Below are 179,144 nucleotides of genomic sequence, written 5' to 3' on the forward strand. Positions count from 1 at the left end.
GCCACCCCGGGCAGGGATGAGAATGCGGTGACGAGGGAGCAGCGGACGCCGGGGCTGTCCGGCGCGCGACACGCGGAGCGGGCCGACGGCCTGCCGTTCCACCCCCCTGCTCTCGGCGCCGTACGCACCCTGGCCAGGGCCGCGGCTGCGGCGGGTGGCCTGCTCGGGCTGGTGAGCCTGGCCGGATGGGCCTCCGGCAGCGACACGCTGAAGAGCGTGTTGCCGGGTGTCGCGGTGTCCATGAAGCCCAACACCGCCGTGGCCCTCGTGGCGCTCGGCTTCTCCCTGTGGGTGATCACCCACGGCGCGGTCCGCCCGCGGGCGATCGCAGCGGCCCGGGCGGCGGCGGTCGTAGCGGCACTGCTCGGTGTGCTGACCCTCGCGGAGTATGCGGCCGGGGCGCGCCTGGGCATCGACGAGTTGCTCTTCCGGGACGACACCGCCGGGGTGGGGACGGGAACCCCGGGACGGATGGCCCCGAACACGGCCGCGGCACTGACGCTCGCGGCGGCGGGCGCCCTGTGCGCCGGGGTGGCCCGCATCCCCGCGTGGGTGAGTCAGATCCCGGGCCTGGCCGTGGCGGCCCTCGGCATGCTGCGACTGTACGGGTCCGCCTACGCGGTGCCCGAACTGGAGCGGTTCGGTGCCTACACGGGCATGGCCCTGCACACCGCTCTGGCTCTGGTGCTGCTGGGCACGGCGCTCTTCCTGGCCCGTCCGGACGAGGATCCCGCCGGGCTGCTGTGGAACGCGGGCACGACGGGAGCGCTGGGGCGATGGCTGTTCGTCACGGTCGCGGTGGTGCCTCCGCTGCTGGGCTGGGCCGTCCTCGCGGGTGAGGACGCGGGCGTGTTCGGGCCGCGGCTGGGAACCGCGCTGCTGGTGTGCGCTCACGTGGCCGTGTTCACGTCGGTGATCTTCGCGAGCCTGGCGGTGGGCCGCCGCGTCGAGGTGGCCCACGCGCGGCTGGAGTCGCAGGTGCGCCAGAACGAACTGTTGCAGGCCTTCATGGACCACACGCCCGCGGTGGTGTTCATCAAGGACCTGGACGGCCGCTTCCTGGCGGTCAACACGACGTTCGAGCAGAGCCTGGGCCTGCGTCGCGAGCAGGTTCTCGGCCGCAGGGACCAGGACGTCCTGCCGTCCGCTCTCGCGCGTTCGGCCCGGGCCGCCGATCTCGCCATGCTGGCGGAGGGCAAACCGGTGCAACGCCAGGAACGGCTCGCCCTGCCGGGCGGTCCGCGGGAGTTCCTGTCCACTCTGTTCCCGCTCACCCACGCCTCCGGCAGGCCCTACGCCGTCTGCGGCGTGGTCACCGACATCACCGAACGCGTCGCGGCACAGCGCGAGGCACAGCGGTCCCACCGGCGGTTCCGGGCGCTGCTGGAGTCCGCGCCCGACGCCACGTTGATCACGGACGGCGACGGCCTCGTCGTCATGGCCAACACGCAGGTCAAGCGGCTTTTCGGCCGGGCGCCGGGCGAGCTCGTCGGTACCGATGTGGTCCACCTGGCGCCCGGCCCGCGGCGCCGGCGGCACGGCGCTCTCCTCGGCGCCTACCTCCGTCTGCGTGATCCGAGGCCCGTGGTCCTGGACCGGGACCTGTACGGCGTGCGCGGCGACGGCTCCGAGTTCCCCGTCGAGGTGAGCGTCAGCAGCCTCGAGTCCGAGCGGGAGACCCTCGTGGTGCTGACCGTCCGGGACATCACCGAGCGAAGGCGGCTGGAGAGCGACCGCGCGGAGCGCTACGAGCAGCAGCGCCGGATCGCCTACACCTTGCAGCACAGCCTCATGGGTGAGCCGCCCCGCCTCGCGCACCTGCCCAGCGCCCACCGGTACCTGGCATCCGTCCAGGACCCCGGGGTCGGCGGCGACTGGTTCGATGTCATCCCCCTCGACGAGCACCGCACAGGCGTCCTGGTCGGTGACGTGATGGGCCGGGGTCTGGAGGCCGCCGCCGTCATGGGACAGTTGCGCGCCGCCTCCCACGCCCTGGCCCGCACGGGCGCCTCGCCGGGTGTCCTCATGACCGGACTTGACGCGTTCGTGAGCGATCTGGCGGACCAGTTGGTCACCTGTGTCTATCTGGTGATCGACCAGGAGGCGAGCGAGGTCACCCTGTGTTCGGCGGGGCACCTCCCCGTCATCGCGCTGCCGCCCGGCGGACCGGCCCGCCGGCTGGGGACGCCGGTCGGCGTGCCCCTGGGGGTCAACGACCTGTCCGGTCTGTCACTGCCGTTCGAGGACGCCAGCCATCCGCTGCCGCCCGGCACCTCACTCGCGCTGTACACGGACGGGCTGGTGGAACGGCCCGGCACCGACATCGAGGCCCAGATCGACGTCCTGGTCCACACGCTCGGGCTCGTGCTGAAGGACGCTCCCGCCGACCCGGAGACGCTGGACCGGGCCGCGGGCCGGCTGCTCAGGACCCTCGTCCCGGACACGGCCGCCCATGACGACGACGTGACGCTGCTCCTGCTCGGCCTGCCGGGCACGGCGGAGTAGGGCCCGCCGGGGAGGCAGCCCGTTCCTCTGCGATCTGTCACGGTCCGGGCACGTCCGGCGTCTCCTTCTGGCCACGCAACCGCGGTGGCCGAAAGATGTGTCTTCGAGCGTGGGGGCCCGCCGCTGTCGAACGGCGGCCCAGGGGGGATGCGATGAGCACGTGGGAAGTGCCCGGGTACACCGGGTCGCTGGAACTCGGGGCCGGGGCGAGCGGGCGGGTCGTCCTGGCCGTCCACGAGGAGACCGGCGTCGAGGTCGCGGTGAAGTACCTCAGTGAGTCCCTGCGCACCCGGCCGGGTTTCGTGCACGAGTTCCGAGCGGAGGCGCGTCTGCTGGGCGGGCTGGAGAGCCAGCACGTCGCCGGGCTGTACGAGTACGTGGAGAGCCCGGAGGGCGCCGCGATCGTGATGGAACTGGTCGACGGCGTCTCACTGCGCGCACTGCTGAAGCGGCAGGGCCCGCTCGAACCGGAGGCCGCGCTCGTCATCCTCAAGGGATCGTTGCTCGGTCTGGCCGACGCGCACCGGATCGGCGTCGTCCACCGTGACTACAAGCCGGAGAACGTCCTCGTCACACCGGACGGACACTCCAAGCTGGTCGACTTCGGCATCGCGGTGGACGCGGGCACCAGCGCGGGTGTGGCCGGAACCCCCTCCTACATGTCCCCGGAGCAGTGGACCGGCGCTCCCGCCTCCCCCACCGCCGACGTGTACGCGGCCACCGCCACGTTCTTCGAGTGCCTGACGGGGCACAAGCCGTACCGCGGTGACAACCTCGCGGAACTCGCCCTCCAGCACGTCGACGCGCCCGTGCCGGCCGACGAGGCCCCCGAGCCGGTGCGGGACCTGGTGCGCCGGGGTCTGGCCAAGAATCCCGAGGAGCGGCCCGCGCGGGCCGAGGATCTCGTGGTGGAGCTGGAAGCCGCCGCAGGCACCGCCTACGGCCCCGGCTGGGAGGAACGCGGCCGAAGCCGGCTCGCTGCGCTGGTGGCCCTGCTGCCGCTGCTCCTGCCCTCCTGCCACGAGGCGCCGCACAGCGCCACGGACACGGCCCGCACGGTTCTGCACCGGCTGCCGGGACGCGGGCGGGCGCGGTCCTGGCTGCCCGGCAGGCCCGGACTGCTCGTCTGCGCCGTCGCACTGCTCGCGGCCCTCCTCGTCTCCGGGTTCCCCTTCGACCCGGGAACCGCGGCACACCGGGAGGCGCAGGCCCTGGCCACAACCCGGGCGCAGTCCGGCCAGGGAACGGCCACCCCACCCGCACCCGCAGCCTCCGCCCCGTCCGCGCCGACCACGCCCACCGAGTCGGCCGGCCCGTCACCGTCACCGTCACCGTCACCCACTGTGCCGCCCTCGGGCGCGGCGGCCGGCGAGTCGGGGGAACCCCCGGTCCCGGCCACCCCGGCCGCAGACCCGGAGACCACCACCCCCGGCGGCCCGGTCACCGCCGCGACAGCGACGACCACGGCGCCCGCTCCGCCCGCCGCCCCCGCGGTCAAGGACATCGTGGTGTCGGCGTTCCGGCAGACAGGCCCCACGACCGCCACGGCCACCGTCGGGATCACCACGGACGGCACCGGCCCGGTCTCCGTCACGGTCTCCTGGTTCACGGGCGGTACGGCGGGACAGCCGGGCACGGCGGACGGTGCGCCCCAGACCTTCGAACGCAGCGGCGCCACCCAGTACACGCTCACCGTCGACCACACCTTCCAAGGCCTCGGCTGCTACTGGGCCGTTCAGGCCACCACCGCCCCGGCCGCGGCCGACGGAGGCGCCACGCAGCAGCTCCTCACCAGGCGGTGCGACCTCCGATGACCGCACATCACGACGACCACGGATCCTCGCCCGCCCGCGAGGCAACGAAAGCTCCGGCAACCGCTTGCGGGCCCACCGAGAAACCGCCGTCCGCCACGCGCGACCTGCGACCCCCCGACGGCAGGCGCCCGGGCGACGCCCCGAGCTCGGCCGACGCCGAGTACAGCGCCACCGTGCTGGCCAGCCACTGGATCCGGCGCCCCGGAGAGGACGAGACCCTCGTCGAGCGCGACGCGGAGGAGTGGCCGGAGCCGCCACCCGACCGGGTCGACGGCACCGTGCTGCGTTTCGGCCCGGGCGTGACCGCCACCGTCGCGCCGCGCACCGACCGGGTGCCCGCCGTCGTACCGCCTCTCCCGCCCCCGCGTCGGCGGCTGCGCGGACACACGCTGCCCGCGCTCGTCGTGCTCGGCGTCCTCGCGCTCCTGGCCTGGCAGCGCCTCGGACCGCCGCTCGCCGTCCGCGCGGCCGCGGTCACGGCCCGCCCGGCGGTGCTCCACTGCGACGGCACCGCGCACATCGCCGCCCTGGTCACCACGAACGGCCGCCCGGGCACCTTGTCCTACCGCTGGGTCCGAAGTGACGGCTCCGCCTCGGGTGTCCTGGAAGAGGTGATGGTCCGGGGACAGAAGCAGGCACGACTCCATCTGCGCTGGACCTTCGAGGGCCGGGGGCACCACGCGGCCCGCGCCGAACTGCGCCTGCTGTCCCCCGTCGAGCGCACGGCCACCGCCCGTTTCACGTACGACTGCCCCTGACCGCTCCCCCGGCCCCTCCCGACCGGGCGGGCCGGGAAAACCGTAGGCCTGTGGGGTGCGGATCCGGTCCGAGCGCCGGAGCGGAGCCGCCGTGGAACAGTGGAGGGGAGCACGGGCCCCGGCCCCCGCGAGGCCGCGGGCCGGAGGAAGGAGGCCGCGATGCGTTCCCCTGTGCTGGCGGGCGTCGACGGGTCCGGGTGCGCGGCGGCGGCATCCGAGTGGGCCGCACGCGAGGCGGCACTGCGCGGTGTTCCCCTGCGGCTGCTCCACGCCTCTCCGCGACTTCCCGGTTCCGGCGTCCCGGATTTCACAGCGGAGCGACTGCGTGACATGGGCGCACAGTTGCTCCGGCGGACGGTCGCCGACCTGGCCGACCGCCATCCCGACCTCGACGTGGAGGGGGCGCAGACCGACGACCCCCCGCCAGGGGCCCTCCTCGAGGCGGCACGCGAAGCGGACATCCTTGTCGTCGGCGCCCGTGGGACCGGAGGGTTCGAGGGGCTGGCGGTCGGCTCGGTGGCCCTGCGGGCGGCGGCAGCGGCTCCCTGCCCCACCGTGCTCGTCCCCCACCGCCCCGGCGTCTTCGCGAACGGGGTGACCGCACGGCGCAGCGCCGGCCGGGTCGTGCTGGGATTCGACGCGCACCGGCCGGCCGGTGAGGTGGCCGACTTCGCGTTCGCGGCCGCCGAGGCCCGGGCGGCGCGTCTGCACGTGGTGCACGCCTGGGCTCTGCCCGCCGAGTCCGTCTCCTCACGGACCTTGGTGGTGACCGAGGAGGACCGGGCGGGCTGGGAGGACCAGGAGGTCCTGCGGCTGTTCGACCTGCTGCGTCCGTGGCGGGAGAAGTATCCCGGGGTGACGGCCGGCAGCGACTCCATGCTGCTGCACCCCGCCGAAGCGCTCCTGAACGCCTCCCGGGACGCGGAGCTGCTCGTCGTGGGGCGTCACACCGAGCGGCAGACGGCGGACGGCCGGCTGGGGCCGGTCGCGCACGCCGTGCTGCACCACGCCCGCTGTCCGGTGGCGGTCGTACCGCACGGGCGGTGACGGCTCAGCCGTAGAACGCCTCGAACTCCTCGTACAGCGACGGGTCCACCACCTTGTTCTCCGCGGTGGCGTCGGCGAGCGGGATCCGGATGATCCGCGTACCGCGCAGGGCGACCATGCTGCCGAAGTCCCCGTCGTGGACAGCGTCGATGGCGTGCAGACCGAAACGGGTGGCCAGCCACCGGTCGAAGGCGCTGGGCGTGCCGCCGCGCTGGATGTGACCGAGGACCGTGGTGCGCGCGTCCTTCTCGGTCCGCGCCGAGATCTCCTGGGCCAGCCACTCACCGATGCCGGACAGCCGCACATGCCCGTACTCGTCGAGCGACTGGTCCTTGAGGATCATCTGGCCCTCCTTGGGCACAGCCCCCTCGGCCACGACGACGATCGGCGCGTAGTTGATCTCGAACCGGCGCTTCACCAGCTCACAGACCTGATCGATGTCGAACGGACGCTCCGGGATGAGGATCACGTTGGCGCCGCCCGCGACGCCGGCGTGCAGGGCGATCCACCCCGAGTGGCGCCCCATCACCTCCACCACGAGCGCCCGCATGTGTGACTCGGCGGTGGTGTGGAGGCGGTCGATGGCTTCCGTCGCGATGCCGACGGCGGTGTCGAAGCCGAAGGTGAAGTCGGTGCCGGAGACGTCGTTGTCGATGGTCTTCGGCACACCCACCAGGTTGACCCCCTGCCGGCTGAGCTCCGTGGCAACTCCCAGGGTGTCCTCCCCGCCGATCACGACGAGCGCGTCGATGTCATGCGTGGCGAGAGTGTCCCGTACCCGTTGCAGTCCGTCATCGTGCTTGAACGGGTTCGTACGGGAGGATCCGAGGATGGTCCCGCCACGGGGGAGGATTCCCCGCACGCTGGAGATCTCCAGGGGAACGACGTCGTTCTTGAGCAGGCCGAGCCAGCCGTCCCGCACTCCGGCGAAGTCGAATCCGTAGGTCTGGACGCCTTTGCGGACGACACTGCGGATCACGGCGTTGAGGCCGGGGCAGTCACCGCCGCCGGTCAGCACTCCGACCTTCATGGGCCCTCTCCCATCCGCCGCGCACCCGGTGCGTTCCCGCTCTCGCGGGCACCCGGCACGACTGCCGGGGCACACGGATCACCGTCTGTATCCAGCCTCCCCGGTTCCCCCCGAGGCGGCCACTCAACGCGCACCGGCGCGCCTGCCGGACCCCGCCGCGTACGCTCGCCACTCCCCCGTTGTCGGCTCCCCCACTCGCGGCCGTCCGAGAGGGTGACCGGGCCGGTCAGGTCGCCCCCGGCGCACGTGGAACCGTCAGGTGCGAAGGGGAGGGCGGTGCCCCGGGCCGTAGCGAGGCACGCCGACCCCGTCGTCGACGATCACCGGTTCAGTGTTCAGCCGATCCGTCCGGACAAGGCGACGACGATTCCCGAGGGGCCGCGCAGTCCATCCGCTCAATCGCCACGGGGGTGCTCCTTCCGCGCTCGCGTGGTCCGGCGCGGCCACTCGTACCCCAGGGACGGAGCCGGTGTCGGATTCATGACACGCGGGAGCGTCGGACGAGGTGCGACCAGCGATGCAGCGACCACGGCTGCGGTGTCAGTCGGCTGAAGTATCCTTCCCGCCACCGCTCACCCACTGCGAGGACCAACGGAATTGACCAGTTCGCCTGCTTTCCCTCTGCCCTTTCACGCCTCCCGTTCCCTGGCCTTCGCGACGCCCCGAACGCTTCGGGAACTGCAGATGATGCAGTGCAGCGCTCACATTCGGGCGAAGCCCGGGTGGGTCGAGAAGATGAAGGCTCCCGACATCGTCGCGAGGTGGACGCAAGAGGCGGTCGCGCAGGGCCTCACCGAAGCACAAGTTCGGTACGTCCTCGCCGAGCTCGAGCACTATGCCGCGCTGCGGGACGAGCGAACCGGCATCGAGGTGTCCGCCGTCGACGGAGTGTGGCAGTCGGACGCACTGGTCGACGACGAGCTCAGATCGCGGCTGCGGAGCGCGGTCAGGGTTTTGGAGCAGGTCCCTGAAGCGGAACAGGACTGGCATCCCGGATCCGGCGGTCAGGTCCTCGATCTGGTGCATCCCTCTCTGTTCTGCCTGGTGCGAGAGGTGAGCGGCGGGCCCGAGCGGGCTTGGCAGAACCCGACGAACCACTACTCCAAGTACGAGTTCTCGGAGAAGTTCCAGTGGCTTCCCACCGATGTCGACGTCACTGAGGACGGCCAAGTCGTCTTCCGCTCGTACGTCAACAACGTCCATCCCGAAACGCATCGCGAACTGGCCTGCGTCCTGCCGGACTTGTTCGCCCGTATGCGCCCGCTGCTGGAGAACGTCCTCACCGATCTGCTCCATCCGCGGCCCCTGCGGATCGAGGCCGATCCGTATGGGTGGTACGACTCGAAGCCGGAATATCCGAACAGGTCCGACTACGGCGACGACGAGTCCTACGCAGAGGCCCGACGTACGTGGGAAGTGGCCCACGACGACTGGTGGGAGAACCGCCGCCCGGTCATCCCGGACGCTCCGGTCTTCACCCCGCCCGAGCGGCCCGGTGAATCCGCCCGGTTCGACCTGCGCGGCCGCCGTCTTCAGGTCATCGTCAAGCTCGCCACCATCCACCTCACCCCGGACAAGCCCGAGTACGCCGGTGGTTCCTGGCATGTCGAGGGGATGCTGAACGAGCGGATCGTCTCCACCGCCATCTACTACTGGGACAGCGACAACATCACCGAGAGCCGGTTGAGTTTCCGGGCGGCGCTCGACGACCCCAGCTACGAACAGAACGATGACAACGGTGTGCGCGAGGTCTACGGCCTGGAGGACGAAGACGCACTGAACCAGACGCTGGGTTCGGCGTCGACCCCGGCGGGCCGCTGCCTGGCCTTCCCGAACGTCCTGCAACACCGTGTCGGCTCATTCCGCCTCACGGACCCCACCCGCCCGGGGCACCGCAAGATTCTCGCGTTCTTCCTGGTCGACCCGTCGGTAACGCTCGTCTCGACGTCCGATGTGCCACCGCAGCAACCCTGGTCCGACACCTCGACCATGACGCTCGAACAGGCCAAGGACTACCGCGAACAACTCATGCGGGAGCGCAAGTTTTTCGTCGACGAACACAACGAGCAGCTCTACGAGCGGGAATTCTCCCTCTGCGAGCACTGACCGTCCCCGCCCGCTCCTGTCGCAGGCTGCTGGATGCCGAATCCCTGCGACACAGGGGCGATCGGCGGAGGCGGTCTGCGGCCCGCCCATGACCGCACCCGAGTTCAGGGGCTCCCGGCGCCCCGAGGGCATGTGTCATGTCAACGGCGGGGCGAGTTTGGCGGCCACGGCGTCCAGGACCCAGTCCAGGCCGGTCGTGAAGGATGTCTCTGCGTCCAGGTCCGTGCCGTCGTGGACAGCCTTGGCCAGCGCCGGGAAGCGGCCGGTGGCCAGCATCCTGGTCACATGCGGGCCGGAGGCGCGCTGCCAGTCCCGCTTCGACAGGCCCGTGGCGCGCTCGGCCCGCAGGTTCGCGATCTCACGCCTGATCGCGCCGGTGCAGTAGGCGCTGACGGTCTCCACGGCGCGCATGACGGTGTCGACGTCGGCGAGGCCGTCGAGGGCGGCCAGCTTGGCCTCCGTCACAGCGAGGCCGTTCGGGCCCAGGGTGGGGCGGCCACCGAGCAGGTCGGCCAGCCATGGGTGACGAAGGGCGGCCTGCCGGGTGCGGTGGGCGAGCGCGCTCAGGGCGTCCCGCCAGTCGCCGGGCTGTTCCTCTGGGAGGATCTCGGCCTGGACCTCGTCCACCATGAGGTCGAACAGCTCGTCCTTGGTGGCGATGTATCCGTACAGCCGCATGGGGCCGGCGTTCAGCCGGGCGGCGACTTTGCGCAACGACACCGCCTCAAGCCCGCCCTCGTCGGCCAACGCGACGGCGGCGGCGACGATCCGCTCACGGTCGAGCGGCGCGGGGCGAGCCGACGGCTCCGGCCGGTCCCACACAGTCATGGTCACACCCTCCTGTTGCGCTACATGGTAGGGCGTCAATACAGTGTATCGACATGAGACGTCGTATCGCCGTGATCGGAAGCGGTCCCGCCGGCCTCACCTTCGCCCGTGTCCTGCACCGCCATGGCTGCCCCGCCACCGTCTTCGAACGCGATCCCGCCCCCGACGCGCGCGCTCAGGGCGGCACGCTGGACCTGCACGAAGGGCTCGGACAGCGGGCACTGGACAAGGCGGGGCTGCTGGAGGAGTTCCAGGCGCTGTCCCGCCCCGAGGGGCAGGCCATGCGGATCCTGGACACGGACGGGGCCGTTCTGCGTGACTGGCGGCCCCATCCGGGCGAGCGCGCCAATCCCGAGATCGACCGCGGACAGCTCCGGGACCTGCTGCTCGGCCCTCTCGACGTCCAGTGGGGCCGGGGCGTGACGCACGTGGTGCCGGGGAGCCGGGACGGCGTACAGGTCCACTTCGCGGACGGACGACGGGAGACGTTCGACCTCGTGGTCGGCGCGGACGGCGCCTGGTCACGGACCCGCCCGGCCGTCTCGTCGGTGACACCGCACTACACCGGCGTCACCGCGGTCGAGACCTCGCTCGACGACGTCGACACCCGCCATCCCGACCTCGCCCGGTTGATCGGCGACGGCTCCATGGCCGCGTACGGCGTGAACCGCGCGCTCGTCGCCCAGCGCAACAGCGGAGGCCACGTGAAGGTGTACGCCCAGTTCCGCGCGCCGCTGGACTGGCACACGCACCTGGACCTGGCCGACGCCGGGGCCGTGCGAGCGAGCCTGCTGGCCCTGTTCGACGGCTGGGCCGCCCCCGTCCTCGACCTCCTCGGCCACGGCACGGCTTTCGTCCATCGCCCCCTCTTCGTCCTGCCCGTGGCCCACACCTGGACCCACGTGCCCGGGGTGACGCTCCTGGGTGACGCCGCCCATCTGATGCCTCCCCTGGGGGCCGGTGCGAACCTGGCGATGCTGGAGGGTGCCGAACTGGCCGAGTCCATCGCCACCTGCCCGGGGGACCGGGACGCGGCCGTCCGCGCCTTCGAGGAACAGATGTGGGCACGGGCCGGCAGGTGGGCGAAGATCACGACCTCCGGTCTGGAACGCCTTGTCAGCCCGGACCCCGCCACCGCCCTGGCCTTCTTCGACGAACTCCAGCCTGCCTGACCGGCGCGTCGCACCGACCCGCACGGCCACAGCCGACCGCCTCAGTCGCCTCACACGGCCCCGACGGCCGCCTCGCCCCTGCCGTAACCGGGTCGCGCGGGACGCGGAGGCGCCGAGGCGACTCGAAGCGCACGATGGGGGAACCGGAAGAGAAGCCCTGACGTACGAGGGGAGGCGAGGGGTCCGCCCGCCCGGCTCCCTCACCGGAAGGAAGACCACGATGGCGCACGAAGACCACGCCCAGGCTCAGCAGCCCGCGCCGGACGCGCCGGGGACGCACAGGGACGGCGACGGCGTCGCGCGCCGTCGTTCACTGCCGGAGCGGCACGTCGAGGAGACGGTCGAGGTCGCGGTGCCGGTGAGCACGGCGTACAACCAGTGGACGCAGTTCAAGACCTTCCCGCGCTTCTCGACGGTGGTGCGGGGCGTGGAGCAGGTCAGGCCCACCGTGATCGAATGGAGTATCGGCTACGGGCCTCTCCGCCGTCGCTTCGCGGTCGAGATCGTGGAGCAGGACCCCGACGCCTACCTGGCCTGGCGCGGCGTGGAGCAGCACCCCTCCCACCAGGGGGAGGTCGAGTTCAGGCCGGACGGGTCCGGCGGCACCGCGATCACCGTCCGGATACTCCTCACACCGCGGGGAGCCACGAGCATCCTCACCCGCTCGTCCGGGGCGGCACGGCTCACCGCCCGGCTGGTGCGCGGCGAACTCATGAACTTCAAGCAGTTCATCGAGGGGATGGGGCAGGAGGGCGGGGCCTGGCGCGGCACCATCCGCAACGGCCGCGTGCAGCACGATCACCCGGAACCGCCCAGGAGCCGCGTGGCCCAGTGGCCCGTCGGCTGACCCACGTGCGGACACGGCAAGAGAAAGGCGAACCGATGCAGAACCCGCCCGACGAGGAGCGGGAGACCGCTCTGTCCGTGACACCGCCGAAGAAGTGGGCGGCCGGAGTCCCCGCCGTCGTGCACGCGCTGGAGTACTCCCTGGAGCAGACCTCCCCGCGCAAGACCGGGGTGGACCTGCTGACCATGAACCAGGTGGGTGGGGTCGACTGCCCCGGCTGCGCGTGGGCGGATCCCGCCCCGGGCCGGCGCCATCGCAACGAGTACTGCGAGAACGGCGCCAAGCACATCAACGACGAGGCCACCACGCGCCGGATCACCGCCGACTTCTTCCGTGAGCACAGCGTCCCCGACCTCGCGGCCCGCTCCGACATGTGGCTCAACCAGCAGGGCCGGCTCACCGAACCGGTGATCAAGCGGCCCGGCTCCGACCACTACGAGCCCATCGGCTGGAACGACGCCCTGGGCGTCCTGGCGCAAGAACTCCAGGCGCTGGACTCCCCCGACGAGGCCGTCTTCTACACCTCCGGCCGCGCCAGCAACGAGGCCGCGTTCGTCCTCCAGCTCTTCGCCCGCGCCTTCGGCACCAACAACCTGCCCGATTGCAGCAACATGTGCCACGAGTCCAGCGGCTTCGCCCTGAGCGAGACCCTGGGCACCGGCAAGGGCACCGTCAGCCTCGACGACCTCCACCACGCCGACCTGATCTTCCTGGTCGGGCAGAACCCGGGCAGCAACCACCCGCGTCAGCTCTCCGCCCTGGAGGAGGCCAAGCGCAACGGCGGCCGGATCGTGGCGGTCAATCCGCTGCCGGAGGCCGGGCTGCGCCGCTTCAAGAACCCGCAGAAGGCACGTGGGGTCGTCGGACGCGGCACCCAGATCGCCGACCGCTTCCTGCACATCAAGCCCGGCGGCGACCTCGCCCTGTTCCAGGCTCTCAACCGGCTGCTGCTGGAGGCGGAGGACGCCCGGCCCGGCACCGTACTGGACCACGACTTCATCGACGCCCACACCACCGGCTTCGAGGAGTTCGCCCGGCACGCCCGCACCGTCGACTGGGACGATGTGCACACGGCGACCGGACTGACCCGCGAGGAGATCGAGAAGGTCCGCGACGAGGTCCTGAACAGCGAACGCGTCATCGTCTGCTGGGCGATGGGCATCACCCAGCACAAGCATGGCGTGCCCACCGTCCGGGAGATCGTCAACTTCCTGATGCTGCGCGGCAACCTGGGCCGCGCCGGCACGGGCGCCTGCCCGGTGCGCGGCCACAGCAACGTCCAGGGCGACCGCACCATGGGCATCTGGGAGCAGATGCCGGACACCTTCCTCGACGCCCTGCGGAAGGAGTTCGGCTTCGACCCACCGCGCCCGCACGGTCTGGACTCGGTGAACTCCATCAAGGCGATGCTGGAGGGCCGCGTCAAGGTCTTCCTCGCCCTGGCCGGGAACTTCGTACGCGCCGCTCCCGACAGCGAGGTCACCGAGAAGGCGATGCGTTCGTGCCGGCTGACCGCCCACATCTCCACCAAGCTCAACCGCTCGCACACCGTCTGCGGCGACACCGCACTGATCCTGCCGACCCTGGGGCGCACCGAACGTGACGTGCAGGCCGATGGCGAGCAGTTCGTCACCGTCGAGAACTCCATGAGCGAGGTGCACACCTCCCAGGGCCGCCTGGAACCGGCCTCACCGCTGCTGTTGAGCGAAGTCGCCATCCTGTGCCGGCTCGCCCGCCGCACCCTGGACGGCAAGGCGGACATTCCCTGGGCCACGTTCGAGGGCGACTACGGCACCATCCGGGACCGCATCTCCCGCATCGTGCCGGGCTTTCACGACTTCAACGCACGCGTGACCCGCCCCGGAGGCTTCCAACTGCCCAACCCGGTCAACGAGGGCGTCTTCAACAACAAGGTCGGCAAGGCCCTGTTCACCCGCAACGAGCTCGTGGTCCCCCGGGCACCCGAGGGGCACCTGCTGTTGCAGACGCTGCGCTCGCACGACCAGTGGAACACCGTCCCCTACACCGACAACGACCGCTACCGGGGCATCCACGGCAGCCGTCACGTCGTACTCGTCAATCCCGCCGATCTGAACGAACTCGGTCTCGCCCAAGGTGATCGCGTCGACCTGGTGAGCGTCTGGGCGGACGGCACGGAGCGCCGGGCCGAGAACTTCGAGATCGTGCCCTACCCGGCCGCCAAGGGCTCAGCCGCCGCCTACTACCCGGAGACGAACGTCCTGGTGCCGCTGGACAGCGTCGCCGACATCAGCAACCAGCCCACGTCGAAGGGCATCGTCGTCCGTCTCGAACCCACCCGCGACCGGACGCAGCCCACACCTGCCTGACCGTCAGGGACGGCAGTCGGCGCCACCTTGTGGCACAGCTCCTCCAGCAAGCCGATTCGAGCAGCTCGGTGACATCCATGGGCTCGTTGTCGGCCACGTGGTCGGCTGTGGCGTCCCCGGTCATCGCGGCACGTCAGGTCCCTGAAAAGTCTCCAGGGAGCCGGTCTCGGTGTCGTAGCTGCGCAGGGTCGTCAGTCGGGCGGTCCGCGGCGGGGCCGGGAGCAGGTCAGGAATGCGCCGGTCGGCGAAGGCGCCGGCACGGCGGGTCCGGCCGAGGGTGATGTGCGGGGCCCAGCGCCCAGGCCGGTGGAAGGGGTTGAGGGACTCATGCGGGCTGTCCGAGGCCACCGCCTCCCACACCCGCCGGTGCAGTGCGGCCAGCGCGGAGTCGAGGTCCAGCGCCCAGGCGAGCACCGAGGTGGGCCGCTCGAAGCGGATCACACCGGTGCACCGCACGGGCAACGGAAGGGCAGCGGCCACCTCGGCGAGCTCCCAGCGGATCGGGGCGGTCAGCTCCGGGCAAGCGGCGAGCGTGAGGTGGGGCCTGTTGGTCGGTGAGCTGTGGCGCGCCTGACTGGGCAGCCCCGCGTCCGCGAGCCGCCGCCAGGCGTCCTGGACCGCTCGCTCTGCCGCCTCGTCCAACAACAGCTCGACCGTGCGCACCGCCGCAGCCTAGCGCGGCCGTAGCCGGTCCCGGGGCGGCCTGGCCGACGAGGACGACGTTCCCGCGCTGCCGCTCGGCGTTCCGGCGTTCGGCCGCCTCGGTGGTGCGCGGCTCCTTGACGAGGAGGAGCATGGGAGGGAAATCCGGCGTGGCCAGGCAGGCACGGCAAGGTGAAGGGGGACGTTTCATGACCGAGGTGAGGCACCATGCAGGCCATCGTCGTTCGAGACCGTGCCGCCGGAGCAGCCGGACTGTCCCTGACGGATCTTCCGTACCCCCACGCCGCCGAGAACGACGTCATCGTGCGGGTGCACGCCGCCGGCTTCACCCCTGGTGAGCTCGACTGGCCGGCGACCTGGACCGACCGTGCCGGCCGTGACCGTACGCCGAGCGTCCCCGGGCACGAACTGTCGGGCGTGGTCGTGGAACTGGGCTACGGCACGACCGGACTCACCGTGGGTCAGCGGGTGTTCGGGCTGAGCGACTGGGCCCGCGACGGTTCACTGGCCGAGTACGTCGCCGTGGAGGCGCGCAACCTCGCCCCGCTCCCGGCGGACCTGGACCACACGGTGGCGGCCGCACTGCCGATCTCCGGACTCACCGCGTGGCAGGGCCTGTTCGACCACGGTCGTCTCGGGACGGGGCAGACCGTCCTGATCCACGGCGCGGCGGGCGGAGTCGGGTCGATCGCCGTGCAGCTCGCCCGTGAGGCCGGAGCCCGAGTGATCGGCACCGGCAGGGCAACGGCCAAGGAGACGGCACTCGGGCTGGGCGTACACGAGTTCCTCGACCTGCAGAACGACCGGCTGGAGGACCTCGGCGAGGTGGATCTGGTCTTCGATGTGCTCGGCGGTGAGATCCTCGACCGCTCGACCGCACTGGTGCGCGCCGGCGGCACCCTCGTGACCATCGCCGAACCGCCTCGGATCCAGCCCGGGAACGGCCGGGCCGTCTTCTTCGTGGTCGAACCTGATCGCGGGCGGCTCGTGGACTTGGCCCGGCGCACGAGGGACGGGCGGCTCCAGCCGATCATCGGAGGGGTGCGAGCGCTCACCGAGGCGCCCGCCGCCTTCGCGCCCGGGCGGCGCGGCCCCGGCAAGACGATCATCCGAGTGACGCAGGACTGACCAAGGCGCCGAGCGCGTCGCCGTGCTGCTGCACGGCATGATGGCCGATTCGCGGCGTGGTGGCGCGGCGGCCCCGCTTTGGCCGCACGCGGCTGTCGGGGTGATCGCGGTCGACCTGCCGGACCAAGGGCGTCCCCGCGTTGCCCGCACGAGGCTGTCGGGTGATCGCGCCCGACCTGCCCGGCCACGGAGCGTCCCCGCGTTGTGCCGACGCGACCGGTCCTGGTGGAGCGACCAGGACATGGCCGTGGAGGTGTAGGCGGTCAAGTCGTTAGATGTGACGACAGCCGTCAGCCTGTGCCTGTCGTCAGCGGGGAGGGATCAGGACCGCCGACGGCCGGACGAGGGTGGAACGGCGACGGGGAGTCGCACCCCGATGGGCACTCAGCAGGTCGACCGGTAGGGCAGGCCGGGGACGTAGGCCCTCCAGTCCCGGGCGGACAAGCCCCTTCCCGCCCGGGCGCACACGGCTTCGGCGACGGGGTAGGTGCGCGGTGCAGCCGCAGCCTGTCGACGAGTTCACTCGTCCCCGGCTTCGACGCCTCCTCGCAGGCCCCACTCGTCGAGCCGGGAGTAGATCAGCGCGACACGGGCCCTCGGGGCGTCGAGTGCCGTGGCCTCGCCCGTATGGAGCGCCACCAGCGAGTCGGGCCCCCTCCACCAGGTGTCCGCCAGGCCCCTCACCTCGCGGACCGGCTCGTAGCCGTCCCACTCGATGTCGTCGACCTCATCGCCGACCAGTTTGGTGACCCGCCTGGCCCACATCGACGCGTGGTGGGCCAGTGCCAGCGATTCCACCCAGCCCTCGACGGTCGCGTGGAGCGGCGCCCACCTGCCCGCGTGAATCCCGAACTCACCGGACGGGCTGATCATGAACGAGTAGGGAACCGCGGTCCGCTGCGTTCCCGCTTCGAACCACCATCCTGCGGAGTCCGACTCGGGTGAGTCCGGATCGAGGTATCTCGGGCCTCCGTCGTACTGCGACGCGGGTGGCAGGAGGAGACCGCCCCATCGCTTCTGATAGGCCGCCATCCGGTCGATCACCGTGGCGGGGACGTCTCGCTCGAGCCACCACTGCCTGTGATCCTCGACCGGCCGTACGTCGACCTTGACGCCGTGCACGCCTACGAACGATCGAGCCCGTCGAGTCAGGCCGCCTGGTAGGTCGTCGATGAGATGGACATTCACCAGAGGGACGCTACCCAGTCCTGTCGGCGGGCCGTCAGTCCCGGGCCGGCATCACCCGGGTCACCCTGCCTTTCAGGTCGGCGTCGAGATAGCCGGTGGCGTGGCCGTCGCCGAGGTAGACGGCCAGTCCCAGCGGTGTGTCGAACGTGTCATCCGCGGGGCGGACCAGGACGTAACGCGTGGTCGGACGCTTGATGTTCAGGTCCTTCTCCGCCCGTTCCAGCAACGGGGGAAGGACGTCCCAGTCGAACGCGTCCAGACTGAAGGGGCGTTTCCCGCCGGTGATCGAGCTGCTGATGATCCCCTTCTCGACGCCCTGGCCCGAGCGGTAGGTGTAGCTGTCGTACTTGGTGGCACTTCCCTCGACCATGATGTCCGCGGACACATAGCCCGGGTAGATCGTGAGGTCGCAGGCGCGGTCGGTGCCGGTCGCGGCCTTGATCTCCTTCACCGCCGCCCGCAGGCCGTCCGGAGTGAGCAGGTCGGCCTTTGTACCGGCTCGGGATCCCGATGCCGATGGGGTGGCTCTCGGCGGCGCCGAAGCCGGATCCTGCGTATTCGTCGTGGCCGAGCCGGGTGAACCGGCTGCCTTCCTGTCGTCGTTGTCGCCCCCGTTCGGTAGCAACGTCCACATCAGGATGCCTGCCAGCACCGTCGCGACGACGGACGAGGCGATCGCGACGCGGCTCTTCGCGCGGCCTGTGGGTCGCGGCGGCACCGGCTGCGTGGGGCCTGCCGGGTAGGCGGGGCCTGCCAGGTGGGTGGGGCCTGCCGGGTACGGGGTGGGCGATCCGGCCGTGCCGGGCACGGCGTCGTGCGGTCCAGTCGGTCCGAAGCCGGTCGAGGGTCCGAAGCCCGTCGGCGGTCCGAAGCCGGTCGGCGGTCCGACGCTCGACGGCGGTCCGGACCCGGCCGGTGCGGGGGTCGGCCGCAGCGGAGGCGCCAGCGGATACGAGGTGGTCGCGCCCGCCCCGTCGGAAACGCTCGGAGCCCCGTCACGGCCGTCGGCCGCGTCCGCGAGCATCCGGTCGGCGCTTGCCACGTCCGCCCGGAAGGCCGGGTCTTTGACCAGCACGGCGTTCAGGAAGCCGGTCAGCACTCCGGCCCGGGCGGGCGGCGGCAGCTCCTCGCTCAGGAGGGCCGCCAGCGTGGCGAGGGTGGTGCCCCTGCGCAGCGGATGATGCCCTTCGACGGCGACGTACAGCATCATCGCCAGCGACCACAGGTCGGAGCCCGGACCTCCCTCACCCCCGGATATGCGCTCCGGGGCCATGTAGTCGGGTGTGCCGATGATGGAGCCGGTCGCGGTCAGGACGGTCGACTCCCTGATGGCCGCGATGCCGAAGTCGGTGAGGACGGGACGCCCGTCGGGCCTCATCAGAACGTTGGCGGGTTTCACGTCCCGGTGCTGGACGCCGACGTCGTGCGCGGCTCGCAGCGCGGTCAGCACCTCGCGGCCGATCCTGGCCGCCTCGACGGGCGCCAGCGGCCCCTTGTCCAGTCGGTCCTGGAGCGAGCCGCCGGTCACCAACTCCATGACGAGCCACGGGTAGGCGTGTTCCTCGCCGTCCACCACGTGGTGGATCGTCACCACGTTGGGGTGGTCGACACGTGCGAGGGCCCGGGCCTCGCGCAGCACCCGGGCCCGCAGCATCGCCGCGGCCTGCGGATCGTATTCGGCGAGGCCGGGGTCGGACGGCCGTACCTCTTTGAGCGCCACTGCCCGGTCGAGGACGAGGTCGCGAGCGCGCCACACCAGGCCCATGCCACCGCCACCGAGCCGCGCCTGCAGTTCGAAGCGCCCGTCTATGACCCGTCTGCCGGATTCCCCGTCGTTCATGGCCGGGAGACTACGGGATACCGGCTTTCGCGGTCTTGCGCAGGTGGGGACTACCGCCTGCTGGCCCTGCCCGGTCCGGGGGCCGGTCGTCCGGCCCCCGTTCGGCGCCCGGACTCATGCCGCCCGGGCGTTGTCCCGTCGCAGTGCAGCGCGCAGCCACGCGTCCGTGGAGCCCGGGGTGGGCTGTGGGCGGCTGCCCGGCCGGGTCAGGACGACGGCGGTGAGTTCCCAGTACCGGTCCAGTCGGGGCTCGGACGCGAGACGGGCGGCCAGTGAGCGGCGGAAGTCCTGCGTGTCGCGGCTGCGGTAGGCGCTCGCGTACGCCGCGACGTAGGCGTCAAGGGCCTCGCCCGGATGTGGGTCGTGTGCCCGGCGCAGGTGTGGCGCGGCGAGTTCGAAAGCTTCGAGGAGGCCCGCGTACAGCAGGGCGGCGCCCCCGGCTCCCGCTACTCGGTGCACCTCCGGCTGGGGTTGCCGGCCGTCCGGGCAGGGAGCCGTCGTCATCGCGTGCAGCCGGGCGAAGGCGAGTGCCTGGGAGGGGTGCGGTTCGTCGGGCGGCTGGGGGACGGCCGCGTCCAGGAAGGCCGCGGTTGCCCGGGGTGGCATGCGCGGGGGCAGCCAGGTACGCCAGAACCTCGCCAGAGGTGCGGTGCTCGGCGGGGTGCCGAGCGCGGTGAGCAGCCTCAGCCGGCCGGCACGCTGAGTCGGCGGGCAGTCCCGCACCAATCGGAGTGCCGCTTCTCGCCAGCGCAGGGCCTTCACCTCGTTGCCCAGCTCGCGCAGACGGCTGTCGACGGCGTCTTCCAGCGCGCCCGCGGCGGTGTCCTCGTCGTCGAGGATGCGGCGTATCTCGTTCAGGGGCAGGTCGAGGGTGCGCAGGGAGCGGATCAGCTGGAGCCGCTCCAGGGCCGCGGGGCCGTAGCGGCGGTGGCCGCCACTGCTTCGGGCGGCTTCCGGGAGCAAGCCCTGGTCGGAGTAGAAACGGACGGTCTTCACGGTGGCACCGGCGCGCTCGGCGAGTTCTCCGATGCTCCACAACGACTCGCGTGACGTGGACAGTTGAACCTCCCTCAGGGGGAGTTCCTACGGTACCGGGGCGCGGGCAGGGCCGACGCCGTGGCCCGCGGACGATGGCGTGCGCGACGGCGCCGCGTATGGGACGAGTTGCGGGAGGCATTGTGCGGGTGTTCATCATGGTGGCGGGGGCGTTCACGGGGGCCCATGTGTGGCAGGAGACGGCCGAGCGGCTGGTCGCGGCGGGCAGCGCGGTGCACTCGGTCGCGCTGACGGGCATCGACCCGGACCGGCCCGCCACACCGTCGGACGTCGGTCTTGAGACGCACATCGAGGACGTGATCGCGGCGATCGACGCGGCGTCCGGGCGTGAGATCGTGCTCGTCGGTCACGACTACGGGATCCACCCGGTGCTCGGCGCCGCCGACCGGCGGGCGGAGCGCATCGCACGCGTGGTGTACCTGGACTGCGGGATGCCGCAGAACGGCGTTCCGGCGCTGGCCGCGGTACCGGACCAGGCTCTGCGCGCGCAGCTGGCCGGACGCGCCGAGGCGGGCGAGCGCGAGGGTGTGCTGGCGCCACCGGCCGGTGACGAGTGGGAGCGCTGGGGCAGTACCGACGGTGTCGGTGAGGCGGCCCTGGAACGGCTGACCGCCCTGGCGGCGCCTCAGCCGCTGGGAACTCTGTTTCAGCCGCTGCGGCTGACCGGGGCGGTGGCCGCGGTTCCGGTCAGCGGTGTGCTGTGCGCCCGGAACGGCGCCACGATCGACCAGGTGCAGCGGCTCGTCGACTTCGGCGACCCCGCGCTGGCCGCCTTGACCGAACCCCAGGTCACCTTCTTCGAACTGCCCACCGGGCACTGGCCGATGCTGTCCTGCCCCGCCGCGCTGGCCGAGGTCCTGCTGCGGGCCGCGGACGGTGCGGGACACCGTCTGCGTCCGGCCGGGGGCGAGACGACCGCGCCTGCCCATCTGCGCCCGTTCCCGATGGACGTCCCCGAGCTGCCTCGGGACCGCCGGGGGAACGTCGATCTGTACGTCCCCGAGGGGGAGGGTCCGCGACCGGCCGTCGTCTTCGTGCACGGCGGGCCGGTGCCCGCCGGGGCGCGGCCAAGCCCGCGCGAGTGGCCGACCCTGGTGGGGTACGCCCGCCTGGCCGCCGCCGAGGGAGTTGTCGGGGTGACGCTCGACCACGGCCTCCACGACATCGCGGACTATGACCGCGCCGCGGCGGACATCGCCGCAGGGGTGGAACGGGTGCGGGCCGACTCGCGGGTGGACGCCGACCGGGTCGCCCTGTGGTTCTTCTCCGGCAGCGGCCTCCTCACCACGGACTGGCTGATCAAGCCGCCCGCCTGGCTGCGCTGCCTGGCCGCGTCCTATCCCGTCCTGGCCCCTCTCCCCGCGTGGGGGATGGCCGGCAGCCGCTTCCATCCCGCGAGGGCGGTCGATCAGGCGGGCGCTCTGCCCGTCGTCCTCCTCCGCGCCGGTCGGGAGGCACCCGAGATCGCCGCGACCGTCGACGCGTTCGTGACCGCGGCCGCCGACTGCGCTGCGCGGCTCGAGCTGGTCGATGTCCCCAACGGCCACCACGGGTTCGAGACGCTCGACGCGCCGGAGGAGACCGTCCCGGCCCTGCGCCGGGCGATGCGTTCGGTGGTCACCCACCTGGCCCGCTGACCTCCGCCCCACCCGGCACCACCGGCGGCCGGGGGCGATTGCCCCTGGCCGCCGCTCGGCCTGCTGCGGTCTTCCCCCGGTCCTGTGGTGGCGCTGACTCCACCTTCTTCAGGGGGCGGGCGCCATTCTGCCCACGGCGGAAGATCTGAATACTCAGGCCCATGACCAATTCAATGGTGCTTCCGGTGGACCCGCCGACGCGAGGAGGACGAGACAAGCAGAACAGGGGAAGCGACTTCTCCGAACTGTCTCGGCGCATAGCGGAGGAGGGACTGCTGCGCCGCCGTCCGCTCTATTACACGGTCCGTTTCGGACTGGTCGGCCTGGCGCTTGCGGGATGCGTCGGCGCTTTTCTCGCGCTGGGGGACAGCTGGGGCCAGTTGTTCGTCGCCGTCGCCTCGGCCGTGGTCTTCGGCCAGCTCGGACTGGCCGCGCACGACCTCGCCCATCAGCAGGTCTTCTCCCGTCGGCGTCCCAGCGAGGCAGGGGGGCTGCTGGTCGCCGACCTGTTGCTGGGCATGAGCTACGGGTGGTGGATGAACAAGCACACCCGGCACCACGCGAATCCCAATCACGAGGGGAAGGACCCGGACGTCTCACCGGACATTCTCGTGTGGTCGCGTCGGCAGGCACGTCAGGCCCGAGGATTGCCGCGTTTCGTCGGAAAGCACCAGGCCGCACTGTTCTTCCCACTGCTGACACTGGAAGGCCTGAATCTCAGCTTCAACAGCTTCCGGGCTCTGAAAAGTACGTCGGTGAAACGGCCGGTACTCGAGGGCACGCTGCTCATAGCGCATTTCGTGCTCTACTTCGGTGGCCTGTTCGCCATCCTCTCCCCCACCAAGGCGGTGGTGTTCCTGGTCGTGCACCAGGCGCTGTTCGGCGTCTACCTCGGTTCGGTGTTCGCGCCCAACCACAAGGGGATGCCGATGATCGAAGAGGGGACCCGGCTGGACTTCCTGCGCCGCCAGGTCCTCACCTCGCGCAACGTCCGGGGCGGCGTGGTGATCGACGCCTTCATGGGCGGGCTCAACTACCAGATCGAGCACCACCTCTTCCCCAGCATGCCGACCCCCGCGCTGGCCCGGGCGCAGGTCATCACCGAGCGGTACTGCGCGGAGCTGGGCATCCCGTACCACCGGACCGGGCTGATCGCCTCGCACCGGGAGGCGCTGCGTCACCTCAGGAGCGTCGGCGAACCGCTGCGCGCCCCGGCGGAGGACTGACCCGGCGGCGGGCGGCCCGGCTGTGACCGGGCCGCCTCAGGAGCCGGGCGGCCGCCCCGACCGCGCGTCCGCTGCCAGGTGCGGTGCGGCACCCGGCGGCGGTGAGGTCGACGTACGGGCCGGCCCTACAGGTCTGCGGCGTCCACCACGTCGCGCAGGTCGACGAACTTGAAGCCGGTCGCGGTACGCGTGCCGCCCTCTCCGTCGGGGACGTCAGGGGTGTCGTGACCGTCCTGGACGACCAGCAGGCCGTTGGGGTAGCGGTGACCGAGCGGCGCGTTCAGCACCGCGGCTCCGTCGCACTCCTCGGACCCGTCGAGCGTCGCGGAGGCCGCCCCGACCCGGAAGCCGCCCTCGTACTCGTTCTTCTCGCTCACCTCTCGGTCGTACAGGGCGAAGGTGTCGTCGCCCTGGCTGGAGACGAAGAGGTAGCCGTCGCCGTCCGGTTCCCGGAAGAGCGTCAGGCCCTCGACGTCCGCGGAGAGCCGCTCGCCGCCGAAGCCGGGGTCGGCACCGGGCGTGCACTCCTCGGTCTCCTCGTCGTAGACGCCGGGGACGCCGTACCCGCGGACCTTGTCCACCAGGACCGGTTCGGCGGTGAGGTCGGCGCGCATCCGCCAGATGCCGATGGCCTCCTGGGCGGCGTAGAGCGTCCCGGTCGCGGGGTCCACCACCATGCCCTCGACCTGCGGGAGTTCACCGGGTTCCGCGCAGGGGGACCACGTCGTGCCGTTCGGCAGGCGGAAGGACGAGGGCAGGTCGAGCGTGCGGACCTTGCGGTACGTGACCGTCCCGCCGGCGGTCGGCCTGAGCTCGACCAGTGCGAGGCTGGTCCGCTCTCGCCGGCTGACCAGGGCGTAGGTCCGACCGGAGGATGTGTCCTGCCAGGTCGCGAGGCCGTACGCGGTGCGCTGGTCGTTGATCTCGTCCTGGCCGGTGGAGAAGACCGGGGCGACGGCCGGGTCGGTGATGTCGGTCAGCGGGCCGCCGGGCCTCGACGGGTCGATGCGGTAGATCCGCAGCCGGTCGTTGCCGCGGTCACTGACCACGGCCACGTCGGCCCGGCCGGTGGCGGTGCGCAGGCCGGTGACGAGGTCCACGTTGTTGTACCGGCCCGGCGCGTCGTGCTCGGCGGGCGGACGGGGCGCGGGCAGCGTCTGGACCAGGCGGGCGCCGAGGTCGTACACCCGCAGTCCGCCCTCCTTGGCGGTCGCGATGACCAGGCTGCGGCCGGGGTCGGCCGCGTTGCGCCAGATCGCCGGATCGTCGGCGTCGGAGTTGCCGCCCGCCTCGTCGTCGAAGAGGGGCGGGGTCTCGGCGACGGGCGTCACCGTCGGCAGTGCCCCGCCCTCGGCCCCGGCCCGGGCGGGGGCCAGGAGGAGGAGTGCGGCGGCGGACAGGACGAGGGCGGTTCTGCGCCGGGTGCGGTGTGTTCTCACAGCCACTTCCATGGTCGACGTCGAGGACATGCCATCGTGCGGGGAGAACGTTGCACGCAGGAGGCGGCGTTCTGTACACGTGATCACGGTGGAGCCGACCGCACGCCAACTGCCGTTCACCGCCCCACGGTACGGGTGTGAGCGGCGCGGTGAAGGGGCTGCCCGGCGACGTGCGCTGCCCGTCCCCCCGTCAGTGCAGCGGCTTGTCCAGGACGGCCTTGCGGTGGCTGAAGGTCTCGATGGAGTAGCGCCCGTGGTAGTTGCCCATGCCGCTCTCCCCCACTCCGCCGAACGGCAGGTCGGAGACGGTGAGATGGGCGAGCGGCAGGCCGTACCCCAGGCCGCCCGAGGAGGTCTCGTCGGCGAGCCGGCGCCGCGTCCCGTCGGACTCGGTGAAGACGTACAGGGCGAGCGGCTTGTCCCGGTCGTTGATGAAGTCGATCGCCTCGTCGATGCCGGGGACCGTCACGATCGGCAGGATGGGACCGAAGATCTCCTCCCGCATGACGGGCGCGTCGGGGTCGACGTCGGCCAGGACGGTCGGCGCGAGGTACTTCGCCGTCCGGTCACCCGTGCCGCCCACGACGGTGCGGCCGGAGTCGAGCAGGCCGGTGAGCCGGTCGAAGTGCCGTTCGTTGATGATCCGCCCGTACGCGCCGGAGGCGGCCGGGTCGCTGCCGTACAGGGCTCGCACGGCGTTCGCGAGGAGCGGCTCGAGAGCCGCCGCGGTGTCCGGATCGGTCAGGACGTAGTCGGGGGCGACGCAGGTCTGTCCGGCGTTGAGGAACTTGCCGCGGGCCAGCCGGTCCGCGACGACGGTCAGGTCGGTGTCGCGGTCGACGAACGCGGGGGACTTTCCGCCGAGTTCGAGGGTGACGGGGGTGAGGTGCTCGGCGGCGGCGCGCATCACGACGCGGCCGACCGTGCCGTTGCCGGTGTAGAAGATGTGGTCGAAACGCTCGGCCAGCAGGGCCGTGGTCTCGGGCACCCCGCCCTCCACCACGGCGACCGCGTCGGTGTCGAGGTAGGCGGGCAGCAGGCGGGCCAGGACGGCGGAGGTGGCGGGGGCCAGCTCGCTCGGCTTGGCGACCACCGCGTTGCCCGCGGCCAGGGCGCCGACGACGGGGGCCAGCAGGAGCTGGGCCGGATAGTTCCAGGGGGCGATGACGAGGACGACGCCGAGCGGGTCGTACTGGGTCCAGACCGTCACATCGGTGCCGAGGTGGGCCGGCGCCGGGGCGGACTCGGGGCGCAGCCAGTCGGCGAGGTGGTCGAGGGTGTGGTCGATCTCCCGGACGGTGAAGTCGATCTCGGTGCGGTAGGCCTCCGTGGCGCTCTTGCCCAGGTCGGCGTGGAGGGCGGCGGCGATGTCGGCGCCGTTCTCCGTCAGCAGGTCGCGCAGCCGGCGCAGCTGGGCCGTGCGCCACTCGACGGGCTTGGTACGGCCGGTGCGGAAGGTGGCGCGCAGCCGGGCGACGACGTCGGCGGGCTGCTCAGGGGCGGAGTCGTTCACGGGTACCTCACAGGCTCACAGTCGGATGTATATAGCAACCTTCTGACCGCTGCCCTTGATTCCATCCTTTCCGCACCACATCCGTGCCGTGTGTCACAGCAGGCCGGAGCCCCTTCTACAAGCGGCCCTCGAGAGGGCAGGCGCGCAGGAGTGCCGCGGCGTCCACGCGCAGGGGCATCGGGACGGTGTGGGAGGCCGGCGGGCGGTGTCCGGGCTCGAGCCAGCTCTCCAGAGCCGTGAAGGCCGAGCGGTGGCACGGCGTGAGCGGACGCAGACGCTCCGGGAAGGTGTCGACGAGGGCGTCCGTGTGGGTGCCGCCTTCGATGCGGTAGTAGCGGTGCAGGGGGCCGCGGCCGGCTCGGCGCACCATCCGGGCGTAGACGTCGGAGTCCTGCCCGATGGGCAGCAGGACGTCCAGGGTGCCGTGCAGGGTGATCAGCGGTTTGCCGATCCGCCCGGTCAGAGCGATCTTCTCCACGGCCCGGTGAACCTCGGCGGGCCGGGCGGCATAGTCGTAGTCGGCGTCGCAGGCCGGTGTGCCCGGGACGCAGAAGGGCGTGCCCGCCTCGATGGGGCCGTCGAATCCGGGGTCCAGTTCCTCGCGGTAGATGCGCTGGGTCAGGTCCCAGTAGACCTTGTGGTGGTACGGCCAGAGGAACTCGGAGCCGGCCGGGAAACCGGCGGTGTGCAGAGCTCTGCGCGCCGCGTCGGCCTCCTCGCCCCCGGCGGCGTACACGGGGTGGTCGCGCAGCGCCTCGGGCAGGAAGTTCAGCAGGGTGGGGCCGTCGGAGCGCCACAGGGTGCCCTCCCAGTCGACTCCCCCGTCGTAGAGGCCCGGACGGTTCTCCAACTGCCAGCGCACGAGGTACCCGCCGTTGGACATCCCGGTCACCAGGGTGCGTGCCGGGGGTCGGTGGTAGTACCGGGCGACCGTGGCCCGGGCGGCCCGGGTCAGCTGAGTGAGCCGGTCGTTCCATTCGGCGATGGCGTCGCCCGGCTCCTTGCCGTCCCGGTGGAAGGCCAGGCCGGTGTTGCCCTTGTCGGTGGCGGCGTAGGCGTAGCCGCGGGACAGCACCCAGTCGGCGATGGCCCGGTCGTTGGCGTACTGCTCCCGGTTGCCGGGGGTGCCTGCGACCACCAGACCGCCGTTCCACCCGTCGGGCAGGCGGATGACGAACTGGGCGTCGTGGTTCCATCCGTGGTTGGTGTTGGTGGTGGACGTATCGGGGAAGTAGCCGTCGATCTGAAGACCGGGCACCCCGCTGGGTACGGCCAGGTCCTTGGGCGTCAGGCCCGCCCAGTCGGCCGGATCGGTGTGGCCCGACAGGGCCGTGCCCGCCGTGGTCAGCTCGTCCAGGCAGGCGGCCCGCTGGTGCTCCGCCCCCGGCACGCGCACCTGGGTTGGACCCGTGCAGTGGCTGCCGCCCGGGCCGGTCGGTGCCGCCGCCGCGGGCGCGGGTGTGAGGGTGACGACGAGGGCGGCCAGGGCCAGGCCCGCCGGTCCGCCGCGTCGCCGCGAGGCTGCCGGGGGGCGGAAGGAGAAACGCATGCGGGAGCCTCCGCGGTCGGGGACTGGGATGCGCGGGACGCTATAGCGCGGTTTCGCCGCTCCCTATGGGGCTGCCGCCCACTATCCGCGGCCGTGGCGTGGCTGCCGGCACCATCGGACGCCGACGGGTATGCCAGGGAAAGTGGGTTCGCGGGGACGCGTCCTTGGTCCGCGACGCGGGTTGGCCTGCCTGATCCGGCGGCGGCCCCTTGCCGCTCAGGCGGCCTCTCGAGCGCACTGCCGACCGCAGGCGGTGCCTGCCGTGATCGACGCTCGCGCAGCGCGGGCACGCCGGGCGAAAGCCCAGTCGCTCGCACACCGCCGCGCACGTACACCGCCGTCCGGTCGGTAGGCTGCGGTTCATGACGTCGACTCAGGCGGGGTCTCGGCCAGTCAGTTCCCCGACCGCACTGCGAGCTGTCTCTTTGACCTCGCTGGGCGTCTTCCTCGTCAGCTGGGCGATGTGCGCGGTGAACGCTTATGCCTTGCAGGACGACCTGCCGAGCACCTGTGGCGACCTGCGTCGGCAAAGCTTCCCGCCCGAGGTGGCGTGCGCGTCCGCGCAGGGCACGCTCACCGGTGCGAACGCCGGTTGGATCGAGGCTTTGTTCTTCACCTCGCTCGTGGTGTTCGTGCTGTGCGCCGGCATGGTGTCGGCGCTCGCGACCGTCCGCAGGAAGTGACGCGCGCGCATCTGCCCGGGGGAACTCCCTTCCTCTGCGCCGCGAGGGAGGGTCCACCGTCCCGTTCGGAGGTGCGCGGCCCCGGCTCGCTGTCAGTGCCCGCTGGCATCATGGCGGGATGACGATCATGGACGTGGTACGCCACGAGGTTGCCGAGGAGCGCGTGGAGGACACCCTCCACCGCGGTATCCGCCGGGCCATAGGACACTGGTCCGACCTGCGCCACGGCGGCCGTCCTCTGCGGCAGGGGCTGCGGGAGATGGGCGGCGACCTCCTCGATTTCGTGGCCGCCCGCACCCTGGAGGACCCCGCGCTGGAGACGCCGAAGTCGCGTCAGATCCTGCTCACGGCGGCGGAGTGCGCTCTAGGGGAGCTGACGTTGGGCTGTTTCCCCGACGGCGACTGGGACGTTCCCCTCCCCCTCGTCGACGAGACGCTCTCCAGCGAGGAGATGCACTACGACGAGCGCTGGGAACCGGCGGCACCGGCGACCACCGCGCAGACCTGGGTCCGGGCCTTCGCTCTGTGCGTGATCAGCGGCCTCGTGTGGGAGCGTGGCCGCGTCATCGGCCCGCTGCTGAGCAAGGACTACGCCCCCGCCATCCGCGACGCGGTGCCCTACTCGAAGCGGGAGTCGGTCTCCACACCGTCCGGCCTCGCCGAGATGGACGCGCTCTGCGACTACCTCACCATCGTGCAGGGGCCTCGTCCCGGCGCTCTTCCCGGCTCCGTCCCGCTGGAGAAGCCTGCGGACGACGTGCGCCTCCGCGCGGCTGAACGGCTCGACGCGGCCGGCCCCCTGGACCCGGACCAGCGGCTGCTGCGCACCTTGCTCGCAGACGACCAGTCGGTCTTCGAACAGGCCCTGGCCGACAGGCTGTTGGAGCATCGCGCGAGCGTCGGCACCGACCCTGCGCCCCGCACCCTGCTCCCGGTCCGGACCGTGGCCGTGGCCGCGCTCGCCTGCCTTGCCCACGGCTGGAAGCTGGGCGTCCGGTCCGACTACCTGCCCGACTCCCTGTTGCACGCCCCGCACCACTGACGAGGTACGACCCACCGCCGTGGTTCAGCTCTGCTTGGCACGGGCGACTGCCTCGCGCAGGGCTTGCGAGAAGAACCTGCCGTCGGCGTCGTCGCCCAGCGCGACATGGTAGGAGCTCTGCTCGGATCGGCCGGACCACAGGGCCGTGATGGTGACACCACTGTCCTCGGGCAGGCGGCGGCCCCCGGGGAACCGGTCGGCCAGTGCGCTGTGCTCGGCCAGGGTCATGCCGTCCAGCCGTGCGGACAGGACCGTCGTTCCGGTCGAGGACCTGGTCACCGCCACGACGAACCAGCGCGGTGTGAACAGGGCGAGCGTCCGGTGCTGCGGGTCCGGGTCGGCCATGCCCTTCCAGCGGGACAGCAGGCCCGGTGTGTAGAGGCGGGTGCTGACGGTCAGGCAGCAGGCCACCGCGTTGGCCAGGACGTCCCCGAGCGAGCACGCTTCCGCATGGCCGGCGATCGCCTCGCCCAACCCCGGATCCACTTCCTCCGGTTCGCAGTAGCTGCTCTCGCGCCGGTACAGCCGCACCATGGGCCCTCGCTTCGGATTGCGATCGAGGCCGCGAAGGCCACGCTGCGATCCTACGGAGACAATGCCAGGTGTCACCGGAGAATCTCGGTGCTCCGGTCCGCCGTGAGTGCGGTGAGGAGGGGAAAGGCGATGAGCAGCGCGACCGCGACGAGGCAGCCGCTTGCCCAGAGCGGCCCGAGCTCTGCGGCTCTGGTGCCGAGGGTGGCTCCGGCCAGGACGGGGCCGACGGCGGCGCCGACGTTGAGCGCCACGGTCGCATACGAGCCCGCCATGGTCGGGGCTCCCGCGGCTTCGTAGAGGACCCGCGTGATCAGCGTGCTGCCCAGCGCGAACGACAGGGCGCCCTGCACGAACACGAGGGTGAACAGGGCGACCGGCTCGTCGGCCAGCATCGCCAGGGCCGGCCACCCGATGAGCAGCGGCGGACCGCCGACCGCGATGACCGGGCCGGGACGCCGGTCGGACAGCTTGCCGGCGACGGTGACGCCCACGAAGGAACCGGCGCCGAAGAGCACCAGAGCGACGGAGACCCACAGCTCACCCAGTCCGGCGCTGTCGGTCACCACGGGGGCGAGAAAGGTGAGGCTTCCGAAGGTGGCCGCGTTCACCAGGGCGCCGAGCAGCATCACCAGGATCAGCCGCGGCCGTGCGAGGCGGGTGAGTTCCGCTCGCAACGCCGGCCTGCCGGTCTTCTCGACCTCGTCACGTCCTGCCGGGATCCCCTTGAGGATGCCGGCAGCCGCAGGCAGGCAGAGGGCGGCGACAGCCCAGAAGGCGGCCCGCCAGCCGAACATCGTGCCGAGCATCGAGCCGCCGGGGACACCGGCGATCGTGGCCACCGTCGTGCCGGACAGCAGCACGGCCAGCGCGCGTCCCTTCCTGTCGGACGGGACCAGTGCGGCGGCGGCTGTCAGAGCGACGGCGAGGAACCCCGCGTTCGCGAGCGCGGCGACGACCCGGGTGGCGAACAGGACGGGGAAGCTGGTGGTGACGGCGCCCACGGCGTGAGCCGCCGCGAAGGCGAGGATGAACCCGAGCAGGCCGGAGCGTCTGGGCCAGTCGCGGGCAAGCGCGGCGACAAGCGGGGCACCGACGATCATGCCGATCGCGAAGGCCGAGGTGAGAGCGCCTGCCGTCCCGACTGTCACGTCGAGGTCCGAGGCGATGTCCGGCAGGAGACCGGCGAGCATGAATTCCGAGGTGCCCATGGCGAAGACCGCCATGGCGAGCAGGTACAGCGGAAGAGGCATCGAGTGGCTCCGAGGTGAGGAGAAGCACGAGAAGGTCATCTCGTCACCGCGGCCAGCCCCGAGAACTGACGCGCCGGGCCGCGGAACGCGGCGCGACGGCAGGGCTACGGACTCAGTGGTTCAGGGGGCTGACGGCGTGACCGAAAGCCCCCACCTTGTCCGACTCAGGACTCGACATGGCCCGCACGCTACCCGACCGATGCTCCTCGAAGCATCTCGGTTTCACTGACTGGCCTGTGTCACCGACGTCGTCGAGCCGCTGCGCTTTCAGTGGCCGGCCCGCGCCGTCACCGGCCGCTCCGGGGACTGTTGGGCTGCAAGAGCTGGTCCACGGGTGCGTGATCGTCGGTGAGGAGTCGGGCATCGCCGGTCCAGGAGGTGAGGTCCTCTCCGGTGGTGATCTTCCAGCCGGTCCGCCGGGCGTCGAGCGCCTTTTGGACCGCGCGGAGGTCGACCGGCCGGTCGGAGGCGAGCACCACCAGATTGCCGCCCCTGGAGTCGTCGGTCGGACCGTGGCCGATGTCGGCGGGTTCGCCGAGGAGGGCGATGTGCTCGAACGTCTCGGCGAGCGTGGCCACTTCGGCGCGTGCGAAGTCCATGCCACCGTGGTCGATGAGGTTGGCGACGTAGACGCCCCCCTCGCCGAGCACCCGCCGTACCTCGGTCATCGCTTCCACCGTGGTGAGGTGCCACGGCACGCTGACTCCCCCGAAGGCGTCGCCGACGACGAGGTCTCGACTTCCGGGGTCCAGTCGCCGCAGGCCCAGCCTGCCGTCCTCGACGCGTACGTCGACACCCGCCCCCGGGCGCAGACCGAGTTGCTCACGGTTGATGCCCACCACTCCCCCGTCGATCTCGGAGACGAGGCTGCGCGTGCTGGGCCGCGTGGCCGCCAGGTAACGCGGAAGGGTGAGCCCCCCGCCGCCGACGTGGTGGGCGACAAGCGGTTCACCGTGCGGAAAGGCGGCGTCGACGACCGACGCGATGGCGCGCACGTACGCGAATTTCAGCTGGGTCGGGTCGTCGAGGTCGACGTACGAGTGCCGCAGCCCGTCCAGTACGAGTGTGCGGCCGCCGCCCCCGTCGGGATCCGCGACGACCCTTGCGCAGTGGTACTTGGTCTCCACGTCGCAGGCCCCGGGCGCGGCCGTGACGGCGAGACCGCCTGCCACGACCACGAGCGTCAGGGCGGGGGCGCCGCTCCACCCGCGCGTTCGCCACTCGAACCACGCCGAGCCGGCCACCAGCAGCGCTCCGAGGCCGAGCAGTATGCCGCTGACGGGCAACCGCGACACGAGGACGAAGCCGGTGAGCACGGTGCCGAAGATGGCGCCGACGGTGCCGACTCCCGAAAGCCGGCCGACCACCGTCCCGGTCTCCGCCAGGCTGGTCAGACGCAGCTTCGTCACGAACGGGGTCACCGCGGACAGCAAGGCGCCCGGCACCAGGATGGTCAGCGACGCGATCACCAGGAGCACCGCCGGGGCCCACTCCGCGCTGCTGCGCAGCACGGCCGGGGTGAGCGCCACCACGGCTCCGGACACCCCGAGGGAAGGGCCGATGAGCCGGCGTGGATCGACCTGGTCCGCGATGTGTCCGCCCAGCCATGAGCCGAAGGCGATGGCGGTGAGCGCGATGCCGATCACCATGGTGCTGGTCTCGAGCGTCAGGCCGAGGTAGGGAGCGAGCAGCCGCAAGGCGACGATCTCGACCACCAGAACCGCTGCCGATGATCCGAACACCAGCGTTGCGGCGGCGCGGGGCCCCAGACCGGCACGGCCGGGCGTGTTCTCGGCGACGGGCGACGACGGCGATCCGGTCACGGCCGACATTCTTGCACGCGCTTCAATTCCGGGATGCCGTCTCACCGGTTGCTCGGGGAGGCCTCGGCAAGCGGGGCCGTCACATGACCGGTGGCCGCCCCGTGGCAGGCGGATGCCGCTTGACGGTGGGAAGTTCACGCTGGTCCACTGCCTGCGTAGATTCGACACGCGCCCCCGGATCGACCGGCTGGGGCGCGGACCGAACCCAAGGAGTGCGGCCATGCCAGCCGAAGCGATCGTCCGCCAGTCCGTCGTGGACGTACTGGAGGAGCGCCTGCGCACGGACATCCTGGACGGCACCCACCAGCCCGGCTCCCTGCTCCCGCCCGAGCGGGAACTCGCCGCGTCCTACGGCGTCACCCGCACGACCCTGAAGCACGCGCTGTCCCGGCTGGAGCAGGCAGGACTGCTGCGTACGCGGCACGGCGTGGGCACGCGGGTCCTGGACTTCCTCACGTCCGGCGGCGTCGACCTCCTTCCCCTGCTGGTGGGTCAGGACGGCCGGTGGCTGCCGGACGTGTTCGAGGCGCGCCGGGCCATCGGCGGGATCATCGCGCGCAAGGCCGCCTCCCGGTGCAGGGCCTCGCAGGGCGTCCGGCTCCATGCCGCGGTCGACGCGGTGGCCGAGGCTCCGGACTCGGCCGGTGCGCAGCTCGCCGAGGCGGAAGTGCACCGGGAGCTGGCCCGCGCCACGGGCAACCGCGTCTACCTGCTGCTCACCAACACCCTGCTGAATGCCTACCTGCCGGTCCGCCATGCCATGAGCACGCCGTTCGCGGACCCGGCGGTTGCCGCGGACCGACTCCGGCAGGTGGTGGAACCCGTGGCGAGCGGCCACGTGGAGGAAGCCGGGCGCGCCGCGGAGGACTACCTCCAGGTGACGGCGGAGGAGATGGCGGCCGACCTGGCACGGCACAGGCGCCGGCGGAAGTAGCACGGGGGCGACCGGACATCGTCCGGGACAGGGAAGGGCGTTGAGGGCTTGACCCAGTGGAGACGGGCTGGTTCTCTGCCTCCAGTGGATGAGCCACTCATCCACTGGGCCTTCATCCTGGCCGCGCGGCCCGCGGCGGACGACCCGGACCATTCGGAGAGGAAGGGTGCCGTACATGGCAGCACGCCGGGGAACGCGCTTCGCGGAAACCATGAAGGGGACACTGCGGCTCGACACGGCAGGGAGCGGAAGCCGGCCCGTGACACTCGATCTCCGGGTCGACGCTCCCAGCGTCATCCGCCCTTGTGGCTCCACAACGGCCGTGCTCAGTGGCCGAGTTCGCGTCGGCGGCTGGGCCGACGACCTCCATGCCTCCGGCAGCATGCTCATCGCACCGCTGTCACAGGGCCGGATCGACTACCACGTGCGCTTCACCGGTCTGGACGGCCACGCCTATGTCCTGGAGGGACACAAGTCCCCTGCCTGGCACAGTCCGCTGCGTTCCATGACGGTCCTGCCGATCCGTGTGCGCTCGGCCGGGGAACCCGACGGAGTCGTCTCCTCCTCCGTCACCGGCGAAGGCCTGCTCCGGTTCCGTCTGCGCAGCTTCCCCTCGTTCGCGGCGAGTTGGCGCTTTCCCGCGGCCACCGATTCCGCCGAGGCCCTCACTGCGGCTCGCCGGGACCGCCTCGATGTCTGGTACAGCACCTTCACCGATCCGGACACCGGCACCGGATACTGGCTCCACCACGAGCTGGTGCGCCCGGTGAACGGCACCCCCTACACCCACGGCTGGGCCGCGGTGTACCCGCCGGACGCGCATCCCGTCCTCGACCGCTTCGGCCCGCACGACCTGCCGGAAGGCACGGCCTCGCCGGACGGCGACAGCGCCCCTTGGCAGCTGCCGGGCTTCCACTCCCCCTCGGCCTCCGCCACCAGTCATGAACTGCGGGGACAGACCGAGCACTTGGCCTGGGATCTCCAGGTGACCGCGGACTCGGCACCCCTGTACACCTTTCCCCGGCTGGCCTGGAAGCGCCGGGTGCTGCCCGCCGTGCACGCCGTCCCGCAGGCGCAGGCACGCTACTGCGGCTCTGTGCGCCTGGACGGGCAACCCCTCCCTCTGGCGAACGCGTTGGGGGCGAACGCCCGTATCGCGGGCCGAGGCAACGCCCACCACTGGGCCTGGCTGCACGCCGACCTGGACGACGACACCGTTCTGGAGGTGGTGACGGCCGTCTCCGGCCTGCCCCTGCTGCGGCTTCTGCCACCTCTGGTGTTCCTCCGGCTGCGCAGGGCTGGACGGGACTGGCCGCGAGGCGACTGGCGCAGTTCCCTGGGCCTTCTGGGTGTCGGACGGTTCCGGGGGAGGCCCCGGCTTCCGACCTGGACCGTGCGGGGCCGGGCGGGAGGGCGCCGTATCGCGGTGCGGGTGCACCTGCCCGAGGAGAGCCGGACCGCTGTCGGCTACACGGACCCGGACGGCAGCCGGGCCACCTGTCACAACAGCGAGCGGGCCGATGTCCAGGTCTCCTTGGAGCGGCGGCGCGGCGGCCGTTGGCGGCCTGAGCAGGTCTGGGACGTGCGGGGCACCGCCCACGCGGAGGTGGGGCTGCGGTGACGGCGGATCGCGGCCGTGCCCTGGCGGCGGTCCTGCTGGACGTCGGCGAGGACGCCCACGGCCCGGAGTGGGAGCGGCAGGTGCCGGATCGCCTGCTCCGCTTCCTGTCGTCCCTGCCGCCGTACGTACGGACCGGCCTGCGTGCGGCGGACCTGGCGTTCGACGGATTCTCCCTGCTGACCACGGGGCGGCGGGCGCACTGCCTGCCGCCGGACAGCCGGGACCGGCTGCTCAGGCGACTGGTCCGGCTGCCGGGCTTCGAAGTCCTGATGGACAGCGTGAAGATCCCCCTGTTGCTGGCCGCGGGGGCAAGCCGTCACTCTTCCCGGCCCGTCCGGCCCTTCGTCCGGGCCCCCCCCCCGCTGGACATCTGCGCGTCGTCCGACTGGCCCGACGAGGACCGTGCGGACGCGGTGGTGATCGGTTCCGGGGCGGGAGGAGCCGTGGCGGCGCTCACTCTCGCCTCTTCCGGACGTTCGGTCGTGGTCGTGGAGGAAGGACGGCACTTCTCGACGGAGGAACTCGCCTCGCGCCCGCCCCTGGACCGGTTCGCCGACGCCTACCGTGACGGTGGCACCACCCTGGCCTGGGGCGTGCCGCCCGTGCTGCTGCCACTCGGCCGGGCCGTCGGTGGCACCACACTGGTCAACTCGGGCACATGTCTGCGCACACCCGGTCCGGTGCTGGAACGGTGGCATCGCACCCACGGAGTCACACTGGCTGAACCCGTCTCCTTCGCCCGCCACATGGACCACGTGGAGGCCCTCCTCGGCGTGGGCGTACCCGACCCGTCGGTCCTCGGCCGCAATGGCGGTCTGGCTCTTCTCGGCTCCGAACGCCTGGGCTGGTCCGCCGGCGCCCTGCGCCGCAATGCCCCGGGGTGCCGCGGCTGTTGCGAGTGCGTCGCCGGCTGCCCGAGCGGCGCCAAGCAGGCGGTGCACCTGTCCGTGCTGCCCGCGGCGTGCGCGGCGGGAGCCCGTATCGTCACCCGCGCCCGCGCCACCCGCATCGTCACCGAACACCAGGCGGGCGCCCGGCGCGCCATCGCCGTGGAGGCGGTACGTCCGGACGGCACGACCTTCACTCTGCGCACCGGCCTCGTCGTCGTGGCGGCGGGAGCCCTGCACACTCCGGCCCTGCTCCGGCGGTCAGGGCTGGCGGGACACCCCCGACTGGGGCGCAACCTGGCGATCCACCCGGCCGTCAGCGTCGCCGGGCGCTTCGCGGAGCCCGTCACCGGTCCGGGCGCGGGACCCAACGTCCTGCAGAGCGTCGGTGTCGACGAATGGCATCACGACGGAATCCTGATCGAGGCCACCGCGGCACCTCCCGGCATGACGTCCTTCGTCCTCCCGCACCTCGGCAGGGAACTGAAGCGCGAGCTGAACGACGCCGGGAACCTCGGCCTCCTCGGTGCGATGGTGTCGGACCGCTCCTCCGGACGCGTACGCGGCACGCACCGCCCGGTCGCCTCCTACGCCCTGCACGCCGAGGACGGTCACCGTCTCCTGCGGTCCATCACCCACATGGGCCGCATCCTCTTCGCCGCGGGCGCCCGCGAAGTGCTCACCGGCATACCGGCGCACCCGTCGGTCACCTCACCGGACGCCCTCGACGACGTCGTCCGCCGCACCGGTCACCGCCGCCTCCACCTGTCGGCTTTCCACCCCACGGGAACCGCCGCCCTGGGAGCGGACGACCAGCGTTTCCCCGTACGTCCCGACGGGAGACTGCGCGGAACCGAGGGAGTGCTCGTCGCCGACGCCTGCCTGCTGCCGTCGTCCCCCGGCGTGAACCCGCAGATCACCATCATGGCCCTGGCACGCGCCGTGACCGAGCGGGCCGCCCGCCGTGACGGGCGGTGACACGGACTCGTCGAGTGGGTGCTGAGACGTTGTACCGGCGGTGAGCGCCTGTGCGCCCCCACCGGCGCCCTCCCGCACGGGCCGGGGTCGGCGGCACGGTCGAACACATGGGGGACGGTAGGGAAGCGTGTGAGGGTCGCGGGGACGGCACGGACTGCCCGAACGGGGAGGTGCTCGACGTGCGGGTGGAAGGCCCCCGGTGTGAGGAGTGCCGGCATCACTGGGAGCTGGACGAGACGGAACCGGGACGCAGGGTGAGGGAAGACGACGGTCCGACGCCGCCGCTGGGTGCTCCGGACGAGGCCGGCCACGGCAGTGCCGCGTAGCCGCACCGCCCGCCCCTGCGTGCTCGCACCTCGACGACGTACGCCTGATGCCGACCGAACGCCTGGTCGTGGCCGAGCGTGCATTGCGCGGTACGGGGGACACGACGCGGTATGGCGAGAAAAGTCGGGACCACAGTGGCGGCGGAGACAGGGGAACAGAGAGGGGGCCGGCAGGGACCGGCACTGAAGCGTGCGCTGACGACGCCGCTGCTGTACTTCTTCATTCTCGGGGACGTGCTCGGCGCCGGAGTGTACGTCCTGGTCGGCCAGATCGCGGCCGATGCCGGGGGTGCGGTGTGGGTGCCCCTGGTCGTCGCGCTGCTGCTGGCGCTGCTGACCGCCGCCTCCTACGCCGAACTGGCGACGAAGTATCCCCGGGCGGGCGGAGCCTCCCATTACGCGACGCGCGCTTTCGGACCGTTCGCCGGTTTCGTCGCCGGGTTCTGCATGCTGGCCGCCGGCATCGTCTCCGTGGCGGCCCTCGCCCGCGGATTCGGCGGGGACTACCTGTCGGCCTTCGTGACGCTGCCCGTGGGGCTCGTGGCGGTACTGTTCCTGGCCCTCCTCGCCCTGGTCAACGCGCGGGGCATCAAGGAGTCGACCCGCGCCAACGTCGTCGCCACCGTCATCGAGGTGGGCGGACTGGTCGTCATCGTCGTCCTCGGCGCCTGGCTGCTGCTGCGCGGCGACGGCGACGTCGGGCGCCTCACACAACTGGGCACGCCGGAGAAGGGGGCGGCGGCGGCCGTGCTGAGCGGCTCGGTCCTGGCGTACTACTCCTTCGTCGGGTTCGAGACCTCGGTGAACGTCGCCGAGGAGACCCGCGACCCGCGGCGCTCCTACCCACGCGCCCTGTTCGGCGCCCTCGCCACCGCCGGGGCCGTGTACGTGCTGGTGGGCATCGCCGCATCGGCCGCGGTGCCGACCGCCCGGCTGGCCGCGTCGAGCGGGCCGCTGCTGGAGGTCGTCGAGGAGGCGGGAGGCGTGCCGCCCCGCCTGTTCAGCGCCATCGCGCTCGTCGCCGTGGCCAACGGGGCGCTGCTCACCGGCATCATGTCCTCCCGCCTGGCCTACGGCATGGCGAGGGACGGGCTGCTGCCCGCCGCTCTGGCCAAGGTGCTGCCGGGGCGTCGTACACCGTGGGCCGCCATCGCGGTCACCACGCTGCTGGCGATGCTCCTCGCGCTCACCGGCAGCGTCGCCACCCTGGCGTCCACCCTGGTCCTGCTCCTGCTGGTCGTCTTCCTCATGGTCAACACGGCGGTGCTGGTCCTGCGCCGCGACCGGGGCGAGGCCGACCACTTCCGCGCCCCGACCGCACTGCCGGTGCTGGGCATCGCGTCCTGTGTCCTGCTCGCCACGCAGATCGAGGCCCAGGTGTGGCTGCGCGGACTGGCGATCGTGGCGGTGGGAACGGTGCTCGGCGCACTCAGCGCCGCGCGGCGCACCCGGCGGGCCGACGAGGACGAGCGGAAGCCTGTCTGAACAGAGCGTGCCTCGCGGGCAGGGGCCGGTGGTGGGCCCGGTCCCTGCCCGCGAGGGCGCGGTCACACGCGGTCGGCTGCGATCAGGACGTACTGGAAGGAACCGTCGCGGTAGGACTCGATGAACGCCTTCTCGATCCCGGTGACCAGCGATGACGTGGCCCGCAGCTCCCAGTAGGGCAGGGTGTCCGGGGTCAGGTCGACGATGGTCTGCGGGACGAGCCGGTTGTCGGCCATGGCGCGCAGATACTCGCGGCGGGAGTGGATGTTGCACTCGAAGTGGGCGTTGATCTGGGAGACCCACTTCGACGGCTGGCCGTAGCGGGGATTCCAGCAGCCGGTGATCGTCACGTACCGTCCGCCCACCTTCAGGAAGCGGGAGTGCTCGGCGAACAGGTCGTGGAGGTCGACGTACATGGTCGACTCGTTGTTCCACGAAGCGGTGACGCTGCCCTTCTCGAACGGCGTGTCGAGCATGTTGCACACGCGGGAGCGGACATGGTCCTCGATCCGCAGCTCGGCCGCGCGCCGGTTGCCGAAGTCGGCCTGGGTGGCGGACAGGGTGACGCCCTCGACCTTGCAGCCGAAGCGGCGGTGGGCCATCACCATGGACCCGCCGCGACCGCAGCCGGCGTCGACGAGGGTGTCGTCGGGGCCGACGGGACCGAGGTGGTCCAGGAGGAACTCCGCCTGGGCCGACTCGAGCCGGTGCAGCTCCGCGATGAGCTTCTTCTCGTACTCGCTGTGTTCCGGGTCGCCGAGCGCGGCGTGGTCCACGGCGCCGATGCCGTAGTGGTGGTGGTAGAGCCCGTCCACGTCACCGAGGCGCAGGTTGACCGGCCGTGCCTCGTTGTTCCAGTAGCGGGCGATGTCTCCCTGGTACGGCGTCGCCGGGGCCGGGATCTTCACGGTGGCGGTGGAGGTGGAGGTGGTCTCAGTGGTCACAGAATGGTCCGTTCTCTACCAGAAGTCGGGCAGGCTGTAGCGGTAGGTGTTGGTGCGATGCCAGTCGTGGTTGCCGTCGACCCAGGCGGCCACGCCCTTGAGGAATCGCAGCACGTTCGGCAGAGGACACGCCGCCGCGAGGTCGGCGGCGGCGGCCTCGAAGGCGTGCATGAGTTCGTTGTGGACCTCGACGGCCTTCAGATAGGCGTCGCGTTCGCGGAGTCGCTCGCGTTCCGCGATCACCACCGGCAGGTTCAGGTGGCGGCCCGGGCTGTTGAGTTCCTTGGTGTACGAGTACAGGTCGTTGACGATGGTGGTGGCGTTGCCGGCCAGGGCGATGACCCGCTGCATGTCCGGCCGGGCATGCAGGTCGGCGGGCAGTTCGTAGCCGCCGACGGTGTCGGTGATCGTGGGGCAGGGGCGGAAGTTGTTGAACTGGCGCATCGCCAGGTACTCCCACACCTCCGGGACGTGACCGGTCTCGGCCCAGGCGGCCTCGGCGAGGTAACCCATGTGCAGCCGCGCCATGTCGTGCCGATACCGGTCGGCCTGGGAGGGTGTGGCCGCGCGGACGAAGTAGTCCATCGCGCTGCGGTACGCCCTGCGCGGCGCGTCCGACAGGAGCGACTCCTGCCACGCCGGCGTGTACTCCGCGGTGGCGTGGAGAGGGTCGAGCGCGGTGTGGGCGAGCAGGAGGCGCCCACCGAGACCGACGGGTGACCCGCCGTGGTCCTCGCAGTAGCAGTCGTCCACCGCGTTCTCCGCGACCATCAGCCGTGTGGCGAGCATCAGATGGTCGACCGTCGGGGCGTCGGGGTGGCAGGCGACCATGTAACGGCCGACGGAGAACCCGTCGAACTGCCCCTCCCACTCCTCGGGATAGAGCTGCACCTCGTCCTCGGCCCAGCGTTTGATCCGGTGGCTCACCTCCTCGACACGTACCGGGTCGGGCTCCGGGACCGGGTGGTGGTAGAGGCCGGGGACGGCTCGCCCCTCGGCGGGCGGCACGGGGGCAGGGGGCACCACCGGGTCCGGGGACGGGAGTTCGGGTCTGCGGGCCACGGAGAGCGAGGTCGTGCCGACTCCGGTCGGTCCGCGCAGGATCCGCTGGAGGGTGGAGTGGTCGTCCGCGGTCGCGGCGGGTGTGTCCCGCGGGGCGGAGACGGCCGTCGAAGGTGCTGACGGGGTGGGGAGGGTGACCGGTGGATGCAGTGCGGCGAGGAACTGCGGGGCCGGCGGCCGGGCCGGGCGGTCGGGTACCGGTGGCGTGGCCGTGTCCGCCGACGGCGCTGCCGACTGCTGTTCACGATGGGATGGTCCGACGGACCCGGAGTCGGGCATCGGCGGCTCCTTGCTGCGGTGGGTGCCCCATCACGGGCGACGGGATGCGGGCGTCTGTGCCTTGAGGACCTCAGTGGGGCGTGGGGGCGATCTGGACGTTCTCCATCACGCCGAGGGCGTCGGGTACGAGCACCGCGGCGGAGTAGTAGGTGCTCACCAGGTAGGAGATGATCGCCTGTTCGTTGATGCCCATGAACCGTACGGAGAGGCCGGGCTCGTACTCGTCCGGCAGTCCGGTCTGGTGCAGGCCGATCACGCCCTGGTTCTTCTCGCCGGTGCGCATCGCGATGATGGAGCTGGTCTGCTCCTTGCTGACCGGGATCTTGTTGCAGGGCAGGATGGGAACGCCGCGCCAGGCGGGGACGGATTGTCCGCCGAGGTCCACGTGGTCGGGGTAGAGACCACATGCGTTGAACCCACGCCCGATGGCGGCGATGGTCCGGGGGTGGGCGAGGAACAGTTTGGTGCCGCGCCGGCGGCAGAGCAGGTTGTCCATGTCGTCCGGGGTGGGCGGCCCCGAGCGGGGCTGGATGCGCTGCTTGAAGTCGGCGTTGTGCAGCAGCCCGAAGTCACGGTTGTTGATCAGCTCGTGTTCCTGCCGCTCGCGCAAGGCCTCGACGGTGAGCCTGAGTTGCTCCTCCGTCTGGTTCATCGGCCCGTTGTAGAGGTCGGCGACCCGGGTGTGGACCCTCAGCACGGTTTGCGCGAGGGAGAGTTCGTACTCACGCGGCGCCGGTTCGTAGTCGACGAAGGTGCCGGGCAGTTCCGCCTCGCCGACGTGGCCAGCCGACAAGGCGATCTCGGCCTCGCCGTGCTTGTTCTGCCGCTGCCGCGCGCGGGAGCGGAACGAGTCGACGTGGGCCTGAAGGGCGGCGGCGGATGCCTGTACGGCCACGAAGTCGGCGCGGGAGAGGGTGAGGAGGGTGCCGGAGGTCTGAGCGGTGACGGTGCAGTCGTGGCGGGCATCGGAGTCGAGCAGGGCGTGCTCACCGAAGTGGTCGCCGTCCCCGAGCATGTCGAGGGTGATCTCTTCGCCGTACTTGCCCTCGGTGGTCTGGCTGAGCCGGCCGTGGGCGATCAGGTGGATGCCGTCCGCGGAACCACCACGCTCGACGAGGACCTCGCCCGGCTCGAAGTCGCGCTGCGCGCAGCGGCCGGCCAGGGCGGTGAGGACCTCGGTGTCCTCGAACCCGCGCAGAAGGGCCAGTTCACCGAGTTCCCGGGGGATCACGCGGACGGTTGCGCCCTCCTGGACGAACTCGACGCGCCCGTCACCGACGGTGTGTCGCAGCCGCCGGTTGACCCGGTAGGCGCCGCCGTCGGCCTCGACCCAGGGCAGCATCCGCAGCACCCAGCGGGAGGTGATCTCCTGCATCTGCGGTGCGGACTTGGTGGTCGTGGCCAGGTTGCGGGCGGCCGCGGTACCGAGGGACTGCTGCGGCGCGTCGCGGGTGGTCTGCGTTTCCTGGGTGCTGTCGACGGTCATCGGAGGGTGTTTCTCCTTGCACGGCGGGGGCGCCCGACGCACCTGGTGCGCCGACCGGGAGACAGGGAGGAGTGGGCGACGAACGGGAAGGACCACGCGGATCCGTCCACCCGCAGAAAAGTAACTACTGACCGGGCCGCATCCACCGGGAAGACGAGATGCTTACCTCGAAGCAGTGACAATCTGTTGATTGCGGTTTATCGGCCCGCGAGGTGAGATCGCCGCCGGGAGCGCTGCATGAGAGCAGGTCGGTGAACGGCCCGCCGGGCAGGGCGGCGTCGAGTCGGGGCCGTAGCCGTAGCCGTAGCCGTAGCCGTAGCCGTAGCCGTAGCCGTAGCCGTAGCCGAGAAACGCCACGGTCCGCTCGTGAGGCACGGCTTGTTCCGGAGGCCGGGGCCTGTCAGCCCGCCGCGTGCCACCACGCGGGAGACACGCTGAGGCGCCATACCTCACCTGCCCGCCCCCGGCCGGGTTCGTCCCCGCGGACGAAGATCCGCACGCCGGACTCGGGCACCCGGTAGCGGTACAGGTCCCCTGTCGTGCCGCAATCGTCCGGCTCCGGTTGGACCGAGCAGCCGAGTCCGGCGATCGCGACGGCCAGGTTCTCGAAGCGCGTCGAGCGAGCGAACGCGCCGTACGCGCCGCGTAGGGCCGCCGGCACGGACGACTCGGTGTCCCAGCGCAGACGGTGCACCTGAACGCTCACCCCGAAGCAGGGCCAGGACGCGCCCTGCTCCTGGAACGACAACTCCACCAGCCCGTAGTCCCGGCGCAGCAGACCGCCGTCCTCGGTGTCGAGGAAGTCGGCGCCGAGCGTCGACTCCCACTCGGCGGGCTGCGCGCCGATGCCCACGCCCAGCACATCGCCCCGAGTGGCGACATGGGCGTAGAAGTCCAGGTCGGACATGGCTCTCTTTCCCTCCCCCTCACCTTCGACCAGGGTCCAGTGGCTTGCCGAACCAGCGGAAGAGGTGGTCGTCCAAGTCCCGCTGGTCGTCCCCGATCCAGGCGACGTGGCCGTCCGGACGCAGCAGGACGCCTGGCACGTCCAGTGGGGCAACGGGATCAGCGACGTGGTCCACCCGGTCCGACCAACCGCCGGTGGTCAGACGTTCGGTACGGTCCAGCAGCAGGCCTCGGCCACCGCGCAACAGGCCGTAAAGGCTGCCCTGTCGCAGGTCGATGTCGCGCATGCGGCGGCCGAGCAGGTCGGGACCTTCACCGAAGTCGTAACGGATGTCGATCGCGGCGATCTTCTCGACCAGGTACCGGTTCACCTCGTCGAGGTCCATCAGCTCGGTGAGCAGCCTGCGCACGGCCTGGGGGCCCGGTTCGGTGGAGTGCAGCTCCATCTGGGCGCGGGTGTTGTCCAGCACGGCGGCGGCGACCGGACGGCGTTCGGCCTGGTAGGTGTCCAGCAGTGTTTCCGGTGCCCAGCCGCGGATGTCCGCGGCCAGTTTCCAGCCCAGGTTGAACGCGTCCTGCACCCCCAGGTTGAGGCCCTGCCCGCCGGTGGGCGGATGGATGTGCGCCGCGTCCCCGGCCAGCAGCACCCGCCCGACCCGATAGCTCTCGGCCAGCCGTGTGGCGTCTCCGAAGCGGGACATCCAGCGGGGTGAGTGGACGCCGAAGTCGGTTCCCGCGACGGCTCGGAGCTGTTGTCTGAAATCGTCCAGGGTGGGTGCTTCCGTGCGCTCGCCGACCCCGGCGGCGGGGACCACGACGCTGTACGTCTCGCCGAAGGGCCTGAGCCAGAACCGCTTGTTGGTCCTGTTGACGTCGGCCACCTTGGCGGCGATCTCCTCCTGCGGTACGCCCACCGCCATCTCGCCCATCAGCGTCTCGGTCCGCGAGGGTTCGCCGGGGAAGCCGACGCCGAGCAGTTTGCGCACCGTACTGCGGGCGCCGTCGCAGCCGACGAGGTAGCGCGAACGCAGCTGTTCGCCGTCGGCGAGGCGGACGGTCACAGCCTCGTCGTCCTGCTGGAATCCGGCCACCGCACGGCCGCGCCGTACCTGCGCGCCCAGCTGGACCGCGTGCTCTTCGAGCAGGTGGACGATGACCGGCTGCGGGATGCCGAGCAGGTAGGCGTACGCGGAATCCAGGCCCTTGGGCGCGGGTTTGTCGATGCCGGCGAAGAGTCCGCCGGCCGGACGCTGTCGCCCGTGTTCGAGCAGGCGGTCCAGCAGTCCGCGCATGGCCATCAGCTCGAGGCTGCGCATGTGCAGGCCGACGATGCGGACGAACGACACGGGCTCGGTGTCCTTCTCCAGGACGAGTACCCGCACGCCGTGCAGCCGCAGCTCGGCGGCCAGCGTCGCGCCGGTCGGTCCGCACCCGGCAATGATCACGTCGTGATCGAAGGGCGTGTGATCAACGGTGAACCGCGAAGAGCTCATGGATGTTGCCTTTCGGAGTGCCTGAGGGTCGAGGCACTCCCGGCGACACCTACGTCGATCGCCCGACCGTGACGGCAAGGGGGAGCACCCACATCGATACAGCGTTCATGGGTCTCACCTCCTCGGGCGGTGTCTCGGTCCCCGGCAAGCTACAAGGCCGGGCATCGCGCGGTCCAACGCTTTTACCGACTCGACGCCGTCAGGCTCACACCGATAGAGCTTCAGCCCTCGTCAAAGCCGCGGAAGGTCCCGGATCCGTCAGCAGCGTCGGCGAAGAGCATCACCGGGCGGAGGTCAGAACAGCTCCCCTTGGAGCCCTTGCCGGGCCAGACACCGAGCGGGCCGGTCTGCCTCCGGCGATGCCGGTTCGTCGCCGAACAGGGGTTCCGTGCCGCACTCGTCCAGTTCCGCCGGAATCCGTCCGTCCACCTCCGGGCGCGGCGGCGCCTCACGGTCGAAGTCGTCCGGGGTCATGCACACCCAGTCGCGCCCGCCCTGCTCACCCACTCGTCGTCACCGCCTCTCGCCCGGGCCGCTCCCGGAAGGTCTCCCAGGAGGACATGCTGCCCTCTCATGATCAGTTCCACCATCACGGGCTTCTGAACACCCGCGGCCCCTGCGGCACATGAAGGGCAGCGGCGACAGGACCGACGGCGTGGACGGCGCCACCGCCCACGTCGCGCGCCGCACCTGCCGTGGGTGCGGCACCATGGAGGTGTGCGGACACGACCGGTGCTCGTCTTCGACGGCGACTGCGGCTTCTGCACCACGTCGGTGGGCGTCGCCCGGCGTCTGGTGCGGCCCCGGTGTGACGTCGTGGCCTGGCAGCACGCCGATCTCGCCTCGCTCGGTGTCACGGCGGAGCGAGCCCGTCACGAGGCCCTGTGGGTGACGCCCACCGGCCGGGTGTACGGCGGCGCACAGGCGGTGGCGAAGATGCTGCTCAGCGCGGGCGGCGTGTGGTCCGTGCCGGGAGCCGTCCTCACCCTGCCGCCCATGCGGTGGGTAGCCCACGGCGTCTACCGACTCGTGGCCGACAACCGCGGGCGACTGCCGGGAGGAACCCCGGCGTGTGCCGTACCCGCAGCGAAGGCGCACCGGGCGTAAGCCACGAAGTCCTCGGCCCCGGCTTGGTACGTGATCACCGTCGTGGCACGTCGTGTCCACGGTTCCCTCGTCGGCCGGGGTCGCCGCCGGCAAGCGGGCGGCGTACATCACGTCGGACAGTGACTGCGAGGGGAGGAACTGGAGGGCGCCGGACATGGCGCGTCCCTCAGGTGACCGCGCGACCCATGCCGAGCCTCTTCGGCACCCCGCGGCTCCGCCGACGGGACATCGGCGGAGCCGCGGAGCACGAGGTCATCGTCTGCGGGCCCAGCCGCCGCCGACCCCGGCCACCTGCAGTGCCAGGCACAACAGGCCCAGCAACATGACGTTCGTCGAAGAGAACACATCGTTGGTGCCGAGCTCCGCCGCGTTGATCAGAAACGCGAAGAAGAACAGCACCGCCGCGACTATGCCGAGCATGAAGCGAGCTCCTCTCAGAAGGGGTGAAGCCCGTATGCCCCGCCTCCGCCCTCGCAGACACCAGAGTTCCGGCGGACTCGTACCCGGGTAGTCCCACCCGCCGCAGCAGAGCGCAGAACACGCCATGTGCCCACGCGGCGCGCGTGGATGAGCACGGCACGGCCCGGGCTGAGATCCGATCGTCGCTGACGCGGCGCACCGAGCCTCTCAACTCCCTGGCGCGGGCCGCCAAATGCGATGGGGCACCGCACAGGAAAAGGCAGGAGTCAGCTCGTGGACGCATGGGCAGGGGCGTGAGAGGACTCTGCCGGAGAGCGCGGCGCGGTGGCGGCCTGGCCCGGGGCCTTCGAGGGCAGCGATGCCGGTTGGGTGTCCGCGGACTCCAGGGTGAGCATGGCCGCCTCGTCCGGGGTGCCGGGGGCCGCCTGGTAGACCACCATGCGCTGGCCACCCGTCCGGGCCAGTCGCATCACCTCGTAGGTCAAGGTCATCGGGCCGGCCTTGGGATGCCGGAAGGCCTTCTGCCCGCCGCCCCGCTCGCACACGTCGTACCGCTCCCAGAGGCGCGCGAACTCCGGCGACTTCAGCATCAGTTCGCCGACCAGCACGGTCAGCTCGGGATCGTCCGGATCGGCTCCGCCGACGGCCCGTAGATGTGCCACCGACAGGGCGACGGTTTCCTCCCACGGTTCGTAGAGCGTCCGGCCCACGGGGTGGAGGAAGATGTAGCGGGTCAGGTTGCGCTGTTCCTCCGGCCAGTCCCAGAGCCCGGGCATCAGCCGTCGGCCGGGCGGGTTCGCGGCCAGCACACGGTTGTACCGGCTCACCACGTAGGCAGGCAGCGGGCGCACCGAGTCCAGCATCCGCAGCACCGAGTCGCGCACGGTGTGGTCCGGGCAGGCGGGCGGCTCGGACGAACGACCGGAGGCCAGTTCCGCGAGTTCATGCAGGCGTTCGTAACCGTCGCCGCGCAACCGCAGGGTGCGGGCGAGGGCGTCCACCACGGCCGGAGAGGGATTGGTCTCCCGGCCGCGCTCCAGGCGGATGTAGTAGTCGACACTCACTCCGGCCAGCGCGGCCAGCTCCTCGCGGCGCAGGCCGGGCGTGCGGCGCAGGCCCGCTCCTGCCGGAAGACCTACGTCCTCCGGGCGTACCTGCGCTCTGCGGGCCTTCAGATACCGGCCGAGCTCTGTGCCCCTCGCATCCGTCGTTGCTGCCATCCGGTCATTGTCGCAGGTGGTCAAGAGGCGTTGGGGGGCCGTGTCAGGGCCTGGAACGCCGCACCCGGGGCAGATCGCGGTCTGCCGATCGACCGTGCGGGGGCGGAGAGTTGATGCCGGAGCGGGCGGCCCCGGCCGCCGGAGCCCAGGGGGTGCGTGACACCGGTCCGCGGCCCCGGTGGGCCGCGGCCGTCCGCCCCGGTCAGTCATTCCGATGCCGTTCGTGCCGTTCCCGGGAGTTCACCATGCCGGCCACCCCTGCCTCTCCCCCACCCACCGCCTCCCTCTCCGAGCCCGGCGCGCGGCCGTCCGCGTCCGGGGAGCGGGAAAGGCCGTCGGAGCGAGCCCGGACGGGCGGAACGTCCGCGCCGACCGCGGCCGGGCCGCGAAGCGCCGGCCTGGCGCTGGTCGCCTCGCTGCTCGGCTTCACGGTGATCACCATCGACGTCTCGGCCGTGAACATCGCGCTGCCCGCGATCCGCGGTTCGCTCGACAGTGGAATGTCCGGACTGCAATGGGTGGTCGACGCCTACACGTTGATGTTCGCGGCCCTGATGCTCTCGGCGGGCGCCCTCGCCGACCGCACCGGCGCCCGCCGCGCCTACACCTGGGGCATTGCCCTGTTCACCCTCGCGTCCCTCGCCTGCGCGCTCGCGCCCGGCATCGGCATGCTCGTCGCCGCGCGTGTGGCGCAGGGCGCCGCGGCCGCGATCGTGATGCCGGCCTCGCTGGCGTTGATCCGGCACGCCTACGACGACGCGATGGCCCGGGCCCGGGCCATCGCGCTGTGGACGGTCGGCGGTTCGGTGGCGATGGCCGCGGGACCGGTCCTCGGCGGACTGCTCACCGACTCCGCCGGGTGGCGGGCGGTGTTCCTGCTCAACCTGCCCGTGGGTGCGGTGATCCTGGCCCTGCTGGTCCGGGTGCCGCGCTCCGCACGCCGGCCCGCCGCGCTGGACATCGGCGGGCAGCTCACGGCCGTGGTGGCCCTGGCCGGTCTGGCCTTCACCGTGATCGAGGGCGGTCACCTGGGCTGGACCAGCGGCCCCGTCCTGAGTGCCGCCGCGCTCGCCCTCGCCTCCGGGTACGCATTCCGTGTGGTGGAGGCCCGGCACCGCCGGCCCATGGTCCCGCCGGCCATGCTGAGGGACCGCCGGGTGGCAGTCCCCCTGGCCGTCGGTTTCGCCGTCAACGCCGCCTTCTACGGCGGGATCTTCCTGCTCGGGCTGTACTACCAGCAGGTGCGCGGGATGTCGGCGATCGCGGCCGGGCTGATGTTCGTCCCCATGTCGGCGGTCGTGACGGCGACCAACCTGGTGTCGCCGCGCATGGCCGAACGCGTCGGGCGCCGCCCGGTGATCGTCGCCGGGCAACTGGTCTTCACCGCGGCGATGGTGGCGATGCTGCCGCTGGCCGCGGACACGCCCGTGTGGCTTGTACTGGTCCTGTTGCTGCCGCTCAGCGTCGGCGGGGCGCTCGCGGTCCCGGCGCTGACCGCTCTGCTGATGGACGCCGTCCCGCAGGAGCGGGCGGGTACCGCCTCCGGTCTCCTCAACTCCTGCCGCCAGATGGGAGGGGCACTCTCCGTAGCCCTCTTCGGCGGTCTGCTCTCCGGCCCGGCCGACGGCGGTTTCTCCCTCCCGGGCATGCGCATCGGCCTTCTCGCCGTCGCGGCCCTCCTCCTCGCCACGACCGTGCTCTCCCGCCTGGCACTGCCGCGCAGTTGAGCCGCGCCCGCGCATGGACGCGAGGGCCGGGAGCTCAGGTGGTTGCCGCAGTCCCGTCCTGGGGCCGGCTCGTCCCGGCGGAATACGCGGACATGACTGCGGCCGATCACCGGTCCGCAGTCCTCGCGAACAGTGACGACCCTGCCGAGCAACTGGCCTGGCGGCGACTGACCACCCGGCACGGTGACCGGCTGGGCGAGATCATGGATGACTACGGCTGGCCGACGGCAGAACTGGTCGGCGAGGAGGCCGCGCGCGCAGCATGGCTGATCGCCAGCTCGATATTCAGCGCCGCGCCCTGCATCTGATGGAGCAGGCGGTGTCGGCGGGCTGGCCTTCCTGCGCGACCGCACGCTGGTCAATGAGTATCGCAAGCAGGTCTACGCTGAGCTTGCCGTGCAACCGGGCGCTGCCGTCGTTCAGGCCGGTGATCTCGACGGTCTTGCCCCGCTGGCCGTACTTCGTCTGGACGGCGTCCAGGGCGGCTACGGAGGAGGCGTTCCAGATGTGCGCGGCCGACAGGTCGCTGATGATCTGCTGCGGGTCGCCCGAGAAGTCGAACTGACCCGACAAGATCGTTTGAGGAGGCGAAGAACGACTCCTCGGTCATCAGGTACTACGAGGAGACCGGCCCGGTGGCTCCCTCCGTCCGTTCCCAGGGCGGCTTTCATCTCTGCATCGAGAACGACATCGCGAGCCTCATGGTCATCCGGCGCATGCAGCCTCTGGGGGTTCACCCTCGATCAGATGCGTGACCTGCTGGATGTCACCGACCGCCTGGACGCCGCCGGCGATCTCGCCCCCGAGGAGCGAGTCGGCCTCTCCGTGACCGCACCGGCCTCGCGGCGCTCCGCCGTCTGCCGTACGACCACCCCGCTCCACCTGTGCGAGCGTCAGGCATCCACCGGCATGGCCAGCAACCTGCCCATGGCGGCGAGGACCGAGGGCTCGACCCGGTAGTACACCCAGGTGCCGCGCCTCTCGGAGGTCAGCAGTCCGGCCTCCTTCAGCTTCTTCAGGTGGTGCGACACCGTGGGCTGCGAGACGCCGACGTCGGAGATGTCGCACACGCACGCCTCACCGCCCTCGTGCGAGGCCACTGCGGAGAACAGTCGTAGCCGGACCGGGTCACCCAGCGCCTTGAACATCGGCGCCGCCGTCTCGGCCTCCTCGGCGCTCATCGGGCGCTCGGTCAGCGGCGGGCAGCAGGGCACCGCACTCCGGCCGGTGTCGGCTTCGAGCAGTGGCAGCACCTCGGGATTCGACATACGTCTATGTTGACACACGTCGAACCAGGGAGAGAGGGCGCGGCCGGGGATCGCCCGGACCGGCCATCGCTCCATCACCGACGACACGAGAACACCCCTCCGGTGACCCCGAGATTTCGATGAACGTCTATGTTGACGTTTATCGATACAGGGGTCATGCTGGACGACAGAAGCCATCGACAAACGTCGAAACACGCGAGGAGTCGCCGTGAGCGCGCCCGTCGTCACCGAGTTGCCTGCTGTCGTGATCGGGGCCGGACCCGTCGGCCTGGCCGCCGCCGCCCACCTCGTGGACCGAGGCATCGAGACCCTGGTCCTGGAGGCCGGCCGCACGCCCGGCGCCGCAGTACGCGAGTGGTCGCACGTACGCCTTTTCTCCACCTGGGGCGAGGTCGTCGACCCGGCCGCCGAGAAGCTCCTGGCTCCCACCGGCTGGACACGCCCCGATCCGGCCACCTACCCCTCCGGCGGCGACTGGGCCGACCTCTATCTACAGCCACTCGCCGACGCCCTGGGCGACCGCGTCCGCCTGGGAGCCACCGTCACCGGCGTCTCCCGGGCCGGCCGGGACCGCATCGTCGACGCCGGCCGCGAACAGCAGCCGTTCGTCGTACACCTCACCCGTGCCGACGGCCGCGAGGAGCGCGTCCTCGCCCGTGCCGTCATCGACGCCTCCGGCACGTGGGCCACGCCCGGCCCCGCCGGTGGCAGCGGACTGCCCGCTCTCGGCGAGAAGGCCGCGGCCGACCGGATCACCTACCGTGTCCCTGACCTCAAGGACCCGGCCGTACGGGCTCGGTACGCCGGCAAACGGGTCGCCGTCATCGGCTCCGGCGCTTCTGCCTTCACGGCCCTCGCCTATCTCGCCGACCTCGCCAAGTCCCCCGACGGCGCGGGGACGAGAGGGGTGTGGATCCTGCGTCGCGGCATCTCGGGCTCCACTTTCGGCGGCGGCGAGGCCGACCAGCTCCCGGCGCGTGGGGCGCTCGGCCTGGCGGCGAAGGCCGCCGTCGACGAGGGACACGTGGACGCGGTCACCGGCTTTCGCACCGACGCGATCGAGCGCGACACCGACGGACGCCTGGTGCTCGTCCGTGAGGACGGGCACCGCCTGGACGCGGTCGACGAGGTGATCGTACTCACCGGCTTCCGCCCCGATCTGTCCTTCCTGGGCGAACTGCGCCTGGGCCTCGACGAGCGTCTCCAGGCACCCGTCGAGCTGGCTCCGCTGATCGACCCCAACCAGCACTCCTGCGGAACCGTCTACCCGCACGGTCACCGCGAACTGTCCCAACCGGAACCGGGCTTGTACCTGGTCGGCATGAAGTCCTACGGTCGCGCCCCCACGTTCCTGGCGTTGACGGGCTATGAACAGGTCCGCTCCGTCGCCGCCGCGATCGCCGGCGACCTCGAGGCCGCCGACCGCGTCGAACTGACCCTCCCCGAGACCGGAGTCTGCGGCGGCGCCGGCCTCTTCGACTCCGCCGACGTCCCGGAGACCGAGGGCGGCTGCTGCGGGCCGGCGCAGCCGCTGGTCCAACTCGGCATCTCCAGCCCGGCCGGGACGGCCGGACAGACTGCGGCGGGCGGATGTTGCGGCGCGTGAGCGGCGACGCCACAGGAGCGGGCCGTACCGGACCTGTCGGCATCCCAGCTCTGCTCGCAGGCCGGTGATCGCGGTGCGGAACCACTCACGGCACCGGACCCGGACCACCTGGCACCGATCTGCGAGGAACGACGCGACGACACCTCGGTGATCGGCAGTCTCAGGTCACTCCGCCGGGCGATACCGGCTCGTTCTCCCTTCCGGAAGGATCAGAGGGACCATTCGCGCCTCCCTCGTGAAGGACAAGAACCGCATGCAGATGCGCACTTGGGCCCTCGTCGCCGCTCTCACCGCTGCCACCGTCGTTGTGCCGAGCACGAGCGCGTCAGCCGCCGCGCCACCTCACTGTCCCGGCGGTTCCGTCTGCTTCTACAGCGGCACGGACTTCCACGGCACGAGCTGGGAATGGACAACCGGCAGCGGCTACCGCGACATGCCTCCCGGACTCCATGACAACGTCGGCTCGTTCGTGGCCAGCACCGATGCCTGCTTCATCAACTGGCAGCCGAAGGAGACGCGCCAAGTGCAGAACGGCGACTGGCGTCGCGCGTACAAGGGTGATTTCGGCGGCCGGATCGACGGCGTCAACGGAGGGCGCTGCTGAGCCTCGCATTCACGCCGCCTCGGCCGAGGCGGACGGCCGACGTGGGGGGGCCGGGCATGTGTCCGGCCCCCGCGCCATGTCATGACACACCGCCGTGACCAGCCCTCCCGGCCCAGACCGAAGCCGTTTCCATGCCCAGCCGCGCACACGACAGCGGCCGGGCCTCGCCTGGTACGTGACCACCACCCCGGCACCTCAGCCCCAGCCGCCGCGCTGGAACGCATCCGCCGAGGGGCACGGGCGCGTCCGACGCACCCGCCGAGCCACTGGCCCCACCGCACACCCAGTCGGCCACAGGCCTAGACCTTCCCATGAGCACGGGCTAGGCTCTGCCGCGCGTATCCGAGAGCGCTCTCAAGCTCTGCTGTTCCACCCCCACCCTTGCTGGAACAACGAAGGGGCATCCCTTGAGACGCACCACCATCCTGCGCACCGGCCTGTCCGCACTCCTTCTGCTCGGCACCTGGGCGACCGCGAGTGCCCTGCCGGCATCCGCCTCGGACCGTCCCGCGCGCTCCACCCAGGCACCGGCCTCCGCCGCGATTCTCACCGCCATGCAGCGCGACTTGGGCCTCACTCGGGACGAGGCCGCAGCACGCCTGGCCGCCGAGAAGACCGCGACAACCGTCGAACGCAAGGCGCGGGGCGCGGCCGGTCCGGCCTACGGCGGCTCGTGGTTCGACGCCGAGAGCGGCAGGATCACCGTTGCCGTCACCCGAGCCGCGCGAGCCCAAGCCGTACGCGCGACCGGAGCGGACGTACAGGTCGTGCGGTACAGCGCCCGCCAACTCGACGCGGTCAAGGCCACGTTGGACGAACTTCCCGCGCCTTCCGGCGTCGGCAGCTGGCATGTGGACCCGAAGGCCAACAGGGTCGTCGTGAACATCGTCGCGGCGCACCGGGACGACAACGATGTCCGGGCCTTCCTTTCCCAAGCTCGCCAAGCCGGTCCGGTGTCGGTGCGCCAGTCCCCCGCCGCGCCGCGCACCTTCGCCGCCGGCACGGTGGGTGGCGATCCCTTCTACACCGGCAACGTGCGCTGCTCCATCGGCTTCTCGGTGCACGGCGGCTTCGTCACCGCCGGGCACTGCGGCCGGCCGAGCGCGGCCGTGTACGGCTGGGACCGGTCCTACATCGGGAACTTCCAGGGGTCGTCGTTCCCGGGGGACGACTACGCCTGGGTCAACGTGGGCAGCGGCTGGTGGACCGTCCCGGTGGTGCTCGGCTGGGGCACGGTTCCCGACCAGCTCGTGCGCGGTTCCGCCGAGGCCCCGATCGGCGCCTCGGTCTGCCGTTCCGGTTCCACCACGCACTGGCACTGCGGCACCGTGCTGGCCAAGAACGAGACCGTGAACTACAGCCAGGGCGCCGTACACCAGATGACGAAGACCAGCGTCTGCGCCGAACCCGGTGACTCCGGCGGCTCGTTCATCAGCGGCGACCAGGCCCAGGGCGTCACCTCCGGCGGCTGGGGCAACTGCTCCAGCGGCGGCGAGACCTGGCACCAGCCCGTCAACGAGATCCTCAACCGTTACGGGCTGAGGCTGCACACGGCCTGACCACCGCGCAGCACACCGAGCGGGTCCCGTCCACGCAGCCGCCGACGGGGCCCGCTCGAACCACGATCCCCGGCTCGGGGATGGTCCGCAGCACAATGAGCCACATGGCCGCAGACAAACACCCAGCGTTCACACTGCCAAGAGGCGCCACCGGCTTCTTCCGGCCGGAGGACGGGCCGCTGCCGACAACCGACCGGCGGACGTTCCGGGCAGCGCTGTATGCCGCCGCCCGGGCGGCACAAGGCCACGTGGGCGAGATGGAGGAGCAGGCATACCCACGTACGTTCCACACCACGACGGTCCTCGAGGGCAGGGGCGAGTGCATCGTCCTGTGTCACGCCCACCTCCCCTGGATCGCCTTCGCTCCGGAACGCCGGGACTGGTACGCCGAGGAGTTCCTCACGCCGCCACCGTGGGCCCGCACCTTTGTCGACTTCGGGTTCGCGGTGCTTGATCGCGCGCGGCTCACTCTGCCGCTCACGGACATCGACACCACGGTTCTCACCCAGGGTGAGTGGCGCGAGATTCGCCTCTACGGCATCACCACATTGGGCGGAGTGCTCTTCAACGCGTGGGACTGACGCCCGGGCGAGACGCGTGCCCGACGCCGGACGACAGAGGTCAGGCTCATCTCCTTCGCGGCCGCGAGCCTGACTCGAGCGGGTCGGTCCATGTTCGGGGCATACCGGGGTGAGGCTCGGTGCGTGGTCATTCGCTCGACTCATAAACCATGGAGGCACCATGGCGGCACCGGCGGTTCCCACAGCGCCCGAGATATCGTTGTCAAGGCTTCCCTCCCTCACGGGGATGCGCTTCATCGCCTCGTTCATGGTGCTGATCTGCCACATAGGGATCGTCCTCGTACCTCGCGTTCAGAAACCGTGGCTCAACTGGACGGAGCCCTACGTCTACGCACTGGGTCCCACAGGCGTGGTCTTCTTCTTCGTCCTCAGTGGGTTCGTGCTGACCTGGGCGGCGCGGCCGGGCGACACCAGCCGGCGCTTCTGGCGCCGACGCCTTGTGAAGGTCTACCCGAACCACCTCGTCACGCTGGGCGCCGCCGTGGCCCTGATGCTCCTCACGAACCACGCGGTGACCGCGGCCAACACCGTGCCCACGCTGTTCCTGGTGCAGAGCTGGATTCCCGACCAGGAAGTGGTGCTGAACTACACCTCCAACGCCCCCACCTGGTCGCTGGCTTGTGAGCTGTTGTTCTATCTGGCCTTCCCCTTGCTGCTGCCGCTGCTGCGCAGGATCCGCGTCGAACGACTGTGGCTCTGGCTGGGCGGTGTCGCACTGCTGATCTGCACGTTGCCGTTCGTCGCGCTGCTGCTGCCGGACCAGCCGATGATGACCAACACCGACGTGCCGTGGTGGCCGCTGTGGTTCACCTACTACTTCCCCGTCAGCAGGATGCTGGAATTCATGCTCGGGATGCTGACGGCACAGATCGTGCTCAGCGGCCGCTGGATCGGCCTGCCGCTCCTCCCGGCCATGCTGTTGGCGGGAGTGAGCTTCGTGATCACCGCCGGGTTCGTGCCGGAGATGTACAGCCAGACGTCCGCGATCGCCCTCTTCCTCGCCCTGCTCATCGCCGCCGGAGCCACGGCCGATGTGCGCAGCCACCCTTCCTTCTTCCGCAGGCGCACCATGATTTTCCTGGGCGAGATCTCCTTCGCCCTCTACATGGTCCACTGGCTGGTCATTCTGTACGGCCCGATGCAGATGGCCGACGCGGACGGCTGGTACGGGCACTCGACGGTCAACCGGGCCCTGCTCGACGCGGGCCTGACCGTGGCGATCACCCTGCTCCTGGCCTGGCTGCTCTACCGCCTCGTCGAACGGCCCGCCGTGCGCCGCTGGAGCCGGCCGGCCGCACAGGGCAGGTCCTCACCCGCAGCGGACGCGGGGCCTGGGCCCGCAGCGCGGTTGCGCGGCGACCGCTGACCGTCCGGGCCCGGCCGCACGAAGCCCGGTGGCGAGCGAACGGTGTTCTGCCCGCGTCGGTCGTGGGAGGCGTCCCGTGAAGGGGCGCCGGCCACCTGACATGATCGACGCGTGACGACGACCCCTGGGCGGCCGGGCCGCATGAAGTACGTGCTGTTCGATGTCGATGGCACGTTGATCGACGCGGTGAGCAACCAGCGCCGGGTCTGGGCCACTTGGGCGGTGCGATACGGACTGGACGCGGACGAGGTCTACCAAGTCGCCCTGAGGACGCGGCCGATGGAGACGTTCGCCCAGGTCGCCGCAGACCGCGATCCGAGCGAGTGCCTGGCCCTGCTGCACGAGCTGGAGGACGAGGACGTCCGGTCCGGCGTCTACGCGGCGTTCGACGGCGCGTCGGAGCTGCTGCACGGTCTGCCACCGGCTGCCTGGGCGCTGGTCACCTCGAACTACGAGCACCGGGTGCGCGACCGTTTCCTGCGAACGGGCCTGCCCGTACCGGAGGTGATCGTGGACGCCGCGAGCGTGGCGGAGGGCAAGCCCTCTCCCGTGCCCTATCTGCAGGCCGCCGCGCGGCTCGGCGCCGAGCCGAGGGACTGTCTGGTCATCGAGGACGCCCCGTCCGGAGTGCGGTCCGGGCTGCGCGCGGGGATGACGGTGTGGGGCGTGAACAGCCCTGCCGCGGTGGAAGGGGTGCACCGCCACTTCGCCGGCCTGCGGGAGGCCGTCCCGCACATCCTGGAGTGCGTGTCGGACCCGCGAGAGACCGCCACGGTCTGAGCCCCGGCGCCGCGCCCTGCCGTCCGGTCGGCGCCGTTCGGCGTCGCCCGGTGTCCTTCGGCGCCGTTCGGGGAACGGCGGCGGATCACGCCGTCCGGAGCGTCGGTAGGCTGATCATCATGGAGTCCGTGGGGGCCGGAAGGCCGGTTGAGGTGCAGTGTCCGCAGTGCGGTGGCGGTGAGGTCAGGCCCGTCGAGCAAGCCCGCGGCGGCAAGGGGGCGATGCGGGAGGACCTGTACGGCCGGCTGGCCCCGGGGCCGGACAAGGGCGGCGACGGATGGATGCACGCCGCGCAGGGCATGGTGCTGACCGGAATGAGCATCGTCTTCTCGGACACGGGTGTCCGGCAGGACAAGCCTCTCTACACGGTCGGCGGTGTCGTGCTCGCTCTGCTCTGCGTCATCGGCACCTTCGTGGTCGTGCGCGGTGACCGGAGGGAGAAGGCCGCGGCCGAGGCAGGCGCCGGCCGCGCGGAGCGGGTGTGGCGACCGGCGTACTACTGCACTTACTGCTCCTCGGTGTTCTGCCCCGGAGGCATTCCGTGGCAAGGGGTTCTCACTCCGGAACAGTTCAAGAAGCTGGTGTGGACCGAGGCAGGCTACGCCGATCAACTCCCCGCCGGGGACAAGGCGAGGGACGCGCAGATACCGGTGGGCGTCTTTCCGGGTCGGTGAGCGGAGCACTCATCCGGTGCCTGACCCTCAACTCGCCGACTGGATCACGTACACCGCGCCGAGGGCGGCGGCGAGTGCGCCGAGCAGGAGGCGGAGAGCGGTCTCGGGCATCCGGGGCTGGAGTCGCGCACCGAGGTAGCCGCCGGTGAGTCCCCCGAGTCCGCAGGCCAGGCCCAGCCACCAGTCGGGGGCGACGGGGCCGGAGTTCGTCAGGGCGAGCACGGCATAAGTGGCGGCTCCGGCGACGGACGTGGTGAAGGTCGCGGCGAGCGTGGCCGGTGCGACGCGACTCAGGGGCATCCCGCGGGCGGCGAGGACCGGCCCGAGCAGGGAGCCGCCTCCGATGCCGTAGATCCCGCCCACCACCCCGACGATCAGGGCCAGGGCGGCCAGTGTGCTCGGTGAGGGTTCGGCCTCGGTGCCGGGACGCGGCTCTGCCTGGTTCCCTCGCAGCGTGCGCAGGCACAGCCAGCTGCCGAGTGGCAGGAGGAGCGCGGCGACCAGGAGGCGGAAGACGTCCGGGCCGGGCAGGGCGTGGACGCGGATGACGGCGCCGATGATCACACCGGGCAACGACCAGCGGACCAGGCGCAGGGCCAGTTCGCCGCGCAGAGCGCCGTCGCCGTGGTAACGCCACAGGGCGCCCGGTCCGGCCACCACGTTGAACAGCAGGTTCGTGGGCGTGACCGCGGGACTCGGTACGCCGAGGAGGCTGAGCTGGACGGGGAGGAGGAAGACGGCACCGGAAACACCGACCGGGGCCGTGACCGTCGCTATCAGCAGACCGGCCGCCAGCCCCGCCCCTATCGTCCACTCCATCAAGCTCTCCACCTCTCGACGGCCTGACCAGTATTGACGCAGGCGCGGGCAGAGGGGCGTACAGGCAACGTGATGTTCACGAACAGCGGGGAGCCGCCTCACCAGCCGTCAGACCGACCGGAGAGGGCGGCTATTGGCCTGTACCAAACTCTTGACACCCGCTTGCGTCACTTCTTAAATCATGAACTGAGATAAGCCTCCCCCTGCGCCGCCCCCACTTCTCATCGCCCTCACTCCCCCTAGCTCGCCGACCGGCCCCTCCACCACGACCCATGACGGTGAACTGTCATGCCCATGGCATTAAGTCGCAGTCGGTCGCTGAGCGGCGCGTCACCAGAAATGGACGTGACTCCATGACCACCACATCAGTGGCCCGCCGCACCGGGCGGCACGTGCTGGGCACGGCCGCAGCCGCATCTCTCCTCGTCGGCCTCAGCGGCATCCCCGCGAGCGGCGCCGCGGCGGCCACGGGCCAGATCACCGGCATCGGCGGCAAGTGCGTGGACGTGGCGGGTGCCGCCACGGTCAACGGCACGGCTGTGCAGCTCTACGACTGCAACGGCACCGCCGCCCAGCAGTGGACGGTGGGCGGTGACGGCACCGTCCGCGCGCTAGGCAAGTGTCTGGACGTAACCTCGGGCGGGACGGCCGACGGTACCCGGGTGCAGCTCTGGGACTGCAACGGCAGTGCCGCCCAGCGATGGACCGTCACCTCCGCACGGGACATCGTCAACCCTCAGGCCGACAAGTGCCTGGACGCGACCGGCAACAGTTCGGGCAACGGGACCCGGCTGCAGATCTGGACGTGCACCGGGGCGGCCAACCAGAAGTGGACCGCGCCGGGCGGCGGCGACCCGGCTCCGGCCCCCGGCGCGATGGCCGTGGCGCCCTACCTCTACAACGGCTGGGGCAGCCCGCCGAATCCCACCACCGTGATGAGCGCGACCGGCGTCAAGTGGTTCACGCTCGCCTTCGTCCTCAGCAACGGCTACTGCAACCCGCAGTGGGACGGCAGCCGCCCCCTGACAGGGGGCGTGGACCAGCAGACCGTCAACACCGTCCGGGCCGCCGGCGGCGACGTCATCCCGTCCTTCGGGGGCTGGAGCGGGAACAAGCTGGAGAGCTCGTGCGGCAGCGCGGGTGAACTGGCCGCCGCCTACCAGAAGGTCATCAACGCCTACGGTCTCAAGGCCATCGACATCGACATCGAAGCGGCGGCGTACGACAGCCCGACCGTGCAGCAGCGGACGGTCGACGCTCTGAAGACCGTCAAGGCCAACAATCCCGGCATCAAGGTGTACATCACGTTCGGCGCCGGCCAGAACGGTCCGGACAGCAGTCTGATCAGCAAGGCCGCGGCCTCCGGGCTGACCGTCGACAGCTGGACGATCATGCCGTTCAACTTCGGCGGTGCCGGGCAGGACATGGGGCAGCTCAGCGTCCGCGCCGCCGAGGGACTGAAGACCGCCGTGAAGAACGCCTACGGCTACACCGACGACCAGGCCTACCGGCACACCGGTATCTCCTCGATGAACGGGATCACCGACAACGGCGAGACCGTCACTGTGGCCGACTTCCGCACCATCCTCGGGTACGCCCGGCAACGTCACCTCGCGCGGCTGACGTTCTGGTCGGTCAACCGCGACCGGCCGTGCACCGGTGGCGGGGCCGACACCTGCTCGGGCGTCGCCCAGCAACCGTGGGACTTCACCCGGGTCTTCGCCCAGTACGGCGGCTGACGCGCCGCACGAACAGCGGCCCCTCTCCCCCACCCCCACTCACGCCGCTTCGTCGGCACAGGAGAAGACGTGCTCCGACTCCCCCGACCACCCATCGCCGGACGCTGGACCGCGGCCCTCGCCGCCACCGCCACCGCCGCCTCGATCCTCACCGGCCTCCCGCCCGCCCAGGCCGCCTCCTCGGCCGCCGCAGCCCTGCCCACCGGCTGGGCCACGGTGGTGAACAGCGGCAGCGGCAAGTGCCTCGACGCCCGGGCCGCCGCCACCGTCAACGGCACCGCGGTGCAGCAGTACGCCTGCAACAACAGCGCCGCCCAGCAGTGGAGCTTCACCCCGACCAGCGACGGCTACGTGCGGATCGACAACCGCAACGACGCCCGGCAGGTCGTGGACGTGAGCGATGTGTCGACCGCCGACAACGCGGCGGTACACCTGTGGACGTACGGCGGCGGCGACAACCAGCAGTGGCGGGCCGTCGACGAGGGCGGCGGCGCCTACCACTTCGTGAACCGGCACAGCGGCAAGTGTCTGGACGTCCCGTCGGCCTCCACGGCCGACAGCGTCCAGCTCGTCCAGTACACCTGTAACGGCACGGCGGCGCAGCGCTTCCAGGTCGCGCCCGTGAGCACCGCGCCGGGCGACGTCGACCTCGGTCCCAACGTGGCCGTCTTCGATCCGTCCATGCCGTCGTCCACGATCCAGAGCCGGCTGGACTCCATCTTCCAGCAGCAGGAGACGAACCAGTTCGGCTCCCAGCGCTACGCGGTAATGTTCAAGCCCGGCACGTACAGCAACGACGTGAACGTCGGCTTCTACACCCAGGTCCTGGGGCTGGGACAGTCACCCGACTCGGTCACCATCAACGGCGCCGTCCACGTCGAGGCCGACTGGTTCCCGCCGCAGAACGCTACCCAGAACTTCTGGCGCGGGGCGGAGAACCTGTCGGTGACCCCCAGCGGCGGCACCGACCGGTGGGCCGTCTCCCAGGCGTCCGGGTACCGGCGCATGCACGTGCGCGGCAACCTGGAACTCAGCGACGGCGGCTGGTCCAGTGGCGGTTTCATGGCCGACAGCAAGATCGACGGCCAGGTGCGCTCCGGCACCCAGCAGCAGTGGCTCACCCGTAACTCCCAGCTCGGCGGCTGGACCGGCGCCAACTGGAACATGGTGTTCGTCGGCAGCCAGGGGGCACCGGGCAACACCTTCCCCAACCCGCCCTACACGACGGTGAACCAGACCCCCACCGTCCGCGAGAAACCCTTCCTGTACGTGGACGGCACGGGTGCCTACAAGGTGTTCGTCCCGTCCGTGCGGACCGACTCCTCGGCCACCACCTGGGCGAACGGCACCGCCGCCGGGTCCTCGCTCGGCATCGACCGGTTCCACGTCGTCAAGCCGGGCGCGAGTGCGACGCAGATCAACGCCGCACTCGCGGAAGGAAAGAACCTGCTGGTCACCCCGGGCGTCTACCACCTGGATCAGACCCTGCGGGTGACCCGTCCGGACACTGTCGTGCTGGGGCTGGGCCTCGCCACGTTCATCCCGGACAACGGCGTCACGGCCATGACCGTCGCCGACGTCGACGGAGTGAAGATCGCCGGAGTCCTCTTCGACGCCGGCACCACCAACTCCCGTTCCCTGGTGGAGATAGGGCCCTCCGGAGCCTCCGCCGACCACGCGGCGAACCCGACCTCCCTGCACGACGTGTACTTCCGCGTCGGCGGTGCCGCCGTCGGGAAGGCGACCACCAGTCTCGTCGTCAACAGCGACGACGTCATCGGCGACCACATGTGGATCTGGCGCGGTGACCACGGCTCGGGCATCGGCTGGAACACCAACACCGCGGACACCGGACTCGTCGTCAACGGTGACGACGTGACCATGTACGGCCTGTTCGTCGAGCACTACCAGAAGCACCAGACCATCTGGAACGGCAACGGCGGCAGGACGTACTTCTACCAGAACGAGATGCCGTACGACCCGCCCCAGCAGGCGGCCTGGATGAACGGTTCGACCCAGGGCTACGCCGCCTACAAGGTCGCCGACTCCGTCACCAGCCACCAGGCCTACGGGCTCGGCAGCTACTGCTACTTCAATGTGAACCCGTCCGTCACGGCGGAGCACGCCTTCGAGGTGCCGAACAATCCGAACGTGCGTTTTCGGAACATGGTGACCGTCTCGCTCGGTGGCACCGGCACCATCCGGCACGTCATCAACGACCGGGGCGGCCCCTCGAACTCCTCGACCAATGTGGCGAACCTGGTGAGCTACCCGTGAGGCGGCTCGCGGCAGCGACGTCAGCCCCACGGCGGCCACCGACGGGAACCCGCTCGCGAACGGCGAGGCCGAACCGCTGCCTCATCGACCGCCGCAGGTGGCTCGGAGGTACTGGGGACTCCCCCGACTGGTGCAACGGCCGTGCGGCAACTCGGCCGGGCGGAGCCCCGGCTGACACCAGGGTGATGCGTGCGCCCCTGATGACGCCCACCGGGGCCCGGCGGAAGGTGCCGCCGGGCCCCGGCAGTGTGCTCGATGGTCACAGTCCGGCTCCTTCACCGCGCCGGGCGGTGCCGAACCCGCCATTCCGTGGTGCAGTCGAGTCATGTCCTCACCTCCCACGGACGACCAGGACTCCCCGGCAACGGCTCGAGGCGAGCGCCCTTCCCGGCTGACCGACATCGCCGTCGCCCTCCTGCTCGCCGTAGCCGACGCCGTCATCGTCGCCGTCGCCGTGGTGATGTTCCTCGTGGTCGGCATGGGAACGGCTCAGTCGCCATACACCTCCCGTCCGGGGCACTCCCGCGACACACCCCTGCTGATCTGGTGCGTCGTCTGGGGTGTCCCCGTCGTGGCGGCGACCGGTGCCTACGTCCACGCCCGTCTGAAGATGCCGGTCACGGCGGTGGTGCAGGGCTTGTTCACGCTCGCCTGCACGTTTCTGGCCGTCGTGTGGACGCGGATGCTGCTGTCGTAGAGCGCCTGCCGTCCCCCGCATGAGCTGTGGTAGGCCGAGGGCCGAGAACGAGGAAGTGCTCGAGCTGCCGGACGTCCATGCGGCGATTCTCACTCGTCGCCGGGCCGCCCGGCGCGCGCAGGTCAGCGGTGCGGAAGGCGTCCGGCGGCGCGGCGCGGTTCGGCGGCGCGGCGCGGTTCCCGTCGTGGACGCTCTGCGGCAAGGATGACGGGTCATGACGATCGTGTTCCGGGTCCCTGCCGGCGGCGCCGAGCGCGTGGGGTTCGCCTATTCGCCGACGATGGAAGCCGTACTGAGTCTCCATGTGCTGGTGGAGCCCAAGCACCACCCCGTCCAGCACGGCTGGGTGCGCGCGATGCGCAAGCTGTCCCCGGCGCTGAAACGGGAGATCGAGGCCTTCTCCTACGCGGTGCGCTCGTACTTCCCCGAGTTTCTCTTTCCGCAGCCGACCGGCCGACTGGCGGACTTCGAAGACGAACTGGCCGGCTTGCGTGGGGCGGATCCGGAGCTGGTCCGCCTGGAGTTCGCCGTCCCCCTGCTCACGCCCTGGCCGGGCGGCGGCGAGGGCAGGGATCCGCACGTGCTGGACGAACCGGAGGTACGCCGCCTGTTGCGGGAGCGCCTCGCCCAGGAAAGCGACGAAGCGATGGCCGCGATGCTCCTCGACGACCCCCGCGCGCTGCTCGAACGCTTCCTGAGCATGCTGGAGCGCTACTGGCGGGAGGCGTTCCAGGAGGAATGGGCACGGCTCGAGCCTGAACTCGCCGCCGGCGTCAGCGAGGCCGGACACCAGATCGAGCAGCGCGGCCTGTACGGGATGCTCCGCGGCCTGTGGCCGGAGGTGCGCAGCGATCCGCGCGCCGAACGCTTCTGGCTGGAGCGGCCGCACGATCACGAGGTCGCCGTCGGCCCGGACGACACCCTCGTGCTCGCCCCCAGCGCCTATGTGTGGCCACACGTACGCGTCAACTGCGACGGTCCATGGCCTCTCGGGCTCGTCTTCCCCGTCTCCTCGATCGTCCGGGAAGCCCGCCCGAGGATTCCGCCGACCAGGCTCGTCGGCACACTCCGCGCGCTCGCCGACGACACCCGGCTGCGCGCCCTGCGACTGCTCGCCGAACGCCCTCGCAGCACGCAGGAGTTGGCCCCGCTCGTGGGCGTCAGCGAGGCCGCCCTGTCCAAGCATCTGCGAGTGCTGGCGGACGCGGGCCTGCTGGAGCGCCGCCGCGAGGGCTATTACGTCCTGTACCGGCTTGCGCCCGGACAGGTGGCGGGGTTGACCCCCGGCCTGGAAAGCTTCCTGCACGGCGACGGCGAGGCGACTGATTAGCCACCTGCCTAATAAGTGGATCAGACCCACGACGGGACCCGACAGTGGCCGCATGTCACTGCTGAAGGACCGCAACTTCCTGCTTCTCTTCGCCGGCCAGGGCATCTCCCGCTTCGGCGACGGCCTGTACACCGCCGCGACCGCCTGGCTGGCCTGGTCACTGACGAAGGACCCCACGGCCGTCGCCCTGGTCAGCGTCTCCGCCTTCGCGCCCGCGTTCATGGCCACCTTCGTCGCCGCCTCGTACGCCGACCGCCGCGACCGCCGGAAGCTGATGATCGCCACCGACCTGGCCCGGGTCGGCGTGGTGGCCGTGGCTTTGGTCCTGCTCTCCCTCAACCTGCTGAACCTGCCCCTGCTCGTGGCAACCACGGCGCTGCTGGCGCTGATCGGCGCCCCGTTCGCCCCGGCCCGCAACGCCATCGTCCCGCAGATCGTGCCGGAGGACCGCCTCCAGCAGGCCAACGGACTGCTGCAAGTCGCTTTCCGGGCCGCCTTCTTCGTCGGCCCGCTGATGCTCGCGCCGCTGCTGGTCTTCGGCTCGCTGCAGTCGGCGCTGGTGGTCAACGGACTCACCTTCCTGGGCTCGGCGGCCGCCGTGGCCGCCATCCGTGTGACCCGCCCCGCCCCGACCAGCGGTCAGACGGGGCTGTGGTCCGATCTCAGCGCCGGGCTCAGGGCCGTGCGGGCCGCTCCTGACGTACTCGTGGTCATCGTGACCTTCGTGCTCGCCCTCGCCCTGACCAGCGGTTTCCTGACCGTCGGGCTGGTCGCGGTCGTGGGACAGGGCGGCCAGTACGGCCTGCTGCTGGGCGTCGCCGGGGTCGCCGAAGTGGTGGGCGCCCTGCTCCTGGCGGGCCTGCGCATCCGCAGACTCGCACTGGCCGCCGTGCTGGCGTGGGCCCTGCTCGGGATCTTCCGGGCTCCGCTGGGAACGGTCACCTCCCATGCTGTGGCGGCGGTTCTCCTGACCGCCACGGGGCTGGTCTCGGCCCTCACGGACATTCCCTTGATCGCGCTGGTGCAGCAGCGCATACCGAGCCATCATCTGGCGAAGGCGCTTGGCCTGTGGGAGGCCGGGGTGGCAGGAGCCCTGGCGATCTCCCCCTTTGTGGCCTCGACCGCCATCACCCTCGCCGGACTCCAGAACGCCTTCCTGCTCTCGGGAGCCGCCGTTGTCGTCCTGGCCGTGACCGCCACGCTCGCCCTCGCATGCCTCGGCGCACGGCAGCCCGGTCAGGAGCCCTTCGTCACGGCCGACGGCACGGCAAGCGTCGCAGCGCCGGAAGAGACAGCAGTGATCACGGCCAAACCGGAATGACTGCGCGGATCACCCTTGGTCGGGAAGACGCCAGCCGGTGTCCCGTGCTCACCGGTCCCGTCGCCGGGATCGCGGGTGCCGGCCGCCGGTCACCGGGCGTACGTGAAGGATGGGGAAGGGCCGCTTCGACCTCCCCAGGTGTCGCGGCCCTTCCCGTCCGGCTGCAAGCGCTTACCCCGATCCGTGAGTCTCATGCCTCCCTCGCCCGGACCGGCTCCCGGAGCCCCCCTGCGCCCACGCGCGCCCCTCGTCCTCCGCGCCGGGTGCCGGTCAGCCGCGCTGCCCCTCCAGGGCACCGATCAACTCGGTGAGCGCGGGCAGCGCCTCCTCGATGGCCCGTCGGCTGTCCGGCGCCAAGGCGGTCAGGGCCTGCCTCAGCGCCTGCGCGCTCACCCGGTCGTACCGACTGAGCAGGTCGAGTGCATGAGGGGAGGCCGTGAGGGTCACCGTACGGAGGTCGGTCGATGACGGCTTGCGTTCGACGAGGCCGGCTGCGGTCATGGCGCGGATCAGATTACTGACGGTCGACGGGGCTACGCGCAGCCGGGCGGCAACCTCGCGCGGAGCGAGGCCTCCGGCGTCGGAGAGAACCCTCAGCAGCTCGATCTGCGCCTCGGGAAGGTCCGGGAGGTCCGCCGCGCGGCGGGTGCGGACCAGCACGGCTCGTCGCAGGGGCCCGATGAGGCGGCCGAGGTCGGTCGCGGTGTCCATGCGCTCATCATGCCTCCGATGTCGTTTTGCTGCAAAATAGTTTTGTGACAAAATGAATCCTGCCCGACCACAGCACCGACAAGGAGGCACCTCGCATGGCCGGCCAGGGAGCACACGAGACCACCGTCCAGAACCCCGTACCCCCGCAGGAGCTCTCCGGGATCGTCGGCCACCGCTTCATCTACACCTACGCCAACGGCTGGCAGTACGAGATGTACGTGAAGAACTCGACCACCATCGACTACCGGATCCACTCCGGCATGGTGGGCGGTCGCTGGGTCAAGGACCAGGAGGTCGATCTGGTCCAACTGGACGACGACCACTACAAGGTCTCCTGGAACGAGCCGACCGGCACGTCGGTCTGTGTGAACGTCATGCCCGGCAAGCGCCGTCTGCACGGCGTGATCTTCTTCCCCCGCTGGGTCGAGGAGCACGGCGAGCGCACCGTCCTGTACCAGAACGACCACCTCGACGAGATGCGCAGGTACCGCGACGAGGGCCCCACCTACCCGCTCCACGTGGTACCGGAGTTCGCCAGGATCACCCTCTTCGAGTTCGTCGGCCCCGATGACGACACCGTCGTCTCCACGGCCCCCGGCGACCTTCCGCAGGGCTGGTCCGACCGCACCAACTGACCGGCCCGCGGGCCTCGTCGGCGCCGGACCCACAATCGATTGTCAGTGGTGGGTGAGAGGATCGGAACATCAAGCCGGAACAAGGGGGAGCTGTGATGTCCGAAAGCCAGAATTACATCAACCACGTCGCTCTCGTGCTGGATGCGAGCTCGTCCATGTCGCATCTGAGTCGTAAAGTCGTCGAGGTCGCCGACCAGCAGATCGCCTATCTCGCCCGGCGTTCTCGGGAACTGGACCAGGAAACCCGTGTCACGGTGTACGTCTTCGCCGACAAGGTGGAGTGCGTCATCTACGACAAGGACGTCCTGCGCATGCCGTCCCTGAAGCAGCTGTACCGGACCGGTGGAATGACGGCCCTCCTGGCAGCCGCCCTGAAATCGCAGGGTGAACTGGCGCAGACGGCCCAGCTGTACGGCGACCACAGCTTCCTGACCTTCGTGCTGACCGACGGGCAGGAGAACGCGAGCCACCGCTGTCCCGACGCCCCGTCACGGGATCCGCGTCAGCTGGTCCAGGCCGTGGCCCGGATGATCGAGACCCAGCAGGACAACTGGACACTGGCGGTCCTGGTGCCCGACCAGATGGGCAAGCGCGAGGCCATGCAGTGCGGTTTCCCCAAGGACAACATCGCCATATGGGACGCCACCAGCACCCAGGGCCTGGAGGAGGCCGGGCAGGTCATCCGGCAGGCCACCGAGAACTTCATGATGGGCCGCACCCAGGGCATCCGAGGCTCGCGTGCGGTGTTCTCCACCGGCGCGGAAGCGGTCAACGAGGACACCATCAAGGCCGCAGGGCTCACACCGATCGATCCGGCGAAGTACCAGCTGATCCCGGTGGCTCGCGACGCCGGAATCAGGGAGTGGGTCACCGAATGCGGGCACACCTATCGCACCGGTGCGGCCTTCTACCAACTGAGCAAGTCCGAGAAGATACAGGCGCAGAAGCAGATCGCGGTACTGGAGAAGAAGACGGACCGCGTGTACACGGGGCCGGCAGCGCGAACCCTGCTCGGATTGCCACAGACGGAAGTCCGCGTCAAGCCGGACCACAACGACCACTTCACCATTTTCGTGCAGAGCACCAGCGTCAACCGGAAACTCGTCCCCAACACGCGGCTGTTGCTCATGCTCTGACCGACGCCGTAGAGAAATGCGCGCGAGTTGCTGACGGCATTCTCGTCAGCAACTCGTCATCAGATCTTCGAATCCAGTCCGAGTTCGCGCTCACCGAGCGGAGTGAAAAAGCGTTCCACATCGGCGTCGGTGACGTCGGCCAGGGTCGCCGGGGACCAACGCGGCCTCCGGTCCTTGTCGACGACCTGGGCACGGATCCCCTCCACCAGGTCGGGAGTGTCCAGGGCGGCGCAGGCGACGCGGTACTCCTGGTCCAGGACCGGTTCGAGCCGGCCGAGCTCCCGGGCACGGCGCAGGGACGCGAGGGTGACCTTGAGGGCGGTCGGTGACTTGGCCAGCAGGGTTTCCGCGGCCTCCTTGGCGGCGGAGTCTCCGTGCGCGAACAGCCGACGCACGATCTCCTCGACGGTGTCGGCGGCGTAGCAGGCGTCGATCCAGTCGGACCGGGTGGCGAGGACGCCCTGCGGTGGAGTGCGCTCCCAGCGGGCCAGGGCATCCCGCGCGGGCATCCGGGCCAGCGCGTCGAGGAGCTCCGGCAGTTCGGCCGACGGCACAAAGTGGTCGGCGAGTCCGCACAGCAGCGCGTCCGCGGCGCCGATCTGGGCGCCCGTCAGGCCGAGGTGGGTGCCCAGTTCCCCGGGGGCCGAGGAGAGCAGGTGAGTGCCGCCCACGTCCGGTACGAAGCCGATCCCGGTCTCCGGCATGGCGATCCGGGAGCGCTCGGTGACGACACGGACGCCGCCGTGCGCCGAGACACCCACACCGCCGCCCATCACGATGCCGTCCATCACTGCGACGTACGGCTTGGGGTAGCGGGCGATGCGGGCGTTGAGCCGGTACTCGTCGCGCCAGAACGCGGCGGTCGCCGTGCCGTCACCGTCGCGGGCGTCGTCGTGGATGGCGCGGATGTCGCCCCCGGCGCACAGGCCGCGCTCCCCCGCGCCGGTCATGACGACGGTCTCAACGGCAGGGTCCCGTTCCCACCGGGTGAGCGCCTCGTCGATACGGCGGACCATGGCGTGGGTGAGGGCGTTCAGGGCCCGCGGCCGGTTGAGCGTGATGCGGGCGACGCGCCCGCCGGTGTGGAAGAGGACGGGTTCCGGTTCCTCGCTTCCGCTCATCGGAACGCCTCCCCCGGGCCGTGGACCACGATGCCGCGCATGTCTGGTGGATCCCTTCCGCTTGTGGGCCGGTGCTTGCGTCGCCGCTGCCGGCGACGAGCCGTCTCGGCACTGCGACCCTACGGTGCCCGATGACCTTCCCCGGCGAGCCGGTGGGGGCAGGGGGTGACGCCCCGGGGGTCGGTCGTCGCGGGCAGGGCGTGCGGACGCAGGACCATGAGCGCGTCCTCCACGGCCGCCACCATGGCGAAGGGGAACCGGTCCAGTTCCAGGCAGAGGGCGACGTCATCGGGGTGGGCCCCCTGGCGCACCCCTTCGGCCAGTTCGGCGGCGGCACGGGAGGCGGCGGCGCGGCGCAGGAACCCGGCCGCGTCCGTCTCCCCTTCGCAGGCCCTGCGGGCGATGTACTCGGCGCACGCCAGATCTTCCTCGGCCCGCCCGTCCTCGCCGGTGACCACGAACGTGACACTGTCGCAGTCACGACTGCGCAGGAGCCGAGCCGTCGCTCCCGCCACCACGAATCCGGCGCACAACACCAGCGACGCGTCCTTGACCGCGAGGGCGCCGACCGTTCCCGCCGTGGTCTTCTGCACGACGGTCCGTCCACTGAGGTCCAGGGAGCGCAGCAGGCCTGGTGAGTTGACCGTGTCGAACCCGGGCGCGGGCGGACCGTCCTTGAGTGCCACCCAGTCCGGGTGGCGCGCCTTGAGTGCCAGGGCCTCGTCCAGCGACTCGGCGAGGACGATCTTCTCCGCACCCCGGCCAAAGGCCCACGCGGCCACGGTGAAAGCGCGCATGACGTCGACCACGACGGCCACGGACGGGACTTCGACCAGCTCGGCGATGCCATGAAAACGGGTCTCCATCCGGTCATGATCCCGCATCCCGACTCGGAGCTCCCGCCACCGGCGATGGCGTGATCCCCGAGGCCCCCGGGCGCCGTTCGGCGGTCGACGGGTGTGCGCTAGATTTTGCCTCTCCTTGACCGCGATCAGTCATGATCTCTACGCTTCGGAGTTGCCAATCCCATGAGCGACATCGTCAACGGACTCGGGCGGGCGTCGGCATACGGCGGTCTGGGGCTGATTCTGTTGGTCCTCGGCATCGTCCTGGTCGATGTGCTGACGCCCGGGAAGCTCGGCCGGCAGATCTGGCAGGAACGCAATCGCAACGCCGCCACGGTGCTCAGCTCCGCCCTGCTCGGTATCGGCGGCATCGTGTTCACGTCCATCTGGACGACGTACGAGGACTTCGGCAAGGGACTGGTGTCCACCGCGGCGTTCGGGCTGCTGGGACTGGTGATGATGGCGGTGGCGTTCTGGGTGGTGGACCTGGTCACGCCGGGACGCCTGGGTGCGACGCTGGTCGAGCCCGAGCCCCATCCCGCGGTGTGGGTGACGGCCTCTTGCAACCTCGCTGTCGCAGCCGTCATTTCGGCGTCCATCGCCTGAACCACCCGCCTGTTCCTCCGGGTTCGAGGACCTGCCTCGGCGGGGGCGCTTCACCAGGTGCTTTCGACGAGGTTCGAATGACCTGGCACGGGGCGCCGACGCCGGGCAGCCTGAAGACACACGTGACCAGGATCTTCACGAACCGACCCACAGGGGGAACAACGACATGCGCAAGCGTGCTGCTGTCGGTGCCGTCGCGGCCGCCGCGTTCGCCACCGTGCTGGCGACCGCGCCAGGTGCTTCCGCGGAGGCCAGTCCGCCCGGCTGTCCGAAGGAATACTTCTGCGCCTACAGCGGGGAGAACCAGACCGGTCAACTCGTGCTGAAGACCGCCGGGAACTGGTCCGGGAGCGTCACCTTCCGCTCCGCGTTCAACAACGGCATCCCGTTCCCGGGCGCCGACCACGTCGACATGACGTACGCCGTCGAGGGAGGCACGGAGACCGTCTGCCTCCACTACAACCCCGGGCCCGGCTCCTACAAGGGCAACGCCGCTCCCGGCACCCGCATCGTCAAGGTCGTGTGGCGCGGCGAGTGCTAGGCAACGACGTCCGGTCGAACGAAGGAGGGTCGCGTTCCATGCGCTTCACACGTCCCCTGTTCAGCGTCGTCGCCGTCCTGACCTGGGCGCTGATGGCCACCTTCCTGGCCGGTCCGGCCCAGGCGGCGGCACCGGCGGACCGTCACGGTGGCGACCGGGTCCTCGTGGCGCCGCCCGCGCCGCAGGGGGCCGCCGCCCGGCCCGTCCCCGCCGCCGTCTCCCCCACCATCTCTCCCTCCACCCGCTGGATCCACCGGGCGGAGAACGAGACCTTCGACTGCAACGCGGGCAATCTCTGCCTCGAGGTGTGGGACCCGACCGTGGCGAAGTGGAAGGTGTTCTTCCTCTACACCTGCAACCGGTACAGCCTGTCCAACTGGCTCGGCACCGGCTACTACCTCAACAAGCAGACCGGCTCGGTCACTTCGTACTTCTACAACGCCCAGGGCCAGGTTCTGCGGGCCTTCACCCCGCCGCAGGTGGGGACACAGGACTGGGACCCGGTGTGGTCCGTCCGTAACTGCTGACCGCGGCACCGCGGTGCCACCGGCCGTCCCGCGGTGCGTCACAGACGCCGCGGGACGGCCGAGTCACGCACCGGCACCCTTCCTGCGGGCCGACTCTCGGCATCAACTCCCACCGCACAGTGAACGCACAGCCACCGTCCTTCCTCTTGCAGGGCAGACCCCACAACCGAGAGGAACCTGCCGTGCGTTCACCCAGACCCATACGTTCGCGCCTGTACCCGGCCGGGTCGGTGGTGCTGGCCATCACCGCTGCCGGATCCGTGCTCGCCGGTCCGGCCGCATCCGCCGTCGCCGCCGAGACGAGCGGGCGGGCCGATCTGCGGGCGGACGTCAACCGTGACGGACGCGTCGATGTCACCGGCGGCACCGACCGCTCGTGGGAGGACAGCTGGTCCGTCCAGCGCGGGGCCGTGGTCCTGCCCAACCTCGACGACGACGCCAAGCGGTGCCCGTCGGCCGGGCCGGGAGGCGAGCCCTTGTCGGACGACGTGTTGGCCGCGTGCAACGACGGCTCCGACACGAAGGTCAACGGCACCGCGGACGACGCCGACCTCGCCCGGGTCCGCTCCGTACCCCTGCCCGGCCTCCCCGCCGACGCCAAGGGGAGCCTGAAGGTCACCACCGGAGGCACGCACGCACACCTCTTCCTCAAGCGTGACGGGAAGTGGGTCCTCGTGACCTCCGGCACGCGGCTCACGGCCGCCGAACTGCGCTCCGGTGTGGAGTTCGGAGTCGAGGCCACCGACATCGTCCGGGACCGGGTGAAGTGGGACGGCCGGGTGGTGGTCCAGCTCACGGTGACATCCGGGCAGAAGTCCACCTCCGATGCCGTGACCCTGCGCGTGGCACCGCTGCTGACCCAGCATCACCTCCAGGCGACCCAGCAGGTGTTGGTGTCAAAGGTCCAGGGTGAGGGACCGGACAGCCGCTTGCAGAGGGAGTTCGTCGCCGCCCTCGAGAAGGAGGTCGAGAAGGCCGGGGTCACGACCCCGCTGATCACCTTCGAGAAGTACGCCGACCGCTGGGCCCAGGACTTCGTCGAACCGGCCTACGTCAGCATGACCGGGCCGGACGGACAGCGGCACGTGATGCGCGTGATGCTGCGTTCCGCGCAGCCGGACCGGGACGCGGGCCGGGAGCTGTTCGAGAAGGTGCGCGGCCGGAACGTCGGTGTCGTGCAGGTGACGGACCGGGCGGAGCCGGACGACTGGTCGCTCAACTCCATGGGGAACCTGGAGACCATCCCGCCCTACACACACGCCGGCCACTCCTACCCGGCCGGGCGGATCATCATGGGCGAGCGCAAGGACAGCGGGGCGCGTCCGTCGAAGGTGATGCGGACGATGCTCACGTCCCAGGGGTTGCAGGACCCGCTGTTGCTGGACACCTCCTGGCTGGGTGTGGGGCACGTCGACGAGTTCGTGCAGTTCCTGCCCGCCGACACCCCGCGCGGCTGGCGCGTCGGCGTGGCCGATCCCGAGGCGGGGCTGCGGCTGCTGCGCGACGCCAAGCGCGACGGCAACGGCCGGACGAAGATGTTCTCCGTCCCGGGCCGCAGCGGCATGCCCGCGCCGAAGGAGACGATCGACCAGGCACTCGCCTCCCGTCACCTGGTGGCCGACAACGAGATGGCGGCGCGGCGCATCGCGGCCAACCTGGAGATCCTCAAGCGCGAGACGGGGATCACCGAGGCGGACATCGTGCGGGTCCCCGCGCTGTACACCCGTGACTCGGAGGCGATGACCGCCGACGGTCAGCGGATTCCCGTGCCGCGTCTGACGCGCATGGGCGCCGGTTCCGACCTCGTGGACGGTCTCGGTGACCACGGCCAGCAGAAGTGGCTCGCCGAGAACCCGGCGGCCTCGCGTGCGGCGGCCCGGGCGACGGTGACGACCAGCGCGTACGTGCCCGGCGCGGTCAACGGCCTGCTCCTCGGACGCGACCGCTACCTCGCCCCGCGCCAGTGGGGCCCCGTCATCGACGGCAAGGACATCTTCACGGAAGCCGTCAACGCCGCCTACCAGCGGGTCGGTCTGAAGGTGTCGTACATCGACGACTGGTACACCTACCACCTCGGCATGGGCGAGGTGCACTGCGGCACCAACACCCTGCGCGACGCGAGCGCCGCGTGGTGGCGGCGACCGGCCGTCAACAGCGACGGGTTGTAGGGGACCGCGCGGTGTTCCCGGCGGCTGGGGGCTACGGCCCCGCCGCCGCCGGGCACCGCCGCCGCGAGGCCGACCGCTGCCAGGCGACCGGGTCAAGAGGCGGTGGTCGCCCTGTCGAGGGAGCGACCGGTGGGGTCGGTCTGCCGCGGCGCACGGGTGCGGCGGGGGCGAACGGTTGTCACGTGGACGATCGCGGCGAGCGCGGCGCGGGTCAGGTGGAACGTGCGGTATCCCGCCGGCCGGCAGAGCCGACCGGGCGGTCCGCGGCTCAGGGCGTGCGGGTGTGGTGGTCGAGCAGGCGCGTGAGCAGCCGCACGAACTGGTCGCGTTCGGCCGGACTCAGTGGTGCGAGCAGGGTGTCGTGGAGGTCGTCCAGCACCTTGTCGAGGCGGCGCAGATGGCGGCGGCCCCGTGCGGAGACGGTGATGACGTTGCGGCGCCGGTCGTCGGGGTCGGGGGTCCGCTCGACGAGGTCACGCTCGGCCAGTTCGTTCAGCACGCCGACCATGTCGCTGCGGAAGATGCCGGAACGCCTGCTCAGCTCCGCTTGACTGGCCGGCCCGTACTCCTCCAGCGAGGCGAGCACGGCGTAGTGCCACTTGCGGGCGTCGGCCTGGGCCAGCCCGTCGGTGATCAACCGGTCCGACCGCACGGTCAGTTGAGACAGCAGCCGGCTCGCCCGCCCCCGCAGCCGGTCGGGAGTCCTGAGCGCGTCGTCGTCGGACCCGTTCGCCGCTTCGCTGCTGATCATGGCACCCATCCGCCGTTGTGCTGGTCCGACTGCCCCTGTACGTTCACTCGGACAGAAACGTTAGTGCGACTAACGCTATCCGAAGGCGCGTGAGGAAGACATTGCCGATCAAGAATCTGTGGATCCCCACTCCGGACGGCCGGGCCGATGCCTTCGCCGCCTTCCCCGATGACGGCGAGCGGCACCCCGGGGTGCTCATGTACGCGGACGGCTTCGGCATCAGGCCCGTGCTGCGGGAACTGGCCGACGAGCTCGCCGGGCACGGGTACTACGTGCTCGTGCCCAACCCGTTCTACCGCCACGGCCCCGCACCGGTGATCGACCTTCCCGAGCACATCGGGGAAGAGGCTCGGCCCAGGGTCATGGCCCAGGTCATGCCCCTGCTCAAAGAACACACCACCGAACGCGTCCTGAGCGACGCCGACGCCTACCTCGGGTTCCTCGCCGCCCAGCCCGAGGTCATCGCGGGACCGGTGGCGGTGACCGGCTACTGCAGAGGCGGCCTCCTGGCGATGCGCACCGCTGCGGCCCATTCCGGTCACGTGGCCGCCGTCGCCTCGTTCCACGGCCCCGTGATCGTCGACGGACCCGACCGCCTGGACCTGTCCCGGATCACCGCCCGGGTCCATCTCGGCCATGCGGAAAGCGACCTGACACCCGAGGCCCTGACCGAGCTGAACAAGGCGCTGGATGCCGCAGGGGTCGACCACACCTCCGAGATCTACCCCGGCACCGTCCACGGCTTCACCATGGCCGACACGGATGCCTTCGACCCCGCCGCGCTGCGTCACCACTGGGACCGCCTGCTCCCTCTCCTCGGCCGCGCCTAGCACGGCAGTTGACGCCCCGGCTCACGCGCGAGTGCCTGCGGCGCTGAGGGGCATCCGCCGCGGACCGTGCCGGGGCGGACCGCGACCCCCACGCGGCCGTAAATCGTTTGACCGGGCCACGGGTGAGGACTGCATGGTGTCCGGGCACCACCCGCCGTGGTGCCGGTTTCCCGAGGAGGCAGCGGCAGCATGGAGGTCCGTCCCACGACCGACGAGGATTTCGACGTCTTCGTCGACACCGTCCATGCCGCCTTCGGGCGCTTCCCGGAGACCCCGGTCGACGGCGGGGGCCTGTGGTGGTCGGCGCTCGAGACGGACCGCTGTCTGCTGGCCCTGACGGCGGACGGGCGGCCCGTCGGTACCGCGGCCACGCACGCCTTCGAACTCACCTTGCCCGGCGCGGCCGTCGTCCCGGCCCCCGGGGTGACCGCCGTCGGCGTCCTGCCCTCGCACCGGCGCCAGGGGGTGCTCACAGCGATGATGCGGCATCAGCTCGCCGACGTGCGGGCCCGCGGGGAGTTCCTTTCCGTGCTGCTGGCCTCACAGGCCCCGATCTACGGCCGGTTCGGCTACGGACCTGCGACCTACACGCAGCGGCTGACGGTGCAGCGCCACCGGGCCGCCCTCGCCCCACCACGGGCACACGGGGCGGCGTCCCCACCGGCGGCCGGTGCGGACAACGGCTCGGTCGAGGTGCTGCGCCGCTCCGAGTGCGGAGAGATCCTGGAGGAGGTCTACGACCGGTACCGCCGCGCCCAGCCCGGTGCGCTGTCCCGGCCGCACCGCTGGTGGGCCTTGCGCGCGGGGCAGCCCCCGATCTCCGCGGCGCCACGCTACATCGCCGTCCACCGGGGCACCGACGGCGTCCCGGACGGGTACGCCAGCTACGCGGTCGACGGCGGCACCTTGACGGTCGACGAGACCATCGCCTGCGATGACGCCGTCTTCGCGGCCCTGGCCCGGTTCGTACTGAATCACGACCTGGTCTCCCAGGTCGTGATCCCCCACGTCCCGCCCCAGCACCCGCTGCGCTGGCAGCTCGTGGACTTCCGTGCCGCCGAGGTGGGCGGCGACATGGACTGGCTGTGGGTGCGGCTGCTCGACGTCCCGCGTGCGCTGACGACGCGCGGCTGGTTCGCGGACGGCGAGCTCGTCCTCGACGTCGAGGACCCGTTCCTCGGGGAGCACGGCCGCCACCTGCTCACCGTCCAGGACGGCAAGGCCGACTGCGTCCCGACGGACCGGGAGCCCGACCTGTCCCTGAACGTGAGCGACCTGGGATCGGTCTACCTCGGTGGGACCGCCCCGAGCACGCTGGTGCGCGCGGGGCACATCCGGGCCCACCACGCCGACGCGGCCGGCCGCGCCGACGCCCTCTTCAGGCCCGACCGTCCCCCGCACTGTCTGCACTGGTTCTGACGTCGCCTCGGGAGTGCGTCGGGACGGCACCCGGTGCCTCCGGGACCGGGGAGAACGGCCCGGCCCGCGCCGTCGGCCCCTGTCGGTCAACCCTCTTCGGGACAACGCACGTTGCGGCACACTCCCCCGGCCTGCGATACGTTGCCCGACGTGACGGAACTCGGGCCTGTCAGCCGGCCACCCGCCCCTCTGAAAACCGAACGGCTCCTGCTCCGCGCGTCCGAGGCGCGGGACCGTGCGGCGTTCGTCGAGCTGTTCTCATCACCGGAGGTGTACGCCTACCTCGGAGGTCCTCGACCTCGTGATGAGCTCGAGCGTGCCATGCCCGAGATACCCGGACGGCGTCCTGGTCTCTTCGCCGTCGACCTCGACGGAGCGATGATCGGCATCGTCACACTCGATCGACGGGATCCCGAACGGCCGGGCCATGTCCGCCCGGAGGCCGAGGAGGCCGAGCTCAGCTACACGTTCCTGCCCGAGGCATGGGGGCGCGGGTACGCCGCCGAGGCGTGCGCGGCGGTGCTCGACTGGTTCGCGGACGCGTTTCCCGGCGAGCCGGTGGTGCTCTGCACCCAGACGGCCAACACCCGGTCGATGCGGCTCGCGGCCGGACTCGGCTTCACCGAGGTGGAGCGGTTCGAGGAGTTCGGCGCCGAGCAGTGGTTCGGCGTGTGGTCCTGAGGGGCGTGCCGCTTCAGTTCTGCCGGCGCGGAGCGGCGAGCCAGCGGTCGTCCTGGAAGTCGGCGGGGACCTCGTCCTCGAAGGGGTCGATCCCGCGCCGCTCCAGCTCGTCGAACCACCGGTCCCGCTGCGAGGCGGGAAGGCGCCGTCCGCACCAAGGGCAGAACGCGATCGTGACGGTGGATCGACCACCGTCATGGATGATCAGGCCGTACTCCTGGAACTTGGCGCTGAAGTCGACCAGTGCGTCCGGGCAGGCGAAGGGATCGTCGTGCCGGTCGCAGCGCATGGTCACGCTGCTGGTCATGGCCTCACAGCAGTGATCGGTCATGACTCGGGCCGCGTCTCCTCGTTGTCCGACAGCATGATCGTGAGCGGATCCTCTGCGGGCTATTCCGTGATCGGCGACGTCGCGGTGCAGCCGCCGGCGGTCACCAGCCCCTTGGCGCTCTGCTCGTCCAGGACCTTGCCCTTGTAGGTGATCTTGCAGGTGACCTGGGAGCCCTCGGGGTCCACGGCGACCGGCATGACGGCCGCGGGCATGATGCCCCGCAAGGTCACCGTCTTCTTCCAGGGCAGCTCGGGCTTCGACACCGAATCGACCTTCGGCTTCATGGCCTTGCCACCGCCGCCGTGGAAGTCGATCGAGTCGACGTTCTTCCCCGTCACCTCGTAGGTGACCTCGTACGTGGTGTCCACGGCCTTGTCGACCTGGTCGACCGCCTCGGAACAGGCGCCGAGGCCGAGCGCGAGAGCGGCGACGGCGATGGTGTGGACGGCTGCACGGACCGCGCGGCTCATGTGGATCCCCCCGGATCATGAAAGGTCGGACCCGCAGCCAAGCGCAAAGGGAAAGTAAAGTCAATTCGATATGACGGGCCGTCGACGCCGGGCCGTTTCGAACCTCTTCACCGGGCACTCTGACTGCCGGAGGTGATCACATGTCCGCACCCGGACCGCTGACGATGCATCACGTGGTGCTCGACAGCACCGACATCCGAGAACTCGCCGAGTTCTACCGTGCGTTGCTGGGACTGGTCTACGGCCCCGGGGACGAGCCGCCCGAGGCAGGTGAGCACGACGAACGCGGCCAGGACTGGCTCGTACTGCGCACTCCCGACGGCAGGCCCCGGCTCGCCTTCCAGCATGTCGACCGATTGACACGACCGACCTGGCCTGACGGGCCGGTGGCGCAGCAACTGCACCTGGACCTGAGCGTCTCCTCGGTCGAGGATCTCCGGGCACACCATGAGCGTGTGCTGAGTCTCGGGGGCCGTCTGCTGTCCGACAACGAGCAGGGACCTGACGAACCCTTCCGGGTCTACGCCGACCCCGCGGGCCATCCGTTCTGCATCTTCGTCGCGGAGTCCACCTCGTCCTCGGCCGGGCCTGGGTCCTGTCCTCAACAGCCGTCGGCGGCATAGCCGTTGTGATCGAGCCCGGCCCGGATCCGGCTCAGCCATTTGGCGCCCAGTCGGCGGCCGTCCGGGAACTGGTCCCCTCGATCCCAGCGCCACGTCGTGATCATCGCCAGCACGAGGGTCCGGCACGCGCGCAGCAGGTCCTGATCGAGACCCGGATAGTGAGCGCTGACCTCCTCGGGCGCATGGGCGAGGTCGAATTCGACAGGCCCGCGGCAACACGTCTCCAGGTCGACGAACAGCAGCCCGCCGCGCGTGGTGAGCAGATTGCCCGGGTGCGGCTCGCCGTGCAGCACCTGCTCGGCGCCGCCGCGCTCTTGGATCCTTCGCTTCATGCTTCGCAGCGTGTCGCCGAGCAGTCGCCGATCCGCGTCGTCGAGCTCCGGAGTCCGGTCCCGGTCCGCCACGAGGTGCTGGGCCTGCTCGACCCGGTCCGTGAAGCGTGGCGTCGGGACGTCGAGCGTGCGCATGCCGGCATGCAACCGCTCGAGCGCGTCTGCGTAGTCGCGCGGCGGGATCTCACGAGGTGACGTGGGTTCGTGGTAGGTCCAGAAGGTGACCACGAAGCCGTCCCGCTCGTACACGCCGGGCTCCACGCGCGGTTCGGGAGCGGCGACGGGGCAACCGGATCCGGTGAGCCGCAGAGCGAGATCGACTTCAAACCGTGCGACCTGCTGCGCCACGGGTGCCACTCGGGCCAGGACGTCGCAGGGCAGCAGACGCAGCGTCAGCTTGTTCGAGTCATGGAGGACGGTCGCGTGATCTGCTGTCAGGCCGAGTGACGAGGCGATCGACACGGCCGAGGTGATCGCCCGCGGTGCCTCGGAAGCCCGCATCGTCGAGTGCCCCTCTCACCGTGAACGCCGCCGTGAGTTCTCCGAGTGGTGCGCTCGCGCACCGTATCAAGGAAGTCTGCATCCGCCCCCGTGGCGGACCGCCCTACTCGATGGCGATGGTGAAGTGGGCGACCTCGCCGCCGCAGGCGATGGCACCGCCGAGGAGAAGAGTGGTGACCGTGACGACAGCGGCGACCTTGCGCTTCATGACGACCTTCTTCACGGGCCGCCCCCCCTGGTCCGCGTCCCTCATGCACCCGCTTCGTACGGGCCGCCTGCCCGCACCTGCGCAGCCACTCACGGGCCGTCTGGACGCTGCGTCTCAGACAAGGCCGGCAGCTTGCCGAAGCCTCGCACGGCTGGCCGGGTCGACGAGGCCGTCCGGCAGTGTCTCGACGATGTGCGCGTGCTGCGCGAACACCGCCCTGCACCGCTCACGCTCGGGATGTTCGCTGTCGCTGCCGAACCACTGCACCAGGGCTTCGTCGGCGGTCTCGACCGGCTCGGAGTAGTCCGCCACCATCGTCAGATACTCGAGCAGGCGGGACCGCTCAGGGACCTGCGGGTCGTCTGCCAGACGGAGCAGGAACGGCAGGACGTGCGGCACGGCCGGGTTCATCTCGGCGATGGTGAACAGCGTGTTGATGAGCACGCGCTGGGCCTCGGTGGCGGCTGCCGGGTCGAGAAGCCCGTACAGCAGGGCCGGGAGGGCGGCAGGGCACTGGGGGAACTCCGACCAGCGGATCTCTTCACAGCCGTCGAGCGCGGGATGCCGGCGGCCGACGTCAGCCGCCTGCGGATACTCCTGGAGGAACCGGGCGATCGCCGCCTCCTTGGCGGCCATGTCCATCCTGCACACGTCTCGACCCCCGTCTCGTAGCACGCCTCAGGACAGTGTCCCGGACTCAGACCGCGGCCAGAGGCCGCGCGTGCGCGATGAGCAGTGCGACATCGTCGTGGTCGGCGGGGTGGCGAAGCTCCTGGAGCAGCCGGTCGCAGGTCTCCTCCGCCGAGCGGCACGGCGGGGACAGCAGACGCAGGAGATCGTCCAGGCGTTTGTCGATGGGGTCGTCGCGGGTCTCCACCAGCCCGTCGGTGTACAGCACGAGCTGATCGCCGGGGTTCATGATCACCGAGGAGGTCTCGAAGGGGCCACTGCCCACCCCCAGCGGGGTGCCGGTGGGCAGGTCGAGCAGCTCCGGTGGTCTGCCGGCCCGCACCAGCACCGGGGGGAGATGGCCGGCGCACGCCAGCTGCACGCGGCACTGCCTCGGGTCGTACACCGCGTAGAGGCAGGTGGCGAAGTAGGGGTCCAGGCCCTGGGTGATGCGGTCGAGGTGGGTGAGGATCCGGCTCGGGGCGAGGTCGAGGTCGGCGAGGGTGGAGGTGGCGGTGCGCAGCCGGCCCATGGCGGTGGCGGCCGGGATACCGCTGCCCATGACATCGCCGACGGCCAGGGCGGTTCGGTCGCCGCTGAGGGGGATGACGTCGTACCAGTCGCCGCCGACCTCGCTGAACGCCTGTGCGGGCCGGTAGCGGGCAGCGATCTCCAGACCCGGACGGCGAGGCGAGGGCTGGGGCAGCAGGCTGCGCTGAAGGGTTTCGGCGGCGCTGCGGATGTGCTGGTGGAGGACAGCGTTGTCGATGCTCAGCGCGGCGGACGAGGCCAGCTCCCAGGCGAGGGTGAGGTCGTCCTCGTCGAACGGCTGCGGATTGCGGGCGCGGGCCAGGCCCATCACGCCGATGATCTGCCCGCGGGCGATGAGCGGGACGGCCAGGTCGGTGTGGACACCGGCCTCGGCGAGCAGCCCGGCGGCGGCCTCGTCGGCCGCGATACGGCTGAGCTCCCCGCTGTCGATGTGGGTGGTCAGCAGGGGTTTGCCGGTGCGGAGGCAGTGGGCGGCCGGATGGTCGGCGTGGTAGGTGGTCAGGTGCCCGGGGGCGATGATCGCCTCGGAGGCGATGGTGGGGTAGGCGGTCTTCACCGCCAGGGCGCGGAACAGTGCCGGACCCTCGCCGGTGTCGGGGCGTCCCGTCCGCAGGACGGAGTCCAGGATGTCCACGCCGATCATGTCGGCCAGGTCGGGCACCAGGACGTCCGCCAGCTCCTGGGCGGTCCGCTCCACCTCCAGGGTGGTGCCGATGCGGGCCGAGCCGTCCGCCATCAGGCGCAGGCGCTGCTGGGCCCGGTCGGCTTGTCTGGCCGCCTCGTACCGGTCGGTGACGTCGACCACCACGTTGGCGATGCCCAGCACGTGCCCGCTCTGGTCCTCCAGCCGGTAGAGCGACACGGCCCAGGCGTGGTCGTGGTCGGGGTCGGCGCGGGTACGGCCCACCACCTGCTCGTCCACCAAAGGCAGACCGGTGCGCAGGACCTCCCGCATCTGGTTCTCCGCGGTCGTGAAGGGCGCACCGGGCAGGATCTCCCGGAAGGGGCGGCCCACGTGCTCGGCCTCGGGAACGCCGTGCATCGAGGCCAGGGCCCCGTTGACGGCCACGTACCGCAACCGGGTGTCCAGGACGGACAGGCCGATCGGCGCCTGGGTGACCAGCTGGCTGGACAGGGCCACCTTGCGCTCGACCTGCCGTACCGTGGCCCGGTCGGTGGCCAGCCCCAGCGCGTAGTGGTCGCCGAGGTTGTCGGTCAGCCGCATGTTGCGGAACTCGATCGTGCGGGTGCTGCCGTCCTTGAGCCGGATGGGGAACGATCCGGCCCAGCTGCGGCCCGTCACCATCAGCTCGGCGAACAGCCTGATTCCCGCGTCCCGGTGTTCGGGGTGGAGGAGCAGGGTGGCCGCGTACTGCCCGACCGCTTCCTCGCGGGTGTATCCGAACAGTTCCTCGGCCTGCGGACTCCACATGTCGATCCGGCCGTCGGCCTCCGCCAGCACCGCGGCGACGCCCAGCAGGTCCATCAGTCCACTGGGGTCGGATGCCGCCTCCTCCGGATCACCCGCCTGTTCCGGATCCTGATTTGCTCGGCTCATCACATTCGCCCCTCAGACCTGTCGATCCCACCGGCGCACCCGCCTGCACCAGCAGACGCGTACGGCGGTCGCCTTGCAGGTCAGCAACCTCTTCACGATGCGCCACGCGAGCCTCGAACGGCCAGCGGACGCGCCGGGAGAGTGCCGAGCCTCGGCCGAACCGGACAGCCGGAGCGACCGGCGCAGGATCCGCACCGTGCCCGGCTCACCGGGCCGGTCGGCACCTGCCTCCAGCCTTCCACACACCGACAGTCCGTGGCGGGCCCCGTCGCAGCTCCGCTCAGCCCGGGTGGCCGGGCCTGCGCCGTGGCGGTGACGCTGTGTGCAGGGTGGTCACGAGGTGGATTCCTCCCACTCCCAGGGCTGGGCGTGGACGCGACGCAGTAGTTCGGCGAAGGCCTCGCCGTCCAGGAGGACCGCGTTGGCCTCCAGCGGGATGCGTCTGCCGTTGACCTCGGCGGTCGGGGTGCCAGGGCCTTCGGGCGTCTCCGGTCCTCCGGCCAGCTCATATGCCTTCTCGGAGTTCCTCACGAAGGTGCGGTACTTCATGGACTTCACCGCCGCATCGAACTCCGGGCTGCGCAGGTCCTTCACCTGATCGGCCAATGCCAGCAGGCGGGCGTCGGTGAAGCCGTCGACGCTCTCCTCCGGCTGGTTGGCGTAGAGAACCTCGTGATATTCCACGAACCTGCCTCGCTCCAGCGCTGCGCGCAGCGCGTTGACGGCCCTTTTCGATCCGCCGCCGCCGAGCCTGTCGTCGAGGAAGGACGCCAGGGTGTACTCGGTCGCCACATGGCGGTCGAGCACCGCCTCCCGCAGCCGAGGCCCTCCACCGAGAGTTTCGAACTCCTCGCAGTACGGGCAACGCGGGTCCTCGTAGAGGTGCACCTTCACCTTCGCGGCCGGATCGCCGACCGTGATGGTGGTGCCGTCCGCCTCCAGCTTCTCCGGCACATCCTCCGCGGTCGCGAAAGGGCGTTCCTGCTCCGGCACGCCCCCTCCTCGCCCGCATGCCGTCGACAACACCATCACGGCCGCACACAGCACGGCCCCGTACGCCCCACGCCTCATGAGTCGTCCCCTCCCCTGGATGCCCCTTGAAGAGCCCTGATGAGCAGGGTGACTCTAGATCACTTGTGCGATGCCTGTGACCGCTCGCCGGTCCTCACCGGGCGCCCTGGGTCTCCGGGCGTCGGCACAGGGCCGTACCAAGGTCATCCGCAGGTCCGATGCCGCATGCCGGAGGCCGGCGTCATCATGCTGGGGACCTGCCAAGAGGAGAGCGTGATGTCGTATCTGGAACCCCTCGCATACCCGGAGCCCCGCTACCACGGTGACAAAGGCGAGGTGACTGCCGTTTTCCGCCCGGCCGACACCCCGCCGGACATCTCCACATCCGGCTCCTCCACTCATTACCTCGCGACCGGCGAGTCGACCGGTGGCGAGTTCGGCCTGTACAAGGTGGAGCTGGGGGCGCGGTCCGCCGGAGCCAAGACCCACTTCCACAAGGCCATGTCGGAGTCCTTCTACATCCTCTCCGGTCAACTGGAGCTGTACAACGGCGAGAAGTGGGTCACGGGCCGCCCGGGCGATTTCCTGTACGTACCGGTCGGCGGTCTGCACGCCTTCAGGAACGTGAGCGATGAGCCCATGTCCATGCTCATGCTCTTCTCTCCCGGCGCTCCTCGCGAGGAGTATTTCGAGCAGGTCGCGGAGGTGGCGCAGCGCGGCGGGGAGGAACTCAAGCAGTTCCGCATCCGGCACGACAGCTACTTCGTGGAAGACTTCGGGCCCGGAGCGGAGTAGCCGGGGAATCGGCCCGTTGCGGGCCTGAGCATGCGAAGAGAAGGGGGCGGGGCGGTCGGATTCGAACCGACGTCCTCCGAGATGCTGTCGCGGCGCATTACCTCTGTGCTACGACCCCGCCTTGTCGATGACCCTATCCACCGTCCGCGATGATCGACAAGGCTTTTCCTCGGCGCCCGGGCAGCCCACGGCTTGCGCCGCTAGCGTGGGGTCCCATGATCGTATGGCTCAACGGCACCCATGGCGCGGGCAAGACCACGACCAGTGCGCTCGTGCAGCAACTGATCCCGGACTCACGGGTGTTCGACGCCGAGAAGGTCGGCGAGACGCTCATGGACATCAAGCCGGCACTGCCCTGGACGGGCAACTTCCAGCACTGGCCGCCGTGGCGGCCGCTCGTGGTCGAGACCGCCCGTCGCGTCCTCGACTACATCGGTGGCACATTGGTGATACCCATGACCGTACTCGTCGAGCAGTACTGGCGCGAGATCAGCGCGGGCCTCGCCGAACACGACATACCGGTACGGCATTTCGTGCTCCACGCCGACCAGGCCACCCTCCGCGGGCGCATCGAAGGGGACACCCTGCTCGGCCCCTCCCCGTTCCGTCTGTCCTATCTCGAGCCCTACGCCGAGGCGTCCCGCACCTGGCTGCACAGCGAGGCCGAGGTCGTCGACACCACCCGCCTCACCCCCGACCAGGTGGCCCGGCGGATCGCGCAGGCCGTACTCAAGGGGTGAGTTGGGCGGCCACGCGAAAGCGGAGGCCCCCGCAGGCCGGAAACCAACGGATGGCCGAGAAGTTCCGAGTGCCCAACGGCACGCCGGAAGCCCGTCGCATGCGATATGCGCCAATGTCATCTTCTCGCGCCCCCGAAGCAACCGGCAGGGTCCGGCCCGCGTGCCGCCGCCCTCGCACTCCGGCTGCCTGCGGGAATACACCCGCTGCCGTGCCTCCATATTTCCCTCACACCGCAACCACGCCATGAACACTTCCAGCCGGGCGCCTGGCAGCACCCCGACGTCAGGGCAGACGCCGCGTCCGGCCCCTGCCTAGCCTCCCAGGCCATGCGATCACCCCTGATGAGACGTTTCGGCCTCGGTGCCGTCCTCGCCCTCGCCCTCACCGTGTTCGGCCTGGCCCCCGGCGCGAGCGCGGCCGACCCGGCGCCGGCGGAGCTCACCTTCACCACCGACAGCGCCACCACCACGCCCGGCGGCACGGTCAACCTGTCGATGACCCTCACCAACCACAACACCCAGGACGTCTGGTTCGTGTACCAGACGATCGAGCCGACGTGGCTGACCACGCAGCGCCCCGACCTGAAGTACGGCTTCACCGGGTGCAGCCTGGCCACCGCCAACGGCTCCACTCCCTGTTCCGGGACCGGTCCGGCCAACCTCGGCTCCAACTACGGCGCCACCATCCCGCCCGGCCAGAGCCGTACGGTCACCCTGACGCTGAACGTCGCCCCCGACTCCGGCTGCAACGGCAACATCGGCTTCTACTCGTACTTCTACGCCGAGTTCAGCGACTCGACGAACGTCAGCGGCGGCCCGGTCTACACGCCCGTGACGCGGGTCCTCTGCTCCTGACCCACGTCCGGAGCCCGGCGGCCGTGACCTGAAAACCTCCATGACCAGGTCACCGCCCCGGTCTGGACCACTGGCACTCCGACCGGCGGGTCCCACGGACCCGCCGGTGCGCCGCACAGGGCCCGGACCAGCACACCGGGCCGTCGGGCCGGACCCGACCGGCCCCTCCCGACCGCCGGAACGGTCCGCTTCCCTTCCGGAAGTGCCCCTTCAGACACCTGCGCTTTTCCGTCATGTTCCGCAACATGACCGCGAAATCTCCACAGAGACATCACTATGTGACGCGAACGGATGCGTGACGAACTGGCTTCTGAGGGGGACGCCGGCGGCACGCAAGGGGGTGCGTCCGCTCCACGGGAGCCGTGCTCACCCCTGCCCGGGGAGGGGACCTCACCGCATGAAGCGGACCTTTCGCACCACCGTGCTCACGGTGGGCGCGCTCATCGCCGCACTGGGCCTGCCGGCCGGTGCGGCACACGCCGACACCACGCCCCGCATCGACCTGCGGGTGCTGGTGGTGAGCGACGGCGACCCGTCGACCGATGCCATAGCCGCCGAACTGGCCGCGGCCGGCACGCCGTACACCCGGATCGACCTCACGCAGCCCGGCCGGAGCGTGATCGACGCCGACTTCCTCGCGGACACCGTGGGCGGCAGGCCACGCGCCAAGTTCCAGGCCGTCGTCCTGCCGAACGACAACCCGTTCCCGGCCGGCTCGTCCGAGATGGCGGCGCTGGCGGCGTACGAACGGACGTACGACGTTCCCCAGGTCGACGCCTACACCTACGCACGTCCCGAAGCCGGACTGCAGTACCCCGTCTTCGGGGGCTACTCCGGCAGCCTGGACGGCAAGCAGGCACAGGTGACCGTCGCCGGGAAGTCGGGCCCCTTCGGCTATCTCGACGGACCGGTGCCCTTCGAGGACAACGACCCCGCCATCGGGGAGAGTTACGCCTACCTGTCGAGACCCGTCGCCGGCGCCGACTTCACCCCGTACGTCGAAGCGGCGATCCCCGGGCAGTCGGCCAAGGGCACGCTGGTAGGCGAGTACCGGCACGACGGGCGGCGCGAGCTCGTCGTCACGTTCGTCTACAACCAGTACCAGCAGCAGTTCCGCCTCCTGGCCCGCGGCATCGTGGAGTGGATGACCGGCGGGGTGCACCTGGGCGCCTCACGAAACTACTTCTCCGTCCACGTGGACGACGTGTTCGCCGCAGACGACCGGTGGAACAGCACGCTCAACTGCACCCCCGGTGACGTCGACTGCACGGATCCGAACGCCACGCCCGACCCGATCCGGATGACGGCCGCCGACGTGGACCACGCCGTCGAGTGGCAGCGCGGCAAGGACTTCACCCTCGACTTCGCCTACAACGGCGCCGGCAGCGTCGACCACCGCGAGGACAACAACGGTGCCGACCCGCTCGCCGACCGGCTGATCGCGCGGCGCGGCGAGTTCCGCTGGATCAACCACACCTACTCGCACCCCTTCCTCGGCTGTGTGCAGGACACCTCCGTCGTGCCGTGGAAGTGCGCGACCAACGCGGACGGCAGCACCCGGTGGATGAGCCGCAACGACATCTCCGACGAGATCGCCATCAACCGGGTCTGGGGTCTGAGCGCCGGACTGCCGTTGGTGAACGACGAGTTGGTCACCGGCGAGCATTCCGGCATGAAGGTGCTGCCGCAGCAGCCGCAGGACAACCCCAACCTCGCTCTCGCCCTCGGCGACAACGGCGTCGCCTGGCTCGGCTCGGACAACTCACGTGAGCCGGACCAGCGCCGGGTCGGTCCGGCCACGACCGTGCCGCGCTACCCCATGAACGTCTTCTACAACGCCGGCCGCGCGTCCGAGCAGGTCGACGAGTACAACTGGATCTACCTCAGCCGCGCCCAGGGAGGCAGCGGCATCTGCGAGGACAACCCGGCGACCACCACCTGCCTGCCGGCTCCGCTGGACACCGCCACCGGCTATGCCGGCCACATCGTCCCGCTGGAGACGCGGATCGCCCTGGGGCACGTGCTGTCCAACGACCCCAAGCCGCACTTCATCCACCAGTCGAACCTGGCCGAGGACCGCATCGCCTACCCCGTGCTCAACGGCGTCCTGGACGGCTACGCGGCGCTGTTCGCCGAGGACACCCCCGTGGTGAATCCGCGGATGAAGGACATCGGCGCCGAACTGAGGCGCCGGGCCGACTGGCAGACCGCACTCAGGGCCGGGAAGATCACCGCCTACCGCATCGGCGGCACGGTGACCGTCGACGCACCGGCCGGACTGGCCGTCACCGCGACCCTGCCCACCGGCACCACGCTGGCCGGCGCCGCCTTCGGAGAGGCGTACGCGGGCGCGGTGTCCGGCTGGACGCCCGCCACGGGCACCCCGCTCTCCCTCACCCTGCCGGCGTCCTCCGCCGGGCCGGCTGCCCACGCCACCAAGCCCGCACCGGCCACCGGCCCCGCACCACGTACCCGTGTCCCCGCGGGCGTCACCGACCCGGTGGGCCACACCGCAGACGGCTGAACGGCGCACCCGCCCAAGACCGACCGACGGTCCGGGCCGCCCCCCTGGCGGCCCGGACCGGCCCGAACCACCCCACACCTCGGCCGTGGAGCACACACGATGCCCGTTCCCCAGGGCGCGCGCCGTACCGGCGCGACGCGCGTCACCCTGCTCACCGAAGGCACCTACCCGCACAGTCATGGCGGCGTCAGCGTCTGGTGCGACCAGCTCGTCCAGGGCATGCCCGACCTCGCCTTCGACGTCATCGCCGTCACAGGCACCGGACGCGAGCCGGTCGTCTGGGAGCTGCCCGCGCACGTCTCGAGCGTGCTGTCCGTCCCGATGTGGGGCACCCCGCCCGAGGGCCGTCCGCCCCGTGGGCGGTCCCGGGGCCAACTCGCCGCCGCCTACGAACGGTTCCTGACCGCCCTGCTCGACCCGCGCGCCGAGGACGGGTTCTCTCCCGCCCTGTACGCGCTGGCACGGGCCGCGTCGGACGGGACGCTGAGCCCCTTCCTGCGCGAAGACCGGGCGATCTCGATCCTCACCGCGCTGTGGAACCGGCCCGGTCTCGCCGTGCGCGAGGCGCGGCCCACCCTGCACGACGCGCTCACCGCGACCGCGCTGCTGGAGCACGCCCTGCGCCCGCTGGCCGCGCCGCTGCCCGAGGGCGGGGTCGCGCACGCGGTCAGCGGCGGGGTCGCCGTCCTGCCGGGCCTCGCCGCCCTCGAACGGCACGGTGTCCCGCTGCTGCTGACCGAGCACGGGGTCTATCTGCGTGAGCGCTACCTCGGCTACCGCACCGCGCCCTACCGCTGGCCTGTGAAGGCCGTGATCCTCGGCTTCTTCCGGCTGCTGGCGCAGGAAAGCTACCGCCGTGCTGCCTTGATCACGCCGGGCAACCGCTACAACCGGCTGTGGGAGGAGGAGGGCGGTGCCGATCCGGAGTCGATCCGCACGGTCTACAACGGCGTGGACCCCGCCGCGTTCCCCGCGGCCGGCCCCGAACCGGACGCGCCCACCCTCAGCTGGGCGGGCCGCGTGGACCCCATCAAGGATCTGGAGACCCTCATCAGGGCCTTCGCCCTCGTCCGCGACCGGCTCCCGCACGCGCGGCTGCGGTTGTTCGGCGGGACACCGCGGGGCGGCGAGGCCTACCGCGAGCGCTGCGAGGCCCTGGCCGCCGAACTGGGACACGCCGACGCCGTCACCTTCGAAGGGCGCGTCGACGACATCAAGGACGCCTACGCCGCCGGAAACGTCGTGATGCTCTCCAGCATCAGCGAAGGCTTCCCCTTCACCCTGATCGAGGCCATGTCCTGCGGACGGGCGACCGTCTCCACCGACGTGGGCGGTGTACGCGAGGCCGTCGGCGACACCGGGCTCGTGGTGCCGCCGCGCGATCCGGCCGCCATGGCCACGGCCGCGCTGGAGCTGCTGGGGGATCCCGAGCGGCGCAGGGCGATGGGCGAGGCGGCCCGGCTGCGGGTCATCGAGCAGTTCACCCTCAGACAGACCATTGACACGTTTCGATCCGTCTATCTGGAACTGGCTCACCCGAACCAGGAGTTGACGGTCATGCCGACGGTCGGAACGGCCATGCCGGCCGTCCAGGGCAGCGGAAGTCTCGCCCTGTGAGCGGGCCGATGTCTCTCGAACCCGGGGGCTCCGAACAGGACACCCTGGCCATCCGGCTGGCGGACACCCGCCCGCCGCGCCGCCGGCCGCGCTGGGCCCTCGACGACACCACGCTCGCCATCCGGCTGCCCCGGCGCGGCCCCGACGAGGAGGCGGTCAGCGAACTCGCCGCCGAACTCGCCGACCGCATAGGCCCCGCCGTCCACCCCTACGAGGTGGCCGCACTCCTGGAGGCGGAAGGCCTGTCCGCGTCCCTGATCAACGAACGGTACGGCCACCCGAACCTGTTCTCCCTCGCCTCCGCCCTGTACGAACGGGTGCCGCGCACCTTCCCCGAACCCGCCCCGGCGGCCGACCCCTGGCGCCCCGACACCCTGCGCTGTCTGCTGCGGGGCGTGCTGTTCGCCCTGCCGGGGCTCGCCTACCTGCTGACCGCGCCGCTGTGGAACGCCGGCGGGCACGCGCCCGCCCTGATCGTGGCCGGGCTGGCCTCGTGGGCCTGGGGGCAGGCACTCGGCCACCGCGCGCACCTGCGGATGGCGACCGGACGCCGGGAGGCGGGCCGCACCCTGTTGGCCGGCGCGCCCGTGGGAGCGGTGGTGGCCACGGCGGTCGCCGCGCTGCCCGCGCACGGCGGGCCGGTGACCCTGGTGGCGGCCGCGCAGTCCGCGTACCTGGCGGCCGCCGGGGTCCTGCTGGTGCTGGGCCGCGAGCGACTGCTGCTGGCCGCGCTCAGCCCGTTGCCGGCGGGTGCCGCCGTCCTGCCCTGGTGGGAACCCGGCCCGGCGATCCGCGCCGCCCTGCCCCTGCTGGCGCTGCTCGCCACGCTCGCCGTCACCGGCTGGGTCCTGCGCGGGGCCCTCGCCGTCCCGGCCGTCACCGGCGCCACCCGTCCGCGCCTGCTGTGGTCATTGCCGTACGGCCTGTTCGGGCTGGCCGCCGGGGTGCTGGTGCTGCTGGAGGGGCGGGACGAGCCGTACGCGGTGATCGTGCTGACGCTGAGCATGGGGCCCGCGGAATGGCTGCTGTACCGCTATCGCGGACTGTCGGTGGCCGCGCTGCGCGCCACCGCCACACCCGCCGGGTTCCTGCTGCGCTCGGCCGGCATCCTCGGCCTCTGCCTGCTCGCCTATCTCGCACCGCTGCTGCCCGCGGCCCTGCTCACCGGTGCCGACCCGGCCGCCCTGCTGCTGCTCGCGGCCGTCCTGTGGACCGCGCTGCTGTTGCAGGCGTTCGGTGCGGCCTGGCCGTCGGCCGGGATCTGTCTCGCGGCGGCCGGCGGGGCCGGTGCGGTCGTCCTGTTCCAGCTGCCACCGGGCACCGCTCTGGCATTGCCGTTCGCCTGCGGCGCCGCCGCCCTGTCTCTGGTGGCGTGCGCGCTGTGGCTGCTCGGCCGGCCCGCCCCTCATGCCTGACCCGCTCACCTCGCACCTCGTCGAAGGGATCACTTCGTTGACCTCCGCACCGCTCGCCGCCGTCACCGGAGCCGAGGGCTTCATCGGCTCGCACCTCACCGAGGCACTGGTCGCCTCCGGGCACCGTGTGCGGGCCATGGCCCAGTACAATTCCTTCTCCTCCTACGGCTGGCTTGAGACCCTGCACCCGGACGTCCTGGACCAGGTGGAGATCGTCCTCGGCGACGTCCGGGACCCCGGATCCGTGCGCGGCCTCCTCGAAGGCGCCGACACCGCCTACCACTTGGCCGCCCTCATCGCGATCCCGTACTCCTACCAGGCACCGCACAGCTACGTGGACACCAACGTCACCGGCACCCTCAACATGCTGGAGGCCGTGCGTGCCCTGGGCACGCCCCGGCTGGTGCACACCTCCACCAGCGAGACGTACGGCACCGCGCAGACCGTCCCCATCACCGAGGACCACCCCATCAACACCCAGTCCCCGTACGCCGCTTCGAAGGCGGGCGGCGACCGGCTGGCCGACAGCTATCACGCCAGTTTCGACACGCCGGTCGTCACGCTGCGGCCCTTCAACACCTTCGGGCCGCGCCAGTCGATGCGGGCGGTGATCCCCACCGTCATCGGGCAGGTCGCGGCGGGAGAACGCACCATCACCCTCGGCGACCTGCGGCCCACCCGTGACTTCACCTTCGTCAAGGACACCGCGCAGGCCTTCCTCGCCGTCGGCACCGCGCCCGCCGAACGGGTCGTGGGCCGCACCTTCAACGCCGGTACCGGCGGGGAGATCTCGGTCGGCGACCTGGTCGCGCTGATCGGCAAGGTCATGGACACCGCACTCGACGTCCGGGAGGACACCGCCCGCATCCGCCCCGCCAACTCAGAGGTGATGCGATTGGTGGCGGACGCGAGCCGGCTCGCCGCCGCCACCGGCTGGCAACCCGCCCACAGCCTGGAGGAAGGCCTGGCGCACACCGTGGAGTTCTTCCGCGACCCGGCCAACCTCGCCCGCTACAAGACCGGCATCTACAACATCTGACCCGCACAGCGCATCTCGTCCGTCCCGTCCGCGCACGTCCACGAAGCGTTCACGAAGGAGGAGCCCCATGCACGCAGTGATCCTGGCGGGAGGCAAGGGCGTCCGGCTGCGGCCCTACACCACCGCGCTGCCCAAGCCGCTCGTGCCCATCGGCGACCAGCACGCGATCCTGGAGATCGTGCTGCGCCAGCTCTCGGCGGCCGGCTTCACCAGCTGCACCATCGCCATCGGCCACCTCGGCGAGATCATCCGCGCCTACGTCGGCGACGGGTCCCAGTGGGGCCTGGCCGTCGACTACGCCACCGAGGAGAACCCGCTGGGCACCATGGGCCCCCTGCTCAACCTGCGCGACCGCCTGCCCGAGACCTTCCTGGTGATGAACGGCGACGTCCTCACCGACCTCGACTACGCCGACGTCCTGCGCCGGCACCGTGCGTCCGGCGCCCCGCTGACCATCGCCACCTACGCCCGCAAGGTGCACATCGACTTCGGGGTGCTGACCACCGACGCGAGCAAGGTCGTCGCGTTCACCGAGAAGCCCAGCATGGACTACCGCGTCTCCATGGGCGTCTACGGTCTGTCCCGCGCCACGCTCGACGGCTACACGCCCGGACTGCCGCTCGGCTTCGACGAGTTGGTCCTCGACCTGCTCAGGAGCGACAACCAGCCGCATGCCTACGACTTCGACGGGTACTGGCTGGACATCGGCCGTCCGGACGACTACGACCGGGCCAACGCCGAGTTCACCACCCGCAAGTCGCTGCTGCTCAAGGGAGCCTGAGCACGTCATGCGCATCCTCGTCCTGGGCTACACCGGCTATCTCGGCGCGCACGTCGCCGGGCGACTGCGCGCCCTGCCGGGCGCGCAGGTCCTCGGCGGCGGCCGGTCACCGGCCGCCGACCTCGAGGTCGATCTGGCCTGCGTCCGCCCGGAGCAGTTGGCCAAGGCCCTCACGTCCGCCGCGCCCGACGTGGTCGTCAACTGCGCGGGCGCGACCGGCGGCGATGCCGTCACCCTCGCCGAGGTCAACGCCCGCGGCACGGCGGTACTGTGCGCGGCACTGCGCGAGGCGGCCCCCGCGGCCCGCCTGGTGCATCTGGGCTCGGCCGCCGAGTACGGCCCCGGCGCGCCGGGCGCCCCCGTGACGGAGTCGGCGGCCACCCGCCCGGTCGGTCCCTACGGTGCCACCAAGCTCGCCGGCACGATCGCGGTCACCGCCTCGGGGCTGGACGCGGTGGTGCTGCGGGTGGGCAATCCGGTGGGCCCCGGAGCGCCGGCCACCGGGCTGCCCGGCCGGATCGCCGGACTGCTGCGCGAGGCGGGCCGCGCCCCGGAGGCGGTGCTGCGACTCGGTGACCTGTCCGCCTACCGCGACTTCGTCGACGTGCGCGACGTGGCGCGGGCGGCGGTGCTCGCGGCCACGGCCCCGGACCCGCTGCCTCCCGTGCTCAACATCGGCGCGGGCCGGGCCGTACCGGTGCGCGACCTGGTGCGGGGTCTGGCCGACCTGGCCGGGTTCCGCGGCCGGATCGAGGAGGCCACGGCGGGCTCGGCCGGTTCGGCCCGTTCCGCGCAGGTGTCGTGGCAGTGTTCGGACATCACCGCCGCCGAACAGGCCCTGGGCTGGACCCCGTTGCACTCCCTAGACGACGCGCTGGCCACACTGTGGGAAGGCGGCCGTACACCGTGAACCTGCTGATTCCGCTGTACGTCCATCCGGCCGAGGACCCGGGTGCCTGGCACCGGCTGATCACCGCCGCGCCCCGCACCTACGGTGTCGTCCTCAACCCGGCGAGCGGCCCTGGCGCGGCCCCCGACCCGGCGTTCACCGCCGCGGCCGGTGCGCTGCGGGCCGCCGGGGCGCGTCTGCTGGGCTATGTCGACACCGACTACGGGGTGCGCGATCCGGCCGACATCACCGAGGACGTGCGCCGGCACCGGGAGTGGTACGCGGCGGACGGCTGCTTCCTCGACCGGGTGACGGCGACCGCCGACGGGCTGCCGGGCTGTCGGCGGCTGGTGCGCGCACTGCGGCGCCTGGGGGCGGGGACGGTCGTCCTCAACCCCGGCGTCCATCCGGCCCCGGGGTACGCCCGGCTCGCCGACCTGACCGTCACCTTCGAGGGCGCCTGGTCGACGTACGTCTCCGCCTTCAGCCGGCCGGCGTGGACCGCGCGGCTGCCACCCGAACGGCTGTGCCACCTCGTCTACGGGGTGCCCGAGGCGCTCGTTCCCCTCGCCGTGCGCACCGCTCACGAGCGCGGGGCGGCGGTCTGCGGCCCGGTGACGGGTGAACCACCCAACCCGTGGGCACAGTTGACGCCTGCCCTCACGGGGGCGGAGCGGTGAGGAGGAGCGCTCTCGTCCGCGCCGTCCTGGCGGTCGTGCTCACGGCGGCGGCGCTGGCGGGCTGCTCCGGCGGTGTGGAGCGACCCGCCACTCCCCGACCGTCCGGGGCCGTGTGGAAACCCCGCCCGGGGCTGGCCTGGCAATGGCAACTCGACGGCAGGGTCGACCCGTCGGCCGACGTGCCCGTCTACGACATCGACGGCTTCGAGAACACCGCGGCCGACGTGGCCCGGCTGCACCGTGCCGGCAGGAAGGTCATCTGTTACGTCAACGTCGGCGCGTGGGAGGACTTCCGGCCGGACCGGGACGCCTTCCCGCGCACGGTGCTCGGCGAGCCCAACGGCTGGGCGGGGGAACGCTGGCTGGACATCCGGCGGTTGTCGGTCCTGCGGCCGATCATGGAGCGCCGCTTCGACATGTGCCGCGAGAAGGGTTTCGACGCGGTGGAGCCGGACCTGATGGAGGGCTACGGCAACGACACCGGTTTCCCGCTCACCGCCCGCGACCAGCTCCGGTACAACCGCATGATCGCGACCATCGCCCACGACCGGGGGCTGTCGGTGGGCCTGAAGAACGACCTCCCGCAGATTCCGCAGTTGGTGGCCCACTTCGACTTCGCGGTCAACGAGGAGTGCGCCCAGTACGACGAGTGCGGCGAGCTCTCCCCCTTCGTCGCGGCCGGCAAGGCGGTGTTCCACGTGGAGTACGCGGAACCGCGGAGCCGTTTCTGCGCCGAGTCACGGAGGCTGAGGCTGTCGTCGATGGTGAAGAAACCGGACCTCGGGGTGTGGCGGAGACCGTGCTGACCTGACGCGCCCTTTCGTTCGACTCCGTGTCCACCTTCCGGCTGAGCCTGTTCGTCCCGAGGACCCCACCGAGCCCGCCTCGTGACGCCGGTCGCCGCCACCCCGGCCCGTGCCGCTCCTCCTTGCCCCGCACTGGAGTCACCTGTCAGGATGGTGATGTGAATCCTGACCATGTCTTCGTCTGCGGGCACCCGGCCCTGGACTTCGCGGCCACGCTGCGCGCCCGGCGCTCGGCACGGTTCGAGATGTTCGCGACGCCGGAGCGGCTGAACGCCTGGTATCTGGAGTCCGGGCTCGTGGACACGATCACCCCCGGCCAGGAAGACGACGTCCGGGAGGCGATCACCGTGCGCGAGGTGATCTACCGGCTCGTCTCGAACCGTCGCCTCGGGGAGGATTTCGACCGTGAGGCGCTCGCGGTGCTGAACGCCGCGGCACGCAGGACGCCGGCGACACCGCAGCTCACCCTGAGCGGCCGGCACACCGACGCGACCCCGGAACAGGCCCTGGCCACCGTGGCCCGGCAGGCCGTCGAGCTGCTCAGCGGCCCGGACGTCCCCCTGCTGAAGGAGTGCGGGAACCCGGAGTGCACACGCGTCTACATCGACCGCTCGCGCGGGATGCGGCGGCAGTGGTGCGGCATGGAATCGTGTGGCAACAAGATCAAGGCCGCGGCGTATCGCGCACGGAAGAAGACCTCCCCCGCCGCGTCGCACTGACCGGTCGACCGGACGGGCCGCAATACCCCGCTCTTCCGCCCAGTTGCCCTTGACCACGTTCCCGGCCGGCGTGCGGGTGGGACTCGGGTCTACAGCCCCAGGTCGAGCGCGAGGCACGAGTAGTACTTCCACGCACCCTCGGGCTGATAGGCGTTTCCCCCGGCACCCGGCGTGGCCTCCACCTCTTCGGCCATGTCCTCGAAGCGGACACGCTCGGGAAGCTTGCCGAACCGTGCCCGCCGTGCGGCCGTGGCGGGGTCCCTCGACACGTTCTCGCCCATGACCGGTCTCCACTCGGGATCATGCTGCTACCTCGGACGACATCAGCATGCCCTCCGTCGCGTCACCTGTCAAACCGGTGACGCCGCCTTGTGGCCCAGCCAGACGGTGATGGTCTTGTGCTCGGATTCCGATCCGCGGGCAGGACGCCGATCACCCCCTCGGGCAGCCCCACCCGCCCCCAGCAGCTCCGCGAGTAAGCCCATGCTCAGCGAGTTATCCGGGACATTTGAGGACGACGGAGTTCCCCGCGAGCAGAGCCGGGATGATCTTCGCGGATGCCGAGGAGAACGCGGAGAGTTCCAGGGAATGAGCTCCGGGGCGCTGGGCTCCACCCAGGAGCCGCCGATGAAAAGCCGGTCATGAGTGATCATGCAGGCGTGCACACGGCGTTCAGAGTCGACCGGCGAAGGGGCCCCGGGACGACGTGTGGCCGGGAAGGGCATCGCCCTTCCCGGCCACGTCGGCGTTCTTCACTGACCGCGCTTGGGCAACCGCCAGTTCGGGCGCGGGAAGTGGCAGGTGTAACCCTCCGGGTAGCGCTGAAGGTAGTCCTGATGCTCCGGCTCGGCCTCCCAGAACGCACCGGCCGGCACGACCTCGGTGACCACGCGGCCCGGCCACAGCCCGGACGCCTCGACATCGGCGATGGTCTCCTCCGCGACGCGCCGCTGCTCCTCATCGAGGTAGAAGATCGCGGAGCGGTAGCTCAGGCCGATGTCGTTGCCCTGGCGGTTCTTCGTGGTGGGGTCGTGGATCTGGAAGAAGTACTCCAGGATCGCGCGGTAGTCGGTCGCCGTCGGATCAAACACGATCTCGATCGACTCCGCGTGCTTTCCGTGGTCACGGTAGGTGGCATGGGGCTTGTCGTCGTCCCCGCTGTAACCGACCCGGGTGCGAAGCACTCCGGGCAGCGACCTGATCAGCTCCTGCATGCCCCAGAAGCAGCCGCCCGCCAGCAGCGCCCTCTCCTCGACATCACTCATGACCCTTCACCTTTCTCGTCCGTATCCGTCCACGCGAGTCCAGCCTCGCACACCGATCCGGCCCACAGTCACCATTTTGACAGGTGACGAACTTGCCCGACAATTCCGTCACCAGTCAGAGCGGTGATGTTGAGGGAGAAGGGCGGCAGCCACTGCCACCTCCAACCCACCGTCAGCGGGTGATGAACGGCTCGGTCAGGTGTGGGGTCGCCAGGTGGAGCGTGTCGGCGGGCCGGCCCTGGAGGAGCTGCTCCCTTGACGCCCTTGCCTGCCCAGGGTCCATCTCGAGAGCGTAGGCGAGTCCGGGGTGGAGCAGCTGGATCGCGTGCACGAGCAGGTCACCGGTGACGGCGACCAGTTCACGCCCGGACGAGACGAGCACGCTCTGGTGTCCGGGTGTGTGACCGGGCGTGGCGAGCACGCGCTCGCCGCTGCGCAGCGGGGTGTCGCCGTCGAGCAGCCGTAGCAGACCGGCCTTGTGGAGCGGGTCGATCACGGTGGACCGCAGCTGCGGGTTGATCTCCTCGATCGCGTCGAGTTCGGCCTGCTGCAACAGGTAGGTGGCGTTCGGGAAGAACGGCCGCGACCGCTCGCCGCCGACGACGGCCCAGCCCACGTGGTCGGTGTGGAGGTGCGTGAGCACCACGGTGTCCACTTCGGACGGTTCGATACCCGCGGCGGCCAAGGACGCCGGGAGCGCCCCGGGCACAGGGGCCCACGAGGCCGCCGGGCCGTCGGCTGGGCCGATCCCCGCGTCGACCAGCGTCACACCCTGGTCGCTGCGGATCGCGAACGCGCGGAACTGGAGCCGCCAGCGCCCCTCGGCGTCGAGCGCTCCGGGATCGAACCGGTCGGCCGCCGCCCACTGTTCGGTGGTGGCGTCGGGGAACGCCGCCGACCTGGAGGAGAAGAAGGGGCCCACGCCGTCGGCGAGCGCGATGACGGTGTACGGACCGACCTGAAGCGAAGGGGACATCCCACAGATGGTGTCACCGGAGGACGGCCGACGACCAGGCGGGTCGTCGCCGGGGACCGCTCCGGGTCGTGGGCGCCTTGTTCGACCGGCAGGGCATGGGCAGCGGTCGCGTCGGCGTTCCTCACGACTCGGCGAAGGGGGTGAAGGCGGCGGGAGGATGGTCGATGGGCAGGTCGGGGCGCCAGGCCGTGAGGATCTGGGCGCTGCATTCGAACAGGCCCGGCGGCAGCGCGTCCAGCGGCCACCACCCCCAGTCACCGACCCGCTCGTCCGGCTGGTCGGCGGGCTCTCCGCGCCACCGCGTGACGAGCGCGCCGAACGTGATGCGGACGACGCCGCCGACCTGGTCCAGGAGCATGCCCAGCAGGCGCACGTCGGCGGGGTCCGCGTGCAGGCCGGTCTCCTCGGCCAGTTCGCGCACGACCGTCTCCTCCAGCGACTCGCCCGGCTCCACCGTGCCGCCGGGCAGTTCGAGGGTCCCGCGCCGGTGGCGGCCGAGCAGCAGACCACGCGGTCCCACCAGCACCGCGCCGACCCCGGCCGCCGCGTGTGCGACGGGCGGCTGGGCAGTACGGGGACGAGAGGTGATCCGGGCCGGCCTGCTGACCCGGAAGAGCCGATAGGAGGCCTGGTTGCCCTCCTCGGGCGCGTCCAGCACGGTCACGTCCTCGGTGCGCAGCCCGTACTGCGCGAGCAGGCCCGTCCACAGCCGGGTGGTGAGCACCCACATGTGCCCGGTCAGTTCGCCGCCGCCGGCCAGACGCAGGATCTCCGGGCGGGCCTTCACCTCCGAAGAGGGGCCGTTCCCGGACGAGTTGGTGTGCAGCACGGTGAAGTACAGCCGTCCGCCGGGCTTGAGGGCCGCCGCCAGTGCGGGCAGCAGTCGGTGCGGGTCGATGAAGTGGACGGCGGACAGGGAGTAGATCACGTCGTACGGCGCCGAGGCGCGCAGATGCCCGACGGCGTCGGCCTGGATCAAGCGCAGGCCCGGCAGGTCGCCGTAGCGTGCCCGGGCACGCTCGATCTGAGTCGGCGAGAGGTCGACGGCGTCCACGGCGGCGTGATGGGTACGGGCCAGGTGGGCGGCGTGCCGGCCGGGTCCGCAGCCCAGGTCGAGCACGCGCAGACCCGTCAGGTCGCCGAGGACGGCATCCCCCGGCCCTGTTCCCGCCGGGCCCCAGGCGATCTCGTCCACCTCGGGCAGCGGCGTGGCCCGGTCGAGGTGGTGCGCCCCGTAGGTGTGCCACATCGCGGCGTTGACCCGCTCTGCACCGGCTGTGTCGGCTGTCGTCATGGCGTCCCCTCCCCGGGCCGCCCGTCACCGGGCCGCCTCGTCACGTCGGCCTGCTCGCCCGGGGCGAAGTCCTGTCCTCCGGCTCGCTGCATCGGTTCATGTCCGCGCTCACACCATCGAGGTCGCCGAAGTGACCATCGCTGAAAACCGCACCTGGCCCGTCGACCTCCCCCGCATGCTGTCCGACGACTCCGTCCGGGAGCACCGCGACGCCTCCGTCCGCGAAGTCGCCGCCTTCCTGCAACGCGCCACGGACGAAAGGCTGTCGCGCCCCGACCTCCCCAAGGGGTGGGCAGACCGGGTCTCACAGGCGATCGGGCCCGTCGAGTCGGAGACCTACCCCTACAGCCTCACCCTCGAGAGGGTCGGCCCGCCCGGACGCGTGCAGCTCGACTACTGCGGGGACACCGCCGGCATCGAGGTCGCTTACCGCTACTCGGGACCGGCGGCGCTTGAGGTCATGGAACGGGCCTACCGCATTGCCCGCGTCGTCGAAGCGGAGAGCGGCCTCACCGGCCACGACTTCGAGGTGGACCAGCCCACCCTGACCGGCACCCCGGTCAAGGCCGCGGCCCGGCTGAGCGGCGTCTCCGATTGGGCCCACCACCACCTGGGCTGATTCACGCGCAGAAGTCCGTCGACGGCCCGACGGCTTCGTCCTGGCCGCCCGGAACCCCGCCCCGAGGGCCGCCGGGGCCGTCGGATAGCGCGATGCGGGCGGTGATGCGCTTGCCCACCGGCTCCTGCCGCACCTCGAAGTCCTCGACCACGGCCTTCACGATCTCCAGGCCGTGCTGGCCGATCCTGCTGGGGTCGGCGGCCCGGGCCGTGGGCACCGTCGGGTCGCTGTCCCACACGATCACTTCCACGGCGCGGGCCGTGATGCACAGCTCCAGCAGGACGGGGCCGGGAGCGTACTTGCGTGTGTTGGTGACCAGCTCACTGACTACCAGCTGGGTGAGGTCCCGCGCTCGGGCGGAAACGGGCACGTGATGATCGTCACTAGCCCGGTCGAGGAAGGCGGCGGCGTGATGGCGAGCGTCCGCGATGCAGCTGTCCTCCCCGCCCAGCGCGTATGTGACACGCATCAGGTGCTCCCCCGGTGCTGTACAGCCGTCACCGTCGACATCAGCTCCCACTGGCCTCGCCCTCACTCCCCGTTCACGCGCGCCGGTACCCCGTTTCGCTGCCCTGCATGCCGCAAGGGTGTTGTTCGGCACAGCCACTCGGGTGCATCCGGCCGGGGCGGTGGGGCAGAATCAGTCGCGCACGTTCTGACCGGGCAAGCCTAAGCACATTCGAGGAGACGGTGACCCAGATCGAGGAAGCGAACCGGCCGGGCCGGCTCCACGCCGAACACCGCATGTCAGGAGACATCCGTGTCGTGACGCTGCGGGGCGAGATCGACCACGACGTCCAGGACGTGCTCAGCGCGGCCCTGCTCGTCGACGACGGGGCGGCGCCGCCGCGGATCGTCGCCGATCTCAGCGGTGTGACCTTCATGGACTCCAGCGGCATCAACGTCTTCGTCACCGCCCACCAGCGGATGAGCGGCGCGGACGGCTGGGTGCGCATCGCCGGCGCCCAGCACTCCGTTCTGCGCGTGTTGCAACTGGTCGGCGTCGACACGCTGATCCCCTGCCACGACACCACCGAGCAGGCCCTGAGCGCCTGACCCGCGGGCTCGGACCGCCGCCCCGCCGCTCCCGCGTGAGCTGCCGGGCGGCGGTCGGGCATGCGGCCGCCGTACCGATCATGCCCTCGAGCCCGTCAAACCTGTTTCACCGGCCGCCGTGCCACCCAGTGCTCCGCCAGAAGCCGAGCAGGGCCGCTGCGAGAGCCCCGGGCGCCTCCTCGGCCATGTGGTGTCCGGAGTCGACCGGGCCCCCTTCGAGCCGTCCCCCCGCCCAGTCGCGCCAGACGTCCAGTACGTCGCCGTAGAGATCGGCCATGTCGTCCCGGGTGGCCCACAGCACCTGGAGAGGCCGGGTGACGCGCCGGCCCGCCCGCTGGTCGGCGTCGTCGTGCTCGCGGTCGACGCCGAGGCCGGCGCGGTAGTCCTCGCACATGGCGTGCACGGTGGCCGGGTCGTGGATCGCGCGCCGGTAGTCCTCGTAGGCATCGGCGCCCATCTGATCGCTGGTGGCGCGGTACCAGGCGTCGGGGTCGGCGTTGATGAGGCGTTCGGCGGGCTTGTCGGTCTGGCCGAGGAAGAACCAGTGCCACCAGCTCGCCGCGAACGTCGCGTCGCAGCGCCGCAGGGCCTCGCCGATCGGCACGGCGTCCAGCACGCTGACGGTGGACACGACCGCCGGATGGTCCAGGGCCAGGCGGGTGGCCACGTACGCGCCCCGGTCGTGCCCGACGACAGCGAACCGCTCATGCCCGAGGCGGCGCATGACCGCCAGGCAGTCACGGGCCATGGCGCGCTTGGAGTACGGACGGTGCTCCGGGTCGGAGGCAGGTTTGTCGGACTGCCCGTAGCCGCGCAGATCGGGGCAGACCACGGTGAGGCCGGCCGCGGCCAGCAGCGGAGCGACGCGGTGCCAGGTGGCGTGCGTCCGTGGATGGCCGTGCAGCAGCAGCACCGCGGGGCCTTCGCCGCCGTGACGCACCCGCAGCCGGACTCCGTCCCCTTCGCATCGCGTCAGCTCGAAACCGTCGAACACGCAGCCTCCCCCGCTTCCGGACGTCGCAGTGCTCGTGCCCCTCGGCCATCCGTTCATGACAGGTCGCTGACGGCCGGTGGGGCGCGGCCCCAGCACTTCGCGCGCCCCACCGGTCGTGGTCATGCCCGGGGGATCAGGGCAGGATCTCGATGTACCCGTCGGTTCCGTGCACGCGGATCCGCTGGCCGTCCTTGATCAGCCGGGTGGCCCGCCCCACGCCCACCACGGCCGGCAGGCCGTACTCCCGGGCGATCACCGCGCCGTGGGTCATCAGGCCGCCGACCTCCGTCACCAGGCCCGCGATCCCTACGAACAGAGGTGACCAACTGGGATCCGTGTAGGCCGTCACCAGAATGTCGCCCGGCTCCAGATCGGCGTCCGCCATGTCCAGGATGACGCGGGCCCGCCCCTCGACGGTCCCGCCGGACACCGCCAGGCCGATCAGGGCACCGGCCGGCACGTCATCGCGCCGGTACGCGCCGTTGAGGGCCTCGCCCTCCGAGGTGAGGACCCGGGGCGGAGTGAGCGCTTGGTACGACCGGAACTCCTCCTTGCGCTGCCGGACGAGTCCGTCGTCCACCTGCTTCGAGCGTACGACGTCGCGGAGTTCGTCGAAGGTGAGGTAGAAGATGTCCTCCCGCTCACGGAGCACACCCGCGTCCACGAGGCGCTCGGCCTCCGCCATGAGGGCCTGCTTGTAGACGAAGTAGCGGCTGATGATGCCGTACTTGGGGTACTCCCGGTATCCGATGAAGGTGCGGACGCGGTCGATCATCTTCTTCGTCTGGTCGGCTTTGCTCTCCCCGTCGGGCAGAGTCCGGAGCCGAGCCAGCACGTCCTGTTCCTTCTCCTGCGCCTTCTTCCGGCCCTGCTCGAAGCGGCGTGCGGCGGCGCCCGGTTCGAAGTTCCTGACGTTGTCGAGGATCGCCGGCACCAGTGTGCCGGGGCGCTCGCTCCAGCGGGGCCTGGTGATGTCGATCTCGCCGGCGCAGCGCATGCCGTACCGGTCGAGATAGGCCTCGATGGCGTCACGCGCCTCGGTCCCGCCCGTGAGCTTCGGCAACTCGTCGAGGAAACCGTCGTCCTCGACGTTCCGCAGGAACGCCACCACCTCCGGATGGGGCCGGATCGCGTCCGCGACGTCGAGCAGCGCCAGGCCCATTTCCGAGGTGATGTTGTCCGGGGCGGACAGCGTGAGCGTGTCGGCCGCGTTCTTCTCGCCCAGCCACTCGTGCAGGTGGTCGTTGAGCCACCATGTGGACTCCATCCCCGCCATGATCGCCTGATAGCTCAACGGGTCGGTGAGGACCCGCTTGTGCTCCTCGAAGGCCTCCAGCAGGAAGTCGAACAGCTCTGGTCCCCTCTTGTTGGCGATGTCGCGCCGCAGGGCGGCGACGGACTCCTCACTGCGTTCGATCAGCCGGGTGACGACCGCCGGGTCGGTCTCGACCGGATCGGACCCGCGACCGGCCGGGCGGCTGGCCGGCTCCGGGTCGGGGAGCGCGGGGAGGAAGCCGTCACGGTCGAGGACGGTCTCCAGGGCGTCCCTGGTCAGCGGGTCGGACCGTCCCACCAGGTCCAGGAGGTTGGCGCGGCTCGTGGGAGAGGACAGCGCGCGCGTCGCGTCGACGAAGAGCCTCCCGCCGGCGTCGCGCATCGGTGCCATGGCCGTCAGCTTCCACAGCGAGAGCCCCAGCGGCCTCATCGCGTCGGTCATCATCTGCTGATGCCCGACGGAGACGTAGACGTGGTTCTCCTCGTCGCCGGGCTCCGGGATGGGGAACAGCGTCGTGATCGGCCGGCTCTGCACGATCCGGAAGGTGTCATCGGCCAGGCACCATTCGATGTCCTGCGGGCTGCCGAAGTGCGCCTCGATCCGGCGCCCGAGCCGCACGAGCCGCAGGGCCTGCGCATCCGTCAGCGCCGGCTGCTCCTGCCGCTGCGAGTCGATCACCACGTCCCGTGTGCCGCCGTCCGGCAAGGCCTCGACGGCACGCTCTTTGGCGGCGATCGTCCGGGCGACGATCTCGCCGTCCCGCACCGTGAAGACGTCCGGGTTCACCAGCCCGGAGACCAGGGCTTCGCCCAGCCCGAAACCGGCGTCCACGGTGGCGACCTTCCGGTTGCCCGTGACGGGATCGGCCGTGAACAGGATGCCGGCCGCCTCCGAGAAGACCATCTGCTGCACGACGACGGCCATGTGGACCGCACGGTGGTCGATGCAGTTGCGCTGACGGTACGTCACCGCCCGCTCGGTGAACAGCGAGGCCCAGCACCGGCTGATGTGCCGGAGGATCGCGTCCCGCCCCATGACGTTCAGATACGTGTCCTGCTGGCCGGCGAACGAGGCCGTCGGCAGGTCCTCGGCTGTCGCACTGGACCGGACGGCGTAGGCGGCTTCCTCGCCGAGCCCGGCGAGCGCGCGGGTGACCGCCGCCGCGACATCGCCCGGGACGGCGATCCCTTCGATGATGCGGCGCATCCGCGCGCTGAGCGTTCGGACCGCCTCCCGGTCGTCTGGCTCCAGGCCCGCCAGTTCCTCGAACTGGTCTTGGATCGACGGAACTCCCGCCATGACCTGCCGGAAGGCTTCCGTCGTCACGACGAAGCCGCCCGGCACGCTGATGCCCTCGATCCGGGACAGCGTGCCCAGGTGCGCACCCTTGCCGCCGACGACCGCGATCTGTGTCTCGTCGGCCTCTCGCAGATCCAGGACGAGTCGCCCGGTCATCGGGACACCTCCCCCGCCGAACCGCTGGTCGGGCAGCTCCTCTTGTCCAACACACGCACCTCAAGTCCCCGTTTCCGCAGGTTGTGGCTCAGGGCGATGATTCTGCGCCGTCACGGGGGCCTTGCCGCAAGCCCCCCGATGCGCTATACCTTGGGAGAGGCAAGGAGAGGGCTCCTTGCCTTTTGTTGTGTGCCGAGTCCTCGGTCGTGTGCCGGAGCCTGGTTCGTCGTGTGCCGGAGCCCTTCAAGGTGCCACGTCCTGCTTGGGGTGCCGGATCCTGCTTGGGGGCCGGATCGTCCGCTGGAACGGCACACGTTCCCTGAGACATGACCGCCACTTTCGCGATCGCTCATGACGTCCGATACGCCCGGGCGTCACGCGCCGGTGAGGTAGGCGGGGGCGGCCCATGCGATGCCGTCGACCGCGAGCCACGGCGCGCCGGCGACGGCCGTGGGCGTCGCGCCCGCGAAGGCCCTGACATCGCGATGGAGATGCGACTGGTCGGCGTAACCGGACTCCGCGGCCACCTGTGCCGCGCTCTGTCCGGCGGCCAGACGGTGGGCCGCGTCGTCGAAACGGACCAGCTGGGCGGCGCGTTTGGGGTTGAGTCCGATCTGGGAGCGGAACCGCGACCACAACCGCTTACGGCTCCACCCGGTCTCGGCGGCCAGGTGCTCGATCCGGATCCGTCCCCGGTGTGCGACGAGCAGCCGCCAGGCGCGGGCCACCTCCGGGTCCGCCCGCCGCCCCTCCGCACAGCGCCGGGCGAGCGCGGCCTCGGCGAGCGTGAACCGGTCGTGCCATGACCCCGCGAGCCGCAGCCTCTCCCGGGTGCGTTCGGCCTCGGGTCCCCACAGGTCGCGCAGCGGGACGACCGCTCGCCCCAGGTCCTCGGACGCGCCCAGCACGGCGTACGCCATCAACGGCGAAAGTCGCAGCTGCAAACACTCGATTCCGTGCCCGCGGCCGTGGACGCCGGTGGTTGCCAGCCCGACGACGACGCCGCCCTCGTGCCGCCCTCCCCCTTCGTCCTCGACGGTGAGGGGGCGGTCGCCGAGGTCCACCGCCACCGTGACGGCCGGGTACGGCACCACCCTCAGGTCGAGGGGGTCAGCGGTACGGGCGCGGAACCCGGCCATGCTCAGGCCGTGCAGCGCGGGGGGCCGCATCGGAGTGGCGATGTCCCACACCGCGGCAGCGTCGGGTGCCTGTTCGGCGGATCGCATACGGCCAGGGTACGCACACGCCCCGCGCGACATTCGTCCAAGACCCCGGTCCGCGGCAGCGGTGACGCTGACGGTCACGGCACTGTCCCGAACCGAAAGGACCACTTGTGATGCCCTCGCCGATCGACCCCCGTACCACGGCCGTCGCGCTCGCCTCGGCCATCCGCCGCAAGGAGGTGAGCCCGGTCGAAGTGGCCGACTGCTATCTGCGCCGCATGGACGAACTCGACCCCGGGCTCAACGCGTTCTGCCACCGTGCCGACGACGACGTCCGCAAGGCCGCGGCCGAAGCCGCCGACGCCGTCGCACGCGCCGCCTCACCCGATGACCTCCCGCCGTTCCTCGGTGTCCCGCTGCCGGTCAAGGACCTCATGGACGTGGCCGGTTGGCCCACCACCTACGGCTCCGCCGGCACCGACCGGACTCCGGTCGCGGCGTCCGACCCGGTCGTACGGCGGTTCGTGGACGCCGGGTTCGTGCTGCTCGGCAAGACCACCACCTCCGAGTTCGGGTCGCTGCCCTTCACCGAGAGCGAAGCCTTGGGCATTTCGCGCAACCCCTGGGACCCGCGACGCACCCCCGGCGGTTCCTCCAGTGGCGCGGGTGTGGCCGTCGCCGCCGGGATGGCGCCCCTCGCGCACGCCGAGGACGGCGGCGGGTCGATACGGATCCCCGCCTCGTGCAACGGCCTCGTCGGACTCAAGCCCACCCGCGGCCTCGTCAGCCAGGCGACCGTCCTCGTGGAGGGCCTCGCCACCAGCGGTGTGCTCACCCGCTCCGTGACGGACACCGCGGCCTTGCTCGACGTGCTCGCCCGTCACGACCCGGCCGCGTGGTGGTCACCACCGGCCCGGCGCGAGTCCTTCGTGGCCGCGACGGCGACGGAGGCGCCGGCCGGGCTTCGTGTCGGGGTGCTCACCGACACGCCCCTCGACGGCATCGGCGTGGACCCGGCCTGCCTCACGGCCGTGCGTCTCACGCTCGACGCACTCGAAGCGGCCGGCCACCACATCGTCGACACCCGCCTTACGCTGCCCTCGACGGACGAGCTGGTCGGGGCGTTCACCACGCTGTGGAACATCGGCGGCGCGGGAGTCCCGCTGGCCGATCCGGACCGTGTCGAGCCGCACAACCGCGCTCTGCGGGAGGCGGCGCGATCGATCGATTCCTGGGACTACGCGCAAGCGGTGCTGAAGGCTCAGCGGTTGTCGCGGAGAGTCGTCGAAGGCTTCGTGGCCGGCTTCGACCTGCTGGTCACTCCCACGATGGCGTGTCTGCCGCCGCCGATCGGCGCCTGGCGGGCTGGTACCGAGGAGGATCCGTCGGCCGCGCTGCGCAACAGCTACCCCATGGGCGTGTTCACCTCGCTGTTCAACGTGACCGGCCAACCGGCGATCTCCCTCCCCGTCCACCATGACCTCGCCACCGGCCTCCCGGTCGGCGTCCAGATCGTGGCCGCGCCCTGGCGTGAGGACCTTCTGCTTCAGGTGGCGCGTCTGATCGAGCGGGCACTCCCCTGGTCCGATCGCCGCCCGCCCGTCGACTGACCGGGTACGACGGCGCCTGCCCGGCCCGGCCGACTGGCAGGACAGGGCAGGCGTTCGCGGGGTTCGGCCGTTCGGCGGAGACCGATCTCCTCGTCCCGGTAGCCTCACGCCCATGGACCAACTGCCCGCGAGTGTGGACCGCGACATCCTGGCGCACCGGAGCATCGCCGCGATCGCGACGATCCGCGAGACCTGGGGCTGCACGGTTCACCAGGCCGTCGACGCCTATGTGCAGCGCTACGAGCAACTTCGAAGCGACCGCCCGGGTGACTTCGGGCCGGGCTCGGAAGCGGACGACGGACCGCGGTCGGCACGCGTGGCGGGCGATGCCCCGAACCCGTAGGCGCAGTCGGGATCGTGGGCCTCAGGCGTTGGCGTGACGGCGCCAGGCCGTCCTGCGCGGAGCGGCATGGTGCACGGGCTCCTGCGAACTGCGAGCCTGCTGGCGCCACAGCCACAGTGACGTCATGCCCAGCAGAGCGGCGAAGACCGTGAGCAGCACCACGGAGACCCACATCTGCCGGCTCCCGGGACTGTCCCACCCCGCCGACGTGGCCGTAGCGGCCCACAAGACGGCGCCCCCGGCGTAGAAGGTGCGCATCCTGCGCAGTTGCCGCAGGGCTCGTACGGATTCAGCGTGATCGTTTTCCGAGGCCATGCCGACGCAGGTACCCCCGATCCGCGTCCCCTATCAAGCTTCGGCACATCCCTCCGAGCGGGAACTCCGGGGCGTCCGTATCTTGGCGTCCATGACAGCCGAGGGAGAGCCGCGGCTCTTTGTGAACCGCTGGGGCGACACGTCCGATCCGGCGCATGCTTCAGGCGGACCCCGGAGGGCGGACGGATGTTCGTGCTTCGACCAGTCCAGGCCGCACCCGCGGGCCCGGGTCGGTTTCCACGCCGAACGGCAGGACACCTCGGCGCCGGGCTGGCAGCGGCTCCTGGAGCTCGTCGAGGAGGCCGCCGCCGACGGACGCGAGGAGTTCCGCCCTCTGACCGAGCTGAGCCCCGAACACCGACGGCAGATCATCACCTTGCCGCCGAGCATCGCCAAGCTGACCGCGGTCAGGCACCTTGTGCTCTACGGCAGCAACCTGGTCCGGCTCCCGCCCGAGATCGGGGCCATGACCGGCCTGGAGGAGTTCACTCCTTACACCTCCTACCGGTTGCACTGGTTCCCGTACGAGATCACTCGGTGCCGGAAGCTGAGCCGTAGCACGGTGAGCACCCGGGCCCTGTTCGGCAACCACAAGCTGCGACCGCCTTTTCCGCGGCTTCAGCCCTCCCCGGGCGCCGGGACGGACATCGACCTGCGTGATCTGGATCCCCGGCGCTGGGGCACCACGGCCGTCGACGAGTGCGGTGTCTGCGCCCATCCGGTCCCGCCCGGCGGACTGCACCAAGTGTGGCTCTCACGGCGCGTGGCCACCGACGTGCTCCCGCTCCTCGTGAACGCCTGCTCGCAGCGGTGTGTGGCCGAACTGCCCGAGGGCGCCGAGGGGCATCTCCCGGCTCCTCACCGGGGAGGCCGCGTCGACCGGTCGGCCTCCGACTGATCCCTGTGGTGTTCGAGGAGGTAGGGGTCGTCGAGACGGATGTCGTCGGTGCGGGTGCGTGCGTCGGTGAGGAGCCAGTCAAGCAGTTCGGGCGAGGCGCGGTACTCGTCGTAGAAGCCCATGCGAAGGTCGGTGATCTCGTACTCGACCATCACGTCGTCGATGAGATCGGCCAGTTGGGCGTCGGCGGCCGGGGTGCGGATGGCGGTCCAGGTGTCGAGCCACGGGCGCAGCGTGCCGGTGGCGACCGTGACGAGGCTGAGGACCTTCCTGATGGAGACGGGGCCGGGGTGAATGTGCAGCGTGGTGCGCCACCACGCGGACCAGACCTCGCCGAGAGCCCGGGTCAGGGGTTCGTTCCATGTGGTCCACTGCGCTTGGACCAGCCGTGAGGCGACGAGGTCTTCGTCGACGTGGAGCCGGTCGGTGACGACGGCGCGGATGATGCGTGGCGTGAGGCGGCGGTAAAGACGCGGGAAGTCGTCCCAGTGGTCGGGCACCTCCGCCGCGACGGCGGACACCAGATCGTCGGATATCAGGCCGAGCGGTCCGGAGAGTTCGAGCAGGTCCTGATCTGCGTAGCAGTAGGTGCATCCGCTGACGGGGAAGGGCTCTTCCGAGGCGAAGGCGCGGTCCAGGGCGTCGAGCGCCGTGATGAGCTGCCGCTCTTGGTGACTGGGCATGCGACCTGCCGGGGGACTCCGTCCGGGCGACCGGCGAAGATCGCAGGTTATCAGCTCGGTCCCGGGCCTGATGGTGCGGTGCCGTCGGTCAGTTCGAAGTCGGCGCGGGCGGTCTCCACTCCGTTGATCTGCAGGGAGATCGCGTGTCGTCCGGGGTAGTAGCGGCGGGTCGTGATCGGGCGGAAGGAGTGCTCCCGCGTCACCTGCGTCTGCTCGCCGGGGGCGAGGGTGCGGGTGGTGAGTTTGAAGGTCTTGCCGGTCTGGCCGCCGTTGGCCTTGCGGTGGTGCACGATGTAGTCGATCGAGAGGCGCGCCGGGGCGTCACCGGTGTTGTGGATCGAAGCGGTGAAACGGACGCTGCCGCCGAACGGGACGCTGTCGCGGTCCAGATGAGGTCCGTCGACGTGGAGCGCCGCCGGGGCGAAGCCGAGCAGTTCCAGTGCGGCGGGGTGGCCGCGCTTGACGAGGGTGCGCAGTGCATGACGCACGAGGCGTTCCGTGGCGGTGCCCGGGTCGTTCAGCCAGCGGCGGGCGGTGGTGACGACGAGGTCGGGGTGGTCGCGGCTGAGGTCGTTGAGGTGGTTGGCGACCGAGCGGCGCACATCGTCGCTCTCGTCCCGGTAGAGGGCGTCCAGGAGCGGCACGGTTGCTCCCGGCCGGTCCAGGAGGTCCGGCACCCGCACCGCCCAGGGGAGGTAGGGGCGGGTGCCCTCGGAGGCGAGCCTGCGGACGTCGGCGTCGGCCGAGCCGGTCCAGCCGCTGATGATGCCGAGGGCCCGGTCGAGGTCGTGCCGCAGCAGCGTCCTGATGGCGAACTCCGAGGTGAGACGCCCGGTGAGGTCGGCCAGCAGCGTCATCGCGTCGTCGAACGCGGCGACGCCGCCGTCCTGGACCGCGCGGGTCGCGAGAGCGCTGGTGACCGGCCAGATGAGCCATCCCGTGAAGTGCGGGGCGTCCCGTGCCGAGCGAACGGCCCGGGCCAGTGTCGCGTAGTCGCCGGGGAGGTCGGTGAGCAGCGCATCCCTCAGCAGGTCGGCTCGTTCCCTGAGGGACAGCGGAGCGAGCTGCCGCGGAGCCGCGCGCAGTGACTTCAGGTCGGCGTCCGGAACGGCGGTCCGCACGGCGTCGATGAGGTGCTGGACGGTGTCGTGGCCGAGGAGTTCGTCGGCGGTGGGCATGCGGCTTCTTCCGTGTGGTGGGCGGTGTGGCTCGGTGGTGATCGGTCCGGGTGAGCCGGTGGGCACGCGGTTCGCGTTCCGGAAACAGGACGTGCGGTCGGGCGGCGGATGTCGCGTCCGTGTCCGGGCCGGTCAGGGGCTGTCCCCGCAGTGGTAGAAGCGGCAGGTCACTCCCGGGCCCGGCGCCCGTGGTCCGTCGGTGCGGGGCTCGTACAGCGCGCGACCGCCGGGGAACTGCCCGAGTTCGGTGGGCAGGGCGGCCCCGCCGGCCATCTCGTCCGGCGTCCAGCCCGTGACGTCCAGCAGCAGTCCGTCCAGCGGGCCGCCGACGAGGTGGGCGTACGTCTGGCCCGGGCGGGGGCCCGGGTCGGGGTCGTCGTGGTCATGGCCGTACACCCGGCCGCGCAGCAGCTGCTCATCGCCGTTCATGGGGCCAGCCTTCCACCCACCACCGACAACGGGGGTCCGCCGAGGGCCCGAGGGGTGGTCCGGGCGCCGTGCTACCGCGTGCCGCTCGCCGAAATCGCGGTCCGCGCAGGCGTCGCCGCATGATGAAGGCATGACCGACCGAGACGATTTCCTGGTGTGGGTCGAGACCGCCCTCTACGAGGCCGAGCTGGCGCTGCACAACGGCGACGCGGCTCCCCGCCGGGCCCTCTGGTCGCGCAACGAGCCCGTGAGTGTCCTGGGGGCGTGGCGCAACGCCCACGGGCGACAGCAGATCGACCAGCTCTTCACCGCCCTGGCCAGGAGCTTCTCCGACTGCACGTCGTACGTGTTCGAACTACAGGCGTTCGACGTGTCGGGAGACATGGCCTACACGGCCGGCCTGGAGCACACCTCGGTCTCCATCGACGGGGAACGGCGCGGCTACACGCTGCGGGTCACTCAGGTGTACCGCCGTGAGGACGGTGGGTGGAAGGTGGCCCATCGGCACGGCGACACCGTGGCCGAGTAGGCGGAGGGGCGGACGCGCCGTTGCGCTTCCCGGGCTGCGGGGGCTGCCACCGCGCCGCGACCGGCCGTGCTGCGACCACCGTCGCGGGCAGCGTCAATGCCGCGCTGTGCGCTCCCCGCCATCGGTCCGCCCGGGAGGCGGGCTGATGCCGTCGATGAGGTGCGAGACCAGGGCGACGACGAACTCGTCGGTCACGGGCTCGTCCGGGATCAGCATCCGGTGGTAGACGGCTCCCCAGAGCTGGTCGACGACGACCTGGACGTCGATGTCCTCGCGGATCTGGCCCTGCTCCTTGGCACGCGACAGCCGCTCCCCCGCCAGCCGTCGGCGTTCTGAGGAGTAGAGGGAGCGGAAGGCGGTCGCCAGGTCCTCGTCGGTCTGGGACTGCCCGATCAGCTCGGTCACCACCCGCCCGGCCGGCGTCGCGGTCATGATGTGCGCGAACGCCCGCAGTTGGCGGGTGAGGTCGGCGCGGATGTCGCCGGTGTCCTCGAAGGCGAGGGTCTCCTCGACGGCGTGGAAGTAGCCGTCCAGGGCGAGGGCGCCTTTGGAGGGCCACCACTTGTACAGGGTCGTCTTGCTGACACCCGACAGGCGGGCCACCCGTTCGAAGGTCAGGTCGGCGATGCCTTCCGTCAGGAGCACCTCGCCGACCACGCGGAAGACATCCGCGCGGACCTCGTCGGCCGGGCGGCGCCCGCGCCCGCGGGCCGGGCGTTCGGCGGCTCCCTCGGCCTGCTTGGTCACGATGTCTCTCCCTCGTGTGGTCCCGGTCGGATCAGTCTAGGAAGCCGGGTGATCGCCATGCGGTCCGGGCACCGGCTCGGCCGGGGGGCCGAAGGACCTCGGCGGGCGTCGTCGGTTCCTCGACGCGCGCGAGGCGCCCGACGTCGCGTGGTGTGACGGACTGTCCCTGCGGACGGTGTGGACCGGTTCGTGAGGCGGGCGGCTCGCGGGGTCAGGCCAGACCGCCGTTGGTGTAGAGGACCTGTCCGTTGACCCAGCGGGCCGGGCCGGCGAGGAAGGCGACCGACTCGGCGACGTCGCGCGGTTCGCCGAGCCGCTCCAGCGGGGTGGCCTTGGCAAAGCCGGCCACGGTGGTCTCGTCCTTGCCGTCGAGGAAGAGCGGGGTGGCGACCGGGCCGGGCGCGACGGTGTTGACGGTGATGTCCTTGCCGCGCAGTTCGCGGGCGAGGATCAGCCCGATGCTCTGCACGGCGGCCTTGCTGGCGACGTAGGCGCCGTAGGCGGGGAGCTGGGTGCGCGTGACCGACGTGGAGACGTTGATGATCGCGCCGCCGCTGCGTACCCGGCGGGCGGCCTGCTGGGCGACGACGAAGGTGCCGCGGATGTTGGTGCGGTGCATCCGGTCGAGGTCGTCGAGGTTCAGCTCGGCGATCGGTGCGAGCACCATGATCCCGGCGGTGTTGATCACCACGTCGATGCCGCCGAACGCCGCCTCCACGGCGTCGAAGGCCGCCTCCATCTCCTGCTCCTCGGCGACGTCCCCACTGACGGCGACGGCCTGGCCGCCTGACGCGGTGATCTCTTCGACGAGGGTCTCGGCCCTGCCCTTGTTGCCGGCGTAGTGCACGGCGAGCGCGAAGCCGTCCGCGGCGAGCCGTTCCACCACTGCCTTGCCGATGCCGCCGGAGCCGCCGGTGACGAGGGCGACGCGGCGGTCGGTGCGGGATGTGCTGGTCATGAGTCTTGCTCCTCCATGAGAAGTGGACGCTGAGTCCATATAAACAAAATATGGACGACCTGTCCACATCTCCGTCCGCACGCCTGCACCCCTGGTGGCTCGGGCGGATGGGGACGGGAGGCCTCACCCCGCAGTCGCGGCCCCTGTCCAGGGCTCCCCCGCGCGCCCGGCCCACTCCCGGGCCGCTTCCGGGCGACCGGTGAGCAGCAGGAGCAGGGCGGCGATCGGGCCGCGGATCTCCCGGCCGGACCCTCGCGCGAACTCGATGTCCGTCGCGACGAGCCGGGCCTTCGGCAGGGGCCAGGGGCGGGGCGGGACGCGCATGGTCCATACCCGGTCGGCGGCGTCACGAGCGGCGGCAAGGGGCATCGGACGTGTCCGGCCGAGCGCGAGGGCGATGTCCTGGCCGTGCACCAGGAGGTCGAGGAGGGGCTCGCGGGGCGAGGTGGTGGGTGCCAGCCGGCGGGAGCCGACGATCGAGCGGAGGTTCGCGACGATCTCGGCGACGGGCAACGATCCCTCACGCACCGCCGAGTCGTGGATCATCCGGTTCCAGTTCCCGCGCGCCCGGACCATCTCCCGGACCACCTGCCCACGGGAGTAGCGCGCGGCGATGGTCAGGTGCGCGGCCACGTCCCGCACCCGCCAGTCCCCGCAGCGCGTGCGCGTCTCCCACTCGTCGGGGCTCAGGCCGTCCAGCAGGTCGGCCAGGCTCGTCCGCTCCAGATCGACGGTCCGCCAGAGCTCGTCGACGTCCAGCACCGCACCCACGACATCACCCACCCAAATGGTAAGCTTCTCTGACCAAAGTAGTCAGGTACTCTGACCAATGTCAAGGGAGGCGCGGCGTGCCGCGACCAGGGTTGCGGAAAGCGGGCGGGCGATGGTGACGGAGAGCGACCTCAACACGGGCGTGCTGTTGTTCCTGCCGTACCGGGCCTTGGAGAACCGCGTCTTCGCCGCGCTCGCCGAGGCCGGCTTCGACGACTTCACGCCCGCTCAGGCGCGGGTCATGCAGCGCATCGGCCCCGAGGGCACCCGTCTGACCGAGCTCGCCGAGCAGGCCCAGATCACCAAGCAGACGGTGGGCTTCCTCGTCGACCAGCTGGAGAAGGCCGGCTACGTCACCCGCGTGCCCGACCCGACCGACCGACGGGCGAGGCTCGTCCGCGGCGCGGAGAAGGCCCGGGCGGCCAAGGAGGTCGCCGACGCGGTGGTCGCCGAGGTGGAGAAGGAATGGGAGCAGCACCTCGGGAAGCGGCGGATGAAGCAGCTGCGGGAAGCCCTCACCCTGCTCCGGCAGATCACCGACCCGTGGGCCTAGAGGACGCGAAGCCCGCGCCCGGGGAGACGCGGAGCGCCGGAGTGAGGCTGCACTCCGGCGGACGGCGGACCGCGGACGTGAACGGCCGTGTCCCGCCGAGCCGTTCCAGACGGTCGGAGTCTGTGCAGGTCAGCGCCCGTTTCAGCGTTCCAGCGTCCCGTGATGGCCGCCATCCGTGGCCGATGGGACGGATCACGGCACAGGCTTGGGTCGTCCGAGCAGCTCGCCGGACCGTCCACTTCGCACCTGGAGATCTGATGCGTTCCCGTTTCACCGCCCGCTCCGCCCGCCTCGCCCTGGCCGCCGTCGCGGCGGTGTCCCTCACCGCCACCGCGGCCTCCACTGCCGCCGCCGACAGCCGAAGCGACACCGTGCGGGCCTGCGCGACCAAGGACCTGACCTTCAAGGTGAGCGTGAAGACGCAGGCGGGCGGCTACTACCTCGTCACCGCCAAGGCCAAGTCCGGCGTCACCTGTTACCTGAAGGGCGTCTTCCCGTCCGCCTCCTTCGGCTCCTCCCCCGACACCGAGGTGGGACCGGCCGAGCACTCCGTCAGTGAGAACGTCGTACTGTCCGGCTCCAAGGCCGCCTACGCCGGCATCAACCCCATGACCACGGGCAGCGACCACGGCAAGCAGTTCGACCGGATCCACCTCTCGGTCGCCGGGGACGAGGGCAACGCCGTCAGCCTCCGCCTCCCCGACACCGCCACGGTCGACCGGCCCGTGGCCACCAACTGGCACGCGGACCCCGCCGACGCCGTTCCCTTCTCGGACTGAGGCCCGGCGTTCCGAACCGAGGATCGATCCGCCCCCGGCCGTGCGACATACCGTCGGCCGGGGGCGGCACGGCTCATGTCAGTAACCCCTGGCTGCTGCTCACGGTGGCCGCGCCGGTGACGTCGCGGATCCGGCTGGGCACCCTGCTGACGCCGGTTCCCCGGTACCGTCCACAGCAACTCGCCCGCCAGGTGGCCACCCTGGACCGGCCCACAGGGGTCAGGCCGTCGATTCGTCAGTGAGCCGCCTCGCGAAGGCCGGTGAACACCTCGGGGGTCGTCCAGCCACGCAGTGTGGCGTGCATGGTCGACCGGAACGCGGCCTCGGCCGTGGCGCCGTCGAGGGCTCCGGCCAGTTCCAGAGTCACCAGCCCGTGCATGGCGGCCCAGAGCGACAGGGCGATCGTTGTCGCGTCGCCTTCGAGCACGGACTCCGCCAGGGCGCGGTCGATCGCCGCGAGGAGCGGACGGACCGGGTCGTTTCCGCCGACCTCCCCCGACGGGTCGAAGGACTGCACGCCGCCGAACAACACCGTGTACAGGTGCCGGTGTCCGCGGCCCCAGCGCCGATAGGCGACGGCCAGCGCGTAGACGTCGGCGAGGGGGTCTTCGCAGGGGCGTACCGCCGACACCTCCTGGAACAACCCCGCGACGGCCCTGTCCCGTACGGCGCCGATCAGGCCGTCCTTTCCCCCGAACAGGGAGTACACCGCCGTCGTGGACGCGTCGGCGGCGGCCGCCACGGCGCGAACCGTGACGGACTCCCGGGGTCGCGTGGCGAGCATTTCGGTCGCGCATCTCACGAGCCGCTCTCGGACGGCTTCGTCGTTCGTTCTCGGCCTACCCACGAACAGCAGCCTACCTCTACTGATAACGTCGTTTTGAAACGACGTTCTGAAACAGTCGGAGGTTCGCCGTGCCCGCATTCCTCATACGCCTCGCCCGCTTCACCGGGCGGTTGTCGCTGGCCCTGGGCGCCGTAGCGGCGCTGATCGCCCTGTTCCTCGCACTCATCGCCCTGACGGACGGGGCGGGTTCGGGGCTCGTCGCATGGTCGACGGCCATCGGGGCCGGGGGCGCTCTCGCGTTGTGGCGGGGTCGCCGTCGGGCCTGGCCGGCACGGCTCGTGCCCTTGGTGCCGGTGGCCGTCGCGGCGGCGTTGACGGCGTCGGTCTGCATTCCGACCGTGCCGGTGCAACGGCAACGCCCGCCCGCCCTGCCCTTCGTGGCCACGCAGCACTGGCAGCTGAGCACGGGCAGCCGAGTCGCGGTCTACCACTACCCGCCGGCACGCAGCGCGCCCAGACACCCCGTCCCGTTCGTGTACCTCAACGGCGGCCCCGTTCGGGGCATCTCGGTACTCGACCACCGGTTCCTGCGACTCCTGGCACGCCAGGGCCATGACGTCTACGCCTATGAACCGGCCGGTGCCGGACGAAGCGACCTGCTCCCCATGGACCAGTACACGATCTCCAGGTCGGTGCGCGACCTCGCCGCCTTCGTCGACCGCCTGGACAAGGGCAAGGCCGACGTCCTCGGCTTCTCGGCAGGCGGGGCGGTGCTCACCCGGGCCTTGGCCGATCCGCGTGTCGCCGCGCGCCTGCACCGGGCGATCATCGCCGAGCCCGGCCCCATGGACGGGCCCACCGCGCACATCACCGGCCACAAGGGCAGAAGCTCCGCCCGCGGACTCGCACCGGCCATGACCGGCCCTCGATCGACCCATGTCCCCCGCTACGCCGTGGCGTTCGGCCTCATGCGACTCGGACTCCTGTCCCCCGGCACCGGGTTGATCGGACAGGCCGAGGGTGTGAACGCCTTCACCGCCGCGGACCTCGGCAGTGACACCGCCTCGGCCTACTGCGCGCGCGACGCGCACCGCATCCCCACCGAGGACAGCGCGCAGAACTTCTCCTTCAGCCCCGCCGCCAGCCTCCGGATTCAGCAGACCATCAAGGACTCCCCCTCCATCGCACCGCGCCTGGGGCGATCACGGACCCCGGCGATGCTGATGATCGCCGAGTGCTCCTCGCAGGTCCGTCAGTGGGCGACCGCCGTCCTCACCCACGACCCCGCCATCGAACGCACGCAGTACATGCCCGGAGTCGGGCACCACATGTGGAACGGCCTGGACGACAACGACGACCGTGCGGCCGCGGTGATCACCGCGTTCCTCCAGGGCGAGCCGTCACCGCTGCCGAACCACCCGACTCACGAGACCGTCCCCGCTTTCCTGCGCGACCACGAGTGAACGCGCGCGGGTGAGGCCGGACTGGCCGTCACTCGTCCGGGTCCGCGAGGAGGGCACGCCCGGCCGCGAAGAGCCGGGCGCAGCGTCGGGCCATGGCGTCGGGTGACTCGTCGGGGTGTTTGACCCACCAGCGGACGAGCGCGGTGCACAGTCCGCGCCAGGCGTGGGCGAGAGCGTCGGCGTCCAGCGGGTCGTCGGAGCCGGTGGTGCCGAGGAGGTCGGCGGTGCCGGTCGCGGCGAGGTCGTCGATGGCGCGACGGTAGTACGCCGCACGCCGGGCAGCGTCACCGCCGGGCGGCAGCGTGGCGTCGTAGAGGACGAACCAGGCCTCCCGCTGTCCGTCCAGGGCGGTGAACAGGGCGTGCAGAACGCGAAGGGCGGTGGGTGGCGCGGCGGAGCCGGGTTCGGCCATGGCGGTGCGGATGGCGTGCAGGAGGCGCTCGCCCACAGGGTTCAGGCAGGCGAGGTAGAGGTCCTGCTTGCTGCCGAAGTAGTGGTGCAGCAGGGGTTTGGTCACGCCGACTCGTGCGGCGATGGCGGCGACAGTGGTGGCCTCGTAACCGCGGCGGCCGAATTCCTCGGTGGCCGCGGCCAGGACCTGTCGCTCACGGTCGGCCCTGGGGACGCCCTTGGTACCGGCCTTGGAAGAGGGCATTGGCATGCGACCGATATTACCCTAGGGTAATTTTCCAACGGGTAAATTCCTGCGTCCGCTGGGAGACCTCATGTCCGCCTCGCCCTCCGGCCCCGGCTCCTCCCGCGCCCGCTCCTGGTGGGGCTGGGGTTACGCCGACGCCCAGCCCGACGACGCCGAATGTGCCGCCCTGGGTGCCCTGTTGCCGGGCACGGCGGCCCGCCCGCTGCCGCTGCCCCGGGTCGCCGACCTGGCGATCGCCCGCCCGGGTGTGACACCCCCACCCTCCCTGGAGCACCTGGTCACCGCCGATCCCCACGTGCGCGCCGGGCACGCCATGGGCAAGGCCTACCGTGACGTCATCCGGGCCCTGCGCGGCCGGCCGGGCCGGATCCCCGACCTGGTCGCCCGCCCTGCCGACGACCAGGAGGTGGCCGACCTGCTGGACTGGGCCGGTGGACACGGTGTGGCCGTCATCCCCTTCGGCGGCGGCTCCTCGGTGGTCGGCGGCGTCGAGTACCGCGGAGACACCCACCGTGCCGTGCTGTCACTCGACCTGACGTCGATGAACCGGGTCCTGGAGATCGACGCCACCAGCCGCTCGGCCCGCATCCAGGCCGGGGCGCTCGGGCCCGTGCTGGAAGAGCAGTTGCGCCCCCATGGCCTCACCCTGCGCCACTTCCCGCAGAGCTTCGAGTTCTCCACGCTGGGCGGCTGGCTGGCGACCCGGGCCGGGGGCCACTACGCCACGCTCCACACCCGTATCGACGACTTCGTGCAGTCCCTGCGGGTGGTCACACCGGCCGGGGCGGGCTCGTCCTGGCGCCTGCCCGCGTCCGGTGCCGGGCCGTCACCCGACCGTCTGTTCCTCGGCTCCGAGGGGGCGCTCGGCGTCATCACCGAGGCGTGGATGCGTCTTCAGGAGCGGCCCCGGTACAAGGCCTCGGCGTCGGTGGCCTTCGCCGACTTCCAGCAGGCCTTGGAGGCGGTGCGTGCCCTGGCGCGGTCCGACCTCCACCCCGCCAACTGCCGTCTGCTCGATCCCGGCGAGGCACTGCTGTCCGGCGCCTCGTCCGACGGCTCCTCCGTCCTGGTCCTGGGCTTCGAGTCGGCCACGGGCCCTGTCGACGACCACCTCGTGAGCGCCCTGGACATGACCGGCGCGTACGGAGGCCGCGGCGGGACCTCGTCGAAGGCGGACCGAGGTGCGCAGGCCGACGCGGCAGTGAGCGCCTGGCGCTCGGCGTTCCTACGCATGCCCTATCTGCGCGACGGCCTGGCCCGCATGGGCGCGGTCGTCGAGACCTTCGAGACCGCTGCGACCTGGGACAGGATTCCCGCGCTGATCGAGGCCGTCCGCACGGAGGTCGGGGCGGCCGCCTCCAAGGCCACCGGGAACCCGGCCCGCGTCAGCTGCCGCCTGACGCACGTCTACCCCGATGGCGCGGCTCCCTATTTCACCGTGGCCGTGGCCGGCCGCCCCGGCGAGGAGGTCGGCAGCTGGGACGACATCAAGGCTGCCGCGGGCGAGGTCCTGCACCGTCACCGTGCCACCATCACCCACCACCATGCCGTCGGCCGCGACCACCGGCCCGGCTACGACCTGCAACGGCCGGAGCCCTTCGCACTGGCGCTGCGCGCCGCCAAGGACGCCCTGGACCCGCATCACATCCTCAATCCGGGCGTCCTGATCGACTGACCGGCCTCGGTTCCTGTGGCCGCCGGCGCGGCCGGGCCCACGGCCGCTCGTACGCACGGCAGCCGGACAGACCAGGTGACTCAGCTGAGCGAGTCGAGGTCGTCGGGCGTGCCGTCAAGGGCGGGCCCACAGCCTGGGGGGAGGTGCGCGGCTACGAGTTCCACTGCCTCATCGGCGGTGACAGGGCCACCGATCCGCTCCCGCCCCGAACCGAGCGGCTCATGCAGGCGACGAACGCGGAAGTACCGTTCGCCGTCGTAGGGGAAGATCGAGGGCAGGTCTTGCGACCAAGGGAAGCGGGTGCACCGGCTGAACTGCAGCGATCCATGGGTGACCAGCGGAAACAGAGCCCGGAGGGCGGGGTTTGCGTATGCGGCCTCTACCAGGTCTTTGTAGATGAGGCTCTCGTCCATGTCCCGCACGTCCTGCCACTTGGCTGCCACAGGGTCATCCGGCGCTGTCCCGCGTATGTCCTTCTCCACCATGCTCGGACATTAGCCGACTCCAGAACGGGTTGATGTGCAGGTCGCCGTTCGCCCTCCTCTCCGATGAGGACGTGCTTCGCCGACATCGCACCTGCCACCCCGTCAGCCAGCTCCCCTCAGCAGCACCGACCACACAGAGTCAATGCCGCGCGTCCCCTGACGCCTCACTTCCGGGACAGCCCTCAGGCGAGCCAGAGGGAACCGCGTCGGTGACGCGCCGGGGGAATGTCCACCAAGTCGGCGACGTCGAGCGCGATGTGGCCCGGAGCTGAATTCACCAGGCCCAGTACTGTGCCGACTTGACCACGCAACCGCTGCCGCGCCCGGCGCTCTTCCACCGCGGACCATTCGGCGACTGAGCGATCCTGCCGGTGTCGAGGGTACGAGTAGATCTCCACTGTGCGGCGAATTCTTCGAGGCCTGGGCTTTCTGGACTCCCTGGCCGCTTCGGTGAAGCAGCGCGCGCTGTAACGGAGGTCGTGGAGAACGACCTTGTGCCAGGGGCCTCCTGACGATGTGTCGTCTCCACTCCGGGCGGGTGAAGGGGGAAGATGGCGGGCGGTGCGAGCCACGGGACTCCGTTCGCAGCAGCCACCAGGTATCTCCTGGCGGCTACCTGAAGCCCGTGGGTCCGGTGGAGCGTGCGTATGCCATGCGCATGACTGTAACTCCCTCCCCCGGCGAACACATGCCATGACAGAATGCCCGCATGTTCATGATCCGAAAGGACAATGCCGCGTAGGCGTCCGAAGGCCGTCCGCGCTGAGCGGTGGCGGCCCCGCAAGCATCTGCCGGTCCGCCGGATTCCGAACGTCTCCGCTCGAACTCGCGCTGCGATAAGACGAGTTGAGGCCGAGCATCTCTGGCCCGACGCCGTGGCGGATGCGCTCAGCCGGTTCGAGTGGGCCTTCCGGCAACCGGGGCGGTATCTGGCCGGTCCTTACGAGAGCCCTGGCATCGAGATCGAGGACGGCCGGGACGACCTGGAAGAGGCCCTTCGCCGCCTGCCGAGCGGAGCCCGGGCCGATCTGGGTCGCCTGGTGGAGCGGATCGACGCGGAGTTCGAGCGCCGTGCGCTCCCCGATCCGGGGTGGGCGAGCGAGTGGACGGCGGGGCGCTGGTGGTGGTGGCGCATCCGGGAACGGTGAGGGAGGACCAGCCGCACACCGGGCGCCGGCGGTGAAGGTGGCGATCTTGGGCAGACGGTGGGAGTGATCTTGCCGTGGTCCCAAGAGGGGGGATGTCGTGACAGTGCCTGCGCGTCGTGCGTCGTTCGTCAAGCGTCGTCGTTACCGGTTCGATCTTCGCTCGACTGCCTTGTTCTTCGTCTTTCTCGCCGTGGTCGTGTGCCTTCTGGGCTTCGCCGCGCGCATGCTGGCGGATGCCGTGGAGCGGCGTCCCGCCTGGATGTTCGTGCTGGTCGTGATAGGCATGGCGGGGCTATTGGGCCTGCGGCGCCGGGTGCACGTGGCGCGAGCGGCCCGCCGGGCCGCGGCAGCGCTCGACGAGGCGGCGAGGGAGGCCGCCGAGGCGCTGGAGGCCCCCGTGGTTCCCCGCCCTCGGGCGACCGCCGAGGTCGCCACCGAGGTCGTCGAGGTCGCCGTCGACTACGACGCCCTGACACCGGAGGAGTTCGAGGAGGCGATAGCCGCCCTCTGCGAACGCGACGGCTGCTCCGGCGTCGAAGTCGTGGGAGGTGCGGGGGACTTGGGCGCCGATGTCGTGGCGACGACGCCGGACGGACGGCGGATCGTCGTCCAGTGCAAGCACTACGACCCGTCCCACCGGGTCGGCTCCCAGGACCTCCAGCGTTTCGGCGGTACCTGCTTCACCGTGCACGAGGCCGACGTCGCCGTGCTCGTCACCACGAGCGACTTCACCGCGCCGGCGGTGGAGTACGCCGACCAGTGCGGCATCGTGTGCGTGGACCGGGAAGCCCTGGAGGCGTGGACGGAGAGGACCGGCCCCCGCCCCTGGGAGGCCGCCCTGGGTGGCGGAGCGGCCGGGTGGGAGACGGCCGGTGCCGGGTACTGAGGGGTGCCGGCCGCTCTGCCGGCGCACGGGGACGGTCGGGGCCGACGACAATTCGCTTGATCGGGTGCCGGGTCGACGTGTCAAGCTCACGGTGTGACACCTGATCTGACTCCACGGCTTCTGAGCTGGGGCGAAGTGGACCCCGCCCGTCATCCCTTCGACGCGGACGCGGCGGCGCACGTGGTCCACTCGCTCGGGCCGGCCCGGCGTGTGCCGCGTCGGCCGGATGTCCCCTTCGCCGACCCGGTCATGACCGCCTGGAGCCGGCATGAGGCCGACCTGTGGGCCGATGCCATGTCCCACGCCCTGATCCGGCACTACGGCCGTTGGGCCGCGGGATGGCGCTGGTCGCACGACGAAGGAGACTTCGACGGCGGGCCGGTCGGCGCCTGGTCCTGCCCGCGGGCCTCGGTCACCACGCCCGAGGAGACACTCCCCCGGGTGGTCGCCGCCCTGTGCGAATGGCGTGCCTGGCTCGAGAGCCTCGCCGGGTGGATCGACGCGTACCCGCTGGACCTGGGCACCGTCGAGGACAACCGCATCGTGTGGGAGCGGGCGGCCCGCAATCTGATTCTTCAGGTGACCGACCGCACCGGGTGCGGCAGCGGCTGGCACGGGCACTGCCATCAGGTGCTCACCTGGTTCCTCGAGCGCTGGTCCGTGGCACCCGATGTCGCGGGGGAACTCGTCGACGGCGCGATCGGCGGGCGGTTCGAAAGCTGGACCGGCCCTGACATCACGCTGGTCGACGACGTCGCCGAGCGGCTCGCGCGCTCACTGCGGCCGGAGGACCACGCGAGGCCTGCCGAGCCGCTGCCGGACCACCTGGAGCGTTGGCTCGCGGTGCGCGCGAGCGTGCCGTGGCAGGAGCTCCAGGACAGCGGCAGGGAGGAACCGGTGGTGGCGTGCCATGACGGCGCGGCCGAGGACATCCGCTGCTTCGACGGCGCCCTGGACCCGGCGCGTGCCCGTGGTCTGCTCGACGCCCTGGAGGAACTGCGGGCCGACGCCGCCCACGACGCCGGCCTCGACTTCGCACGGTTGCAGCGCTGGCAGCGGCACGTGCTGGGCACCCCGCACCTCCCGCCCCTGCGCACTCTGCCCGCCTTCGCGAAGGGCGGCCGGGAGCGCTACGGCATCGGCCCCGACCTGCGGGCCCGCCTGGACGCCTGCCTCGCGGAGAGCGCCTTCGACGCCGAACGGCCCCTCCCCCTGACCGCTCGCGCCGCACGCGCCTACCTCGACGTGTGCTTCTTCCACCCCTTCGACGACGGCAACGCCCGCTCCGCCTTCCTCACCCTGCTCTTCGTCCTCGCCCGGGAGGGCATCACGCTGGACAACGTCACCCTGCTGCGCCGTGTCAGCTTCCGGGCCGGCGATCCGCGCGAAGCTCTCGTCCTCGCCCGGTACATCGACGTCCATCTCACCGAGACCCGGCGCCGTGCCGCCGCAGGGTGAGCACACCCCGGACAGGTGGCTTTACCCATCCGTGGGACCCCGCGGTAATCCGGGCTCGGCGGGGTAAGGGGATGTCGATCAGCCACCTGTCGACAAGGAGCCGTGGATGACCGACGACGCCTACCTGTTCCTGCTTGACGACGCGTCCGCGCCGCTCGGTGTCCCGCCCGCCGCCGTCGGCGAACTCGCCTGCATGGAGACTCCCGCCGTCCGCGCCTGGCTCGACGCTCAGGGCAGCACCCCGACCTCGCCGCACCTGCGCCTGCTGCCTCCGGAGGAGACGGCGGCCGTGCCCGAGGGAGCGGAAAGGCTGCCGGTGCCGCTGAGCGAGGAGGAGCTGAACCGCCTCCGTCACCAGATGGCACCGGAGCCGCTGGCCCGGCTGGAGGAGGAACTGCTCGCCTACCGGGACAGTGCGGACGGGCGGGACGGTCTGATCGGGCGCGCGCTGGCCGCCGGTGTGGCACCGCACCGCATCGTCGAGCTGACGGGGGTGGATCCCGCCACCGTGACCGCCGCCGCGAGCGGGTGACCACTCGGCGCGCCGCCCTGGTGCGACATGCAGCGATCGGCCCCGCCGGGCGGTCACACCCGGCGGGGCCGATCGTCGTGCGCGGTCGTGGAGGGCGGGCGCCTGCGCGGCGTGGGCGGGCGGCCGCCGTGGGCGGGGAGGTCAGTTCAGCGGGTCGAGCGTGAGGTAGGCCTGGCGCGGATCGCCGTCGTGCACCAGTGATTCGTGATGGCCCACGTCATCGAAGGCGAAGGCGTACGCCTTCCCGTCCGCCATCTGTGCATGGATCTTGCGCGCGTAGTGATTGGTGACGGCGTCCTTGTAGAAGTCGGTGGAACCGGCGTCGGGCTGGTTGGCGTTGACCAGCAGGGTGGAGCGGTTGAAGCCCGCGCACAGGGTGCGCGAGATCGGGCCGCGCACCTGGTCGTTCGGGGCGTCGAGCCGTCGGTGGCAGCCGAAGACCGAGGAGGCGTCCGGCTTCTGGAAGCTGGTGACCACGGTCCCGGTGCTGTCGGTGAAGTTCATGACGCCACCGGAAACCCGTCCGTAGTACTTGGTGCCGGGCCGGTCGGCGAACGGGGTGACCGTCAGGGTCGAGGTGGAGTACTTCTGCCAGACGCGGTTGATGTAGTCGTCCATGACGGTGGCCGGCAGGGCGCCCGTCTCCAGGCCGTACAGCGGTGACAGGGCCCGCAGCACGGTGCCGTCGGGGCGGGTCTGGATCAGGTTGGCCCAGCCGCCGGGCTGTCCCCTGAGGGCGTTGAAGAAGCCGTTGTACCCACCGGGCCTGAGCCGCCCGGTGCTCACGGTGCTTCCGTCGGCCCGCTGCACTCCCACCGCGTAGGGAGCGGAGAACATGTCGACCTGGGTGCTGTTGATCCACAGGCCCGAGTCGTTGAGCGTGTACTCGGACCAGTTGAAGAGGATGTTCCGGTTGGGGTCGGCCGGGTTCTGCACGGCGGGCTGGACCAGGCCTCCGGTGGTGAGCTTGAAGACCAGTTTCTGACCGTAGGAGAAGTAGACGCGGCCGGAGAACTTCGGCATGCGGATGGTCGCCGACTGCCCTGCCGCCGGGCCCGGGATCGAGGCGTCGGGGGCGGGGGTCGGGGGGTTGCCTCCTGCCGGCCAGGGGTGGAAGGTGCCGCCCGCGTCGGCCCAGCCCTGGCGTCCGGTGGCGAGGTCCGTGCCGAGGTTGTAGATGTACAGCTGCTCGCCGCGGGCCGAGTTGTTGGTGATCTTCAGGGGGATGGTCGCGGGGACGGCGGCGTGGGCCGGCGCGCCCGTTCCGGTCGCCAGCAGGGAGCCGGCGAGGACCGTGGCGAGGGACAGTCCCACAGCCGCGGCCCGGCGTTTGAGAGTTGGGAACACGCTCTGTCTCCGTTCGACGGTTGGCCGATTCGTGAGTGTGTGAGAGCGCTCTCAGAGTTCCGCTTTGGTCCGGACCTGTCAATGGTTGAAGCATCCCCGGTCAGGTCGGACAGTCGTCGCGCGGGGAGGCACGCAGGCAGGAGAGGACGACGACGAAGGGCCAGACCGACTGCATGGTGGTCACGGCCCGTTCGGCCACGCCCGCCACGCCGTGCAGGTGGAGCTCGATCAAGAACCAGGCCGCGCCCGCCGCCATGACGGCGGTGGCCCCCAGGGAGGGGAACGGGCGCAGGGCCCACGGCACGGCGGCACCGCCCCTGGCGGCCAGGACGGGCCAGGCGGCCAGGACGGCGAATCCCACGGCAGCCACCGAGCCGTGGCGCAGGGAACCACCGCTGCTCGGAGCCGGGAACACGGCCACCGCCAGCGCCGCCACTCCCCCGGCCGCCAGGGCCGTCCGCCCCGCGGTCGCGGCCGGGCGCAACCCCCAGGCCGTCAGCAGATGACAGAACCCCAGGGCGATGAACGCCACCGTCATCACCCAGGACCCCTCGGTGCCGGGAGCCGCCAGGACGCTGATGGTCTGGGCAGCGGGATCGTAGGGAGGTCCCTGCACTGACGCCGCCACCAGCCACCCCATGATCAGGAAGACCGGCGCACACCCCGACGACACCAGCGCCCACGCAGGAACAGATCGCATCAGCACACCGTAAAACGGGCCTTCGTCGGCATCGTGTTCCCGCGAAGGGAGCGCCCCGCGTGGCGTAGTCGCACCCTCCGCTCCGCCGAAGGAAGCGCACGATGGGAACGTGCGGCCGGGCGGTGAAAGGTGATCGGCATGGAGCTCACTCTCGTGGTGCTGATCATCATCGTGGGTCTGACGTTCGACTTCACCAATGGCTTCCACGACGCCGCGAACGCGATCGCCACCTCGATCTCCACCAGGGCCCTGACTCCGCGTGCGGCGCTGGCCATGGCCGCGGTGATGAACTTCTGCGGGGCCTTCCTGGGTACCGGGGTCGCCCAGACCGTGGGCAGCGGCATCATCGGGGCGCCGCAGGAGACCTCGGGGCTGCTGCTGGTCCTGTGCGCGCTCATCGGCGCCATCGCCTGGAACCTCTTCACCTGGTGGCGCGGGCTGCCCACGTCCTCCTCGCACGCCCTGATCGGCGGGCTGGTCGGTGCCGCGCTCGCCGCGTCCGCCACGGTGCACTGGTCGGGCATCGTGGACAAGGTCGTCCTGCCGATGCTGCTGTCCCCGCTGGTCGGCGTCGTGCTCGGGTACCTGCTGCACACGGGCGTCCTGTGGCTGTTCCGCCGCTCGACGCCCCGGCGCACCATGCGGCGGTTCCGCATGGCACAGACCGTCTCCGCCGCCGCCATGGGTCTGGGGCACGGCTTGCAGGACGCGCAGAAGACCATGGGCGTCATCGTGCTGGCGCTGGTCACGGCCGGCATGCAGGAGGACTTCTCGGTGCCGGTGTGGGTGATCGCCGCCGTGGCGGTCGCCATGGCCGCCGGGACGTACACCGGCGGGCGCCGCATCATCACCACCCTGGGGCGGCGCATCGTGCACCTCGACCCGCCGCGCGGCTTCGCCGCCGAGAGCGCCGCCGCGGCCGTCCTCTACACGACCGCGTTCCTGGTCAAGGCGCCGATCTCCACCACCCAGACGATCACCGCGGCCATTCTCGGCGCCGGTGCCACACGGCGCTTCTCGGCCGTACGCTGGCAGGTGGCCCGTTCGATCGGTACCGCCTGGATCCTCACCTTTCCCGGCGCGGGGATCCCGGCCGCGGCGCTGTATCTCCTCCTGCACGCCGTCACCGGTCTGTGATCACAGCCGGAGGCCTCGCATGACCGCTCTCCCCGGCCGCCGGGCGGCCGCGTACTCCCCCACCGGGGTCCCGGACGGCCTTCCCGAGCCCGGGCGATTCGCCCATCTGCACCCCGACGACGGCGCCTGTCTCATGGAGGCCGCCGCGCTGCTGTCCGGCGGCCCTTTCACCGACAGTCCGGCCGGAACGCACCCGGCGCTCGCGGCCCTGGCCCGGGTGGTCAATGACCGTGTCGGTGACGGCGCCCGACGTGCCTTGTGGCCGCTGGCCGCCGATCTCGCGGACGCCCGCCCGCCGGACCGGTGTTACGCGCCGCAGCTCGTCGGCGCGGTCGTGGACGAGGCTCGCGGGGTGCGTCCCGGTTCGCGGCGTCTGGCGCGGCACGGCTGTGCGTGCCGCCGCCGAGCGCAAAGACTCGCCTCGCGTCCCGCGGGCGGCCCGGCGGGCCGCGTCGCCGATCTGCTGTGGTGGCGCGGGCCGGGCCGCCGGCGACTCGAACATGCCCTGCGGGTGCTGTGCGCCGCGCCTGACGCGGATCAGCGGCTGTCCCGGCTGTTGCGGCACGCCGTCGCCCGGGCACGGGACCGCGCGGACGGCCGCGGGCCGAGCGCGCGGACGCCCTGCAACCGGTAGGCGCACGGTGCCGTCCTACAGGGCACCATGATCCCTGTCGGCACCTTCGGCTCGCTGCTCGCGTTCGCCTGGACACAGACGCGGGCGTGCGCTTTCGCCATCGCTCTGCTGTCCGGCGTGGCCGCGTCCGCGCTGCTGCCCGACCTGCCGGTGGCGCGGTACGACCTGCTGGTCGGCTACGGGCTCCTGCTCACGCTGGTGTTCTGGGCCCGCGGCTGGGAAAGCGGGCGGGACGTCGCCGTCATCGCGGTCTGCCATGTCATCGGCCTGGCCTTCGAACTGGTGAAGGTGGCGCTCGGCTCCTGGAGCTACCCGGAGCCGGCGGTGCTGAAGGTGGCCGGTGTCCCGCTGTACGGCGGCTTTCTGTACGCGGCCGTGGGCAGCTACGTGTGCCGGGCCTGGCAGCTGTTCGACTTGGAGCTCGTGCGCTACCGGCCCCGTGCTACCGCCCTGGTCGCCGCGGCCGTGTACGTCAACTTCTTCAGCCACCACTGGCTGCCCGACGCGCGCTGGGTGCTGGCCGGGCTGCTCGTGGCGGTGACCGCGGGCACGTCGGTGCGCTTCACCGTGCGCGGGGCGCGCCGGCGGATGCCGCTGGCGGCGGCGTTCGTGCTGATCGGCTTCTTCCTGTGGGTGGCGGAGAACCTGGCGACCCTGGCCGGCGCGTGGCGCTACCCGTACCAGGAGCACGGCTGGGAACCGGTGGGGCTGCACAAGTTCGGGGCCTGGGCGTTGCTCATCAGCGTGACGTTCGTGCTGGCGGCGGTGGGACGGCGTACCGACGGCGCGGCGGCGCGGGACGGACGGTGAGGGCCACCGAGGCCGTGGGGCGTCACCGGGCCGTGAAGTCGTCGCACAGGCCTAGAAGTCGTCGCACAGGGCGCACCTGAGTATCATCCTATGGACGTAAATCGGGTGATTCCCTCCAAGGTCGTCACCCACCGTGGCCATCCTCGCCGGAGTGATCCATGTCCCGCACCGGCACGACGGACGACGGCGACGAGCTGCTGACCCGGCTCGGGGCCCTGACGGCGCAGGCGCGCGCACAGGCCGAGATGCAGCGGTCCCGGGTCGAACTCGCGATCGCGCTGCAACGCGGCATGTTGCCGCGGGACCTGCCCCGGGCACGCCGGCTGCACCTGGCCGTGCGGTACACGCCCGCGTGCCAGGGCCTCAACGTGGGCGGTGACTGGTACGACGCCTTCACGCTGGGCGACGGCCGGATCGGTCTGGCCATCGGGGACGTCCAGGGCCACAACATCGAGGCGGCCGCCTTCATGGGGCAGGTCCGGGCCGGGTTGCGGGCGCTGGCCTCGGTGACCAGCGATCCGGGCGAGGTGCTGGCCCGGACCAACGATCTGCTGCTGTCCCTGGGCTCCGACCTGTTCGCCACCTGCACCTTCATGCGGCTCGACCCGTGTGCCGGCGTGCTGGAGAGCGCGCGGGCCGGGCATCTGCCGTGCGTCTGGGCGACACCGGACGGGAAGTCCGGCCGCACCGAGGACGAGGGTGGGCCGCCCCTCGGGGTGCAGGCCGGGACGCCTTATCCGGTGACCCGGTACGAGCTCGCGACGGGTGGGGTGTTCGTGCTGCTCACGGACGGTGTGGTGGAGGGGCCGTCGATGCCGCTGGAGGAAGGGCTCGACCAGGTGACACGGCTCGCGGGCATTGCGGCGGTCGCGGGCATGGACGTGGACGCCCTCGCGGCAGCCGTGATCAAGGGTGCCGAGCGGGTGGGCCATGACGACGACGCGGCCGTCCTGGTCGTCGGACTGGACGGGCCGGACGCTCAGCCATAGGGCCGCACGACGCCCGCTCCCGCGTGGCCGAGGCGGTGGCGCCGGTGTCTCATGGCTGCTGTGGTGGGTAGCCAGGATCTGCGCACGCCGGTCGTCATCGCTCTGCAGACGCTGGCCGTCGCCGCCTGCTATTACGTCTCCGGTGAGCTGGGGCTGCTGCGGGAACTGGTCGTGGAGGGAGCGGTCGTCACCCCCATCTGGCCTCCTACCGGCGTCTCGGTCGCCTGCCTGCTGATCCTCGGGCTGCGCTGCTGGCCGGGGATCGCCCTGGGCGCCCTCCTCATCATCATGTCCCTCACCTCGCTGACGCCGTCGGCTCTCGGCGTCCTGGCGGGCAACACCGCCGCCCCCGTCGTCGGCTACCTGCTGCTGCGACGGGCGGGCTTCCGCACCGACCTCACGCGGCTGCGGGACGGTCTCGCCCTGGTGTTCCTGGGCGCCTTCGCCGCCATGCTGATCAGCTCGACCACCGGCGCCGGGATCCTCATCGCCACGGGCCGGATCGAGTGGTCGGGCTTCTGGGCGGTGTGGCTGGCCTGGTGGGTGGGCGACGCCATGGGCGTGCTGATCGTCACCCCGATCCTGCTCCTGCTGTCCCGTGTGCGACTGCCGCTGCGCCTGTCGCGCTGGAAGGAGGCCACGGGGCTCGCGGTCATCGCCTGCTGTCTGGTGCCGCTGGCCGCGCAGAGCTCGGTCAGCCTGCTGTTCCTCATCTACCCGCTGCTGATCTGGGCGGCTCTGCGCTTCCAGCTGGCCGGGAGCCTGATGTGCGCGCTGTTCGCCTCGATCATGACCACGGTGGCGGCGACCGACCGGGTCGGGCCGTTCGAACGGCTCAGCCGGGTCGAGGTGATGATGAAGCTCCAGGCCTTCAACGGGGCCATGGCGCTCACGGCCCTGATCCTGTCGGCCGTGATCACCGAGCAGATCCTCACGCGGCGTTCCGTGGAGCGCGCCTGTCAGGAGCTGGTGGAAGTCCTGGAACACCTCACCGCGGGCGAGGCGGCGGACACCCGGGCCCCGGTGGAGGACGGCAGGCCCGTGCGGCGGCCCGAGGAGTGATCAGCCGGGCGGCCCCCGGCGTCCTGGCGCCGCTGACGCGCCTCGACGGCCGACGGCGGTCGCCCCGGACGTAGGGTGGCGTCATGGCCGAGGTGGAGGTGCTGCAACTGCTGGTGTCGCCCGCGCACCGGCTGGCCGGACGGCCGTCCGACGGGCCGTCCCCCGGACCGGCCGACGAGCGGGTCACCCGCGTGGAGGTACGCCGCCACCTGGGGCTGGTGGGCGACCGCTACTACGCCCGGCCCGCCCATCGGAACGCGGCGGTGACCCTCATGGCCTCCGAGAACCTCCCGGCCGGCGCCGACCTGCGGCACACCCGCCGGAACATCCTGCTCAGGGGCGTCGACATCGACTCCTTCGTCGGGGCGACGGTCTCGCTCGACTGCGGCACGGGGCCGGTGGAGTTCGCCGTGAGGCGTCCCGCCCGGCCCTGCGCGTGGATGGACGTGACCATCGGCCCGGGCGCCCAGCGGGCCCTGCGCGGCCGGGGCGGCGTGCGGTGCACGCCGCTGAGCGACGGGGTGCTCACGCTCGGCCCGGCCACGTTCCGGGTCGTGGCCGGTGCCGACGCCGGGCCGTAGGCGCCCCGGGGCGGTCAGCCGCCCGTCGGAGGCGTGCGGATGGCGGCGATGTCGAGTTGCAGACGCACCTTCTCGCTCACCATCGCGCCGCCCTCGGCGAGCCTGCTGTTGTACGTCAGGCCCCAGTCGGAGCGGTTGATGGTGGTGGTGCCGTCGAAGCCCACCCGGTCGTAGCCGAAGGGGTCGGTGACGTTTCCGATATAGGTCATGTCGAGTACGACAGGCCGCGAGACGCCTTTGATGGTCAGTTCGCCCCACATGCTGAACAGGTCGGCGCCCGTCTGCTCCACCGCCGTGCTGGTGAAGCGCATACGCGGATAGGTCGCGGCATCGAGGAAGTCACGCCCCACCAGGTGCGCGTCACGCTGTTCCACGCCGGTGTCGACACTGGAGGTGAACAGCGTGATGTCGGCCCGTGACCGTGTGGGGTCGTGCGCGTCGAAGTAGAGCCGGCTTTCGTACTCCAGGAAACAACCGCGCACGGTGGTCACCATGGCGTGCCGGACGGAGAAGCCGATCCTGCTGTGCGCGGGGTCGACGACCCATTCGCCGGACAGATTCGCCAGGCTGGGGTCCGGCAGCACGGCAGTGGAGGACGCCGATGCGCCGACGGGGCGCTGTGGGGGGAGCGGTGCCTGCCGCCGGGACGGCACCACGCGGTTGAACAAGTTCATGATTCATCTAGGTACTTGAGTTTGGTTATGGCCGCAAGTCCCCGCCTGATGTACGGCTGTTGAGAACGAGGCCCCGCCCCGCCTTTTGCCGCCGCTTCGCACAAAACCCACACATGGCTGTCCCGGCCCCTCACCGGAACAGCCATCCGGAATCCGCCGAATTTCCATGTCGGGCATTTCGGCGAATGGCCTCACGTCACCTCGATCGCGAGGTCGTTGTCGACGGTGTAGTAAGGGCGCAGGGTGGAGCCGTCCGCCGTGATCGCCGGATAGACGAACACGTGCTTGCGGTCCGCCACGTCATCGAGCAGCCGGCCGACCCGGACGGGCTGCGCCTCGGAGGCGGGCCGGACGAAGACGTCCCAGATCCGGGCCGCGCCCCCGCCGTCGCCCGTCAGCTCCCCGGGGCCGACGGTGAAGGAGAAGCCCCTGCCGTCGCCGTCGGTGCGGGGGCGGAGGGTCCGTACGGTGTCGGTGCCCCGCAGGCGCAGCCGCACGGTCGCGTCCTCGCCGAGTTCCGCACCGTGCAGGCGGGCCGTGACGTCGAGGGCCCCTTCCGTGACGTCGATGGCGTGGGCCTCCGCGTGGGCGGTGCGCCGCCACGCCCTGAGGGCGAGGAAGCCGTCCTTCGTGACGTAGGGGATCCTGACGGCGACCGGCGAGGTGCGGTCGCGCAGGTGCCCGTCGACCAGGGCCCGCAGATCCCGCAGGCCGGGGCGCAGCCGACGGTGCTCGGCATCGGCTTCGGGCAGCAGGTACACGTCCCAGCGGCCTTCGGTGAGAGCCGGGTGCGGTTCCAGGACGGCGTGCCGGTGGCCGTCGGCTTGGTCGAGCTTCAGTTCGAGGGCATCGGGGGCGGTCTCGGCCCGGCCCTTCTTGGGCCGCAGCCGCAGGAGCAGCCTGGGGTGAGCGGCAGGGCCGGGCGGCAGCCGGAAGGTGATCCGGCCGTCCGTGTCGATCACGCAGTCGGCGCGCGGCTCCGGATCGGCGGCGCCGTGCCGGGGGCTCGTTCCCGTGTCCCCCTCGGTCTTCGGCTTCAGGTCCTCGTGCGTGCCGGTCGTGCGGTTCTCCGGGGTGTTCATCGGCGGCCCTTCCGTATCGAGCGCAGTACGCCGGCGGCGGCGGCGTGGGCGGCGTCACGGGCGGCATGACCCCGGCCGGTCAGGACGCCGCGGGTGCGGTGGTCGTGTGGTGCGGCCGCCTGGCCGCCTCTTCTGGCCGCGGCGGCGGTCTCCAGGAGGCGTTCGGCCTGGGCGACGACGGGGCCCGGGGCGAAGCGGCGTGCGTGGTCCAGGGCGGCCCGGCTCATGCGGCGGCGGCGCTCGTCGTCGCCGACGAGTTCCAGCAGGGCCGCGGCGAGTGCGTCGCGGTCCCCGACCGGTACGAGCCGCCCGTCGGACCCGTCCTGGATGATCTCGCCGGGGCCGTAGGGGCAGTCGGTGCTGACGACGGGCAGTCCGCAGCGCATCGCCTCGACGATGGTCATGCCGAACGGCTCGAAGTTGGACGCGGCCGCACCGATCGAGCCCTTGGCCCACTCGGCCTCCATGGGGGTCGCCGCGCCCATCAGGAACACGTTGTTCCACAGCCGGAGCCGCTCGATGAGTTCCCGCAGCCTGGGCTGCTCCTCGCCCTTGCCGTAGATGCGCAGCTGCCAGTCCGGATGCGCGGCGGCGACCTGGGCGAACGCCTCGATGAGGAGGTCGTAGCGCTTGACCGGGACCAGGCGGCCCGCGGCGACCACGACCTTGGCGGTGCTGTCGGCCGGAGGCAGGACGGGGTCCGGGACGCTGTTCGGGAGGGCCTCGACGTGGACGCCGGGCAGCCACATCTTGCGGCGGTAGGCGGCGGCGTCCGCCTCCGTGACGGTGGTGATCACGTCGAGGCGGCGGTAGGCCCGGCGAAGGGCGGTGCGCAGCCGCGGCGAGTGGTTGTCCAGCGTGAGGTGCTCCTGGCCGACGCGCAGGACGTGCTCGGGAGCCTGACGGGCGATGTGCACGTTGAGGCCGGGGCGCGTGCCGATGACGACGTCGGCGTCCAGGGCCCCGAGGCAGTCGCCGATGCGCTGGTCGGTCAGCTCGCTGTACTGGTGGTGGCGGTACTCGGCGGCCGGGAACACCTTGGCCGGTCTCCGGTGCAGCGGATGGTCCGCTTCTTTGCGCAGGTCGACCAGCGCCCGCAGCCGCACCCGGGGATCCAGGACGAGATTCGGGCGTTCACGGTGGCGTAAGGCGGAGACGATCTCCACGTCGTGCCGCTCGGCCAGGGCCCCTGCCAGGTTGAACGTGGTGGTGATCGTGCCTCCGATTCCGTAGGCGTTGTGAATGAGGAAAGAGATCTTCATGTCGGCCTAGACCGTGTCAACGACCTGTTCGTTGTTCGTCGTTACCACTTCGTGGCCGGCCCGGTGGCCTTGCCGATCCGGATGATTTCTGAATGATCTCGGGCATAAGTGGCCTGGGCCATATCGGTATGCCCCCGATGTGTGGATAGCTGGATCTGTTTGCCCGCGCATCGTCGCGTTTCGGGTGCACCCTCGTATCGAGCTTCAGGAGACCCATGCGCCCCCGTACAGCCTCCGTCTCATGTGTCGCTTCCCTCCCGTCCGTCGCCCTGGCCGGCGGCGCGCTGGCCGTGGGGGTGGGCGGCCTGTATCTCGGCGGCCTGCTCCTGACCGGTGGGGAGATCGACTCCGGCACGACCGTGCGCGGGGTGGAGATCGGGGGGCTGAGCCGCGCGGAAGCGGTGCGGAAACTGGAACGGGAGCTGGGCGCGGCCGGCGCACGGGAACTCCCCGTGACGGTCGGTGACCGCACCGGGACGATCGACCCGGAGGACGCGGGTCTGTCCTACGACCTCCGGGAGACCGTCGACCGGGCGGCGCGCACCGGCGCCGATCCGCTCAGCGTGTTCGGCGGCCTCTTCCGCTCGGGCGGCGCCATCGAGCCCGTCGTCCACCTCGACGAGGGCAAGGCGCGGGCCGCCCTCGGGCACCTGGCGAAGGACCTCGACCGGAAGGTCCGGGACGGCGCCGTCACCTTCGGCGACGGCCGGGTGCGGACGGTCGCGGCCCGGACGGGATACGCCCTGGACGTCAACGCCTCGGTCGACCCCCTGCGCGACTCCTTCTTGCGGGGCGCCACCCGTACGGCCACTCCCCTGCCCGTCCACGAGACCCGGCCGAGGGTCACGGACGACGAGGTGCGGCGGGCCGTGCGCAGCTTCGCCGGACCGGCCGTGTCCGGCCCCGTCACGCTCACCGCGGCCGGTAAACGGTTCACGGTCGGCCCGGACGCGCTGGGCGAGCACCTGGCCATGCGGCCGGACGCGCACGGCACGCTGAGACCCGAGCTCGACGCCAAAGGGCTGCGTTCCGAGCCCTCCGTGGCCGGCCCGCTGAACAGCATCACCACGACCGCCGAGAACGCGAAGCTGCGGGCGGAGGGCGACAAGGCCGTGGTGGCCGAGGACGCCGTCGTGGGCCGGTCGGTCACCGACAAGGCGCTGGGCGAGGCCGTGCTGCCGCTGCTCGGCAGGACGGGCCCCGCCCGCAGCGGTGAGGTGAAGGTGCGCGAGACGCAGCCGGAGGTGACCCGCGAGAACGCCGCGGAACTGGGCCTGACGGAGAAGATGTCCTCCTTCACCGTCCACTTCGAACCGGCCGAGTACCGCACCAAGAACATCGGCCGGGCCGTGGAGCTCATCAACGGCTCCCTGGTCGGGCCGGGCGAGACCTGGAGCTTCAACCGGACCGTCGGGGAGCGCAGCGAGGCCAACGGCTTCATGGACGGCATCATCATCCTCGACGACAAGTTCACCAAGGCGTCCGGCGGCGGCGTCTCCTCCGTGGCGACGACCGTGTACAACGCGCTGTTCTTCGCCGGCGTCAAGCCGGTCGAGCACGGAGCGCACTCCTTCTACATCGAGCGCTACCCGGAGGGGCGCGAGGCGACGGTCGCCTGGGGCAGCCTTGATCTGCGGTTCACCAACGACTCCGGCAAGGCGCTCTCCATACAGGCCGAGTCCACGGACACCTCCGTCACGGTCTCGTTCCTGGGTACCCGCGCGTACGACGAGATCAAGTCGGTCACGGGCCCGCGCACCCACGTGACCAAGCCGAAGAAGCAGGTCAGCCACGACAAGGAGTGCGTGCCGCAGAACCCGCTCGAAGGGTTCGACGTCACCGTGGAGCGGGTGTTCTACAACGACGGCCGGGAGGTGCGGCGGGAGCCGTACCGCACGCACTACACCCCGCGCGACGAGATCGTCTGCGAGTGATCCCTCCCCCGTTTCGCCGCCCTTCGCAACTCTCCCTTCGCTCCGAGGCGTTGACCCCGCCCCGGAGCGCCAGCACAATGAGCGCGCACTGACTGAGAGCGCTCTCAAGGGAGATCCATGACTGGCAGACAAGGCCCGGCGCTCAGCCGGCGTTCGCTCATCGGTGCCGGACTCGGCATCAGTGCCGCGGGGCTCACCGCCGCAGGCCCGGGACAGGCCTTCGCCGCCGGATCCCCCGGCACGCGCCCCGCGTCGGCCCCGGCTCGCGGGCATGCCTTCCTCGCCGCCGCCATGGACGCCTACCCCGACCACGGCGCCATCCGCCTGACCCAGAGCTACACCGACCAGGCCGGCCTGTTCAGCACCGCCTTCACCTACGACAACGCCCTCGCGATCCTGGCCCACCTCTCGGCCCGCACCCCGGCCGCCCTGACCCGGGCCACGACGCTGGGCGACGCGCTGCTCTACGCCCAGGGCCACGACCCGGCCCACGACGACGGCAGGCTCCGGCAGGCCTACAACGTCGGGCCGTACACCTTCTACGACGGCTCGCTCCAGCCGGACGGCTTCGTCCGCGCCGACGGCACGGCCAACGTGGGTACGCAGTTCGGCTTCACCGGCACGGCCGTGGGCGACATGGCCTGGGCGGGCATCGCGCTCAGCGCTCTCGCCCGCCGCACCCGGGCACGCCGCTTCCTCGCCGGTGCCGTGCGCATCGGTGAATGGATCGAGCGGACCGGCCGGACCGACGAGCCCCTCGGCGGCTACAAGTTCGGCGTCGACGGAGCGAACCGGAAACTGCCGTTCACCTCGACCGAGCACAACACCGATCTCGTCTGCCTCTTCGGCCGCCTCGCCGCCCTCACCGGCGACCGGGCGTGGCGGGAGCGGCAGGCCCGGGCCGAGGCCTTCGTGCGGCGCATGTGGGAGCCGTCCGGGGGGTTCTTCTACACCGGCACCAACGACGGCGTCACCATCAACAAGTCTCCGGTCCCCGAGGACACCCAGACCTGGACCCACCTCGCGCTGGGTCACCGCACCCGCGGCTTCTCCCGTTCGCTGGACTGGGCCGCGGCCGAGCTGGCCGTCCTGGACCACTCCGGGCGCACCAACAGCACCTTGCCGGCCGGGCAGTCGTACGAGGGCGTCACCTTCAGCTCGGCGAGCCTGCTCGCCGACGAGGACGCCCCGATCGCCGAGGGCCAGCCCCGACCCGACCGCAACGGCGTCTGGTTCGAGGGCACGGCCCATCTCGCGCTCGCCCTGCGCGACCGCGGGGCCCGTGGTGACGAGGCACGCGCCCGGCGTCTGCTCGCCTCGACCGAACGGGCCCAGGACGAGCTGGGCGGCGGGCAGACCGTCGGGGGGAAGGCACTGCCCGAGCGGTCCGGGGTGGTGTCCGCGAGCAGTCCGCTGGACACGGGGTTCGGCTTCGGCTACTACCCCTACCGGCACACCGGCGCCACCGCCTGGTACCTGATGGCGGCGGCCCGGTTCAATCCGCTGCGGGTGTGACGGTCCCGCCCCGGTCCGCCGCCACTCGCGGCGGACCGGGGGTGGACGCTCAGGCCAGCCGGTGGACGACCTGGGTGGTCAGTTCGTAGCGGGCCCCGACGACCGCCAGCTTGCCGCTGCCGATCTTCGCGGCCAGCTCGGGCTCCGCCGCCAGTTTCGAACGGACGAGGCGGACGTTGGCACTCACGGTCGCGTCGATCCGGGCATCCCCCTCCTGCCCGTGGTCTATGGCCGGGCGTATCTGGTCGACGAGGTACTGCATGTGAGCGGGCAGGTGCTGCCCGGACCGCTCTGCCTCGATCGCGGCCCGCACCGCGCCGCACGACTGATGCCCGAGGACCACGACCAGCGGGATGCCGAGCTCCAGCACCCCGTAGGCGACGCTGCCCAGCACGGCCTCGTCCAGCACCTCGCCGGCGGTTCGCACGGTCATCAGGTCCCCCAGCCCCTGGTCGAAGACCAGCTCCGGCGGCACACGCGAGTCGATGCAGCCGAGGACGACCGCGAAGGGATGCTGGCCGGTGGCCAACGTCCGCCGCACGGCGGGGTCTTCATGCGGGTGCCGCTCGCGGAAGGCCCGCCAGCGGCGGTTGCCCGCGGCCAGTTCCCTCAGGGCTTCTTCCGGGGTGGCGGGTCGCGGGGGTGTCTCCCGGACCGGGGTGGCGGCCGTGGCCGGCCGGATGGCGCCGACACCCGCGCCGACGGCTGCGGCCCCGGTCAGGGCGGTACGCAGAAGGGTGCGGCGGCCGGCGCCTCTGTGGGCAACGGAATCTGTGTTCACGGTCCGAACGTATGCCCGGGGGCGGGCTCGGTCGCCGTCCTTGCCGTTTCATGGTGAGAGTTGGGTAAGTGATGTTCTTACCTTGAAGGCTTCTTGACGGTCCCTCAGGCAACCAGCGGAACGCCCGGGCCTTGTGGCCCGGGCGTTCCGTTCACGCGGGGGTGATCAGACCAGGTCGAACCGGTCGAGGTTCATGACCTTGACCCACGCAGCGACGAAGTCCTTGACGAACTTCTCCTTGGCGTCGTCGCTCGCGTAGACCTCGGCGAGGGCGCGCAGCTCGGAGTTGGAGCCGAAGACCAGGTCGGCGCGGGAGCCGGCCCACTTGACCTCGCCGGTGGCGGCGTCGCGGCCCTCGAACGTGGTCTGGTCTTCGGTCGTCGACTTCCACGTGATGCCCAGGTCGAGCAGGTTGACGAAGAAGTCGTTGGTCAGCGAGCCGGGCGTCTTGGTGAAGGCGCCGAGCTGGGACTGCTGGTGGTTGGCGCCCAGCACCCGCAGGCCACCGACCAGGACGGTCATCTCGGGAGCGCTCAGGGTGAGCAGGTTGGCCCGGTCGAGCAGGAGGAACTCGGCGGGGAGGCGGTTGCCCTTGCCGTAGTAGTTGCGGAACCCGTCGGCGGTCGGCTCGAGCGCCTCGAACGACTCGGCGTCGGTGTGCTCCTCCGTGGCGTCCACACGGCCCGCGGCGAAGGGGACCTCCACCTGGAAGCCGGCTTCCTTGGCGGCCTTCTCGACGGCGGCGGTGCCGCCGAGGACGATCAGGTCGGCCAGGGAGACCTTCTTGGCGCCGGCGCCGGAGTTGAACTCCTGCTGGATGCCCTCCAGGACCCGCAGGACCTGGGCGAGCTCGTCGGGCTCGTTGACCTCCCAGCCGCGCTGCGGCGCCAGGCGGATGCGGGCGCCGTTGGCGCCGCCGCGCTTGTCGCTGCCGCGGAAGGTGGACGCCGAGGCCCACGCGGTGGACACGAGCTGCCCGACGGACAGACCCGACTCGAGGAGCTTGGTCTTGAGCACCTCGATGTCACCGGCGTCGATCGTCTCGCCCTCGGCCTCCGGCAGCGGGTCCTGCCACAGCAGGGTCTCGGCGGGGACCTCGGGGCCGAGGTAGAGCGACTTCGGGCCCATGTCACGGTGGGTCAGCTTGAACCAGGCGCGGGCGAAGGCGTCCGCGAACTGGTCGGGGTTCTCGTAGAACCGGCGGGAGATGGGCTCGTAGATCGGGTCGAAGCGCAGCGCCAGGTCGGTGGTGAGCATCTTCGGGCGGTGCTTCTTCGAGGAGTCGTGCGCGTCCGGGACGATCTCCGGGGCGTCCTTGGCGACCCACTGGTTGGCGCCGGCCGGGCTCTGCTCGAGCTCGTACTCGAACTCGAAGAGGTTCTTGAAGAAGCCGTTGCTCCACTGGGTGGGCGTGCTGGTCCAGGTGACCTCCAGGCCGGAGGTGATGGCGTCGCCGCCCTTGCCCGTGCCGTAGGTGCTGCGCCAGCCCAGGCCCTGCTCCTCCATGGAGGCGGCCTCGGGGTCGGCACCGACGTGGTCGGCGGGGCCGGCACCGTGGGTCTTGCCGAAGGTGTGGCCGCCGGCGATCAGGGCGACGGTCTCCTCGTCGTTCATCGCCATGCGGCGGAACGTCTCACGGATGTCGCGGGCCGCGGCGATCGGGTCCGGGTTGCCGTTGGGGCCCTCGGGGTTGACGTAGATGAGGCCCATCTGGACGGCGCCGAGGGGGTTTTCCAGGTCGCGGTCGCCCGAGTAGCGCTTGTCGTCGAGCCAGGTGGTCTCGGGACCCCAGTACACGTCCTCCTCGGGCTCCCAGACGTCCTCGCGGCCGCCGGCGAAGCCGAAGGTCTCGAAGCCCATCTGCTCCAGGGCGACGTTACCGGTGAGGATCATGAGGTCGGCCCAGGAGATGCTCTGGCCGTACTTCTTCTTGACGGGCCACAGCAGGCGGCGGGCCTTGTCGAGGTTGCCGTTGTCCGGCCAGCTGTTGAGCGGGGCGAACCGCTGCTGGCCGGCGCCGGCGCCGCCGCGGCCGTCGCTGATGCGGTAGGTGCCGGCACTGTGCCAGGCCATACGGACCATCAGGGGGCCGTAGTTGCCGAAGTCGGCCGGCCACCAGTCCTGCGAGGTGGTGAGCACCTCGGCGATGTCGCGTTTCACGGCGTCGAGGTCGAGGGCCTGGAAGGCCGCGGCGTAGTCGAAGCCCTCACCGAGGGGGTTGGCCACCTCGGGGTTCTTGGCGAGGATCTTCAGGTTGAGCCGCTCGGGCCACCACTGGCGGTTGCCGCCGCCCTGGGTCGGGTGCAGAGCGCGGCCGTGGGCCACGGGGCAGCCGCCTCCCGCTTCCTCCGACTTCGAGTCGGTGACGATCGCGTCGTGGTTCTCAGTCATGGAAATCCTTCCGGACGGGGTGGATCACAGTGCTCGGGTGGATCACAGTGCTCGGGTGGATCACAGTGCTCGGGTGGATCACGGTGCTCGGGTGGATCACGTGCTCAGGAACTGCGAGCGGTGGAGCAGGTGGGGCACAGGCCCCAGTAGATGACCTCGGCCTCGTCGACGGCGAAGCCGCGGTCGTCGGAGGCGGTCAGGCAGGGGGCGTGGCCGACCGCACAGTCGACGTCGGCGACGGCTCCGCAGGAGCGGCACACGAGGTGGTGGTGGTTGTCGCCGACGCGTCCTTCGTAGAGGGCGGCCGGGCTGCCGGGTGGGTCGAGGCGACGTATGAGTCCCGCCGCGGTGAGTGCGTGGAGCCCCTCGTAGACGGCTTGGACGGAGACGTGGCCCACGCGGCCGCGCACCTCGGAGGCGATCGCCTCGGCGCCGAGGTGGTCACCGTCCCGTACGGCCTCGAGCAGCGCGACGCGGGCGGCCGTCACCCTCAGGCCGGCACCGCGCAGCTCTTCTGCGGTGGTCGGGTTCCCGGAAGCGGTCATGCGGCCAACCTAGCGGCATAAACACGATTGGTTCAAGAAAAGGAATGGTTCAATTTTGGTGTCGTGCGCGTAAGGCGTGGGGGGACAGCGCATTGGCGGGTTGTGAGCTCGGTCACAGGTGTCATGGTGGACCCCCGGCGGACGCCGGCCGTCGCGCACCGCCGTGCGGTCCGCGGATCACGCGTCCGGCGAGGTCAGGCGTTCGAGCTGGGCGGCGGCGGTCGCCGCCTTGCGGCCGGCCTCGCGGACCCGGCGGTCGGCCGTGCGTGCCGCCTCCCGGGCCGTCCGCTCGGCGAAGCGGGCCTGCTGGTGTTCGTTCCTGGTGCGTGCCAGTTCCTCGGTGAGCTCCTCCACGCGTTGCTGGAGGTCCTCCATCCGCTGCTTCGCCTCGTGTGCCGCCCGGCTCGCGGTCGCCGCCTCGTCCCGCAGTTCGCTCAGCTCGCGCTCGGCGGCTTCGGCCTCCTCGCGGGCCCGGGCGAGTTGGCGTCGCCGCTGCTCGTCGGCCTTCTTGCCCGGGCGCGAGGAAGCGCGGGCGGGTGCGGGGGCGGGGCTCCTCGGCCGGGCACCCTCGGCGACGGCGGGGAAGCCGACGGCCGCGTCCAGCGGTTTGGCCAGGCGGCCGCTCGCCCAGGCCCGTGCGGCCTCCGGGTCGGCCAGGACGGCGTGCAGGGTGTTCTCGACCTCGCGCTGCACGCTCTCGCCGATCGGATGACCTGCCTCCTTGGCGAGTCGCCGGGCCTGGAGGGACAGGGCCCGGATGAGCGCGTGCTGCCGGCGGCTCAGCTCGCGCAGCTGGGCGCCGTCGAGGTCCTGGTGGGCCTGCCGCAGCCCCTCCCCCAGGCGCAGCAGGGGTTCCACTTCGCCGGGGCTGCTGCGGACCAGCAGGTTGCTGACCCAGGCGGCGAGGCTGGGTTTGCGCAGGGTGCGGATCCGCTCGGCGAGCTCCCGGTCACCGGCGGTGCGGGCGGAGGCCATGGCGGAGGCGCGGGCGGCGGTGAACTCCTCCGGGCGCAGGGCGTACAGCTCGTCGGCGACGGAGTCGTAGTCCATGAGCACCCCTTTTCACACGGAAGATCCGCTTTCGATCGTCTCAGGGGCGGCCCGGGGAAGCGCGCGGAGAGGGCCACGGAGGCGTCGGAGACACCCCCTTCATGATCGGGAAATCGACGGTTTAACATATGAGCGCCGCCTAGCTCGAAAGATGGACTCGTGACTGTCAACGACGACTCGTTCACCAACTGGAAGAACCGCGAGGAGATCGCGGAGTCGATGATCCCGATCATCGGGAAGCTGCACCGGGAGCGGGACGTGACGGTCCTGCTGCACAGCCGCTCCCTGGTGAACAAGTCGGTGGTCAGCATCCTCAAGACCCACCGGTTCGCCCGGCAGATCGCCGGCGTGGAGCTCTCGGTCACCGATACCCTGCCGTTCCTGCAGACCCTCACCACGCTCGACCTCGGCCCCTCCCAGATCGACATCGGCCTGCTCGCCGAGGCCTACCAGGCCGACGACCGGGGCCTGTCGATCGCCGAGTTCACCGCCGAGGCCGTCGCCGGCGCCACGGGCGCCAACAAGATCGAGCGCCGCGAGGGCCGGGACGTCGTCCTCTACGGCTTCGGCCGTATCGGCCGGCTCGTCGCCCGGCTGCTCATCGAGAAGTCCGGCTCGGGCAACGGTCTGCGGCTGCGGGCCATCGTCGTGCGCGGGGGCGGTGAGCAGGACATCGTCAAGCGCGCCTCGCTGCTGCGCCGTGACTCCATCCACGGCCAGTTCCAGGGCACGATCACCGTCGACGAGGCGAACAGCACCATCGTCGCCAACGGCAACGCCATCAAGGTGATCTACGCGAACGACCCGTCCGAGATCGACTACACGGCGTACGGCATCAAGGACGCCATCCTCATCGACAACACCGGCAAGTGGCGTGACCGCGCGGGCCTGTCGGAGCACCTGCGCCCCGGGATCGACAAGGTCGTGCTGACCGCGCCCGGCAAGGGCGACGTCCCGAACATCGTGCACGGCGTCAACCACGACACGATCAAGCCGGACGAACGGATCCTGTCCTGCGCGTCCTGCACCACGAACGCGATCGTGCCGCCGCTGAAGGCCATGGACGACGAGTTCGGGGTCCTGCGCGGCCACGTCGAGACGGTTCACTCGTTCACCAACGACCAGAACCTGCTGGACAACTACCACAAGGCCGACCGCCGCGGCCGGTCCGCGCCGCTCAACATGGTCATCACCGAGACGGGTGCCGCCTCCGCCGTCGCCAAGGCGCTGCCCGACCTCAAGGCGCCGATCACCGGCAGCTCGATCCGCGTCCCGGTCCCGGACGTCTCGATCGCGATCCTCAGCCTGCGGCTGGGCCGTGAGACCACCCGCGAGGAGGTCCTCGACCACCTGCGCGACGTCTCCCTGACCTCGCCGCTCAAGCGCCAGATCGACTTCACCACGGCTCCCGACGCGGTCTCCAGCGACTTCATCGGCTCGCGCCACGCCTCGATCGTCGACGCGGGCGCGACCAAGGTGGACGGCGACAACGCGATCCTCTACCTGTGGTACGACAACGAGTTCGGCTACTCGTGCCAGGTCATCCGTGTGGTGCAGCACGTGTCCGGCGTGGAGTACCCGACGTACCCGGCCCCGGCGGTCTGATCCCGGGAAGACGAAAGCGCGGGGCGTGCGGGCCCCGCGCTCTCGTGTGTCACCGGCGGGTCAGCTCGATCCGGTACTGCCGGGTCTGCGAGCCGTCTTCGCCGGTCACGGAGACGATGCGGGTCGTCCTCGCCCCGGCCGGGTCCTTGCCGACCGTCACCTCCGCGTAGGGGTCACGCGGCGTGGCGGTGATCCGGGCCCGGTCCGGGCGGTCCACCGCGACGCGGTAGGCCGTCCGGTCCGGGTCGAAGCCGCTCAGGGACCGGCCGTCCACCTCGATCGACGCGGCCGCCGCGTCCGGGGAAGCGCCCGGCGCCTTGGCCAGGAGCTCGATCTCCCCGAGGGTGATGTAGCCGCCCGGGCGTGCCGTCATGACCACGCGCACACCCGTCACCGGGCCGCTCGCACGCACCGGCACATCGGCCACCGGCGTCCCCTCGGTTCCCACCGGGACCTCGTCGCTCGCGTCGGACCAGCTGCCGTCGGCGCCGCGCACCCGCACCTTGAGGGACTGGGCGAAGCTGACGTTGGTGCCGTCGCGGTGGAAGTGGGTGACGACCCGGCTCAGATCACGTGCCTCCGGCAGGGTGAAGGTGATGGTGTCGGAGGGGTTCTTCGTGCCTGACCTCCAGTTCGACCAGGCCTTCTCGGACGTGGTGCCGTTGCGCAGGCCATCGGCGGAGTACCCGCTCTCGGAGTAGGTCGCGCCGACCGTCACGCCCTCCTCGCGCGTGGCGTTGGTCTCGCGGGGTGCGGTGACCTGGACGCGTACGGTCGCCGCGGCCGTGTCTCCGCCGGGGACGCGGGCGGTACCGCGCAGGGTCACCACGCCGGTGTCGTCGAACGCGTCCTCGGGGGCGGGGTCCCAGCTGACCGGGAGGTCGGCTGTTCCGCCGTGCCGTCCCACGCCGGTGACGGTGGCGGGCAGCTCGGGCCGTTCCCCGGTGTAGGTCTTGGCGCGGGCCGGGAGGGTGGAGGCGACGGTGTCCACGGTGACGACCGCCTCCGCCGGGACCCTCCGGCCGAGCGGATCGGTGGCCCGCCCCTTCACCCGTACCGTTCCGGGTGTACGCCAACGCGACTCGGAGGGCAGTGTCCACTCGACCGGCAGCTCGCCCCGGCCGCCGTCGCGGAAGACGGGCGTCACGGTCGCGGGCAGGTCGGGGGCGCGCCCGGGGACGGTGAACGCCTTGGCCGGCTGCGTCCTGAGCACCGTCTCGTCCCGGACGCCCCAGCGCTGGTTGGCGTTGGACGTGGGAAGGAAGGCCGAGACCCGGGCGCCGTCGGCGGTCGACTGGCCGACGACATCGAGGAGACGGCCCGTCGCGGCGTTGACGAAGGTCCAACTGCCGTCGCCCGTGGTGGACATGATCCACTGCGCCGCCGGGGCGTCCTCGTCCTCGAGGACCGCTTCGTCGTCGCGCACGGCGAGGCGCCTGCCGTCGGCGGCGTTGACGAGGGCGTAGCGTTCACGGTTTCCGCTGCCGCGCGTCAGGTGCTCGACGGACCAGAGCTGGGATGTGGCGGCCGGGTCGGACGTGCGCACGACGACGCCGTCGCCCTCGGCGGACGGCGCCAGGGACTTGCCGCTCTGGGCGCCCTGGAGACGGTAGACGTGACCGGGCTGGACGAGCGACGCGTCCTTCGCGGTGCCGGACACCCCGTCGACCAGGAGGGTGGTCACCGACTTGGCCGGGACGGTCACGGTGGCGGAGTCGTCCTGGACCTTCACGCGCGTGCCGCGCACGAGGGCGCCGTCGGCGCTGGTCACCACGGGGGTCACGGTGGCGCCGGGGGCGATCCGCCGGAACTTCGACAGGTCCAGGGTCACCGCGCGCGGGGTCGTGCCGTTGTTGACGTGCACCACCGTCGCTCCGCGGCCGGACTTGCGTACGGCGGCGACGCTGGAGGCGTCGTCGACCTTGACGAAGTGGTCCCCGGGGCGGATGTGGTGGGTGAAGTTGCGCAGCGTGTGGAACTTGGTGTTGGCCTTGACCGGGCAGGTCTCCAGGGTGTCCTTGGAGGTGCAGTTGAAGGGGATGTGGATGCTGCCCCAGTTCTTGCCGGCCTGCGCCTGGGGAATGGAGTCCTCGATCGGCTGCCACAACACCCAGGCGGACGGCTCCAGTTCACGGATGTCGTCGACGACCCGGGTGGCGATGCCGAGCCCCGGATCCATGCCGGTGAAGTCGGTGCCGGTCCCCCAGGTGCCCTCGACCTCGCTCATCCAGAACGGCCGGCCGGCGGCCTTGGCGCTGTCCCGGGCGCTGGTGCGCATGCCGGTGCCGTAGGTGTGCACATTGAGCTGGTCGACGACGGCCCGGGCGGAGCTGTCGTAGGCGTTCCAGTTACGGACGAAGGTGCTGGGGTTGGTCTCGTCCATCGCGGAGATCCTGGCCCGGGTTCTGGCCTTCTTCAGCGCGCGTGACAGGGCCAGGACGACCTTCTGCTGGAGTTCCGGGCCCGCGTGGGCGCCCTCCTGGCGGCCACCGGTGGGCTGTCCGTCGGGGCCGATCTGGGTGCCCCAGTAGTTGGTGTTGGGTTCGTTGAGCGGGGCGATGGTGTCGAAGTCGATGCGGTGCTTCTTCTCCAGGTGGTCGGTGACCTTGACCAGGTAGGTGGCGAAGTCGTCGACGCGGTCCGCGCGTATCTGGTCGGTGTTGGCGTCGAACCCTCCGGAGACGTAGCCGCTGACGGTCTGGAACCAGGGCGGCGAGTTGCTGAAGGCCTCCCAGCGGGTCACCTTGCTCTTGACCCGGTCCACCCACCAGCGCTGACCCGCGTCGGCGGACCAGTCCCAGTGGGCGGGGTCGTCGGGGTTCCACCAGTCGGTGTCCTCCCGGGTGGTGCCCGCGGGCGCCTTCCAGAAGCCGTCCATCGTCGCGCCGGTCTTCATGTAGTCCTTGCGGACGTCGGGGGCGTTGCCGCCGCCGATGTTGTAGCGCGCGATGTTGAGGCGGAGCCCGTCCTCTCCGAACAGCATGTCGGCGAGCTTGCGCCGGATGGGTTCGGGGTAGCGGCCGGTGATGTTGGCGAACCAGACGAGGCTGGTCCCCCACCCCTCGAACTCCTGCTGCCGGTAGGACGGGTCGATCCTCACCGTGACCGCACTCGCGGGCGGGTCGGCGGCAGCCGCGGCGGGAGGCACGGCCATGAGGCCGGCGCCGAGTGCCAGGGGGACGGTGACCGCCAGTGCCGTCCGGGCCAGGCGATGTCTGCTGGACATGGATTCCCTTCGGGAGCGAACAGAACCGCGCAGAACCAATCGAGCTTCCCGAATGTTTTAGGACGGCAATCAACACGTCAAGAGGCGGGGCGAGTTGGGAGTGCTCCGAGAGACGAACGTGGCGGTGCCGCGTCCCTCAGGACGCGGCACCGCCACGTGACTCAGTGCTTCGGTCTTCAGTGCTTGAAGACGTCCTTGGTCTTCTCCTTGGCCTGGCGGGCGTCACCCTTCGACTGCTCCGCCTTGCCCTCGGCCGTCAGACGCTCGTTGCCCACCGCACGGCCGATCGTCTCCTTGGCCTTGCCCTTGGCCTGCTCGGCCTTGGCCTTGCCCTTCTGCTCTCCAGCCACGGTTCGCTCACTCCAAGTCGTGTCCGACTGCGGGGTCACCTCACGAGTGACCGTGAAGGGGCAGCTCAAACCTGCCACGTAGGCTCCATGAGAGCCTTTGCCCTGATCATGATCGGCGAGACGAACCCGGAGGACGGGACATGACCATCAACCGGCCGGGGCTGCCCGGGGACCTGCCGCCGGCCGAGGTGCTGTGGGCGCGCTGGGCGCTCATCGCCGTGCTGGAGGCCACCACGCGGGGCGAGCAGGCGCGTCACCGCACCGGGACCTGGGTGGACGCCGACGGGCTCCACCTGGACGACTCCGGCTGCACCTGGTGGGGCTTCTCCGCACACGGCGAGGAGCGGTACGTGCTCTTCGGCGAGGACGAGTCGAGCGGCGTCAAGTGGCACGAGCCGCCGGTCGACATGCTCGCCGGCGCCCCCGCCTGGCTTCCCCACGACCCGTTGAAGGACCTCGTCAGCGGCTGCGAGCTGGGCTGTGTCTACTGGTACGAGAACGGGGCGTGGGCCCGCGCCCCGTACCCCGGCACCCTCGCCGACGACGGGCTCGACTGTGGCATGAGCCGCTTCGCCGACCGTGCCGACGTGCTGCGCACGATCGCCGACGAGGACCACGGCGCCATGCCGGCCGGCCACGCTGAGGACCTCCTGGCCCACGCCGAGAACTACCGGCTGACGCCGGAGCTGCTGATGTCCCTCACCGCCGACCCCGGCCGGCGGCAGCGGGACCGGCCGGCCATGACCCGGGCGCTGGAGCGCGCGGGCCTGAACAGGCCGTGACGGCCGGGGTCAGTGACAGCACCCGTCGGCCGTCCGGGGGACGGGCATGGCGTCCAGGCGGCAGAAGCAGGACGCCTCGATCGGCACGTCGGCCAGCGCGGTCGCGAGCTTGAGCTGGTGGGCCACGAGGGCCGCCTCGCCGGTCTTGCCCGTCCGCAGCAGGCACTCGTGGAAGCCGTGCAGGGCCCAGACGTTCCCCGGGTGCTGGAGCGGGCGGGGCAGGGTGTCGTCCAGGCCGAGGTCGGCGCGGTAGACCGCCTCGGCCTCCGCCACGCGTCCCTGCTCCAGCAGCAGTGCGCCGTAGGCGTGACGGGTGGGCTGCATCCAGCCCCAGGGCTCGTCGTAGGGGAGGTTGTCGTCGAGCTCGATGGAGCGCTCCAGGGCGGCGAAGGCGAGGTCGTACCTCCCCTTGCGGTACTCGAGCTCGCCGTCCAGCATGGCGGCCGCGATGGCGAGGATGTCCTGGCAGGTGTTGTTGAAGAGCATCCGCGTCTCGGGAACCCGGCCCACCGCCTCACGGAAGAGCTCGCGCTCGGCCTCCGCCCGGTCGACCTCGCCGGTGGCGGAGAGGGCGACACCCCGCGCGTAGTGCCGCATGGCCGTGGTCGTCGCGTAGAGCTCCGGGTCGGCGGGGGCGGGCCGTGCGAGGATCTCGGCCCAGCGGCCGAAGCGGATCAGGACGTGGACGCGCATGGCCAGGAAGGCTTCGAGCCAGTCGGCCATCGGAGGGCTCTGGACGCGCAGGAGGTCCTCGGGGATGGCGGCCTCCAGCCGGGCGGCGGCGTCGAGGGCGACCTGCGCCTGACCGAGGAACATGGCCCCGTAGATCTTGAAGTGGTGGTTGTGCGCCCGGTAGAGGGTGTAGAAGTTCATCGCGCCGGCCCGCCGGTGGTACTTCTCGTCGGCGGCGATGGCGTCGCTGTTGGCGGCGACGACCCGGCGGTAGTCGCCGCACAGGACGTCCAGGTGTGAGGGCATGTGGAGCAGGTGCCCGGCGTCGGGTACGAGGCCGCGCAGGCGGTCGGCGACGGTGAGGGCCTGCTCCGGCGTCGGGGACATCTCCATCAGGTGGATGTACAGGTGCAGGACCCCGGGGTGGCGCACGCCCGCCTCGGTGGCGAGAGCGGCTTCCAGCACGGCCCTGGCCTCGGTGGTCCGCGCGCCCTCGGCCGGCTGCCCGGTCCGCAGATCCCACAGCTGCCACGGGGTGAGGTTCATCGCGGCGTCGGCGTGCAGGGCGGCGACGTCCGGATCGTCGGGGGTCAGGTCGTAGACCGCGCGCATGGCGTCCGCGTAGGGCTCGTTCCACACCGAGCAGTCCTCGACGGCATCCGGCTGCGGATGGCGGGCCCGCAGCGCGCCGATCAGGGCCTGTTCCACCGGGGTGGCGCGGGCGGCCTTCTCGTGGGCCCGCTCCACGGCGCTGTGCGTGCGTTCGACGGTCCGCGCCAGTTCCTCGCCGTCGAAGAATTCCCAGGGCTTGTTGTAGTTCGGGCCGAGCGCATAGGCGATTCCCCAATACGCCATCGCGCATTCCGGATCCGCCTCGGCCGCTTTTTCGAAACAGGCGACGGCTTCCTCGTGGTGGAAGGCGTAGGTCCACACCAGGCCGCGATCGAACCAGAGTTGGGCATCGGCGGAGGATGTGGTGACGGGACGGCTGTGCGTGCCGAGATCGTAATAGTCGCCCATGGTGTTCTCCTGGGAAAGCGGCCGGACCGTGAGAATAGCGGTTGTGGACAAGCCCTCGACTTCCGATCAATTCTCGCATTTCCATATGAGCGGTGCGGAGGACGGCCGGCGCCGCCGTACGGCAGGGCCGGGGCGGGTGCGGCCTGACGGGGAGTGCCTTGGTCAGTACAGTCCGCGGGGTGCGAGGAACCGGGACATGATGCCTGGCATGACTGACTACCCGATTTTCCCGCCCGGCTTCGTGTTCGGGGCCGCGACCGCCGCCTACCAGATCGAGGGGGCGGTGCACGAGGACGGGCGCGGGCCGTCCATCTGGGACACCTACAGCCACACCCCGGGGCTGGTGGTGAACGGGGACACCGGTGATGTCGCCTGCGACCACTACCACCGGTACCCGCAGGACGTGGCGCTGCTGCGCGAACTGGGCGTGGACTCCTACCGGTTCTCGATCGCCTGGCCCCGGATCGTCCCGGACGGGTCCGGCCCGGTGAACGCCAAGGGGCTGGACTTCTACTCGCGGCTGGTCGACGAGCTCCTGGAGGCGGGGATCGAGCCGGCCGCCACCCTCTACCACTGGGATCTTCCGCAGGCGCTGCAGGACGGCGGCGGCTGGCGGGTGCGGGAGACCGCCGAGCGGTTCGGTGAGTACGCGGCCGTCGTCGCGGAGCACCTGGGCGACCGCGTGCCGCGCTGGATCACCCTCAACGAGCCGTGGTGCAGCGCCTTCCTCGGCTATTCCGTGGGCCGGCACGCCCCGGGCGCCCGCGAGGGCCGGGGCGCGCTGGCCGCCGCCCACCACCTGCTGGTGGGGCACGCCCTGGCCGTCCGGGCGCTGCGGGCCGCCGGGGTGCGCGAGGTGGGCATCACCCTCAACCTCGACCACCACCTCCCCGCGACCGGCTCCCCCGCCGACCGGGACGCCGTCACCCGTGCCGACACCCTGCACAACCTGGTGTGGACCGAGCCGATCCTCGCGGGCCGCTACCCGGCGACCGAGGAGGAGACGTGGGGCGAGCTGATCAGCGGTGAGGACTTCCGGCGCGAGGGCGACCTGGAACTGGCCTCCCAGCCGCTGGACTTCCTCGGCATCAACTACTACCGGCCGATCGTCGTGGCGGACGCCCCGTACCGCGAGAGCGACCCGGCGCGGCGCGTGGCGACCGACAACCGGTACGTGGAGGTGCCCATGCCCGGCGTGCGGCGCACGGCCATGGGCTGGGCCGTGGCACCCCACACCTTCACCGACCTGCTCGTGGGCCTCAGGCAGCGGTACGGCGCCGCCCTGCCTCCCGTCCACATCACCGAGAACGGCTCCGCGGAGGACGACGAGGTGAGTCCGGACGGGGCGGTGCACGACGGTGACCGGGTCGCCTACCTGCGCGACCACCTCACCGCGCTGCGGGCCGCGATGGACGCCGGAGTGGACGTGCGCGGCTACTACGTGTGGTCCCTCCTGGACAACTTCGAGTGGGCCTTCGGTTACGGCAAGCGCTTCGGGATCGTCCGCGTCGACTACGCCACGCAGCAACGGACGCCGAAGGACAGCTACCACTGGTACCGGGCCGTGATCGCCGCGCAGCGGCGGTGACGGACCGGCTCAGAGGCCGCTCAGGAGCTGGGACGCCAGGTCCTTGATCACGGGACACCGGTGGCGCAAAGTGCGCGGACGGTTACATAAGACACATAGGGTGGCACGGTGGCGATCATCTTGTCGTTCGATCGTGCGCACCTTCACCAGTGGGCTGGCACCGCCCAACTCCCGCTCCCTAGGATGTACTTCCTGTCCAGCCAGTCCGTTGGCGCGGCACCTTGCAGGGGGAACGATGCACTCCGAGAAGCAGCTGTCCACCGAGATCGACGCGAACGTGCCGACGGCAGCGCGCATGTACGACCACTATCTGGGCGGCAAGGACAACTACGCCGCCGATCGCGCCGCGTGCGAGGAACTCGACAAGGTCGTTCCCAGCACACGCCGCCTGGCTCTCAACAACCGGCGCTTCCTCCAGCGGGTCGTGAAGACCCTCTCCGAGGAGTACGGCATCCGTCAGTACCTGGACCACGGGTCCGGCCTGCCGACGCAGGACAACGTCCACCAGGTCGCCCAGCGCATCGACCCCGCGACCCACGTCGTCTACGTCGACAACGACCCGATGGTGCTGGTCCACGGCCGTGCGCTGCTGGAGCAGGACGAGCGGACGGCCGTCATCCACGCGGACCTGCGCCAGACCGACGAGATCTTCGGCCACGCCGACACCAAGCGGCTGATCGACTTCTCCCAGCCCGTGTGCGTGCTGTTCAACTCGGTGTTCCACTGCATCCCGGACAGCGACACCGACGGGCCGCTCGCGGTGGCCCGTCGGGTACGGGAACGGCTCGCGCCGGGCAGCTTCATGGTGATGTGCCAGCTGGTCAGCGAGGACCCGAAGGTCCGCGCCTTCGTCACGGACTTCATGGACCAGGCCACCCAGGGCAACTGGGGCCGCGTGCGTGAACCGAAGGACGTGGAGACGTACTTCGAAGGTCTGGAGATCCTGGAGCCGGGGCTCGTCGAGGTGTCGACCTGGCGTCCGGACACCGAGGTGGCACCGCGTCAGCTCACCCACGAGTGGATCGAGTTCGGCGGTGTGGGACGGATCCCCTTGGAGAAGTGAACTCCCGGAGAAGTCATCCGCCGGGAGAAGCGGGAGTGACCGACTGGGTGCCTCGTGCCGGACGCACGCGTCCCGCACGAGGCATCCGTGCGTCAGGCGCAGCGGTCAGGGATAGCGCTGGTCCATCGTCTGGCGCAGCAACTCCAGCGAGTCACGGGGCTTGAGCGCCTCGTCCGCGAGCCGGTCCAGCGCGATCCGGTACTCCTCGGTCTCGTCGCGGTCCTCGAGGAAGTTCGCGCTCTTGATGTGCTCCAGGTAGACCACGTCGGGAAGATCGAGGCCGCCGAAGCGCAGATACGTCACCGGGATGGCGGGCGCCGAGGCGTTGGTGACGCTCAGCGGCACGATCTGCACGGTCACATTGGGGCGTTCGGCCACCTCGACGAGGTGAGCGAGCTGTTCCCGCATCACGTCGGTGCTGCCCAGGACGCGCAGCAGCACGGATTCGTCGATGATCGCCCACAGCTGCGGGGCGTCGGTCCGCGTCACCAACCGGGCGCGGCGCCTGCGCAGTTCGACGCGACGCTCCACCTCGGCGGCCGGCGCGTTCGGCAGGCCGCGCTCCACCACGGCCCTGGTGTAGGCCGGTGTCTGCAACAGGCCGGGCACGTACTGGATCTCGAAGGTACGGATGGTGGCGGCGGCCTCCTGGAGGCCGACCAGCCGGTCGAACCACTCGGGCATCAGCCGCTTGTCGTACCGCTGCCACCAGCCCGGCTCTCCGGCGCGCTGCAGCAGCTTGAGCAGCACCGAGCCCTCGTACTCGTCGGTGCCGTACAGCTCCAGCAGCGCCCGGACGTCGCTCTCCGTCGGCGGGCGCCGGCCCTTGCCCGACTCGATGCGGGACAACTTCGCGGCACTGAACCCGACAGCACGCGCCGCCTGGTCCTGGGCGAGACCGGCGTCCTCGCGGAAGCCGGCGAGCTGCACACCGACCAGCATCTTCAGCAGAGTCGGCGCCGGCTCGGGCCTGTCCAGGTAGGGTTCCAGACGGGAGATGCGATGCGACGCGGCGGACATCCTGACTCCCAGCAGACCGGCACAAGGGCGGCTTACACTATCGCACTTCACCGGGTCTTCACGCATCCGCCCGCAGCGCCCCCGCAGAAGTGGGGAGTTGGGCTCCGCTTCTGCCGGAGGGCTTCACATCGCCGACGCGAGCCACCGCCCCTCAGAGCAGGTGGTCGAACTCGCCGTCCTTCGCACCGGCCAGGAAGGCCGCCACCTCGGCCGACGTGTAGACGAGAGCGGGTCCGTCGGGGTCGCGGGAGTTGCGCATGGCGATTCCGCCGTCCACGAGAGGGGCGACTTCGACGCAGTTGCCCTCGGCGTTGCTGTGCCGGCTCTTGATCCAGCAGGCGCTCAACGAGCTTGCCCGCACTCCGTTCTGCACTGGTGGCACCGCAGTCTCCTTGCTGTTCTCGTTCCCCGCCGCGCACGGTGTGCCCGGCCGATCGGCCGAGCGCGGCCGCGTCCCTTCGACCGCACTCGTCCCGGCTTGCGTACCCACAACGGCTTGATTTTCACGCAATTTCCCGTGCAATTGCACGCGAGCGCCTTCAGCGTGGATAATAGCTGCGGCGTCAACCCCCGGGCTGGCGCACCGTCCTGACGTCGCATCGGGGAGATGCCGTGTCATCACCTGCGCAGCACGTGCTCCGGCCACCGAGCGGGGCTGCGGCACACACGGGCACCCCTGGGGCGGCCCAGGCCTTCCCGGCCGGCCCGCCCGCGGCCGGCCCCCGCGGGACCCCGCCCTCGGTGCCGACGATGTTGCCGCAGTTCTCGGGCGCCCTGTCGGCCTCGGTCTCCCTACGGCTCGAGTGCAGCGGGGAGGGGTTCGCACGAGCCCGGACCTTCACCCGGGAGACCCTGCACGGCTGGTCGCTCGACCACCGCTGCGACGACACGACCCTCGTCGTCACCGAGCTCGCCGCCAATGCCGCGACCCACGCGGCTCCGGCGGCCGCTGCGACGCCTGGAGTGCCGGAGATCCGGCTCGGGTTCCTCCTGGACCCGGCCCACCTGCTGATCACCGTCTCCGACCCCGGCGACCACCCGCCCGTGTACGCGCCGACGGGCCCGGCCCTGGAGGAGCACGGCCGGGGCCTGTGCATCGTCGACGCCCTGTGCGAGGAGTGGGGCTGGGCCCCCAGTCCTCCGTCGGGCAAGACGGTCTGGGCCCGCTTGTCGACCCGTCCGTCCACGCCCTGTCCACCCATCTGACCCACCTGCCGCGGAAAGGCCCCTCGCCATGCGCAGCGCTTCGACGGAACACCCGAGCAGCGAGCGCCCCCAGCGCCCCGACGCCCCGACCCGGAACACGCCGCTCACGGCACTGGACCGCGTGCCGTGGGGCGAGATCCAGGACTCCACCGGCTCGGCGGCGGCCATTCCCCTTCTGCTCAACGGCATCGCCGCGGGTGATGCCGACACCGCCCGCTCCGCCCTCGACGACCTGAGGAAACGGATCTGCCAGTTCGGTTTCGTCGTGGAGCAGGCGACCGCGGCCACGGTTCCCTTCCTGTGGGAGCTGGCGAAGCTGCCGCAGGTGACGTGTCGCGCCCAGATCATCCAGCTGCTCAAGAACATCGCCGAGGCCCGGCAGTGGGAGAGCACCGCCGCCGTCTATCCCAAGCTGCTGAACCACCGGGAGAACCCGGTGGTGTGGGAGCGCGCCGCCCGCCAGGCGGTACGGGCCCGGCGCGGCGAGCTCGGCGGGCTGATGTCGGACGAGGACGGCGACATCGCCCGGGCCACGACGGAGCTGGCCCGCTCGCTCGGCGCCTGAGACCGTCGTAGGTTCTCCCTGAGACCGTCGTGGGTTTTCGGTGGCAGGGAGCCCGTGCGCGCCGGGACACGTGACGAAACGGTGAGGACCCCCTGCCACCACGGGTGATGCCCCTCGCCTCCGGGGGCCCGGCAGTGTAGACATGGCACATGGTCCGACTCTTGGGTCGATCCGGGACTCGATCACCCCTGCGGCCCGGCGCTGCGCCGTCCGCACGGCAGCGGCGGGAGGCGGGCCCGTCGCGGTGGCAGCCGGCGGCGGGGCTGCGGTCGGTGCTGGGCGGACGCAGCGTCGCCGGGCAGGTGTTCCTGCTGGTCGTGGTGATCGTGCTGCTGCTCGTCGTGGCGGCCGTGGTCGCGCTGGTGCTCCAGGTGCGCCACGACACCACGCAGGAGGCCCGCAACCGTTCGCTCGCCGTGGCGGAGACCTTCGCCAACGCGCCGGGCACGGTCGAGGCGCTGAGCAGCCCTGATCCCACGGCCGTACTTCAGCCGCGCGCCGAGGCCGCCCGTGAGCGGTCGAAGGTCGACTTCATCGTCGTGATGAACACCGACGGGATCCGCTACACCCATCCCAAGCCGGACCGGATCGGGAAGCAGTTCGTCGGGACCATCGCGCCGGCGCTGGCCGGGGAGTCGTTCACCGAGGAGATCGAAGGCACCATCGGCCCGCTCGTGCAGGCCGTGGTGCCGGTGAAGGCCCCCGACGGCCGGGTGGTGGGCCTGGTCTCGGCGGGGATCACGACGAAGAACGTCGGCGGTACCGCCGACCGGCAGCTGCCGCTCGTGCTCGCGGCCGCCGCGGCGGCGCTCGCCCTGGCGACGGCGGGTGCCGCGCTGGTGAGCCGGCGGCTGCTGCGCCAGACGCACGGTCTCGGGCCGCACGAGATGACCCGGATGTACGAACATCACGACGCCGTGCTGCACGCCGTACGGGAGGGCGTGCTCATCGTGGACGACGGAGGCACCCTGCTGCTCGCCAACGACGAGGCGCACCGGCTGCTCGGGCTGCCCGCCGACGCCGAGGGGCGGCACGTCCTCAGTCTGGGGCTCGACCCGGGCACCGCCGACCTGCTGGCCTCGGGCCGCGTCGCCACGGACGAGGTGCACCGGGTCGGCGACCGGCTCCTCGCCGTCAACCAGCGGACCACGGACCGTGCGGGCGTCCCGCCGGGCAGCGTCGCCACCCTGCGCGACTCCACGGAGCTGAGGGCCCTGTCCGGGCGGGCGGAGACCGCGCGGGAGCGGCTCAACATGCTGTACGACGCCGGGGTGGGCATCGGGACCAGCCTGGACGTGACGCGCACGGCCGAGGAGCTCGCCGAGCTCGCCGTGCCCCGGTTCGCCGACTTCGTCACCGTGGACCTGTTCGACGCGGTGCTGGGCGGCGGGCAGCCGAACGCGGTGGCCGCGCTCAGCCGGACGGCGCTGAGCGGGATCCGCAAGGACGCGCCGCTCTACCCGGTCGGCGAGCGGATCAGGTTCGTCGAGTCCTCTCCGCAGGGCCGCAGCCTCGCCACCGGCGGTCCCGTCCTGGAGCCCCGGCTGAGCGAGGCCCCGGGCTGGCAGGCACAGGACCTGGAGCGTTCCGCGCAGATCGTCGACTACGGCATCCACTCCCTGATCACGGTGCCGCTGCGGGCCGGCGCCCTGGTGCTCGGCGTGGTCAGCTTCTGGCGCTGCGAGAAGCAGCAGCCCTTCGACGCCGACGAGCTGGCCCTGGCCGAGGAGCTGGTGGCGCGGGCCGCCGTCTCCATCGACAACGCGCGCCGGTACACCCGCGAGCACAGCATGGCGGTGACCCTCCAGCGCAGCCTGCTCCCCCGCAATCTGCCCGAGCAGGAGGCCCTGGAGATCGCCTACCGCTATCTGCCCGCGCAGGCCGGTGTGGGCGGCGACTGGTTCGACGTGCTGCCGCTGTCGGGGGCCAGGGTCGCGCTCGTGGTGGGGGACGTCGTCGGACACGGGCTGCACGCCGCGGCGACGATGGGCCGGCTGCGCACCGCGGTGCACAACTTCTCCGCCCTCGACCTGCCGCCCGAGGAACTGATCGCCCTGCTGGACGAGCTGGTCGGCCGGATCGACCAGGACGAGACGGAGGACGAGGGCAGCGCCCCGGTCACCGGTGCTACCTGCCTGTACGCCGTCTACGACCCGGTCTCCCGGCGCTGCACCGTCGCACGGGCCGGACATCCGCCGCCGGCGCTGATCCATCCGGACGGGACCGTGGAGTTCCCCGAGGTGCCCGCCGGTCCCCCGCTCGGGCTCGGTGGTCTGCCGTTCGAGACGGCGGAGCTGGAGCTGGCGGAGGGCAGCCGGCTCGTCCTCTACACCGACGGGCTGGTCGAGGACCGGGAGCGGGACATCGACGTCGGCCTGGAGATGCTGCGCGAGGCGCTCGGCCGGGCCGGGCAGTCCCCGGAGGACACCTGCCGGGTGGTGCTCGACTCGCAGCTCACGGCACGCTCCAGCGACGACATCGCGCTGATCGTCGCGCGCACCCGGGCGCTCGCCGCCGACCAGGTCGCCGAGTGGCCGGTGCCCGCCGATCCGGCGGCCGTGGGCGAGGTGCGGGCGGCGGTCAGCCGGAAGCTGTCCGAGTGGGGTCTGGACGAGCTGACGTTCAGCACGGAGCTGATCCTGAGCGAGCTGGTCACCAACGCGCTCCGGTACGGCGGCGGCCCCATGCACGTGCGGGTGCTGCGCGACCGCAATCTGATCTGCGAGGTGTTCGACAGCAGCAGCACCTCGCCGCACCTGCGGTACGCGACCATGACGGACGAGGGCGGGCGCGGTCTGTTCCTCGTCGCGCAGCTCGCGGAGCGCTGGGGGACGCGCTATCTGCCCACCGGGAAGGTGATCTGGGCGGAGCAACCCCTGCCATAAGCGAGACCAGGGAGTACCCATAAAGTAGCCTTATGAGCTCATAGACCGGACCCTCGTACCGACTTAGGCTTGCCTTAGTTTAGGCTTCCCGTCGAGATCGCTTGTCGCCGCTCGAAGGGAACCTGACCATGCCCCGCCCCCTGCGGGTCGCCATCGTCGGATCCGGCCCCGCCGGGATCTACGCCGCCGACGCCCTGCTCAAGTCCGAGGTGGCCGCCGAACCCGGCGTGTCCATCGACATCTTCGAGCGCATGCCGGCTCCGTTCGGACTGATCCGTTACGGCGTCGCCCCCGACCACCCGCGGATCAAGGGCATCATCACCGCCCTGCACCAGGTGCTCGACAAACCGCAGATCCGGCTCTTCGGCAACGTGGACTACGGCACCGACATCGGCCTGGACGACCTGCGGGCGTTCTACGACGGAGTGATCTTCGCCACCGGCGCGATGGCCGACCGGGCGCTCTCGCTGCCGGGCATCGACCTCGACGGCTCGTACGGCGCCGCGGACTTCGTGTCCTGGTACGACGGCCACCCGGACGTGCCGCGCACCTGGCCCCTGGAGGCGGAGAAGGTCGCCGTGCTCGGCGTGGGCAACGTGGCACTCGATGTCGCCCGCGTCCTGGCCAAGACGGCCGACGAGCTGCTGCCGACGGAGATCCCGGGCAATGTGTACGAGGGCCTGAAGGCCAACCGGGCCAAGGAGATCCACGTCTTCGGCCGCCGCGGCCCGGCGCAGGCGAAGTTCAGCCCGATGGAGCTGCGGGAGCTGGACCACTCCCCGAACATCGAGGTCATCGTCGACCCCGAGGACATCGACTACGACGAGGGCTCGATCGCCACCCGGCGCGGCAACAAGCAGGCCGACATGGTGGCGAAGACCCTGGAGAACTGGGCGATCCGCGACACCGGCGACCGGCCCCACAAGCTCTTCCTGCACTTCTTCGAGTCGCCGGTCGAGATCCTCGGCGAGGACGGCAAGGTCGTCGGACTGCGCACCGAGCGCACGGAGCTGGACGGCACCGGCAACGTCAAGGGCACCGGCACCTTCCACACCTGGGACGTCGGCGCGGTGTACCGCGCGGTGGGCTACCTGTCCGACAAACTCCCCAAGCTGCCCTGGGACATCGACTCCGGCACCGTCCCGGACGAGGGCGGCCGGGTCATGCAGGAGACCGGCGAGCACCTCCCGTCCACGTACGTCACCGGCTGGATCCGGCGCGGCCCCATCGGCCTCATCGGGCACACCAAGGGCGACGCCAACGAGACGGTGTCGAACCTGCTGGCCGACTACGCGGGCGGCCGGCTGCACACGCCCGCCACCCCCGAGCCCGAGGCCGTGGACGCGTTCCTCGCCGAGCGCGACATCCGCTTCACCACCTGGGACGGCTGGTACAAGCTGGACGCGGCGGAGAAGGCTCTGGGCGAGCCCGAGGGCCGCGAGCGCGTGAAGATCGTCGAGCGCGAGGACATGCTGCGGGCCAGCGGCGCCTGACGTCGCACACACCCCGCGGGGCGGGTTCGGTGGCAATGTCACCGGACCCGCCCTTCTGCGTACTTGAACCGTGTACGATCCGGATGCTTCACCGAACGATCACATCGCCTTCACTCGAAGGCCATGCAGGGGGGACGAACATCCATGCGTATACGCCTTGCCGCCACCACCGCTGTCGCCGCCGGGGCCCTCACCGCCCTCTCGGCGGTTCCGGCCCAGGCCGCCGAGTACGACTCCGCGCTGAAGATCCGCGGCATCCAGTACGACGCTCCCGGCAGCGACTCCAACCGCTGCTCGGGCGGGAACACCGCCCAGGAGTACCTGACCATCAAGAACTACTCGCGCTCCACGACGGTGAACCTCAAGGGGTACGTCGTGAAGGACGCCGCGGGGAACAAGTTCACCTTCACCGCGAGCCACTCCCTCCAGCCGGGTGACTACGTGAAGCTGCGCGGCGGCAACGGGTCCGACTCCGACGCCAACAACGTCGTCTACCGCGACAACTGCAACTTCATGTGGAACAACGACAAGGACACGATCTACGTGTACAAGCCGTCCGGCAGCCGTGCCGACGTGCACTCGTACACCAAGAGCGGCTCCGACGCGGACGGCAACGGGTACATCAGCTACCACGGCTGAGCCTTTTGCCGACCCGGCAACAGGCTTGGCGTGCGGCGCGGCGGGCGCCGGATGATCGGTGGACCGAACGCCCTCCGGATCGCGGGAGGATCCATGCCGCAGACGTCCGCCGCCGACCGTACGCATCGCCTCGTGCCCACACCGGCCGGCCGTGCCCACCTCGTGGAGCAGGGAGCCGGGCCGCTCGTGCTGCTGCTGCACGGGTTCCCCGAGTCCTGGTACGCCTGGCGCCACCAGTTGCCGGCGCTGGCGGCGGCCGGCTACCGGGCGGTCGCCGTGGACGTACGCGGCTACGGACGCTCGTCGCGGCCCGCTGAGGTGGACGCGTACCGGATGCTCGACCTGGTGGAGGACAACGTCGCCGTGGTCGAGGCGCTGGGCGAGCCGTCCGCCGTACTCGTCGGGCACGACTGGGGGGCGACCATCGCGGCCACCTCCGCGCTGGTCCGGCCGGACGTCTTCCGCGCGGTGGGGCTGCTGAGCGTGCCCTACACCCCGCCCGGCGGGCCGCGGCCGAGTGAGGTCTTCGCGCGGATGGGCGGCGACGAGGAGTTCTACGTCTCCTACTTCCAGGAGCCCGGCCGGGCCGAGGCGGAGATCGAGCCCGACGTGCGCGGCTGGCTCGCGGGCTTCTACGCGGCCCAGTCCGCGGACACGCTGCCCGAGGCCGACCCCCATTTCGTGGCCCGCGGGGGCCGGTTGCGCGACCGGTTCCCCGCCGGGCGGCTGCCGGGGTGGCTGAGCGAGGCCGACCTGGACGTCTGTGCCGCCGAGTTCGAGCGCACCGGACTGACCGGGGCCCTGAACCGCTACCGGAACATGGACCGCGACTGGGAGGACCTCGCGGACTTCGCCGGTGCCCCCGTCACCCAGCCGTCGCTGTTCATCGGAGGAACCCTGGACGCGTCCACGACCTGGCTGGCCGACGCGATCGCGGCGTACCCGACGACGCTGCCCAACCTGAGGGGCTCATACCTTCTGGAGGGCTGCGGTCACTTCGTCCAGCAGGAGCGTCCCGCCGACACCAACCGGCTCCTGCTCGAGTGGCTCGCCGGCCTTCCGGTCTAACGCGTCGGCAGCCAGCGGTCCAGGAAGGCGCGCAGGCCCGTGAGATCGGTGCCCCGGGCCAGGTAGCCCACATGTCCGTCAGGCCGTACGAGGGCGTGGCCGACACCGGGCCAGGGGCTGCGCGTGCCCAGACGGTGCACGCTCAGCAGGCCGTGCCGTTCGCCCAGCCGCGGGTCGCCGGACCAGAGGTGGGCGGGGCCGGTCAGCAGCAGGTGGTAGCCCGGTCCGGCGATGCGCCGCTGGAGGCCGGACGGGATGTCGGGCAGCCGGTCTCCCGCGCGCGGACCCCCGCGCGGCCGGTGCGGTCCGGTGACAGAGGCGGGGCCCCGGCGGTAGTGGACGCCGAGTTCGGAGACCGTGCGGAAGAGACGCGCCCGGGCACCGGTCGCCCGCAGGAGCAGCGGGGCCAGGTGCGGGGCGAGACGTGTCCGTGCCAGCCTCAGGGCCGGGTGGCCGCTCGTCCCGACGGTGAACGCGCGGTCGGTGAGGCGGCGCACACCGTGCCCGACCGGGGCACGTTCGGCCCCGTACGTCTCCAGCAGGTCCTCCGGTGCCGCGCCGCGGCAGACGTGGGCGAGTTTCCACCCGAGGTTGAGCGCGTCCTGGATGCCGGTGTTCATGCCCTGTCCGCCGGCCGGGCTGTGGATGTGCGCCGCGTCGCCGGCGAGGAAGAACGGGCCCCTGCGGTAGTGGGTGGCGCCGCGGTTGTGGATGCGGAAGCTCGTCATCCAGACCGGGTCGCGCAGGGACGGCCTGTCGGGGGTCCAGTCATCGGCGATGCGCTGGAGGAGGTCGAGGCTCACCTCACCGCCGGAGGTGCCCGGCGGGCGCATCGCGATCATGCGCCAGGTGGCCGGGGTGCCGAGCGGGAAGAAGAACAGCAGCCCGGCCGCGGTCAGGTAGGTGTGGGCGACGCCCGGTTCGAGGCCGTCGGCCTCCAGGTCCGCCAGCAGGAACGTCTGCGGATAGGCGTACCCCTCGAAGCCGATGCCGGCCTGGGCGCGCACGGTGCTGTGTGCGCCGTCGCAGCCGACGACATAGCGGGCCCGTAGGGTCTCCTCGGTCCCGTCCCCGCGCCGCAGTCGGCAGGTGACGTGATCGCCCTCCGGTACGGCGCTCAGCAGCTCCGTGCCCCGTTCCACCGTCACGTCCCGCGCGGCCAGACGGTCCGCCAGGACGGCCTCCGTCTCCGACTGCGGCAGGAACAGCAGGTAGGGGTACGGCGTGTCGTCACAGCCGACGTCGAACACCGGGACGTGCAGCACTTGCCGGGGCAGATGCAGGTGCAGCCGGACCGCCGCGCTGCCCCGGTCGACGAGGTCGTCCGTCACACCGAACGCCGACAGCATCTCCAAAGTCCGGGGCTGGATCGCCGGGGCGCGTGACTCCCGGGCGCGGTCCGCGGAACGGTCCACGATCCGGAACGGGGTGTCACAGGCGCGCAGTTGGGTCGCGAGGGCGAGTCCGGTGGGGCCCGCGCCCACCACGAGCACGTCCAGGAGTGCCGTCATGGCATCCACCGTAGACGCGGCCGGCCGCGCGGCTGCCGTCGCCGCGCGGCATGGAGGGGCCCTCCGCAACGGGTGTGTGGCGGAGGGCTCCCGTCCGGTGGTGCCGGTTCAGACCTCCAGGTCGGCTTCGATGCGGCGCAGTTGGTGGCGGGCCATCGCGAGGTTGGCCCGGCTCCCGTCGAGCACGAGGTAGAGGAAGAGTCCGCTGCCTCCGCGTCCCTTCAGCAGGCGGATGAGGTGGTACTGGGTGTTCAGGGTGATGAGGATGTCCTCGATCTCCTCCTTCAGGCCCAGGTGCTCCATGGTGCGCAGCTTGGACCGCACGACGTCGGTGTTGCCGGCGGCGGCGACCTCCAGGTTGAAGTCCTTGCCGCCGCCGAGGGTGCCGAGGGCCATGCCGCTGGTGTAGTCGACGAGTGCGGCGGCCGTCGCTCCGTCGATGGAGCTCAGGCATTCCTTCAGCGCGGTCTCTGTGTTGGCCATGCGCTCGGTTCCTTTCGTTCGGTCTTGTACTTCGGTGGCTCAAGCGGTTCGGATGGTTCAGATGCCGGTCTGCGGACGCGGCTGGTGCGTGGGGCGCTGCGGGGTGCGGACCGGGAGGGTGCCGATGGGTCGGTCGGTGGCCGGGGGCACGGTGGCGAGGTGCTCCGCGGGCGCCGTCCGGTCGGCGTGCCGGCCGGTGCCGGGGCCCACGCGCGTGGTCACCAGGTCGGCGATCCGGGCACCGCTGCGCCGGCCTTCGAGGTGGAGGCGGCCGACGTTGACACGGTCTTCGGCGAGGAGGGTGAGGACGGCGGTCGTGCCGGCGGCGTAGGTCGCGACGTACCCCTGGGAGCCCCGCACCAGCAGTTCGCGGAAGTCACCGCGGGCGGCGGCGTCGGTCATGCGGTGGGCGACACCGAGGGCGGCCGCGGTGAGCGCCGCCAGTCCCTCCGGTTCGGTGTCGGGCACGTCGTGGGCGAGGACGAGTCCGTCGACGGTGGCCGCGAGGGAGCCCGTCAGCCGGGGTATGCGGGTGCGGAGCCGACGCAGTTCGTTCAGGACGTCGGTCTCGACGGCCATGAGCAGTCTCCTTTCGGCACGCTGTCTTCGCGCGCGGATCACAGTGCCTCCAAGGCGTGCAGGAGCCGTCGCAGCAGTGCGGTGTCGGGCTCGTCCGGTGCCGTCGGACGAAGGGCGGGGCCCGGCTCCGCGGACGCGGTGGCCGGGGCGGACGCCGGGGCTGAGGCGGAGGCGGGGACGAGGGGGGCTACGGGGGTCACCAGTCCGGCGGCGGCGAGACGCCGGAGTTCGACGAGGGTGTGGAAGGTGCGGCAGGCCAGGGCCGTGGCGATCTGGGCCGCGGTGCGGACACCGTTCACCTGGGCGAGCGTGCGGCTGCGGCGGGCCGGCAGGTCGGCCGCGTCCGGTCCGGGCACCCGGGCGAGGGGCGCGCGGTCGACGGCGGGCTCGGGCCATATGCGGTGCAGCAGTTCGCGGCGGCGTCTGGACTCGCGCAGGACGGTGTCCACCGGTACGGAACGGACCGCGCCGAGCCAGTGTGCGGCTCCGGGCCGGAACCGCAGGGCCGGTCCGTCGTGGGAGAGGACGAAGTACGCCGCGTCGAACAGGGCGCCCAGGTGGCACAGCTCCAGCGCGCCGGCGGCGAGGTGGCCGCTGTCGACGAGCTGCCGTCCGACCCGGCAGCGGCGGCCGGCCCGGTCGATCGCCTCCCACCAGCCGTCCGGGGCGAGCGCACCGCTGTGGGTGAGCAGGTCGCCGAGGTCGGGTGTGACGGCGGATTCGACGTGGACGATGTGTCCCGCCGCGAGGTAGACGATCCCCGACTCGGTGGACAGGGCGCCGGTCGCGCCCTGCGCGGCGAGGGTGCCGAGCCGGGCCGAGGCCGGTTCGTCCGAGCGCGGGGTCCGTATCGAGGTGGTCATCCCAGCACCAGCCGGTCCGCCATCTCGGCCAGCCTGATGCGAGCCAGGGCCAGGTTCCCTTCGCCGCGGTCGAGCCACAAGTGCACGAACACCGTGCTGTCGAAGGTCGTGGTGACGAACCTGAGCAGGTGGTACGAGTCGGCGTTGGTGATGATCAGGTCCTCTACGGGGGGTTCCTTGCCGGACTCTCCGCCCGGTTCGCCGTCGGACGCCCCGCCGCCACCGGTGAGGGCGAGGGCGCCGCTCTCGGTGGCGAGGCGGGCGAGCTCCGCGGTCTCCGCAGCCGTCGCCTCCGCGTCGCCCCCTGGTGCGTCACCCACCGCCCCCAGGGCCAGACCACTGATCCAGTCGACCACCGACGCCCCTCGTGCACCTGGCAGCCGCATGGCCTCCAGCAGACTCTCGTCGATTCCGGGCACGCCGAATCCCCTCCCCCTGCACGGCCGTTCCCGCGAACGTGAGCACGACACTACGGAATGTGCTCGGCGCAGGTGAACGCTTTGGCATTTTCCAAATGAATGTGCAGTCAAGCGGGCGGAGGTGAACGCGGTCGTAAGCAAGCGAGCAGGATGCGACGCGAAAAACCACACAACGGCCACCCAGCCAGCGCCTTCTCACCAGCGGCACGTGCCTCACCTCGCACCACCGGCATCACCACATCCCACATCGACATGGCCGGTTCCGAACCCTCCGTCAGGGCATCTCGCACGTTGAGCCGGACATGAGAGAACTGCTCTACGTGTCCCGTACCAAGCTGGAGTCTTTTCACCTCCCCTCGCGTGGACTGCCGGTGTCCGGTGGCGAGGTGGAGTTCTCCCTCCCCGGCGCCCGATTGCGCCTGGCAGGACCCTCCGGGCCCGGACCGGGCCCGGACACCTTGGCCAAGCTGCCACGCGTCGCCAAGCGCCTGCGCAAAGAGGCCAAAGCGTCGACCGACCCGTCACTCAGCCCTGGGCAGTGGTTCTTCTTCGATCATGAGATGTCCTGTGGGACGGCCTGCGTCGTCACCTCGGGCCTCCCCGACCTTGCGCTCTTTCACCCCGTCCAGCTCGATCTACAGGCCGGTGGCCTGGTGCTGTGCGGCTCTGCGGGCCACCTGACCGCCCAGCTCGGCGAGCCGACCCGCTGTACGTCGAATCTCAGTTGGCTGTTCGAGGAGATCGCCCAGGAAGAAGGGGGAGGTCAACCGGTCGACGACACCACGTCGGTCGTGAGGGGCGTCAGGCGAGTGGTCGGGAGACTCAACCGCGATCTGGTACGGCTGCGACTCAGTGGTCTGGCAAGGGCGCTCTACGTCTGCCCGCCCCACGTCGACCCCCGCTACCCGGGCATCCGCACCGAAGGCAGGCTCGTGCTCGGTACTCCGCTCTACGTCGAGATCGGCCCGTGGAATCCCAAGTGGTAGCCGTCGGGGGCTTGTTGTCCACCCCACGGCCTTAGCTTCTCGGGGTTGCGGACGGCCCAGATCCGGGTGACGCGGCCGTCGGAGACCTCGAACGAGGCCACGGTCATGACGACGCCGGCACGCCGGGCCACCAGGCCCGGCGCACCGTTGACCGAACATTCCACGAGTTCGAGCCCCGGCGCCTTGTCGGCGATGGCGACCATGTACTGGGCGATGCGCCTCCCGCCCTCGACCGGCCGCAGGACGGCACCGACCAGGCCGCCCCCGTCGGCGGTCATCACGACGGCCGGGTCGAGGAGACCGACGAGGGCCGCGATGTCCTTGTTCTCCCACGCCTCTTTGACGTGCCGCACCACATCGGCCCGGCCGGCCCCCGCCGCCCCGGAGCGCGACGCGTTCACCGGCCGCCGGGCCGAGGCCGCAAGTTGCTTGCAGGCCGCGGGAGTTCGTCCGAGGACACCGGCGATCTCGGCGAACGGGTACCGGAAGACGTCGTGCAGGACGAACGCCACCCGCTCGGCGGGCGTCATCGCGTCCAGTACGACGAGGAAGGCCACGGCCACCGACTCGTCCTGGACGATCTGGTCGGCGGGATCGGCGGGGCCGGTGGGGGTGGCGCCGCCCGCGGTTCCCGCTTCGGCGCGGTCGGGCAGCGGCTCGGGCAGCCATGCCCCGACATAGCGTTCACGGCGTGCCCGGGCCGAGCCGAGCAGATCGAGGCAGACGCGGCTGGTCACCGTCGTCAGCCAGGCGCCCGGGGAGACGATCTCCTCCCGCCGGCTCCTCGGCAGCGCGTACCAGCGGGTGTAGGCCTCCTGCACGGCGTCCTCGGCCTCGGTCACCGAACCGAGCAACCGGTACGCCACATTGATCAGTTGCCGTCGCTCGCCCGTTATCCGGTCGGTCCCCTCCCCGGCAGTTCCCATGCGTCCGGCCCCCTCGCCTTACCTTTCGCGGGCCCGCCTCGTCGGACCGGTGAGACCTTATCGATCCACCGCCCCGAGGGCGGGAAAAGGGGACTGTGACATGGCCACTGACGTGACGGTGACGGCACACGCACGGCGCGGCTCCGCCTTCCTGCGGATCGCCATCGCGCTACAGACCCTGACCATCTTCCTCCAGGCGGTCTCCGCCGGACTGCTGCTGACGTCGCCTTACGGAGAGACCCTGCACAGCGCCGGAGCGCGGGTGATGTACGGGGCGTCGATGCTGTACCTGCTCGCGGCGGTTCTGGCGTGGAAGCCGGGTGGCGGCTCGCCCCGGCCGGTGTGGCACGCGTGCGGTTTCCTCGTGCTGGCCTCGGCCCAGGTCGTGCTCGGCATCGCACACGTGCCCTCGGTCCATCTGCCCCTGGGAGTGCTGATGTTCGGCCTGAGCGTGCTGGCACTGGCCAGGCGATGACACGACGGCGGGAGGGAGGACCCCCGGTCCTCCCTCCCGGACGCCCGCCGGGGATCAGGGGCGGCGCCGCTGGTCGCCGGACTCGTCGGTTCCCTCGGTCTCTATGCGTTCCTTGCGGACCTGGCCGGTGACGGTCTCCTCCTCGGTGACTTCTTCGGTGGACAGGCGGACCCGCTCCTTCGGTACCGCCCTGGTCTCCACGACAGGCTGTTCTTCGTACAGGGTCACGTCGTGCTCGGCCTCGGTGATGTCCGGGCCGGCCATCGCCCTGTCCCGGTTGCTTTCCGTGATCGGCTCACGCTCGACGCGGACCTCCTCGTGACGTACGGGGACGGTGTACTGCTGCTCTTCGGTGACGACGTACTTGCGCAGCCGCGCCCGGCCGGCCTCACGGCGTTCGACACCGACGTGCATCTCCTCCTCGGACCGCGTCATGGCGTCCTCGGCACCCGGGGCGGAAGCCGCGGTGCCGGTGACCTGGCCGGTTCCGGCATGACCGGTGTCCTGCCAGGCGGCGTCCCAGTCGATGCCGTAGTGCTCGTACAGGCGTTGTTCCTCCTGCTCGGACAGGTGGCCGCCGGAGTCGACGTCGACGTTGGGCGCGTCCTTGACCTGGTCCTTGGCGAACGGGACCTCGAGGTGGTCCTCCACGACGGACGCGTCGTGGATGGGCACGAAGGACTCGCTGGTGCCGAACATGCCGGTCCGTACGCTGACCCACTCGGGCTCGCCGGTGACGTCGTCGAAGAAGACGTGCCGGGCGTCGCCGATCTTGTCGCCCCTCGCGTCGTGGACGGGGTGGTCCAGCACGGTGGGAATCTGCTCTCGGGTAATCATGCTTCTCCTGCCTGTTTCTGTGTGACGGCTCCGGTCTTCCTGTGGGCCGACCGGGCCGGTGGATCAGCGGATCAGCGGTTCGCGCCGCCGTATCCACCCGCGTACGTGCCGCTCTGTGCGTTCCGGTCGGAGCGCATGGACGCTGCTGCGCTGGCGGCGAGGGCGAGCAGCAGGGCGACGATGCCCGTGATGATGTTGTTGACGACGGTGCGGGTGGTGTCGACATTGCCCGCGACCACCCAGGGCGCGACGATCGTCCAGACGCCCAGGGCGCACGCGGCCCACGCCATGCTGTGCGTGCGGTCGTAGGCCCGGCCGAAGCCGCCGCTCATCAGCAGGGCGTAGCCGATGCCCGTGATCAGGTTGGTGACGGCCAGCCGGGTGAACCCGCCGCCGTTGAAGCCGACGATCCACGGGGATGCGGCGAGGTAGAGGCCCGTGAGCAGGGCCAGTGTCTCGATCATCTGCGCCCGGGACGTCGTGGTGGCGCGCTCGGCCATCTCGTGGCGCTGGCGCATGTCGAGGATGTCGGGGTGGTTCTCCATGGTCGACCCGGAACTGGGTGACGTCATTGCAATCGCCTCCGGAGACAGTGGGTTGCGAGGGGCCGCGCCGGCGTCCGAGGACGGCTGACCAGTCGGGCTGGGGGGTGTTTACGGTCCGGTGTCACGGGTCTGCCCGCGTGCTTCCCCGGCCGCGGTCTGGGCGGATCGGCGGGCCTGGTCGGTGACCTGCCCGGCTTGCTCCTGTGCCTGTTCCTTGGTGGTACGGGCGGCTTCGGAGGCGGTGTCCTTGACCTCCTGTGCGGCCTTGCGGCCGGCCTCGGTGGCGTCCTCCTTGAGTTGCTGCGCGGACTCGAGTGCGGCTTGTTTCACCGGCTCGACGGCCTGTCCGGCCCGTTCCGCGGCCTTCTCCTCGGCCTGCGAGGTGGGCAGCAGCGTGGCGGTCAGCAGTCCCGCGCCGAAGGCGATCAGGCCGGCCGCCAGGGGGTTGCCCTGTGTCTGCCGCATCGCCTGTTCCGGGGCCTGACGGGCGGCCTGACCCGCCTGCTCGGCGGCCTGCCGAGCGGTGTCGGCGGCCTGGCCGGTGGTGTCCTGCACCGACCGGGCGGCCCGCTGGGTGCGGTCGGCGGTCTGCCCGGTGATCTCCGAGGCGCTGCCCATCACGCGCTCCCGCGCTCCGTGCAGTGCGCCGCGGACGCGCCGCGTGCGACGCCGTACCATCCGCCGGGGGCGGGCGCGGTCGGCCAGCCGGGAGACATCCTCGGACAGTCTCTCCCGCGTGGTTTCGATGTCGGCCCTTATCTGGTCGGGTGCCGTGCCCATTGCATGTCCTCCTTCAGCGTCTGCATGGTCTGTTCCGGCTTCGGGGACACGGTGCGCATCTGCGCCCGTCCCCGGCGGTAGAGGACCAGCCCGATCACCGCCCACACGGCGGTGACGATCAGCGCGGCCCATCCCAGGTCCATCACGTTGGCCAGGCCGAACATCGCGGCCAGTGTCAGGAAGACGGCCACCATGTAGCCGGCGAACCCGGCGCCGCCGAACATGCCGGCGGCCTTGCCCGCCTTGGTGGCCTCTTCCCGGATCTCGGCCTTGGCCAGCTCCGCCTCCTGACGCAGCAGCAGTTGCAGGTCCGACGCCACCGTCGACAGCAGCTCTCCCACGGAGCCGTCCTCCTGCCCGCGGTGAGCGGGGGCGTGCCGTTCCGGGGCGTGGGGCGCGAGCGATGACATCTCACGCCTCCCCGTAGCCCGGCAGCTCCGGCACAGCCGCCTCCTCGGGCAGGGCCTGCGGGCCGGAGCCGTTCGACTGTGCCGAAGGGCCGGAGCCGTTCGTCTTGGAGCCGGCCTTGGCCAGCCGTCCGACGGCGAACCCGGCCAGCACCGCCCCGCCGAGGAAGGCGCCGGGACGGCGGCGCGCGAAGTCCTGGAGGTCGCCGACCAGGCCGCCCACGCCCCGTGAGTCCAGGTAGTCGGCGGCACGGTGACCGCGGTCGGCCGCCTGCACCACGAGCTTCTTGGCCGGTGAGTCCGTGTCGGCCTTCTGCGCGAGACCGGACAGGTCGTCCGCCCATTCCCGCATCACCTGCGCTCCGCGGCGCGCCTGGCTCTCGGCCTCCTCGGTGACCCTGGATCGCAGGTCACCCGCCATCGCGCCGGCCTGGGCCCTGGCCTCACCGGTGACGGCCTTGGCCTGCTCGGTGGCCGTTCCGACGACCTCACTCGCGCCTTCCCTGGCCTGACCGGCCGTGGCCGAGGCCTCCTGCTTGGCCGTCTGACCGGCCTGCCGAGCACGTTCGGTGCTCGCGTTCGCCATCTCGCTCATGGGTCCTCTCCCTCAGGCACCGCCCGTGGATGTGCTTCTCGTCAGGAACCGGATCGCCCGCGGCGACGGCGTCCGCCGTCGGCTCACGCGTCTCGGCGTGACCGGCCGGGTGCCGGGGGCTCGTCGCCGGCCCTCGTGCTCCGGCGTCCGTCCCGCACGCACCCTCCTCGGTTAACCACCCCTGCCGGTACAAAACGACAAAAAAGGATTTTTCGGGCGAAGGGGTTCTCGAGGCGCCCGATCCCACGGGTCACATGCGTTTCCCGCCTCCGCGATTCGGCCAATCCGGCCCGTGCGGGAGCCGCCTCAGCAACGAACCGCCCCGGTCGACCCCTTGTGCGGCAAGGGCTCCCGCACGTCCGGAATCGAGTGCGTTCGATTCGACCGCCGCGTCGTTAGGCCGTGCACCGCCGAGCCGTCCCGGCCCGGCACGGATCCGCAGGAGGGCCCCAGGTGACGACGACCGACGCCTCGACCGCCGACGAGAACGCTCCACCCCCTCCCCCACCCGCGACGATCACGTTCAGCGGGACGTACGGCAAGAACCCGCTGGCGGACGCGGGTTTCGGTGCGATGTGCCGCCGCCTCCCCTCGGTCCTCGGGCACACCGTCCGGATGGCGTGGGCCGTCGACCGGACCGGCGTCGTCCTGCTCCTCGCGAGCCAGCTCCTCACCGGCGTCGCGGCGGCGCTCGTGCTCACGTTCACCGCGCGGGCCATGACGCACATCCTCGGCGGCGGCACCGTCGCCGAACGCCTGCACGGTGCGCTGCCCGCCCTCGTCGTGGTGACGGCGGCCGCGGCCGTCGGCCGGATCAGCGGCGCCCTGGCCTCCTACGCCGACGGCCGCGTCACTCCCCTGCTGACGACCGAGGCGGACATCGCCCTGGTCGCCGCCGTGTGCCGGGTGGAGTACTCCGCCTACGGCGAGGACGGCTTCGCCGACCGGCAGGAAGCCGCCGAAGTCGGCGTCACCCGCACCCGGTTGATGGTGCAGGACGCCCAGCGGTTCATGTCCGCCCTGATCCGCATGGTCGCGGCGAGCGGAGTCATCACGGCACTGCACCCGTTGATGCTGCCCCTGCTGCTCCTGGCCGTCCTGCCGGCCGGCGCCGGAGCCGTGCTGTCCGCGCGCGTCGACTACGAGACCCACTACCTCAACGTGGGTGACCGCAACGTGCGTTCCATGATGCGCTGGTGGGCCACGTACTCCAGGTTCGGTGACGAGGTCCGCGCCAACGGCATGACCGGCTACCTCATCTACTGGTACCGCGCCCTGTCCGACCGCATCGACCGGCGCACGCTCACCGCCGCCCCGCGTCTGCTGCGCATCGAGCTGAGCACCAGCGCCCTGGGCGGGGTGTTCCTGCTGTGCACCTGGGCCACCCTCGCCTGGCTGGCCGCCGAGGGCCGGGTCGCCCTGCCCGTCGCCGCCACGGCCGTCGTCGCCGTGCAGACCACCCTCGCCGCGCTCGGCCAGTTCGTCGTCCACGGCGCCGCGCTGTTCCACACCTCGCTCTATCTGGCCGACATGCGGGCCTTCCTCGACATGGCCGCCGAGCGCGCCCCGCGGCGCGGCGCGGCGACCATCCCCGAACGCGTCGAGGAGATCCGCCTCGACGAGGTCGTCCACCGGTACCCGGGCAAGGACGAACCGGCCGTCGCGGGGGTCTCCTTGACGCTGCGCCGGGGTGAGATCCTGGCGATCGTCGGGGAGAACGGTTCGGGCAAGTCCACCCTCGCCAAGCTCATCACCGGAATCCTCCTGCCCGACAAGGGACGCGTGCTGTGGGACGGCGTCGACCTCGCCCGGGCCGACCCCGACGCCGTGTGGAAACGGACCGCGCTCGTGCCGCAGAACTTCGCCTGCTGGCCCCTGCGCGCCCGCGAGAACATCACGCTCGGGCAGCCGAAGACGCTCGACGACGGGCCGGTGTGGGACGTGGTCGACGCCGTCGGCATGCGCGAGGCGATCGAGAAGCTCCCCCGGCAGCTCGACACCCTGCTCGCCAAGGAGTTGTGGGGAGGGGCCGAAATCTCCGGCGGGCAGTGGCAGCGCCTGGTGTGCGGGCGCGCCCTGTACCGCCGGACACCGCTGCTCATCCTGGACGAGCCCACCTCGCAGATGGACGCCCGCGGCGAACACGCCATCTTCCTGGAGATCAAGAGGATCGCCGCCGAGCGCATGACGATCGTCGTCACCCACCAGCTGGAGAACACCCGCCTCGCCGACCGCGTCCTCGTCATGGACAAGGGCCGCGTCGTCGAGCAGGGGACCTACGAGGACCTCGTCAACGCCGGCGGACTGTTCGCCGAGCTCGTCGCACTGGCCAAGGACCGCTGACCCGCACCGGCCCGGCCCCCGGCTGCGCGCCGAGGGTCCGGGCCGGACGTACCGGTGGGACAATCGGCCGTACGACTCCGAGCCGAGGAAGCCGGTCATCACGCCGTGGAACGACCAGCCGTCCCCTTTCCCCCGTCCCCGTGGCGCCTCACCGGCGACATGATCGTCTCGCTGTGGCGCGTCCCCCCGGGCGATCTGCCGTCGTGGCCTCTTCCCCCGGGAGCCCGGCCCTGGATCGTGCGGCGCCGCGCCACCCTGCTCACCTTCTGGGTCGACTACCGGCCCGGCGGTGTCCTCGCCTACCGCGAGTTCCTCGTCGCCCTGGCCGTGCGCCACGGACACGCTCCCGCCGCCACCGCCGTGGCCGCGTGGGTCGACAGTGAACAGTCCCGTGCCGGGGGGCGTGCGCTGTGGGGCATCCCGAAGGAGCCGGGCACGTTCACGCTGCACGCGGACAGCCGGAGCGCCCGGGCGGAACTGACCGCCGCCGGTACTCCGCCTGTGCGTCTCTCCTACCGCGAGGTGCTGCGGCTGCCCTTCCGGGTGCCCGCCCGCGGCCGGCTGGTCCAGCGGCTGTCCGACGGCACCGTGTGCCGAGTGCCCATGCGGATCGGTGGCCGGCCGGGCCTCGGGCGTGGCCGCGTCACGGCCGAGGCCCACGGGCCGTTGCCCTTCCTCACCCGGCACCGTCCGCTGCTGACCGTTTCCCTCCGCGATTTCCGCGGCACCGTGGGCAGTTGATCCTCACCCGGTTCGGCTGGGCTACTGACGGCTCCACCGCTGCGGGGCGTTGCCGAGAGCCGTCCAGAGCTGCGCCTTCGAGCCGTCGTGCTGCGGCACCGGCTGGGACTCCAGGAGGGCGAGATCGCCGCCGCGATGGGCATCTCCGCCGGTTCGGTGCAGACACACACGGCCCGCGGCCTCGCCGCGCTGACCCATCTCCAGGGGTGCCGCGAAGGTAGCGGGCGACACGCGTCTCCGAGCCGGTCACCGCCCCGATGCGGTGGCCCGACCGGGCGACCGGCTGACGGCGTCGACATCGGCATCGACACCGGCACCGGCACCGGCACCGACGGCCCACGGGCCCGGTCCGGTTCGGCTCAGAACGCGGGGGCCGACTGCTCGGCGGGCTGGTTCTGGCGCCGCGCCCCGAGTACGGCGTCCCGCAGCCGCTCCTGAGCCATCGTCAGGCACGCGTACACCGCGCCTTGCGCCGTCGACAGACCGATCAGATGCTCCACCGCCCTGATCTCGGGAGCGCTCGGCAGGCTCCGGTCGAGCCGGCCCCGCACCTCCGGCAGCACCTCGTCGACGAGGGGACGCAGCCGGCCCACGAAGTAGACCGACTCGGGGTCCAGCGTCACGGCGACCACGCTCACCGCGGTCACGATCGCCGTGGTGAACGCCTCGAGCACCTCGGCGCGCGGAGCCTCGGGATGCGACTCCAGCCAGAGGTCCTCGACGCGCCCGAGCTCCAGCCCCCGCTGCCGGGCGAAGCGCAGGAGCCCCCTGGTGCTCAGCAGCTCGTCGAGGATCTGGTCGCCCACCCCGGACGACAGCACCCCGATGTCTCCGAAGGTGGGCGTGCTCCCTCGGGCGAGCTCGTGATCCGTGCAGCTGGCGAAGTTCAGTATCGTGCTGACGCTGAAAAGCACGGCGTTGGTGATGCTGGCGTCGTTCGTGAGGATCCCGAGCAGGGCCGCGTTGGCATCGCTGTCGAGGAGCACGGGAGCGTCGACACGTTCCTCGATGGCCCGGTGGAGGTGGGAGCCCTCGAAGATCTTCATCGACTCCGCGGGGCCGAAGATCTCCGTGCCGCCCCGGACCCGGCCGGGAACCGCGGCGACGATCTGACGCAGAGGACCCTGCGCGGATTCGGCGGCCTGCGCGATCAGGTCGACCAGCCAGCGCGCGGCGTCCTCGACCTCCTGGTGTTCCGGGGTGGGAACGGCCAGGTGCCGCACCTCGCGGCCCCTGAGGTCGGTCACCAGCACACCCGTGGTCTGCACACCGAAGCTGATGCCCGCGACATGCCCGGTCGTGCCGGGCAGGTCGAGATAAGTGGACCGGCGGCCACGTCCGGTGACCTCGTCCATCCCGCCGTCGACGACGAAGCCGTCGGCCCGGAGTTCCTCCACCGCCCTGGACACGGTGGCCTTGCTCAGGCCCGTCAGCTCGATCAGCTGGTTCCGTGTCAGGGGCGCGTGGGAGAGGACCACGTCGAGCACCGACGCCTTGTTGTAGTCGCGGGGAGTGGGGTTAGAGGTCACGTGATGACCATAGCGAGCCCGGTACGCCGGTCCTGCCGGGACCGGCCTGGGTGTGATGATCACGGGCTTCGGTGGGGTGACGCGAAGTCGCTCGCGTCCGTCCGCCGCCGTGCCCCGGGGGCGGTCGAGGGCGTCCTCACGGCCCTCTCCCTCGTCTTCCGCTGCGCCGGACGGTTCTCGGCTCATCTGTCATGCACTCCGAAGGGTCCCGGCAGCACTCCATACGGCATCGCCGCGCCATGGCGCGGACCGGAGGGGCTGGGGGTCGATGGCGAACTGATGGTCGCAGCGAGCATCGATCAGACGGTGGACCCCGGTGCGGTCAGCCGTCGCAACGGAGTGACGTCAGGCTGATCACCCCTGATACAGGGCGACTTGACCGCATGGCGCGAGCGTACCACTCGCGATCAGCGCCTTTCCGTCCCTGCCCTAGGGCATACAGGGGCATCTCTTGCGCACGAGACGCTGGCCGTGCGCCAGGCCGGCGTCTGGATTGAGCCGCTATACACGGATCCGGAGCCTCCGGATCGCCGCCTTCACGGCACCCACCACCCTCTGATCGCCGGAGCGCAACACCAAAATTTATTGTTTCAGGTTGGAACTGGAACCAAGAGTGTTATGGTCTGAGCGCAGCAGCGAGCAGCTTCCGACACCCCTAGCGGCTGACGGCACTGGCAGGAGAGAGCAGCGATATGAAGTTCACCCCTTACTGGCTGGACACCGCTCCTCAGGGACCGGACCGGTCCGGGACCGAGATCGGCGGGCGTGTCGGCGTGGCGGTCATCGGTGCAGGGCTGACCGGTCTGTCGGCGGCCCTGCATCTGGCGCGCCGGGGTGCTGACGTGCACGTCTTCGAGA

At 71.2% G+C, this 179,144-nt stretch carries 166 protein-coding genes, 1 tRNA gene and 7 pseudogenes; 94 read left to right on the plus strand and 80 right to left on the minus strand.

The window, feature by feature from the left end; all coding sequences use genetic code 11:
- Positions 1 to 27 precede the first annotated feature (27 nt).
- The 4 genes from AB0I06_RS16985 to AB0I06_RS17000 all read left to right on the plus strand — a co-directional run bounded on the left by AB0I06_RS16985 (position 28) and on the right by AB0I06_RS17000 (position 6,124).
- On the plus strand, positions 28 to 2,505 hold the full coding sequence (locus tag AB0I06_RS16985) for a PAS domain S-box protein (RefSeq protein ID WP_363119580.1): 2,478 nt from the start codon (positions 28 to 30) through the stop codon (positions 2,503 to 2,505).
- A 152-nt stretch (positions 2,506 to 2,657) separates the two neighbouring features.
- Positions 2,658 to 4,319, plus strand: coding sequence for a serine/threonine-protein kinase (locus AB0I06_RS16990; protein ID WP_363119581.1), 1,662 nt, complete (start codon positions 2,658 to 2,660; stop codon positions 4,317 to 4,319).
- Complete coding sequence (locus AB0I06_RS16995) at positions 4,316 to 5,077, plus strand: hypothetical protein (protein WP_363119582.1); 762 nt, start codon at positions 4,316 to 4,318, stop codon at positions 5,075 to 5,077. The genes AB0I06_RS16990 and AB0I06_RS16995 overlap by 4 nt, the downstream gene beginning before the upstream one ends.
- 159 nt (positions 5,078 to 5,236) lie before the next feature.
- Positions 5,237 to 6,124: a universal stress protein gene (locus AB0I06_RS17000; protein ID WP_363119583.1), complete on the plus strand. Its 888-nt coding sequence runs from the start codon at positions 5,237 to 5,239 to the stop codon at positions 6,122 to 6,124.
- A 4-nt stretch (positions 6,125 to 6,128) separates the two neighbouring features.
- Here AB0I06_RS17000 and AB0I06_RS17005 read toward each other — a convergent pair whose 3' ends face one another.
- Positions 6,129 to 7,154 carry a 6-phosphofructokinase gene (locus AB0I06_RS17005; RefSeq protein WP_363119584.1) on the minus strand — a complete coding sequence of 342 codons (1,026 nt, stop codon included), beginning with the start codon at positions 7,152 to 7,154 and terminating at the stop codon, positions 6,129 to 6,131.
- 579 nt (positions 7,155 to 7,733) lie between these two features.
- On the opposite strand from AB0I06_RS17005, the gene AB0I06_RS17010 reads away from it, so the two are divergent.
- Complete coding sequence (locus AB0I06_RS17010) at positions 7,734 to 9,260, plus strand: DUF4246 domain-containing protein (RefSeq protein WP_363119748.1); 1,527 nt, start codon at positions 7,734 to 7,736, stop codon at positions 9,258 to 9,260.
- Positions 9,261 to 9,395: 135 nt separating this feature from the next.
- Here AB0I06_RS17010 and AB0I06_RS17015 read toward each other — a convergent pair whose 3' ends face one another.
- Positions 9,396 to 10,088 (minus strand): TetR/AcrR family transcriptional regulator C-terminal domain-containing protein, encoded by a 693-nt coding sequence (locus AB0I06_RS17015; protein ID WP_363119585.1) that lies wholly within the window; start codon positions 10,086 to 10,088, stop codon positions 9,396 to 9,398.
- Between the two features lie 53 nt (positions 10,089 to 10,141).
- Between AB0I06_RS17015 and AB0I06_RS17020 the strand changes: the two genes are divergently transcribed.
- The 3 genes from AB0I06_RS17020 (at position 10,142) to AB0I06_RS17030 (ending at position 14,455) form a co-directional block, all read left to right on the plus strand.
- Positions 10,142 to 11,260, plus strand: coding sequence for an NAD(P)/FAD-dependent oxidoreductase (locus tag AB0I06_RS17020; RefSeq protein ID WP_363119586.1), 1,119 nt, complete (start codon positions 10,142 to 10,144; stop codon positions 11,258 to 11,260).
- A 220-nt stretch (positions 11,261 to 11,480) separates the two neighbouring features.
- On the plus strand, positions 11,481 to 12,107 hold the full coding sequence (locus AB0I06_RS17025; protein ID WP_363119587.1) for an SRPBCC family protein: 627 nt from the start codon (positions 11,481 to 11,483) through the stop codon (positions 12,105 to 12,107).
- Between the two features lie 35 nt (positions 12,108 to 12,142).
- The gene (locus tag AB0I06_RS17030) at positions 12,143 to 14,455 is read left to right on the plus strand and encodes an FdhF/YdeP family oxidoreductase (RefSeq protein WP_363119588.1); all 2,313 of its coding nucleotides are present in this window, start codon (positions 12,143 to 12,145) and stop codon (positions 14,453 to 14,455) included.
- Between the two features lie 120 nt (positions 14,456 to 14,575).
- Here AB0I06_RS17030 and AB0I06_RS17035 read toward each other — a convergent pair whose 3' ends face one another.
- Positions 14,576 to 15,118, minus strand: coding sequence for a 2'-5' RNA ligase family protein (locus AB0I06_RS17035; RefSeq protein ID WP_363119589.1), 543 nt, complete (start codon positions 15,116 to 15,118; stop codon positions 14,576 to 14,578).
- Positions 15,119 to 15,325: 207 nt separating this feature from the next.
- On the opposite strand from AB0I06_RS17035, the gene AB0I06_RS17040 reads away from it, so the two are divergent.
- Complete coding sequence (locus AB0I06_RS17040) at positions 15,326 to 16,246, plus strand: NADP-dependent oxidoreductase (RefSeq protein ID WP_363119590.1); 921 nt, start codon at positions 15,326 to 15,328, stop codon at positions 16,244 to 16,246.
- Positions 16,247 to 16,765: 519 nt separating this feature from the next.
- On the opposite strand, the gene AB0I06_RS17045 is transcribed toward AB0I06_RS17040, so the two are convergent.
- From AB0I06_RS17045 to AB0I06_RS17055, 3 genes are all read right to left on the minus strand, one after another.
- Entirely contained in the window at positions 16,766 to 17,434 is a 669-nt protein-coding gene (locus tag AB0I06_RS17045; protein WP_363119591.1) for a hypothetical protein, read from the minus strand.
- Positions 17,435 to 17,468: 34 nt separating this feature from the next.
- Entirely contained in the window at positions 17,469 to 19,274 is a 1,806-nt protein-coding gene (locus tag AB0I06_RS17050) for a protein kinase (protein WP_363119592.1), read from the minus strand.
- A 114-nt stretch (positions 19,275 to 19,388) separates the two neighbouring features.
- On the minus strand, positions 19,389 to 20,333 hold the full coding sequence (locus AB0I06_RS17055; protein ID WP_363119749.1) for a MerR family transcriptional regulator: 945 nt from the start codon (positions 20,331 to 20,333) through the stop codon (positions 19,389 to 19,391).
- A 119-nt stretch (positions 20,334 to 20,452) separates the two neighbouring features.
- Here AB0I06_RS17055 and AB0I06_RS17060 point away from each other — a divergent pair, with 119 nt between their 5' ends.
- Complete coding sequence (locus tag AB0I06_RS17060) at positions 20,453 to 21,967, plus strand: alpha/beta hydrolase (protein ID WP_363119593.1); 1,515 nt, start codon at positions 20,453 to 20,455, stop codon at positions 21,965 to 21,967.
- Positions 21,968 to 22,128: 161 nt separating this feature from the next.
- Positions 22,129 to 23,193 (plus strand): fatty acid desaturase, encoded by a 1,065-nt coding sequence (locus tag AB0I06_RS17065; RefSeq protein WP_363119594.1) that lies wholly within the window; start codon positions 22,129 to 22,131, stop codon positions 23,191 to 23,193.
- 125 nt (positions 23,194 to 23,318) lie between these two features.
- On the opposite strand, the gene AB0I06_RS17070 is transcribed toward AB0I06_RS17065, so the two are convergent.
- The 3 genes from AB0I06_RS17070 to AB0I06_RS17080 all read right to left on the minus strand — a co-directional run bounded on the left by AB0I06_RS17070 (position 23,319) and on the right by AB0I06_RS17080 (position 27,694).
- The gene (locus AB0I06_RS17070; RefSeq protein ID WP_363119595.1) at positions 23,319 to 24,632 is read right to left on the minus strand and encodes a phytase; all 1,314 of its coding nucleotides are present in this window, start codon (positions 24,630 to 24,632) and stop codon (positions 23,319 to 23,321) included.
- A 190-nt stretch (positions 24,633 to 24,822) separates the two neighbouring features.
- Positions 24,823 to 26,145, minus strand: coding sequence for an aldehyde dehydrogenase family protein (locus AB0I06_RS17075; protein ID WP_363119596.1), 1,323 nt, complete (start codon positions 26,143 to 26,145; stop codon positions 24,823 to 24,825).
- A 115-nt stretch (positions 26,146 to 26,260) separates the two neighbouring features.
- A complete protein-coding gene (locus tag AB0I06_RS17080) occupies positions 26,261 to 27,694 on the minus strand; it encodes a tannase/feruloyl esterase family alpha/beta hydrolase (RefSeq protein ID WP_363119597.1) in 1,434 nt (477 codons plus the stop codon).
- Between the two features lie 362 nt (positions 27,695 to 28,056).
- On the opposite strand from AB0I06_RS17080, the gene AB0I06_RS17085 reads away from it, so the two are divergent.
- On the plus strand, positions 28,057 to 28,377 hold the full coding sequence (locus AB0I06_RS17085; protein ID WP_363119598.1) for a hypothetical protein: 321 nt from the start codon (positions 28,057 to 28,059) through the stop codon (positions 28,375 to 28,377).
- A 118-nt stretch (positions 28,378 to 28,495) separates the two neighbouring features.
- A complete protein-coding gene (locus AB0I06_RS17090) occupies positions 28,496 to 29,419 on the plus strand; it encodes an Imm49 family immunity protein (RefSeq protein ID WP_363119599.1) in 924 nt (307 codons plus the stop codon).
- Between the two features lie 24 nt (positions 29,420 to 29,443).
- Here AB0I06_RS17090 and AB0I06_RS17095 read toward each other — a convergent pair whose 3' ends face one another.
- From AB0I06_RS17095 to AB0I06_RS17105, 3 genes are all read right to left on the minus strand, one after another.
- On the minus strand, positions 29,444 to 29,953 hold the full coding sequence (locus tag AB0I06_RS17095; RefSeq protein ID WP_363119600.1) for a hypothetical protein: 510 nt from the start codon (positions 29,951 to 29,953) through the stop codon (positions 29,444 to 29,446).
- Positions 29,954 to 30,024: 71 nt separating this feature from the next.
- On the minus strand, positions 30,025 to 31,203 hold the full coding sequence (locus tag AB0I06_RS17100) for a Cmx/CmrA family chloramphenicol efflux MFS transporter (protein WP_363119601.1): 1,179 nt from the start codon (positions 31,201 to 31,203) through the stop codon (positions 30,025 to 30,027).
- 287 nt (positions 31,204 to 31,490) lie between these two features.
- On the minus strand, positions 31,491 to 33,026 hold the full coding sequence (locus tag AB0I06_RS17105) for a fused MFS/spermidine synthase (protein WP_363119602.1): 1,536 nt from the start codon (positions 33,024 to 33,026) through the stop codon (positions 31,491 to 31,493).
- 220 nt (positions 33,027 to 33,246) lie between these two features.
- Here AB0I06_RS17105 and AB0I06_RS17110 point away from each other — a divergent pair, with 220 nt between their 5' ends.
- The 4 genes from AB0I06_RS17110 to AB0I06_RS17125 all read left to right on the plus strand — a co-directional run bounded on the left by AB0I06_RS17110 (position 33,247) and on the right by AB0I06_RS17125 (position 39,257).
- Positions 33,247 to 33,960 carry a GntR family transcriptional regulator gene (locus AB0I06_RS17110; protein WP_363119603.1) on the plus strand — a complete coding sequence of 238 codons (714 nt, stop codon included), beginning with the start codon at positions 33,247 to 33,249 and terminating at the stop codon, positions 33,958 to 33,960.
- A 259-nt stretch (positions 33,961 to 34,219) separates the two neighbouring features.
- On the plus strand, positions 34,220 to 35,581 hold the full coding sequence (locus tag AB0I06_RS17115) for a hypothetical protein (protein ID WP_363119604.1): 1,362 nt from the start codon (positions 34,220 to 34,222) through the stop codon (positions 35,579 to 35,581).
- Positions 35,578 to 37,446 (plus strand): GMC family oxidoreductase, encoded by a 1,869-nt coding sequence (locus tag AB0I06_RS17120; RefSeq protein ID WP_363119605.1) that lies wholly within the window; start codon positions 35,578 to 35,580, stop codon positions 37,444 to 37,446. Before AB0I06_RS17115 ends, AB0I06_RS17120 begins: the two co-directional genes overlap by 4 nt.
- 533 nt (positions 37,447 to 37,979) lie before the next feature.
- On the plus strand, positions 37,980 to 39,257 hold the full coding sequence (locus AB0I06_RS17125) for an APC family permease (protein WP_363119750.1): 1,278 nt from the start codon (positions 37,980 to 37,982) through the stop codon (positions 39,255 to 39,257).
- Positions 39,258 to 39,319: 62 nt separating this feature from the next.
- On the opposite strand, the gene AB0I06_RS17130 is transcribed toward AB0I06_RS17125, so the two are convergent.
- The 6 genes from AB0I06_RS17130 to AB0I06_RS17155 all read right to left on the minus strand — a co-directional run bounded on the left by AB0I06_RS17130 (position 39,320) and on the right by AB0I06_RS17155 (position 45,934).
- On the minus strand, positions 39,320 to 40,201 hold the full coding sequence (locus AB0I06_RS17130) for a geranyl diphosphate 2-C-methyltransferase (RefSeq protein WP_363119606.1): 882 nt from the start codon (positions 40,199 to 40,201) through the stop codon (positions 39,320 to 39,322).
- Positions 40,202 to 40,216: 15 nt separating this feature from the next.
- Entirely contained in the window at positions 40,217 to 41,542 is a 1,326-nt protein-coding gene (locus AB0I06_RS17135) for a family 2 encapsulin nanocompartment cargo protein terpene cyclase (protein WP_363119607.1), read from the minus strand.
- Positions 41,543 to 41,612: 70 nt separating this feature from the next.
- The gene (locus tag AB0I06_RS17140) at positions 41,613 to 43,028 is read right to left on the minus strand and encodes a family 2B encapsulin nanocompartment shell protein (protein WP_363119608.1); all 1,416 of its coding nucleotides are present in this window, start codon (positions 43,026 to 43,028) and stop codon (positions 41,613 to 41,615) included.
- Between the two features lie 400 nt (positions 43,029 to 43,428).
- Positions 43,429 to 43,935 carry a hypothetical protein gene (locus AB0I06_RS17145; RefSeq protein ID WP_363119609.1) on the minus strand — a complete coding sequence of 169 codons (507 nt, stop codon included), beginning with the start codon at positions 43,933 to 43,935 and terminating at the stop codon, positions 43,429 to 43,431.
- Between the two features lie 19 nt (positions 43,936 to 43,954).
- A complete protein-coding gene (rox, locus tag AB0I06_RS17150; RefSeq protein WP_363119610.1) occupies positions 43,955 to 45,427 on the minus strand; it encodes a rifampin monooxygenase in 1,473 nt (490 codons plus the stop codon).
- A 294-nt stretch (positions 45,428 to 45,721) separates the two neighbouring features.
- Complete coding sequence (locus tag AB0I06_RS17155; RefSeq protein ID WP_363119611.1) at positions 45,722 to 45,934, minus strand: hypothetical protein; 213 nt, start codon at positions 45,932 to 45,934, stop codon at positions 45,722 to 45,724.
- Between the two features lie 210 nt (positions 45,935 to 46,144).
- Between AB0I06_RS17155 and AB0I06_RS17160 the strand changes: the two genes are divergently transcribed.
- Positions 46,145 to 46,534: a DUF393 domain-containing protein gene (locus tag AB0I06_RS17160; RefSeq protein WP_363119612.1), complete on the plus strand. Its 390-nt coding sequence runs from the start codon at positions 46,145 to 46,147 to the stop codon at positions 46,532 to 46,534.
- Between the two features lie 252 nt (positions 46,535 to 46,786).
- On the opposite strand, the gene AB0I06_RS17165 is transcribed toward AB0I06_RS17160, so the two are convergent.
- Together AB0I06_RS17165 and AB0I06_RS17170 are read right to left on the minus strand one after the other, a co-directional pair.
- Entirely contained in the window at positions 46,787 to 46,954 is a 168-nt protein-coding gene (locus AB0I06_RS17165) for a hypothetical protein (RefSeq protein WP_363119613.1), read from the minus strand.
- Between the two features lie 266 nt (positions 46,955 to 47,220).
- Positions 47,221 to 48,174 carry a helix-turn-helix domain-containing protein gene (locus AB0I06_RS17170; protein WP_363119614.1) on the minus strand — a complete coding sequence of 318 codons (954 nt, stop codon included), beginning with the start codon at positions 48,172 to 48,174 and terminating at the stop codon, positions 47,221 to 47,223.
- A gap of 245 nt (positions 48,175 to 48,419) precedes the next feature.
- Here AB0I06_RS17170 and AB0I06_RS17175 point away from each other — a divergent pair, with 245 nt between their 5' ends.
- Positions 48,420 to 49,901 (plus strand): MFS transporter, encoded by a 1,482-nt coding sequence (locus tag AB0I06_RS17175; RefSeq protein ID WP_363119615.1) that lies wholly within the window; start codon positions 48,420 to 48,422, stop codon positions 49,899 to 49,901.
- A gap of 92 nt (positions 49,902 to 49,993) precedes the next feature.
- A pseudogene (locus AB0I06_RS17180) lies at positions 49,994 to 50,285 on the plus strand (hypothetical protein); the annotation flags it as partial.
- Here AB0I06_RS17180 and AB0I06_RS17185 read toward each other — a convergent pair.
- Positions 50,277 to 50,511: pseudogene (locus AB0I06_RS17185) on the minus strand (sodium-independent anion transporter); the annotation flags it as partial. The pseudogenes AB0I06_RS17180 and AB0I06_RS17185 overlap by 9 nt on opposite strands.
- Here AB0I06_RS17185 and AB0I06_RS17190 point away from each other — a divergent pair.
- Positions 50,510 to 50,699 (plus strand): annotated as a pseudogene (locus AB0I06_RS17190) (MerR family DNA-binding protein); the annotation flags it as partial. The pseudogenes AB0I06_RS17185 and AB0I06_RS17190 overlap by 2 nt on opposite strands.
- A 95-nt stretch (positions 50,700 to 50,794) precedes the next feature.
- Here the strand turns inward: AB0I06_RS17190 and AB0I06_RS17195 are convergent.
- Positions 50,795 to 51,169, minus strand: a complete 375-nt coding sequence (locus AB0I06_RS17195) for a metalloregulator ArsR/SmtB family transcription factor (protein WP_363119616.1) — start codon at positions 51,167 to 51,169, stop codon at positions 50,795 to 50,797.
- A gap of 208 nt (positions 51,170 to 51,377) precedes the next feature.
- Between AB0I06_RS17195 and AB0I06_RS17200 the strand changes: the two genes are divergently transcribed.
- The 7 genes from AB0I06_RS17200 to AB0I06_RS17230 all read left to right on the plus strand — a co-directional run bounded on the left by AB0I06_RS17200 (position 51,378) and on the right by AB0I06_RS17230 (position 58,339).
- Positions 51,378 to 52,775, plus strand: coding sequence for an NAD(P)-binding domain-containing protein (locus tag AB0I06_RS17200; protein ID WP_363119617.1), 1,398 nt, complete (start codon positions 51,378 to 51,380; stop codon positions 52,773 to 52,775).
- Between the two features lie 235 nt (positions 52,776 to 53,010).
- Positions 53,011 to 53,379: a peptidase inhibitor family I36 protein gene (locus AB0I06_RS17205; protein ID WP_363119618.1), complete on the plus strand. Its 369-nt coding sequence runs from the start codon at positions 53,011 to 53,013 to the stop codon at positions 53,377 to 53,379.
- Positions 53,380 to 53,786: 407 nt separating this feature from the next.
- On the plus strand, positions 53,787 to 54,938 hold the full coding sequence (locus AB0I06_RS17210) for a S1 family peptidase (RefSeq protein WP_363119619.1): 1,152 nt from the start codon (positions 53,787 to 53,789) through the stop codon (positions 54,936 to 54,938).
- A gap of 95 nt (positions 54,939 to 55,033) precedes the next feature.
- Positions 55,034 to 55,519, plus strand: coding sequence for a hypothetical protein (locus AB0I06_RS17215; RefSeq protein WP_363119620.1), 486 nt, complete (start codon positions 55,034 to 55,036; stop codon positions 55,517 to 55,519).
- 226 nt (positions 55,520 to 55,745) lie between these two features.
- The gene (locus AB0I06_RS17220; RefSeq protein WP_363119621.1) at positions 55,746 to 56,885 is read left to right on the plus strand and encodes an acyltransferase; all 1,140 of its coding nucleotides are present in this window, start codon (positions 55,746 to 55,748) and stop codon (positions 56,883 to 56,885) included.
- 141 nt (positions 56,886 to 57,026) lie between these two features.
- Positions 57,027 to 57,665, plus strand: a complete 639-nt coding sequence (locus AB0I06_RS17225; RefSeq protein ID WP_363119751.1) for an HAD-IA family hydrolase — start codon at positions 57,027 to 57,029, stop codon at positions 57,663 to 57,665.
- A 119-nt stretch (positions 57,666 to 57,784) separates the two neighbouring features.
- A complete protein-coding gene (locus AB0I06_RS17230; protein WP_363119622.1) occupies positions 57,785 to 58,339 on the plus strand; it encodes a hypothetical protein in 555 nt (184 codons plus the stop codon).
- A gap of 27 nt (positions 58,340 to 58,366) precedes the next feature.
- Here AB0I06_RS17230 and AB0I06_RS17235 read toward each other — a convergent pair whose 3' ends face one another.
- The gene (locus tag AB0I06_RS17235; protein ID WP_363119623.1) at positions 58,367 to 59,158 is read right to left on the minus strand and encodes a sulfite exporter TauE/SafE family protein; all 792 of its coding nucleotides are present in this window, start codon (positions 59,156 to 59,158) and stop codon (positions 58,367 to 58,369) included.
- 353 nt (positions 59,159 to 59,511) lie between these two features.
- Here AB0I06_RS17235 and AB0I06_RS17240 point away from each other — a divergent pair, with 353 nt between their 5' ends.
- The 5 genes from AB0I06_RS17240 to AB0I06_RS17260 all read left to right on the plus strand — a co-directional run bounded on the left by AB0I06_RS17240 (position 59,512) and on the right by AB0I06_RS17260 (position 66,522).
- Complete coding sequence (locus AB0I06_RS17240; RefSeq protein ID WP_363119624.1) at positions 59,512 to 60,897, plus strand: ricin-type beta-trefoil lectin domain protein; 1,386 nt, start codon at positions 59,512 to 59,514, stop codon at positions 60,895 to 60,897.
- 69 nt (positions 60,898 to 60,966) lie between these two features.
- Positions 60,967 to 63,174: an RICIN domain-containing protein gene (locus AB0I06_RS17245; RefSeq protein ID WP_363119625.1), complete on the plus strand. Its 2,208-nt coding sequence runs from the start codon at positions 60,967 to 60,969 to the stop codon at positions 63,172 to 63,174.
- Between the two features lie 325 nt (positions 63,175 to 63,499).
- Positions 63,500 to 63,871 (plus strand): hypothetical protein, encoded by a 372-nt coding sequence (locus AB0I06_RS17250; protein WP_363119626.1) that lies wholly within the window; start codon positions 63,500 to 63,502, stop codon positions 63,869 to 63,871.
- Between the two features lie 214 nt (positions 63,872 to 64,085).
- Entirely contained in the window at positions 64,086 to 65,201 is a 1,116-nt protein-coding gene (locus AB0I06_RS17255) for a DUF5937 family protein (RefSeq protein WP_363119627.1), read from the plus strand.
- 52 nt (positions 65,202 to 65,253) lie between these two features.
- On the plus strand, positions 65,254 to 66,522 hold the full coding sequence (locus AB0I06_RS17260; protein ID WP_363119628.1) for an MFS transporter: 1,269 nt from the start codon (positions 65,254 to 65,256) through the stop codon (positions 66,520 to 66,522).
- A 270-nt stretch (positions 66,523 to 66,792) separates the two neighbouring features.
- Here AB0I06_RS17260 and AB0I06_RS17265 read toward each other — a convergent pair whose 3' ends face one another.
- Positions 66,793 to 67,233 carry a MarR family transcriptional regulator gene (locus AB0I06_RS17265; RefSeq protein ID WP_363119629.1) on the minus strand — a complete coding sequence of 147 codons (441 nt, stop codon included), beginning with the start codon at positions 67,231 to 67,233 and terminating at the stop codon, positions 66,793 to 66,795.
- A 95-nt stretch (positions 67,234 to 67,328) separates the two neighbouring features.
- Here AB0I06_RS17265 and AB0I06_RS17270 point away from each other — a divergent pair, with 95 nt between their 5' ends.
- A complete protein-coding gene (locus AB0I06_RS17270; protein ID WP_363119630.1) occupies positions 67,329 to 67,868 on the plus strand; it encodes a phenolic acid decarboxylase in 540 nt (179 codons plus the stop codon).
- Positions 67,869 to 67,963: 95 nt separating this feature from the next.
- Positions 67,964 to 69,004, plus strand: coding sequence for a vWA domain-containing protein (locus tag AB0I06_RS17275; RefSeq protein WP_363119631.1), 1,041 nt, complete (start codon positions 67,964 to 67,966; stop codon positions 69,002 to 69,004).
- Positions 69,005 to 69,063: 59 nt separating this feature from the next.
- Here the strand turns inward: AB0I06_RS17275 and AB0I06_RS17280 are convergent, their stop codons facing one another.
- Positions 69,064 to 70,125: an enoyl-CoA hydratase/isomerase family protein gene (locus AB0I06_RS17280; protein ID WP_363119632.1), complete on the minus strand. Its 1,062-nt coding sequence runs from the start codon at positions 70,123 to 70,125 to the stop codon at positions 69,064 to 69,066.
- A gap of 119 nt (positions 70,126 to 70,244) precedes the next feature.
- Positions 70,245 to 70,991: a 2-phosphosulfolactate phosphatase gene (locus AB0I06_RS17285; protein ID WP_363119633.1), complete on the minus strand. Its 747-nt coding sequence runs from the start codon at positions 70,989 to 70,991 to the stop codon at positions 70,245 to 70,247.
- A gap of 162 nt (positions 70,992 to 71,153) precedes the next feature.
- Here AB0I06_RS17285 and AB0I06_RS17290 point away from each other — a divergent pair, with 162 nt between their 5' ends.
- The 4 genes from AB0I06_RS17290 (at position 71,154) to AB0I06_RS17305 (ending at position 74,812) form a co-directional block, all read left to right on the plus strand.
- On the plus strand, positions 71,154 to 71,576 hold the full coding sequence (locus AB0I06_RS17290) for a DUF350 domain-containing protein (protein ID WP_363119634.1): 423 nt from the start codon (positions 71,154 to 71,156) through the stop codon (positions 71,574 to 71,576).
- Between the two features lie 166 nt (positions 71,577 to 71,742).
- Positions 71,743 to 72,117 carry a peptidase inhibitor family I36 protein gene (locus AB0I06_RS17295; RefSeq protein WP_363119635.1) on the plus strand — a complete coding sequence of 125 codons (375 nt, stop codon included), beginning with the start codon at positions 71,743 to 71,745 and terminating at the stop codon, positions 72,115 to 72,117.
- A gap of 38 nt (positions 72,118 to 72,155) precedes the next feature.
- Positions 72,156 to 72,644 (plus strand): hypothetical protein, encoded by a 489-nt coding sequence (locus AB0I06_RS17300; protein ID WP_363119636.1) that lies wholly within the window; start codon positions 72,156 to 72,158, stop codon positions 72,642 to 72,644.
- A gap of 182 nt (positions 72,645 to 72,826) precedes the next feature.
- On the plus strand, positions 72,827 to 74,812 hold the full coding sequence (locus AB0I06_RS17305; RefSeq protein ID WP_363119637.1) for a protein-arginine deiminase domain-containing protein: 1,986 nt from the start codon (positions 72,827 to 72,829) through the stop codon (positions 74,810 to 74,812).
- A 268-nt stretch (positions 74,813 to 75,080) separates the two neighbouring features.
- On the opposite strand, the gene AB0I06_RS17310 is transcribed toward AB0I06_RS17305, so the two are convergent.
- Positions 75,081 to 75,563, minus strand: coding sequence for a MarR family transcriptional regulator (locus AB0I06_RS17310; RefSeq protein WP_363119638.1), 483 nt, complete (start codon positions 75,561 to 75,563; stop codon positions 75,081 to 75,083).
- Between the two features lie 101 nt (positions 75,564 to 75,664).
- On the opposite strand from AB0I06_RS17310, the gene AB0I06_RS17315 reads away from it, so the two are divergent.
- The 3 genes from AB0I06_RS17315 to AB0I06_RS17325 all read left to right on the plus strand — a co-directional run bounded on the left by AB0I06_RS17315 (position 75,665) and on the right by AB0I06_RS17325 (position 78,493).
- On the plus strand, positions 75,665 to 76,393 hold the full coding sequence (locus AB0I06_RS17315; RefSeq protein ID WP_363119752.1) for a dienelactone hydrolase family protein: 729 nt from the start codon (positions 75,665 to 75,667) through the stop codon (positions 76,391 to 76,393).
- Between the two features lie 189 nt (positions 76,394 to 76,582).
- A complete protein-coding gene (locus AB0I06_RS17320; protein WP_363119639.1) occupies positions 76,583 to 77,812 on the plus strand; it encodes a GNAT family N-acetyltransferase in 1,230 nt (409 codons plus the stop codon).
- A gap of 150 nt (positions 77,813 to 77,962) precedes the next feature.
- Entirely contained in the window at positions 77,963 to 78,493 is a 531-nt protein-coding gene (locus AB0I06_RS17325) for a GNAT family N-acetyltransferase (RefSeq protein ID WP_363119640.1), read from the plus strand.
- A 13-nt stretch (positions 78,494 to 78,506) separates the two neighbouring features.
- On the opposite strand, the gene AB0I06_RS17330 is transcribed toward AB0I06_RS17325, so the two are convergent.
- Positions 78,507 to 78,824 carry a hypothetical protein gene (locus tag AB0I06_RS17330; RefSeq protein ID WP_363119641.1) on the minus strand — a complete coding sequence of 106 codons (318 nt, stop codon included), beginning with the start codon at positions 78,822 to 78,824 and terminating at the stop codon, positions 78,507 to 78,509.
- A gap of 59 nt (positions 78,825 to 78,883) precedes the next feature.
- Positions 78,884 to 79,294: an MmpS family transport accessory protein gene (locus tag AB0I06_RS17335; protein ID WP_363119642.1), complete on the minus strand. Its 411-nt coding sequence runs from the start codon at positions 79,292 to 79,294 to the stop codon at positions 78,884 to 78,886.
- 140 nt (positions 79,295 to 79,434) lie between these two features.
- On the opposite strand from AB0I06_RS17335, the gene AB0I06_RS17340 reads away from it, so the two are divergent.
- Positions 79,435 to 79,917, plus strand: coding sequence for a VOC family protein (locus tag AB0I06_RS17340; protein ID WP_363119643.1), 483 nt, complete (start codon positions 79,435 to 79,437; stop codon positions 79,915 to 79,917).
- Here the strand turns inward: AB0I06_RS17340 and AB0I06_RS17345 are convergent.
- The 5 genes from AB0I06_RS17345 to AB0I06_RS17365 form a co-directional block, all read right to left on the minus strand.
- Entirely contained in the window at positions 79,896 to 80,750 is an 855-nt protein-coding gene (locus tag AB0I06_RS17345; protein ID WP_363119644.1) for an aminoglycoside phosphotransferase family protein, read from the minus strand. The two genes, AB0I06_RS17340 and AB0I06_RS17345, sit on opposite strands and share 22 nt — an antisense overlap.
- Positions 80,751 to 80,853: 103 nt before the next feature.
- Positions 80,854 to 81,003: a hypothetical protein gene (locus AB0I06_RS17350; protein WP_363119645.1), complete on the minus strand. Its 150-nt coding sequence runs from the start codon at positions 81,001 to 81,003 to the stop codon at positions 80,854 to 80,856.
- Positions 81,004 to 81,072: 69 nt separating this feature from the next.
- Positions 81,073 to 81,594, minus strand: coding sequence for a hypothetical protein (locus AB0I06_RS17355; protein WP_363119646.1), 522 nt, complete (start codon positions 81,592 to 81,594; stop codon positions 81,073 to 81,075).
- A gap of 61 nt (positions 81,595 to 81,655) precedes the next feature.
- A complete protein-coding gene (locus tag AB0I06_RS17360) occupies positions 81,656 to 83,737 on the minus strand; it encodes a SpoIIE family protein phosphatase (protein ID WP_363119647.1) in 2,082 nt (693 codons plus the stop codon).
- A 333-nt stretch (positions 83,738 to 84,070) separates the two neighbouring features.
- The gene (locus tag AB0I06_RS17365) at positions 84,071 to 84,766 is read right to left on the minus strand and encodes a thioredoxin domain-containing protein (RefSeq protein WP_363119753.1); all 696 of its coding nucleotides are present in this window, start codon (positions 84,764 to 84,766) and stop codon (positions 84,071 to 84,073) included.
- A gap of 258 nt (positions 84,767 to 85,024) precedes the next feature.
- On the opposite strand from AB0I06_RS17365, the gene AB0I06_RS17370 reads away from it, so the two are divergent.
- A complete protein-coding gene (locus tag AB0I06_RS17370; protein WP_363119648.1) occupies positions 85,025 to 85,543 on the plus strand; it encodes a cupin domain-containing protein in 519 nt (172 codons plus the stop codon).
- A gap of 45 nt (positions 85,544 to 85,588) precedes the next feature.
- Here AB0I06_RS17370 and AB0I06_RS17375 read toward each other — a convergent pair.
- Positions 85,589 to 85,663, minus strand: a tRNA-Leu gene (locus AB0I06_RS17375).
- A 95-nt stretch (positions 85,664 to 85,758) separates the two neighbouring features.
- Here AB0I06_RS17375 and AB0I06_RS17380 point away from each other — a divergent pair.
- The 11 genes from AB0I06_RS17380 (at position 85,759) to AB0I06_RS17430 (ending at position 97,608) form a co-directional block, all read left to right on the plus strand.
- Positions 85,759 to 86,283 (plus strand): ATP-binding protein, encoded by a 525-nt coding sequence (locus tag AB0I06_RS17380; protein ID WP_363119649.1) that lies wholly within the window; start codon positions 85,759 to 85,761, stop codon positions 86,281 to 86,283.
- Between the two features lie 327 nt (positions 86,284 to 86,610).
- Positions 86,611 to 87,138: a hypothetical protein gene (locus AB0I06_RS17385; protein WP_363119650.1), complete on the plus strand. Its 528-nt coding sequence runs from the start codon at positions 86,611 to 86,613 to the stop codon at positions 87,136 to 87,138.
- 397 nt (positions 87,139 to 87,535) lie between these two features.
- On the plus strand, positions 87,536 to 89,662 hold the full coding sequence (locus AB0I06_RS17390; protein ID WP_363119651.1) for a hypothetical protein: 2,127 nt from the start codon (positions 87,536 to 87,538) through the stop codon (positions 89,660 to 89,662).
- A 99-nt stretch (positions 89,663 to 89,761) separates the two neighbouring features.
- A complete protein-coding gene (gene pelF, locus AB0I06_RS17395; protein ID WP_363119652.1) occupies positions 89,762 to 91,279 on the plus strand; it encodes a GT4 family glycosyltransferase PelF in 1,518 nt (505 codons plus the stop codon).
- Positions 91,276 to 92,694: a hypothetical protein gene (locus AB0I06_RS17400; RefSeq protein WP_363119653.1), complete on the plus strand. Its 1,419-nt coding sequence runs from the start codon at positions 91,276 to 91,278 to the stop codon at positions 92,692 to 92,694. The genes pelF and AB0I06_RS17400 overlap by 4 nt, the downstream gene beginning before the upstream one ends.
- A gap of 37 nt (positions 92,695 to 92,731) precedes the next feature.
- Complete coding sequence (locus AB0I06_RS17405) at positions 92,732 to 93,733, plus strand: GDP-mannose 4,6-dehydratase (RefSeq protein WP_363119654.1); 1,002 nt, start codon at positions 92,732 to 92,734, stop codon at positions 93,731 to 93,733.
- 67 nt (positions 93,734 to 93,800) lie between these two features.
- Positions 93,801 to 94,514 (plus strand): sugar phosphate nucleotidyltransferase, encoded by a 714-nt coding sequence (locus AB0I06_RS17410; RefSeq protein WP_363119655.1) that lies wholly within the window; start codon positions 93,801 to 93,803, stop codon positions 94,512 to 94,514.
- A 7-nt stretch (positions 94,515 to 94,521) separates the two neighbouring features.
- On the plus strand, positions 94,522 to 95,424 hold the full coding sequence (locus AB0I06_RS17415) for an NAD(P)-dependent oxidoreductase (protein ID WP_363119656.1): 903 nt from the start codon (positions 94,522 to 94,524) through the stop codon (positions 95,422 to 95,424).
- The gene (locus AB0I06_RS17420; protein WP_363119657.1) at positions 95,421 to 96,083 is read left to right on the plus strand and encodes a spherulation-specific family 4 protein; all 663 of its coding nucleotides are present in this window, start codon (positions 95,421 to 95,423) and stop codon (positions 96,081 to 96,083) included. The genes AB0I06_RS17415 and AB0I06_RS17420 overlap by 4 nt, the downstream gene beginning before the upstream one ends.
- A complete protein-coding gene (locus AB0I06_RS17425; protein ID WP_363119658.1) occupies positions 96,080 to 96,889 on the plus strand; it encodes an endo alpha-1,4 polygalactosaminidase in 810 nt (269 codons plus the stop codon). Before AB0I06_RS17420 ends, AB0I06_RS17425 begins: the two co-directional genes overlap by 4 nt.
- 158 nt (positions 96,890 to 97,047) lie before the next feature.
- The gene (locus AB0I06_RS17430) at positions 97,048 to 97,608 is read left to right on the plus strand and encodes a CGNR zinc finger domain-containing protein (protein ID WP_363119659.1); all 561 of its coding nucleotides are present in this window, start codon (positions 97,048 to 97,050) and stop codon (positions 97,606 to 97,608) included.
- A gap of 89 nt (positions 97,609 to 97,697) precedes the next feature.
- On the opposite strand, the gene AB0I06_RS17435 is transcribed toward AB0I06_RS17430, so the two are convergent.
- The 5 genes and pseudogenes from AB0I06_RS17435 to AB0I06_RS17455 all read right to left on the minus strand — a co-directional run bounded on the left by AB0I06_RS17435 (position 97,698) and on the right by AB0I06_RS17455 (position 101,143).
- Positions 97,698 to 97,889, minus strand: a complete 192-nt coding sequence (locus tag AB0I06_RS17435) for a hypothetical protein (protein ID WP_363119660.1) — start codon at positions 97,887 to 97,889, stop codon at positions 97,698 to 97,700.
- A gap of 128 nt (positions 97,890 to 98,017) precedes the next feature.
- Positions 98,018 to 98,201 (minus strand): annotated as a pseudogene (locus AB0I06_RS17440) (aldehyde dehydrogenase family protein); the annotation flags it as partial.
- Positions 98,202 to 98,360: 159 nt separating this feature from the next.
- Positions 98,361 to 98,873 (minus strand): peptide-methionine (S)-S-oxide reductase MsrA, encoded by a 513-nt coding sequence (gene msrA / locus AB0I06_RS17445; RefSeq protein WP_363119661.1) that lies wholly within the window; start codon positions 98,871 to 98,873, stop codon positions 98,361 to 98,363.
- Positions 98,874 to 99,045: 172 nt separating this feature from the next.
- Positions 99,046 to 99,849: an MBL fold metallo-hydrolase gene (locus AB0I06_RS17450; protein ID WP_363119662.1), complete on the minus strand. Its 804-nt coding sequence runs from the start codon at positions 99,847 to 99,849 to the stop codon at positions 99,046 to 99,048.
- Between the two features lie 121 nt (positions 99,850 to 99,970).
- Positions 99,971 to 101,143, minus strand: a complete 1,173-nt coding sequence (locus AB0I06_RS17455; RefSeq protein WP_363119663.1) for a bifunctional class I SAM-dependent methyltransferase/NUDIX hydrolase — start codon at positions 101,141 to 101,143, stop codon at positions 99,971 to 99,973.
- Positions 101,144 to 101,279: 136 nt separating this feature from the next.
- Here AB0I06_RS17455 and AB0I06_RS17460 point away from each other — a divergent pair.
- Positions 101,280 to 101,438: pseudogene (locus tag AB0I06_RS17460) on the plus strand (TetR family transcriptional regulator); the annotation flags it as partial.
- 325 nt (positions 101,439 to 101,763) lie between these two features.
- On the opposite strand, the gene AB0I06_RS17465 reads toward AB0I06_RS17460, so the two are convergent.
- Entirely contained in the window at positions 101,764 to 102,231 is a 468-nt protein-coding gene (locus AB0I06_RS17465) for an ATP-binding protein (RefSeq protein WP_363119664.1), read from the minus strand.
- Between the two features lie 221 nt (positions 102,232 to 102,452).
- Here AB0I06_RS17465 and AB0I06_RS17470 point away from each other — a divergent pair, with 221 nt between their 5' ends.
- Positions 102,453 to 102,818: an STAS domain-containing protein gene (locus AB0I06_RS17470; protein WP_363119665.1), complete on the plus strand. Its 366-nt coding sequence runs from the start codon at positions 102,453 to 102,455 to the stop codon at positions 102,816 to 102,818.
- 106 nt (positions 102,819 to 102,924) lie between these two features.
- Here the strand turns inward: AB0I06_RS17470 and AB0I06_RS17475 are convergent, their stop codons facing one another.
- From AB0I06_RS17475 to AB0I06_RS17485, 3 genes are all read right to left on the minus strand, one after another.
- Positions 102,925 to 103,812, minus strand: a complete 888-nt coding sequence (locus tag AB0I06_RS17475) for an alpha/beta hydrolase (RefSeq protein WP_363119666.1) — start codon at positions 103,810 to 103,812, stop codon at positions 102,925 to 102,927.
- Between the two features lie 133 nt (positions 103,813 to 103,945).
- Positions 103,946 to 106,543 (minus strand): rifamycin-inactivating phosphotransferase, encoded by a 2,598-nt coding sequence (gene rph, locus AB0I06_RS17480; protein WP_363119667.1) that lies wholly within the window; start codon positions 106,541 to 106,543, stop codon positions 103,946 to 103,948.
- A gap of 374 nt (positions 106,544 to 106,917) precedes the next feature.
- Positions 106,918 to 107,769 carry a helix-turn-helix domain-containing protein gene (locus AB0I06_RS17485; RefSeq protein ID WP_363119669.1) on the minus strand — a complete coding sequence of 284 codons (852 nt, stop codon included), beginning with the start codon at positions 107,767 to 107,769 and terminating at the stop codon, positions 106,918 to 106,920.
- Positions 107,770 to 107,879: 110 nt separating this feature from the next.
- Here AB0I06_RS17485 and AB0I06_RS17490 point away from each other — a divergent pair, with 110 nt between their 5' ends.
- Positions 107,880 to 109,316 carry an amidase gene (locus AB0I06_RS17490; RefSeq protein ID WP_363119670.1) on the plus strand — a complete coding sequence of 479 codons (1,437 nt, stop codon included), beginning with the start codon at positions 107,880 to 107,882 and terminating at the stop codon, positions 109,314 to 109,316.
- A gap of 112 nt (positions 109,317 to 109,428) precedes the next feature.
- The gene (locus AB0I06_RS17495) at positions 109,429 to 109,659 is read left to right on the plus strand and encodes a hypothetical protein (RefSeq protein WP_363119672.1); all 231 of its coding nucleotides are present in this window, start codon (positions 109,429 to 109,431) and stop codon (positions 109,657 to 109,659) included.
- Positions 109,660 to 109,680: 21 nt separating this feature from the next.
- Here AB0I06_RS17495 and AB0I06_RS17500 read toward each other — a convergent pair whose 3' ends face one another.
- Positions 109,681 to 109,974 carry a hypothetical protein gene (locus AB0I06_RS17500; protein WP_363119674.1) on the minus strand — a complete coding sequence of 98 codons (294 nt, stop codon included), beginning with the start codon at positions 109,972 to 109,974 and terminating at the stop codon, positions 109,681 to 109,683.
- A 91-nt stretch (positions 109,975 to 110,065) separates the two neighbouring features.
- On the opposite strand from AB0I06_RS17500, the gene AB0I06_RS17505 reads away from it, so the two are divergent.
- A complete protein-coding gene (locus tag AB0I06_RS17505) occupies positions 110,066 to 110,872 on the plus strand; it encodes a leucine-rich repeat domain-containing protein (RefSeq protein WP_363119675.1) in 807 nt (268 codons plus the stop codon).
- Here AB0I06_RS17505 and AB0I06_RS17510 read toward each other — a convergent pair.
- The 3 genes from AB0I06_RS17510 to AB0I06_RS17520 all read right to left on the minus strand — a co-directional run bounded on the left by AB0I06_RS17510 (position 110,833) and on the right by AB0I06_RS17520 (position 113,162).
- Positions 110,833 to 111,555 carry a hypothetical protein gene (locus tag AB0I06_RS17510; protein ID WP_363119676.1) on the minus strand — a complete coding sequence of 241 codons (723 nt, stop codon included), beginning with the start codon at positions 111,553 to 111,555 and terminating at the stop codon, positions 110,833 to 110,835. The genes AB0I06_RS17505 and AB0I06_RS17510 overlap by 40 nt on opposite strands.
- Positions 111,556 to 111,605: 50 nt before the next feature.
- Complete coding sequence (locus tag AB0I06_RS17515) at positions 111,606 to 112,733, minus strand: DNA alkylation repair protein (protein WP_363119677.1); 1,128 nt, start codon at positions 112,731 to 112,733, stop codon at positions 111,606 to 111,608.
- A gap of 132 nt (positions 112,734 to 112,865) precedes the next feature.
- The gene (locus tag AB0I06_RS17520) at positions 112,866 to 113,162 is read right to left on the minus strand and encodes a hypothetical protein (protein ID WP_363119678.1); all 297 of its coding nucleotides are present in this window, start codon (positions 113,160 to 113,162) and stop codon (positions 112,866 to 112,868) included.
- Between the two features lie 130 nt (positions 113,163 to 113,292).
- Here AB0I06_RS17520 and AB0I06_RS17525 point away from each other — a divergent pair, with 130 nt between their 5' ends.
- Positions 113,293 to 113,691, plus strand: coding sequence for a nuclear transport factor 2 family protein (locus AB0I06_RS17525; protein ID WP_363119679.1), 399 nt, complete (start codon positions 113,293 to 113,295; stop codon positions 113,689 to 113,691).
- A 93-nt stretch (positions 113,692 to 113,784) separates the two neighbouring features.
- Here the strand turns inward: AB0I06_RS17525 and AB0I06_RS17530 are convergent, their stop codons facing one another.
- From AB0I06_RS17530 to AB0I06_RS17540, 3 genes are all read right to left on the minus strand, one after another.
- Entirely contained in the window at positions 113,785 to 114,438 is a 654-nt protein-coding gene (locus AB0I06_RS17530) for a TetR/AcrR family transcriptional regulator C-terminal ligand-binding domain-containing protein (protein WP_363119680.1), read from the minus strand.
- 211 nt (positions 114,439 to 114,649) lie between these two features.
- Positions 114,650 to 115,396: an SDR family oxidoreductase gene (locus AB0I06_RS17535; protein ID WP_363119681.1), complete on the minus strand. Its 747-nt coding sequence runs from the start codon at positions 115,394 to 115,396 to the stop codon at positions 114,650 to 114,652.
- Between the two features lie 123 nt (positions 115,397 to 115,519).
- On the minus strand, positions 115,520 to 116,179 hold the full coding sequence (locus AB0I06_RS17540; protein ID WP_363119682.1) for a maleylpyruvate isomerase family mycothiol-dependent enzyme: 660 nt from the start codon (positions 116,177 to 116,179) through the stop codon (positions 115,520 to 115,522).
- 100 nt (positions 116,180 to 116,279) lie between these two features.
- Between AB0I06_RS17540 and AB0I06_RS17545 the strand changes: the two genes are divergently transcribed.
- The 3 genes and pseudogenes from AB0I06_RS17545 to AB0I06_RS17555 all read left to right on the plus strand — a co-directional run.
- Positions 116,280 to 116,720, plus strand: a complete 441-nt coding sequence (locus tag AB0I06_RS17545; RefSeq protein WP_363119683.1) for a MarR family transcriptional regulator — start codon at positions 116,280 to 116,282, stop codon at positions 116,718 to 116,720.
- Positions 116,721 to 116,977: 257 nt separating this feature from the next.
- Positions 116,978 to 117,499 carry a DUF4232 domain-containing protein gene (locus AB0I06_RS17550; protein ID WP_363119684.1) on the plus strand — a complete coding sequence of 174 codons (522 nt, stop codon included), beginning with the start codon at positions 116,978 to 116,980 and terminating at the stop codon, positions 117,497 to 117,499.
- An 83-nt stretch (positions 117,500 to 117,582) separates the two neighbouring features.
- Positions 117,583 to 117,723 (plus strand): annotated as a pseudogene (locus AB0I06_RS17555) (LLM class flavin-dependent oxidoreductase); the annotation flags it as partial.
- An 11-nt stretch (positions 117,724 to 117,734) separates the two neighbouring features.
- On the opposite strand, the gene AB0I06_RS17560 reads toward AB0I06_RS17555, so the two are convergent.
- Positions 117,735 to 118,346, minus strand: coding sequence for a TetR-like C-terminal domain-containing protein (locus tag AB0I06_RS17560; protein WP_363119685.1), 612 nt, complete (start codon positions 118,344 to 118,346; stop codon positions 117,735 to 117,737).
- Positions 118,347 to 118,414: 68 nt separating this feature from the next.
- Between AB0I06_RS17560 and AB0I06_RS17565 the strand changes: the two genes are divergently transcribed.
- Positions 118,415 to 119,749, plus strand: a complete 1,335-nt coding sequence (locus AB0I06_RS17565; RefSeq protein ID WP_363119686.1) for an alpha/beta hydrolase — start codon at positions 118,415 to 118,417, stop codon at positions 119,747 to 119,749.
- A gap of 28 nt (positions 119,750 to 119,777) precedes the next feature.
- Here AB0I06_RS17565 and AB0I06_RS17570 read toward each other — a convergent pair whose 3' ends face one another.
- A complete protein-coding gene (locus tag AB0I06_RS17570) occupies positions 119,778 to 120,410 on the minus strand; it encodes a TetR/AcrR family transcriptional regulator (protein WP_363119687.1) in 633 nt (210 codons plus the stop codon).
- Positions 120,411 to 120,474: 64 nt separating this feature from the next.
- Here AB0I06_RS17570 and AB0I06_RS17575 point away from each other — a divergent pair, with 64 nt between their 5' ends.
- Positions 120,475 to 122,082, plus strand: a complete 1,608-nt coding sequence (locus tag AB0I06_RS17575) for an FAD-binding oxidoreductase (RefSeq protein WP_363119688.1) — start codon at positions 120,475 to 120,477, stop codon at positions 122,080 to 122,082.
- An 80-nt stretch (positions 122,083 to 122,162) separates the two neighbouring features.
- On the opposite strand, the gene AB0I06_RS17580 is transcribed toward AB0I06_RS17575, so the two are convergent.
- On the minus strand, positions 122,163 to 122,567 hold the full coding sequence (locus AB0I06_RS17580; RefSeq protein ID WP_363119689.1) for a DUF6193 family natural product biosynthesis protein: 405 nt from the start codon (positions 122,565 to 122,567) through the stop codon (positions 122,163 to 122,165).
- An 875-nt stretch (positions 122,568 to 123,442) separates the two neighbouring features.
- Here AB0I06_RS17580 and AB0I06_RS17585 point away from each other — a divergent pair.
- The 4 genes from AB0I06_RS17585 to AB0I06_RS17600 all read left to right on the plus strand — a co-directional run bounded on the left by AB0I06_RS17585 (position 123,443) and on the right by AB0I06_RS17600 (position 126,591).
- Positions 123,443 to 123,715 (plus strand): hypothetical protein, encoded by a 273-nt coding sequence (locus AB0I06_RS17585; RefSeq protein WP_363119690.1) that lies wholly within the window; start codon positions 123,443 to 123,445, stop codon positions 123,713 to 123,715.
- Between the two features lie 169 nt (positions 123,716 to 123,884).
- Positions 123,885 to 124,601, plus strand: coding sequence for a restriction endonuclease (locus tag AB0I06_RS17590; RefSeq protein ID WP_363119691.1), 717 nt, complete (start codon positions 123,885 to 123,887; stop codon positions 124,599 to 124,601).
- 93 nt (positions 124,602 to 124,694) lie between these two features.
- Positions 124,695 to 126,059: a cell filamentation protein Fic gene (locus AB0I06_RS17595; protein ID WP_363119692.1), complete on the plus strand. Its 1,365-nt coding sequence runs from the start codon at positions 124,695 to 124,697 to the stop codon at positions 126,057 to 126,059.
- Positions 126,060 to 126,165: 106 nt separating this feature from the next.
- Positions 126,166 to 126,591 carry a DUF6003 family protein gene (locus AB0I06_RS17600; protein ID WP_363119693.1) on the plus strand — a complete coding sequence of 142 codons (426 nt, stop codon included), beginning with the start codon at positions 126,166 to 126,168 and terminating at the stop codon, positions 126,589 to 126,591.
- Between the two features lie 141 nt (positions 126,592 to 126,732).
- On the opposite strand, the gene AB0I06_RS17605 is transcribed toward AB0I06_RS17600, so the two are convergent.
- Both AB0I06_RS17605 and AB0I06_RS17610 read right to left on the minus strand, forming a co-directional pair.
- Positions 126,733 to 127,938: a glycoside hydrolase family 64 protein gene (locus AB0I06_RS17605; RefSeq protein ID WP_363119694.1), complete on the minus strand. Its 1,206-nt coding sequence runs from the start codon at positions 127,936 to 127,938 to the stop codon at positions 126,733 to 126,735.
- Positions 127,939 to 128,038: 100 nt separating this feature from the next.
- Complete coding sequence (locus AB0I06_RS17610; protein WP_363119695.1) at positions 128,039 to 128,638, minus strand: DUF998 domain-containing protein; 600 nt, start codon at positions 128,636 to 128,638, stop codon at positions 128,039 to 128,041.
- 138 nt (positions 128,639 to 128,776) lie between these two features.
- On the opposite strand from AB0I06_RS17610, the gene AB0I06_RS17615 reads away from it, so the two are divergent.
- The 6 genes from AB0I06_RS17615 (at position 128,777) to AB0I06_RS17640 (ending at position 133,851) form a co-directional block, all read left to right on the plus strand.
- Positions 128,777 to 129,775 carry an inorganic phosphate transporter gene (locus AB0I06_RS17615; RefSeq protein WP_363119696.1) on the plus strand — a complete coding sequence of 333 codons (999 nt, stop codon included), beginning with the start codon at positions 128,777 to 128,779 and terminating at the stop codon, positions 129,773 to 129,775.
- A gap of 19 nt (positions 129,776 to 129,794) precedes the next feature.
- Positions 129,795 to 130,409, plus strand: a complete 615-nt coding sequence (locus AB0I06_RS17620) for a hypothetical protein (protein WP_363119697.1) — start codon at positions 129,795 to 129,797, stop codon at positions 130,407 to 130,409.
- Positions 130,410 to 130,436: 27 nt separating this feature from the next.
- A complete protein-coding gene (locus AB0I06_RS17625) occupies positions 130,437 to 131,219 on the plus strand; it encodes a DUF817 domain-containing protein (protein ID WP_363119698.1) in 783 nt (260 codons plus the stop codon).
- A 158-nt stretch (positions 131,220 to 131,377) separates the two neighbouring features.
- Entirely contained in the window at positions 131,378 to 132,208 is an 831-nt protein-coding gene (locus AB0I06_RS17630) for a PP2C family protein-serine/threonine phosphatase (protein ID WP_363119699.1), read from the plus strand.
- A 51-nt stretch (positions 132,209 to 132,259) separates the two neighbouring features.
- The gene (locus AB0I06_RS17635; RefSeq protein WP_363119700.1) at positions 132,260 to 133,270 is read left to right on the plus strand and encodes an MASE1 domain-containing protein; all 1,011 of its coding nucleotides are present in this window, start codon (positions 132,260 to 132,262) and stop codon (positions 133,268 to 133,270) included.
- Between the two features lie 83 nt (positions 133,271 to 133,353).
- A complete protein-coding gene (locus tag AB0I06_RS17640; RefSeq protein WP_363119701.1) occupies positions 133,354 to 133,851 on the plus strand; it encodes a molybdenum cofactor biosysynthesis protein in 498 nt (165 codons plus the stop codon).
- A 14-nt stretch (positions 133,852 to 133,865) separates the two neighbouring features.
- On the opposite strand, the gene AB0I06_RS17645 is transcribed toward AB0I06_RS17640, so the two are convergent.
- The 3 genes from AB0I06_RS17645 to AB0I06_RS17655 all read right to left on the minus strand — a co-directional run bounded on the left by AB0I06_RS17645 (position 133,866) and on the right by AB0I06_RS17655 (position 136,869).
- Positions 133,866 to 134,525: a YceI family protein gene (locus tag AB0I06_RS17645; RefSeq protein WP_363119702.1), complete on the minus strand. Its 660-nt coding sequence runs from the start codon at positions 134,523 to 134,525 to the stop codon at positions 133,866 to 133,868.
- Between the two features lie 191 nt (positions 134,526 to 134,716).
- Positions 134,717 to 135,607, minus strand: coding sequence for a transferase (locus tag AB0I06_RS17650; protein ID WP_363119703.1), 891 nt, complete (start codon positions 135,605 to 135,607; stop codon positions 134,717 to 134,719).
- Positions 135,604 to 136,869 (minus strand): glycosyltransferase family 4 protein, encoded by a 1,266-nt coding sequence (locus AB0I06_RS17655; protein ID WP_363119704.1) that lies wholly within the window; start codon positions 136,867 to 136,869, stop codon positions 135,604 to 135,606. The genes AB0I06_RS17650 and AB0I06_RS17655 overlap by 4 nt, the downstream gene beginning before the upstream one ends.
- A 215-nt stretch (positions 136,870 to 137,084) precedes the next feature.
- Here AB0I06_RS17655 and AB0I06_RS17660 point away from each other — a divergent pair, with 215 nt between their 5' ends.
- The gene (locus AB0I06_RS17660) at positions 137,085 to 138,803 is read left to right on the plus strand and encodes a VanW family protein (protein ID WP_363119705.1); all 1,719 of its coding nucleotides are present in this window, start codon (positions 137,085 to 137,087) and stop codon (positions 138,801 to 138,803) included.
- A gap of 117 nt (positions 138,804 to 138,920) precedes the next feature.
- Entirely contained in the window at positions 138,921 to 140,318 is a 1,398-nt protein-coding gene (locus AB0I06_RS17665) for a Tat pathway signal sequence domain protein (protein ID WP_363119706.1), read from the plus strand.
- A 49-nt stretch (positions 140,319 to 140,367) separates the two neighbouring features.
- On the opposite strand, the gene AB0I06_RS17670 is transcribed toward AB0I06_RS17665, so the two are convergent.
- From AB0I06_RS17670 to AB0I06_RS17685, 4 genes are all read right to left on the minus strand, one after another.
- Positions 140,368 to 141,099 (minus strand): carbonic anhydrase, encoded by a 732-nt coding sequence (locus AB0I06_RS17670; RefSeq protein WP_363119707.1) that lies wholly within the window; start codon positions 141,097 to 141,099, stop codon positions 140,368 to 140,370.
- Positions 141,100 to 141,264: 165 nt separating this feature from the next.
- On the minus strand, positions 141,265 to 143,490 hold the full coding sequence (gene katG, locus AB0I06_RS17675) for a catalase/peroxidase HPI (protein ID WP_363119708.1): 2,226 nt from the start codon (positions 143,488 to 143,490) through the stop codon (positions 141,265 to 141,267).
- Positions 143,491 to 143,594: 104 nt separating this feature from the next.
- A complete protein-coding gene (locus tag AB0I06_RS17680; protein ID WP_363119709.1) occupies positions 143,595 to 144,035 on the minus strand; it encodes a Fur family transcriptional regulator in 441 nt (146 codons plus the stop codon).
- Between the two features lie 177 nt (positions 144,036 to 144,212).
- On the minus strand, positions 144,213 to 145,085 hold the full coding sequence (locus tag AB0I06_RS17685) for a hypothetical protein (protein WP_363119710.1): 873 nt from the start codon (positions 145,083 to 145,085) through the stop codon (positions 144,213 to 144,215).
- A 159-nt stretch (positions 145,086 to 145,244) separates the two neighbouring features.
- Here AB0I06_RS17685 and AB0I06_RS17690 point away from each other — a divergent pair, with 159 nt between their 5' ends.
- Entirely contained in the window at positions 145,245 to 146,690 is a 1,446-nt protein-coding gene (locus AB0I06_RS17690) for a glyceraldehyde-3-phosphate dehydrogenase (RefSeq protein WP_363119711.1), read from the plus strand.
- Between the two features lie 49 nt (positions 146,691 to 146,739).
- Here AB0I06_RS17690 and AB0I06_RS17695 read toward each other — a convergent pair whose 3' ends face one another.
- Positions 146,740 to 149,916, minus strand: coding sequence for a glycoside hydrolase (locus AB0I06_RS17695; RefSeq protein WP_363119712.1), 3,177 nt, complete (start codon positions 149,914 to 149,916; stop codon positions 146,740 to 146,742).
- Positions 149,917 to 150,092: 176 nt separating this feature from the next.
- Positions 150,093 to 150,266, minus strand: coding sequence for a CsbD family protein (locus AB0I06_RS17700; RefSeq protein ID WP_104782404.1), 174 nt, complete (start codon positions 150,264 to 150,266; stop codon positions 150,093 to 150,095).
- A 140-nt stretch (positions 150,267 to 150,406) separates the two neighbouring features.
- On the opposite strand from AB0I06_RS17700, the gene AB0I06_RS17705 reads away from it, so the two are divergent.
- Positions 150,407 to 151,048, plus strand: coding sequence for a hypothetical protein (locus tag AB0I06_RS17705; protein ID WP_363119713.1), 642 nt, complete (start codon positions 150,407 to 150,409; stop codon positions 151,046 to 151,048).
- Between the two features lie 9 nt (positions 151,049 to 151,057).
- Here the strand turns inward: AB0I06_RS17705 and AB0I06_RS17710 are convergent, their stop codons facing one another.
- A complete protein-coding gene (locus AB0I06_RS17710) occupies positions 151,058 to 152,740 on the minus strand; it encodes a hypothetical protein (protein WP_363119714.1) in 1,683 nt (560 codons plus the stop codon).
- Between the two features lie 208 nt (positions 152,741 to 152,948).
- On the opposite strand from AB0I06_RS17710, the gene AB0I06_RS17715 reads away from it, so the two are divergent.
- Together AB0I06_RS17715 and AB0I06_RS17720 are read left to right on the plus strand one after the other, a co-directional pair.
- The gene (locus tag AB0I06_RS17715) at positions 152,949 to 154,328 is read left to right on the plus strand and encodes a GH1 family beta-glucosidase (RefSeq protein ID WP_363119715.1); all 1,380 of its coding nucleotides are present in this window, start codon (positions 152,949 to 152,951) and stop codon (positions 154,326 to 154,328) included.
- 235 nt (positions 154,329 to 154,563) lie between these two features.
- Positions 154,564 to 155,391: an SAM-dependent methyltransferase gene (locus AB0I06_RS17720; protein ID WP_363119716.1), complete on the plus strand. Its 828-nt coding sequence runs from the start codon at positions 154,564 to 154,566 to the stop codon at positions 155,389 to 155,391.
- Positions 155,392 to 155,496: 105 nt separating this feature from the next.
- On the opposite strand, the gene AB0I06_RS17725 is transcribed toward AB0I06_RS17720, so the two are convergent.
- Entirely contained in the window at positions 155,497 to 156,411 is a 915-nt protein-coding gene (locus AB0I06_RS17725; protein ID WP_363119717.1) for a helix-turn-helix transcriptional regulator, read from the minus strand.
- Positions 156,412 to 156,562: 151 nt separating this feature from the next.
- Entirely contained in the window at positions 156,563 to 156,793 is a 231-nt protein-coding gene (locus AB0I06_RS17730; protein ID WP_363119718.1) for a DUF397 domain-containing protein, read from the minus strand.
- Positions 156,794 to 157,161: 368 nt separating this feature from the next.
- Between AB0I06_RS17730 and AB0I06_RS17735 the strand changes: the two genes are divergently transcribed.
- The 6 genes from AB0I06_RS17735 to AB0I06_RS17760 all read left to right on the plus strand — a co-directional run bounded on the left by AB0I06_RS17735 (position 157,162) and on the right by AB0I06_RS17760 (position 164,267).
- Complete coding sequence (locus tag AB0I06_RS17735) at positions 157,162 to 157,617, plus strand: ATP-binding protein (RefSeq protein WP_363119754.1); 456 nt, start codon at positions 157,162 to 157,164, stop codon at positions 157,615 to 157,617.
- A 28-nt stretch (positions 157,618 to 157,645) separates the two neighbouring features.
- Positions 157,646 to 158,182 carry a hypothetical protein gene (locus tag AB0I06_RS17740; RefSeq protein WP_363119719.1) on the plus strand — a complete coding sequence of 179 codons (537 nt, stop codon included), beginning with the start codon at positions 157,646 to 157,648 and terminating at the stop codon, positions 158,180 to 158,182.
- 149 nt (positions 158,183 to 158,331) lie between these two features.
- Positions 158,332 to 161,067, plus strand: a complete 2,736-nt coding sequence (locus AB0I06_RS17745; protein ID WP_363119720.1) for a SpoIIE family protein phosphatase — start codon at positions 158,332 to 158,334, stop codon at positions 161,065 to 161,067.
- A gap of 128 nt (positions 161,068 to 161,195) precedes the next feature.
- Positions 161,196 to 162,560 carry an FAD-dependent oxidoreductase gene (locus AB0I06_RS17750; protein ID WP_363119721.1) on the plus strand — a complete coding sequence of 455 codons (1,365 nt, stop codon included), beginning with the start codon at positions 161,196 to 161,198 and terminating at the stop codon, positions 162,558 to 162,560.
- 144 nt (positions 162,561 to 162,704) lie between these two features.
- The gene (locus AB0I06_RS17755) at positions 162,705 to 163,199 is read left to right on the plus strand and encodes a lamin tail domain-containing protein (RefSeq protein ID WP_363119722.1); all 495 of its coding nucleotides are present in this window, start codon (positions 162,705 to 162,707) and stop codon (positions 163,197 to 163,199) included.
- Positions 163,200 to 163,292: 93 nt separating this feature from the next.
- Positions 163,293 to 164,267, plus strand: a complete 975-nt coding sequence (locus AB0I06_RS17760) for an alpha/beta hydrolase (RefSeq protein WP_363119723.1) — start codon at positions 163,293 to 163,295, stop codon at positions 164,265 to 164,267.
- Here AB0I06_RS17760 and AB0I06_RS17765 read toward each other — a convergent pair.
- The 5 genes from AB0I06_RS17765 to AB0I06_RS17785 all read right to left on the minus strand — a co-directional run bounded on the left by AB0I06_RS17765 (position 164,264) and on the right by AB0I06_RS17785 (position 168,122).
- Entirely contained in the window at positions 164,264 to 165,778 is a 1,515-nt protein-coding gene (locus AB0I06_RS17765; RefSeq protein ID WP_363119724.1) for an FAD-dependent monooxygenase, read from the minus strand. The genes AB0I06_RS17760 and AB0I06_RS17765 overlap by 4 nt on opposite strands.
- A 108-nt stretch (positions 165,779 to 165,886) precedes the next feature.
- On the minus strand, positions 165,887 to 166,261 hold the full coding sequence (locus AB0I06_RS17770; RefSeq protein ID WP_142156397.1) for a hypothetical protein: 375 nt from the start codon (positions 166,259 to 166,261) through the stop codon (positions 165,887 to 165,889).
- A 57-nt stretch (positions 166,262 to 166,318) separates the two neighbouring features.
- Positions 166,319 to 166,840, minus strand: coding sequence for a roadblock/LC7 domain-containing protein (locus AB0I06_RS17775; protein ID WP_363119725.1), 522 nt, complete (start codon positions 166,838 to 166,840; stop codon positions 166,319 to 166,321).
- A 38-nt stretch (positions 166,841 to 166,878) separates the two neighbouring features.
- Positions 166,879 to 167,703: a hypothetical protein gene (locus tag AB0I06_RS17780; protein ID WP_363119726.1), complete on the minus strand. Its 825-nt coding sequence runs from the start codon at positions 167,701 to 167,703 to the stop codon at positions 166,879 to 166,881.
- Positions 167,700 to 168,122, minus strand: coding sequence for a hypothetical protein (locus AB0I06_RS17785; protein WP_363119727.1), 423 nt, complete (start codon positions 168,120 to 168,122; stop codon positions 167,700 to 167,702). Before AB0I06_RS17785 ends, AB0I06_RS17780 begins: the two co-directional genes overlap by 4 nt.
- 302 nt (positions 168,123 to 168,424) lie before the next feature.
- Between AB0I06_RS17785 and AB0I06_RS17790 the strand changes: the two genes are divergently transcribed.
- Positions 168,425 to 169,108, plus strand: a complete 684-nt coding sequence (locus tag AB0I06_RS17790; protein WP_363119728.1) for an SAVMC3_10250 family protein — start codon at positions 168,425 to 168,427, stop codon at positions 169,106 to 169,108.
- On the opposite strand, the gene sigJ is transcribed toward AB0I06_RS17790, so the two are convergent.
- Positions 169,072 to 170,034, minus strand: a complete 963-nt coding sequence (gene sigJ, locus AB0I06_RS17795) for an RNA polymerase sigma factor SigJ (RefSeq protein ID WP_363119729.1) — start codon at positions 170,032 to 170,034, stop codon at positions 169,072 to 169,074. The two genes, AB0I06_RS17790 and sigJ, sit on opposite strands and share 37 nt — an antisense overlap.
- Positions 170,035 to 170,134: 100 nt before the next feature.
- On the opposite strand from sigJ, the gene AB0I06_RS17800 reads away from it, so the two are divergent.
- On the plus strand, positions 170,135 to 170,509 hold the full coding sequence (locus tag AB0I06_RS17800) for a hypothetical protein (RefSeq protein ID WP_363119730.1): 375 nt from the start codon (positions 170,135 to 170,137) through the stop codon (positions 170,507 to 170,509).
- 54 nt (positions 170,510 to 170,563) lie between these two features.
- Here AB0I06_RS17800 and AB0I06_RS17805 read toward each other — a convergent pair whose 3' ends face one another.
- The 5 genes from AB0I06_RS17805 to AB0I06_RS17825 all read right to left on the minus strand — a co-directional run bounded on the left by AB0I06_RS17805 (position 170,564) and on the right by AB0I06_RS17825 (position 173,673).
- Positions 170,564 to 171,346, minus strand: a complete 783-nt coding sequence (locus AB0I06_RS17805; RefSeq protein ID WP_363119731.1) for a PRC and DUF2382 domain-containing protein — start codon at positions 171,344 to 171,346, stop codon at positions 170,564 to 170,566.
- Positions 171,347 to 171,417: 71 nt separating this feature from the next.
- Positions 171,418 to 171,918, minus strand: coding sequence for an SPW repeat protein (locus tag AB0I06_RS17810; RefSeq protein WP_363119732.1), 501 nt, complete (start codon positions 171,916 to 171,918; stop codon positions 171,418 to 171,420).
- An 81-nt stretch (positions 171,919 to 171,999) separates the two neighbouring features.
- Positions 172,000 to 172,671, minus strand: a complete 672-nt coding sequence (locus AB0I06_RS17815; protein WP_363119733.1) for a DUF3618 domain-containing protein — start codon at positions 172,669 to 172,671, stop codon at positions 172,000 to 172,002.
- Positions 172,647 to 173,081: a phage holin family protein gene (locus AB0I06_RS17820; protein WP_363119734.1), complete on the minus strand. Its 435-nt coding sequence runs from the start codon at positions 173,079 to 173,081 to the stop codon at positions 172,647 to 172,649. The genes AB0I06_RS17815 and AB0I06_RS17820 overlap by 25 nt, the downstream gene beginning before the upstream one ends.
- Before the next feature lies 1 nt (position 173,082).
- Entirely contained in the window at positions 173,083 to 173,673 is a 591-nt protein-coding gene (locus AB0I06_RS17825; protein ID WP_363119735.1) for a hypothetical protein, read from the minus strand.
- A gap of 453 nt (positions 173,674 to 174,126) precedes the next feature.
- Between AB0I06_RS17825 and AB0I06_RS17830 the strand changes: the two genes are divergently transcribed.
- From AB0I06_RS17830 to AB0I06_RS17840, 3 genes and pseudogenes are all read left to right on the plus strand, one after another.
- Complete coding sequence (locus AB0I06_RS17830) at positions 174,127 to 176,016, plus strand: ATP-binding cassette domain-containing protein (RefSeq protein ID WP_363119736.1); 1,890 nt, start codon at positions 174,127 to 174,129, stop codon at positions 176,014 to 176,016.
- A 105-nt stretch (positions 176,017 to 176,121) separates the two neighbouring features.
- Complete coding sequence (locus tag AB0I06_RS17835) at positions 176,122 to 176,757, plus strand: acetoacetate decarboxylase family protein (protein WP_363119737.1); 636 nt, start codon at positions 176,122 to 176,124, stop codon at positions 176,755 to 176,757.
- An 81-nt stretch (positions 176,758 to 176,838) separates the two neighbouring features.
- Positions 176,839 to 176,952: pseudogene (locus tag AB0I06_RS17840) on the plus strand (sigma factor-like helix-turn-helix DNA-binding protein); the annotation flags it as partial.
- A 164-nt stretch (positions 176,953 to 177,116) separates the two neighbouring features.
- Here the strand turns inward: AB0I06_RS17840 and AB0I06_RS17845 are convergent.
- A complete protein-coding gene (locus AB0I06_RS17845; RefSeq protein WP_363119738.1) occupies positions 177,117 to 178,286 on the minus strand; it encodes an ROK family transcriptional regulator in 1,170 nt (389 codons plus the stop codon).
- A gap of 692 nt (positions 178,287 to 178,978) precedes the next feature.
- Between AB0I06_RS17845 and AB0I06_RS17850 the strand changes: the two genes are divergently transcribed.
- A partial coding sequence (locus AB0I06_RS17850) for an FAD-dependent oxidoreductase (protein ID WP_363119755.1) occupies positions 178,979 to 179,144 on the plus strand: 166 nt, incomplete at its 3' end.

It is taken from the genome of Streptomyces sp. NPDC050674, from assembly GCF_040654575.1.
Classification (GTDB): domain Bacteria; phylum Actinomycetota; class Actinomycetes; order Streptomycetales; family Streptomycetaceae; genus Streptomyces.

Excerpts from the sequence above, each read along its gene's own strand:
- AB0I06_RS16990 (WP_363119581.1), top strand. The coding sequence starts at position 2,658 with ATGAGCACGTGGGAAGTGCCCGGGTACACCGGGTCGCTGGAACTCGGG.
- AB0I06_RS16995 (WP_363119582.1), top strand. The coding sequence starts at position 4,316 with ATGACCGCACATCACGACGACCACGGATCCTCGCCCGCCCGCGAGGCA.
- AB0I06_RS17000 (WP_363119583.1), top strand. The coding sequence starts at position 5,237 with ATGCGTTCCCCTGTGCTGGCGGGCGTCGACGGGTCCGGGTGCGCGGCG.
- AB0I06_RS17005 (WP_363119584.1), bottom strand. The coding sequence starts at position 7,154 with ATGAAGGTCGGAGTGCTGACCGGCGGCGGTGACTGCCCCGGCCTCAAC.
- AB0I06_RS17015 (WP_363119585.1), bottom strand. The coding sequence starts at position 10,088 with ATGACTGTGTGGGACCGGCCGGAGCCGTCGGCTCGCCCCGCGCCGCTC.
- AB0I06_RS17020 (WP_363119586.1), top strand. The coding sequence starts at position 10,142 with ATGAGACGTCGTATCGCCGTGATCGGAAGCGGTCCCGCCGGCCTCACC.
- AB0I06_RS17025 (WP_363119587.1), top strand. The coding sequence starts at position 11,481 with ATGGCGCACGAAGACCACGCCCAGGCTCAGCAGCCCGCGCCGGACGCG.
- AB0I06_RS17030 (WP_363119588.1), top strand. The coding sequence starts at position 12,143 with ATGCAGAACCCGCCCGACGAGGAGCGGGAGACCGCTCTGTCCGTGACA.
- AB0I06_RS17040 (WP_363119590.1), top strand. The coding sequence starts at position 15,326 with ATGCAGGCCATCGTCGTTCGAGACCGTGCCGCCGGAGCAGCCGGACTG.
- AB0I06_RS17050 (WP_363119592.1), bottom strand. The coding sequence starts at position 19,274 with ATGAACGACGGGGAATCCGGCAGACGGGTCATAGACGGGCGCTTCGAA.
- AB0I06_RS17065 (WP_363119594.1), top strand. The coding sequence starts at position 22,129 with ATGACCAATTCAATGGTGCTTCCGGTGGACCCGCCGACGCGAGGAGGA.
- AB0I06_RS17080 (WP_363119597.1), bottom strand. The coding sequence starts at position 27,694 with ATGCGTTTCTCCTTCCGCCCCCCGGCAGCCTCGCGGCGACGCGGCGGA.
- AB0I06_RS17085 (WP_363119598.1), top strand. The coding sequence starts at position 28,057 with ATGACGTCGACTCAGGCGGGGTCTCGGCCAGTCAGTTCCCCGACCGCA.
- AB0I06_RS17090 (WP_363119599.1), top strand. The coding sequence starts at position 28,496 with ATGACGATCATGGACGTGGTACGCCACGAGGTTGCCGAGGAGCGCGTG.
- AB0I06_RS17095 (WP_363119600.1), bottom strand. The coding sequence starts at position 29,953 with ATGGTGCGGCTGTACCGGCGCGAGAGCAGCTACTGCGAACCGGAGGAA.
- AB0I06_RS17100 (WP_363119601.1), bottom strand. The coding sequence starts at position 31,203 with ATGCCTCTTCCGCTGTACCTGCTCGCCATGGCGGTCTTCGCCATGGGC.
- AB0I06_RS17110 (WP_363119603.1), top strand. The coding sequence starts at position 33,247 with ATGCCAGCCGAAGCGATCGTCCGCCAGTCCGTCGTGGACGTACTGGAG.
- AB0I06_RS17135 (WP_363119607.1), bottom strand. The coding sequence starts at position 41,542 with ATGCCCGACTCCGGGTCCGTCGGACCATCCCATCGTGAACAGCAGTCG.
- AB0I06_RS17140 (WP_363119608.1), bottom strand. The coding sequence starts at position 43,028 with ATGACCGTCGACAGCACCCAGGAAACGCAGACCACCCGCGACGCGCCG.
- AB0I06_RS17145 (WP_363119609.1), bottom strand. The coding sequence starts at position 43,935 with ATGTCCGACCTGGACTTCTACGCCCATGTCGCCACTCGGGGCGATGTG.
- rox (WP_363119610.1), bottom strand. The coding sequence starts at position 45,427 with ATGAGCTCTTCGCGGTTCACCGTTGATCACACGCCCTTCGATCACGAC.
- AB0I06_RS17165 (WP_363119613.1), bottom strand. The coding sequence starts at position 46,954 with ATGCTCGGCATAGTCGCGGCGGTGCTGTTCTTCTTCGCGTTTCTGATC.
- AB0I06_RS17170 (WP_363119614.1), bottom strand. The coding sequence starts at position 48,174 with ATGGCAGCAACGACGGATGCGAGGGGCACAGAGCTCGGCCGGTATCTG.
- AB0I06_RS17175 (WP_363119615.1), top strand. The coding sequence starts at position 48,420 with ATGCCGGCCACCCCTGCCTCTCCCCCACCCACCGCCTCCCTCTCCGAG.
- AB0I06_RS17195 (WP_363119616.1), bottom strand. The coding sequence starts at position 51,169 with ATGTCGAATCCCGAGGTGCTGCCACTGCTCGAAGCCGACACCGGCCGG.
- AB0I06_RS17215 (WP_363119620.1), top strand. The coding sequence starts at position 55,034 with ATGAGCCACATGGCCGCAGACAAACACCCAGCGTTCACACTGCCAAGA.
- AB0I06_RS17220 (WP_363119621.1), top strand. The coding sequence starts at position 55,746 with ATGCGCTTCATCGCCTCGTTCATGGTGCTGATCTGCCACATAGGGATC.
- AB0I06_RS17225 (WP_363119751.1), top strand. The coding sequence starts at position 57,027 with ATGAAGTACGTGCTGTTCGATGTCGATGGCACGTTGATCGACGCGGTG.
- AB0I06_RS17230 (WP_363119622.1), top strand. The coding sequence starts at position 57,785 with ATGGAGTCCGTGGGGGCCGGAAGGCCGGTTGAGGTGCAGTGTCCGCAG.
- AB0I06_RS17235 (WP_363119623.1), bottom strand. The coding sequence starts at position 59,158 with ATGGAGTGGACGATAGGGGCGGGGCTGGCGGCCGGTCTGCTGATAGCG.
- AB0I06_RS17240 (WP_363119624.1), top strand. The coding sequence starts at position 59,512 with ATGACCACCACATCAGTGGCCCGCCGCACCGGGCGGCACGTGCTGGGC.
- AB0I06_RS17250 (WP_363119626.1), top strand. The coding sequence starts at position 63,500 with ATGTCCTCACCTCCCACGGACGACCAGGACTCCCCGGCAACGGCTCGA.
- AB0I06_RS17255 (WP_363119627.1), top strand. The coding sequence starts at position 64,086 with ATGACGATCGTGTTCCGGGTCCCTGCCGGCGGCGCCGAGCGCGTGGGG.
- AB0I06_RS17260 (WP_363119628.1), top strand. The coding sequence starts at position 65,254 with ATGTCACTGCTGAAGGACCGCAACTTCCTGCTTCTCTTCGCCGGCCAG.
- AB0I06_RS17265 (WP_363119629.1), bottom strand. The coding sequence starts at position 67,233 with ATGGACACCGCGACCGACCTCGGCCGCCTCATCGGGCCCCTGCGACGA.
- AB0I06_RS17270 (WP_363119630.1), top strand. The coding sequence starts at position 67,329 with ATGGCCGGCCAGGGAGCACACGAGACCACCGTCCAGAACCCCGTACCC.
- AB0I06_RS17275 (WP_363119631.1), top strand. The coding sequence starts at position 67,964 with ATGTCCGAAAGCCAGAATTACATCAACCACGTCGCTCTCGTGCTGGAT.
- AB0I06_RS17280 (WP_363119632.1), bottom strand. The coding sequence starts at position 70,125 with ATGAGCGGAAGCGAGGAACCGGAACCCGTCCTCTTCCACACCGGCGGG.
- AB0I06_RS17285 (WP_363119633.1), bottom strand. The coding sequence starts at position 70,991 with ATGGAGACCCGTTTTCATGGCATCGCCGAGCTGGTCGAAGTCCCGTCC.
- AB0I06_RS17290 (WP_363119634.1), top strand. The coding sequence starts at position 71,154 with ATGAGCGACATCGTCAACGGACTCGGGCGGGCGTCGGCATACGGCGGT.
- AB0I06_RS17295 (WP_363119635.1), top strand. The coding sequence starts at position 71,743 with ATGCGCAAGCGTGCTGCTGTCGGTGCCGTCGCGGCCGCCGCGTTCGCC.
- AB0I06_RS17300 (WP_363119636.1), top strand. The coding sequence starts at position 72,156 with ATGCGCTTCACACGTCCCCTGTTCAGCGTCGTCGCCGTCCTGACCTGG.
- AB0I06_RS17310 (WP_363119638.1), bottom strand. The coding sequence starts at position 75,563 with ATGATCAGCAGCGAAGCGGCGAACGGGTCCGACGACGACGCGCTCAGG.
- AB0I06_RS17320 (WP_363119639.1), top strand. The coding sequence starts at position 76,583 with ATGGAGGTCCGTCCCACGACCGACGAGGATTTCGACGTCTTCGTCGAC.
- AB0I06_RS17330 (WP_363119641.1), bottom strand. The coding sequence starts at position 78,824 with ATGACCGATCACTGCTGTGAGGCCATGACCAGCAGCGTGACCATGCGC.
- AB0I06_RS17335 (WP_363119642.1), bottom strand. The coding sequence starts at position 79,294 with ATGAGCCGCGCGGTCCGTGCAGCCGTCCACACCATCGCCGTCGCCGCT.
- AB0I06_RS17340 (WP_363119643.1), top strand. The coding sequence starts at position 79,435 with ATGTCCGCACCCGGACCGCTGACGATGCATCACGTGGTGCTCGACAGC.
- AB0I06_RS17345 (WP_363119644.1), bottom strand. The coding sequence starts at position 80,750 with ATGCGGGCTTCCGAGGCACCGCGGGCGATCACCTCGGCCGTGTCGATC.
- AB0I06_RS17350 (WP_363119645.1), bottom strand. The coding sequence starts at position 81,003 with ATGAGGGACGCGGACCAGGGGGGGCGGCCCGTGAAGAAGGTCGTCATG.
- AB0I06_RS17355 (WP_363119646.1), bottom strand. The coding sequence starts at position 81,594 with ATGGCCGCCAAGGAGGCGGCGATCGCCCGGTTCCTCCAGGAGTATCCG.
- AB0I06_RS17360 (WP_363119647.1), bottom strand. The coding sequence starts at position 83,737 with ATGAGCCGAGCAAATCAGGATCCGGAACAGGCGGGTGATCCGGAGGAG.
- AB0I06_RS17365 (WP_363119753.1), bottom strand. The coding sequence starts at position 84,766 with ATGGTGTTGTCGACGGCATGCGGGCGAGGAGGGGGCGTGCCGGAGCAG.
- AB0I06_RS17370 (WP_363119648.1), top strand. The coding sequence starts at position 85,025 with ATGTCGTATCTGGAACCCCTCGCATACCCGGAGCCCCGCTACCACGGT.
- AB0I06_RS17380 (WP_363119649.1), top strand. The coding sequence starts at position 85,759 with ATGATCGTATGGCTCAACGGCACCCATGGCGCGGGCAAGACCACGACC.
- AB0I06_RS17385 (WP_363119650.1), top strand. The coding sequence starts at position 86,611 with ATGCGATCACCCCTGATGAGACGTTTCGGCCTCGGTGCCGTCCTCGCC.
- AB0I06_RS17390 (WP_363119651.1), top strand. The coding sequence starts at position 87,536 with ATGAAGCGGACCTTTCGCACCACCGTGCTCACGGTGGGCGCGCTCATC.
- pelF (WP_363119652.1), top strand. The coding sequence starts at position 89,762 with ATGCCCGTTCCCCAGGGCGCGCGCCGTACCGGCGCGACGCGCGTCACC.
- AB0I06_RS17410 (WP_363119655.1), top strand. The coding sequence starts at position 93,801 with ATGCACGCAGTGATCCTGGCGGGAGGCAAGGGCGTCCGGCTGCGGCCC.
- AB0I06_RS17415 (WP_363119656.1), top strand. The coding sequence starts at position 94,522 with ATGCGCATCCTCGTCCTGGGCTACACCGGCTATCTCGGCGCGCACGTC.
- AB0I06_RS17435 (WP_363119660.1), bottom strand. The coding sequence starts at position 97,889 with ATGGGCGAGAACGTGTCGAGGGACCCCGCCACGGCCGCACGGCGGGCA.
- msrA (WP_363119661.1), bottom strand. The coding sequence starts at position 98,873 with ATGAGTGATGTCGAGGAGAGGGCGCTGCTGGCGGGCGGCTGCTTCTGG.
- AB0I06_RS17450 (WP_363119662.1), bottom strand. The coding sequence starts at position 99,849 with ATGTCCCCTTCGCTTCAGGTCGGTCCGTACACCGTCATCGCGCTCGCC.
- AB0I06_RS17455 (WP_363119663.1), bottom strand. The coding sequence starts at position 101,143 with ATGACGACAGCCGACACAGCCGGTGCAGAGCGGGTCAACGCCGCGATG.
- AB0I06_RS17465 (WP_363119664.1), bottom strand. The coding sequence starts at position 102,231 with ATGCGTGTCACATACGCGCTGGGCGGGGAGGACAGCTGCATCGCGGAC.
- rph (WP_363119667.1), bottom strand. The coding sequence starts at position 106,543 with ATGACCGGGCGACTCGTCCTGGATCTGCGAGAGGCCGACGAGACACAG.
- AB0I06_RS17485 (WP_363119669.1), bottom strand. The coding sequence starts at position 107,769 with ATGCGATCCGCCGAACAGGCACCCGACGCTGCCGCGGTGTGGGACATC.
- AB0I06_RS17490 (WP_363119670.1), top strand. The coding sequence starts at position 107,880 with ATGCCCTCGCCGATCGACCCCCGTACCACGGCCGTCGCGCTCGCCTCG.
- AB0I06_RS17495 (WP_363119672.1), top strand. The coding sequence starts at position 109,429 with ATGGACCAACTGCCCGCGAGTGTGGACCGCGACATCCTGGCGCACCGG.
- AB0I06_RS17500 (WP_363119674.1), bottom strand. The coding sequence starts at position 109,974 with ATGGCCTCGGAAAACGATCACGCTGAATCCGTACGAGCCCTGCGGCAA.
- AB0I06_RS17505 (WP_363119675.1), top strand. The coding sequence starts at position 110,066 with ATGACAGCCGAGGGAGAGCCGCGGCTCTTTGTGAACCGCTGGGGCGAC.
- AB0I06_RS17510 (WP_363119676.1), bottom strand. The coding sequence starts at position 111,555 with ATGCCCAGTCACCAAGAGCGGCAGCTCATCACGGCGCTCGACGCCCTG.
- AB0I06_RS17515 (WP_363119677.1), bottom strand. The coding sequence starts at position 112,733 with ATGCCCACCGCCGACGAACTCCTCGGCCACGACACCGTCCAGCACCTC.
- AB0I06_RS17520 (WP_363119678.1), bottom strand. The coding sequence starts at position 113,162 with ATGAACGGCGATGAGCAGCTGCTGCGCGGCCGGGTGTACGGCCATGAC.
- AB0I06_RS17525 (WP_363119679.1), top strand. The coding sequence starts at position 113,293 with ATGACCGACCGAGACGATTTCCTGGTGTGGGTCGAGACCGCCCTCTAC.
- AB0I06_RS17535 (WP_363119681.1), bottom strand. The coding sequence starts at position 115,396 with ATGACCAGCACATCCCGCACCGACCGCCGCGTCGCCCTCGTCACCGGC.
- AB0I06_RS17545 (WP_363119683.1), top strand. The coding sequence starts at position 116,280 with ATGGTGACGGAGAGCGACCTCAACACGGGCGTGCTGTTGTTCCTGCCG.
- AB0I06_RS17550 (WP_363119684.1), top strand. The coding sequence starts at position 116,978 with ATGCGTTCCCGTTTCACCGCCCGCTCCGCCCGCCTCGCCCTGGCCGCC.
- AB0I06_RS17570 (WP_363119687.1), bottom strand. The coding sequence starts at position 120,410 with ATGCCAATGCCCTCTTCCAAGGCCGGTACCAAGGGCGTCCCCAGGGCC.
- AB0I06_RS17575 (WP_363119688.1), top strand. The coding sequence starts at position 120,475 with ATGTCCGCCTCGCCCTCCGGCCCCGGCTCCTCCCGCGCCCGCTCCTGG.
- AB0I06_RS17580 (WP_363119689.1), bottom strand. The coding sequence starts at position 122,567 with ATGGTGGAGAAGGACATACGCGGGACAGCGCCGGATGACCCTGTGGCA.
- AB0I06_RS17600 (WP_363119693.1), top strand. The coding sequence starts at position 126,166 with ATGACCGACGACGCCTACCTGTTCCTGCTTGACGACGCGTCCGCGCCG.
- AB0I06_RS17610 (WP_363119695.1), bottom strand. The coding sequence starts at position 128,638 with ATGCGATCTGTTCCTGCGTGGGCGCTGGTGTCGTCGGGGTGTGCGCCG.
- AB0I06_RS17615 (WP_363119696.1), top strand. The coding sequence starts at position 128,777 with ATGGAGCTCACTCTCGTGGTGCTGATCATCATCGTGGGTCTGACGTTC.
- AB0I06_RS17620 (WP_363119697.1), top strand. The coding sequence starts at position 129,795 with ATGACCGCTCTCCCCGGCCGCCGGGCGGCCGCGTACTCCCCCACCGGG.
- AB0I06_RS17625 (WP_363119698.1), top strand. The coding sequence starts at position 130,437 with ATGATCCCTGTCGGCACCTTCGGCTCGCTGCTCGCGTTCGCCTGGACA.
- AB0I06_RS17630 (WP_363119699.1), top strand. The coding sequence starts at position 131,378 with ATGTCCCGCACCGGCACGACGGACGACGGCGACGAGCTGCTGACCCGG.
- AB0I06_RS17635 (WP_363119700.1), top strand. The coding sequence starts at position 132,260 with ATGGCTGCTGTGGTGGGTAGCCAGGATCTGCGCACGCCGGTCGTCATC.
- AB0I06_RS17640 (WP_363119701.1), top strand. The coding sequence starts at position 133,354 with ATGGCCGAGGTGGAGGTGCTGCAACTGCTGGTGTCGCCCGCGCACCGG.
- AB0I06_RS17645 (WP_363119702.1), bottom strand. The coding sequence starts at position 134,525 with ATGAACTTGTTCAACCGCGTGGTGCCGTCCCGGCGGCAGGCACCGCTC.
- AB0I06_RS17650 (WP_363119703.1), bottom strand. The coding sequence starts at position 135,607 with ATGAACACCCCGGAGAACCGCACGACCGGCACGCACGAGGACCTGAAG.
- AB0I06_RS17655 (WP_363119704.1), bottom strand. The coding sequence starts at position 136,869 with ATGAAGATCTCTTTCCTCATTCACAACGCCTACGGAATCGGAGGCACG.
- AB0I06_RS17660 (WP_363119705.1), top strand. The coding sequence starts at position 137,085 with ATGCGCCCCCGTACAGCCTCCGTCTCATGTGTCGCTTCCCTCCCGTCC.
- AB0I06_RS17665 (WP_363119706.1), top strand. The coding sequence starts at position 138,921 with ATGACTGGCAGACAAGGCCCGGCGCTCAGCCGGCGTTCGCTCATCGGT.
- katG (WP_363119708.1), bottom strand. The coding sequence starts at position 143,490 with ATGACTGAGAACCACGACGCGATCGTCACCGACTCGAAGTCGGAGGAA.
- AB0I06_RS17680 (WP_363119709.1), bottom strand. The coding sequence starts at position 144,035 with ATGACCGCTTCCGGGAACCCGACCACCGCAGAAGAGCTGCGCGGTGCC.
- AB0I06_RS17685 (WP_363119710.1), bottom strand. The coding sequence starts at position 145,085 with ATGGACTACGACTCCGTCGCCGACGAGCTGTACGCCCTGCGCCCGGAG.
- AB0I06_RS17695 (WP_363119712.1), bottom strand. The coding sequence starts at position 149,916 with ATGTCCAGCAGACATCGCCTGGCCCGGACGGCACTGGCGGTCACCGTC.
- AB0I06_RS17705 (WP_363119713.1), top strand. The coding sequence starts at position 150,407 with ATGACCATCAACCGGCCGGGGCTGCCCGGGGACCTGCCGCCGGCCGAG.
- AB0I06_RS17710 (WP_363119714.1), bottom strand. The coding sequence starts at position 152,740 with ATGGGCGACTATTACGATCTCGGCACGCACAGCCGTCCCGTCACCACA.
- AB0I06_RS17715 (WP_363119715.1), top strand. The coding sequence starts at position 152,949 with ATGACTGACTACCCGATTTTCCCGCCCGGCTTCGTGTTCGGGGCCGCG.
- AB0I06_RS17720 (WP_363119716.1), top strand. The coding sequence starts at position 154,564 with ATGCACTCCGAGAAGCAGCTGTCCACCGAGATCGACGCGAACGTGCCG.
- AB0I06_RS17725 (WP_363119717.1), bottom strand. The coding sequence starts at position 156,411 with ATGTCCGCCGCGTCGCATCGCATCTCCCGTCTGGAACCCTACCTGGAC.
- AB0I06_RS17735 (WP_363119754.1), top strand. The coding sequence starts at position 157,162 with ATGTTGCCGCAGTTCTCGGGCGCCCTGTCGGCCTCGGTCTCCCTACGG.
- AB0I06_RS17740 (WP_363119719.1), top strand. The coding sequence starts at position 157,646 with ATGCGCAGCGCTTCGACGGAACACCCGAGCAGCGAGCGCCCCCAGCGC.
- AB0I06_RS17745 (WP_363119720.1), top strand. The coding sequence starts at position 158,332 with ATGGTCCGACTCTTGGGTCGATCCGGGACTCGATCACCCCTGCGGCCC.
- AB0I06_RS17750 (WP_363119721.1), top strand. The coding sequence starts at position 161,196 with ATGCCCCGCCCCCTGCGGGTCGCCATCGTCGGATCCGGCCCCGCCGGG.
- AB0I06_RS17755 (WP_363119722.1), top strand. The coding sequence starts at position 162,705 with ATGCGTATACGCCTTGCCGCCACCACCGCTGTCGCCGCCGGGGCCCTC.
- AB0I06_RS17760 (WP_363119723.1), top strand. The coding sequence starts at position 163,293 with ATGCCGCAGACGTCCGCCGCCGACCGTACGCATCGCCTCGTGCCCACA.
- AB0I06_RS17765 (WP_363119724.1), bottom strand. The coding sequence starts at position 165,778 with ATGACGGCACTCCTGGACGTGCTCGTGGTGGGCGCGGGCCCCACCGGA.
- AB0I06_RS17770 (WP_142156397.1), bottom strand. The coding sequence starts at position 166,261 with ATGGCCAACACAGAGACCGCGCTGAAGGAATGCCTGAGCTCCATCGAC.
- AB0I06_RS17775 (WP_363119725.1), bottom strand. The coding sequence starts at position 166,840 with ATGGCCGTCGAGACCGACGTCCTGAACGAACTGCGTCGGCTCCGCACC.
- AB0I06_RS17780 (WP_363119726.1), bottom strand. The coding sequence starts at position 167,703 with ATGACCACCTCGATACGGACCCCGCGCTCGGACGAACCGGCCTCGGCC.
- AB0I06_RS17790 (WP_363119728.1), top strand. The coding sequence starts at position 168,425 with ATGAGAGAACTGCTCTACGTGTCCCGTACCAAGCTGGAGTCTTTTCAC.
- sigJ (WP_363119729.1), bottom strand. The coding sequence starts at position 170,034 with ATGGGAACTGCCGGGGAGGGGACCGACCGGATAACGGGCGAGCGACGG.
- AB0I06_RS17800 (WP_363119730.1), top strand. The coding sequence starts at position 170,135 with ATGGCCACTGACGTGACGGTGACGGCACACGCACGGCGCGGCTCCGCC.
- AB0I06_RS17805 (WP_363119731.1), bottom strand. The coding sequence starts at position 171,346 with ATGATTACCCGAGAGCAGATTCCCACCGTGCTGGACCACCCCGTCCAC.
- AB0I06_RS17810 (WP_363119732.1), bottom strand. The coding sequence starts at position 171,918 with ATGACGTCACCCAGTTCCGGGTCGACCATGGAGAACCACCCCGACATC.
- AB0I06_RS17815 (WP_363119733.1), bottom strand. The coding sequence starts at position 172,671 with ATGGGCACGGCACCCGACCAGATAAGGGCCGACATCGAAACCACGCGG.
- AB0I06_RS17820 (WP_363119734.1), bottom strand. The coding sequence starts at position 173,081 with ATGTCATCGCTCGCGCCCCACGCCCCGGAACGGCACGCCCCCGCTCAC.
- AB0I06_RS17825 (WP_363119735.1), bottom strand. The coding sequence starts at position 173,673 with ATGAGCGAGATGGCGAACGCGAGCACCGAACGTGCTCGGCAGGCCGGT.